Genomic DNA, 230,686 nt, shown 5'->3' with positions numbered 1-230,686 from the left:
AAAAAATGAAGCTTTGACGTCGATTTAATGAATATTCGGTAGCGTTTCGAGGCAAAATTACAGCCTTGGCCGATATCGATACGAGAGCACAGCCAGCATGTCTACACACAAAATATTCGCGATGCCCTTTTCCAGGGTTTACCCGATGTATGTGCAAAAAGCCGAACGGAAAGATCGGACAAAAGACGAGGTAGACCGGATTATCTGCTGGCTAACCGGCTACGATAAGGCCGGGCTACAACAGCAAATCGAGAAGGAAAATGACGTATCCACTTTTTTTGCTCAGGCGCCGACCATTCACCCGAACTGTATTCTGATCAAAGGCGTGGTTTGCGGGGTGCGTGTGGAAGAGGTCGAAGATCCGCTGATGCAAAAAATACGCTATCTGGACAAGCTGATTGATGAACTGGCAAAGGGCAAGGCGATGGAGAAAATACTGCGGCAATAAATGGGTTGGCAGGCGTAATTTTTCGAGGCTGCCAATTCCTGGCCAGCCTCAATGATACGTTGCCATTTCATGCCACAGGGCTCGATTATTTTTGCGCAAGATATGGGGCCAAAACCACTGTATTCAGTGCTTCCCGGGGCACTTTCAATTCGACAAAACCGGAAGAATACGGCGCCAGCGTATAAACACCGTACAACAACACCATTCCCTCATCATCAAAACGAAAATCTTCGGTGCGCGCAAAGGGCCAGTTGTTGCGAAAATCGTCATCCGCTTTCTGCTTGTCCAGCCAGCGCTTATGCGCTGCTTCCACCAGTTCCCAGAATGCCATTTCTTGTTGCGGCTTGATCACATCGTCCAGGGTCACCTCTTTATCGGCAGTGAGATCCCAGTTCAGCCAGTGCGTTGCGGGCATGCCATGCGCTCCGCCACTGTAGATGTAAGTACTGACTTCGACTGTCAGCAGGTTACCGCGACGGCCGAGGGTTTTGGCTTCACCGCTGAGATCCCATGGTGCCGCGGAAATATCTGCCGCCTGCGCAGCTTCGGCAATGAACGCCTCGGCTACATCCTCCAGGCTGCCATCTCCTGTCGTTCCAGACTCGCCGCCATTGCCTTGCAACTGTTGCAACAACTGCCGCTGAATAGCCTCATTCAGCGCCGGCTGCCCAGCAAAGACCTCCCGGGTAATGGCTACCGATGTACAGTCATCGCCACTCGCGCAGTCCGGGGCGAGAAATTCGAGGGTCTCCATCTCCGAGGTCAACGGCATCGGTTTCGCCGAACGCCCTTTTTCACAGGCAACCAGTAGAAAAATCGCCGCCGCCATCAAACCGAACTTGAAATACCTGACATTCAAGATAAGCGACCGAAAATGAGACAAAACCGGCATAAACTATCCTCTGTTAAAATTCCCGGATACCGGCCATAGCATACCTGTCATCGCGCACAGGACACGAATACGCGCCACCAACTTGTAACCAGTTCCCGTGATTGCTGTATCGGAAAGCTGGCAGGCAGCGCCAAATCCGTCGCTGATTTTTACACCCCTGTCATGGTAAAGTTTCGCCATATTGGTATCCCACTACGACCCGCAATGGCCCCTACGGCTAATTTTTAACTCTCTCACGATCAGCCACCGGAGCCTCCTTGATCACATTTCGTCTCAGCGACATCCAAAGAATGGCCGATAGCCGATCTTTTGCCCGCGGGCAGGATTATTTCGAGCGCGGGCGCGTGCTGGAGGCGTATTACGATGAGGCAAAGGATATCTACCACGGCCGCGTGAAAGGCTCGGCGCGGCATATCTATCGCGTGGAGCTGGATGTGGATGCGGGCAGGCTGGTAGGACTTTGCTCCTGCCCGGTATCCCTCAATTGTAAACATGCCGTGGCGACAGCACTAAAACTGTATCGGGACGCTCAAATAGCCGACACCAGCGAAGAACCGGCGCAACCCACTCAGCCAGGTAAAAGAATTACCACGCAGCCCAAACGTGCAGACTGGCAGCAATGGTTGGCGGAACTGCCGCCAGCACCACGGCCCAAGCCGGCACCACTGGAATATGGCCGTCACTATTTGGTCTATTTTCTGGAACCGGATCACCGCTTTTCCCCACCACGTTTACGGCTCGCGCTGAGAAAGGGATATCTCAAGAAAGATGGCAACTGGAGCCAGTTGCGTTATTTTCAGCCAGACACGGCCTACCTGGGATGGAACCGCCCCAGCCACCTTCTGGATGAAGATGTCGATATTCTGCAGTTGTTACCGCGCACCGGCGCCAGTGGACAACTGGAGCTGCGCGGCGAGTCCGGTCATCGTGCCCTGGTGCACCTGCTGAACTGCGGGCGCTTCTATTACGACGATACCAATATTTGCCGGGGCACCGCCAAAGCCCTCGACTGGCACTGGCAGGCATCGGGCGACAAACAACAGCTGACCCCGGTGCTGGAAGGCATCGATGACCCTACCCAGTGGCTGCCGATTCCAGTCAGCCCCCCGGCCTACCTGGATATGGAAACCGCCACCATCGGCGATATTCTCACCTCCGTACCCGGCAACCAGCTGGGGCATTTGTGTGCGATGCCGCCCGTGGCCGAACCCGAGATGATGCAAATGGCGGTGCAGATGCGCCAGTTGATCCCCCGCGAGCAACTGCCACTGCCGGTGGAGCCAAAGTTCAGCCGGGTTACCGAGTTCGCCCCCTGCCTCACGCTGCTCACCGTGGATCTGGGGCAGCACCGGCTGCCGGCGATCAAGCTGTATTTTGACTACGCCGGTTTTCTGCTGCCAGCGCCTTACAGTTGCGACTTCGAGGGTACGGAAGAACACCGCGAGCGCGCGGGCCACCACTATCAGATCACCCGCGATATAGACGCCGAACACCGCCACTGCGACGAAATCTATCGGCTCGGCTTTTACCTGATGCGCGACGAGCTGGGCGGCCAGCGGGATATCTGGCTGCAGGAAGTGGCCAATCCCAATGATATTCCCGCGGCCTGGAACGACTTCCTCACCCAGACCTTGCCGGAGCTGCAAGAGCGCGGCTGGCGGGTGGAGACCGATCCCGGCTACCACTTCAAGGTGCAGCGGGCCGACTTCTCCGTCAACGTCGCTGATGCAAAAAACAATTGGTTCGAACTGGGCGTGGACCTCACCCTGCCTGACGGCGAAAAACTCAAAACCGCCACGCTGCTGGAGCATTGGCTGGAGAGCGGCACCCCGGACGAGTTGACCCTCAACCTGAGCGGCGACTGGGTGCAGGTGGACACCAAGCCGCTGCAGAGTATCCGCTCGATTCTGGCGGATTTGCTCAGCCAGAAAAAACTCGACAAGCCCATGCTGATGCCGCCCTTCCAGGCCGCACAATTGGCGGACATTCCAGAACTGGACCAACGCGAGGCGCCGCTCACCCACAAGCTGATGCAGCGCTTGCGCGATTTTTCCGGGCTGGAAAATATCCCGGCTCCCAAAGGGCTCAATGCCGATCTGCGCAGCTACCAACAGGACGGATTAAATTGGCTGGTGTTCCTGCAGCGCTATGGCTTCGGCGGCATCCTCGCCGACGATATGGGGCTGGGCAAGACCCTGCAGACCCTCGCGCTGGTTCAGCATATGAAAGAACAGGGTGCACTCGGGAAACCGGCCCTGGTGATCGCACCTACCAGCCTGACCGGCAACTGGCTGCACGAGGCCGCGCACTTTGCACCGGAATTAAAGACCACCCTGATTCACGGCCCCGACAGAGATCCCGCATTCAAGCAGGTGGCCAAAAGCGACCTGGTCATCACGACCTATCCGCTCCTGGTGCGAGACAAGGCTCGCTACGACCGACGCAAATTCAGCCTGGTGGTGTTGGATGAAGCCCAGGCCATCAAAAACCCCACCACCAAAATTGCCGAGTGCGTACGTAGTATCAAGAGCGAGTTCCGCCTGTGCCTGACCGGCACACCACTGGAAAATCACCTGGGGGAACTCTGGTCGCTGATGGACTTCGCCCTGCCGGGATTGCTGGGTGGCCGCAAGCAGTTCCAGAAACTGTACCGCACCCCCATCGAAAACGACGGCGACGCGGAACGCCAGCAAGAGTTGGCACGCAAAGTTAGCCCATTCATGTTGCGACGCACCAAGCGCGATGTGGCCACCGAATTGCCGCCAAAAACCGAAACCGTGCAATATGTGGAGCTGCCCAGTAAACAGCGCGCACTGTACGAAAGTGTGCGCGCGAGTATGGAAAAGCGTATTCGTGATCTGGTGGCAAGCCAGGGTATCGCGAAAAGTCAGATCGAATTTCTCGATGCACTGCTGAAACTGCGCCAGGCCTGTATCGATCCACGGCTGGTAAAGCTATATAAGGCAGACGGTATTCAGGAGAGTGCCAAGCTGGACTGGCTGGCGGAATCCATGCCGCAGCTTCTGGAAGAAGGCCGCAACATTCTGGTCTTCTCCCAGTTCACCCAGGTCCTGAAGCTGATTGAGGCGCAGCTGAATGCACAGGGCATCGCCTACACCAAACTCACCGGCCAGACCCGCAAGCGGCAACAGGCGATTGATGCATTCCAGAACGGGGAGGTACGGGTATTCCTGATCAGCCTTAAAGCCGGGGGCAGCGGCCTCAACCTCACCGCCGCGGATGTGGTGATCCATATGGATCCCTGGTGGAACCCGGCGGTGGAAAACCAGGCGACCGATCGCGCGTACCGCATCGGCCAGGACAAACCGGTGTTCGTCTACAAGCTCGTTGCGGAAGATACGGTGGAAGAGCGTATCCACCAAATGCAACAGCAAAAGCAGGCTCTGGCGGACTCCCTGTTCGATGCGACCAGATCCAGCAAGCTACCGGGCAGTAGTGAGGACTTACTGGCCCTGCTTTCCTAACAAAATACATAGTTGGCACCATGGTGCTTCAACTATTTTTGCGACGTTTCCCACCGCTTTGATAGTCTCCCCGCACAAACCAAAGGATGGAACAACTCGTAAAAGGATTTTGCTCATGGGACAGCTGCAAGCGCCTCAACAATCAAACGCTCTACAGGCGTGGGGCAAACGCGAATCCGGGCGCGCAATTTTTGCCAATGGCAGCGACCGGGAATTGCTGGACAACTTCCGTCAACTCAGCACACAGCAAAGCAGCGCCGGCTACCACGCACAGACACTGATCAAAGCCGTCGACAGCCTGCGCGGCGACGTAAGTCCGCTCAACGCCATGCTGCAACCCAACAACCCGAGCCGGCGCCTGCTCGTCGCCGGCGGGTTTGAAATTGAGTATGAGCTGAACAGCTATTACGGGGACTGCCAGACTGATGTGGAGATTGTGGCGATCCGGATGGTGCCGGACCATGCACAGAGCAAAACCCGGCCCGCGTTGTGGCAAATAGAACCAAACAGACGCGCCAACCTCGACTTTTCGGAGGAGCCCAGCCCGCAACTGACCGGCACCGCATTGGTGCCAGGGACAGCCGAAAAACCGATAAAAGCCGGGGTCAACGGGCAATACCTTGGCGAAGACCGCGTCGTACCGGTGATGACCAGCCATATCAGCCGCGGCGACAAAGCCAAGCGCAGCGGCTTAGAAAAATCCGGCTTCCAACTGCTTTATATACCCCCGGAAAACAGCGCATGGCTGGCCGGCTGGCGCACCCTCAACTCCTTTGGCAATGAGGGTAGCGCGCAGCAGCGCAAGGCCGCGCACATTCTTGCCCAACACATGCTGGAAGCCCATCAGCAGGGCCTGCATGTAGAGTGGACCAGCCACGATGATGGCGCATGGGTATTGATTGAAGCCATGGAGCAACTGCAACGGCAGCAGATTAACTTGCAGGAGCGCCAGAAAATCTTCCTCAGCGACCACACCCGCAGCCGTTTCCGCGCAGACCTTGCCCGCCGCAAGCTAAATATGGACACTCAGGACGACAAATGGCACAACGCCTCACCCGGCTTGGCACAGACCATCGGCGGCGAACAGTTTGGCCTGGCGCCACTGCTGAGCGCAGGTAACAACCTGATTCACAACACCCCGCGGGAAGAGCGGCTGGGGAAAACTGTAAACCTCGCCTATCAAACCGGTGATTACTTGATCAAGAAATGGGGAGCAGCAGGCGCGGCCGGCGCTCTCGCCGCGGCTACCGGGGGATCCGCGGCCCTGGCGGTCGCGGTAGTAAAAGCCCTGCACAAGTTCGCGCCTACAGTAGTGGCCTCGTTGCCCGGTGCGCGCAATCATTACTTCAAGAACACCGGCGATCAGCTGGAGCAGCTGATCAACAACCGCAATAAGCCCTGAATCGGCGCCGCAACAGGATATCAACATGTGGTTTGGCAACGAACAAAATCCCAAGGGGCCCGACTGGCGCAAGGCACGCCCGGTAATAAAGGACCTGTCGGGCACGCAGGTAAGTTTACAAGCGCCCCCGCTGCAACCTAGCGTTTACATGCCTTTTGCGTGTGACAATGAACCGAACGCCTTCGATCTGAACGCCCCCGGTACTTTTGAAGCCATCGACAATACCAAAGCTCCTTTCCCTCCTGGCAGCGAATATGCAGATCGTCGCATCAAAATCTGGACGTGCGGCTGGAATTTTACCGGGCGCCCCCTGCTGGACCGCGGCAGCCTCGGGAATCTGGAAGTGGAACTGGTCGTAGAAGAAATCGACGAACTGCCAATCAACTGTAGCCTGTTTCGCCGCGACGACATGCTGCGCTACGCCAAGGGATTATTCAGTGAAGACTGGCTGGCGAGCTGCCACCTGGGTTACAAAGAAGAGCGCGACCCGTTTGACCTGACTAAGTATCCCTGGCGCGACCACCTAGCGCCACTGAACAACCAGTGGCTCGCCCGCAACGGCAGCCACTGGTTTTACTTCGAAGCGCAATCTCTACACATACGCTCCGACGAATTTTACTGGCTGTGTCCCATCGGCCACCGCCGCTGCCTGCGCGCCACGTTTTCCGTTTCGCGCTGGTTGTCCAACACCAGTAATGCCTACCGGAAGCAGCGCTCCCCCATCACCAATTACCTCGAGCTGATGGAGCAGATTATGTCCACCATCACAGTGGAGCTCTCGGAAACCGCCAGGCAGGAGCAGGCCTCCATCGCCAACCCCGAGGGGCACTATCCGCTGTTCCAATGCTCAAAAGCGGAAGTAGAGCAGGCCAAGCACATCCTGTATATGTGGAGTGACAAGGGATACCGAGACAAATCCAAACCCCAAGACGCCGACCACCGCGCCCCCAAAGAAGAGGTGGCGGCTTTTGTCGAGGAGCGTATCCAACCGCGTCCTCTGCCCGGCTGCCTGGCTATCGGCCCGGCATGTCTCCCGGCGGATGCTCCCACTCCAGCCTCAAACACGCTGCCGCCCCAAGCTTGCCAAACTGAAAACAAGTAACCGGGCTGCGCTGCAGCAGGACCTGAGCATGTGGTTTGGCAACGAACAAAACCCCAAGGGGCCGGACTGGCGCAAGGCGCGGCCGGTAATCAAGGACCTGTCAGGAACTCGCGTAGGTCTACAAGCGCCCCCGCTGCAACCTAGCGTTTACATGCCTTTTGCGTGTGACGATGAACCGAATACCTTCGATCTGGACGCCCCCGGCACTTTTGAAGCCATCGACTATCGCAGCCACAAGCCGCCTGGTAGTGAACGGCCGGACCGTCGCGTAAAAATCTGGTCGTGCGGCTGGAATTTTACCGGGCGCCCGCTGCTGGACCGCGGTAGCCTCGGGGACCTGGAAGTGACACTGGTGGCAGAAGAAATCGACGAATTGCCGATTAACTGCAGCCTGTTCCGCCGCGACGATCTGCTGCGCTACGCCAAGGGTTTTTTCAGTGAAGATGGGCTGGCGAGTTACCACCTGGGCTACCAGGAAGAGCGCGCCCCCTTTGACCTTACCGAGCATCACTGGCGCGACCGCCTAGCGCCACTGAACAACCAGTGGCTCGCCCGCAACGGCAGCCACTGGTTCTACTTCGAAGCGCAATCATTACACATACGCTCCGACGATTTTCACTGGCTGTGCCCCATCGGCCACCGCCGCTGCCTGCGCGCCACGTTTTCTGTATCACGTAGACTGCCCAACTCCGACAACCTCTATCGGGACCAGCGCTCCCCCATCACCAATTACCTCGAGCTGATGGAGAAGATTATGTCCACCATTACGGTGCAGCTCTCGGAAACCGCCAGGCAGGAGCAGGTCTCCATCGCCAACCCGGAGGGGCACTACCCGCTGTTCCAATGTACAAAAACAGAGGTAGAGCAGGCCAAGCACATCCTGTATATGTGGAGTGACAAGGGATACCGGGACAAATCCAAACCCAAAGACGCCGACCACCGCGCGCCCAAAGAAGAGGTGGCGGCTTTTGTCGAGGAGCGTATCCAACCGCGTCCTCTGCCCGGCTGCCTGGCTATCGGCCCGGCGTATCTCACCGCAGGCAAGACCGACGCGCCAACAATCGCTCCGCCGTCGCAGCTGCCAGCCGAAGGTTGTCAGGCCGAAAATAAGTAGGCCAGGCAAACAAAAAGAACGTAACCAGCCCGGGCTTTTACAAAGTCCTCAACTTATATCAGCACCGGCTCCTTCTGCGGTGCCTCATCTTGTCTGCGCGGGTTTTCGCTGTTTTCCTCCAGCGACCGCTGCAGAGACTCATCTACTTCCTCCATGGCCCGGCGCAGCTCTTCCGAATAGATCTCCAGGGCCTCACTGGCCTGCTCGCTCAGGTCTTTGCCAGCGCTTTCAAACTCCTCCAGCATTTGCTCCATCTGCGTACCCGCCTCGGCCGCCGTTTCGTCCAGTTGCTGTGAAAGGTCGCGACTGTACAGGTCGAACTTTTTCAGCAGGCTGCCAAATACCCCGCCATTAATGCTCATGGCCGTGCGCTCGTAATCCACCAGCCATTCGCCGTCCTGCCGAACCAGGTAGGTCGTAAATTTTCGCCGACGTGGCCCGTTTTCTTCGAAGCCCGTCAGTCTGGAAACCACACTGGCCTGATCCCCGTCGATGACCACCCTGCCCCATTGCGGGCGATAGTTCTGCCAGTCAGTAGAAAAGGCGTCGTAGTCTTCGGCAGCGCCCAGGGTCGAGTAGTGCACAACACCGGATGTGTCGTCATTGATCGCAGCTTCCCAGAACGTCTCGGTCACCTGTTGCGGGGTTTCCGGTCCGGAACAGGCCGATAGCAGAACGGCAAGGCCAATGGTCGCGGCGGAAAAGAGGCTGCGTAGTTTCATAGTCGTTCAGCGGCTCTGTTGTATACGGATTACTGGGCGACACCTATTTCGCAGACTGTCGCTGCACAGATGTCGATTCGCGCAATTTACCATACTGCCGCCATGACTGATTATTCAGCGCACAGATCGCTACGGAGACCGGCTGGGCGAACTAGGCTTACAGCCACGACCATCCTGGCAATCCGACGCGGAGTCCTACCATGCTTTTCCGACCAGTCCAGTCCCTGTTGCTATGGCTTTGCGCCGTAACCTGCATGGCAGCCGAGGACGGTGACATGTCCGCCAATGAGGTCAGTCGCCAGCTTTCCAACCCCAATACCTCCCTGGCACGCCTGACCTTCAAGAATCAGTTCCGGTGGTTTGAAGGCAGCCTGCCCGATGCGGATGGGCAGCGTGGCTACGAGTTGCTGTTTCAACCATCGTTCCCGATTAAGCTCGGTGGCGGCGACACATTCTTTATGCGCCCGGCATTTCCAGTGTTTTTTGATCAGCCGGTGTATGACGAAGAGAGAGGGAAGTTCACTCAGTCGCTTGGACTGGGGGATATCGGGTTTGATGTCGCTTACGGACACATGACAGAGTCAGGATTGGTGTTGTCCGGTGGGATCGCCGGCACCCTACCCACCGCAACCGTCAGCGAACTCGGCGGCGGCAACGTCTTGCTGGGACCCGAGTTTTTGATTGCGAAGATGTCGAAAAAATATATCGTCGGTTTTTTCCCCAATCACCAGTGGGATGTGGCCGGCTGGGGAGACGAGAGCGTCAGTCTTACGACCGTGCAGGGATTTGCCGCTTACCTGCCTGGTAATGCCTGGAGCATCAGCACTGCCCCCATTTCCACTTACAACTGGAAAACCGAGACCTGGACGGTACCGATCAATCTGTCTGTGGGTAAAACCGTCATATTCGGTAAAACACCCTGGAAATTCAGCGTCGAAGCGAACTATTACACACAGCGTCCGGATGCGTTCGGCCCGCAGTGGATGGTGGGCATCAATGTTGTACCCGTGGTGGAAAATGTTTTCGCGACCTGGTTCCTTAAAAACCGGAAACTGAACCAGTAACTTCCGCTGGATGACCAGGAATCAACTGGTAAAAAACACATCAGCAAGCCGGCTCAACGACAGCCGGCTTCTTTTTCCCGGGCACGGGTATCAAGTGCTTTCAGAACAAGCTCGGTAACCAGTGCGGTTATGATTTTTTCAGAACACATACCTGGTCACCGTAGTAATTGTTGCTGTAGTTGCAATCCAGTACCGGTGAGCTGCTATTAGAAACATTGCGTTTAGTCATGATTATTTCCCTGTATGTTGTTGGCTACGGGAATAAAGATAGGGCTCCTGGCACCACAATTGAAATGGTATGTTTCTCTTGGAGTCATTGCAAAAACCTATTCACCAATAAAAACCAATAGCCTGAAAGGATCTATTTATTGCAACCGTAACCGCGGTTCATCGTCGGGTAGCTGCGACTGCTATCTTTGAAGTTTTCCACAACCTTCGAGACGAATCGCATGTCATCCTCCCCGATAAAAATCCTTGGCATCTGCGGTAGCCTGCGCAAAGACTCCTTCAACAGGGCGGCCCTGCACACAGCCGCCGAGCTGACTGGCGAGCAGGCGCAGATTTCTTTTGCGGAGCTGGCACAAATCCCGCTTTATGATCAGGACCTGAAGGACAAGCGGGTTCCCGATTCCGTTGAGCTGCTGAGCCGGCAGGTACTGGATGCAGAAGCCATCCTGTTTGCCACCCCAGAGTACAACTACTCGGTTCCCGGTGTGTTGAAGAATGCCATTGACTGGCTTTCACGCCTCGACCCGCAGCCCTTTGCCGGCAAACCTGTAGCAGTCATGAGTGCCAGCATGAGCCTGTTCGGTGGCGCCCGGGCACAGTACCACCTGCGCCAGATCATGATTTACCTGGACGCGCACTTCATCAACAAACCGGAAGTGATGATCGCCAGCGCACACAAGAAATTTGAAAACGGCCAGTTAAACGACGAAGACACCCGCCAGCATATTGGCAGGCTGGTCAGTGCACTTTGCGACTGGACGCGACGTCTGCAACGCTGACCGAACAATGACACAAAGCAATCACACCGAGCGGTGAATCATGAGCAACCTAATCCCGGAAGCAGTTCAGGAGTGCGACGCCGTTGCCGGTTGCGGCGCGATCGAGTTGATCATCGAGCCGAGGGAAAAAGATCTGGGCGGGTTTTCCGTACGCCGGGTCTTGCCTACCCACGAACGCAAGATGGTGGGACCGTGGATTTTCTTCGATCACATGGGACCAGCCGACTTTCCGGCCGACAGCGGTATTGATGTTCGCCCACACCCGCATATCGGCATTGCCACCGTGACCTACCTGTTTGAGGGCGAGATTCTGCACCGGGACTCGCTCGGCAGTTTGCAGGCTATCCGTCCCGGGGACATCAACCTCATGCTGGCCGGCCGCGGCATCGTCCACTCGGAGCGGGAAAGGCCAGAGATACGCGCGAGCAATCACCGCCTGCACGGCCTGCAATTGTGGCTGGCACTGCCGGAAAAAGATGAAGAGCTGGCGCCGGCGTTCTACCACTACCCGTCCGCCGAAGTTCCCACTGCCAACGTGGGCAAGGTTCCGGTGCGGGTGATGATGGGCAGCGCCTTTGGCTGTACATCGCCAGTAAAAACCTATGCGGAAACCCTTTATCTCGAGGCGCACCTGCAGCCCGGACAAACACTTGAGCTACCCGAAGCCGAGGAGCGCGCGGTATACGTGGCCGCCGGAGCCCTGCGAGCAAAAGATACCGAACTCCCCCAGTATGCCCTGGCAATCTTCAAGCCACAGCAAGGCGTCATCGTGGAAGCCGTGGAGGAAAGCCGTATAGCGATTATCGGCGGTGAGCATCCGGGCAAGCGTTATATAGACTGGAACTTTGTTTCCAGCCGTAAAGAGCGTATTGCGCAGGCCGTAAGAGAATGGAAAGCGGGACAATTTGACACGGTACCCGGAGACGAGCAGGAATTTATCCCCTATCCCGGCGGGTGATTAATCCCGTTTTTGCCGGCGGCTTCACACCGCTGGCAATACTGCAGAGAACTGCGGTTTTCTGTCGCAAAAGCAGCATTAACCACGCACTAATTACACTACAGTTAACAGAGCAACATTTTGGTGCGAACAGGCATCGACGACGAAAGAGAAAAGAGAGTAGTACCGGTTATGAAAACGCAGTCACCGGAAAAGCCACAGACCCCATCTCCTAAATCCCGCAGTGCCCATCTCTTGCCTGAGCAGCAAATGGACACCAGCACGGCGCAAGCCAGTGACTCGCCCAGCCAGGAAATCAACAACCTGGATGTACGCCCACCGGAAGATCTCGAGCGCTGTTTTGTATTCGGGTACAACTGACCCGGCTCACAGCAAAGTAACTGCTCCCTCTGGCTAGGCCGCGTAAAGCGTGGAGTCATCAGCCGTGCTGCCAGTTCTCTGAACAGCCCCCCGATTCCACCACTTTTCGTGGAAGTAGTAGGCCACGCTATTGCACGCTGGCTCTACCAGCGCCAGGGCGCTGCCCACAAGGATATCGCCCGTCATGACGAAGCCGACGGTAAAGGCTACGGCCATGTGTACCACGGCAAAACTGCAGGTCTTCTTCATCATATCCTTCCTCCACCGCTCTATCGGCTGACGTTGTTTGATGGGTGAATTATTGCGAATGATTCTCAGTTGCGGAAATTGATCGTAACTCTTCACTCAATAACATCGACTTATCGGTCGAAATTTCGCCAGCACTCGCCTGAAACGCAAAGCGCCCGGGACTCGCCAGAGCACCGGGCGCCTCGTTTCAGCCTTACCAAAGCGGCAGGCAAAGGAATACAACCCCTTACTGGCAGACCGCCCTGTCGAGGTCGAGTACATAGGCTTGGCTGCTGGCCAGAGGTGAGTTAAATGGCAACTCTCCACTTACGCCTGCGGTGGACAACACATAATCCACCAGACTCTGCCCGGCCTCTGTTTTCTGAGTATCAATCATGTCCAGAGAGGCCTGCGAGTAATCCGTACTCAGGTCTTCCACCGTTCCCCAGGCGTTGGTGATCTCTACGCTGGATTCCCCGAGGGTACAGGTTGCGTCGGACAACCATACGAAGGAATCATCGGAGCGAAAGTTACTCTGGTTACTGGCGTCGTCGCTCGTATAGTTATCCCGTGCCAGTTCAGAAGCCAGCGTCGCGGCAGAAACGCCATGGCTGCTATTCATAAACAGTGCATTACTGTCCCACAGCACCTGGGCGCCGACACGCGCACTGAATACATCCTTGCGGTAATTCATAAACACATTGTTAAACATGTGAGTACGACCGCCACGGATCAGCGGGACACGACGCGCTGTACCGCTGAAATCCGAATAATGCTCGTCAGTAGTGATAAAGGCATTGTGGTGCATCGTCGTGCGAATATTTTCCACGCCTGTTTCCGTATCGCTCGATCCGTGTAGGCTCGCGCGCTTCACATCGACCAGGCGGTTAAACGACATGGTGATATGGTGGGCACCGCCTTTTACATCGAAGGCGGAGTCACCGGTGAGGTCGAAGCTGTTCTGGTGAATCCACACATTGGTCGCGCCGTCGTTGCGGATCATATCTGGATCCAGCACGTGATCTTCGGTATGACCAGCACCGCGGAAGTCCAGACCGGTAAAGATCACATTGTCTTTGTCGCTCACCTCAAAGCCGTTAAAACGGAAATAGGCGTTGGCCTGACGTCCGTCGATGGTGGTGTTGGAACCAACACCCGCATTGCCGAATGACAGGCCGCTGGTGTTCAGGCGCACATTGAAGAATTCTGTCAAACACGCCTCGGCGTCACTGATCCCGTTGTCCGCACACCATTGGGTGTAATCCATACACTGAGCTTCAGTACCGCTGATCGCGGTCTGCATCGCGCTGCGATCGCAGTACAGCTTGTGGAAAGACAGCTCGGTTTCAGCAGCGAAATCCAGCTTGTCGAACACGATCCAGTTGTAAGCGTCACTACTCACCGCATCGTAAATTTGTTGTTCGATGGATTTGGTCTGGTTTTTCTTGATAACCACCAGCGTGCTGTTCCCAGACTCATCGTAACCTCCGGTAGCATTTTCGCCGTAACCCACGGCTCGACCGAGGGTCTTCGACAAGCACTCCACAATTTCCTGGTCCGTATCCAATTCCGCGGAATCGCGCCAGTTCACTGCAGGATCTGTTGACAGCTGTTCGCAGGCAGCAGAAATTTCCTCGCTGCCGCCACTGGAGGATGCGCCGGAACTGCCACTGGAAGAGGACGAACTGCTGGACGAGCTGGTATTTCCGCCGGAGGAGGAGGAGCTACTGGAAGAACTGGAGCTGCTCGATGACGAGGAGCTACTAGAGGATGAAGAACTTGAGGATGAACCGAATACCGGTGGCGAAGTATCCGAGCCGCTGGAGCCCCCGCCACAGGCGGTTAAAACTACTGACACCGCCACAGCGGTCAGGCTAGTCAATATCTTGTGTTGCATGGAAGCACCTACTTTCTGGGTCTCAAAATGCCCCCACCCGGAAATCCACCTCGCGGTAGGTAAACCGTTGTATCGGGCAGTCACTTTATTGTTATCGGTCAGCCAAAAAGCCCCGCTGGGCGGGGCAATAAATGGATACTAACTACGTAACTAAAATTAAAATTGAACGTTCATACCCAACTGGTAAGTCGGGCCATAGGTTTCTCGCAGGAACATCATGTGTCCGTTGGAAGCCGCATTACCATCGAAGTACTGGATATTGCTCTCGTCAGTGATATTCACCGCATCGAAGTACAACTTGATGCTGTCGTTCACGTTGTAAGTGGCCTTGATATCGTAGGTAACCCCGGCGTCCTGGTAGACGTCCGCCCAGGCATTACAGTTCTGTGAATAACCCAGGGCCGCATCCGCGGCGATATCAGTATCGGTACAGGAGCCAATACGCTTGAGAATTTCGCTGCGGTAATTGGTGATGAAACGCACGGAGAAATCGTCATTTTCCCAACCCAGGGTGGTGTTCACAGTGACATCCGCCTGCTCAGGCAAACGGATCTTGTCTGCGCGCACACTGTCACCCACATCCGCTTCGGAATGCAGCAACGTAAAGTTGGACTGAATAAAGAAGTTTGCCAACAGACCTTGTGTAAAGTACTGGTTGTAGGTCACTTCCAGACCGTAGACATCGGCCCCTTCACCGTTCAGGTAAGTCTGGGCATTGTTCAACTGCAGGTCCGCAGGAATGTTGAACATAGTCACCTGATCCACCGGTAGAGTGTACGGCAGGTCGGCCAGGTTCAAATCCGCACCAGAAACTTCCACGATAAAATCATCGATCTGTTTGTAGAACGCCGCAGCCTGGATAAACAGGTTTTCATTCGCATACCAGCCTAGAGAAACATCGAAGTTGGTGGCGGTCATCGGATCCAGTTTCGGGTTACCGATTTCCAGAATGTTTTCCGAAGACATGGTCAGGTTCTGGGCTTTGTACTCGTCGGTGTAATCCGCTTCCGCAATTGCCCCCTGCAGGTCCGCTGGCTGATCCGAGCACTCTTTGCCAGGCTCAAGGCCCGCGGCAGGATCAAAGTTACAGAATTCCACCCGGTCGCGAACCTGGGCGTAGGCACGGGCCTCGTCGAAGGATGGACGGGAGAAAGAGGTCCACAGCGACGCCCGCAGCAACAGGTCATCGCGCAGCTCGTCTCGGTAGTGCAGGCTTGGGAAGAAACCGCTATAGGAATTAGAGGTGTCGTCCAGCGGTACCGCAATATCGAAGGACTCCAGCTGATCGGCGCTCTCTTCGCGGTCGTTGCGAATGGAGAGGTAGCCGGTGGAGTTAAAGTCGGTCTGCTCATAGCGCACACCAGCTATCAGGGCACCGGTTTCGGTCACCTGGAATTCGCCCATCACATAGGCCGCAGCGGTGTCTTCGGTGATATCGTAATCGTTGCGGGTACTTTCCAGTTCGCGCTCTTCCGGGTCGTAGTTATCACCGATTTTTCGAGTGGCAGCAATCAGCTGCTCTGCCGCAGCTTCGCTGATAAAAGCATGGTCAAACAGGTCGTTGTCCGGGATAAAGGTCTCGTAATATCCCAGTGAAGAGCGGGCGGCATCTTCACAGGCTTCATCGCCATCGCAGCCGTAGAAGTATTTATCCCTCGGGTCGACACTGATGCGGTTCTTGTCGCGGTTGCGCTCGCGGTTTTTGATTTTGAAGCCGGTCTTGACGAAGTTCACCGGGCCCATATCAAAATCTCTACGCAAGTTCAGGCTTACCTGATCAATCGTATCTTCGCGGGAACTTTGCTCCATAAACAGGTTGTCGTAGAGCATGTTCGCCTGCACCTGCTCGCCAACCAGATAGCCATTGGCACCCACGTTGCCACCCGTCAGGCTTTCAAGCCCCGCCAGGGTGGCCAGCTGTTCGGGATGCACGATCTGACCATTGAGGAAATCCTCACCGGTGCGACCGAGGGCGGTGATGTCGCGTACGCGGAACTGCACCCGGCGGCTGTCCGGCGTATCCTGCGTAGCGTTGGAGTGGGTCAGCTCGTAATCCAGGGTGTAGTTATTGCCAAAAAGATTTTCGCCGCCGAGGGCGAAAACCTTGGTATCACTCTCGGACTCCTGCATAAAGTACTGATGCTGCAGGTCGATGCCTGCACTACCGAAGGTGTTGGTGGCCGGATCCAGATATACAACTTCGTCGTCGTCCGCCTGCCCCCAGCGGTAATATTCCCGCATCGCGACGTCTTCATCGGTATACACGGTATTGCTGTAACGCGCGTAGTACTTGCTGTTGTCATTGGGACGGTATTCCAGATCGAAAATACCGGCGATACGCTCGCGCTCGGCATTTTCCTGGCGATTCTGCAGTTCAAACGGGATCAGCATCGTTTCATCGACGCCGGCAACTGAGATATAGCGCGGCAGGCTGCTGTCGTGCGCGCGGGATTCATAACCTTCGGTTACGCGGTTTTCGTACGACAACGAGTAGCTGAAACCGATGGTTTCATCGGCAAAAATATTAGTGCCCTGGAGGGTCAGCTTCGGTGAAGTTTCACCGCTCTGCTCCTGAAAAGCACCCTGGGCCCGCAGTTTTATGGTGTTCTCACCGCGATCCAGCGCGGAAATCGTGGTCACGTTGACACTGCCGCCGATGGAGTTCAGGTCCATATCTGGCGTCAGGGATTTGAGTACCTCGATCGACTGTAAAACGTCCGCAGGGAGTGCATCTAGAGAGAAGCCGCGGCTTTCGGAGTCAGCCGGGCCACCACCACTGTTGGCCATTTCGGAGCCGTTCATCTGTACGGAGACAAAGCCTGGGCCGAGACCGCGCAGGTTAATAAATTTACCTTCCCCCTCAGAACTTTGTAGGGTGATACCCGGCAGGCGCTGCAGGGATTCCGCTACGTTCTGGTCAGCGAAGTTGCCCGAGTCGTCCTGGGTAATAACGGAGCTGAACACGCTCTTGTCGCGCTCAGCCTGACGCGCATTCAGCTCGGCGCTTTTCACGCCTTCTACGTAAACTTCTTCAATGGCAAAGCTGGAAGGATTTTCTTCCGCTACGGCTTGCTCCGTTTGTTGTGCTTCCGCCTGCTGGATCTTTGCTTCTGTCTCAGCTTCCTGGGCAACCAGGCTGGCGGAGGCGGCCATGGCAATGGCCACGGCGAGAATCTGCTTCTTATAGGTCATTTTGACTCTCCCATCTCCCTTGTTCTTAGGCATTTTGCCAATTGCGGCTGTACCAAATGGTGCAGCCGCTTCTCGCTATTTTTTATTCTTGATACTGGATAACCAGGTTATCGATGGCCACCGGTGTATCTACGCGGCTGTCGCAGCGGAACTGAATGAAAGAGGTTTCAGTACCCACAAGATAACCGGTCGTCTCGTCCGGGCTAACAGTGATCGTCACTGAACCGGTTGCGCTGTCGCCATCAGAGATAACGCCCACGAGTTTCTCGAAAACCTTGGAGTCGCCACCGTGGATAGACTGATCCGAGCTGGTGCCATCGTTATCGATGTATACCTGACACTTGCCGTCATCATCGGCGGCGTGGTCGTTGGTCACTACATCAAAGCGGATGATGTACGGCTTGCTCAGGTCGATATCGCCACGCGTGGTGGTATCGAGATCGGTCGTGGTTTTATCGGCACCGTCCGGGTCACCCAGGGTGAAACGCGCGTTATAGAAAGTCAGCGCACCACTGGTCACAGCCACTCGGGATGCGCCGTTATTGGCGTTATAGAAGGGGAGAGTGGGGTTTGAGGAAATTCCCTTGTAGGCCGCAGTGAACAGGCTGCTGCTGGAACCATCGCCGTCGCTAGCCGCGTCGAAGTTTTCACTCAGCACCAGGTTGGGATCGACTTCTGGCTCCTGGCCTTCGCCAGCGTATACATCCAGGTCGCCGATATCCGAAGGCAATTCACCCACCAGCTGTTCCGCGGTCAGGCCGGCGGCAGTAGCGCTGTCGCTCCATACGATCCAGTCCACATCCGCGAAGAATGCGCTGCTGGAGCCTTCACCGATGCGCATCTGGCTAGAGGAAGAGCCCCCTTCGCGACCATTGCCCACAAAACTGCCCTTTTCTTCACCGTCGCGGTACACGGTTGCGGTGATGTAATCGGTACCCGCGGAGGCCGGATCATTTACGGCAAAGGTGACTTGATAAGTGTGGAAGCCATCGGTCATATCCATCTCAATTTCCGCGGTTTCCTCATCACCGTCGTCCTCAAGGGTCGACAGGAAGCGTTCCATCTGCAGCTTGCCGCCGTCCGGGCGCAAAACGGTTTTGATCCGAGCAGGACCGCGGCCATCGATACCGGCATCTCCCAGATGAGTTTCGATTTCAAAACCGCGCGCGCCCTGGCTCGCTGCGTAGGAGGTATCGATACGGGCGATAAAGGTGAAGTATTTCGGATAGGTTGCGGCGTCACCGGTAATAATATCGGCGAGGTCACCGACCGGTTTTGCATCGGTACCTATGGTGTCCAGGTTCATGATGCCCAATTCGGTGGTGGTGAAGAACGGTTCCTCTTCCGCATCCATGGCAAAGTTTGCATCTGCGCTGCCGTTGATCACGACAGAACCGAAAGTGCCCGGGTGCGTACAACCGTCGTATACATTCCACAGAATACCGTTGGCCGGGGAGGGATTCACCTGCTCGGTTACCACACAGTTATCGCCAACCGGTGCTTCCGGCGTGGCGGTAACTGGCGCACTCCAATCAGACGGTCCGACGTTGTTGACGGCACGCACCCATACCGAGTACTCACTGCCATTTTCCAACTCGGTCAGGGTTTCACCAGATTTTTCCAACCCTTCAATCAGTGTGGCCGTGGCAATATCGCTACCAATGCCGTAAGCGACGTCATAGGTAGCCGCACCCAACACAGACTCCCAGCTCACGGAAATCTGTGCATCGGTGGCAAACAGGCTCAGACCTTCCGGGATATCAGGTTCAGTTGCGGGCTGGAAAGGCGCACACGCAAGCAGATCCGCCTGGCCGTCTTCAGTTTGTTTTTCTATCAGCAGGTCATCAATAATTGCGGTACCGCCACTGGATACACGGAACTGCAGGAAGGATTGCTCAGTACCAATAAGCTCGGGCACATCCAGTACAGGTTCTTTATCCTGTTCCAGGTACACATCGCCCGGCACATTGATCACAACTCGCTTGCCAGCCACCAATGCATCGGTCGGCACATCGAAAATCAGGGAATCACTGCCATGCAGTGAGTTCGCTTCTTTGGTGCTGTTGTTATCAATGTAAATTTGGGTCTTGCTACTGGAACCGCTAGCGGACGCCACGCAGAAAGAAATGCGGTAAGGCTCAGACAAATCCAGCTCACCCCACCCAGCCGCTGCACTACCGCTTGTAGAGTCCTTTTTCGGATCTGCTACGGAATCACCAGCCATATCAGAAAGCGTCTGCCCAATGCTGAAACGGGCATTGCTCACCAGCAGCGATGGGTCCCCGTTGTCGCTGATGATCGCGAGGCGGGTTTTATCCACCGCTGGGCCGTTATTGGGATCATCTTCCAGGAAGAAACAGCAGGTGGGGTAGTAGAAATAGGGGAAGGCGTCGACGTACTCGCTGTTCTCTTCAGCGGTGGTCAGCGGTTTGTAGTTATTGCTAAAGAAATTGATGGTGTCGCTTTCATCAAACCCGGTGTATTCACCGAAGTTTTCCAGCATAGGTAGCGGGGTGTTTACGATACCGCTCTCTTCCGGCGGCACCACTACAACGGGCGTTGGATCGGGCAGGTCGGCAATATCCCCCTCTCCAGCACTGTTGTCGCTGCCGCTGCCACAGGCGGTCAGAGTTCCCATGATACAGAGCGCAAGCGCAGACTGAGTCCAGCGTAGAGCTTTCATCCTCACCTCATCTCTCATTTTCAATTGTTATTTTTATGGGCCTGGATACCACTAGGGCCCAGCTTCTAATACTTATTGGTTTGGCAATATAAACAGATTGGTTAGGCACAGACAACCGTTTGGATCAACTGGTAAGGAACAATTGCGTGACTAAGGGGCGGATGGCGGGAAAATTACCGAAAATGCCCAACAATTGGGCAAAAACGACGTAGCCGTGTAGTTTAACTACAAAGAAATGAGACAAAAGTCGCGGAAAATCAGCGTATCAAAGGTAGCAAAAGCGGCCAGACCACCGTATTTACCGGCTGACCACTCCCATTTTTTGGGGAGGCACGGAGCTGGCAGAGTACTGTGTTCAGTCTTGAGTCAGATCATCAGCGGTGACAGGTCTTACCGAAGATATGAGCAAGTGGGTCGTCACAACACAATTCTGACAGGCCAGTGAGCATTGCCACCCACCGGCCCGCAGATTCTCGCCACCTGCTGTCAGGGCACAGACTCAATTAGCAGATCGTCCACCACCACCGTGGCACTGCTCTCGGTCCTGAGAGTGATAAACGAGCTGCTACTGGCCAGGATGCCCGGCACCGTATACATCTCGCCTTCCACCAGATCGCTGAGGTAAATCTGGTAGAACTTGGAGCTCATTCCCCAGGTCGAACTGCTGCTCGACGATGTATTGTTATCCACATACAGCTGGAAATACTTGCTGGTATCCCCACCCACGCTTACCACCTTGAATGAGATCTGCCAGGGCATACTCAGATCGAAGACACCGGTCGTTGTGGCTTCGCTCCCGGTAGTGCTGACCGACGGGGTGCTGTTACCGATAGAGACTCGGCTGCCGGTGAGGCTCAGGGCACCGGTCTGGATTTCCGCGGTACCGGTCACCCGGTGGTACATGGGTAACCCGTCGCCGGGCGCGCCGGACAGGTCGCGGTAGGTATTGGTGAAAAAGGTACCGGTATCGGTGGCGAAGTTCTCCGCGTAAGGCAACGCCACATCTTCCAGAGTCGGCGCCTCCTCATCCGGGACCTCATCATCCGGCGTTAGCGGATCAGGAATTTCCAACCCGGACTGGTCCAGCTTGCCCACGCCCGCATTGGCAATCACGGTTTCCTTGAGGCCATCGGTCGCATCCAGCACGTAGCTATAAGGCACTTCATAATTGGAGGTGGACTCGCCATTTTCGGCGGTAATATCGGTGCCGTCACCGCTCGTCCAGGTAACGCCACTGCCGAATACATTGCCCTTCAGGTTCCAGTATCCAATGACATCGGAATAAAACGACACGATGGGGTTCTGCGTATTTTCGAACACGTTGTGCTCGATCAGCATTTCGGCCCCTGCGCGGGAGTTGATCGCGGTGGAACGGATATTGTTGTAATAGTTGTTGTACACGTGCCCCTTGCCATGACGGAACAGGGGAACCCGGGATTCCAGATTTTCAAAACGGTTATGGTGGAACGTCACCAGACGATCCGTATCCGGGTTGCTGTCATTTTCGGTGTGCCCGTGCAGGGAGGTTTTCCAGGCATCGTGCAGATAGTTGTATGACAGGGTGATATAGCGGGCACCGCTTTTGGAATCCACCAGGCCATCGTAGTAGTTTTTATCGACCGCCAGTGAATGGTAAAACTCGCAGTGATCGATCCAGATATGGCTGGTGGTGGAATCGTCATCATCGCCCTCGATACTGAGCGAGTCCTTCTCCTGCCCGGGCCAGGCTTCATGGAACGTCAGGTTCTGCACGATGATGTTATTGGCGCGACGGATATACAGGCCGATGCCATCAAACTCACCGTTTTCCCCAACACCAATCAGGGACACGTTATCCATATCCCGAACCTGGATATCGGTGCCGGTACCGGTGTTGAAATCGGTAATGGTGCCATCGATGTAAATGGTAATCGGCTGGCTCGTGTCCTTGGCTTCATCCAGTTTGTCCTGCAGGTCGGCGCCATTGTTGACGGTGTAAACGAGGCCACCGGCGCCGCCGGTTAAGTCGTACTGGTAACCGGCAAAGCCGCCGTCCGCGCTCCCGGTACCCGCACCTGAACTGCTGCCGGAACTGCTGGATGAAGAGCCGCCCGAGGATGAGCTGCTGGATGAGGACGAACTGGAACCGCCACTCGATGAACTGCTGGACGAGCTGCTACTCGACGAACTGGATGAGCTACTGCTTGATGAACTACTGCTGGAACTGCCTGTTCCACCGGTGTCGCCGTCACTGCCGCCACCACCGCCGCAAGCGGTGAGGCCGGCGCACAACACCAGGGCCAACAGGGTTTGTAATGAGTTATGCATTTTCCCCTCCATAGAAAAAAAACCCCGCGGTATTACCACGGGGTTTTCGTTTACACGCTGTTATTGCACTAGCTGGATATCTTCAAAAGTGAAACTCTGATCGTCGTAATATGGAGCCGCAAATACACCGACTTTTATCGTATCCGGCATGCCGGTAAAGGTGTTGCCCCACCCGCTGGAGTAAGTGACACCCCCATCGGTGGAGTAGTAAGCCTTGTACTGCTGACCTACCCGCTGCAGCTTGAAGTAGAGGTCATCACCCGGGATAAGCACAGCACTGTCGCCACTCTTACCCCAACTACCACCATCGGCGAGTACATGGCCATACTGGGTAACCCAGTCACTACCAGACATACGGGTACCGATATGAGCAAGTGGTGAATTACTGCCGCTGGTGGTGTCGCACTCACACATCATCAGTCCTACCGGGAATTGATTGTCCGCATAGGGCGCACCAACACTTTTCAGTTTGGCCGTCAGGGTAAAGTCACCGGTTACCTGCTGGGATACCAGGTAAAACGACATACCGCTTTCGAACTTGCCGTCACTGGCGGTAAAGGTAACGCTGTTTTCCGTCTGTTCGGTGATGCTGCCGGATGCCGGCGTGATCGAGCCTGGGGTACCCAACAATGGAGCACTGCCAGTCCAGGTTTCACCCGAAACAGCTGCGGTTGGACAGTGATCATCACTGGTATCTTCCGGATAGGGGTCCCAACCTTCACCGGCATTCCAGCTGGCAAAGATCTGTGCGCGGGAGCAGAAGCTGGCTTCCATCTCTTCCGTGGTCAGTTCGTAACAGCTACCGGAAGTGCCACAACGGCTGCTCATATCCAGCGGGTTGCCGGCAAGATCCATGCTGCCGTACTCGCGCCAGCCGCTGGCCGCAGTCGCGGTGACCGGATTCGGTGCCGGCTGCCCATTAACACCTTCATAGGCCCAGCCTTCTGCGTCTACATGGGCGTCCATCCTAGTATTGATGAAGGTCACGTTGTCGTAGAAACCACTGTTACCGCCACTGCGCGCCAGGTAGGTGGTGCCCGTTTCGATGGTGACACCGGTCGGACCAGCGCCCTGGGTCAGTTCCGAATTCAGGAATACAAAACCCGGATCGGTTTCGGACTGGGTGCGTGCCTGCAGCACGTAACCACCGGTGCTGGTGGCTTCCGTGCTTTTGGAATCGCCGAGGGAACGGATTTCGGAATCCTCAAACACAGTTGCCGTACTGTAGCCCCAGATAAAGTCCACGTTACCGGCAACCAGCGTGTTGTAGAACCAGTTGTACCCTTTCAGCAACAGCGTGTCCTGCTCCGAAATAAACGCGGCATTGCGCGCGATCAAACGGCCAGGGCTGTTGAAGTAAATGGTTTCCGCCTGGTCACCACCGCCGGTGCGCCGATGCGTGTTCTCAATAGTGAGATCTTCCAGGGTGATCATGTCACCACCGCTCACCAGGAACAGACCGCGACCGTCAGTGCCGCCGTTCAGCGCCTCGTAATTGGCGTAGTGGATTCGAGTCTGGTCGACACCAGCGCCCTTGATGGTGAGATTGTTTTTGCCGGTGAGGAACAAGACCTCGCGGTAATCACCCGCGGCGATAGTGACCGAAGCCTCATCATTAGCCGCGACATTTTCCATCACATAATTGAGCGCGCCCTGTACCGTGCGGAAGTCTGCAGCACCATCGTCATCCACGGTCACATCGGCACCGCTGGGGCCGGTAGCACGCGTGGTAAAGGTCCAGCCCGCATTTTTACCGAGACCGGCAAACGTCACACCGTTCAGCTCGGTGTCCTGCACCAGCTCGGCCGCGATGGCCACGTAGTATTCGGTACCCGGGGACAGGATGCCGGTGTGCGGTGTGATGGTCAGGGTATTACCCTCGATCACGAATGGCGTTGTATTGAGCACACGGGCACCGTCCTGGCCGGGATAGCCGAGGATATCCACTTCGCCACCGGTGCGAATAAGATCGACCTCCGCGTCACCCTCAACCGTGAAAATACGCACCGAACCGACGGTGTCATTCAGGGTCGGTGCACCGTCGAAGGTAATACTGAGTCGCGTATCCTCGTACTCGCCGGTAGCACCGGGCACCGGAGTGACCAGTGCGCTGATATCCCCATAGTCCACTTCCGGCATGGCGAACGCCTTGGCCACGCTGGCACTGATGGTGCGGCGCACGCTGCTGTCGGAGCCACTGACAAAGGTAATTTCGGCTTCACCTTCAGCCAAAGGGGTCAGCGTAACAACGGTGCCATCAACTTCCACGGAAACCACGGACGGATCACTGGACGTCACGCTGAAGGTATCCGCAGTAACGCCATCGCTCTTCACTGCGGTAACGTGAATAACTTCACCCGATTCACCGGCGGTAGCTGCCCATACCGGGTCGGTGTAGTCGATAGTCAGCTGCACCGGCTTAACCACGGGGTCGCCCACTTTGACGTAGTCCACTTCAAAAGAGCGGTTATAGGTAAAAAAGCCGATCAGGCCTGCGGTGGTGAACTGGCTGGCGTCATCGGTGTAGCTACCGAGTTCTTCACCATCCAAGTAAACGGTGATGCTGTTGCCGACCATGTCGTAGCGCACGGTATACCAGGTGCCGTCAGTGCCGTCTTTCTCACCCAACAGGATCGGTTTTCCCACTTGCACTTCGCGGCTCACAGAGCCGGTTACCCCATCACTGGTTACAGCATATCCCGCTTCCACCTGGGTGGATTCGCTGCTGCCCTGCATATTGAGGCCACCGAAATACCACTGCAGTGGGCTCTGGTAACGACCGATGCTGTACAGGTACTTGTTACCGGTATTGCTATTATTGCGTGGGCGAATACGGTACTCGACAAAGTAGTCCGCGGGCACGCTGCCAAAGGCCGCCTCCTTAACGAGGATCAGCTCGCCCTGGCTCAGGTTTTCACCTCGGGTACCTGCGGTAAAGCGCAGGGATTTGCCGCTGTCTTCCTCAAGAATATCGAACATACCCGGGTCGGCGAGACCATAGCCATCGATCACGGCATCCCAGGTACTGGCGAATTCGCCGTCTTCAAAATCGTCACAAAAATACAGGCCGGTTTCCGGGCAGGTAAATGCGGTAGGTTCCGGCTCTGGTTCCGGCTCTGGTTCCGGCTCTGGTTCGGGCTCTGGTTCGGGCTCGGGTTCGGGCTCGGGCTCGGGCTCCGGTTCGGGTTCAGGTTCTGGCTCGGGCTCCGGTTCCGCCTGCACAATCGGATTCAGTTCCACCAAGTCTTTTTTGGAACCGTCATCGCTACAGCCGCCCAACAGGCTGCCCAGTAATGCGGCCATCAAAACGCCGTAAACTCTCATCGGCTTCTCCTTTTTTGTTATCTGTTTTTATGTTTTCAATCCGCTGACCATCTCTAAATCAGCGGTATCCACCACTCTGTCCATTCCCCCAAAAAGACCTGCGACAAAGTGGATGAATCCGTAGTCCCAATAAACAACGGCGAAACCCACCCACCAAAGAGTGGATGGGTCTGCCTTTATTTCACTCGGCCAGTTGCACTGCGTTTACTGGCAGGCAACTTCCCCCAGGCCAATGACATAGCTTTGGTCAAATCCGAGCGGTGAGTTGAACGGGATCGCGCCGTCTTTGCCGGCGGTAGCGATGATGTAGTCAGCCATCGCTTGGCTCGCTGGCAGATTCTGCGCGGCCATCACATCGCGGGAATACTGGGTGTAGTCCTGGGACAGAGCGCCGACCGAACCGGACGCATTGGTGATCTCGTATTCGATCGAAGTGTCCTGGTTACACGCAGCATCGGAGAACCACAGCATGGAACCATCAGTGCGGAAATTGCCGTCGTCCACATCGCGTGCAAGTTCGTCGCCACGCTCGGTCAACGCCTGTACCGGATCATCTTTTTCCTGAAAATCCTGATTGATCAGGAACATGTTGTTTTCCCAAAGCACACTCGCACCCACGCGCACACTCAGAATGTCCTTGCGGTAGTTCATAAAAAAGTTATTGAACATATGCGAGGTACCACGACGGATCAGAGGAATACGACGCAGAGTATTGCCCAGACTGTCGTAATGATCGTCGGTCGTGATAAAGGCGTTGTGGTGCATGGTGGTGCGGATCTGCTCATTGATGGTCCGACTGTCGCTGGACCCATGCAGAGCTGCGCGTTTCACATTCACCAGTTTGTTAAAGCTCATGGTGATGTTGTACGCGCCCACCTTCACATCAAACGCCGAGTCACCGGTGGTGTCGAAGGTGTTTTTGTGAATCCAGATTTCGTGGGAAGCGCCGGTATTGCGGATCATGTCCGGATCCAGACCATGGTCTTCGGTGTGACCGGCACCGCGGAAATCCAGATGGGTAAGAATCACGTGTTCCGCGGTTTGGGTGGGCGCACCGCTGCTGTCCGCACCAATGGCAAAACCATTAAAACGGAAATAGGCGTTGGCCTGGCGACCATCCAGGGTTTTGTGGGATCCGATTTTGGTATTGCGAATCGGCAGATCGCCATCGTTCAGGCGAGAGTTAAAGAATTCCGCCATACACGCATCGTGATCACCGTAGCCATTGTCGGCACACCACTGGCGATAGTCGATGCACTGGGCTTCCGTACCGCCAATCGCCGCCTGCACCGAGGCATCGCCGCAGTCATTACGATACATCGCGACTTCGGATTCGCTGGCGAAATCGAACTTGTCGAATACGATCCAGTTGTAGTCGTCACCGGTGACCGCATCCAGAATCTGCTGCTCGACGCTGCGTCCCTGGGAATCATTTTTGGTAATGACTGTAAGCACGCTATTGCCATCCGGGTCGTAACCACCCTTGGCATTTTCACCGTAGCCAACAGCGCGCCCCAGGGTCTGGAACAGGCACTCGACAATTTCCTGATCGGTGGTGAGTTCCGCAGAATCGCGCCAGTTTACGTTCGGGTCTGTAGCCAGGATGTAGCAGGCGTTGCTCACATCTTCAGACGGAAATGCGCCACCCGATGAAGAGGTGCCACCAGAAGAAGAGCTGGATGAACTGGAGCTGGTGCCGCCGGATGAAGAGCTGCTGCTGGAACTACTGGTACCACCAGACGAGGAACTGCTGCTTGAGCTGCTGGTAGTCCCCCCGGAAGAACTGGAACTACTGGAAGAAGAACTGCTCTCGCTGCTGCCGCCGGCACAATCGCCAGCCGCCGGCTCGACACCGGTTACGGTAAGGCTGTCGATATTTGCCAGCCCGCTGCTGCCCGTCGCTTCCAGGCGAATTTCATTGTAGCCAGCCGCAAGGGTTACGGTTGCGACATCGCTATCGACATAGGTAGTCCAGCCACCGGTTTCCGCCATTGCGACTGAAGCCTGACTACTGCCATCCACTAGCACCGCCGCCGGACGATCCCCGGAGCCGTTGGCGAAGCGCCACTGCAAACTATAAGTACCGGCCGCGGGAACCACGATAGACCAGGTAATACCGGTACCCGCTGCATTATCTGTATTCGCATAGCCAACACCGGTGTAGCCGGCATGCTCGGTTTCAATCGCGCCATCTACCGCGCAGAAACCCGCACTGTTTTCTTCCAGCGCAAGAGAAGAAACCGCTGTGAGTATCAGGGCGTCATCGCCGTTGGAGTTGGTCACTACACCACTGGTATCCGTGATTTTGATCCAGTAGTAGTAAGTGCCATCGGCGAGTCCGCTGTCGGTATAACTATTGCCAGCAACACCGGTAGCAATGCGTACACGTCCACTGGGATCCGAATCCACATCCCGGTAAACCTCCTGGTTCTGGACTTCGATGTTGCTAACATCCCAGGTAAGGTTCGCGTCAGAACCTGAAGTGGTCACTGCCAGATTCACACTGCCACCGGAGCTGGATGAACTGGAGCTACTGCCGCCAGATGATGACGAAGACGAGGAAGATGAAGTCACATCGCCGGTGGCATTGTAGATTTCGAATTCCGCGATCTGCGGCGCGCTGCTGGCACTGTCGATCATCAGGTTGATCTTGTCCATGCTCACATCGCCGAGATAGACCTGAAGCTCGGACCCGATGCTGGTACCGGATGCCAACTCCTCACCGGTATCGTTGTTTACCAGCCGCCAGGCCTGCACCACATCGCCAATTTCACGAATGATGACGGTATTGAAGGCACTGCCGAAATTCTTCGCAGAAATACGCTCACCACTGGAAGACGAAGACTGCCAGTAACTGGTGAGATCGCCATCGATCGCATTGCCATAGCTGGTACCGCCACCTTTGCTGGAGCCATCGGCATCACCGGACAGCGCGAGGTTGCTTCCCAGCTCCGCCGGCGCACTGCCACCAGAACTGCCAGTACCGCCAGAGCTGGATGAGGACGAGGAGCTTGAGGAAGAGCTGGTGCCGCCGGAGCTCGACGAACTGCTGGACGAAGTGCCACCGGAAGAAGACGACGACGAGGAAGATGACGATCCACCCTCGACTTCACAGGCGCCATCGGAGACCAGCAAACCGGTATTGGCACCAGCTGCGGCGAGCACAATTTGTGGTACGCACGCCGCATCATCCAGGCTGTAGCTGTAGGGAATATTGACCGAGGTGGTCGAAACAGGATTCGGACCCGCCGGGTGGTTATCGGTATCTTCTGCGGTCCAGGTAATGTTCGACCAGATATTACCGTTCACTTCCCAGTAACCCATATCGTCGGTATAGAAAGTGCCGAGCGGATCCTTCGAATCTTCGAAGTAATTGTGCTCCGCCTTCATAACCCCGCCGATACGCGGGTTCATGCCGGACTTGGTCAGGCCGCGGTAATAGTTGTTGTAGGCGTGGGCAGTAGCGTGACGCAACAGTGGCGTACGGGAATCAATATTTTCGTACAGGTTGTGGTGAAAAGTGACCGGACCATTGTTGTCGTCGCTATCACTGGAGCCGACCAGACCACCGCGACCGGAGTTGCGCAGGATACTGTAGGAAAGCGTGACGTACTTGGTTTCCGCCTTCATGTCGAACAGCGCATCGTAACCGTCGCTTTCACCACCGGAAGCTTCCAGGGTGAGGTGATCGGCCCACACGTTGTACACGTTACTCTCCATACCGACGGCGTCGCCGCCGTTGGAAGTTGGAGAGCCAGACTTCTTCACGTTACGTACGTGCAGGTTCTGCAGAATGATGTTCGACGCACTGCGCAGGTGAATGCCCAATTCATCAAACAGCGCACCGCTCCCCACACCGATGATCGAGACATTACTGACTTCCTTGATCTCGATCTTGTCTTCAGCGGTATTACAGCTGTCACCGGATACCTTGGTGGTGTTGCCGTGATTGATGGTACCTTCGACGTGAATGATGATGGGGGTATCACTGGCCGCGCGATTACACAGTGCCTCGTGAATTTCTGTTCCGGTAGTTGCGTAGACAACAGCTCCACCGGCGCCGCCGGTAGTGCCGCCATTCTGGGTGGCAAACCCGTCGTTCGCGGTTGCACCCGCGGACGCAAGGCTGCCCAGCAATGCACTCAGCATTGCGGCCTTCTTCAGCTCGAATTGCATGTGACCTTCCGTTTTTATTATGTCGTAGTTGGTAAGGACGACTGGCCGCGGAGAGTAGCCCCGGGATACTGCGGAAGGGGGAGTCGGACCAATCATCATCGCTGTGGGCGGGATACAGCGGGGTCCGCCCTATTTACTGGCTTGCCATTATTGTTATTGAGTGTGACCGAAGGTCGCTAATTGGCAATACCAAAAACAGGAAAGAGGTTAGTCAGTTATTAAATCGCTGTAAAGCCTGTTGGCGCTATTGATTAACCAAATTGAATTATTTGTGCACCAGGACGATCAAACCTCACTATCTGGCGTCACTTAAATAAACAAGAAAGCAAAACAGAAGAGCTTTTTGCGCCAAAAACCTTAGACGAAAATATAAATGTAGCGGAAGGTAAAACCTTTAGGCTGACCAATAGGGTAACGAGCACAAAAAAGCCGGGCTAAAAAGTCCGGCAAAGATCCATCCTGATGATGATGCAAGGTAAACAAACTTAGAGGTTAGCGCTCACCGGTAATACCAGTTAACAGGAGCGTCACTATTCAACAATTCGTCATTCAATCAATCCCAATGTTCGCGGCAGGAACTCGCTGATTGCCGGCACCAGGGTAACCAGCGCCAGTACCACAAACATCATCAGGTACATCGGCAACAGCGGACGAATGAGCGCGGTGATTGAAGTCTTGGAAATACTGGCGCCCACGAACAGCACACTACCCACCGGCGGTGTACACAGGCCAATACACAGGTTCAGGATCATGACGATACCGAACTGCAGCGGCGACATACCCAGCTCGGTCACCACGGGTAGGAAAATAGGGGTAAAGATCAGTACCGCCGGCGTCATGTCCATAAAGGCGCCAACCGCGAGCAAAATAAGATTAATGGTCAGCAAGATCAGCAACGGGTTATCACTGATGGTGATCAGCGCCTGACTAATAGTCTGCGGAATATTCTGGTAAGACATGATCCACGACATCGCCGAAGACGCGGCAATCAGGAACATCACTATCGCCGTGGTTTCCACAGACTTGGTCAACAGTGCCGGCAACTCACCCCACTTCACTTCCTTATACACCACGCAGGATAGCAGCAGCGAGTAAAGCACAGCCACGGCACTCGCTTCGGTAGCAGTAAAGAACCCGCTGATGATGCCGCCGATCACGATAAAAATCAGGAACAGGCTGGGCACCGCATCGACCGTTTTCTGTAAAGCCTGTTTCAGCGTGGGTTTTTCTCCTACCGGATAGCCTTTCGCCTTCGCCCAGATACCGCACACCATCATCAGGCCCAGCGCCAACAACAGACCAGGCAGGTAACCGGCAATAAACAGCGCGGCAATGGAAACACCACCACTGGCAAGGGAAAACACGATCAGGATATTGCTGGGCGGAATCAACAGGCCCGTAGTAGACGATGCAACCGTAACCGCAGTATTGAAGTTTTTGTCATATCCCTCTTTGGTCATGGAGGGAATCATGAATCCACCAATAGCCGAAGTCGCGGCCACGGCCGAACCGGAGATGGAACCAAACAGCGTGCAGCTGATGATATTCACGAATGCCAGGCCACCGGGCAGCATGCCGACCAGTACCCGCGCAAAATCGATGATGCGCCGGGCGATACCACCACTGCCCATCAACATGCCGGAGAAAATAAAGAACGGAATGGCGAGCAGGGCAAAACTGTCGATACCACTGGCCATACGCTGAGCCATGGTGATCATGGCCGGATCAAAGTCAATGGTGCACAGCATGGTGAGCACGGTGGCGGCACCGATGCTGATGGAAATGGGCACATTCAGGGCGAGAAGGATCAGAAAACTGACCAGCAGTACAATAACGGCAACTTCCACGGTGTCTCTCCTCGCTCAGGCTTCGGCAGCTTCGGGCTGTTTTTGTTTTTCTTTCTGTTCGCTCACTACGGCTTCAGCCTCCGGGCCTTCGCTGTAGGGATGAACATCGGAATCGAAATCCGCAGGCAGTTCGACTTTCGAAGTCACCAGTTCAATAAGGTGATCAATGGAAAACAGGCATATGAGCAGGCCGGACAGCGGCAATACACTGTAAACGTAGCCCATGGGAATATTCAGTGCGGCAGAGAACTGTTCAAGCTCGAAGGTCAGCAGCATCAGTTTGGTACCGCCGTAAACCATGGCTCCGGCAGCAAAAGCAAAGCACACCAGCACCACAAAAACCTGCAGGAATTTGCGCGCGTTGCCATGCAGTGCGTTAGTCAGCAGATCAATCCCCAAATGGGATCTTTTACGGTAGGCAAAGGCACCGCCGAGCAGGCCTATCCACACCAGCAGGTAGCGTGCCAGCTCTTCGGTATACGAGCTCGGCTGCATGGGTAGAAAGCGGGTGAGGATCTGCCAGGTTACATCCAGCACCATCAGTGCCAGCAACGCCGCCAGCACCGTACCCAGTGCTTTTTCAATTTTGTGCATCATCTTTAGCATTCCACTTTTTATGTTTATTTAGTGGGCTTTTATTTGTTTTTAATTCTTATCTTGTAGGAGCCTGCTTGCAGGCGAACAGAGAAAATTTCGCCTGCAAGCAGGCTCCTACGAGCACGGACGGGCATCGCCATCCGCATAAATCAATTTATTGCTTTTATTTCTGCCAGCAGCTCACCAACTTCGGTGCCCTGATAGCTGTCGTGCAGTGGTTTTACCGCATCGATAAACGGTTGTTTGTCCGGGTAGATCACTTCCACACCGGCGGCCTTCACTGCCGCGAGGGATTCTTCGGTAGATTCCTGCCACAGGGTGCGCTGGTAGGCGACGGCTTCATCCACCGCCTGTTGCAGCCAGCCCTGCTGCTGCGGGTTCAGCTTGTTCCACACCTGGGTGCTGATCAGCAGCAGGTCAGGCACATAAGTGTGCTCGTCCAGGGTGTAGTACTTGGAAACTTCGTAGTGTTTGGAAAGGTAGAAACTGGGCGGATTGTTTTCCGCTCCGTTAACCACACCCTGCTGCAATGCGGTGTAGAGCTCACCCCAGCTCACCGGGGTAGCAGCACCGCCGAGGGTGTTGACCATTTTGATCGCAGTCTGGCTGTTCTGGACGCGAATCTTCTGACCGTTGAGATCCGCCGGGCTCTGTACCGGCACATCGTTCATATAGAAGCTGCGGCTGCCGGCATCAAGGTAACCCAGGCCACGCAGGCGCGCTCGCTCACAGGCTACCAGCAGGTCTTTGCCGATATCGCTGTGCAGAACATTCCAGAAATGTTCGGAGTCACGGAAAACGTAGGGAAGGTTGAAGACCTTCATCTCCGGCACAAAGCCCTCCATCGGGCTGGCGGAGACCTTGGTCATGGCCAGGCTGCCAATCTGCAGCAGCTCGATCAGCTCGCGCTCACTACCCAGCTGACCGCCGGAATAGATATCGATCCGCATGGAATCGCCAGACAACTCGCGCAGCCGCTTATCCATAAACACCATCGCACGGTGAACGGAGTGCTGCTGGTCAAGGGTATGCGCAAGCTTCAGCGCCACCTGGGATTCCTTGAATCCACAGCTTGCCAGTACCAGCACGGAGCCGGCCAGGGCTGCCGCCATTAGCCGGCGAGCGGCGCAGGCACTGGGCCAACGAAAGAATCTTCTCGTTATCATCATCTTTTTGACCTGCGAATTATTTCTTATCGATTTACAGGTTTTCTTGGTTCTCACCGCCGCTATCAGCCAGCGGAAGACCAAACTGGTCAGGCCATTGTATCGGCAGCGGTCAGACGGTGCAATGCGATGGCGCCCATTCCCTGTTTATGGTTTTCTCGGGAATCGAGGGTACAGGACTTGAGCCCCCGCACCGGGCCAGCACCAAAATGAATATAGCGCCAATCAGATGAATATTTAACTTTGCAATCTACTGACGCCCTGACCCTCAACAGGCTACCGGTTGCGCCCCGGCCACGAATTCGGCCTGCGGAATGATGGCGCCGCGGTAACCGATAACCTGTGCGGCGCAGCGATTGCCAGACGCAATGGATTCCACCGGGCTGGCGCCCTGCAGGCGCGCCGCCAGGTAACCGGCATTGAAGGAGTCACCGGCACCGGTGGTATCTACCACCTGCGCCACCGCTGGCACATCAACTTCTGCCTGTTGCCCCTCACAGTGCAGCAACACCGGCTCGGCGCCGCGCTTGATGACAAGCTCTGACAGCCCGTGGTCGCTGTTGCGCTGTACGCACTGATCCACCACATCGTCACCCCACAGGGCCTGCTCGTCTTCAAAGGTCAGTAGCGCCATATCCGTCACGGACATAAAGGTCGCGACAACCTCCCGCGCATCGCCAACCGAGCGCCACAGGCGCGGACGGTAATTACTGTCAAAAGCCACACGGCCGCCGGCTGCGCGGTATTCTTTGAGGAAGTCGAGCAGTTCAGCACGGGCATCGGCAGCCATGATCGCGAGGGTGATACCGGAGAGGTAGAGACAGTCCATCTGCCGCAGGTGGGCTTTCAGCACTTCGCGTCGTTGTGGATCCGCAAACAGCTCCCGCGCCGGGGCCTCGCCACGCCAGTATGTAAAGTAGCGTTCGCCATCGGGGGTGTTCTGGATCATATAGAGGCCGGGGCAACGGCCGGATAGCCGGGCAATGGCACTGGTATCGATGCCCTCGTCGCCGAGACGGGTGAGCACTTCCTCACTGTAGGGGTCATCACCCAGCAGGGTGACATAACTGACGGAGACTCCGTGGCGGGCGATATACACTGCGGTGTTGTAGGTGTCCCCAGCATAGGACTGTCGCAGCAGTGCCTTGCCCTGCTCACCCGCCTGAGCCGCCGCCTGCGGCGCCAGCTCTACCATTACTTCTCCCAGTGCCGCCAGTTTCACTCGATTCTCCCACTATCTCTGCTTTTGTTTGTTATCGGTTACGTATCATCGATATTCGGCCCGCCGGTAAGGCTTGCCGGGACCTGCAGCTAAATGCCTTACCAGAATGGTTGACTGGTATAACCAATTTTTGGCACCATGGCAACACTCGGTGCTGTTGATGCACTGGTGTTTTCTCCATCGTCTGGCGCATTGGGGAGCCGAAGCTGGTTTGGGCTTCCGGTTTTCCCAGTTTTAGCGCACACCGCCCGCTCCCGTCTGGCACTTACCGGGGGAGCCGGGCGTTTTCTCTGTTGTACCCCGGACGTTCACTTTCAGTCAGGGACAACGGTTGCACTCGGGCAGGATTGCCCGGACGATGACGAGAGCATACAAGAATAAACAGGCGGCTGGTTCATATGACCAGCAGCTTCACACAGACAACTCGAACATCTGGAAGCTTCCAAAATGACACGCCCTCTGATTCTGCACCCCGACCGTCTGTTCCCGGCCGACAAGGTGAGCCGGGATATCGCCCGCAAGCTCTACGAGAGTGTTAAGGATCTGCCGATCATCAGCCCACACGGTCACACGGACCCGTCCTGGTTTGCCGACAACCAGCCGTTCGGCAATCCGACCAACCTGCTGATCCGCCCGGATCATTATGTATTCCGCATGCTTTACTCCCAGGGCATTCCGCTGGAGAGCCTGGGTATCCGCACTCAGGACGGCACCCCGATAGAACAGGATCCACGCAAGATCTGGCAGATTTTTGCAGAACACTATTACCTGTTCCGGGGTACGCCGTCCCGCACCTGGCTGGATACCGTGTTCCACGATGTGTTCGAGCTGGATGTACAGCTGAATGGCGACACGGCACAGGAATACTATGAGCGCATCGATAGCTACCTGCGCCAGCCGGAGTTCCTGCCGCGCGCATTGTTCGAGCGTTTCAATATTGAAGTGATCGCCACCACGGAGTCTCCGCTGGACGACCTGCGCCACCACCAGAAGATTCTGGACAGTGGCTGGAAAGGTCGCGTTATCACGGCCTTCCGCCCGGACCCGGTACTCGACCCGGACTTCGAGGGCTTTGTGGATAACTTGGCGCAGCTGGCAGAAATCACCGGTGAAGATACGTCTTCCTTGCCCGGGTATCTGGCAGCACTGCGTAATCGTCGCGAGTTCTTCAAAAAAATGGGCGCGACTTCTACGGACCACGGCCACCCCACCGCGACCACGGCCAACCTGTCGCCGGCGGAAGCAGAAGCGCTGTTTATGAAAGTGCGCGATGGCAATTGCAGTGCGGCCGATGCGGAGCTGTTCCGCGGGCAGATGCTGACCGAGATGGCGCGCATGAGCATTGAGGATGGCCTGGTGATGCAGATCCACCCGGGTTCCTTCCGCAACCACAATAAGGTGGTGTTTGAGCGCTTCGGCCGCGATAAGGGCTGTGACATTCCTTCCCAGACCGACTATGTGCACGCGCTGCAGCCTTTGCTGGAAGCGGTGGGCAATGAGCCAAACCTGAGCATCATTCTGTTTACCCTGGATGAAACCAGCTACAGCCGCGAGCTGGCGCCGCTGGCGGGTCATTACCCGGCGCTGAAGCTGGGCCCGGCCTGGTGGTTCCACGACAGTCCGGAAGGCATGCGTCGTTTCCGTGAGCAGGTGACCGAGACCGCTGGTTTCTACAATACCGTAGGCTTCAATGATGACACCCGCGCGTTCCTGTCCATTCCCGCCCGTCACGATGTGGCACGCCGTATGGACTGCACCTGGCTGGCACAACTGGTCGCGGACCACCGCCTGCAGGAAGACGAAGCCTTCGAACTGGCCGCGGACCTCGCCTACAATCTGGCGAAGAAAGCCTACAAGCTCTGATTCTAATCCGTGCTCTGGTGCTCTGTTGCTAGTTCAGTGGCGCCGGAGCACCGGGGATATGTTTTCAGAACCGAGCTAGGCGCCTCCCTGGGCGCTGCGTCGCAAACATCCTGTTTGCGACGCTTCTGAAAACAGATCCCCGGCACTCCTGCTTAAATTCAGCCGCGTTACTTCGTAAGCGAATACGAATTCGCTCAACCGAGTAGAAAAATATGAGCCAAGAAAGACTCAACAACAGCATTCTCGAAAACCTCCCTCCCGAGGTCATCAAACCCGCCTACGACCGGAATGAAGTCACTCCCGGTATCGTGCATCTGGGCATCGGCGCTTTCCACCGCGCGCACCAGGCGTGGTACACCGAAAACCGTATTGCCGCCGGCGAGAAAGACTGGGGCATTATCGGTGCGAGCCTGCGCTCTCCCGGTGTGCGCGATCAGCTGGTGCCTCAGAATGGCCTGTATTCCCTGGTGGAAAAATCCAATGCGGGCACCAAGGTACAGATCATTGGTGCGGTGAGCGATGTCTTCGTGGCCCCGGAAAGCCCGAGCCAGTTACTGGAGCTGTTGGCGCGCGAAGAGATTCGTATCGTTTCCTTGACCATTACCGAAAAGGGTTACTGCCACGATCCCGCAAGCGGCAACCTGAACCCAAAGCACCCGGACGTGGTGCAAGATCTGGAAAACCCCGAGCAGCCGAAATCCGCGCTGGGCTTTATTGTCGGCGCACTGAAACTGCGTAAAGAGCGCGGCTTGCCGGGCTTTACCGTTTTATCCTGCGATAACCTGCCCTCCAACGGCAAGCTGCTGGGGCGTGTTCTGGTGCAGTACGCGAAGCTAGTAGACGCCGAGTTAGCCGCGTGGATTGCACAAAACACCACCACACCGGCGACCATGGTCGATCGTATTGTGCCGGCCACCACCGACGCTGACCGCGATGAGCTGGAAGCGCTGATGGGCTGTCGCGATGAGGCGGCGGTTATGGCGGAGCCGTTTTCACAGTGGGTGGTGGAAGACAATTTCCTGCGCGGCCGTCCGGAATGGGACAAGGCCGGTGCGACCTTTGTGGATGATGTGGAGGTCTATGAGCTGATCAAGCTGCGCCTGCTGAACGGCAGTCACTCCATGCTCGCGTACAGCGGCTACCTGGCCGGTTTCGAAACTGTGGCCGATGTGATGGCGGAACCGGCATTCAACAAGCTGGCCCTGCACTTTATGAAAACGGAGGCCACGACCTCCATCGATGTGCCGGCGGATTTTGACGTGGCGGCTTATCAGGCCGAGCTGATTGAGCGGTTTGAAAACCGCGCATTGCGTCACCGCACCTGGCAGATTGCGATGGATGGCTCGCAGAAGATTCCGCAGCGCTGGCTGGGTACCCTGCGCCACCAGCTGGACAAAAATGGTCCTATCGAGGTACTTAGCTTTGCCCTCGCCAACTGGATTCGCTATGTATCTGCAGTGGATGAATCCGGCAATGCGATTGAGGTTTCCGATCCGCTGGCGGCGGAGCTGAAAGCGCTGTGTGACCGCTACAAGCCGGAAGGAGCCAAAGCGCTGGCAGAGGCTTTCCTCGCGTTTACGCCGGTATTTGGGGAAGATCTGCGAAACAGCGAGCGCCTGCTGCCTGCTGTGGCTGACTGGCTGGAGAAGCTGGCTGAGCGAGGCACCCTGGCCTGCGTACAAAGTAGTTTCGGTACCGTGGAATAACCCCACCCGTGAAGTAATTTTTTGTAGTGAGATCTTTTGGATTTCCAGCTACGCCGGGACATATTCAGGCCCGCGGCCAAAACCGCGGGCTTTTTTATTGGACAGTCAACGCTCTACCTTCACTCCGGCTTTTCTTCCGCCGGAAATTGACTGTCGTCGTTCTCGGGATTGGCCGGTCCCCAGGCATCTTCGTCCGCCATATTCGGCAACTGATGAGCAATACCTCGATGGCAGTCGATGCAGGTGGCCTTGCCTGTAGCCAGCTGAGTGGAATGCAAGCGCCGTGCGCGCTCACTCTGTACAGAAAAGTCCATATATTCGAAATCGTGGCAGTTGCGGCACTCCAGCGAATCGTTGGCCTTCAGGCGCGCCCACTCGTGTTTCGCCAGCTCCAGGCGTTTGTCGAGGAATTTTTCGCGCGTACTAATGGTACCGAAAATTTTTCCCCACACCTCTTTTGACGCCTGCATTTTTCGGGCAATTTTATGAGTCCACTCGTGGGGCACGTGACAGTCCGGACAGGTGGCACGCACGCCGGATCGATTGGTCCAGTGCACTGTGCCTTTAAGTTCCTGGTACACGTTATCGTGCATCTCGTGACAACTGATACAAAACTTTTCCGTGTTAGTCGCTTCGAGTGCGGTGTTGAAGCCGCCCCAGAAAATGATCCCGGCAATAAAGCCGGACAGCAGCAGAAAACCAAGGCTGAATGCGATCGGTGGCTCCCGCAATGTCTGCCAGTAGCTCTTTACCCATTTGATCATTACACAGTTCCCGGAAGTAAATGGATTCGCACGGTACGCCTCTACCTAATCGTCTTTTCCTTCCTTTTTCTGGCGGAGAAGAATATCCACATCTTTAAACGTATTGCCGACAGGAAGTTGAACACTGGTCTGCGGCACATGGCATTGCAGGCAGAAATAACGTCGCGGCGCCACACTCGCCAGCACCTGAAAATCCCGGTCCATAAAGTGGGTGATGCTAATCATCGGCGCGCCGCTGACACCGGTCTGTATCCGGGTGTGGCAGTCCAGGCAGCGGTTGTTGTTCTTGTCGATCTGGTAGTCGCGGATGGTATGGGGAATCGTCGGTGGCTGCTCCGGGTAGGCGCGAACGCGTTTTCCCTGCGCATTGACCGGGTCCGCGATTTTCGGCGGTGTCAGTTCCTCAAACAGGGTTCCGCCCTTGCGAATGCCGTCTGGCCCAGGAGTGGGGGGAAACTGCTCGGCAATCGTGGCAAGCCCACAAAAAAGTGCGGTAATCGTCAGGACACCAACAAATAACTGCTTTCTGTTCATTACCTAACCTCGGCGCCTATGCCAGATTGACCAGTTCGAGGCGAACCGCGCATTTTTTGAAGTCTGTCTGTTTGGAAATAGGATCCGTCGCGTCCAGCGTAACTTTGTTGATCAGGCGCTGGGCATCAAAGAAGGGAACGTATACCAGCCCTTTGGGTGGACTTACCCGTCCGCGGGTCTCGATTCGGGCAACCATTTCCCCGCGGCGGCTCACTACCTTCACTTCGCTACCGCGACGGAAGCCCTGCACTGCGGCATCATCCGGGTGCATATAGATCAGCGCATAAGGTACTGCCCTGTACAGCTCGGGAACGCGCTGCGTCATGGATCCGGTATGCCAGTGCTCCAGCACGCGACCAGTGCACAACCAGAAGGGATACTCCTTGTCGGGCGACTCAGCCGGCGGCTCATAGGGCAGCGCAAAAATCCGCGCACGGCCATCTTCATTGCCATAAAACTGCACACCCGCGCCCTTCTTCACATAGGGGTCAAAACCCTCGCGAAAACGCCACAGGGTTTCCTTGCCGTTGACCACTGGCCAGCGCAGACCGCGCTCCTGATGGTAACGATCAAATGGCGCCAGATCGTGACCGTGTCCGCGACCAAACTCTGCATACTCTTCAAAAAGGCCTTTCTGCAGATAAAAGCCAAAGGCTTCCGCTTCGTGGTTTTGGTAATCGGGATTGCGGTCCGACGATGGGAAGCGATTAACCTTGCCGTTGGCATACAGCACGTCGTACAAGGTTTTGCCCTTGTATTCGGGCTTTTTATCCAGCAACTCCCGGGGCCAGACCTCTTCCATCTTGAAACGCTTGGAAAATTCCACGATCTGCCACAGATCAGACTGGCTTTCTCCCGGTGCCCTGACCAACTGATGCCAGAACTGCGTACGGCGCTCCGAGTTGCCGTAAGCGCCTTCCTTTTCCACCCACATGGCACTGGGCAGGATCAGATCAGCAGCCTGTGCGGAAGTAGTGGGATAAGCGTCCGAAACAATAATGAAGGTTTCAGGGTTGCGCCAACCGGGCAGTAACTCCTGCATCAGGTTCGGGCCCGCCTGCGCGTTATTGGTTACCTGCGTCCAGTACACCCGCAACTTGCCGTCTTTGAGGGCGCGACTTTGCGCCACCGCGTGAAAGCCCGGTTTAGGAGGAATGGTGCCAGAAGGGAGCTGCCATATTTTTTCTGCAGTAGCCCGGTGCTTGGGGTTGGTGACTACCAGATCTGCAGGCAAGCGATGGGCAAAGGTGCCCACTTCACGCGCTGTGCCACAAGCGGAAGGCTGACCGGTGAGAGAGAACGGACTGTTGCCTGGGCTGGAGATTTTTCCGGTCAACAGGTGAATGTTGTAACACAGGTTATTGGCCCACACGCCCCGCGTATGCTGGTTAAAGCCCATGGTCCAGAAAGACATTACCTTCACTTTCGGATCGGCATACAGCTCGGCGAGCGCTGTCAGCCGCTCCTTCGGGACACCGGTTTCTTTGGCGACCCGGTCAAGCGAAAACTCCTTAACGAAATCCGCATACTCGTCATAGGTCATGTCGGTCCAGGTATTTGCCTTGTCCCGACCCGTGGCATTTTTTTCGAGTTCGTTATCATCCCGCAGGCCATAACCAATATCCGTCTGGCCGCGAACAAACCGGGTATGCTTGCGCACAAAATCCTTGTTCACCTTGTCATTCTGGATAATGTAGTTGGCAATGAAGTTCAGGATCATCAGATCCGAATGCGGGTTGAAAACAATCGGGATATCCGCCAGTTCAAAACTGCGGTGCTCGAAAGTAGACAGTACCGCAACCTTGCATCCGGGGTGCGATAACCTGCGGTCAGTCACCCGGCTCCAGAGAATCGGGTGCATTTCCGCCATATTCGAACCCCACAGTACGAAGGCATCGGCGTTTTCCATATCGTCGTAGCAGCCCATGGGCTCGTCGATACCGAAGGTGCGCATAAAGCCCATCACCGCGGAAGCCATGCAGTGGCGTGCGTTGGGGTCAATGTTGTTGCTGCGCAGCCCGGCCTTCATGAATTTGCTGGCCGCATAGCCCTCCCACACGGTCCACTGACCGGAGCCAAACATGCCCACAGATTCGGGCCCATACTCCTTCAGCGCCTCTTTGTATTTCTGCTCCATAAGGTCAAAGGCTCTGTCCCAGGAGACTTCAGTAAACTTGCCATTTTTGTCATAGCGTCCGTTCTTCATTCGCAACAGCGGTTTAGTCAGGCGGTCACTGCCGTACATGATTTTCGACAGAAAATAGCCTTTCACGCAGTTGAGGCCGCGGTTTACTTCCGCTTTGATATCTCCATGGGTTGCCACCACCCGGTCATCTTTGGTGCCCACCATGACGGAGCAGCCCGTACCACAAAACCGGCAGGGTGCCTTGTTCCAATTCAGTTCATTCTCACCGCCTTTGGTGACGAGGTTTTGCGCGCTGGCAGGAATAGCAAGCCCGGCAGCTGTGGCGGCTGCCGCGAGAGCGCTGGCCCGGGTAAATTCGCGTCGGGTAATGGCCATCTCATTCGTCTCCCACAATTTTTACCGGCTGCGTATCCGCAGCACTTTCCACCAGCAAGTCACCGGCTTCTGCCAACGGCATTTCCCGGTGGTAGACCATCACCACATTGACCACACCTGGCAGGTCACGGATATCCGCAATACCGTCGTTGATCTCGAAGTGATCACCCGCCTCCATCAACAAGACCAGCTTGCCCTCGGGCGTAGAAATCTGGATGTCCATCGCTGGCTGCGTATCCACCCACGCGCCAACCGCCGCGAGATGTTCCGGGCGAACATGGGCAACCAGACTGACGACGTGTAAAAATTTGTCATCGCTGGCCTCTGACTGAGAACAGGACATTTTTCCTACCAATTTTTTGGACGGGGTTAATGGCACGTCAACGAAGATCGTTTAATACAGGCACCAACAGGACACAAACGCGAATACCGGAGCGCATCACCGCGACCAGTAAATTCTCGAAATGACACGACCATGCATATTCATGCTGGCGGACCCGGTGGCCCGAATATCATCTGCATGATCCAGACAAAAAAGCCGTAACCACCAACGATGGCCACGGCTAGAAGCGGAAACAGGAATACCAGGATGAAGAGTACAAGCCGCCCTTCGCGACGCTTATGTGCAGCCATATCCTGCTGATCATTTTTGGCCAAGGTGAATCACCTGCTTCATTGCCAAATGAAATGAAACCAGCACTGAATATGCCGCTGAGCTCTAACGCTCACACAAGCGATCCATGCGCCGTTTCGGAATCTCTCAAATCAGTCTAGAAAGGCATACCCGGCCCGCAAGCTGCATGCGTGTATTTGGAAGAAAGGGCGCGGTTATTCGCGCTCAACGTGATATTAATCAGTAGTAAATCGACGGGATTCAGGCGACACAAAAAAGCCGGGCAATGCCCGGCAATTCGAAAATGACGTTGATATCGATTGAGACAGTCAGGAAGCGGCGTGTCGCTACTCCCCGGAAGAACCGGCTTAAGCCTCGTTACTCGGCTTGCCAATGGTCGCGAGAATACCGCCATCCACATAAACGATCTGGCCGTTCACGAAGTTGCTCGCGTCGCTGGAGAGGAACACCGCCGCTCCCTGCAGATCTTCAGGGTTACCCCAGCGGCCCGCCGGCGTGCGATTGATGATGAAGTCATTAAACGGGTTACCCTCCACACGGATCGGGGCGGTCTGGGCGGTGGCAAAGTAGCCCGGACCAATACCATTTACCTGAATATTGTGGCGTGCCCACTCAGTGGCCATATTGCGCGTCAGCATCTTTAGACCACCCTTTGCCGCTGCGTAGGCGGAAACAGAGTCGCGACCCAGCTCACTCATCATGGAACAGATATTGATGACCTTACCCGCGCCACGTTCGATCATGCGGCGCACGACAGGGCGGGTCATGGTCACGACACCAGTCAGGTTGGTATCGAGCACCTTGTTCCACTCTGACAATTCCATCTCCAGCAATGGAACACGGCGGATGATACCGGCGTTATTTACCAGAACATCAATCGGGCCCAGCTCCTGCTCGATCAGGCCCACCATGTCATTGACCACAGGCTCATCGGTAACGTTAAACAGGTAACCGTGCGCATCGAGGCCTTTCTCGCGCAACAGTGCTACCGCCGCATCCAGTTTTTCCTGTGAGGAGTGGCCGGTGATAACGAGTTTGGCACCGGCGTTGCCGAGACCTTCGGCCATTGCCATACCCAGGCCATGGGTAGCGCCGGTAACCAGCGCGAGCTTTCCATTGAGGTCGAACAGTGATTTGGACATAACTCACCTCCAAATTTTTGGTAGGAGCCTGCTTGCAGACGAACGGGCGTGACGCCCCATCTGTTGGTCGCCTGCAAGCAGCCTCCTACGCGAATATTTAATTTCAGGGATCAGCGCAGCTCGTTGGGCTGTACTTTATCCATATCGTCGTAATCGTGGTTTTCTCCAGCCATACCCCAGATAAAGGTGTAATTGCTGGTGCCCACCCCTGAGTGCAATGACCAGGTCGGTGAGATCACGGCCTGTTCATTCGCCATCCAGATAGTGCGCGTCTGCTGGGGCGGCCCCATAAAATGACACACGGCCTGGTCTTCCGGCACATTGAAGTACATATAGACTTCCATACGGCGGCTGTGGGTGTGGCAGGGCATAGTATTCCAGCAACTGCCGGCCGCCAGCTCGGTCATGCCCATCTGCAACTGGCAGGTTTCCAGCACATCTTTCACCAGCAGCTTGCGCAGCGTGCGCTTGTTACAGGTTTCAGATGCGCCCAGCTCGATAACCTGTGCATCCCCCTGCCCCACTTTGCGGGTTGGGAACTCGCGGTGGGCAGGTGTCGACAGGATGTAAAATTTCGCCGGCGCAGATTTGGCATTGCTGGAGAACCTCACGTCCTGTGAACCGCGGCTCACATACAGCGCTTCCTTGGTGCCGATTTCATACACCGTGCCGTCCACCTCGACACAGCCCGGGCCACCGACATTGATAACGCCCAGTTCGCGGCGCTCAAGGAAATAGTCGGATTTCAGTGCGTCTACCGTTTCCAGTTTCACCTCGCTTTCGACCGGCATCACACCACCAACCATCATGCGATCCACATGGCTGTAGGTCAGGTGCACGGTATCCGCTGAAAACAGCTTCGGTACCAGGAATTCGTCGCGCAGACGCTCGGTGTCGTATTGCACATAGTCTGCCGGGTGGCTGGCAAAACGCTCTTCAAATGTGGTGGTCATAGTATTCCCCAGTTTTACTTCTTTCCCCTTTAACCAATGCGCTGAAAAGCAAAGGCGCTGATGGCCGAACCCCTTTCGCGAGACCTTCTAAAACAGGGATGTTTTAGAAGAGCCCCCATGGATGGGTTCACGGCGTGTCTCGCGAAAGGGGTTCGGCCAGCAGGGCCGCCACGGAGCCCATCAAAGGCACCGCCAGCCCGCTGGGCTATTTATGATTCAGACTGCAACAGCTTGTACATCTCAACACCGGAGGTAATAAACGGTGCAGTGCCCTTGGGATCGTCGTCGTAGATGGGCTCGCTCATGTAGTACTCGTAGCTACCATCGCGGCCATAGCCCAGACCAGCAACCTGGCACATGTCGGTGATGCTAATAGTGCCATCGGCATGCACCTGCACGAACTCATCGAGCAGCCCCTGATAAGCTTTCTTCGCAGTTTCCTGATACTTGTCTTTAGGCAGATAGCCCTGATTCATCGCCTTGGCATAGAAGTAGGTGAACATGGTGCTGGCAGTAGACTCACGGTAATTGCCGCGCTCGCCGGGCTTGTCGATAATCTGCCACCAGGTACCACTCGCCGGGTCCTGGTATTTTTCAATAACCGGAGCAATTTCCGCGATCATATCCAACAGGTACTGACGCTCTTCCGCATTTTCCTCGGGGATGTAGTCCAGCACATCCACCAACGCCATCGCCAGCCAGCCCATGCCGCGGGCCCAGTGGTAACCGGAAAGTCCGGTATCCTTATCTGCCCATACCTGCTCGCGCTTTTCATCCCACGCGTGATAATAGAGGCCCGTCTCGGGATCTCTCAGGCGTTTGTGCACCAGCTTAAATTCCGCGAGTACTTCTTCAACTTTGGGCTCATCGTGCATCAGCTGTTCATACTGGGCGAGGAACGGGATACCCATGTAGACACCATCCAGCCATACCTGGTACGGGTAGCGCTTCTTGTGCCAGAAGGCGCCCTCGGAAGTTCGCGGATGGTGTTCAAGCTGTTCATACAGGGTATCTACAGCCATCTTGTAGCTTTCTTCCTGATTGCGCTCATACATACGCAGCAGCATGGTGCCGGCACGTATGCTGTCGATATTGTATTTTTCCTGCTCATAGCCGTTGATGCTGCCATCCGCATTAACAAATGACCCCATCACGGTATTTACCGCTTCGGCATAGCGGGCTTCCGGCGCGACCTGGTTCAGCTCGTCGTACGCCTGCATCACCATGCCAGTGGTATATTCGAAGTAGGAAGGGCGCTTGCGGATATGGTCAAAACCACCAAATGCGTAATCCAGGGTTTTGCGCTGTAATTCAGAATCCGCCAGACGCTTGCTCCACTCCAGCGCCACATCCGCGGTCAGCGGCTTCTCGGTTTCCGCCACGCTGGCTGAAGTGGTCAGGCGCTGGCGCAGGGGCATGGTGAGTTTTTCCGCTTCCTGTTTCAGGTAGGTTTCAAACTCCGCCTTGCTGGTAATCGGACCATGTTCGCTCGCCACTTCTTTTTCCCAGGCGGCGACAAAGTAATACTGAATTTCTTTATCGGCAGGTTTCAGGATTGCGACCTGGTTGTGTTCGTCCTGAGTGGTTTCCTTGATGGCCTTGCGCTTCGCCAGCACCGCCATACCCAGGTTGCTGCCGTCCAGGCTCTGCGCACCGTAGGTACCAATGTACGTCCAGGCGTGGCCGGTAATATCCATATCGCCAACGATCAACTCAGTACCCGGATGATTCACGATTCCGGCCACCAGGTTGTCCAGCTCTTCACTGGTCTTTGCATTGACCTCAACCAGACGGCTACCCGCATGCATGGAGAGCAATGCGGAAAGATCAGTCTGCTCGCCCTCGACCGGCTGCCAGCCCTTGTAGTCGATTTTAAATGCAGAGTAGAGATCGCCGTTTTCGGTAATCTCGGCGCGCCAGTCCTGTACGTCGCTTACACGGATGACCTTTTCACCATCCCAGTAACCGTAGCCACCAACACCGAGGGCGCTGCCTACCTTGAGAATGTCCATACCCCAGTCCGACGGCTCATGGTAGGAATCAAACCCGTCCTGACCCACGCCCTGTAACACCGGCTCGCGGGTGTGCTTGCCGAAAATATCGAAGCCATTGCGCCAGTCCAGATACACGCGGTAACCAACGAGATCAGACTCGATACCGGGGCCTTCGTAACGGATATACCAGGAGTGGTCCGTGTGCTCTTCGGGCACTTCCAGTACATTCACGTTCTGGAAACTGCCACCCAGGTATTCGCGCTCTTTCCACTCGCCGCCCACTTTGTGGGAAATTTCTGCCTGGGTCAGCTTGGCGCTTTCAATAAGCGCATCAGCTTCCGCAATGCGTAGCTTCAGGGTTTCATCCACGGCAACATCGACGGTAAACAGGATACCGTCCTTGCTGCCATCTGCATCTTTATCGATGGCCTGAGTCGGAATAACTTCCGCCTGGTTCCACACTGCAATCGGCGATGCGAATCCCGGCTTAAGCCCGAGTTCGTAGTAGCTGAGGTAAACCGCTTCATCCAGACGCGCAAAATCAGACGGGTTGGAAAGTTCCAGAGATGCGATCGCGTTTGGCACCTCGGCAACAGGGGGCGCCTGTACCGTTGTTTCTGCTTTCTCTCCACAAGCGGTCAGCGTGGCCGCCGCCAGCGCAAATGCCAGGGCATTTACATTCAGATTGCGATTGGACTTCTCAAACAGTTTCACAGACTTCTCCACGAATTCGGATTTTATTCTGTTATTAAATCGAAAAACGGCCGGGTGCGATTGCGAATCCACGCGCTGGTGTTTCCACCGGCAGAATCCCTGCACCCGGCCGTTACTACATCGCTCTAGATCGGTAAATCAGATCAGAACTTGTATTGCGCACCAACGTAGTATTGACGACCGTAAGTGTGATCAACCACGATGCGGCCAGCACTATCAATCATTTGACGGTTGGGCTCATTAGTGAGGTTGATCGCCTCGAGGCTCAGCTTCCAGTTGTCATTCAGGTTGTAGCCGGCGACGAAGTCGACATTGGTAGTACCTTCGGTGTATTCGAAGTCGTTACCGTCTCGGCCGTTGCCCATCTCACGCGTGTTGTAGTCACTACGTGCAGCATAGGATAGGCGTGCATTCCAATCTTCGTTCTCATAGTAAACAGTGGCGTTATACGAGTTCTTGGATTGGTTGTTCAACGGACCGTAGTTCGGTTCTTCCGCGGTACCGAAATTCATTTCGGAATCAACGTAGGTGTAGTTCAGGATCAAACCGTAGTTATCGAAGAACACCTGCTGGTACTGAAGCTCGAAACCGGAAATTTCGCCACCTTCGCCATTGAAATAGCGATTGATGCTCCAGGAGTCGGTTTCATCGTATTCACCTTCATCCCGCAGAACAGATGCGTCAAAACCGGTATCGGCCCAGGACTGGTTCTCGAATGTGTCCTTTTTGATAAAGGATTCAACATCCTTGTAGAAGTATGCCGCGGCAAATACTGCATCCTCGGTGAAGTACCATTCATACGAGAGGTCGTATGCACGAGCACGGAAAGGATCCAGTTTGGGGTTACCGTAGCTTACCTCACCCAGGAACTGGGAAATGCTGCCACCAGGGGTTAGCTGGCCCAGTGCTGGACGCGACATCACGTCGGCCACAGAAAAACGCACAACCATATCTTCGTGTACGTCCAGCGCAAGGTTCAGGGAAGGCAAGGTATCGGTATATTCGTTGGTCGCAATTACCTGTATTAGGTCACCGTTCAAATCGGTAAAGCCAGTAGACTCTACCTCGGTAGTGACGCGACGAACACCGACATTACCGCGGAGTGGCATGCCTGCAAGCTCAGTGTTCCAACCCAACTGAACGTAGTAACCGGTATCGTCTTCTTTTACGTTACGCACATCGGAAGCTCGGGGAGCCATACTTTCCGCGACAGCCTCCGCATAGGTGTCGAGAGTAGACTCCACATCCGGGGAGAACCAGGTAATACCATTCATACTGGTGGTGCTACCTTCCAGGGCTGTAGCCGGAATATCACTGAACTTCGGCCCCGCGCGATTCTCTTCCACGTCGAACTCAAAGCTCTTATTGGATGCACCGGCTTTTACGCTGAGCTCATCCGTCAGATCGAATTCCAGGTTAAACGCCACGGTATCGAATGAATTGTCCACAGTGTTCGGGCGATGACGCAATTCAACGAAGTCGAAGTTCGCCGGATTGGAGGTATCGAAATCCGCAAAGTCGATGCTGCCACCAGCGGTCGTCGCGTTATAGGTGAAGCTGTTCTGGACATTGATCGCGTCTACGATTGCCGTGGTTTGCATCGGGTTGTTGAAATTGGATTCAGACGCACCCCAGACCATATCACCACGCAGGCGATCGGTGAATTCGTGAGAGCCACGGATGGAAAACTGATCAAACTTCGTTTCCAGTTCGTCGAAACGATGCTCAACCCGCAGATCATAGTTATCCACAGTCATGGAGGTGATGGTGCCATTACCATCCATAACGTAATTGGTTACATCGTATTCCGGGTAGTTGCCTCCATCTTTCAGGCTCACGGAAACAAACTCTTCCTCACGAGTAGCATCGTAAGTAGAGGTCAAATAGTCCACCAGGATTTCAGTTTTGTCGGTCGGACGGAATTGCAGGGTACCGGTAAAGCCCTGGCGCTCCTGCTCATGCATGAATTTTCCGTAGCGGGGAATGCGCGGGAAAAAGCCTTCATTCAGTGCTGCCAGCTCGGCGTCATCTGCACAAGCGGAACAATTGGCAATTTCTTCCTTGGCGGTCCAGCGCACGGTAGAGAACCCCTGCTCAAGGACATTGCGCTTGGATTGGGAATAAGTAGCCAACCAACCGATTGTGCCGGCCTCGTTCTTGCCAGCAACCAGGAAAGAGGTACGCGGATCGGCTTCTTTGGACTGACTGTTATAACCCGCCTGCACATTGGCAGCGAAGGTAAAGTCCTGATCCATATCCAGCGGACGGCCGGTGTTCAGGTCAACCGTGGCCCCCAGGGAACCCTCGTCCAGCTCGGCAGAAGAAGTCTTGTGCACCGTTAGGTTGGAAAACAGTTCGGAAGCAAAGGTATTGAAGTCGAAAGTACGGGCGCGGTTGGTGCTGCCCGACGAGTCCGCGCCACCGGTAGTGGATACCGCTTCCAGGCCATTGATGCGTACGCGGGTGAACTGTGCTCCCAAGCCGCGTACGGAAATGTTACGACCTTCACCGGCGTCGCGGGTAATCGCAACACCCGGGATACGCTGCAGGGACTCTGCCAGGTTGAGGTCGGGGAAGTCGGCGATGTCTTCGGCCAGGATGGTGTCTTTGCTACCTACCGCATCGCGCTTTTGATCCAGTGCTTTGGAGAGGCTGTCACGGTAACTGGCGGTTACTGAGACTTCTTCCAGGCTGGCATCATCTATGTTGGATTGTTGGGATTCCTGAGCAATCGCCGGTACCGCAATCATGGCCATCGCTAGAGTGAGGGGTTTTAGCTCAAAAGTCTTCATGACTCTCATCTCCGCTATCGTCGTTATTCTGGTAAAACCTATTTTTGGTTTTACCGCTTATTATTACTTATTAGGCAAGCCGATATTCGCACACGGATTACCAACTGACAACTTTTGGCTGACCAATTGTCGGCCTTATTATCGAGTTATTGTGTCAATTGTGTTGAATTTGGCGACAGAATACTGATGACTGCCGCAAACCCTGCAGCAGTCGCCAGGCAATTCTGCCGGAAAACAGGAATCTGCTCAGCTGGGACGAAAGGTCTCGCCGTTGATTTGTACGTCATCAACGGTCAGGCCAGTCACCTCCTCGATTACCCCCAGAGACTCGGCCCGCTGGATCCGGCTATTAGAAATCTGGAGACCCCGAATCGGCGCGCGGGCAAAGCCTCGAATGTGGAAGGCACGCTCGGCCTGATCGCAGACAAGATTTTCAACCTGGATGTTATATACGTTCGGGTCAAAGTCGCCCTGATCCCCCTCCTCGTAGAAGAAGTTGATCACGATGACATCCTTCACCTGGCCGATGGTCAGGTTGCGCACATAGATATCGTGGATATTCCCGCCGCGCATGGCGTTGGTCTTTATCCGCAGGCCACGCTCCAGGTTCGGGCTGCTCATCACACAGTCCTCGAGGAACACATTGCGTACCCCGCCGGAAATCTCACTGCCGAGCACCAGCCCGCCGTGCCCATCGCGCATCTGACAGTTACGTACCACGACGTTCTCGGTGGGTACATTGACCCGGCGACCATCCGCATTGCGGCCGGACTTAATCGCGATACAGTCGTCGCCGTTGTCGAACAGGCAGTCTTCGATCAGCACGTTACGACAGGATTCAGGATCGCAACCATCGGAATTAGGACCATGACTGCGCGTGGTAACACCGCGAACGGTCAAGCTTTCACACAACACCGGGTGAATCACCCAGAACGGTGAATTCTCCAGGGTAACGCCCTCGATCAGGACGTTGTTGCACTCGTAGAACTGTACCAGCGGCGGGCGCAGATAGGCCCCTTCGCCGTAGTGGCGATCGGCAACCGCCACGCCGCTTTCCGCGTCATCCATCAGCGCCGCGCGGGCCTGGTGCTGGGTCACGCCATCATTGGAGCTCTGTGAACATTTGCCGTTTTTGCCTTTCCAGGGCCACCAGGTGTCACAGTTGGCACCGCCATCAATCAACCCCTTACCGGTAATGGCGATGTTGTCGCACTTGTGGGCGTAGATAAGGGGGGAATACCCCATCATTTCCAGACCTTCCCAGCGGGTTTTCACCTCTGGCAGGTAGCGATCGGGCTCGGGAATAAAATGGATTTCCGCCCCTTCCTGGAGGTGCAGCTCAGTATTTGAGACGAGGTGAATGGGACCGGTGCGGTATTTGCCCGCCGGGACAACGATACGCCCGCCACCGGCGGTACGGCACTCATCAACTGCACGGGCAAAAGCGGCGCTGGCATCCTCACCCTCCCCCTGCGCGCCCAACGACTTCAGGTTGAAGTCACGAGCCGGAATTACCGGCAGCTTGATGGACGACAGAATCTCGGGGACGGCACTCCAGGGGCCGTTGTACTGCGCCCGTGGCGGGCGGCTCATCGCTAAAGTCTGCGGGATCAACTGGGGAATGGCAGGCACAACAGCCGCAGCCATCAGAGATCGCAGAAAAACTCGCCGGTTCAATCCGGTCATAGGTGCCTCCCGGGGCTTATTGTTTTAGGTGTATACATGGCATTGCCAGCACATGTGGCAAGACCAGAATGGAGGTTTCGGCAATATTGTCATACCAATTTCGGCAGAGCAACAACCGTCCACGGCCGGATTGAAGAAGGACTTTAACGTTATCGGGAGAATTCTGGCGGGGAATTAATCGGTTGGCGAGAGCCTAGGGGCGCACCGGCACGAGGCGGCAAAACCTGAGATAGAAGAAGGTATCAAGAACCGGGAAGGGGAGTCGGCCAGTAAACTCACGCCTGGCCGAACATAACACAAGGGGAATCAGGGCAGCGCAAAGCGCTGACGCGCCGCATTCATCTCGCGGCGCGCGGCTTCCAGCGCCTCTGCTTCGGTCGCATCCAGCAATTGTTGAACCACACGCTGCAGGTGATCGCGCATGGCATTCCGCGCACCTTCCGCGTCGCGCTTGCGGATCGCCTCGAGAATCTTGCGGTGCTCTTCAATGCGAGGCTTGGATCCTGCCTGACGCACCTTCTCAAGAATACGGGCCGATACCGAGGAGCTGTTGCGCAGCTTCCACAGGTGTTCACATACCGAGACCACGGCGTCATTGTGGGTGCAGCGCGCAATATGCAGGTGGAACTTCTCATCCGCCACTTCCGCCGTGGCTTCAGTCGCATTTTCCGCAACCATTTCCTGCAGAATGGACTCCAGTTCCGCCACTTCCGCTTCACTCATTTCACGCGCGGCCAAGCCCGCAGCTTCGCCCTCGAACATGATGCGGGCCTGCAGGATCTCGAAAGCGCCAATATCGGATTCACCAGCGGCAAAGCCACTGACTTCCTGATCCGTTACATAAACACCGGAGCCGCCCTTTACCTCGACGCAACCCGCCAGTTCCAGCGCGATAATCGCCTCGCGCACGGTGGGCCGGCTTACTTCGAAACGCTCGGCGAGCTTGCGCTCCGCAGGCAAGCGGGTACCGGCGGGGTAGTCACCCGCAGCTATCGCGGCGGCCAGCTTCTCCGCCACTTGCTGGTAAAGTCGCGCACCCTGCATGAACCCACTCCCGTGTCAGAATCGTATCTATATATAAAGTTGCCGATTTATGTCGGCGCAGTTTAGCAGATGGGGTTTAACCACCACAATACGATTATTCCGCCCACAGTCTTACCAAATTGAACTAGACTTCCGATTGCGGCCTTACCAATATAGTGTTAGATTGCGACCAATCATAACGAAAACCATAACCGCAGATGGCTACTCATCCCTTTAGTCTGTAAGCGGAGTCAGAAAAAGATGGATCTCATTCACATTCATTCCGACGATAACGTCGCCGTCAGCAAGGCTCCGCTGCCCGCCGGAACGCTGGTGAACTGGGGTGGGAGCATGCTGGCCCTGGTGACCGACGTGCCCGCGATGCACAAAGTGTGCGTACGCACCATTCGCCAGGGCGAAGCGATCATCAAATACGGCCAGGTTATCGGATTTGCCCGGGAAGATATTGCTCCCGGCGCCCATGTACATGTGCACAATCTCGATGCAGGCAATCACCGCCCGGAACATGAGTTCTGCAAGGACTATGCTCCGACCGAATTGCTTGCCCCCGAACAACGCGCCACCTTTGATGGCTACCTGCGCGCCAACGGTAAAGCCGGTACCCGTAATTATCTTGCTGTAGTTTCCACGGTTAACTGTTCTGTAACGGTTTCCCGCGCAGTGGCCGCACATTTTCAAAACAGCGGTATGCTGCGCGACTTCCCGAATATCGATGGCATTGTTGCTCTGGGCCACGACAGCGGCTGCGGCATGTCCACTTCCGGTGAAGGCTATCAAACACTGCTGCGCACCCTGCACGGTTATATCTGCCACCCGAATTTTGCCGGTGTACTGTTGATCGGACTCGGCTGTGAAGCCATGCAAATCAGCAGCATGATGCGTGAAACCGGTTTGCAGGAAAGTGACGCTTTCCAGGTCATGACCATTCAACAGCTTGGGGGTACGCGCGCGGCCATCGACGCCGGTATTGAGCGCCTCACTGCCATGCTGCCCGCGGCCAATGCCTGTCAACGACAGCCTGTACCGGCTTCAGAACTGACCTTGGCGGTGCAATGCGGAGGCAGTGATGCCTATTCCGGTATTACCGCGAATGCGGCGCTGGGCGCGGCGGCAGATATTCTGGTGCGCAATGGCGGTACCGTGATTTATTCAGAAACCCCGGAAATTTACGGTGCGGAACACCTGCTGACGCGCCGCGCCGCCACACCCGAAGTTGCACAGAAACTGGTTGACCGAATTCACTGGTGGGAAAACTACACCAGCATGAACGGGGTGGAACTCAACAACAACCCTTCTCCGGGCAACAAAGCCGGCGGTCTTACCAGCATTGCCGAAAAATCCCTGGGCGCCCAGGCGAAAGGCGGCACCACAGCCCTGCAAGATGTTTACCTCTATGCCGAGCAGGTTCGCAAAAAAGGCCTGGTGTTTATGGACAGCCCCGGTTTCGACCCGGTATCGGTTACCGGCCAGGTAGCGAGCGGGGCCAATGTGGTCTGCTTTACCACTGGTCGCGGTTCCGCATTTGGAGGGAAACCGGTTCCGAGTATCAAACTCGCCAGTAACTCCATGCTGTTTGAGCGTATGCGCGAAGATATGGACGTGGATTGCGGTGGTATTCTCGACAAGCGCTATTCCGTGGCTGAATGCGGCGAATCTATTTTCCAGTATGTCCTTTCTATTGCCTCCGGCGAACGCAGTGCCAGTGAGAAACTCAACTACGGCGACAATGAGTTTGCCCCCTGGCATATTGGCGCAGTGGTCTGATCCAATATTCTCCGAAATAAAAAAACCGGCTAATCGCCGGTTTTTTTATTTGTGAAATATTAACCCGGTCCGCTATGTAGGCTCAGGAGCAAGCCATCGGCGAAGGGCGATATACGCTAAAGGCGAAACCACGAGCATTACAAAGATCCCCCAGCACAGCGCAAAAGAAGGCGAGTCCAGCAACAATCCCACATTGCCCGTGTTCATAACCAGACTCACTACAGCGGCCGAAAGCAGTACTGACAGCAATGACGTAACTTTGCATACCTTTAAAATAAAAGCAGCAAACGGCAAGACCAGTAAAAAATTCAACAACGCATCATGTGTGTACATAATGATTTTTGTGAGCAAACCATTTTCACTGGCAAATTCTGAAACCAGCAAATCCAGAACAGGGTTTATCGAGCTATAGCCTGCCCAGAAAAGAGCAAGCAAGAAATACGCGTATATAAACCAACAAATCAGGGTTATCAGTAGCTCTTTGAACCAGGATTTTGTGATCTTCATCGCCCGCTCCTTTCACTTAACCGATCATTTAAACCAGACCACACTGGATTCCACAGCCCACGGGAAACCGAGGGTGTTATATGTCCGCTATAGCCCGGCTATTTTTCGGGAACCTTTCCCAGAAGGACGATAATAAGCGTTGCCAGTGGACCGAAGATCAGGCTGATGATCCACCAAAATAATCCGCTGCGATTCTTGCCTTGCGCGAGGCCGGCATTAATGAGGGAGAGCGTGCCCCAACCAACCAGCCATTCCCGGGATTGGACCATTGCCTGGTATTCTTCCATGAATCTATTCCTCACTATTCGAGACCGTACATCAATGTAGATTAAAAATAAGGCGCTCTCTGAGCGCCTTGCGGGTGAGTTGATTCGTTTCCGGAATTAGTTATCCAGAAGGAACCTGGCGATGGTACGTACACCATGGCCTTTGGCGCCCTGCGCCCACTGGTCGTTGGCTGCGGGTAAGTAGGAACCAGACAGATCCATATGTACCCATGCGCGTCCTTCATCGCGTACAAAGCGCGCCAGGAACGCCGCAGCGGTAGACGCACCCGGGCTGCCGTCGATGCCGATATTGGCGATTTCGGCAAATCCGGACGGGATCTGCTCCAGGTGGAATTTATCCAGCGGCAAGCGCCACGCTTTTTCATTTTCCACGCGCGCCGCATCCAGTACCTTCTGCGCCATTTCGTCTTCGAAACTCAGTACCGAGTTGTAATCCCGGCCTACCGCCATTTTGGCGGCACCGGTCAGGGTTGCGGCATCGAGGATATAACGGGGGTTTTCTTCACTGGCGGCGATCAGGCCATCCGCCAGCACCAGGCGCCCTTCCGCATCGGTATTGAGGATTTCCGCCGTAACACCATTTTTGTAATGGATGATGTCACCCAGTTTGAATGCCGTACCCGAAATCAGGTTTTCCGCGCAGCACAGGTACAGCTTGATACGCTTCTGCAACCCCCGGGCAATCGCCAGTGCCAGACCGCCACTGACCATCGCCGCACCGCCCATATCGGATTTCATGGTCGCCATGCCAGCGGAAGGTTTGATGCTGTAGCCACCGGAATCAAAGGTGATGCCCTTACCGACCAGGCAGATATCCACAGGTGCATCGGCATTGCCACTCGGGTTGTAGTCGAGCTGCAGCATCACCGGTTCACGCACGCTGCCACGGCCAACGTTGTAAATGCCGGCAAAACCTTCCTGCACCAGCTCTTCACCGGCAATCACGCGGTAGCTCACGGCATCCGGCGCCAGCTGTTTCAGCAGGTCTGCCGCGCTCTCGGCAAGGGCGCGCGGAGAAACGGTTTCCGGGGTGCCATTGGTGATCTCGCGCACCCACAGGCTCGCGGCCTTGCGTGCTTCCAGCTCCGTCAGCTCGTCACCCTCGTCCAGCCCCCACGTAAACATGCTCTTGCGGTTCGGGTTGTAATAGCCTGCCCAGAAGCTCCAGCGACTCTCGATGTCCCAGTTGTCCCCCACCAGCTCAACTGCGGTGACACCCATGCCGTCGAGGCGGCGCGCAGCGCGCTGCACGGCAACCAGGGTTCCGCCAGTGGCCTCGGTCGCATGGATACGCGCCTCGTTTTCACTGAAGCTCAGGAGCGCATTCTTGCCCCACTGTTCCGCCGCCGCGGTGGTTTCCAGCCGTACCTGCATCGCTGTTGTCATCTGTACACCTTGATGTTTTGGAGTGTGTTAAGCCTGTGATATGGGGGCCAGTTTAGCATCGCACAAGTGGCGGATTGCGCCATTGGCGATACTGCCGATAAACTCGATGGACTGAATATACGTCAACAGGGAAGTCACCATGGGCGAGTCATGCCACTATCACTCCGGTGCCAACAGCGTCTGGCACTGCCAGTCATGCCACAAGGGTTACTGCACGGAATGCGTACCCGGCGCCGCCGACAACTATTACAAGTCCACCCCCAAGTGCGTGCTGTGTAACCAGAGACTGGACAACGTTGGGGCCAGTAATAAAGCCAGGCCTTTCTGGCAAATGGCTCCGTTCTATTTCCGCTACGCCCTGTCTGCCGGGCCACTGACAATCTCCACCATCACCGCACTTGCGGCTTTGGCCATGACCGGATTGGGATGGATCTCGATCTTCGTACTGGTAGCCATCACTGCGGTGCTGCTGCGCTACAACCTGCTGGTAATCGAATGCCTGGCACGCGGCCAGTTGGTGGCGCCGACGTTCGCTGATGCCCAGGACGGACGCAGTGCAGCCATGTTTGCTAAATTGATCGGTATGATCCTATTCGCCGGTGCTGCCGGCGCACTTGTTGCCGGGCTCGGCCAGGGCGCCGTGCAGGTCTATTCCATCGCACTGACCCTGCTGGCACCGGCGGCCATGATTGTGCTCGCGCTGGAACACAGCATGCGCGCGGCCGTGAACCCGCTCAAGTTACTCCAGTTTACTCTGATCATTGGCTGGCCGTACTGGCTGTTGTGGCTATCCACCAGTGCGGTGTCTGCAGCTCCGGCTTACCTGCTTCCGATCGTGGCCGGCAAGCTGCCGGAATGGCTGTTGCTACCGCTGGTCGCCTTCGCCACCAGCTACTTCTCCATCGTCACCAGCGCGATGATGGGGTACATCTGCCTGACCCGCCAGCAGCAGCTGGGCGTGAATTCGGTTGTCGAGGATGAGGAGTTTCTCGAAGAGAAGGAATTTGAACGGCGCAAGGCGCTGGCGGACGCGCTGATTCTACTGAGGGAAAAACGCGGCGAGGAGGCCCGCAAAACACTGGTGACCGCGCTGCGCCAGCAGCCATCCGATATCGCCCTCAATGACCGCTACTACCGCCTGCTACTCGCCATCGATGACAAGAAGGCGCTGCGCGAACTGGGCCCGCATCTGCTGGAGCGGTTTATCAACCTTAACCAGGCCCACAAAGCGGCCGAACTCTACCTGGCCCACAGCGCCACGCAAGGTACGCCTGTGATCGACAAGTCCCTGCTACGCCATCAGCTGGCCGAAGCACTGTACCGCCAACGCCAGTTCAAGCCAGCCCTGGCTCTGGTCAATAACCTGCACAAAAGCGACCCGGACTATACACGCCTGGACAGCGCCTACCTGCTGCTGGCCAAGATCTATATGGACGGCTTCAACCGCACCGACAACAGCCGCAAACTCCTGACCTTCGTGCTACAGAAATTCCCCAACAGCCGGGTGAGCGACGAAGTCAGGCAGCTGCTGAAAATCCTCGCTGCGGAGGTACCGGCAACAGCCTGAGGCCGGGCTTTTCACTGCGCCGGGGCCAGGGCTGATGCCTCGGCTAGCGCCAACGCGCGCCGGGCACGCTCTTCATCACCGCAACGGCGGTAGTGGTTGACCAGGCCCTGCGCCAGTCGCGCCATCAACGGGTGGCGCTGTTGGCGCTCAACCAGCCGCTGCAGCAAGTCTTCCACCAGCGTCCAGTCTTTCTCCTGTGCCGCGCGCTGCGCCAGAATCAGGCTAACTTTTACCGTGAGCGCCCTCGGCGCAGCGGTGCGCTTGAGATAGTCCCGCACCCCCTGCGCAACAGGCGCAAAATCACCACCTGGTTTCTGTGCCAGGACGAACAGTGCCAGGCAGGCGCGGTGGTACATCTCGGAATTGGGTGCCAGCGCGGAAAGCTCGATGCCCTTCTGGATCAACGGCAGTGAATCCGGGTGCTGGCGAATGGCGGCTGCCGCGGCCTGACCCGCCTCGAGCAGCTTGCCGTGGTTCTGCATGGATTCAATACGCGCGAGCGCCAATTGCGCCGGCGACGGTGGCAGGTCTTCCTCCACGTGCAGCGCTTCCGCCGGACGCAAGCGGATCAATACCATCGTGGCAGCAAAGCCGGCCACCAGCCCACCGAAATGGGCCCAGTAGGCGATGTTGTCATTGCCAAACAGATAGCCAAAGACTTCTTTGCCCAGCCATAGCGGCAATACCAGCAGCGCCGGCGCGCTGAACTCGCCAAAGGCAAAACCCAGAGTGTAAAAGAAACGCAGGCGGCGCACGCCGTACACCGCGACGAACATCCCCATCACCGCCGACACGGCGCCAGACGCGCCGATTACCGGCATCCGGCTACCCACCTCCACCAGGCAGTGCAACCCGGCGGCGGCCAGGCCACCCAACACATAAAGCCCCATAAACCAGCGTGCGCCGAGGGCCAGCTCGACTGACAGGCCAAACAGCAACAGGAAAATCATGTTTCCGAGCAGGTGCTCCCACCCACCGTGCAGGAACATGTGCCCGAACACACCCTGGATCGTCGGCTCCGCCGGGGTCAGGCCGTAGGCAAAACTTGAAAGCCGGTCGCGCAGTCCGGCAAACTCCTGCCGCTGCTGCAGCCAGTGCTGCTCTCCCTCCGCCTGCAGGCGCGGTAGCAGCCAGTGATGGAATTCGTGGCTCCACAGTAATTGCTGGTAAATAAATTCCTCGCCGGCGCCCTGGGCCTGGGTGCGCCATTCAGGATGCTCCTGGTCCACAAATTCGTAAAAACGGCGCTCCTCAAGCTCTGGCAATTCGCTGTCGAAGTAGAAATCTTCCGCCTGCTGCCAGCGGGCCTCGTCACCACTCTGGTAGAGCGTAAACACCAGCAGATTGATGACGATCAACGCAAAACACACCAGTGGCGGTCGCCGCCAGTCGGGTTTGTTCTGGATAGGAATGATCAGCACAGACGCGTCCCTGAGGAATTTTTAGTCAGGGCTCAGAATACAGGGCGCGGCGCGGATCACCAACAGTCACAGCACCGCCACCGGATTAGTGACCGGGAGCGCCTCCCGATTCACTCCCGGCATCGCCATCTCCTTCCGCGGCGTCGTCAGAACCGTCATCGCCACGCCAGTCTTCCACGCCTGCTGATCCCGTATGTGCTGCCGAAGGGCTTGCGGGTTGCGACTGGGGTAACTCCGGTACTGACGAGCCCCAGCTGCGCACATGTACATCCCGTTGCGGAAAAGGAATCTCGATACCGCGCTCATCAAATTCCCGCAGCAGTTCGAGGTTGTACATGGCTGCCAGGTCACCAAGCGAAGACACCGCATTGCTGTTGACCCACACCACCAGTTTGAAATCCAGTGAGCTATCACCAAAGCCCGTGAGCCACACTTCAGTCTTGCGCTGCCAGTTGGAAAAAGTCACCTGGACCCGCTCAGCGGCCAGCATCGCAGCCTCCCGCACTATTTCCGGATCGGTGCCATAGGCAACACCAAAGGGCACGTGAATCCTGCGTACCGGATCTTCCAGCGTGTGGTTGGTTACCCGGCCGGTCACGAACTCGGAGTTCGGCACCAGGATATCCACATTGTCGCGGGTGGTAATGCGGGTGGAGCGCACGTTGATGTCGCGGATGCGCCCGAAGACACCCGACTCCAGTTCCACAAGATCACCGACCCGCAAAGGCTGTTCAAACAGCAGAATGATGCCGGAGATAAAGTTGGAAAAAATCGCCTGCATGCCGAAACCCAGGCCAACCGACAGGGCGCCAGCGATCAGGGTCAGTTTGGATGTATCCAGCCCCACCATACTAAGCACGATCAGGAAGGTAATCAGCACAATACAATAATTGAACACCCGCTCCAGGTTGTAAGCTACGTGCTCACTGGTGCGTTTGCGCCGAACCATGCGGCGAAAAAACCATGCCAGCAGGCGTGACACACCCCAGGCGCCGATAATCACCAGAATCATCTGCGCAATATCCCGCAGGGTGATCGGCTGGCCACTGATAGCGAATAATGAGTAATTCGCCAACTTGCGCCAGCTATTGCGCAAATCGCCGAGCTGGTGACCGACCTGGTCCCCCAGTGTCTGCCACCAGCCCTGCTGGCGCTGATAGACATAAAGCTGCGCATTTTCGTAGCGCTGCACGTCGTTGATCAAATCGCCCACTCGGCTCAGGCCGCTGTCGACTTTTTCAAACTGGCGCCACCACTTGTTCATGCTTTTCGCATCTTCACCGGCCCAGGCAACGATTTGACGCTGGCGAATATTCAGCTGCCGCGTCAGGTTCTCGCGGATACTCTGGGTTTTCGGAACCAGGTCCTTGCTCAGTGACAACTCCTGCTTTTTATCGCCGTCCGGCTGCAGCACACTGTTCATTGCCAGCAGCAATTCCTGCTTGCGCAGCTCAAGGCGGTTGGCCAGCGCCTCGACGCTGTAGTTCATGATCTTGATCTGTTCCTGCAAGGTCACGGTGGCATCGGAAGTTTCAAAAATTAGGTTCTGCGCCGCGCTGCGCTCTTTGGCCAACTCCTCCAGAGTGTCCTTTTCCGTGGTTTGCGCTTTTTGTAAGAGCTTGTCCGCTTTCTCGCTGTACTGGAGCTCATCGAGCATGCGCTTCAGCTCGGCATCGGCAAACTTCAGCTCGTCGCCCCAGGCGGTGAGCTGCTCGCGCAACATCCGCTGCTCTTCCAGCGTCTGCAAATGCGCAATCTGGGCATAAAACAGCGAGACGATGGCAGCGACATGCTCGACGTCTTTCTTGCCGATATCCCGCAGTTCGAGCACACGCTCGCGCAGGCGACTGAGCGACTGGGCGACGCTCTCGTCCATCTGCGACATTTCCAGCTGCAGCCCGTTGTAGCGCTGGCGGCCGCGCGCCACCGCCGCGTCGGCCTGCGCCCATTGCAGGATGCTCGGCGTATCCGGGAATTCCACATCCTGCAGTACGCCCACTTTTTTCAGCTGTTCGCGTTTGGCCCAGGTATTGCGGATCCCCTCGATACGTACGTTTACCGAAGCGACCAGCTTGGCCAGCGCCTCTTCTTCCGGCAGGTTTTTATTCCACTCGCGCCAGGCCTTGTCCAGCTCATCCAGCCACTGCTTGCGCTGCTCCGGCTTGGCGTCGGGCCAGCCCGCCCACCAGTCGGCGGAGAGGTTATCGAATTCGGGGATGACGGGAGAAAAATCTTTCGGCTGGGAACCGGGCAGCTGCGCTGATGCGGATGTGGACAGAAACAGGGCGAGCGCAACGCACACACAAACCATGTACTGCCGGAGCAGGCCGCGGCTTAGGCGGGTTTCACTGGGGGAAATGACGACCATCGGCGGCCCTGTTCAGACTGTTGGAGTTCTGCCGTTCGCCGGCGCAGCTTTTCGCCGGGCGCAGTAAAGCCGCGCGCCCAAATGTGTATAGGCGCACGGCCTTCAGTCAGTGTAGATGAACAGAACGAGGCGCCTAGCGGCGGCGCTCATAGCGTTGGATACAGTCGCGATAGGCGCGCTTGTAGAGCCGCAGGCGCTGGCCTTCTAGCGTACTGCCACGGCGGGCAGCAGTGGAGGCATCGCGACGGCACGCACTTTCCAGCAATGCGCGGTCATCGTAGCGCTCACCGGAAGAATCATAATCCGGGCGCACATTCGCATAAGGACGCGGCGGCCGACGGCGAGGATCGGCATACGTATTGCGTCGCTCCGACTCCACCAAAGCCTCCAGCCTTTCGTCGTCCGCCGCAGGTGGCGGGTAAGCCCGCGGAATGCCGATTTGCTCTTTGATTTTTTCGGCTTCCAGCTCGGCGTCATAACCGTACAGGCGATCTTGGTAGTCGCTAACGACATCGCCACCGTTGTAAGAACGGCGCCAATCATAGGGCGGGGTAGTGACGGTATAGGTGTGGCGGCGTGGATCGTAGCGGTAGAAAGTACCAGTTCCACTCATATAAAAGCGCTGCCCGTCTACGTCAAAGCCGGTACTACCGTAGGGCACAAAATCCAGCTGAGCTCCCAACGGCGGTTCTACGCGCAGGTAACCGTCTTCTTCCCGGCGATAGAAATAGCCGCCTTGATAGAAATACGTCTGACTACTTAATTGCAGGCGCGTGGCCGACTCAGGCAAAGTCCGCACCCGGTTTGGATCCCGAGAATAGTCTTCTCTGGGCTCCAGACTGGACTGGTCGGCGGGCTGCGCCTGTACGTCGATAACGGCAAATAGCAAAGGCACCAGCCAAAAAGACAACCTGGGAAACGACATGACCACCTCAACTAATTCGGTCAAAACCGGGCTGGCAACACTAGCTCTTACGGACAATTCGCGGACACATACAACCCTCCCTTGCCACAGTAGCGCGATACGAGAAAGAACTATCCGCATAGAGGTAGCCGGCAGCGCCGTTCTCCATGACGAGACCGGCGATTTGTGTCATAGCGCCCAAGCACCTTTGGAACTCCGCACTTGTGGCACACAGCCGGCTACACACTAAGTCTAGCCTCGCAGACACCACTTCCAACCTTACCCGTGGGTCACCTGAACACCGAGTACCGATCAAGGACTGTTATCCACTGGCTCCAGCAGCACGGCCAGACCGCGCGCAATAAAACGGTTGGGATCAATCCGATAGCCACCGCTGGCATGCAGGTTACGCAGGGTGGCGCCGCGATTTACGCGTAGATTCAAGTCGGCAATAAAGTCACTGAAATCGGAATACATCACCAAGTCCGCGACCGTGTTGCCCGGCTGGGCAATGACGTAAATTCCGCGCAGGTATTCACCCGGTTCAACTGGCTCAATGTCCGGCAGTGCATCCAATGTGAAGATATCGGTGATCAGAGCCGCACGTATCAGGTCGTGATAAGCTCCAAAGGAAGCATCCGGGTTCAACCGCAGACGAATGGGATCGATCTGTTCGAAAGCATCCGCCGTCGCCGGTACCCAGTTCATCCACAGGCGCGCACCGACATCGCTGAAATCGGAAATCCCATCGGCAATATAGTCCGGCGGTGCGCTGCCAAACGGCGCGGCAAACCCCCACACGGCCAGTGGTGCATCCGCTTGAAAGGGCAGCGGTGTGAAATCAATATCCCGTACATCAATTGCGTAGGCATTGGGGTCGCTGTTGCTATCGGCATCACTACCAGTGCCGAGGAAGTTAAACCAGCCTGCCGGCCAGCGCCCGAAAGCCACGGCAACGGCCTCCAGCGTTGCCAGATTTAATTCCTTGCCAATCGCGGTGAGCCGGGTGAGCAGCAGATGCGCGCGTCGCGCATCCAGTACATCCTGATCTTCCTGCCAATCACCGAAAATACGTACGCGCTGGCCAATGGATATATCATCTATAGCAACACGCTGATCCGGAAAATAGGGGTTAAACACCTCCGTGGTAGGCTCCAGCTGCACTTCAACGATATCCCGGTACACCGGCTCAAACCCGAACAACCACAAACGACCGCCCTGGATAAAGATCCGATTGTCTTCTGTGCGCGATACCACATGTCCTTCCACCCCATCCAGCACTGCGCCCAGTACACTCGCCCCCACTAACACCCGGTCAGCGATGAAGTGCTTTCCTAGGTGATCAACACGACCCTGCGCCAGGGTTTCAACGCCTGCGCCCAATTCCGTCAGCGCATTGAGCCCCGCCTCGCCCAGGTAGGTTTCACCGTTAATACGCCACACAGTTTCACTGTCAGTCTCGATATTCAGACCACCAAAGCGCCCCTCGCCGAGATAAAATGGCCGCACGGCAATGCGATAGGTATCTTCGGCTTCATCGACATTAATTACGCGCCCGCGTAAGACAAAACCGGGCGATCCCAGTGGATCAACTTCCGCCGCCAGTACTGGAAAAAGCCCCAATTGCGTCTGCAAACCGCCATTGAAGGCGACCACGTGGGAGCTCACCAGGTCAAAGGTCAGGTTCATTGATTCCGACGCATTAGCATGGATGACCGCCTGGTTGTTGATATCCAGTTGCAAACTGACCGTAACCTCTTCGAGCGCACCCCCCTCGGCATCCACAACCGCCGCCGGTTTTAGCTCGCCGTCGATCTGCAGGAGAATTTCCGAATCGCGATAATCCAGGAGTAATTCCGCACGGGTGTAACTGCCCACCGGCAGCGTCGCGGCCGTTGCCAGCTCTGCGAGCGCTTCCAGATTGGCAAAATCCACGGTGATGCCGTCGGGAAAAAGCTCGACCGCGGATCCATCACTATGGCGCAAAACCAGCGAAGCCATGCGCACCCGATATTGCAGGAAATCCCCATCTACGCCCGCGAGCGCGAGTAGTAAAAGGCCGCATTGATCGGAATCACTGCCGTCGTCGGACGTTTCACAGGTCACTGTGGTCTGCGCGGCAGGAGAACCAGAACTGCCACTACTTTGCGTACTACTCTGGCTATTTCTCTGCCCGTTGCTCTTGCTACTGCCAGAGTCACATGCGGCCAATGACAGAGCGCAGAGCGCCGCCAGCAATGCGCAAAAAAAGACGTGGAAAGTTGAATGAACAGGGCGCGAAAGTCCCTCCGCACAGGCGCTCTTCATCACCATCCTGGTGAACTCCGTATGTACTACTTTCGGATGCTATTAATCAGGATTAGCGCAAAGACCGGCAAAACGCCATGAACCAGGGAGATAGGGGCGCCGGTATCCCGAACCGACGCCCCAAAAGGTAGAGGATAAAATTACGTAAACTTATTGGAGACCGGAAATAACGTCGCGCAATTTATTCACAATTGCGTCGATTTCATGCGTCTCGATAATCAGCGGCGGTGACATACACAGCGCATCGCCGATGCCACGTGCCATCACACCCGCGTCCCACGCCAGCGCCGACGCCTTGGCCCCGAACTTGCCCTTGAGGTTTTCCGGCGCGCGCAGTTCGATCGCGCCGACCAAGCCGTAATTGCGCACATCGATCACATTATCGAGATCCGCCAGGCTGTGCAGGGCGTTTTCCCAGTACTGGCCGATATCCCCCGCGGCACGCGTCAGCAGGCCCTCACGCTCATAGATATCCAGCGTCGCCATACCCGCCGCACAGGCCACCGGATGCGCGGAATAGGTGTAGCCGTGGAAAAACTCCACCATACCTTCCGCCGCCGCATCCATCACGGTGTTATAAATCTTGTCACTCACAAACACCGCACCCAGCGGCACGGTCGCATTGGTAATACCCTTCGCGGACGTGATCATATCCGGGGTTACCCCAAACTCCTGCGACGCAAACGGCGACCCCGTACGGCCCCAACCGGAAATCACTTCGTCAAAAATCAGCAACAGGTCGTGCTTGTCGCAGATCTCACGCAGGCGCTGCAGGTAACCCTTCGGCGGCAGCACCACACCACCGGCACCGGAGAACGGCTCCACAATCACCGCCGCAATCTGGTCCGCACCGTGGAACGCAACAAGACGCTCCAGGTCTTCCGCCAACTCCACGCCGTGCTCCGGGAGACCCTTGCTGAACGCATTGCGCTCGATATCCAGTGTGTGGCGCATATGGTTCGCCTTCACCGGCTGACCAAACGATTGGTAGTTCGGCGCGATACCGCCCACGGAAATACCACCGAAGTTCACCCCGTGGTAACCCTTTTCGCGACCGATAAACATGGTACGCGTACCCTTGCCGCGCGCGCGCTGGTATTGCAGCGCAATCTTCAGCGCAGACTCCACCGCCTCGGAACCGGAGTTGCCGTAGAATACCTTGTTCAGACCATCCGGCGTGTACTGCACCAGGCGTTCGGAATATTCAAAGCTCAGCTCGTGGCCAAAATTGAAAATGGAGCTGTAATCCAGCTTCAGCGCCTGCTGGTGAATTGCCTCGGCAATTTCCGTGCGGCAGTGCCCGGCGTTGGAACACCACAGGCCTGCGGTGGCATCGATGATCTTGCGACCAGATTTTTCAAACAGGTAAATGCCTTCCGCACGCTCGACAATGCGCGGCGCCGCCTTGAAAGAGCGGTTTGGGGTGAAGGGCATCCAGAATGCGTTGGTGTTCAGTTCGGACATGATTCGCTCCGATTTTTCCTAATATTCAATCCGTCGTGCACGGAGTATATGGTTCAGAAGTGAAGGCGAAGCACCGGGTGCGGGTTTTCAGGATCGTCGCAAACAGGATGTTTGCGCCGAAGCGCCCAGGGATGGGTTCACAGCGGTCCTGAAAACCCGCACCCGGTGCTTTGCCGCCACAAAAATTATTTGGGGACTGTCGCTATCACACCCCGTAACAGCAGTATTTGGTCTCGTAGAATTCGGCCATGCCTTCTACACCGCCCTCGCGACCGATGCCGGATTCCTTGATGCCGCCGAACGGTGCCACCGTCGTAGAGAAGACACCCGCGTTACAGGCAACCATGCCAAACTCCAGCGCCTCCACCACACGATTCGCCCTGTGGATGTTTTCACTCATCACATACGCTGCCAACCCGAACGGCGTATTGTTGGCGCGCTCGATTACCTCATCTTCATCGCGGAACTTCTGCACCACCGCCAGCGGCCCGAAGATCTCCTCCTGGGAAATGCGCATCGGGTCATCCACATCCGTCAGCAGTGTCGCCGCATAATAGTTCTCGCCATTCGGCAGGAAATCACCGCCCAGGCGCAGCGTTGCACCATTGGCCACTGCCTCTTCCACCAGACCGTGCACCCGGTCCACCGCGCGACGGAAAATCAGCGGGCCCAGCGTAGTGCCTTCCTCAAGGCCATGCCCCGGCTGCAACTTCTCGATTGCCGCCGCCAACTTATCCACAAACGCATCGTGCACCGACTCCTGCACATAAATACGGTTAGTGGACACACAAGTCTGGCCCGCATTGCGCATCTTGGTTGCCATACAGGCGGTGACCGCCACATCGATATCCGCATCATCGAACACAATAAACGGCGCATTACCGCCCAGCTCCATCGACATCTTCTTCACCGTGCTTGCGCACTGAGCCATCAGCAGCTTGCCCACCGGTGTCGAGCCTGTGAACGTAAACTTGGCCACACGCGGATCCTGGGTCAGCACCTTGCCAATGGCGGCAGAGTCAGAACCCACCACCACGTTCAGCGTACCCGCCGGCAGCCCGGCTTCCTCCGCCAGAGCACACAGCGCCAGCGCCGATAGCGGCGTCTCGCCCGCCGGCTTCACTACCACAGTACAGCCCGCCGCCAGGGCCGGACCGGCCTTGCGGGTGATCATTGCGTTGGGGAAATTCCACGGGGTGATACAGGTCACCACACCCACGGGCTGGCGGATGGTGGACAGGCGCATGCCCGGGTTGTGGGTGGGAATGGTCTGGCCGTAGGCGCGGCGACACTCTTCGGCGAACCACTCGATGAACGAGGCACCGTAGTCGATCTCGCCCAGCGCTTCCGCCAGTGGTTTGCCCTGCTCCAGGGTCAGCAAGCGGGCCAGGTCTTCGCGGTTATCCACAATCAGCTGGTACCAGCGCTTCAGCACCGCTGCGCGTTCGCCGGCGGTCTTGCGGCTCCAGGCCGGGAAGGCCGCGTGAGCCGCGGCGACCGCCTGCTCCGCATCAGTAGCCGAGCCATCGGCGATTTCAGCCAGCACTTTACCGGTTGCCGGGTCAGTAACCGCTAACTTCGCCGAACCATCCCGCCACTCACCATCAATATAGTTCTGGGTTTTCAACAATTGGCTATTGTTAAGATCCATCGAATACCCCCTAAAAATCACTGACTTCAACGTATACAGCGATTCTGGACCGGGTATTCAGCCGCGAATAGTAGAATTTTTGAAACTAAAATTTACCAAAATCAAACTTTGCGCTAACGTCCCGGTAAATGCCCTTAACTGGTGACCCCCGTGGCTTCCAAGTCAAAATCCAACCCCAAGCAATCCACCAAATCCGCCCTGTCGGGGCGTATGAGTGATATGGACCTGCGCCTGCTGCGGGTCTTCCGGGAGGTCGTACACGCCGGCGGCCTGGCCCCGGCGGAAGTCGCACTCAATATCAGCCGCTCCACCATCAGCGTGCACCTGAGCGACCTGGAGACCCGCCTGGGCATGCAGCTGTGCCTGCGTTCCCGCGGCCGCGCCGACTTCAAACTCACCCCGGAAGGCGAAGCCCTGTTCCAGGCGATCGAGGAGTTGGACGGGCACCTCGCCCAATTCAAGAGCCAGGTCAACGCTATCCAGTCCCAGCTCACCGGTGAACTGCGCATCGTGCTGCCCGACGATGTACTGGATATCCCGCAACTGAACCTGCCCGCGACCCTGGCGCGCCTGCGCGACCGCGCACCGCAGCTGCAACTGGATGTACAGCTCGCCGCACCACAGGAACTCGAACTGGAAATCCTTGCGGGACGCGCCGATGTGGGCATCAACCCGCTCCATTCACGCCGCCCGGGTCTCAGCTACCAGCCCCTGTTCAGCCACCAGTCGATGCTGTACTGCGGCGCCAGCCACCCCTGTGCATTGGACCCCAACCTTCCAGAGGAAACGCTGACCGAACAGGAACTGGCCGCCCCCAGCCACGCGGTACTCTCCGGCGCGGCCCACCTGTACCGCCTGTTCCCCAACCGCTCTACCGCCAACCATATGGCCGCCCGCCTGGCGATGATCCTGTCCGGCAAGTTTATCGGTTTCCTGCCGCAATACCTGGCACAGTCGTACCTGGAAAATGGCCAATTGGTAACACTGTACCCACAACGTTTCTGTTATCAGATACGGAATGCGGTTACATTCAAAAGCAGTGCAGCGGAGCAGCCCAAGGTGAGGTTGTTTTTGGAAGAGTTGGTGGTGGAAGGGTAGATTCAGGTCTCCCTACATTTACCCGGAAACATGCACCTTCATACAGATATGGCGATACATCCGTTAGCCATTGAATACACCGTTAAGCTCTATAGAGGTTAGGAAATCGCGGCTTCCACTAGAAAGCTGGTATTACACGAAACGCCGTTAATTTCAGGACAGACATGAATATTGAGCCAGCAACCATGGAGGATCTGGAGGAAATACTTAACCTTCAAAAAATCACGTATGAATCAGAAGCCGTTTTGAATGACGACCTTAACATTCCCCCGTTAAATCAAACATTACAAGAGCTTAAAAAAGAGTTTCTTTCTGGATTAACCCTTCTCAAGCACTGCGAAGATAATACTATCGTAGCCTCAGTCCGAGCTCATGAATCCGATGGAATATGTCATATAGGCAGGTTGATTGTTTCACCTGATAGGCAAGGACGAGGTATCGGATCAAATTTACTGAGATACATTGAAGGTGCATTTATTCATTGCCAGGAATTCCACCTGTTTACTGGCATAAAAAGCGAAAGAAACATAAAACTTTATAACAATCACGGCTATTCCCAAGTCGAAATGGACGATAAACTTGTGCACATGGTTAAGACAATGAAAATATAAACTTCAATGATCCACATTTGACACTTATTGGCCTTTTTATCAAAAACAACCAAACCACGTCGTATCGCAGGGTAAGTAGATGTATCAAAACCGACAAGCCATGGCATTGGGAACACTAGCTTTTCTGTTCCTTGCATGTATTCTTTTCATCATATTCGCATTTTGGGCCTGGCCAAAATACAACGTCTACAAAATGGAGTTAAATGGCCGAGCTGCCCTGAAAGAAGCGGAATGGTCAAAACAGATATTAATCGAGGAAGCCAAGGCCCGTGAGCAAGCAGCCTTAATGCAGGCCAAGGCCAAAGTTACCCTTGCTGAGGCGGAAGGCAGGGCCAAAGTTGCTCATGCAAAGGCAGAAGGTTTGGCTGATATAGAAAGAGCCAAGGCAGCGGCCGAGGCGAACAGAATTATCGGGGAATCCCTCAAAAACAATGAGGAATACCTCCGCTATATTTGGATAAAAGGCCTTCAGGAAGGTAATGGCGAGCGAATCTACATTCCCACGGAAGCCGGGCTTCCCATCCTTGAAGCAGGAAAAGCGGGCAAAGCTGGCCGGTAAAATATAGAAAACGCGCGCGAATGCTTCTGGCGATAGCAGCGCTGTTGTCGCTGGACGCAGCCATGGATTCGCAACAAGTATTGAAAAATACACACCATTATTGAATCGTCACAAGGAATTGACGCAATGAAATTGTACTGGCCACTCCTCATCGCCCTATTAGCCACTTCAGCCTCTGCAGAACAGCCCGCCAGCTCAACTGACTCACTCCAAAAAATGAAAACACTCGTAGGAGACTGGAACAAAGAGGGCAGCGATGGGGAAACTTTCTACATTTCATTTCAACTTAGCGCCAATGGAAGCGTGCTAGTTGAAAATTGGGTCTACAAAGGCGCATCGCATTCTATGACGATGTACCACCTAGATGGTGGAAACCTGCTTGCTACACATTATTGCCCCCAAGGTAACCAACCCAGGCTAAAACTGAAAAGTTCAAACAAAACAAATACGCTGTCCTTCGAATTCCTTGATGCAACAAATCTTGAAAGCTTACAGGCCAGCCATCAAAACTCGCTGGAATTTGAATTTGTAGATATCAACACGATATCCAGAACTGAAAGCTATATTAAGTCTGACAAAATAACACCCTCTAAAATTAGACTTGTCAGGCGACAAATGTAGTCATCCCGCTGGATCATCTCTCCATATTCACGGACAATCGGTCCTGTCAAACATCACTTACACAGAATCTTCATCCTCCGTAATCTAACCACATAAAAAGGATTTTATATGCCTATACGGAAGTGGGTACTCCAATACGCGGTCATGGTTTTAATCTTGTTCACCCTATTTTCAGGTGTGCAATACCTGAAAGGTCATAGCATAGAGTACGCCTTGGAATTTGGTGCACTTTGGGGACTTATCAGCTCAACGATATTCTTGGTAGTACGTATCAGAAACTACAGGAACCGCATTGCTTGCCAGCTGTGCAATGATCTTCCAGAAAAGTAAATCCGGTTGAACACTGCACTATTTAACGTACCGATAGATTCTCGCTCTCATTGGAGCGCCATTAAAAAATGGAAGCGCCAGCGCTGATTCAGGAGTTAGAATACGCGTCTTCTGGATAATGCAAGTGCACAAACCATTAATGAGAAGACTCACACCTAAGCTTATTGCCGCGTTATTAGCCTCTTTTAGCGTTAGCGCATTTTGCGAGCAGGATCACTTTGGTCTGGACGGTGTCTTTGTATACCGCGAGATGATTGGCGGCCCATATTTTGATGAATGGTATGTTGATGGAGACCTATCGACATTAAAGCAGCTCAAACTTTTGCGTGAGGGGAAATCAGGATCTTTGGAGTTCCCAATCAAAGTAGATTGCAGCAGTCAGAAAATGACCGTTGCAGGAGCTGGACTACTTTGGGGGCATGAGCCCATATCCGCGGATGAGATAGCCGGCCAGATTAACCGGAAAATATCAGAGTCAACGGTAGACACCGTTTGCGCCTCAAACAGAAACTGAACCAACTTAGAAGACCGACCTGAGTTATATATGGATGTAGAAATAGAGATCAACGGAATGATTGCCGAGGCTGAAGTCTTAACGCTTTACCGGGCCAATGAGTGGTCTTCCGCTGAAAAGCCGGAGCGACTTATCCCAGCGCTGCGTAACTCGCACACACTGGTTACAGCACGGGTTTCAGGTAAGCTGGTCGGGATCGGTAACGCTATCTCCGACGGCCACCTGGTGGTTTACTACCCGCATATGCTTGTTGACCCGGCATTTCACGGTAAAGGTATCGGCCGTAAGATGATGCAGGCAATGCAGGACATTTACGGAAATTTTCACCAGCAAATGCTGACCGCGGATGGTGGTGCTATCGAATTTTATAAGGCGCTGGGCTTTGAAAGGGCAGGAAAAACGGAGCCGATGTGGGTTTACGCCGGGAATGAGCACTAAAACTGCTGTTTCGGCAATTGGTCACACCTACACTTGATCACTCGTGTTCGGCGACTCACCCCCCTCGGGATACCAGCTCCCGAGTTTCACTGAACGGCGTTATTTCTTTAAGATACGGCTAGAATATCCACCCCTGCACGCACGTTTATAGACACCATCCAGGTAGATGTATGTACATACCTAAAGCTTTCCAGCAGGAAGATCCCGCGCTATTGGATCAGCTGATCAAGGATTTTCCTTTTGGGACTCTGGTTACTCACACAGAGTCCGGTCTGGACGCGCAGCACCTGCCATTTTTACTGGCAGACGAGCAGCATAAAAAGGTCCTGAAGGCACATATCAGCAAGGGCAATCCGCTGTGGAAGCAAGTGCAGGAGGACAGTGAAGTGCTTGCGATTTTTCACGGCCCAAATGGCTACGTCTCCCCGAACTTTTACCCGACAAAGTTGGAAAGCGGCAAAGGCGTACCCACCTGGAATTATGCCGTGGTACACGTAAAGGGTCGCGTGCGCTTTACTCAGGATCCGGAGTGGATTAAATCGCTAATCGACGAGTTGACCGCACAACACGAGGCCAGCCAGGAAAAACCCTGGTCTACCGCTGATGCGCCGGGCGGCTACATCGAAAAAATGCTACCGGCGATTGTCGGGCTGGAAATCGAGGTTACTTCAATCACCGGCAAGTGGAAGCTCAGCCAGAACCAGCCGGAACAGAATCAACAGGGGGTAATCGCAGGCCTGGCAACACGGGCGCAACCTCAAGAATTAACCCTCAGCGGGCTGATGCAAAGCCTGCTCGAAAAAGAACAAGCTACAGAGCTTTAGAGTGCCGCTTGCCGGGCACAATACACCTGTGCCCAGCCAATCCTATTGACCGCTTACTCGCTGTCCACCTGTTCACTTCTCGGGCTGGCTGTGGATGGAGAGCTTTCCGATACCACAAACATCCCGTCCCAATACTGCGACCACTCCGGACCGGGGATAACGTCCGCGTACTGTATACCGTAAAACACGGTGCCTTTCGGCTTTTCCGCTACCAGCTTATTCAGAGCTGTTCGATCCAAGAACACCGCGTGCTCACTGGGTTGCGCCTGCTGTCTGGCAACAGCCTGCTCTACATAGGCCAGCGGGCGCGGCTCGATGGCTTTTACCTGCATATCCACAAAATTGCGATAGCGACCTTTACTTGCAGCGATATGCGCCTGGTACATATCGTCCCCGTGCCGGCGGCGCAGCAGGCTGCCCAGGTTGTCGTAGCGGTGTGGAACCGTGCCGCCGTAGTTCAGGTGTACGTAGTGCCCCCAGACGATAATCTTTTCGCCTTTCAGCTGGTTATCCAGCAGCCATTGCACATTGTCGGCCATGGCAATGTCGTTTTCGTCCTGGCGGCGCATCTCCCAGATATTCTGCGCAACAATTGCCAGGCCATGAATCAGCCGCGCGGCAAAGTCCGGTCGCTCGTAACCTTCACGTTGGCTTTCCACTTGGCTGAGCGCACTCATCAAGCGATAACTGGTATGGAGGTATTGCAGCCGCTCGCCCTCCGCGGCCTCGCCTGGATTGCGGGCGAGCACCTGCTGGGTTTGCGCCAGATAGGCATCCCACTCCACACCTTGGCTCACGTGCGGCACAAAGCGTTCTGCCGATGCTTTGATAAGCGGCCCTACGCCGGCTAGTGAATACTCACCACTCAGGCGACCATCGAAGCCTGCCAGTTCCAGGGGATTATTGCTTTTGCGCTGCGCATCGATGTAATCAAACAGACCATTCACCAGCTCACTGTTGGCGTACATGTAGAAGATGTTGCCCGGCGCCTGGCTGCGAATGGATTTCTCCGGCTGCTGCCAGATCTGCGCCACGTCGTACAAACCGCTCTCCAGAACCAGAGCTCCAAACCCTTTGTGCTGGTGCAGATAGCGCACCAGGCGCGCTTTCAAGGCAAAGTTTTCATGTTCACCATGGGTCAGCTCGTCCAGTAAGACGATGCGCTTGTCCCCCACCGCTTCCCCAAAGGCCTGCAAATCAGAAAAGTCTTCGTCCACGGCCGGAGCCAGCGGAACCGGTGAGTTTGCCTGCACATGCACACCAAAAAGCAGCAAGCCCAAAAAGAAAATCTGGCAGCATTTCATAGTCAATATTCCTTATTGTCGGCCCGAAAGCATAAAAACCAGCGTATTGTCGCGGTCGATGAAGTGGTGTTTGAGGGCTGCACCGATATGGATGGCAAGCAGTAACAGGAGCAGGTAACCAGTAGTGACATGCACTTGTTGGCCGATTGCCGAGAGACCGGCGCTGATCGGCACTATCTCATTTCCCGGCCCTAGGTTTACCGCCAACAGCTCCAGCCCAAACAGGGTGATGCCGTAGCCTCCAAAGCCGCTGTAGTTAAGCCCGGAAAGCAGCATTACCAATAACACAGTGAGCAATAACCAATGATAAAGACTGACCGACACTTCCCAGCGACGCTTGAGGGATGATCGCCAGGGCCGTACAAGGCGGAGGGAGATGCGTACGAGCAATAGACCGGCTACGACGACACCCAGAGATTTGTGCCAATGGTAAAGCGTGTAGTCGCTGACGTACGTCATGTAATAACCCGAACACAGTAATGCAAATACCAGAACCGCCATTATCCAGTGCAGTGCGCGGTGGCTTGATTGAGAGTCTCTGTCCATATCTACCTCATTGCTGTTGATCGTTGTGGCAACGAGGATAGGCCCTAAGTTATTGATTTTAAGTGAATTGTGATAAAAGAACTGCTTTAGGGATGAGTGGTTTGTTACACATGATGGGCAAGCCGGTTCTTCAGCGCGTTCTTGTAGGTTTTGCTTACTGCAACCTTGTGCTCTCCTCCCAGCAAGACGTTGGCCGCGCCGTTTTCGGCATTGCTGAGCTGGGTCACTTTTGCCAGATTGATAATGTAACTGCGGTGCACACGCATAAATCGTGTATCCGGCAGAATATCGGCAAATTGTTTAATCGTGCCGCGCTGGATATAGCTATGGAACTTGTCATGTATTTCAACGTAATTGCCGGCGGCGGCAATGTATTGAATATGGTCCAATGGGAGAGATTTCGGCACACCGAGATGCTCGACCTGCAAGGTATCACCTTGTGACGACCCGCTTTCCGCTTCTGGCCCGATGCCTTGCGGTAGTTGCAACAGGCAGGCCCACCAGCCTGCAACTACCAGCACACTTGCCATCAAATATTTAGGCGCCAGACCAACCAGGGAGCCGCCCCAGTTACCGCCATAGAACTCGTAGTCGATTAAAACTCTCGACGTACTGCTAACCAGGCACACAGCACCAAATCCGATGACCGACAGAGAGATCAGGTGATTGGCCGGAATCCGCTCAACCAGCGCCAAGCCGGCAAAGCTGAGCAGCAACACCGTGCCCCACTCTTTCACCCAGAAGGTTTGCGAATCGACAAAATCGTATTGAACACCACCTATGTAGTGACGCCAGAAAAAGCAGTAGAAGTTATATAACAAGAAAAAGGCAAACCAGACCACCGCCGACCGTGCATACGGAGATGACCAGTATTGCCACGCAAGAAAATTAGCCATCCTAGCCACGCGTGTAATCCCTAACCGGTCGCGTACGGTAGCAAACCCGCGCTAACTTTTGAATCCTAAAAGACCCCAACGTGCGCCTATGGTCTACGCCTATCGATATCCCGACTGGCGATTTCATCTGACTAGCGCTATTTACTCTCGCGACGAGAGGCCGCACCATTTGCAGGAGTAGTCCCCTGTATCAGACCGTTCAGTGAAAGTTCAAAGGCTCGCAATGGATAAAACCACGCTCCAATACACAAAACAGACCCTGGAATGCTGGGACGAGGCTGCGAAAGTACATGCCGAGGCCAACCGCGATCTGGCTGCCAAGGTTGCCTGCAAAAGCTTCAACAGCCTGGAACAGGATTTCAATGCGCTGGTGGACAGGTTGCCTCTTGCGGGGCGCTCTGTCGTCCAGATTTGTTGCAATAACGGCAAGGACCTTATATCCATAAAGAACAAAGGCGCCGGATACTGCTTGGGGATCGACGGCTCCCACGAGTTTGTACAACAGGCGAAAGCCCTGGCGAGCGTAAGCGCGCACAGCGATCTGGATTTTGCCTGCCATAACGTCTACGAAATCCCCCAGCACTACACCTGCCAATTCGACATAGCAATAGTTACTGTGGGCGTTCTCAACTGGATGCCCGATTTACCGGGGTTTCTTGCCACCTGTGCCTCGTTGCTAAAGCCCGGTGGCTACTTTTTGATGGAAGAAATTCATCCGGTATTGAATATGTATACCGAAGGTTCTCCATCGACGCTGGGGGCATCCTACTTTGATCGCTCCGCGCAGGTCGATGACGAAGGCCTCGATTACTTCACGGGTAAGAAATATTCCGCAAAGGAAAATTATTTTTTCCAGCATACATTGAGTGACATATTGATGGCGGCCATCGAAGCAGAGTTAGCTTTAACGTATATCGAAGAATTACCCTGTAACGTCGGAAATTATTGCGCAGATCTGGCAGACGCTCCCCACAACCCACCGCTGGCGTTTATCGTCAGCTGGCAAAAAACGCTCACGAAATAGCAGCATTACAGCAGGTATAAGATGGCAGGACAGGGCAAACGCATCAAAGGCAAGGTTGTTACCTGGAATGATGACAAGGGATTCGGGTTTGTCGAGCCGATGACCGGAGGCAAGCAGGTATTTGTGCATATCAAGGCCTTCCAGAACCGGCAACGCCGGCCCGGTGTAGGCGATACGGTTACTTACCGGGTTTCCACCGGCAAAGGCGGGCGCACCCGAGCGGTCGACGCGGTTTATGCGGGGGAGCGGGCAATCGGCGCTGGCACCAGCAAAAGAGGCAGTTCAGCGAAATCTCCGCCAATCGTTATTGCCCTGGTGTTTTTGGCATTTGTGGCACTATCGGTAGTAGCAGGCAAACTGCCACCGGCCATTTTGCTCACGTATGTGGTATTCAGCCTGCTGACCTACCTGCTCTATTACCTCGACAAGTCCGCCGCGCGCCAGGGCCGCTGGCGCACCAAGGAAAGCAGTCTTCACCTGTTGGCACTGGCGGGTGGCTGGCCCGGCGCGCTGGTGGCGCAGAAAACATTGCGACACAAGTCACGCAAGCAACCCTTCCGGTTTATTTTCTGGCTTACCGTATTGGCCAATATCGGCGCACTGGTCTGGTTCCACAGTGCCGATGGCGCAGCGTTTCTGCATGAAATGTTGGGTGACAACGCCCGGCTGCCATTTCCCTACTGATTACCGCGGCGGGTACCTTTAAGAGTGGACTTTGCGCAGGAATTCGCGCTTTATCCACTGGCGCCCGGGCCGGCAAGCGGCAGATCTGCTAGAACCTAAAGGAGCCATCTTCTGTCCTGACTGCTGAACTAGGCCCCGATATGCCCCCAGCCGCCTCTCTTGCCACTACCATCGCGGGTTCGCCCCTTGCCTCCTGCCTGTACAACGCCTCGGGGCCTGTATGCAGTACCGCCGACGAGCTCGATGCGCTTGGCGGCAGTGACGCCGGTGCCATCCTCAGTAAAAGCGCCACGCTGGAGAAGCGCGCAGGCAACCCCGAGCCGCGCTACGTGGAAACTTCGTGGGGCAGTATCAACAGCATGGGGCTGCCCAACGAGGGCTACCGCTATTACCTGGATTACGCGCGCCGCGCGCAGGCCTTTGGCAAACCCTATTTCATGTCGGTATCTGGTTTGAGCCACGATGACAATATCGACATTATCAAGGCGCTGGCCAGGGAAGAGGCCATATCCGCAATTGAGCTGAACCTGTCCTGCCCCAATGTGCCGGGTAAACCGCAAACCGGGTACGACTTTGACCAGAGCCGCGTGCTGCTGGAGCGCATATTCGAACATGTGGACCAGCCACTGGGGGTAAAGCTGCCGCCCTATTTCGATTTGCCGCACTTCGACATGATGGCGGCGGTACTGAATGATTTCCCAATCGCATTCGTGACCTGCGTGAACAGTATCGGCAACGGCCTTGTGGTCGATACGGACACTGAATCGGTGGTAATCAAACCCAAATCCGGCTTTGGCGGTATCGGTGGCGACTTTATCAAGCCCACTGCACTCGCCAATGTACGCAAGTTTTACACCTTGCTACGAGAGGACATTGCGATCATCGGCTGCGGCGGAGTTAAGACGGGAACGGACGCATTCGAGCATATTCTGTGTGGCGCCAGTGCGGTGCAGATCGGCACCCAGCTGATGCGCGAGGGAGTCGGTTGCTTCGCGCGTATTGGCCGCGAGTTATCCACGCTCATGCAGGAAAAGGGCTACCCGGATATCGACAGCTTTAAAGGCAAACTCAAGTCTCTCGACTGAAATCGCGCCGGCGCCAAGCTGGCCCGTCCACGCCTTATCTGCTTTACTTCCCCGCTCACATTTTCGCTTGCCTGCCAGGGCAGTCGGGACCGTCTGACTCTGTAATCTGGAGCTTTATCCGTGGAAGTCCGCATTGTGCAATTCCCCGAGACTCGCGTGGCGGTCGTCGAACATCAGGGGCCTCCCTCCGAGGAGCACCAGTCTATCCAGAAGCTTGTTGCCTGGCGCCGGGAAAACCGTTTGCCGCCCTCTGCCGAACATCGCAGTTATGGCCTGCATTACAACGATCCCTTCGCTGTCCCGCCAGATGAGTACCGGGTGGATCTGTGTGTATCGGTAACCGGACCTGTTGCGCCGAATCATTTCGGCGTTGTGGAAAAAGTCATCCCGGCCATGCGCTGTGCCGTGGCCAGGCATCTGGGTTCCCGTGCACACGTGAGCGCCGCGGAATACCTCTACAACACCTGGCTGCCACAGAGCGATGAACAGATGGCCGATTTCCCGATCATTTTTCACTATGTGAATGTTGGCCCGGAGGTAACAGAGGCCGAGATGATGACCGATGTCTACCTGCCACTGGTGCGAGCACAACGATTGAATTGTTTATGTTGAAGCTGAAAAAGATCCATCATGCGGCCATCATCTGTTCTGACTACCCGCGCTCGAAAGATTTCTATACCGGGACCCTTGGACTGAAAGTACTCGCAGAGAATTATCGCCCTGCGCGAGACTCCTGGAAGCTCGACCTGCAATTACCGGATGGCGGGCAAGTGGAGCTGTTTTCATTTCCCGGCGCACCCCCAAGGCCCAGTTACCCGGAAGCCCAGGGCTTAAGACATCTGGCGTTTGTGGTGGATTCCGTAGAGGGGAGCAAGGCGGTACTGGAGCAGCAGGGTGTGGAAGTGGAGCCGGTGCGGGTGGACGAGTTCACCGGCAAGCGGTTTACTTTTTTCAGCGATCCAGATGGCCTGCCTCTCGAACTGTATGAAAACTAGAAAGCGTCTGGAACAGTAGATTCGAATAAAAAAATCGCATAAAAAAAGGGAGCCGTGTGGCTCCCCCGTTTGCAGGTGACAGCGGTCGGCGGCGGTTAAGGGGCCGACAGCCTGTCACTATCCTTCGCGGTACCCTTGGCAGAACTTTTAGCCGAACCTTTGGCGCCGCCCTTCGCACTTTCCTGCCCCTTCGGTTTCAGCTCGGCCAGCATCATTTTCATCTGGTTGTATTCCGCTTCGCTGGTCATCTCCAGCATCAGCGGCTGCGCTACACGGGCGAAGTAGTCCGCATCTTTCTGGTTGTACAACTCCTGGGCCATCCACTGCGCGATGTGCTGTTCGCGAGGGGCACGCAGGTAGGCCTGCTCCAGCATTTCTGTGTACTGCTTTTTCGGGTAGCCCAGCATCTCCATGGACATCGCGAGGCCATACCAGTGCATCGCCTGCTCCGACTGGTTGTTCACCAGGTTCACGAAAGTATCGCGCGCTTTCTTGAGCATGACTTTATTACGCTCATCGCCGAATTTGGTGATTTCACGGTTCAGCCACAACCAGGCTTCGGCCTTCTGATACCAGAAGCTGCTGCGATCCGGTGGCGATACCTGAGCCAACAACTGCTGCGCACGCTCAAAGTCTCCGATACGAGTGGCGGCATCGGCACGTACCGCATTGAGTTCCGGGGTATAGATGCCCTTTTTCTCCGCGTAGCGCACCATCGCCTCGACACCTTCCAGGTTGTAACCGGACTTCACCAGGAAGCGCGCCAGCTCTACCACGGTTTGCTGCTCGCTCAGCGCCTTTACCTTCGGACGTGCCGGTTTGAAGCTGGCCGGTACCTTGCCGCGGGCGAGGTCGAACTTGCCGTTCTGGAAGCGGGAGTTATAGGACGTTTCAATCTGGCTGAAGGACATGCCCAAATTCTTGCTCAGGGCTTTGACCGGGTCAGCGCCGTTGTTGTAATCCTTCACGAATCCCTTGAACTGCTCGGCCTTACCGCTATTCATGATCAGCCAGTGGGCCAGCATCCAGCCACTCGCGTATACCCGGCCCTTGTCTTCATCCGGGGTGTTATAGGCGGTGGCCTCCAGCAACTGCTGCAACGGCATCGGGCTGGTGTACAGCAGAGTCATGGCCCGCTCGCCGGGGATGGCGCCGATCTGGTAAGTGTTGTCAGGGCCAAAGGTCATGGTGGACATGAACTCGGCAAAGCCCTCGCTGTACCAGTAGGGATAATGCGTGGTGGTGCCGTTGTAACTCAGGAAGTGGGTGTATTCATGGAACAGGAACTCCCGTGCTTCCAACTGGCGCTCACCGGTGCGGCCGTCGAGGTTCACCAGCGCATAGCTGCCCTCGGCCGTGGTATCAAACAGGCCGTTGGTCAGCTCGGCAAGATCGTCGCCTACCAGCCCGGCGTAGCTGTCGCGGTCCGCGGCGGCGTAGACGGTCAGTTTGGTGCCGTCATCTTTCGCACCAAGAAGGTCGAGCGCCACAGCGCGGTAACGCTCGAGATCCTGCGCCAGGGTGCGCACGGCAGCGGGGTCACCATTGGTGATGATATGGAAATTAGCGCTGTCAATTTGGTGCCAGGAATCTTGGGCCAGATTGCCTGCCATGGCGCCGCCAGCAAACAGCAGTGCGCTGGAAAATAGGACTATGGAAGCAAGCAATCTTGAAAACATATTCTGGCCACCCGGTTGAGAATGCTCGGGACAACTGGCTGCTTTTTGTACAGCGTTGCGCGAATAGCCACACTACCTGTTTTTATTGGTTAAAAAAAGACCAATTGATATCCAGAACTATCGAGACAGCTGTGGCGGTCTATACTTCCCTCCCAATCCTCGATCAATAAATCTGTTGGAAGTTGCGCCACACCAGGTGCACAGCCTGAACACGGACAAATCCGGACAGCCAGGTTTCGACCACACAGTCCATACCAGTCATATTCTGACCTGATAGTTTCGCGTTTATCCCTCCGCCAGTGACTGAGAACGCTTTCTCAGTTAGCACAAATGACCAGATTTCACTTCCAGTCACTCTTCTAGAATCTGGGCCGCCTGCTGGTTAGCGCACTCCGCAGGCCCATAAAAGCAATAAATCAAAATAACCCGAGAGAAAACAATGAACACATTCGCCCTCCCGGCGCTGCTCGCTGGCGCCCTGTCGCTGTTAACCTCGCTGCCATCGCAGGCGGACCCCACCTTTATCGCCGATCTGGATATCACCAGTTTCGACGGTACAGAAATCGACGCGAACCTTTACATACCCGATACGCAGGCGCCGACTAGCGGTTACCCCACGGTGCTGTTTACCAACAGTTGGGTGCTGGACAAGAATCAGTACCTGGCGCAGGCCAAGGCTCTGGCGGAACACGGCTACCTGGTGATGAGTTATTCCACCCGCGGCTTCGGTGCCTCCGGCGGCACCGTGGATGTGACTGGCGCCAATACCGTCGCCGATGCCCGGGTACTGATCGACTGGCTGGAGGCCAACTACCCGGTAGGCAATCTGGGGCTGGCCGGCATTTCTTATGGCGCCGGCACCTCGCTGGTAGTTGCCGCCGCTGATCCGCGCGTGGATGCCGTGGCGGCGCTCTCCGGCTGGTCCGACATTGTAGAAGGGCTGTACCCCAACGAGACCGTCAACCTGGTGTGGGGCACGCTGCTCACGCTGACCGCCTTCAACCTCGACCCGTACGTGGACACCATCTGGAGCAACCTGCGTTCCGGCACTGATATCGACAGCGTGTACAACTTCGCCGCACCGCGCTCGGCACTCAGTTATGTCGACGCGCTGAACACGAATGGCACCGCGGTACTGATGTCGAACAACTTCGCCGATTACCTATTCAAACCCAACAGCATGACCCAGCTCTACAGCCTGCTGGATGGCCCCAAGAAGCTGATGTTGAACCCGGGAACCCACGCCATAGGCGAAATACTCGGCGGCAATGAAGGGCATATCTGGGCCACCAGCTTCCGCTGGTTCGACCACTATCTGAAGGGCGAGGCCAACGGTATCGACAGCGAACCCAAGGTGGATATGGCGGTACGTATCAGTAATAAGCAGGAACAATTCGACGACTTCCCGGTAACCGACAAATCCACCCGCTATTACCTGCACCCGCGCCTGAGCTACTTCAACAACGCCAGTATGGAAACCGACACCTACAGCGGTTGGGGTTGGAACAACGAGTTCCACGGCGGCGCCGACACCAAGGCCGGCACCGGTATCCCGCTGTTGTCAGATATCCTCGAGGGCTTTGGCGTGCCGGTGTATACGGATATGAAAGGTATCAACGGCTACTACGCCATCGAGTACAACTCGCCGCTGCACTGGAGCAGCTTCAGGATCCGCGGCACCCCCACCCTGGACATGTGGATAGTACCGAGCAAGCCGGAGGTGCAGCTGCAGGTGCACCTGTACGATACCGATGCCCTCGGCTGGGGACGCCTGATCACCCACGCGCCTTACACCCTGCGCAATGCCACCGTCGGCCAGGCACAGAAAGTTTCCCTGGAGCTGTTCACCACCTCCTACGATGTACCCGCAGGGCATGTGGTAACCCTGGCAATTGACACCGAAGGCAGCATTTACCAGAAGCCTGCGGACACCCACTATGAAATCACCGTGCCCTACCGGCGTGACCGGCAATCAGTGCTGACGATTCCACATCTCTAATTCGCTGGAATCTTGCGCCCGGCCATTACGGCCGGGCAATCCAGATATTGCCGTTGTTTGTAAATGAGTTTGAAGTGAAGGTAGCGATACCGCCTCGATCTTGTTTAGCGGTCAACACTCGATTATCGCTGGCGTAAAACTCCACCCGGCGCCCGCGCAACCCCACCTGTCCCGTTTGCCTTTTAAATTCCCCTCCGCAAACCGCTAAAATAGGAGTTTTCCCAACCAATTTACGGAAATCATGCGACAACTTGCCCTCACCAGCCTCCTTGCCGGACTAATACTCCTCGCCGGCTGCGATACCAAGAACAAGCCCACACCCGATGTGGAGAAACCCGCTGCCGAAGCCACCACCGAGGCAGAGACCACCCCGGCCGCTGAAACCGAAGAACAGCCCCCCGCCGGCAAACTGCCCGACGGCGTGCGCCCCACGGCCTACCGCCTCGACCTCAATCTCGACCCGCGCGAGGACCGCTTTGATGGCCAGGTGGAAATCGACATCGAGCTGGACGCGCCCACCGACCATATCTGGATGCACGGCAACAACATCGACGTTGCCGACATCAAGGCGCTGGTGCCCGTTGAAGCGGGCAAAGCAGAAGACAAGGTCGTACCGGCACACTATCGCCAGTTGCTGGAAAGCGGTGTAGTGAGAGTCGACTTTGCCGGTGGCGTACCCGCCGGGAAAATCACTCTGCGCATCAAGTACAGCGCGCCGTTCGACAAGAACCTGGCGGGCCTGTTCAAGGTGGTCGAGCAGGGTGAGTCCTACGCGCTGGCCAAGTCCGAATCCATCCAGGCGCGCCGCTTCCTGCCCGGGTTCGACGAGCCGGGCCTCAAAGCCACTTACGATATCAACCTGACCATTCCCAAAGGCTATGTGGCCATCGGCAACGCCCCGGAAGCCAGCCGCACAGATGTCGGCAATGGGATGGAGAAAGTCACTTTCGCCCAGACCCGCCCCATGCCCACCTACCTGCTGTCGCTGGCCGTAGGCCCATTCGATGTGGTGGAGCGTGCGCCGATTCCCGCCAACAAATATCGCAAGGAAGAGCTGCCGCTGCGCGGTTTTGCGCGTAAAGGCCGCGGCAAGGACCTGAAATACATCCTCGATGTCACTCCCGAGATGCTGCGTATTTTTGAAGAGCAGCTGCAACGTCCTTACCCGTTCCGCAAACTGGACATCGTCGCCGCGCCCCAATGGCCCAGTGGTGCCACCGAACTGTCTGCCGCCATTACCTACCGCGAACAGCGTATCCTGGTGGAAGGCGAAAAGCCGGCACCGGGCCTGCGTCTGGCGCTGCTCGGCGTGCACGCCCACGAAATTGCCCACATGTGGTTCGGCAACCTGGTTACCCCGCCCTGGTGGGACGATCTGTGGCTGAAAGAAGGCTTTGCCACCTGGGGTACACCGCTGGTGCTGACCATTATGGAACCGAACGGCGGCCACGACCTGAACGCCGCGGTGCGCGCCATCAGTGCGATGAAACTCGATTCGCTCGCCAGCACCCGCGCCATCCGCGAGCCGATCGACGACAACAACGATATCCGCAACGCCTACGACGCCATCACTTACGCCAAGAGCCTGGGTGTTATCCACATGGTGGATGAATACTTCGGTGCGGACACCTTCCGTCCGGCGCTGGGTCGCTATGTGGAAACCTTCGCCGATGGCGTGGCCAGCTCACCGGATTTTTACCGCGTGATTGGTGAAGAAACCCAGAGCCCGCGCCTTACCGACACCTTCCGCACATTTGTGGAACAGAAAGGTGTGCCGCTGTTGCAACTGGCCATGGACTGCAACACCAAGGGCGAAGCCAAGGTGCACATCCAGCAGCAGCGCTACAAGCCACTCGGCTCGCCGATTACCGACGCCGGTAAAAAGTGGAGTATCCCGTTCTGCATGCGCAGCAGCAGCGGCGTGGAGCAGTGCGAGTTCCTCACCGAACCGGAGCAGAGTGTCGACGTTTCCGGCGGCGAGTGCCCGGCCTGGGTACTGCCGAATGTGAACGGCAGCGGCTACTACCGCTTCAACCTGCCGGAAAACGGCTGGCAGGCACTGATCGACCAGTTCGACAGTCTGGCACCGACCGAGCAACTGGCTGTTATCGACAGCGCCTTCGCCGCCTTCGAAGCCGGTCATCTGAAGCCGCAATTACTGGTAGCAACCATCGAGAAATCCGCGGCCTCGGATAAGCGCCAGGTAGTGGAAGCGTCTTTGGGCTACCTCACCAAGTATGGAAACCGGTACGCAGATAAAAACCAGCAGCAAGGCTGGCAGGCGTTCCTGCAGAAGCTTTATGGCGAGAAAGTCGCGCAACTGGAAGGCAGTACCGACAACGACAGCAAGCTGTTGCACAGCACACTGCTCGGCTTCCTGGCACTGGATGCGAAACAGCCGGCTGTGCGTAAGCTGCTGAAAGAAAAAGCGGAGAAATTCACCGGCTTTAACCAGGAGCGGGATTCCAAGGCCCTGGACTCCGATCTGTATACCAGCGCCCTGACCGTCGCGGTGCAGGATTCCGGCAAGGCCTTTGTGGATCACCTGATCCAGATCCGCAGCGAGCTGGATGACCCGCTGTTCGACAGCGCCAGTGCCAACGCTCTCGGCCGCATCACCGATCCGTCCCAGCTCAGCGCAATCCAAAGCCTGGCACTGAGCGACGCGATGGGGGCGCGTGAAGCGTTCGGCCTGATCCAGAATGCGCTCTCGGAGCCAGCCCTGCAGGCGAAAAACTGGGATTGGCTGCGCCACAACTTCAGCGCAGTGGTCAGCAAGATTCCAGAGCAGTGGCGCCGCAACACGCCGCGCTTTGCCGCAAGTTTCTGCGACCTCGGTTCACTGAAAGAGGTACAGATGCTGTTCACCCAGCAGAAGAAACTGGTACCGGGTTATGAACGCGCACTGGCACAGACCGATGAGAGCATCAATCTGTGTATGGCTTTGCGGGAGAAAGGACAGGAACTGGTAACCAGCGTCCAGTAACGTTCAAATCTCTACGTTTTAAAAATGGCAGCCACTGGCTGCCATTTTTTAGGTCGGTTTACCGAGTGATCCCCCGAGCGGGCTCTCCTATTTTTTCACGACTTTGCGCAGGCGGAACGACAGCCAGATCAGGATCAGTCCAAACAAAATTGCATAGCCGCCGATTAGCCAGAGCAACGCCAGCGCCCCCGCTTGCGGATTTACCAGCAGGGCAAGGCCAAACAGCACCGAGATCAGACCAGCCAGAATTAACAACCACTCATGGTCAATTTCCTTGCGCAGCCGCACAGCGCCGATGATCTCAAATATCCCGCGCACCAGTGCCCAGGCACCGATAAATACCACCAACACCAACGCCGTCACCTGTGGATAAATAAAAGTCACAATTCCCGCGGCAACTCCGCTGATACCCACAAACAGCAGCCACCATAGTGAGGAGCCCTGGACCTGCCCCCGCCCTTTAAACGCCCCGAACAAGGCGACGACACCATCAACTAACGAGTAAGCGCCAAACAGGATGATCAGGCTGAGCAGGGAAATACCCGGCCAGACAAATGTCAGCACCCCGAACAACACGGCGAATAGACCGCGCAACAACAGAACCCACCAGTTTTCAGCCAGGAGTTTCAACATCGGCCGGGTAGAAAGTTCAATCGAATCGGAAGACATAGCCAGATACCGCAACATTGCTGTCGGAACAGGATTTATAGTCTTGCGATTGCGCACACACCAGTCATTGGTCTCGTTCAAACCTCGGGTATCCGCCATGCAATGTATGCGCGTGTAACGAGACGACTTCTCGGTCAAAAACCGCTATGATGTTTCGCTCTGTCACGTTCAAGATTTCCTCGCAGTTTGCAGGAGTGCCGATCCCGTGGAAATTGATCTCGAAACGGTACAGGAGTTGGCCCCGGATCAGGCCTCCCTGAACGCCGCCCAAAAACTGCTGAAGCCAGCCAAATGGCCCGTGCGGGGCTTTTCCACAGAGGCCCGAGCCATCTGGGGACAATGCCAGGGCTCCGGTTCCAAGCCCTATTTCACCATGGCCGATCCGGTGGACCATGGCTACAAGTGCACCTGCCCCTCGCGCAAGTTTCCCTGTAAACATGTACTCGCGCTGCTTTGGCAATACTCCGAAGCCGCACAGGATTTTTCCGAAACCGAGCATCCCGAATGGGTACAGGAGTGGCTGGGTCGCCGGCGCAAGGGCGGCACCAGCAGTGCAGCACCGGGCAAAAAAGACGATAGCCCCCCAGCGGCAAAAAATATCCGGCGCGCGGGTGAGCCGGAACCGCAGCTCTCAGCCGAAGAACAGCAAAAGCGCGCCGAAGCCAACGCCCGCCGCGCCGCGCGCAACCGTGAAGCCACACAAAAATCCGTCAGCGTGGTACTGCAGGAATTCAGTCTGTGGATCGACGATCAGCTGCGTACCGGGATCATCCATTTAATTCAGGAAATTACCCCCCGCAGTCGCCAGCTGGCCGCACGGCTCGTGGATGGCAAGGCGGCGGCACTCGCCGCGCGGCTGGATGAGCTGCCGGCGAAAGTACTCGCTTTGCAGGGCGAACAGCAGCTGGACATGGTGCTCAAGGAACTCGGTCAGATGCTGCTGGTATGCCGAGCCTGGCAGGCCAACCCGGAGGATCCGGATACCCGGCGCGATATCCTCGGCGCGGAGAACCGCGAACAACTGCTTCAGGACAGCGCCGCGCTGCGCATCAGCGGCAACTGGCTGGTAGTGGGCGAGCGCAGTGAGACCCGCCGCGATGGTCTTATCGCGCACACCAGTTGGCTGTTGTGCCTGGACCAGCCCGACGCGCCCGCAGCCATGCTGCAGGATTTCTATCCGGTTTCCGCCGGCCGGCGCACCACATCCCCGGCCGTGGGGCGGCAGTTACAGGGTGAGGTCTGCTACTACTCCAGCCGCGCCCCCCTGCGCGCCCTGCTCGGGGAGTTTCGCGAGGTGGACACAACGGACCACGTGGCGTGGCCCGACACGGCACCGGCGCCACTGGCCGAGTGGCACCGCAGCCTGACCGCGGTTCCCTGGCGGGAGCTGGCCGGCTGCCAACTGGGTAGCGGCCTTATTTGCGTGGACGATGCCAAAACATACTGGTGGCAACCGCAGGGAGGGGACCTGGCATTACCGCTCGCCAACCAGTCTCTGCCGCCGCTTCTCCTCGGCACCCGACTCAATGGCGCCTTCGTAAGCTGGAATGGCCTTCAGGCAGAACTGCTTAGCGCCAGTACCAGTGACTGGGGACATATCCCATGCTGAACCGCGATCAACACGAGCAGATCCAGTCCCTGATTGAGCAGCAGCGTAAACGCTGGAGTATCGGCGATGAATCAGCCATAGACACGCAGCGCCTTCCCGAATCCTGGCAGGCGCTTTTGCAAGTGGATGCCGACGCACCCGACGGAATGGCACAGCAACGCCTCGCCGCGCTGGCGTTGACCAGCCAATACCAATTGCTGATGTATCGACAGAAAGCACCCGCACTCACTGCGCACCCGCCAATTCCCTCTCTCGACCTGCCACCACTCAGCGGCACGCGACGCGCGGCATTCCGGCGGCTGGCTGCTCAGCTTGCACGGGGGGAAGCCTTTTTCCCGGCGACCCTGCGGCTGATGGCCAGACGCGGGGTCAGCGCCCACCCCGCAGACTGGATGCCCGATCCCGGGGCCAACGAAAACCGGCTGCCGCCGGTATATCGTCCATGGCTGCAATGGATACACCAGCAACACTCGGCAGCAAACGCTGTAATCGCGCTTGGCGAAGATAACTGGGACGACTATATGCCCGGTGAACGCAAGGCCCTGATTGCCGATATGCGCCGCACCGATCCCTCGCGGGCCAGAACGCTGCTGGAGGCCTGTATCGGCCGCGAATCAGCCGAGCGGCGCGTCGCGCTTCTGGAGCTGCTTCAGGTCCAGCTTGTGGAAGACGACATTAATTTCCTGCGCGGCCTGACCACCGACCGCTCGCAGAAGGTGCGAATCCTGTGTGCCCAATTACTGTCACAGCTGAACGCGCTGGATGACGAGAGTGCAAAAAATACCGGGACGGATGACCAGGAGCACGATCGCCTGAGCGAGGGCTTTCAGGTCAAAAAATCCGGGCTATTGCAGCGGCGGATAGTTGTCGAGCCGCAAAAAATAAAACGCGGCAAACAAACCCAGCTGCGCCTGGAACAATTGGCCTCGGTAACCTTCCAGCAGTTTGCTGCTGCGCTCGGTATTTCCACGCAAATTCTTGCCACCGGCTGGCGTTTCAATAGCAATGCCCGACCGGAAAACCATGGGTTTGTACTTTGTGCCATCCGCTCTGCCGGCAGTGCCGAGATTGCCAGTCTGTTCGAGAACCTGCTGGAAGAACACGACAGCGACCAGTTGGACCATTTACTCCAGACAATAGCCCCACGCCTGGACCCGCAACAGAAACGCGACACCTTTGAGCGGCTGCAAAGCAAAAAGGGCATGGATATCAGTGAGTGGCAGAGATTCCTGGACGATGTCGATATCGAGCTGGGCTGGCAGCAACTGAAAGCCAGCCGCGCCGGCAAGGACTTCCTGGCAGAAGTTAAAAAATCGGCCGGCAATGACGGCTACCTGCAGCACCCTGACTTACAGGAACAGCTCAACGCACTGGCATTATTAGTCAGTGCAGCGGATGCCGAGCTGGCTCTCGAACATTTAATTCAGATCGGTGTGCTCCGGGTGGATCCCGCACTGGAGCTGCTCAAGTTCAACTCCCAGCTAACCGGGGAAAGTTCCGGTCAACGCTCAACCCAAAACATTCAGGAAACCCCATGAGCACTATTCTGCGTCAGCCCGCTGAAATCACTTATCAGGCCGAACTGGATGCACTGAAAGCACAGGACAGTGGCAACAAACCGGAAAACTGGCAACTGTCTCCGCAGGCGGTGGTGACCTATATCCTCGGCGGCAAGGCGCCTGACGGTACCGCCATTAGCGCCAAGTACATTGGCAATCGGCGCCTGGTGGAAACTGCCGTTGCCACCCTGGCCACCGACCGTGCGCTGTTGCTGTTGGGCGTTCCGGGCACCGCAAAGTCCTGGCTATCGGAACACCTCGCTGCCGCGATCTGCGGTAACTCCACTCAGGTTATCCAGTGCACCGCCGGCACCGACGAAAACCAGATCCGCTACGGCTGGAATTACGCACAGTTGCTGGCCAACGGTCCGAGCCGCGACGCACTGGTGCCGACGCCCCTGTATCGCGCCATGGAAGCAGGCTCGCTGTGCCGGCTGGAAGAACTGACGCGTATGGGCTCCGATGTGCAGGACACGCTGATTACCGTACTGTCAGAAAAAATGCTGCCAATACCCGAACTCAACGATGCGGTTTATGCCCAGCGCGGGTTCAATGTGATCGCCACCGCAAACAACCGCGACAAGGGCGTCAATGAACTGTCCTCTGCGCTGAAGCGGCGCTTTAACGTGGTTGTACTGCCCCTTCCGGATGACATGAAAGAAGAAATCGGCATCGTATCGCGGCGGGTCGAGGAGATGGGTTCTTCGCTGTCCCTGCCGGTACCGAAAAACGCCGCCGAAGAAATTGAAAAAGTCGTCACCATGTTCCGCGAGTTGCGCGGCGGTGAAACCCTGGATGGCAAGATTACCCTGAAGACACCCAGCGGCAATCTATCCACTGCCGAGGCGATCGCAGTCATGGTCGGAGGCCTCAGCCAGGCCAACTGGTTTGGCGGCGGTGCGCTGAAAGCCGAGGACATTTCCACCAACCTGGTGGGCGCCATCGTAAAAGACCCGGTACAGGACAAAGCCGTACTGGAAGAGTATCTGGAAACCGTGCTGCGCAAGCGACGCGACTACGCCAGTTATTACCACGCGATCAACGAAGTGCTTTAAGGCAATCCCATGCCCGCCAGTGAAATCCACTATTTCGGCATCCGCCACCACGGCCCCGGCTCTGCCGCGCGATTGCGCTCGGCGCTCGATCACCTGCGCCCGACTGCCGTACTGATCGAAGGGCCGGCGGATTGCAGCGATTTGCTCGCGCTGCTGTGTCATCAGGACATGCGCCCTCCCGTTGCGCTGATGGCATTCGCCAGCGAACATCCCGAGTGCAGCGTGTATTTTCCTTTTGCCGAGTACTCACCGGAGTACCAGGCGGTGCACTGGGCACACGAATCCGGTGTTCCGGTATCCCTGATTGATTTACCAGTCGCCGTACAGTTGGCGCTGTCTCTGGCTGAACAGGAATCTGATTCTGGGGAAACATCCCTGGATCCTGGCAGCGACAGTGAGCAAAGTGCGGAACCCGGTCAAAAGACAGAGGAGAAGGAGGCTGAAGCGGAGAGCAATGTTGCGAATGAAGAGCCCGCGTCAGTGTTGGCCTTCCAGCACCTGCGCACGGACCCCATTGGCTGTCTGGCGACCCTCGCCGGTTACGAAGATGGCGAGTCCTGGTGGAACGACCTGATCGAACAAAACAGCGATAGCGATACGGCACTGTTTGCGCAGGTTGCAGAGGCCATGGCCGCACTGCGGGAGGGCCTGGAAGATACACCGGTCACTCCAACCGTATGCCGTGAACTGGTGCTGGAAGCCCAACGTGAAGCGTATATGCGCCGCGAAATCGACCGTATTGCCAAGCAGGTTGACGGCCCGGTGGCGGTAATCTGCGGTGCCTGGCACGTGCCGGCGTTGCAGCAACCGGTGACCGCCAAGAGCGATCGTGACACCCTCAAGTCGCTGCCGCGCAAATTGCCGGCGAGCAAGATACGCCAGGCGTGGATTCCCTGGGCCACCGCCAAGCTCGCCAGTCGCTCCGGATACGGCGCCGGTGTGCAGGCCCCCATGTGGTACCAGCACCTGTGGCAAAACCGCAACCAGCCGGACTGGCTGGAGCACTGGCTGACCCAGACCGCCCGCGCCCTGCGCGACAACGGCCACACGGTTTCCACCGCCTCGGTCATTGAGGCCGCACGCCTGTGCCAAAGCCTCGCGGTAGTACGCGAGCGGCCTGCCGCAGGTATCGAGGAAGTGCGCGATGCCGTTATCGCGTGTTTATGCGACGGCGACCCGATCCGCTGGCACCAGCTGGAAAACACCCTGCTGCTCGGATCCGACGTGGGAAGTATTCCCGCGGAAGCGCCACTCGCACCGCTGCTGGAAGACCTGCAAATACAGCAGCGCAAATGCAAACTGAAACCGGAGGCGCTGCAGAAGGAGCTGGCACTGGATCTGCGCAGCGATTCAGGTCTCGCGCGCTCGACGCTGCTGCACAGGCTGAACATTCTCGGAGTGCCGTGGGGAAAAGCGGCCGGCAGTGGCAACAGCCGCGGCACCTTTCGCGAGCACTGGCGGCTGCAGTGGGAACCTGCGTACGCTGTACAGCTGGTGGAGAATCTCGTTTACGGATCCACCATCGAGAGTGCCGCTGCCAACAAAGCCGCAGAGGCCACCGCCAATGAACTCCAACTATACAAATTGGCGGAATGGATCCAGTTGTGCCTCGAGGCGCAATTACCTGCGGCCGCTGAAGCCGGGCTCGCTCGTCTCAGCGAGCGCGCTTCCCACACCAGTGATACCTACGCCCTGCTCACCGGTATTCCCGCGCTGATCAATATCAACCGCTACGGTACCGCGCGGGATATTTCCCTCAGCCATATCGGCGAGTTGATCCAGCGTCTGCTGGCACAGGCCACCGTAGCGCTGCCCTATGCCTGCCGTAATCTCGACGACGAAGAAGCACAGAGTCTCCACCGCTGCCTACAGGAGACCCACCAGGCCCTGCCGCTGATGCCGCTGGATTCCGATCTGCTCGCACATTGGCAGCAGGCACTGCGCACAGTTGCCCAGGAACACCAGTCCAGCCCTCTTCTCGCGGGCCTCTGCGCACGCCTGCTGTACCACGCGGACCATCTGAGCAGCGAAGAACTACAGGTACTGTTCCAGCGCACTCTGTCACCGGCCATTGCGACCGCAGATGCCGCGCGCTTTTTTGACGGATTTTTTTCCGGCGCCACCCAGCAACTGCTTTACGACGAAATGCTGCTGGACGCGATTCAGTCCTGGCTAGGCACCCTGAGCGGTGAAGATTTTGTGCAATACCTGCCTCTGTTCAGACGCCTGTTCGCGGATCTGGACAGCATGGAACGCCGACGCCTGATGGACACGGTTTTGCAGGGGCAGCAGACTCAGAGCCACGCCTGCGAACTGCTGCATGAAAATGCCGCCCTGTGGGATCAGCAACAATCGCTTCTCGGCAAACTGCTACAAGGAGAATCACCGTGGTACAAGTGAACGAAGCGGTTGCCGGTGAAACCTCGACCGAACCGGCGGATAAAAAGCGGGAACTCGAACGGCGCTGGCAACTGATATTGGGGAGCGAAAATGAATCCAGCGGGGCCCTCTCCGCAGACGACCAGCGCCTGATGTCCGCACTCAATGTACTCTACGGCGGCGCGGAGCCCGATAATAAAAAGGGCCGCGGCAGCCTGTCCCGCTCAGCACCAAAAGTATCGCGCTGGCTTGGAGATATCCGCGAATTTTTCCCCAGTTCCGTAGTACAAGTCGTTCAGCGCGATGCGTTCGAGCGCCTCGGTTTGAAACAAATGCTGATGGAGCCCGAGTTTCTCGCCGCAATTGAAGCCGACATTCACCTGGTGGCCGACCTGATCAGCCTGCGCCATGTGATGCCGGAAAAAACCCTGGAAACCGCCCGCGAAGTCATTGCCCGGGTGGTGGATGAATTAATGGCGCGGCTGGAAAAGAAAACCTCCGAATCCATCCGCGGCGCACTGAACAAATCCCGCCGCACTTTCCGTCCGCGCTTTGCCGACATCGACTGGCCGCGCACTATTGGCGCCAACCTGCGCCACTACCAGGCGGAATACCAGACGGTGATTCCGGAAAAACTGATCGGCTTTATGCGCCAGCAGCGGCGCATCACGGACCTTGATGAGGTAATACTGTGCGTGGACCAGTCGGGTTCTATGGCCACGTCGGTGGTGTACAGCTCGATCTTTGCCGCGGTAATGGCCTCCATCCCCGCAGTGACCACCAAGCTCGTGTGCTTCGATACCGCGATTGTCGACCTGACTGAAGACTTACAGGATCCGGTGAGTGTGTTGTTTGGGGTACAGCTGGGCGGGGGCACCGATATCAATCAGGCCGTCGCTTATTGTGAGAGCAAGATCGAACGTCCGGGCAAAACGCACCTGGTCCTGATTACCGATCTGTATGAGGGCGGCAACGCCGAAGAGTTGAAACAGCGGGTTTCCAATCTCGTTCAGCAGGGCGTGAACGTCATTACCCTGCTGGCGCTCAGCGACGAGGGACGCCCATCTTATGACGCCGCATTGGCCGCAGAATTTGCCACCCTCGGCAGCCCGGTTTTCGCCTGCACTCCGGATCAGTTCCCGGATCTGATGGCGACCGCGTTAAAGCGCGAAGATGTTTTGCAATGGGCGGCGGAAATGGACATCAAGTGCGTGCGGGGAGAAGAGTAAGCGCTCCACATGGCCACCACAGGCCAGGAGCGCCATTGTGCCCGTCCTTAGACGAAGTGCTGAACCTTGTTCTTGTAGCTGCGGCTCATTTTCAGACGCTCACCGTTACTCAGCACCAGGTGGTATTCGCCATTGATATGCGCGCAGATTTCCTGAACCCGCTGCAGGTTGACGATGGTTGACCGGTGAATGCGCTGGAAAATTTTCGGGTCCAGCTGTTGTTCCAGCTCCTTCATGGTAATGCGCATCACATGGGTTTCGCCCTTGGCGTGCACGCACATGTAATCGCCGGCGGCGTCGATCCAGTCAATCTCCCGCGACGGTACCAGCGTTATTTTTCCGGAATCCTTGATCGCGATTTTTTCCGGATAGCGGCTGCCACCCAGCTCGCCCGCGGCCAGTCTTTCTTCCAACACTTGTGGTGATTCCTGGGTCAGGTCTGCTACCGCTTCCAGCAATTGCTCGCGCTGGGCGGCCAGGTTTTCACTACCGAGTTTAATCCGCACTTTATCCAGGGCACGGCTGAGGCGGTCTTCCTCAATAGGCTTCAGTACATAGTCCACCGCATTGACCTCAAACGCCTCCACGGCGTATTGATCATAGGCCGTGACAAACACGATTTGCGGCAGGTCTTCCCGCGGCAGCAGTTGTACCAGATCCAAGCCACTGACGCCGGGCATCTGGATATCGAGAAACACGACGTCCGGGCGCAGAGCAACGATCTGCTCCAGCGCCTCGCGGCCATTACTGCACTCGGCGATTACCTCAACGTCCCCGAGGTGCTCGAGACGCAGACGCAGACCACGGCGGGCCAGGGGTTCATCATCAACGATGATGGTCTTGAGAATGTCACTGCTACCGGTCATGGTGTGTTCACCGCTTATTGATTTCGAACTACAAGTACATACTCACTCAGGCATCCTGCTCGAATGGAATCCTCAGATTAACTGCCAGCCCGCCACCGGGCAGGTTGCAGAAACGGGTTTTCTGTTCTTCGCCGTACAGGGCACGCAGGCGCTCACAGGTATTGCGGATACCCACGCCGCTGCCACTGCCCAGCCCCGCCAGCGCCTCCGGGGGTACACCTGGGCCATTGTCGCTGACTTCAATCAGCAGCTCGCCGGCAAACACCCGCGCGCGGATGTTGATCTCGCCACCCCATTCGCGCTGGGAGATGCCGTATTTGATCGCATTTTCCACCAAAGGTTGCAGTAGCAAGCTTGGAACCAGCCCTTTTGGCGCATCCCCTTCCAGGTCCACATTGACCTGCAGACGGTCCACAAAGCGCACTTTTTCGATGTCCAGGTACAGCTCCAACGCCTCGACTTCCTTGGCCAGGGTGACTTTCTGCATCGGATCGTTATCCAGCGAATGACGCAGGAACTGTGACAGGCGGGTCACCATGGTATTGGCGGTTTTGCCATCCTGATCCAGAACCAGCGTCGAAATCGCATTCAGGGTATTGAACAGGAAATGGGGATTCAGCTGGTAGCGCAGCATCTTCAGCTGCGACTGGTGGGCAATCGACTCCGCCTTCAGGGCCTTTTCCTGCTCCAGCTGGGACGCCTGGTAATACTTGATCCCGTAGTAAAGCGCCGCCCAGGTCATGTAGATCAGGAACGAATAGGAGAACCAGTACACCGCCAGGACCACCGGGTGTTCATCACTTTCCCTGCCATACAACCACAGCGAGCCGCCGAACTTGATCGCCGCCCACACGGCCGCAGCCAGAATCACTACAAACAGGGAGCCCACCAAACGAGAGGCGGCCGGCCTGTCCCAGAGTCTCTGAAATCCCCGGCGCATGACCTCGGATATGGCAATGCCAGATGCCGTAGCCACCGCGATATAACCGGTGTACAGCCAGTGGTTCTCGACCCAGAAGAAGCCGCCAATGAACGTCAGCAGGGTGTAGCCACCCCAGCCGCTGTACTGCAGCGCCCAGTATTGGTAGCGCTGCGAGGCGAGCTTTTCAGAGAGCCAGTTAAAAACCGAAGTACCCATAATTCTCCATAAACAGCGCAGAAAGTGCGCCAATCTGGGAAAATAGACTAAACGACCGGTGCTGCCGGCGAAATACCGCCAAACGCATCAAACAGACAGATTGCCGCAGGCCAAGGGTGAAAACCAAGGGGAAAGACCATGAAGTACTGGCTTTTCAAGTCGGAACCGGATGAGTACAGCCTGGATGACCTTAAAGGTGAAGCCGGACATACCGGCCGCTGGGACGGTATTCGCAACTATCAGGCGCGCAATTTCCTGCGCGACCAGGTAGCCGAGGGCGACGGTGTGCTCTTCTATCACAGCGCCTGCAAAGTGCCTGCCGTGGTGGGTACAGCGATCGTCGTTCGCGCCGCCTACCCCGATCCGGCGCAGTACAACCCCGAGAGCAAATACTTCGACCCCAAGGCTAGTGCCGACAAGCCACGCTGGTTTTGTGTGGATATCCAGTGGCAGAGTGAATTTGCCCGAGCGGTACCGCTGGCGGAGATCAAGCAGGACCCGGCACTGGCCGACATGGTGCTGGTGAAGCAGGGCCGACTGTCAATTCAGCCGGTGACCGAGACAGAGTGGCAGTATCTGATTGGGCGCGGAGGCCATCGATAACCCATCCCCCCCGATAAACTGCCCGTTTCGAAGAGAATTACATCAAATAAATTCCGCAATATGCTGCAGCGGTTTCTTTTCGATGGCCGGCACCTGCGCCCCCGCCGCAGGTAACCCCGCCACCACGATCATGTATGGGCGCTCGCTATCCGGGCGCTTCAGAATCCGGTTCAGGAACTTCATTGGGCTGGGAGTATGGGTCAGCGTCGCGACACCGGCGTTGTGCAGCGCGGCCAGCAGCATCCCCGTCGCAATGCCGACGGACTCTGCGGTGTAATAGTTTTTGCGCTGCTCACCGTTCTCTCCCGCGGAAAATTTCTTCAGGAAAATGACGATCAGGTACGGCGCGGTTTCCAGGAACGGCTTGTGGGCATCGGTACCCAGCGGGGCCAGGGCATCCAGCCACTCTTCGGACGCGCGCCGCTGGTAAAACTCCCGCTCTTCTTCCTCGGCCGCCAGCCGAATCTCGCGTTTTACTTCCGCAGACGCCACCACGCTGAAGTGCCACGGCTGCATATTCGCGCCGCTGGGGGCACTGCCCGCGGTGCGCAGGGCATCCTCGATTACGCTGCGCGGCAGCGGCTCCGCAGAGAAATCCCGCACCGAGCGCCGGCTGCGCATCTGCAGGTAAAAGGCTCGCGCCCGCGTGGCCATGTCCGCATCGTCGAGCCGCTGGAAAGACAGGGGAATAAATTGCTCTGTTTCCTGCTCGATCCCGGCCATTACACCACTCCCTTGGTACGTGCGATCAACAGGCTAAGAAGCGATAGCGCAGTGAGTACACCGACGATCACAGCGAGCAACAGGAACGGGCGAAACGGTTTACGCTCCACGTCGTTATGACCGCTTTGCAGGTACTGATCAACCCTGGCCTGGTCCTGGTCGGAGAGCTTTTTTACGGAGAGAGGCTGGTCTTTTTCCGTCATGAGGATTCTGGCCTCAGGCATTTTTATTGTGATGCACCGAGTCTATAAGAGACTCCACAACGAAAAAAGCCCCGCAGAGCGGGGCTGATCAGTTGATCAAATTCAGGGATTTCGCTCAGGAAATCAGAACAGTTCGTCTTCCATATCCATCAGGGTCGCGCTGCCCGCAACCACACTGCTGGCCAGGGCCGCAGTCTGCGGCAGCAGACGGGCAAAGTAGAAACGCGCCACTTTCACCTGACCGCGATAGAAGTCGTCGGCTTCGACCTGCGGCAGGGCAACGCTCGCCGCTTTCGCCCACATGTAGGCGTAAGCCACATAACCGAACAGGTTCAGGTAGTCCACGGAAGCCGCACCCGGTGCGTTGGGGTCCGTCTTGGACGCCTCGATCACCGCCGCAGTCACGTCTTTCAGGCGCGCCAGCTCGGTCGCCAGCGGCTGGATGAATTCCGCCAGGGCTTCGTTATCGCTGTTGGCATCGATGAATGCCTGTACGTCGGCTGCGAACAGCTCGAAGAAGGCGCCGCCGTTGGCAACGGTCTTGCGGCCGATCAGGTCCAGCGCCTGGATACCATTGGTACCTTCGTAGATCTGGGTAATACGCACGTCGCGCACCAGCTGCTCCTGGCCCCACTCGCGGATATAGCCGTGGCCGCCGAATACCTGCTGGCCGATCACGGTGCACTCCAGGCCCTTGTCGGTGAAGAAGGCTTTGGCCACCGGGGTCAGCAGCGCAACCATCGCTTCCGCGTGCTTCTTCTCCTCGCCCTCGCCAAACTTGGCAACATCCAGCCACTTGGCCACATAGGTAGACAGCGCGCGGCCACCACCGATGTAGGCTTTCTGGGTCAACAGCATGCGGCGCACGTCCGGATGCACGATGATCGGGTCTGCAGCTTTTTCCGGCTGCTTGGCACCTTCCGGGGAGCGGCTCTGAACGCGGTCACGAGCGTATTCGATGGCGCTCTGGTAAGAGCGTTCGGAAGCGCCGAGGCCCTGGATACCCACACCCAGGCGCTCGTAGTTCATCATGGTGAACATGGCGGCGAGGCCTTTGTTCACTTCACCTACCAGCCAGCCTTTGGCGCCATCAAAGTTCATCGCGCAGGTGGCAGAGGCCTTGATACCCATCTTGTGTTCGATGGAGCCACAGCTCACGCCATTGCGCTCGCCCAGGCTGCCGTCTTCGTTGACGAGGATCTTCGGCACCAGGAACAGGGAGATACCTTTCGGGCCTTTCGGTGCGTCCGGCAGCTTGGCCAGTACCAGGTGGATAATGTTCTCGGACAGGTCGTGGTCACCGCCGGTAATGAAGATCTTGGAGCCGGTAATGCTGTAGCTGCCGTCTTCCTGTGGCTCCGCCTTGGTGCGGATGATGCCGAGGTCGGTACCGGCATGCGGCTCGGTCAGGTCCATGGCGCCCGCCCAGGTACCGGCGTACATGTTCGGCAGGTACTTCTGTTTCAGTTCTTCACTGGCGTGGGCGTCAATGGCCAGGCAGGCACCGTTGGTCAGTACCGGGTAGAGCGCGAAGGAAATGTTCGCGGAGCAGATCATCTCTTCAACCTGCGCACCCAGCATCTTCGGCATGCCCATGCCGCCGAATTCCGGGTTGCCCACCAGTGCGCCCCAGCCGCCTTCACAGTAGGTGGCGTAGGCTTCCGGGAAGCCTTTCGGGGTGGTCACAACGCCGTCGTTCCAGTGACAGCCTTCTTCGTCACCGGAGCGGTTGATCGGGTCGAGGGTATTGGAGGCCACTTTGGCCATCTCTTCGAGGATCGCATCGGCGGTTTCGCGGTCGGCGGTTTCCGCCAGCGCTGGCAGGCGTGCCCACAGCTTATCTGCCTCAAATACCTCGTGCAGTAGGAAGTTCATCTCGCGCAGCGGCGCCTTGTACTCGGCCATGGTCTCGCTTCTCCAGAATCTTGAGATCAATCAGTTGTTTCAAACAATTGTTTGAAATCTAGGGCCAAGGCATGTCCAAGTCAAGCGGCCTGCAGGAATACGGGCGCTCGGTCAGTCGTTTTCCACGGAAAGGAGAGAAGCCCCGGAGCAGGATTTCCGGGGCACCAGGGATGGATAGGGACTACTCAGTATCCGGTATCAACAGGGAGAGATCGAGGTGTGCAGCGGCGTTGCGGTAGTCGGCCTGCGCATCGAACGGCAGCACCCCGAGACAGGGGGCCGGCAGCAGCGCGCGCAGCGTGCCCAGGTTTTCCTCGGCGCGCACCATGCCGCTCTCGCGCACGAAATTGCCCACCCAGCCCGCCAGCTGCAGGCCGTCACGTCGGATCGCCTCGGCGGTGAGCAGTGCGTGGTTAATACAGCCCAGCTCCATGCCCACCACCAGAATCACCGGCAGTTGCAGCGCCCTCGGCAGGTCCGAAAGCATGGTGCGCGGCGTCAGCGGTACCCGCCAGCCACCGGCCCCCTCGATCACGACAAACTCGGCGGCACCACTCATCACACCGCGACAAACCCCCGCCAGGCGTCCGGCATCAAGGTTCTTGCGCGCTTCCATCGCGGCAATATGAGGGGCGATGGCCGGTTCCAGCGCCACCGGATTCACCTGCTGGTAGGGCAGTTCCAGAGTCATTGCCTCCTGTAAGGTCAGCGCATCGCTGTTTCTCAGGCCCTGTTCGGTCAGCTCACAGCCGGACGCCACCGGTTTGACCGCGGCCGTCTGCAGTCCGCGCGCCGCAGCCGCCTGTAATAACGCCGCACTGACATAGGTTTTGCCAACTTCAGTATTGGTTCCGGTCACGAAAAACGTATGGGTCACGGAATCTTCCTCTATCAATTCAGTCTTTTTGTTTGACGCCTCTTTAAACGTCGTCTACTCGATGATAAATTGCCCATATAGAGCAATATTTAAACACCCACCTCCATACAAGAGGCGTCGGGGTTAGGAAAATTGCCTAACAAGTGCCCCGACCCTGGTCGGGGCAGACAGCCTAAGACAGCGCTGTCATAACGCATTTGCGTGATTAAGTCGCACCGCGCAACCAGTGTTCTCTTTGCCCCTCGGCAGGAACTCTGGAGGCGTGAGAGCAGGGAAGCTGATTTTGCCCCGGAAACCCACTGAAAACCGTCGAGAGCCATGCGATACATAAAACTGAGTCTGATTGCCCTGCTTCTGCTGCCGACCCTGGCACTTGCCAAGATCAAGCCTGTGGATGAAGTGGTCGTCTACAAATCAAAGCACCTGATGCAGCTTAAGCGTGCCGGCAAGGTCGTGAAAAGCTACAAGGTGGTATTCGGCAAGAATCCCGTGGGACATAAGCAGTATGCCGGTGACTCCCGCACGCCAGAGGGCCGCTATACCCTCAACTGGAAGAAGAAAAACAGCACCTATTACCGCGCGATCCAGGTTTCCTACCCGAATGCCGCCGACCGCGCACGGGCCAAGAAACTGGGCCGCAGCCCCGGTGGTGCCATCATGATCCACGGCCAGAAACCGCACTGGAAGAACATCGAACAGTACCTGACGCGGATGAACTGGACCGATGGCTGTATAGCCGTGACCAATCCGCAGATGGACGAGATCTGGGCCATGGTCGACACCGGCACGCCGATCGAAATCTTCCCCTGATTCTGGATCAGTCCACAGCCCGCCGCTCCGCGGCGGGCGCACTCCCTGCCACTTCCGTCTCCACGCTCCCTGCAACGCCTGCGACGGACTCTCTGGCAAGCTGCAGGTAAAGCACTTCATAACTCGCAGGCAATCCGGCTTTTACCCGGAAGCGGTCATAAGCATCCGCCAGCTGCCGCAGGCGAGCACGGCTCAGCAGGCCTTTCCCCGCGCCCCGGTTTACGTTCTGCGCACCGATACTTTTCAGTTCCCGCATCAGCGCGGTCACGCTGTCGAAGTGCAATACGCGCATTTCCCGTTCAAGTGTTCCCGCTAACCCAGAACCCCGTGCAGCCCCATGCCAATCCTCCGCGGGCAGGAAGCGGTTTACATGCACACCGTCATCAACCCGCGCCCAGCTGTCCTTGAGCTCGTGCAGGGTGTCGGGACCAAGAGTAGAAACCAGTGCCCGCCCGCCCGGCGCCGTCACCCGCCGAATCTCGGCAAACAACTGTGGCAGGCGGTAGCACCATTGCAAGGCGAAACTGGAGAACACCAGATCCACAGTCCCATCAGCCAGCGGCAACTGTTCCGCATCTGCGGCGATATAGCGGTTCGCATGTGGCCGGTGTTCACGCGCATAAGCCAGCATGGGCTGGGCGATGTCGAGGGCAATAATCTCCGCGTCCGGATAGCGGCGACGCAACAGCTCACTGCCATATCCAGTGCCACTGCCCAGGTCCAGGATACGCCGTGGTTCCCAACCCCCGAACGCGTCCGCCTGGCCCAGCAGTTGCCGGCAGACTGCACGCTGCAAATGTGCCGCGCTGTCGTAACTGGCTGCCGCACGGCCAAAAGCGCGGGCCACCGCGGCTTTTTCCAGGGGCGCCTCTTCCCGACCTTGCAGCAATCCTTGCAATATCCCGGCAACCAATTTGGGATTACTCAGGTGCGGACAATGGCCCGCCGACTCGACGAGCTCGACCTTTCCCCCCAGCCCGCGTATATGTTCCGCGGCCGTCACTGGCACCAGTGCGTCCTGGGCGCCGAAGATATGCAGGGATTGCACTGGTAATTGGGCGAGGCTTGCGCGGTTGTCGAGCTGGCCGAGGCACTCCAGAGCGGTATCCCAGCTCTTGGGCATTACTTCCGGTTGCCAGCTCTTGAGTGTTTTCAAGATACTGCGCATGGCGCTGTCGCCACGGGCCTGCAGCCCGCAGAAACGCTGCCAGTTTTTTTCCGGCTCGCTGCGCTGGGCGCTACAGAACTGTGTAAATACATCCGGCGCCATACCCGGCCAGCCGTCGCGGGCGACAAAGCGCCCGTTGGCAGCAATGGTGGCCAGCGCGCGGATTTTGGGTGAGCGCACCGCAAGCTGCACCGCGAGCATCCCCCCAAGAGACCAGCCGACCAGCAGACAGTTTTCCGGCAGACGAGCTTCCAGGTCGGCGAGCAGGGATTCAGTGCCGGGCCAGTCTTCGCCCACGCGACATCCGAAGCCCGGCAAATCAATACAGTGAAGCGCCTGGGGCAGCACCGCGAGCTCTTCGCGCAGCGGCTCCCAGCAGCGGCTGTCGCCGCCCCAGCCGTGGAGGAAAACAATGTGATCGATTTGCAGACTCACTCGTCCTCCCCGGTGCTTACTGGCTTGTGAATGTCTTGGAGAGTGGCCGCAAGTGCAGCCAGCAAGCCTTCGATTTGTTGCTCGGAATGGGCCGCAGACAGGGTAATCCGCAGCCGAGCCGTACCCGCAGGAACCGTGGGCGGCCGTATCGCCCCCACGAGAAAGCCCTGCTGCTGTAACGACTGCGCAACCGCAAGCACGGTTTCCTCACAGCCAAGCACCAGGGGCTGGATCGCACTGCGGGAGTTTTCCAACGGCAGGCCCAACGCATCCGCGCGCGCGCGGAAATAATCGATCCTGCTCTGCAGTGTCTGGCGCAGCGGTGCCCGCTGCATCAGCTCCAGCGCCGCCAGGCTGCCGGCGGCCACCGCCGGTGGCATGCCGGTGGTGTAGATGTAGGTACGGGCAAACTGGGTGAGATAGTCGATCAGTTCTCTGGAACCGGCCACAAAGGCACCGCCATTGCCGGCCGCTTTGCCCAGGGTGCCCATCACAATGGGCGCTGAATTCTGGTTCAGCCCCGCGGCGGCAGCGCTGCCCGCAACGGGAAACACCTCACTGCCCATGACACCAAAACCATGGGCCTCATCCACCATCAGCCAGGCATCGTAGCGCTCGCTGAGCCGCGCCATTTCCGCCAGCGGTGCCGTGTCGCCATCCATGCTGTAGACGCCGTCCACCGCCAGCAGGATCTTGCCGTCACTGCGGTTGCGTGCCCGTTGTAGCTGGCGCTCCAGGCCATCGAGATCATTGTGACCAAAGCGCACATATTGCGCGCCGCTTAAGCGGCCGCCGTCGATCAGGGAGGCGTGGTTGAGGCGGTCCTGCACCACAAAATCGCCGCGACCTACCAGTGCATTGATCACACCGACATTGGCCATATACCCGCTGCCAAACAGCAGCGCCGCGTCGCGTCCGGTCATTTCGGCGATCTTGTCCTGCAACTGCTGGTGAATGGCGAAGTGGCCGTTGACCAGGTGAGAGGCGGTGGCCCCGGCACCCAGGCCAGCGCCCCGCTGCTGCGCGGCGATCACATCGGGATGGGTGGCAAGGCCGAGATAGTCGTTGCTGCTGAAGGTAACCAGCTCGCGACCGTCTACCTCAGCGACAGGCCCCGGGGCCGCGGCCAGTGTTTTATGGCTGCGGTACAGCTGTTGCGCCCGGCGTTCGGCCAGGCGCTCGTGCAGAAATGTTTGCAGGCTGGAGGTCAAAACCGCTGACCGGAATTACGCCTTGGCGGCGTCGTAGAAAAATGGATCGTTCTGCTGCTCCGTGATCTGCGCCTGTAGCCCGGCTTCCACAGCGGTTTCATCCTCGTACTGCTGGTACTCCTCGGGCTTGATACCGAGACGCGCGAACAGCTGCATATCCTTGTTGGCTTCGGGGTTGCCGGTGGTGAGCAGCTTCTCGCCGTAGAAAATGGAGTTGGCACCAGCCAGAAACGCCAGTGACTGCATCTCGTCGTTCATGGACTCACGACCGGCCGAAAGGCGCACATGGGATTTCGGCATCATGATGCGGGCCACGGCGATGCAGCGGATAAATTCGAACGGATCCAGGTCCTCGTTTTCCGCCAGCGGTGTACCCGCCACTTTCACCAGCATGTTGATCGGTACAGACTCCGGATGGTCAGGCAGGTTCGCCAGCTGCATCAGCAGGCCGGCACGATCCTTTTCGCCCTCACCGAGGCCGATGATGCCGCCGGCACAGACTTTCATCCCCGCGGCGCGCACATTGGCCAGAGTATCGAGGCGATTCTGGTAAGTGCGGGTAGTGATGATCTCGCCATAGTATTCCGGCGAGGTATCCAGGTTGTGGTTGTAGTAATCCAGACCCGCATCGGCCAGGCCCTTGGCCTGCTCGTCACTGAGCATGCCGAGGGTCATGCAGGTTTCCAGGCCCAGCGCTTTGACCTCTTTCACCATCTGGGTGACGTAAGGCATGTCCTTGTTCTTCGGCGAGCGCCACGCGGCACCCATGCAGAAGCGGGTGGCACCACTGGCCTTGGCCGCGCGGGCTTCCTCCACCACCTTTTCCACCTTCATCAGCTTCTCGCGCTCAAGGCCGGTGTCGTAACGGGCACTCTGCGGGCAGTAAGTGCAGTCTTCCGGGCAGGCGCCTGTTTTGATGGAACAAAGGGTGCTCACCTGTACCCGGTTGGCATCAAAATGTGTCCGGTGCACCTGCTGCGCGGTGAACAGCAGATCGTTGAACGGCAGCGCGAACAGGTCGAGTACCTGCTGACGGGTCCAATCGTGGCGGATAGTCGCTTCGGGAATTTGCTGGGTGGCAGTCACTGGGATTACTCTCCTCGGGGGCCGCGGGACTTATTGGTCATTATCCGGCCGGGGATCGATAGTTGAAGGTCTGCAGTGTAGCGGTGGCCCAACCGCTGTCAACCAAATGAACCACGAGCGGTTTACAAGTCATTTTGTGAGATACCCAGGGAGGGAGCCCGGTTGTTCACGTTTATCGCAAACCAGCTGCAACGCAGACTCACCCGCTGCCTGCTCTGTAATGCCGCGGAGGCCGACGCCTGCGGCACCTGCGCTCCCTGCCGCCACGAACTGCCACACCTCGGGCAAGCCTGCCAACAGTGCGCACTACCGCTGGCGACGGCCACTGACACGCTCTGTCCCCGCTGCCTGCGGCAGCCGCCATCCAACAGTTCCTGCCACGCCTGCTGGTATTACGCCTACCCGGTAGCGCAGCTGATCCAGCGCTTTAAATATCGCGCAGACCTGACCGCCGGACGTACGCTTGCCGAGGTTGCAGCGCAGCAGCTGGCGCCCGCCGTCTCACGCGACAACCGCCCCGACCTGCTGGTGCCGATGCCACTGCACTGGCGCCGCCAGCTCGCTCGCGGCTATAACCAGGCACAACTGATCGCCGATATCTGGGGCCGTCGCTGGCAAATACCGGTAAATAACAGGCTGCTCCGAAAAGCCGTATTTACCGGCAGCCAGCAACAGCTGAAGCGGGAAGAGCGTTTGAAAAACCTGTCACGAAGCTTCGCCGCATCGAATGCCGTCAAAGGTCGGCATATTGGCCTGGTGGACGACGTCATCACCACCGGCGCCTCTCTGGAAGCGGCCTCCGCAACCCTGCTGACTGCCGGGGCACGATTGGTTAGTACTTACGCACTGGCCAGAACGCCCTAGGTGTTTTCCAGTCTGCCCCTGCATCCACCCGGTACCCGGGTACCGGTTTCTAGACCGTGGTGGTCCTTGGCGTCACAATAGCCGCCCTTTGTGGCCAAGTGATCACTGCGTATACAGGCTGCTAACGTTAAAGTAGTAGGTCGCCCGGCTGTGGCCAGGCGCGACACACAGGATGAAGTAACGATGAGTGAATACAAAATGCCCCGCGGCATCGTCATCAGCGGCACCGGCCTGTGGACGCCGCCAGAAGCCATCAGCAACGAAGAGCTGGTCGCCGCCATGAACACCTATGCGGAAAAGTACAATCGCGACAACGCCGCTGCCATCGAAGCCGGCGAGATGGAGGCCAAGCCCTTCTCCTCCGCCGAGTTCATTGAGAAAGCCTCCGGTATCAAGAGCCGCTATGTGGTCTCCAAGGAAGGCATTATCGACCCCGAGCGCATGCGTCCCTACCTGCCAGAGCGCGGTGACGACGAGCTCAGCCTGCAGGCAGAAATGGGGCTGAAAGCTGCAAAGCTCGCACTGGAAAAAGCCAACAAGAAGCCGGAAGACATCGATGCGGTGATTGTCAGCGCTTCTTACCTGCAGCGCGCCTACCCCGCCATCGCTATCGAGATTCAGGGTGAACTCGGAATCGACGGCTTTGCCTTTGATATGGAAGTGGCCTGTTCTTCCGCGACCTTCGCCCTGCAGCGGGCCGTGGATACGATCAGCTCCGGTTCTGCGCGCGCAGTGCTGGTGATCAGCCCGGAATTGACCACCCCGCAGGTAGATTACACCGACCGCGACAGCCACTTCATTTTTGGTGATGTCGCTGTGGCCAGCGTGGTTGAGCGCCGCGAGGCCTGCAACGCGGAAACCGCCTGGGAAGTGCTCGGCACCAAAGCCAAGACCGTATTCTCCAACAATATCCGCTCCAACTTCGGCTATGTAGCCCGCGCTGAGGATGTTGACCCATTCGGTGCCGGGAAACTGTTCCGCCAGAACGGACGCAAGGTGTTCAAGGAAGTCTGCCCGATGGCAGCGGCGCATCTGGAAAACCAGGTACAGGAGATCGGCGTGGAGCCCGGCAGCATCGATCGCTGGTGGCTGCACCAGGCGAATATCAATATGAACAACCTGATCGCGAAAAAGCTGATGGGTGATGAAGCATCTATCGAGCGCGCGCCCATTGTTCTCGACACCTACGCCAATACCGCTTCCGCCGGTTCGGTGATCGCGTTCAACCTGTACAGCGACGACCTGCCAGTGGGCAGCAAGGGTGTGATCTGCTCCTTCGGTGCGGGCTATTCCATCGGCAGCCTGGCGCTGGAAAAAGTCGCAATATAAGCACGTTGCTGTTCACTTAAATGATCCAGTGGCGGCGGTGCTAGCGGGTGCGGTCTTACGAGACACGCCGTAAACCCATCCATGGGGGCTCTTCCGCGACATCCCTGTCGCAGAAGGTCTCGAAAGACCGCACCCGCTATCACCGCCTTCGCCCATGGCTGGGTTAAGAGAACAGCATTGGGGGCACTATCGAGCCAGCCCCCAATCGGGGCTGGCTTGTATCAAACACCTTGGAATTCAGCGTTCGCTGAATACCCTGGCCGCCAGCGCCGGATACGCCGGAGACTCGCGGAAAGCCGCCATCTGCGGGTCCACGTCCAGAAACACCATGGAGTGGGAGCGCTGCTCCAGTGCCCGTTCCAGCCATTCCCCCGCCAGCGCCAACTCGTCCAGAGCCAAATATGCCCGGGCGATCTCATAGGACGGCTGGTATTCACCAGATGCCTGCAGATCCGCAAGTAACCCGCGCGCTTCCTCCCGATCTCCCTGCTCCCCTTTTAGCGCCAGAGCACGTGCCAGCGCCGCAATGCCGATCCCACTACCGCCGGAACGCGCGACATTTTCCCGCAGCGAGGCAACCGCCCCCGGGTAATCCCCCTGCATTTCCATGGTCCAGCCGCGCCACAGGTATACCAGCTCAAAGTCCGGATTCAACTCCTGGGCCAGGGCCAGCTGGTTCAGGGCAGACTCGTGGGCACCGGCGTGATAGAGCACCCAGCCCAGCGCTGCATTGGCAATCAGCGACAGGGGATCCAGCTCGGTGGCGCGGCGCATTTCCCGCTCGGCCTCGTCGAAACGACCGGCGGCCACCAGCAGGTTTGCATACCACTGGTGCGCCTTGGATGAATCCGGGTTGATGGCAATCGCCTGCAGGAAGCGCGCTTCCGCCTCTTCGAAGTCCCAGTCGTAGTAGAGCGCCACATAGCCCAGGTTCGCCTCCGCCGATGCATTGCGGGGGTCCAGTTGCAGGGCCCTGCGGGCAGCGCCCTTGGCCCGGGTGAACGCCTCCGACGGCGCCATGTAATCGTAAAAGCCCAGCACTGCGAAGGCATCTGCGAGCCCCGCCCAGGCCGGCGCATAATCTGGTGCCAGGCCAATGGCGTCTTCGAAAAACTGTACCGCGGCGCTCAGGTCGTGGTTCGAGCGTTTGTGCCAGAAAAAGCGTCCCTTGAGATAATTGTCGTAGGCCGCAGGATCAATACGCACATGGGTAATTTCTTCCCCGTCCTGCAATTCGCCGGCGAGGGCGCTGGCAATTTCCAGCGCGATCTCTTCCTGCACGGCAAAAATGTCCGTCAGTTCCCGCTGGTAACTCCGCGCCCACAGCTGGTAGCCATTTTCCGTATCGATCAGCCGCACATTGATGCGCAGCTGTTCTCCGTCACGGCGCACACTGCCCTCCACCAGCGCATCGGATTTCAGGCGTTCGCCAATGCTTCGGGCATCGAGGGCGGTTTCCCGCAGCGCAAAGGACGATGTCCGCGATACCACACGCAATCCCGGGAACCCGGACAGACGGTTGAGAATGTCATCCGCAAGCCCGTCGCCAAAATAGTCACGCTGGTTGTTTTCGCTCGCATTCACGAACGGCATGACCGCCACCGAGCCAAAATTTCTGCGTGTTTCACCCCGGTCGGATATGGACTGCACCGAGAGATACAGCGCGCTGACAGCGGCAACCAGTACAAAGGCCGCGGCGGCAATGTATTTCCACCGCCCCGGCACCACCGGCCTGGCAACCTCTGGCGCTGCTGGTGCAATCTCTTCAGATATAACCGGCGCAATAAAGCGATAGCCCTGCTTTGGGACCGTTTCGACAAAACGCGAGCTGCGCGCGGAATCGTTGAGCGCCTGGCGCAGTTTTCGCACCAGGGTATTGAGGTTGTCGTCGAGAATGCCGGAAGAATCATCCGGCCAGAAATACTGGAAGAGTTCGTCCCGCGAGACCAGGTCGCCGGCGCGGGCCACCAGCAGCGCAAGCAATCGCAGTGGCAATTCCTGAATAGCCACCGGCCTGCCCCGCTTCAATAAACGGTGATTTTCGTGGTCGAGCTCAAATTCGCCAAAGCGCTGTGTCGTCATACACCACACCCGATTCATTCCGTGGTGCACCCCGCACCTCGGGTGCAGTTCATGTGTACAGCTAAGCAATTGATTTAACGGGATATCTCCGTTCAGGTAAAGGTTCAGAGGCGGTTCATTGCCGGTTCGCAGCCGGGCTGCTTGGATAGTCCACAGGCCTCAGGCACAACGCCGGCGGCCGCTCTACCTCAAAACCAAAGGAGAAACTGACCATGCGCAGCTCACTCACAGCCTTCATTCTGTTACTTGCCAGTGCCACCACATTTGCCGCTGAAAACCATCAGTACATCATTGAACGCACCATCCCCGGTGCCCAGCAGCTGACCGCCGAGGAACTCAAAGCCATCTCGCAGAAGTCCCGCGCAGTGCTCGATTCCCTGGGTCCGGAAATCCAGTGGCAACAAAGCTACGTCGCGGAAGACAAGTTCTACTGCGTGTACAAAGCCCCGAACAAGGAAATCATTGCCAAGCACGCCAAGCTCGGCGGTTTCCCCGCGGACAAGATCGTCGAAGTCAGCGGAATCATCGGCCCGCAAACCGCGGACTGACACGTCCACAGTTGCAGCCTTCCTGAGGCCGTCCGCAGTTTGGCCGGCCACAGGCTTCCGCCCACACGCGCGCTTTGATTGTGCTGCCAGAGACGGCGAGTTAGCATGCGCTTCCCAGCCGGCCACAAGCGCGATGTACGATATGTCAGAAAGCCAGCACCCCTACGATTCCCTGACACCAGATACCGTAATCGACTGCGTGGAAAGTGTCGGTCTGCTGTCCGACGCACGAATTTTCCCCCTCAACAGTTACGAAAACCGTGTCTATCAGGTAGGCATTGACGAATCCCAACCGCTGATTGCCAAATTCTACCGCCCCGAACGCTGGACCGATGCGCAGATCCGCGAGGAGCATCAGTTTTCCCGCGAACTGGTCGACGCCGAGGTATCTGTGGTGGCGCCGCTGGAAATCAATGGCGATACGCTGCATGAGGCACACGGCTTCCGCTTTGCGCTGTTCCCCCGCCGCGGTGGACGCCAGGTGGAACTGGATAATTTCGACCACCTGGAGCAGGTGGGCACCATGCTCGGGCGCATTCACGCTATCGGCGCCGCGCGACCGTTTGAACACCGCCGCGCGCTTTCACTACAGACTTTCGCAGTCGAAAGCCGCGAGTTCATCCTCGGTGGCGATTTCCTGCCGCGGGAAAACCGGGAGGCCTACGAAACCGTAAGCGCCCACGTGCTCGAAAAGATTGCCCCGGTATTCGAACGCCAGTGGCCAACCCTGCGCCTGCACGGCGATTGCCACAGCGGTAACTTCCTGTGGCGCGACGACACCCCCTGGTTTGTGGACCTCGACGACTGCATGCAGGGCCCGGCGATCCAGGATATCTGGATGTTGATTTCCGGCAATCGTGCCGAACAGACCGCCTACCTCGACGCAGTGGTGGAAGGTTACGAAACCTTCTACCCTTTCGATCCCCAGCAACTGCAACTGGTGGAACCCCTGCGCTGCCTGCGCCAGATGCACCACGCGGCCTGGCTCGCGCGGCGCTGGCAGGATCCGGCATTCCCGCTGGCGTTCCCCTGGTTTAATACACCGCGGTACTGGGCCGAGCATATTCTCGCCCTGCGTGAGCAGCTTGCGATGCTGCAGGAGCCCCCGTTGACCCTGGGCGCGGTTTAGCCACGCGCAGACGGGACACGGTCAGGAAAAAGGAAGGAGTAAAACATGGAAAACAGCCACGCTCAGGTCATGCAAGACAAGCAAGACTCGCTGTGGAATAGCATCCGCAAAGACGTCGCGGTACAGGTCGAGCGGGAACCGATCCTCGCAAGTTTTCTGCATGCGACCATCCTGAATCACACCTCGATGGAGGCCGCTCTCAGCTTCCATCTCGCGAACAAGCTCGACAGTGCCGTTGCCCCGGCACTGCTGATTCGCGAAGTGATCGACGAAGCACTGCAGGCAGACCCGACCATCGCGGCCGCTGCGCGCGCCGACCTACTTGCAGTCGATCAGCGCGACAGCGCCTGCCACTCACTCTATGAGCCATTCCTGTTCTTCAAAGGCTTCCATGCCCTGCAGGCCTGGCGCGTAGCCCACTGGCTATGGCAGCAGAACCGCCGCTCGCTGGCGCTGTTCGTACAGCACCGCATCTCGGTGGTATTCGGCGTGGATATCCACCCCGCGGCGCATCTGGGGCAGGGCATACTGCTGGATCACGCCACCGGCATCGTCATCGGCGAAACCGCCGTGGTGGAAGACAATGTTTCGATCATGCAGTCCGTCACTCTCGGCGGTACCGGCAAGGAATCTGGCGACCGTCACCCGAAGGTACGCTGCGGCGTACTAATTGGCGCCGGCACCAAGATTCTCGGCAATATCGAGATTGGCCGTTGCTCGCAGATCGCCTCCGGCAGTGTGGTACTCAAATCTGTACCGGAAAAATCCCTGGTTGCCGGCGTTCCCGCCAAAGTGATTGGTGAAGCCAGCTGCGACCAGCCCGCACTGTCGATGAACCAATGTGCCCTGTCGCAGGTCGATCAGTTGGGCTGAAATTACTGACAGCTCCGCAATCCACTCAATACCGCGCCCCTGCGGCGGAGCTATCCTGTAACCATGAAATACAGTCTCAGCGCTAAAAATCTCGTCTGCCGCAATCTGGAAAACCGTGCCGGATACTGCGCAGATCTGCTCAACCCCAAGCAAAGCAAGGAAATCACCGGGCTGCTGCGCACCGACAGCGGTCTGCTATCCGCCCGGTTTAACCAGGTGGTGAGCAATGCCGTAGCGCTGCCGCGCATCCTGCAGCGCTTTGTGGTGGATTACTTTGCCGAGCGCCACAGCCCGTTTTCCCTCTGGCACTGTGCCAGCCGGCCACTGGACGACGAAGCGCTGAAAGAATTGGGGCTGGTAGAACAGCCACCGCTGATTGCCATGGCCGCCGAAGTAAAACAGCTCGCCGCCGACGGCAAACCACTCCCCGAGCTGGAAATTCGCGCCGTCGCCAATGCAGAAGACCTGCTCGCCTTCGGTGAACTGATCGCGGAGATTCAGGACAACCCGCGCGAAAGTGCCCAGATAAAGAAGTTTTACCAGCAGCTCGCAACGCTGCCGGAGCACAAATACAGTCGGCTGAAATTTTATATCGGTCTGTATCAGGGCAAGCCCGCCGCCACAGGAAGCCTGTTTTCCTCCGCCGATGCCCTCGGCTTCTATGACCTCGGCACACTGCCGGAATATCGACAGCGCGGAATCGGCACTGCCATGTTCCAGCATCTGGTCGGCGAAGTTATCCACAGCCATCACAAGCATACCGTGGCGCTGGTGGCAGAAGAGCAGCAGGACCTGTGGCTGAACGCCGGCTTTTACGCCGTGGGCGAAGTTTCGCGCTTCGATTTCACACCCGAGCGGGGCGGCGCGCATCAGGTGAACCAGCGACAGGAGAGCACGGGTACAGATAAGGACGGCGGCCCCGCCAGTACCTGATCCACAGGGAGCAGGCACACGGCCGCCCTGACTGGACTGCCGGCGCTCAGGCGCGGTCAATGGGAAAGGCGATAACCTGCTCAATACGCTCCGCTTTACAGGCCAGCATCACCAACCGATCCACCCCCAGCGCCACGCCGGCACAGTCCGGCATCCCGGCGATGAGCGCCTCAACAAGACGATCCTCGAAAGGCCGCACCGCCTTGTCGTTCTCCTGCCGATAGCGCTGATCTGCTTCGAACCGACGCAACTGCTCCGCCGCATCGGTCAGCTCCCAGTAACCGTTCGCCAGTTCCATACCACCAACATAGGCCTCGAAACGCCGAGCAACCGGCACGCCCTGCTCATCCTTTTCCACCCGCGCCAGCGCCGCCTGGCTCGCCGGAAAGTCATAGAGCAGGGTAATCCCGGAACTCATGCGCGGCTCGATATAGTGGCTCATCAGCAGATCCAGGCACTCATCCCGCCCGGCCGGTTCAAAAGAAAGCTCCAGCTTTTCACTCACGCAGGCCTTCAGCTCGGCAAAGGTCGCCCGATGCGGATCCAGACCGAGCATCTGCAGGAACAGGGCACGGTAGCTGTAGGAGCAGACCCGGGTAATTTTCAGCAACCGTGACAGCAACTCTCCCACCTCGATCATCAGGCGATGGTCATCCCAACCGTGGCGATACCACTCCAGCATGGTGAACTCGGGATTGTGGCGGCCACCCGCCTCGCCATTGCGAAACGCCTTGCCGAGGTAATAGCAGTCACCGAAGCCCCCTGCGATCAGGCGCTTGAGGCCGAATTCCGGGCTGGTTGCCAGATAGGCCTTGTCGCCGCTGCATTCGGCACTGATGGATTCAATGTGGGGATCACTGGTGGCGCGACGGGACAACACCGGTACCTCCACTTCCAATACTTCCCGCTCGCTGAAAAACCGGCGGATATCGGCCAGTAGGCTGGCGCGACAGCGCAGGTTGTCGAGAGGGGCGGTAGGGCGCCAGAGAGCATCAGACATAGGCATTCGTCAAAAAAGAATTGGCGTGATGATTCAGCTTAGTTAGCAATCCACAATCTCCGAAGCGAAGGAGAAGTGCGGGGTGAGGTTTTTCGAAAGCGTCGGAAACACGGATGTTTCCGACGCAGCGTACAGGGATGTATACACAGCGGTTTCGAAAAACCTCACCCCGTACTTCACCGCCATCTCGTTACGGACAATGTGTGTAATACCCACAACGACAAAGGGCGGACACCGAAGTATCCGCCCTTTATAAACTGCAGCCAAAGGCAATCAGTCTTCCTTGGCGCGCCCCAGGTATTCAGCAGTGCGGGTATCTACCTTGATGGTTTCACCGATTTCCAGGAACAGTGGCACCTTGACCACAGCACCGGTCACCAGGGTCGCCGGCTTGGTGCCGCCCTGAGCGGTGTCACCGCGTACACCCGGGTCGGTGTCGGTGATTTCCAGGATTACATGGTTGGGCGGAGTCACAGCCAGCGGTGAACCGTTGTACAGGGTTACCACACATACGTCCTGCTCCTTCAGCCACTTGGCCGCATCGCCAACCGTGGTCGCGTCTGCCTGGTGCTGTTCGAAGGTCTCAGGCTCCATAAAGTGGTAGAACTCGCCATCGTTGTAGAGGTATTCCATATCGCGGTCCATCACGTCCGCAGACTCCAGGCTCTCGCCGGAACGGAAGGTACGCTCCCACACGCGGCCGGTCTTCAGGTTGCGCAGCTTCACGCGGTTGAACGCCTGGCCCTTACCGGGCTTCACGAACTCGTTCTCCACAATGGAGCAGGGGTCGCCGTCCAGCATTACCTTCAGACCGCCTTTGAATTCGTTAGTGGAATAACTAGCCATGAGTCCCTCGAAAATTCAGCAATACGCTTACAAATTGATTAAACTTCGCGCGGCCCGCTCCGGGCACCAAGATGTACCGCCACCGACCGCGCCAAAAATAGCCGCATATGATACAGCACGCCCAGCCCGCCCGTGAAATAACCGCCGTCGAAATAGACGATGAATTGTGCAATCAGTCCAGCGCGCGTCGCTGGCAGGACGAAATGGCCGATCTGGTCACCGATCCGCAGGAATTGCTCGACCTGCTGCAGTTGAGCGTAGAGCAGTTGCCGCAACTGCTTGCCGCCGCCGGGCTCTTCCAGCTGCGGGTACCGCGTCCATACCTGCAACGTATCCGCCGCGGCGACCCGAATGACCCGCTGTTACTGCAGGTGCTGCCCACAGGGCTTGAGCTGGATGCTACCCCCGGGTTCAGCAATGATCCGCTGGAAGAGGCCAATGCCAACCCGGTGCCCGGCGTGGTACACAAATACCGCGGCCGACTGCTGCTGATCACCGCAGGGCAATGCGCCGTCAACTGCCGCTACTGTTTCCGCCGCGCCTTTCCCTACGGCGAAAACCACCTGAACCGCAGTCAGTGGCAACAGGCCCTGGACTATATCCGTAGCCAGCCAGACCTGCGCGAAGTGATCCTGAGTGGTGGCGACCCACTGGTCCTGAATGACCGCCAGCTCGGGTGGCTGGCGGAAGAGCTCAGTGCAATTCCCCACCTGGACAAATTGCGTATTCACACTCGCCTGCCAATTGTCGCTCCATCGCGTATCAACGACGAATTTTTAGCGTGGTTCACCCGCAGTCGCCTGAAACCCGTGTTGGTACTGCACTGCAACCACGCCAATGAAATAGATGATGAAGTCAGGGCCGCGCTGGCGAGGCTGAGATCCGCCGGGGTCACCCTGCTCAATCAGTCGGTCTTACTGCAGGGCGTCAACGATTCGGCAGACGCACTGGCGACACTCTCGGAGACCCTGTTCGACGCGGGAGTACTACCCTATTACCTGCATCAGCTCGACCGCGTGCAGGGCGCGGCGCACTTCGAGGTGAGCGACACGCAGGCGCGGGATCTCGTCGAATCCATCCGCCAGCGCCTGCCCGGCTACCTGGTGCCACGACTGGTGCGGGAAATCCCCAGCGAAAAATCCAAAACACCGCTGTAGACCCGAAAGCTACAAACTGACATCCCCAAACTGACTAAAATTCTTTTTGCGCCAGATGTGCGCCACACATAGCAATTTTCGCGGCTTTTTCTCACATTTTTGTCGCGAAAATCTACCCGGAAAATTGTGTAACCTGGTGAGCCTCGTATACTCCGGGAAGATAAAAACCGGTCAGTACCATGCAGGAAGCAGAATTAACCGAGCCAGAGACCGGGCAGGATGCCCGAGCCACCCGCCGCGTAAAAATTGCGCCGCCCCCCAAGTCCGCGCCTCGACCAGGACTCACAGCTGAGCCCAGACCCAAAGCCCCCACTGGCAGCGCCTCTAACCTCAAACTCGCCGCTCCAAAGCGCGATTTGGCGAGGCTTTCCTGTGGCTGTCGTAATCCCCGTCAGCTGCACCGCTGGCTTCAGCACTCGCTACCGCAGAACATCAGCGCCGACACCGCACAACGCCGCGCGGCGACCTTGCGCAGCCTGCTGAATGAAGTGAGCCGATGGCAAGCGGAGGCCAGCCTCAGGCTGGCCTGCCTGGAAACGTTGCGACCGGTAATCATAGAGCTCGGCGACAGCCTCGCATTCACGCAAGAGCCGCAACAACCGCAGGGCAGCCACCAGCCCCAGGAGGTCCGCCGCGCAGTAAATACAGCCTGCATCCTGTATCAACACCTGGCACAGGCCTACACGGGCGTTTGCGTGGAACTGGCCAATCTATCAGGCTCCCCGCTCGGACGCCGGCGTTTACGCCAGGCACTGCACCGGGCCAGCGACAGCTTGCGGCGCCTGCTTCGTACCTGCTGCCACTTTAACTTTGCCACCCCCAAGCACACCTGGACCCGGCTGCAGCTATTACTGCAACTGGCCCGCAAGCAGGGCGTGAGCCGGGATCGTGTTTTCGACCCGCTTGCCCGCAAACAACCCGGTGCCAACCGCCTGGGATTTGAGCGTCTCGACACGCCCTACTTGCACTGTGCATTGTTTGCCAGTGCCAACCCCCTGCAACTCACTGCGAGCGAGCAACAGGACCTCTGGCACCTGTGCGGCCACTGGGCAACGCGAGCCACCACCCTGGATCGGCACCTTTCCGGCAGCCGCGTACTACTCGCCAACCTCAAACTGGACCAGGCCCCGATTCCCGCCATGCGGCTGCACAATGCCGGGGTAGACCCACAACATTTTTCCCTGCCACATGGCTGGTCCATCGATCTCAGCGGGCCTCTGCAGCAGTTGCAGCGTCGTATCCAGCGGCCACGGGCGGTTTCTCCGGACCTGCTGCAAAGGGTGCAAAACCTGTGGAGCGGCGACCAGGGCCGCGGCGGCCGCCGGACACCGGTGAATATTCGTTGCGAGGTAGTGATTGGCATCACCGCGATCTGCCACCACCTTAACCACGGCTCAACGGCAACCGCCGAAACCGGAATGACATTGGGTACACCGGCATCGGGAGAACAGCAGCTGGTGATGGAGGTTGGCGCCGTGGATTTCCATTCGGGAACGACTTTACGGGACTATGAAGTGACCCTGCCCAGCGCACCCACTACCCGGGGAGACAGCCAGCGCCGCAGTCAGGGACGATACCAGAGCATTCCGTGCACTCTGCTCAACACCAGCAGCGGCGGCGCTGGCCTGCGGCTGCCGCCGGAGGTCCAGGGCAAATTGCGCAGCGGCGATCTGATCGGCATCACCATCGCCGGCCGCTGGGAGGTCGCCCTGGTACGCTGGCAATATGCCCTTCCGGACCACTGTCGCATCGGAGTCGAGCTGCTCGGCGGGCAAACCAGTGCCGTGCGCGTACACCGCCACACCCGCGATGGTCGCCGCACCGACTCCATCTCCGCCCTGCTCACCGGCGATTGCGGCCGGGCACCTGAGCTGGTACTGCCAATTCCTTTGTTTCAGCCCGGCGATACCATCGATGTCGTCGCCGCCAGACAAGCCCGTTGTGTCACCCTGTACAACCAGACAGCATGTACTGGCAGCTTTGCCATGTTCGACTTTTCCTGAAGCGAGGTTCGGGCGCACGCTAAAGACGGAATAGGCCATCACAGATTGCCGACTGTGCACTTGTTCCCCACCGTGCGTGCGGCCTACACTACTGGGTTTGTGGCTACCCTCGTGCACTCTACTGAATGGCCTGACCGGCACGGCAGTACCTGCCCATTCGGCACGCGGATTGAATGAAGTCAAAAAATAACGCCGCAAAGCAGTACAACAGGAAAAAAATGAGCAGCGATAACACCATCCGACTTCTCCTGATCAATGACTCCCCCGCCGAAGCACAGCGATTGGTGAGCATGCTGCACAATGCTGGTCGCTCCAATCGCGCCCAGCATGTCACTAGCGAAGCCGCCCTTACCAAGCTTCTGCAGGAGCATGCCTGGGATCTGCTGATCGCGACGGAACAGAGCCAGCAGCTGGATCCCAGCAATGCAATCCGCACCATCAACAAGCTGCAGAAAGACGTCCCCACCCTGTTGATCACCGAGCGCACCGGTTCACAACCGGTCGTTGAAGGGCTCAAGGCCGGCGCGCGGGACGTAATCACCATGGATGACGACCAGCACCTGCTGCTGGTCATCCAGCGCGAACTGGTCGCCCTCGAGGAGCGCCGCCAGGCCCGCCTTCACGATCGCCGCTACCACGCCACCCTTAAGCGCACCAAGGAATTGCTCGACAGCTCCAAGGATGCCATCGCCTACGTCTCCGACGGCCTGCTGGTTTACGCCAACGGCTCTTTCGCCGAACGCTTCGGTTATGAGGATCGCGACGATGTGGAATACCAGCCGCTGATCGACATGCTCACCGAAGGCGAGCAGCCGGACGCGCGCGAGTTCCTGCGCCAGTGCGCAATAAAGAACAACGAAGTGGAAGCCCAGGAGTGGCAGTTCACCGCGAAAACCGCCAAGGGCACCCCGGTGCCCATCAAGGCGGAAGTACTCACCACCATCTACGATGAAGAGCGCTGCCTGCAGGTACGCATTGCGGCCAGCAGCGGCAATACCGAAGAGCTGGAAGCCAAACTCAGCGAAGCCAAGAACCGCGACGCAGCCACCGGCCTGTACAACCGCCAGCGCTTCGTCCAACTGCTGGACAATGCCATTCAGTCCGCCGCTGGCTCCCAGCGCACAGGCGGCCTGATGTATGTCGAAATCGACCGCTACGAAGAATCCGTGCAGCAGATTCTCGGCGTTGCCGGCACCGACGACCTGCACAAGAAAGTTGCCCAACTTCTTCAGAGCAGCGTGCGCCGCGGCGATGTCATCGCCCGTTACGGCGAAGAGAGTTACTGCCTGCTGATGCCGGAAACCACCCCGGACAGCGCGGAGATGCGTGCCAAAGAGCTTCTGCAGAAAATTTCCGATACCATCTTTGAAGCCGCCGGCAAGACCCTGCATATCACGGTCTCTATCGGTATTTCCCTGATGAGCGAAACCTCCGGCAATGCCGACAAGGTGCTGGAGCAGGCGCGCAAGGCCCACGAGCAGGCCCAGGCCAAAGGCACCAGCAACGACTTCGCCCTCTACGAGCCCGACAGCGAAGCACAGGGCGATGCCAATACCTACCACCGCGCCCGCGTTATTCAGGCGCTGGAAGCCGGCAACCTCAAGTTGCTCTACCAGCCCATCCTGAGTCTCCAGGGCAGTGGCGAGAAGATTTACGAAGTACTGGTACGCCTTGTCGACGGCAAAGAGCAACTGGCCCCCATCGCCTTCCTCGAAGCCCTCGGCGACGCTGGACTGTCCACCAAAATGGATCGTTGGGTGATCCTCAGCGCGATCAAGGCCGCCGCCGCGCAGCGCGCCAAAGGCGACAATGTATCGCTGCTGCTGCACCTCACCGCGGCCTCACTCAAGGACACCAGCCTGCCAGCCTGGCTCGGCGTTGCGTTCAAAGCGGCAAAAGTGTCGCCCAAGACTGTCACCTTCCAGCTGCGTGCCGAAGACATCAACAGCAACCTGCACGCCGCCCGCGACTTCACCAAACTGGTGCAGGACATGGGCTGCCGCGTGGCCATCTGCCACTTCGGCACCGGCCTGAGCCCGTTCAAATCACTGGAACACGTCAACGTGGATATCGCCAAGATCGATGCGTCCTTCGTGCGCGAAGTACAGGACGAGGGCGAAGACAGCGAGAATCTGGTGAAGCTGGTCGGCCAGCTGAAATCCATCAACACCCAGGTCATCGTTCCGCATGTAGAACAGGCCAGCATGCTGCCCACCCTGTGGCAGACCGGCACCGACTACATCCAGGGCTACTACGTACAGCCGCCGGCGGATGAGATGGCCTTTGATTTCAGCCTCGACTGAGCCCTCCCCAGTAGTGGGGGGGGGGGGGGGGGGGGGCGGCCATACGGCCGCCACTGCGCCTCGCCCCGAACACCAGCCATCTGCACAAGAAAACGGACTAACCTTGTGCCAGGCTCGCAAATTCTTGCACCAGGTTTCCACGTTGCCGCCCCAATTGGGTATTCTGTGCCGCGAGAAATTTATCCGCTTCTTTCATACCAAGCACAACAACAATCACGGAGCCATTGCATGTCGCCCCAATTGTTCAACGCCAGATTCGGCCGCCTGATCGGTGCCGGGCTACTGGCCTGCTCCCTTGCCGCCGTTACCGCCGGCTGCAGCAAAAGCGAAGCCCCGGCAGAAAAGCCGAGCGCCGAGCAGATCCCTGAAAGCGCCACCGAGTACAAGCCGGAAAACCTCGAGAAAGAGGCGCCGATGGCCGACAAGGCCGCGCCGGAGTCCGGTGTCGACTATCACTCCTTCGCCAACACCAACGATTACCTCGTCAAACATGTCGATTTCGACCTCACCGCCGATTTCGATAACAAGGTACTGAGTGGCCAGGCCATCCTGGACCTCAAGGTGCTGAACAGCAAAAACAAGCCGCTGGTCCTGGATACCCGCGATCTGGACATCAAGGCCGTGCGTGCCGGTATCGGTAGCGACCTGAAGCCGGTCAAGTTCAGCCTGGGTAAAGTCGATCCGCACCTCGGCACCCCGCTGAAGATCAACCTCCCGAAGGGCGCCAACAAGGTCGCCATCGAGTACCAGACCTCGCCAGGTGCCTCCGGCGTACAGTGGCTGGAACCGCAGCAGACCGCGGGTAAGAAGCACCCGTTCCTGTTTACCCAGGCTCAGGCTATCCACGCCCGCAGTTTTATCCCGCTGCAGGACTCCCCCAAAGCGCGTGTGACCTACAAGGCCACCATCCACACGCCGAAAGACCTGCGCGCCGTGATGAGCGCCAACAACGATCCGGACGCGGAAATGGATGGCGTGTTCGAATTTGAAATGCCGCAGGCGATTCCGTCCTACCTGATCGCCATCGGCATCGGCAATCTCGACTTCAAACCCATGGGCGAGCGCACCGGTGTGTACGCCGAGCCGGAGCTGCTGGAAGCAGCGGCGAAGGAGTTCGAAGACACCGAGTCCATGCTGGAGGCAACCGAGGAAAACTTCGGCCCCTATCGCTGGGACCGCTACGACCTGCTGATCCTGCCCCCGAGCTTCCCCTTCGGCGGCATGGAAAACCCGCGCCTGTCGTTCATCACCCCCACCGTCATTGCCGGTGACAAGAGCCTGGTAGCGCTGATCGCCCACGAACTGGCCCACTCCTGGTCCGGTAACCTGGTGACCAACGCCAGCTGGCGCGACCTGTGGCTGAACGAAGGTTTCACCACCTACCTGACCAACCGCATCATGCAGTTCGTCTACGGCGACGACCGCTACAAGATGGAAATGGCGCTGGGCTACGACGACCTGAAAGCGGACCTGGACGATCGCGAAGACAAAGACGAGATCATGGCCATCGACCTGCGCGGCCGCGATCCCGATGAAGTGTTCTCGAATATCCCCTACGAGAAGGGCTCCCTGTTCCTGTACGAGCTGGAACAGAAAGTCGGTCGCGAGAATTTTGACAAGTTCCTGCTGGATTACTTCAACCACTTCGCCTTCCAGAGCATCACCACGGAAGACTTCGTAAAGTACCTGAACAATACCCTGGTAAAACAGTATCCGGACAAGGTGGATGCTGAGCGCATCAACCAGTGGATTTTTGAGCCCGGCATCCCGGAAGGTGCACCGCACCCGCAGTCCGATGCCTTCACCAAGCTGGATCCGATTCGTCAGCAGTGGCTGAACGGTGAGAGTAAAGCGAGTGATATCGACACCAGTGGCTGGACCTTCCACCAGTGGAAGTACTTCCTCGACGGCATGCCGGAAAAACTGAGTGAAGAGCAGCTGAAAGAGCTGGACGAGACCTTCAAGCTGACCCAGTCGAAGAACAATGAAATCGCCTTCAGCTGGCTGATGATTGCCGTGCGCAACGACTACGAGCCCGCCAATGCACGCCTGGAAGATTTCCTGGTCAGCATCGGCCGCAACAAGTTCCTGCGCCCGCTGTATCGCAACCTGGTGGAGAACGGCAAGACCGACGAGGCCAAGCGGATTTTCGAGAAAGCCAAGCCGGGCTACCACCCGCTGACCGTCAAAGTGAACAGCAAGATCATCTACGGCGACTGATCACTTCAGCACGTCCTGCCCGATCGGCCGGCCCCGGGACTATCCCAGACAGTCCCGGAAATTGTGCCGTCCATCGATTTACCTCCCGCCGTCCATACGGTGGGAGGTAAATTTCTGTAATATCCTACCCCTATCCCGGCTTCTTAAGCCTTACTGAAAGTTACTGGCCTGCTGCCAGGCTTTCTCATGTTCGAACCAAAAATAAAGCCCCCGACCACCAGGTATTTCCCGTCATCATGAAAGCGATCCCCGTATTCGGACCAGCATCCCGAATCATTGGCGCAACTTGCGCATTGCTCCTTGCTTCCGTTTCTCCCAGCGCGCTGTACGCCCAGAGCGGCACAGACAGCGCACCGATACCGGTGCGCGCGGCAGCCGTGAAACTGGAGCACATATCCAACCCGGTGGAAGCTCTGGGCACAGCAAAAGCATGGGAGTTTGTTTCCCTGCGCGCGGGCGTGACGGAACATATCAGCCGCATCGCGTTCGAGAGCGGGCAGCGAGTCAAGGCCGGCGATGTACTGGTGGAACTCAGCCACGGCGAGGAACTGGCGGAGCTGGCCGGCGCCCGCGCGACCCTGCAGCGCTACGAGCGGGATGCGAAACGCCTGCGCGGGCTGGTGGGAAAAAACCTCAGCACCCGCGAACAGCTGGAAGCCGCGGAAACCCAGGTGGCCGAGACCCGCGCACTGATCGACGGGCTGCAGGCCCGTATCAACGACCGCATTATCCGCGCGCCCTTCGACGGCCAGCTGGGGCTGCGCAATATCAGTGTCGGCAGCCTGGCGACGCCGACTACCGAGCTCACCACCATCCAGGATATCGCCCGCCTGAAACTGGACTTCACCGTACCCGAGCGGCAGCTGTCCGCGATCTCCGGCGGCATGAAGATCGAGGCCGTGAGCCAGGCCCACCCCAAGCGGGTGTTCAACGGCGAGGTGATGATTGTGGAAGCGCGGGTAGACCCGCAGACCCGCGCGTTTACCGTGCGTGGCCGCCTCGACAATCCCGATGGCCAGCTCAAGCCCGGCATGCTGCTGCGGGTGCGTATCATCAGCAACCCACGGGAAGCGCTGACCATTCCGGAAGCCGCACTGGTGCCACTGGCGGGGGAACAGTCCGTGTTTGTGGTGGAGAAAACCGAGGGCGGCCAGGTGGTGCGCAGCCGCGCGGTGCAAATCGGCCAACGCTATCAGGGTAAGGTGGAAATACTGTCCGGGCTGTCCCGGGGAGAGCGGGTAGTTACTCGCGGTACCCTGCATATTCGCGATGGGCAGGAAGTTTCCATACAGGCTGAAAACGGGGCAGGCTCACAATGATCATCAGTGATACGGCGGTCAAACGCCCGGTATTTGCACTGGTACTGTCGCTGCTGCTGGTGGTATTCGGCCTGATCAGTTTCGACCGGCTGGCGTTGCGGGAATACCCCGATATCGACCCGCCTATCGTGTCCATCAACACCAACTATCCCGGGGCCTCCGCGGATATTGTGGAGACCCGTATCACCCGCCTGATCGAGGACCGCATCGCCGGTATCGAGGGCATCAAGACCGTGACATCCTCAAGTACCGATGGGCGCTCGCGCATCTCCATCGAGTTCAATATCAACCGGGATGTGGACGGCGCGGCCAACGATATTCGCGACCGTGTTTCCGGGGTACTGAACAACCTGCCAGTGGAGGCGGATCCGCCGGAAATTGAAAAAGTCGACAGCAGCGACGACGTGGTGATCTGGCTGAACCTCACCTCCGACCGTCTGAGCGTGCCGGAACTCACCGACTACGCCAACCGCTATCTGGTGGATCGTTTCTCGGTGCTGGACGGCGTGGCCCGGGTGCGCGTCGGCGGGGCCAAAGATTTCGCCATGCGTATCTGGCTGGACCGCGGTGCCATGACCGCCCATAACGTCACCAGTACGGATATCGAACGGGCCCTGCGGGCAGAAAACCGCGAGCTGCCAGCGGGTTATCTGGAGTCCACCGATCGCCAGTTCACCCTGCGCCTGCAACGCCAGTTCCAGAGCGCCGAAGACTTCGCGCGCCTCGCCATTGCCACCGGCGACAGCGGCCACGTGGTGCGCCTCGGCGATGTGGCGCGGGTAGAGCTGGGCTCCGCCGAGGATCGCTCCACCTTCCGCGGCAATGGTGAACCCATGGTGGGCATCGGCATTACCCGCCAGTCCACCGGTAATATCGTTGCGGTGGCGGAAGCGGCCAAGGCCGAGATGGCGAAGGTCAACAAGACCCTGCCGGACGGCATGCGCCTGAGCCAGAGTTACGATGCCTCGGTGTTTGTGTCCGAGGCCATCAAGGAGGTGTACACCACGCTGGTGATTGCCGTGATTCTGGTGACCCTGGTGATCTACCTGTTTCTGGGTAACTGGCGCGCAACCCTGGTGCCTGCGGTAACCGTACCGGTATCCCTGATTGCCACCTCCATCCTGCTCTATGCCTTCGGCTTCAGTATCAACCTGCTGACTTTGCTGGCGCTGGTACTCGCCATCGGCCTGGTGGTGGACGATGCCATCGTGGTGCTGGAAAACATTTTCCGGCGCATGGATGAGTACGGTGAGCCGCCGCTGCTCGCGGCCTACCGCGGCGCCCGCGAAGTGGGCTTTGCAGTGGTGGCCACCACCCTGGTACTGGTAGCGGTGTTCGTGCCGATTACGTTCCTCGAGGGTGATATCGGCCGGCTGTTCTCCGAGTTTGCACTGACCATGTCAGCCGCGGTAATTTTCTCCTCCATCACCGCGCTGACCCTGTCACCAATGCTGGCGGCGAAACTGATTCGCCCCAATGACGAGCACAATGCGGCCACGCGTTTTATGGACAACGCGCTCACCCGCGTACAGCACCGTTACCGCGGTGGGCTCGATTTCATCCTGCGCAAACATTGGGTCGCCGGCTGCGTGTTTGTGGCCGTAATGATATTTGCCGCACTGTCGTTCCGTCTGATCCCCACCGAATACGCCCCACGGGAAGACCGCGGCTCCTTCTTCCTGCTGGTCAACGGCCCCGAGGGTGCCAGTTACCAGTACATGCAGGAGTACATGGACACCATCGAGGAGCGCCTGATGCCGCTGGTGGAGAAGGGCTATGTAAACCGCCTGCTGGTGCGCTCACCGCGCTCCTTCGGCACCTCTGCCACCTTCAATACCGGCATGGTGATCTTCACCCTAGCGCCCTGGGGTGAACGCCCATCGGCATTTGAGCTGATGAACCAGGTGCGCGCGTCGGTGAGCGACCTGAGCGGCGTGCGCGCTTTCCCGATCATGCGCCAGAGCTTCGGCGGCGGCCTCGGCAAGCCGGTGCAGTTTGTTATCGGCGGCAGCAGCTACGAACAACTGACCCAGTGGCGTGATCAGTTGAACAGCGCCATCGAAAAATCCAACCCCGGACTGCTGGGGATCGATTGGGATTACAAGGAAACCCAGCCGCAACTACGCATCAATGTAGACTACGAGCGCGCCGCGGATCTGGGGGTACAGGTGAGCGATGTGGGCACTACATTGCAGACCATGTTCGGCTCCCTGCGCGCCACCACCTTTATCAACAACGGTGAGGAGTACGACGTGATCCTCGAAGGGGAGCGCGAAATGCAGCGCACCCCGGACAGCCTGGAAAACCTGTACGTGCGCTCCAGCACCAGCGGCGCATTGATCCCGCTGCAGAGTCTGGTGGAAGTGAGTGAATACGCAGATTCTCCGCAGCTGCAGCGCTATAACCGGGTGCGTTCCATTACCCTCGATGCGAACCTGGCGGATGGCCTGGTACTTGGCGAAGCGCTGGCTTATCTGAACCAGCTGGTGGACGACAACCTCGAAGGCACACCGGTAATCGACTACAAGGGCCAGTCAAAGAGCTTCCAGGATTCCGGCAACACCATCCTGTTCGCCATCCTGCTAGGCGCGCTGGTGGTCTTTCTGGTACTCGCCGCCCAGTTTGAAAGTTTCGTGCACCCGCTGGTAATCATGTTCACCGTGCCCCTGGCCATGGCCGGCGCTTTGGCGGGACTGCTACTCACGAACCAATCACTGAATATCTACAGCCAGGTCGGGTTGATCATGCTGGTGGGACTGGCAGCCAAGAACGGTATTCTGATCGTGGAATTCGCCAATCAATTGCGGGATCGCGGGGTGGAATTCGGCCAGGCACTGCGCCAGGCCTCAGAGACCCGGCTACGACCGATCATGATGACGGGTATCACCACCGCCGCCGGATCACTGCCACTGCTGCTTTCATCCGGTGCAGGCTCAGAGACCCGTGCAGTAATCGGCACCGTGGTACTGTTTGGGGTGCTGGCGGCGACCCTATTCACGGTCTACATCGTACCCGTAGCCTACGACGTACTGGCACGACGGACCGGCTCACCGGGACAGGTCAGCCGCGACGTAGCCAGTCTGGAAGCGAAATACCCGACACAAAATACCGATTAAAAGCCCAGGCCATCGCCGGCGCGCTCGATAGCCATTGGCTGGAGAGCGCGCCGGCCAGTAGCGGAAAATAACGTGGGAAAAGCAGCACTAAAAAATGCCGGGTAGATTTATGCGCCGAATAAGCATAATCACTCAGCAAGGCCTGTGATTAACGGCGCATTTCTCTTAAGCTCAGCCACCCCGAGTGCAACTATTTACCGTTAGTACTCGTCTAATTGGCATCACACCCCAAACGCCAATCGCATAACAGGGATGACCATGCGCACACGATTTCTCACCGCCATCGCTCTGATCGGGTTGATGCTGGCCATCACCGCCTGCGAACAACAGGTGTGCTACCAGGAAGGTAAGCGCGAGCGCAGGCCGCCAATGCCATTTGCAGAAATCAGCAGTGGGCTCCCACCGGCCATTGGCCTGATTCGTCCCTACTGAAATTTTTCGCAGCTTATTCCTTCGCAACTCAACGATCAGATTGTCGTTGAGAGCAAATAGCACACGTATACCCACTCTCAATTCCTCGCGGACCTGCAGTTTCTCAATTTCCGTAGACACTGCTTCTGCCTGCCAGCAAAATCTGAACCCCCTTGTTAACAACGCAGTAACCGACCAATACCGATATGGAACATTCTGTAGAAACCGGATTTTCACCAGCCCCGGAAATTTCATCGCTCAGCGAAATCCTGCCCGCCGAACCGCTACTCATGATGGGAGCGGGGCCGGTTCCGATCCCAGAACTGGTCGCTAATGCCAATCGACATGTGATCAATCATCTCGGCGCAACCATGTCCAAGATCATTGGCCAGGTTAAAGAGATGTCACAGTATGTTTTCCAAACCCAGTCACCCTGGATTCTGGGCGTAGCCGGGCCGGGTTCCGCGGCAATGGAAATGGCCATTGCGAACCTGGTCACCAAAGACACACGGGTACTTTGCGTGTGCAACGGCTACTTCAGCCACAGAATGGCCGAGATGTGCCAACGCCTGGGCGCCAATGTTGAAATCTTGTCATGCCCGGACAAGTCCCAGGTAGAACTGGATCGTTTTGTTGCGGCAATTGAACAATTCGAGCCGGATTGCATCACGATCGTACAGGGGGAAACCTCGAACACCACCTTCAACAAAAACCTGCCGGCACTGGCCAGTGAGGCAAAAAAAAGAGGCTGCCTTACGATCATCGATGCAGTTTGCACACTCAGCACCATGCCGCTGCAAATGGACAACTGGGAAATCGATGCGGTCATTACCGGAGGGCAAAAAGGCTTATCGTCTATTCCAGGCGTTTCCCTGGTCGCCTTCTCTGAAGCAGCGTGGAATAAAGTTCAAACCCGCAACTGGACACCCGCGCACTGGTGCCTGGACGCCAAGCTCGCGGAAAATTTTTGGCACAAGGGTTCTTACCACTACACAGCACCGGTTTCTGGCGTGCTGGCGTTGCATGAAGCATTGCGACTTATTTGCCTGGAAGGCCTGCAGGCCCGTTTTATGCGCCATGAGCGCTGTTCAAAGTCCTTACAGAATGGCATTCAGGCAATGGGACTGGAGCTGTTTATCCCTGAAGAAAGCCGCTTGAACTCCGTTATCGGAATTCAAACGCCCGGCAGTATCAGCAATCGCGATATCTGCGCCTACATGTCTAAAAATTATCAGGTAGAGATCTCCGGATCCTTCGGGCTGCCCATTGTGCGCATTGGCCAGATGGGAGAACAGTGCCGCGCGCAGAATTTATTCCGCACGCTACATGCACTCGGCTGCACCATGCGCGACCTGCGCGTACCGGTAGATATCCCGCGCGGCATGGGGGAACTGGAAAGCTCGCTTATTGGCTGCGCATGAAAATGACATTCTCCGGCACATGGCGCGCCGGAGAGGTTTTCACAGCGCCAGAACACCTTCCATAGAGCTTAGTCGTCAAGCAGGTTAGCGATCTGGTTGTCGTTGAGACCAAACAGATAGAGCGCCGCATCCAGGCCAAAACCGTCAATGGCCTGCGGCGCCTCGGCGCGCACTTTGGGCTTGGCGTGAAAGGCGATACCAAGTGCGCCCAGTGACAGCATCGGCAGATCGTTGGCACCGTCACCGACCGCGATCACCTGATCCAGAGACAGATCCATTTCTGCCGCCAGCTCCTCGAGCAACAGTGCCTTGCGCGCACCGTCAACAATCGGCTCGATCACCCCACCAGTCAGGCTACCGGCATCAAATTCCAGCTGGTTCGCGTGTACAACATCAACTTCCAGGTGGTTCGCCTGCAGGTAATGGGCGAAGTAGGTAAAGCCACCGGAAAGGATCGCGGTTTTACAGCCGAGCGCACGCAGGGCACTGAGCAGTCGCTGGGCGCCGTTCATCAGCGGTAATTGCGGAGCAATTTCAGAAAGGCTCTGCTCGGTAAAGCCCTGCAACAGGCTCATGCGCTTGCGGAAGCTCTGCTGGAAATCCAGCTCGCCGCGCATCGCCGCCGCGGTAATTTCCGCTACCTGGTGGCCCACCCCGGCGATCTTGGCCAGCTCGTCGATCACTTCCGCCTGGATCAGGGTAGAGTCCATATCGAAGCAGGCAAGCTTTGGCGGCTTCTGGCTCGCGCCGGCCTGCAATACCAATTCCACGCCGATTTTTTCAGCCAGCACCAGCAGCGCATGCCGCGCACTGTGGAAGTCGAGGCCCGCCTCCAGTTGCAGGCGGATCACCGTGCAGTCTTCGCGGCGTGCCAGCGTATCCGCTGCAACCGGCCGCCAGCCCTGCGCAGCAACAAATTGGCGCACCGCTTGCAACTGTGCCAGCTGTAACGTATCGGTGAGGAGGGTCAGGCACCAGGGAGCGTGAACCGGTGCGGGGGCAGCGGGCAAGGCGGCGAAAACCTCGCCGTTGACCAGGGTGGTGTGCAGCTCCTGCGGCCACTGCAGCCCCAAATGCCAGTGGTCCTCCCCGCTATTTAACCGCAGGTAGCGCACCCGGATTCCATCGGTGGCGAGGCTATCCAACGCGGCGGGGGTCATTGAAAACGCCTGCTGGCGCTCATTGGTAGTGGGAGATGCATCCATGACTGACACTCTGTGCTGACTCTCTCTGTAAATGCGGGGAATCCGCGTGAGAATTTGGCCGCGCATTATAGCCCGGCGCCTTTTTTCTCTGAAGGAGTGGGATAAAATCGATAACTGGCCCTGTGGTCGCCAGCAACCGGCAATAACAATGATGAAACAACATATTTCCCAACTTTCCGAACTTTCACGGCAGATCCCGGCATTTATCCAGGGACTTAACCGCGCACGCCAACGCCAGCTGCTGGCCGCGGCCATCTGGCTGTCACTGGCAATGTTCTGTCTTGCCACCCTGGGCCACGCCTACGGCCAGCAGAAAGCCAGCGCCGCAGACCGCGATATGACCAGCGCCCGCGCTGCAGCTACCCTGCTCGCAGCCCAGAGTCTTGAGCAGATCGTGGCCGGCGATCGCATCAGCCTGCAATTGCTCGCCCAACAGGCGCTGGCGCTGCCAGCGGTTTACGGGGTGACCGTGCAGGATGTGGATTCCAGCCCGCTGGCCCAGGCGGGGGAACGTGAGCGAGGGGAAACCATTACCGAGCCGGTCGTACTGCACGACAGTCTGGCGGGCAGCGTGACCCTGAACGTGCGCCCGGGAGAAAGCGCAAACTACCCCTGGGCGAGCCTGTTGCTGTGCCTGGTATTCGCACTTCCCTTCAGTGCCGCCTGCGCCCTGGCCGCAACCCAGGTGCAATCCGGTTCCCCCCGGCGCACACCGCTTACCATACCGCGTGCACAGCCCAAGCCGCCCCCGGAAGTTACAGCCGGGCTCTACCTCCGCCCACTCAACTGGGCACAACTCGGCAACCAGCTCTCCCGCACGGCTCTGGAGAATCTCGAGGTCGAACTTGAGGAGCGCCTGAAATTGCTGTCGCGGATTTACGACGGTAAGGCACTGCCGAACGCCGGTCCCGCGGTCGGACTGGGCTTCGCCGGCGACGACGCCGCCTTCCGTGCCGTCTGTGCGGGCCTACTGTTACGCGGTCTGCAGCAATCCAGCCGGGCTACCGGTCTGCAGCTGGCGGTGGCCGTCCTACCCACCAAACCGAGCCAATTCGACTTTAGCGGAGAGCAGCTGCTGTCCCAGTCCCGCGGCCTCTGCCTGCACCCGGAATTGCGCGAAGACGAGTCCCTGGAAAATCGCATCCAGTACCACGATACCGCCTGGGGCGCCGAAGTGACTGGGCTCAATCCAAAACTGCAGCAATTGCTCGATAACCAGTTGCAACAGCTGGTTTCCGCCTGATCCCGCTCCCCCGCCGGCCGTCACGGCCGGCGCCTCTTTTCGCTTTTTCTTCTATCCCGCGCTTTCCTCATTTCGTTTTGGTTGTTGCCTTTCACCGCAAACCATCGTGATCGCCACTGCGCGACGCTTTAATTGCTTTCCACTTGGGTTTCGCATTGCCGCAGGTCGATCTCAGTCAAAGTCAAGACGGACCTGTGTAGTACGGAGCGGAAGTGAACAGTTGAAACCCGCCGCGCGGCGTGGAGGTTTGTATGAAGCGTATTTATGGAGGACTCGCAGGGACGATTGGTGCCGCTGCCCTACTCACTCTTTCCGGGTGCAGCAGCATGGATGATATGACCAGTACCACAACGGCTATCGGCAAGAGTGACCGGCCGGGGTACTACTCGGTGCAGGGCCGCTATTACCACTGCCACCAAAACGGACGCTGCCACAATGTCCGCCATCCCAATTACTACTGGCAGGGTGGCCAGTATCGCGGCGGATCCCCGTCCCACTATCACCGGTATCCACAGCAACCACGCTGACACGCTAAATCGCATGATCTAACCAGGCGCATCGCGGTGTGAGGTATACGCGAGATATACCTGCCGTAGTGCACTGCTGACTCCAAATCACGGAGAGTTCACTATGAAGAGCATCCTCAAGAAAGGCCTGCTGGCCGCAACGGTATTTGGTACCCTGACCCTGGGGGCCTGTGTTTCCGATGGCTACTACAGCTCCGGCAGCGCCGGCTATTCCACTTACCCCTACTCGCGCCCATACGTTTACCCTTCCGGCAGCGTATCTTTCTATTATTCGTCACCGCGCTACTATCGCGGCTATTACCCCCGCGGTTACTACCCGCGTCACTACCGCTATCGCGGCAACCAGTACTACCGTCACCACGGGCGTTATAACAACCGCCATTACTACAATCGCCCCCACCACAGTAATCGGCCCCATCACAGCAACCGTCCTCACCACGGTAGCCGTCCGGGTCGTCACCACGGTGGCCATCGCCGCTAAGCGGGTAACAGGTGCCCGTACAACCTCCGAAGCCGCCCTTGGGCGGCTTCGTGCGTTTCATACCTTGGTCATACAGACCTGCCACCACTGCCGCGTTAGGATTTCTACAAACAATAAGTGAAAACAGCCGCGGGAGTTTGCTGTGCAGCAGGATTTATCACACGCCGTACTCATTACCGGTTCCACCAGTGGGATCGGTCTCGCTATCGCCCACGCCTTTGCACGCGCCGGTCATCACGTGATGTTGCACGGGCTGGCGACCGAAGAAGAGGGCCGGGTGTTGTGCGAGGGCTTCTCCGGCTATGCAGTGAAGGTCGGCTTCAGCAGTGCCAACATCGCCGAGGAAGAAGGCTGCGCCCAACTGGCGGCGGATACCCGCGAAGCCATCGGCAACCCTTCGGTGCTGATCAATAATGCCGGTATCCAGTTCACCGCCCCAGCCCACGAATTCCCGACGGACAAGTGGCAACAGATCCTCGCCATTAATCTGAGTGCGTGCTTTTTCCTGAGCCGCGAATTACTGCCGGCGATGCGCGCCGCCAACTGGGGGCGCATTATCAATATCGCCTCGGTGCACGGCCTGGTGGCTTCCGAAAACAAAGCCGCCTACTGCGCTGCCAAGCACGGACTGGTCGGTTTAACCAAAGTGCTCGCACTTGAAAATGCCGATGCCAGTGTAACCGCCAACGCCATCTGCCCGGGTTGGGTAGAGACACCACTGATCCAGCCTCAGATCGAGTCTATCGCGCGCGAGCGGGAAATCGACATTGACGCCGCACGGGCCGAACTTGTGGGTGCCAAACAGCCTCTGGCGCGCACTACGCAGCCGGATGCCATTGCGGAACTGGCACTGTACCTGTGTGGAAGTTTCGCCGGCACCATTACCGGTGCGGCCTTACCGGTGGACGGTGGATGGAGCGCGCAGTAGTATCTTTGGCACCCGATTCTTTTATTCTCATGGGTGCTGCCGTGAACTATCAACTGCTGATTGCCGACGATCACCCGCTGTATCGCGATGCGCTGGCCACGACTCTTTCCAGTCATTTTCACAATTCTTCGCTGCTGCAGAGTGAGGATCTGGATTCCACACTCGCCTACCTGAACGAATCAGATGTCGACCTGCTGTTGTTGGATCTGAATATGCCCGGCAGCGAGGGGTTCAGCGGCCTGGCCCGTATTCGTAATGACTTCCCGGCAGTGCCGGTTGTGGTGGTTTCCGGCAGCGACCGGCACGGGGTGATTCAGCAGGCGGCCAGCCTTGGCGCCAGTGGATTCCTGTCCAAAACCGCACGCCCGGATGAAATCCTGCAATGCATCGAATCCGTACTGGCGGGTGAGCAGTGGTTCAGCGCGGAAGCGCTGGCAGCGGAAAGCGAGAGTGCACTGGCGGAGAAGATTGGCCAGCTGACACCACAACAGCTCAAGATCTTCCAGATGATTGCCCAGGGCATGCTGAACAAGCAGATTGCCTACGACCTGGATATCACCGAACCCACCGTAAAAAGTCACGTCACCGCCATTCTCAGAAAACTGGAACTGCGTGATCGCAAGCAATTGATTCGTGAAGCGCAGGCGTTGATTCAAATTTGAAGATGGTGGTCTCCGGCCTTTTCCGACCACCGTGGCGGCAAAGCACCGGGTATCCGTTTTTGAAACCGCTGTGAATACATCCCTGTACGCTGCGTCAGCGACGTCCCTGTCGCTGACGCTTTCAAAAACGGATACCCGGCACTTTACCTTCGATTTCCCGCTCTCTACTTCGTCAGATAAGAGTCCCTATCTTACTGTGGCTAGCCCATTAATTGTTTGTGCGAAATTCGCTTACAACGTAAATATATTCGATGCGAAGGCGGGGTAGCGGGTGCAGGTTTTCAGGACTGTCGGCAACAGGGATGTTGCCGACAGAGCGTACAGGGATGTATTCACAGCGGTCCTGAAAACCTGCACCCGCTACCCCGCCGCCACAAAGGAAAAACAGAGCACTACGCAAACTCAGAGGCCCGAAACAAACTCCGCTACATGCCGATAAAACCGCCCGCAGGCATCCGGCACGATGGATTCCAGATTCAGGAACGCATGGATCATATCGTCAAAGTTGATCAACTCCGCCGTTACACCCGCGTCGCGCACTTTATCCACATACAACTTGCCCTCATCCCGCAGTGCACAGAATTCTGCGGTAATCACCAGTGTCTTCGGCAGGTTTTCCGTAAACTCACCATGCAGTGGTGACGTCAGATAAGGATTCTCCGATCCCTGAAAATAATTCTCGAAGTACCAGAGAATTTTTTCTTTTTCGAGTAGATAGCCACTGCCATTTTCCTCAATGGACGGCAGCTGCATGGTGTAATCCAGGCTCGGATAAATCAGTACCTGTGCGACCACCGAATGCGGCTGGTGCTGCAGCAGGCGGGATGCGGAGGCACACAGGGCACCGCCACCGGAATCCCCCATCAGGATCCAGCGGCCATCGTGTTCTATGCCTTTCTTATCCAGTGCCGTGCCCAGATGCCGCACTACACTCACCAGATCATTCAATCCCGCCGGGTAGGGGTTTTCTGGAGCCAGCCGATATTCGACAGAAACCACGGTGCGCGCGCAGGCGTCGGCAACACGACGACAGATCGGATCGTAAACCGACACGCTACCCGCCATATGCCCACCGCCGTGACAGTAAATAATCACTGGCCCCGGTGTGCGATTCGCAGGCTCGTATACACGTACCGGCACTGGCGCTTCGCCGCCATGTACCAGCGTTTCACACACCGCCATCTCCGGCCCCGGCTCGACAAAGGTACGGGTCAGGTTGGCGAGGCTTTCACGCGCGTTAATCGGCGTCGGCTCGAATCCAGCCGCTTTCACCACCGCCAGCTGCGCATTTACGGCTTCCAGCCATTCGGCGAGTTTTGCATCAAGCTGTCGCATTATCGGCCTCCAGACTTGTTTCAGGCTGTTGTGGTTTTTTACCGGTCTCCGGCAACAGGAAAGAGAAAATAAACAGGGAAGCCGAGCAGGCTACTGCGAAATAAGCGGCCATAGCCGGCTCGCCACTGATATCGGCCAACAAACCAGCGCCGTACATCAATGCGGTTTCCACCCCATAGGAGACCGACCAGAACATGGCAAAGGTCACGGTGATTTTTGCCGGTGTCATGCCCGGCAGTTCCTGCGGCAGGGTCACCAGCGCGGTCATCGGCAGGAACATACAGAAACCGGCGAGTGCCGCGGCGGAGTAGGCGATCAGCGGGTTTTTACTGGTGACCATCACCACAGCAAAAACCACCAGCGCCAGCCCTGCATAACGCAGTACTGGCAAGCGCAACGGCATACGCTTGGTCGCGATGATTCCGGCCACGGTGCCTACCATGCCCGCGGCAATCATCACCGCTGAGAGGTGCTTGCTGGCCACGGCGAAGCCATCAATCAGCGGGAACAGCGAAAACACCGCGATATAGCAAAAAAGCACCCCACAATAGGCCAGCGGCAACCACCAGTTGAACGATTCCCGCATTCCCTCTTTAAGGCCGTAATTTTCCTCCGGCTTGTCCCCACCGCCAGACAGGGGGAAGTTCTCGGCGCTCAACCACCACAGCACCCCCAGCGCCAGAACCATGACACCGTACATTGCCACGACCGACTCCCAGGCGCCCATCCAGGTGGCAAGGGCGGTAGTGGAAAGCAGGGCCAGCAGATTGCCGGTATTGAAGGCTGCGGCATTGACGCCGTTAATCAGCGGACGCTCCTCGGCAGAAAAGTAGTGCAGCACCACCGGGGCGAAGTAGACAATTGCCAGCGCCCCGCCAAGCCCCAGGGTCAGGCGCGACACCAGCCAGGCACCGTAGCTGTCCGCCAGAGCACCGAGGCCGCCGGTGGCGATCAGCACGATAGCCAGCGCAAAAGCACGCTTGGCACCGAGGCGCATCAGCAGGGCGGCGGCCGCCAGGTTGCCTACGATCTTGGCCAGGGTAATCACGTTGCTGCCCCAGGTGGCGTTGGCGAAGCCCTCTTCACCGAACGATGCCTGGATAGCCGGCGTCAGGATGGCCCCCGACACCCAGCTGGCGGCGAACAGCGCGTAGGCGCTGAACATGAGGATTTCCAACAGGTATTTTTTCATTGTTATAAAACCTTGCTCTCTCAAACATCTTATTTTTGGTTCGCCTGCAAGCAGGCTCCTACGACGCCCCCTGTAGGAGCCTGCTTGCAGGCGAACTTGTACTGACAACAGGTTGCGCGCCCCCCACCGCCACCGCTATACGACCTTGGTCGCAACCGGCGCGATCTTCTGCCGCTGCTGCAGCAGCGCACGTAACGCTGCCGGGCGCAGCGGTTTCTGCAGGAATTGCCAACCGGCGCTGTGCGCGCGCGCTTTTACCGTATTGGTATTTTCAGCCGAGATGATGACGCAGGGCACATCAACGCCCCAGCGCGCCAGCAGCTCGGCGGCGAGGTCGATACCGTTATCACCGTCATCCAAGTGAAAATCCATCAACAGCAAATCCGGCTTATTACACGCCAGCGCTTCGGTGCGGTCGCGCGCGCACTGCACGTGGCAGCCCCAGCCATCCAAAAGCGCGGCCATCGCTTCAAGGATCGAGGGCTCGTTGTCCACACACAGCACCTGCAAATCCAACTGCGCGCCGCGGCCGGTCGCTGCTCCCGACAACACGCGGGCAGTAACTTCCGCCGCGGCCAGGGCCAGGCGCACCTTAAACACGCTGCCGCGGCCGGGTTTTGACGCAAGGGTTACCGGGCTGTGCAGCAGGCGGCACAGGCGCTCCACAGTGGCGAGGCCAAGGCCGTAGCCGTGCTGGCGCTGGTTGTTATCTGCAAGTTCCTTCGGAGTCAGGCGGCAGAATTCGCGGAATACATCCTGTTGCTGTTCCGCCGCGATGCCGACGCCGGTATCCCAAACCTCCAGCGAAACCGTTTGCCCGCGGCGGCGTGCACCGATCAGCACGCCGCCACTGCGGGTGTATTTCACGGCATTGTCGAGGAGGTTTTGCACGATGCGGCGCAGCATCTTTTCGTCACTGCGCACCCACAGGTTGCTGCGCCGGTAACGCAGACGGATGCCGCGGCTGCTGGCGGCGATCCGCGCCTGCGCCACGGCGTCGTCGAGGATGCTGTCCAGGGACACGGCGCTGAAGGACGGGCGAATATCCCCCGCATCCATGCGCGCGATCTGCAGCATATCGGTAATCAGTTGTTCGGCCGCGGCCAGCGCGCTGTCGGCGCGAGTGAGCAGCTGGCGGCTGCCGTCTTCCAGCTCACGAGCAGCCAGTGCATCCAGGAACAGGCGACTGGCATTCAGTGGCTGCACCAGGTCGTGACTGGCGGCGGCGAGAAAGCGGGTCTTGCCGGCGCTGGCGGCGTGCAGCTCCCGGTTCAAGGCCTGCAGTTCGTCGTTGACGCTCTCCAGTTCTGCTGTGCGGTGGGCCACCTTGTGCTCGAGAGAGTTGCGGATCTCGGTTAATTCAGCGAGCGCGCGCTGATAATCGGAGACATCGGTATAAGTGGTGACAAATCCGCCGCCGGGCAGTGGGTTGCCGCGGATTTCCAGTACCGCGCCATCTGTGCGGTGGCGTTGCACCCGGTAGGCGGTGCCGTTGCGCAGGTGCTCCACCCGCTTGTCCACATGCATTTCCACGGCACCAGGGCCGCACTCGCCACGGCTGGCGTTGTAACGCACCAGCTCCGCCACCGGGCGGCCGACATAGATCATTTCCTGCGGATAGTGAAACAGCTCCAGATAGCGGCGATTCCATGCCACCAGATTGAGGTTGGCATCCACTACCGAGATACCCTGATCAATATTGTCGATACTGCTCTGCAACAACCCGCGCCCGAATTGGTAAATGTCCGAGGCCTGATCCAGTTGCTGCGCGGCGGTTTCCGGCTCGCTCAGCTGGCGCACCAGGCGGCGCGCGCTGGTGCTGCCGACGATACCGGCGAGGATCTTCTCCACCGCTTCCCGGTAGGCATGCGCCGCTACCTTGCCTGCGGACTTCTTGAGCAGCGGCGCCAGCGCCCGGTCTGCAGCGTCATCACCCACGAAGCGCGCCAGCAACTGGCGCAAACGCACTTTATCCACAGGCGCCGATCCTGCGCTGCCGCGGCGGGGCGCCCAGCGCTGCTGTACCAGTGACACCAGCACCAGTGCCACGCCGTTGAGGCCAAGCCCGAAGACACAACAAATGGTCAGAGGGTTCCAGTCGAGCCCCAGCCACGCCCCCAGGGTATCTGCATGTCCCAGGGCAGCGGGTAGTGCGGATAGTGCCCATATCGCGCTGCCCAGCAATAACCCCACCAGCACCGCCAGCGAGCGCAAGCGCGGCCAGTGTGCAGGCCAGGTCACGGCGGCGATCATCGCCGGTGCCAGTTGTGCCACCAGCGCCAGCGACAGCAGGCCGAAAGTACCCAGACTTACCCCGGGGCCTATCGCCTCGTTGACCCCGAACGCGGCCAGCATCAGCAGTCCAATAATCACCCGCCGCACTCTTCGCAAATCGGTACCCAGGGCCTTGCCCGCCGGACGACGCTGCAGACGGCGCAGCCACCAGGGCACGATCATGGTGTTGGCAATCATGGTGGACAGCGCAATCGTAGCAATGATCACCATGCTGGAGCCCGCGGAGAGTCCCCCCACAAACGCCAGCAGAGCCAGCCAGGACTGGCCGCTTTCCAGCGGCACGCCGAGAACAAAGCGTTCCGGATTGCCGTAGCCAGTCCCATCGCCGCCAGCGCCCGGCAGCCACAACAGGCCGCCGTACCCCACCACCAGGATTGCCGCCGACAGGATGCCGAGATACACCGGAATCAGTTTGCGCACTGGGCCGATATCGCGCTCGTCGTCACTTTCGATCATCAGGATATGGAACTGCCGCGGCAGGCAGAAGATGGCAGCCATCCCCAACACCACCACCGCGATAAATCCTGTATCCGCCCCGCGCGCTTCAGCCATCGCCGCCACACGCTCACTGGCCAGTGCCGTTCGGGTGAGATCCGCCGCACCATCGAAAGCAGAGTCCAGCAGGAAACACGCCACCGCGACGATGGCACCGATCTTGATCAACGCCTCGAAGGCCACGGCCAGTAACATGCCATTTCGGTGCACACTGCTGTCGATATGCCGGGTGCCGAACAGCAGTGCAAACAGGCCCAGGGTAACGGCGACGATGGCAGTGACCGCAGAGGGATTGATGCCGTCACCGCGGGCGAGCAACAGATAGCTGTCCGCCACCGCGCGCAACTGCAGCGACAGGTAGGGCACCACAGCGATCACCGCCAACAATGCCACCACCGCCGCCAGCCACTGGGTGCCGCCGTACTGGGCGCTGATGAAATCGGCGATGGAGGTGGAGCCCTGTTGTTTGGAGAGGCGCACAAAGCGCATCAACAGTGGCGCGCCGAAAATCAGCATCAGGCTGGCGCCGACAAAGGTGGGGGGTAGCAGCCAGCCCTCCTGCACCGCCTGTGCCGGGGTGCCGAAGAACATCCAGGCACTGGTGTAGGTGCCGGCGAGTGCCAGCAGCAGGGGCTTGAACGGTCGAATACGTGCCGCCGGCAGCCGGTCGCCCCAGAAGGCGATGGCGAACAGCAGCAGCAGATAGGCAAGGCCGACCGCGGCCAGCAGGGTCAAGCTGAACAATTGGCGCACCTTTCATTATTTTGTTTATATTGAGAGCCTAACCGATTGTCTGTTTTCTGTCCCGCCCCCGCTACAACCGGATCGTCATACCTTGGTCTAGCAGGCAAGGGAGCAGAGAGTGGCTAGAGTGCTAGTCCGGAACATTCCTATATAAAAACCATAAATTGGTGATCGGAGAGAGTCATGCGCAAAACAATAAAATTCAATCCTCTCGCCGTGGGCATCATGCTCGCCTGCGGCGCCAGTTTCAGCTACGCGGACAACAAAGGGCTGGAAGAAGTCACCGTTACCGCCCAGAAGCGCGAACAGTCCCTGCAGGAAGTACCTGTCGCCGTTACTGCATTCGGTGAAGACGCCCTGATCGAGAACGGCGTTGCCGACCTGACCGATGTACAAAAGCTGAGTCCCAACACCACTTTACAGGTCAGCCGCGGCACCAACTCCACCCTTACTGCCTATATTCGCGGTATTGGCCAGCAGGACCCACTGTGGGGCTTTGAGCCCGGCGTCGGTATCTATGTAGACGACATCTATGTTGCCCGCCCCCAGGGTGCGGTAATGGACGTGTTCGATGTTGAGCGCATCGAAGTACTGCGTGGCCCGCAGGGCACCCTGTACGGCAAGAACACCATCGGTGGCGCGGTTAAATATGTCACCAAAAAAATGACCGGCGATACCGAATTCAGAATTCGTGGTGGAGTCGGCTCGTACAATCAACGCGACCTGGTACTGAGTGGTCAAACTGGTCTGGGCAGCAAGGTTGCTGTCGGCGCCGCGGTAGCCAGTTATCAACGTGACGGCTTCGGTGAAAACATCAATACCGGTGCCGAAAACTACAACAAAGACATCACCAGCGCCCGCGTGTCCATGGAAATCACGCCGAATGAAGAGTGGTTTATTCGCCTCGCAGCAGACACCACCCAGGACGACTCCAACGCGCGTTTTGGCCACCTGATGTTCATGAACCCCTACGGCGGGGAACAGCCTCTCGATAACGTCTTCGATCACCGCTCGAATATGTCCTCCGATAACTCAGTGGAAAGCAGCGGTGCATCGGTAACCGCAGAGTGGAAAGTTTCCGACAGCATTACCCTGAAGTCGATCACCGCCACTCGCAGCGGCGAGACTACAACAAATATTGATTTCGATAGCAGCCCGCGTGCCGACTTCGATGTGCCAGCTTTCTACGACGATGAGCAGTTCACCCAGGAGTTCCAGCTGAACTGGAGCAGCGACCGCGCCAACCTGGTATCGGGCATTTACTACTATGACGGCACCGCATCCGGTGGCTTCGACGCGGTACTGGGCATCTACAGCATTCTCTCCCCTGACACCCTGCCGCTCGGCCTGACGCAAAATGTCAGCGGCAGCGTGGATACTGAGAGCCTCGCCGCTTACGCCAACTTTGACTACGCCATCACTGACGATTTCAGCGTGATCCTCGGAGGTCGCTACACCCGCGATGAAAAATCCGCGGACGTTTTCAAAGCAAACTATTACGGCCTCTACTCTCCGATGTTTGCCGATCACTATGACGGCACACCGGCTTTCGAACAGCCAATCGGCATTCTGACCGACTACACCAACAGCGACTCCTGGGGTCAGTTCTCTCCCAAGGTAGCGGCGAACTACCAGATTAATGACGACACCATGGTGTACGGCAGCTTCAGCTCTGGCTTCAAGAGCGGCGGCTTCGATATGCGCGGCGACGCCTCCGTAACCCCGGAAACTGTCAATGGCTACGACCCGGAAACTGCGGACACTTTCGAGGTGGGGATCAAAACCCAGCTATTCGAAGATCGCGTGCGCCTCAACTTCGCGGCATTCAGTACCGACTATGAAGACATGCAGGTCACAGTGCAGGATTTCTCGCAGTCCACAGGCGGCTTTGCCAGCTCGGTAATCAATGCCGGTGAAGCTGAGATCCGCGGCTTCGAAGTAGAGCTGATGGCGAGCCTTACCGACCGTCTGACGTCCAACCTCGTGCTCGGCTATACCGACGGCGATTATCTTGAAGTACTGACCAAGGTACCGGAAATTGATCCGGAAACTGAAGAGCCCACAGGTAACTACTTGACTGTTGACCTGGCTGAGACTTGGGATAACTTACAGTACAGCCCAGCGGCAACCGCCCTGTATCAGATGAGCTACGTCATGGATGTCGCGGGCGGTGAACTCGTTCTGAATGGTGGCGTTTCCTACCGGGACGGCATTCAGATTTATGCCGCTCCGAGCGTACTGGATGAAGGTTCCGTCACCCTCGTGGATGCAGGCGCCACATACTTTAGCGGCGACGGAAAGTGGCAAATGTCCCTACAGGGTAAAAACCTGAGGGACCAGGAGTACCGCAATGCGGGCTACAACTCTGCAGCGCTGGTTACCGGCTACTACGGCGCTCCACGCACCATTGCACTCACTGGAAGCTACAACTTCTAATCCTTTCGCAGATAGCGTTGTGTTTTACTTGGGAGCCCTGTGGCTCCCTTTTTTTGTCGCAACGATTCCCTTTCCGGCGCAGCCTTAAACAAATTGGCGCGCATTACCACTCTTTGGCATCAGGGTCTTCTAACCTGAACAGTGAAGGCGACAGATAAATGTCGCGTTCGTCACAACAGCCACCGAGGTATCAGCGTGCAGAAATTAAGTATTATTCTGCTGGCTGCGGCGGTAGCGGCAGGGATTGTCGCCGGTTGCACTGTAACTGAGCCAAAGGAAAGTCACGCAAACCGGGCGTTTAGCGACGCCATCCCCCCCAATATGGGCCAGCCGGATCACATGTCGGTGAGAACCAGCGAAACACCTTCGCGCAGCCCTAAATCCCTGAACGTTAACGGCACCAAGTTCCGCTGCTTTGAGCGCGAGCTCGAAACCAAAATCGTGGTGCGCTGCGTGCGCGAGTCCTAGGCGGCTGATTTATTGCTCAACTGTGACGGCAGCCGCGACAGCTTGTCGCCGGAGTCCACGCATATATACAGGCTCCGGCTAAGCTTTGGTTATCTGCAAGCAGGGAAAAGCGACTATGAGCAGACTATTTTTAGTTTGGCTCGCGGGGCTGGGGATCGTGATCGCCGGGTGCGTGGGTATGAGCACAAGTGAAGACAAGCCGATCCAGCAGCCCGGCTCACTGGCCAGCGTGTGCGGCGGCAAATGGGAAATGCGCCTGCTGCGGCTGAATGGTAATGCGGTGGCGGTCAGCGAACCTGAATCGTTTACCTTCCTCTGCAACAATGACGGCCAGGCCATGGGCAAAAGCGGCGTAAATACTTACCGCGGCAGTATGCAGATCACCGATACCGGCCAGATTCTCTGGGATACCGCGAGCTTCGCATCCACCAAAAAAGCCGGCCCGCCGCCGTTGATGGAACAGGAAAGCCAGTACCTGCGCGCTCTGTCCGGTACCCGTCAGGCATTTGTCAAAAGTGGCGGCGCGCGCCTGATCCTGCGCGATATACCCGGCGATATCTACATCGAATACATCAAAGCAGAGCACTGAGCGCTGCGTCTATTTGTTCGACTATTGGCGGGACTGGTCACAGACGGCGGCGTCCAAATCATGTTAAATGACGCAAACAGCTACCGGAAGGATTCCATGCCCGCTCAGCGCCACTCTGTCCTAGCGCAACTCACGCCATCTCGCGCGTTATTTCCCCTGGCTGGCACTCTGCTGCTGCTCATTTCCGCTTGCAGTCATGTTGACGAGCAAGGCGCGAGCCTCTCGTCACCTGAAGCGGCAGAAGCCGAAGCCATGTGCGCTCATCAATGGCTTCTGGAAAGCCTGACAATAGATGGACGCGAGCATAAATCCCATATGTTCTGGCGTAAAATGTGGCGCGACCGCCCCTATTTCACCTGCGATAAACTGGGCTTTGTACGCGGCAGCGCAGGCTCCAATCCCTACCTTGGCAAGTTCACCCTGGCCGAAGATGGCAATATTCAATGGCTCAAGCCGCCAAAAATTTCCCGCATGGGCAACCGCAGGGAAAGCAGTGAGCTGGAAAAAGATTTCCTGCTGGCGCTGCCGAGGGTAGACCGCGCAAGCCTGAGCTCGGATAGCCTGATCCTACAGGGTGCAGACGGGACAATGCTCGAATTTCAGCAGACACGCGAGCTGCCACCCGCAAGCCGCTGATTCACAAAAAAACAGCATAAAAAAAGCGGCCACCAGGGCCGCTAATACCATTCAAGAAGGGTCAACGTTCGCCAAGCGAAAGTCGGAACCAATCCTCCAACTGGAGGCGCTTCCACAATCGGAAGCTTCAGAAAAAACCATGATTAAACGATGGTTAGATGCAAAGAGAGAAGAACAACGAAGTTGAGGTTGCAGCGGTAACGCAACCGGACAAGCAACATTTCGTTGTGAACATAGATTAGATGTCTGACGTGACAAACAGATTACGCGGCAGTACTTTTTTACTTATTGCGCCGCTGGTGCTGCTCAAGGTTCTGCTGCCGCTTGCGCTCACTTTTACGCAGTAATACGTAGGTTGCCCCGAGCCCACCGTGCTGCTTCTGCGCGCTGTGAAAAGCGAGGACTTCCGGTAACTGCGGCAGCCAAGCATTGACACAGCTCTTCAGCAGCGCCGGCTGCTTGCGCCCTTCCCCCTTGCCGTGCGTCACCAGTGCACAACGCACATCGGCGTCAATACAATCCCGCACAAACTGATACAGCGCACTGCGCGCCATTTCGATGGTGTGGTGGTGCAAATCGAGACGGGCATCGACGTGGTACTTGCCCAGTCGCAGGTTGCGATAAACCCCGTTCTGCACGCCGTCACGCTTGAACTCGATTGGATCCCAGGGATCCACCGGTTCCACGAACTCACCGCCAAGCGGGTTGAGTTCACGGGCGGTCTGCGCGGTAGCCGCTTCGCGGCGCGCGCGCAGGTTGAGCTTGTCATCGGCCTGTTTGTTGAGGTTTGCGGTCTTGTGCTTTGGAGCCAGTGGCTTCACGTCACCCAGCGCGCCCATGGCGCCGTGAAACAGTTCTTGATCGTCTCTCATCCACAATTCCCCCGAAATACCTCTGCATGCATGGCCCCGGCGGCGGGCGAACATTTCGACTCAGGGGTCGAGAAACAGATCCACCGCCAGCTGATCGGCCTTGGCGGGATTGTGCGCATACTGGGTGAAATCTTCCACCCCCCGTTCGTGCAAAAGTACCTCGTCGATCAGCTGGGCACCGTTGAGGCCCTGATTGCGGGTAACCAACACTTCGTATGCGGCATCCGCCATCACCATGGGTTTACGGCTCTGCTCGAACATCTCCCGCGAACCCACGGCAAATTCAATTGCCGCTGTAGCCACCAGGGTGCGCGGCCACAGGGTGGCCACGCTAACGCCCGCTTCACGCAGCTCTTCCGCGAGCCCCATGCTGAGAATGGTCATGCCGAACTTGGACAGCGCATAAGGCGCGAACGGCCCCAGCCAGCGCGGTTGCAGGTTCAGCGGTGGCGACAGGCTCAGGATATGCGCGCAATCGGATTTTTTGAGGTAGGGAATGGCCAGGTGCGCGGTGAGGTAGACCGCGCGCGCGTTGACGTCGAGCATCAGGTCGTAGCGCTTGGGCGGTGTGGACTCGACGTTGGTGAGGTTGATGGCACCGGCGTTGTTGATCACCGCATCGATGCCGCCGAAGGTCTCGGCGGTTTTCTTGAGGGCTTCGGCCACCTGCGCTTCTTCGCGCACGTCCACCTGCATGGGCAACGCCTTACCACCAGCCGCCTCGATCTCTTCCGCAACGGTATAGATGGTGCCTGGCAGTTTGGGGTGGGGTTCGGCCGATTTGGCGGCGATGGCGATATTGGCACCGTCCGCCGCACACTTGAGGGCGATGGCGCGACCGATGCCGCGGCTGGCACCGGTGATAAAGATGGTTTTGCCCTTGAGGGCGCCGGTATTCTGGGTCAGGGTGATCTCTTCGCTCATGGCCACTCCAGGTGCTGGCGGTTTTCGATGCGGATCACTGGTCAGGCGCGGTAACAACCTCTTCAACCACGGCCGGGCAGTAGATGTCCTTGAAGGTCTGCGGCATGCGCTTGGGTTTGCCGCTGGAGAGTTCGATACAGACCATCTGCCAGGTGGCGCGCAGGACCAGGGCTTCATCACCGGCGCGGTACACCTGGAATTTGCGGGTCATATTGAGGCGACCGTCGACCCTGGTGAGCCAGGTGCCGATCAGCAGCTCATCGCTCTCTCTCGCGGCCAGTATATAGTCGTACTCGGCCTGCCGGATTGCCATTCCACGGTCCATGGATTGGTAATTAGTGACATCCAGCCCAAGATCTACACTGTGCGCCCAGGCGGCGCGCTCGCACCAACGCACGTATTCTGCGTTGTTGGCATGGTGAAGCCCGTCTACGTGTTCTGCTTCTACCTGAACCTTGTAGATGTAAGGGGCCGAAAAATCCCAATTCATGGAATAGCTCCGTAAAAAGTTTGTGGCGGACCTGCTACCTGGTGCACCTTCGCGAGACACGCCGTAAACCCATCCCTGGGGGCTCTTCCGCGACATCCCTGTCGCAGAAGGTCTCGCGAAGGTGCACCAGCCATCAGGTCCTTCATATCTCACTGTTGCGCTTCGTAAATAGCTTTGAGCTCAAATGCGAAGAGCACGCTCGCGGTAACTATTTGCGGGACCGTCTGCGGCCAGGACGGCCGCAGCCGAGCCCCCAGGGATGGGTTTAGGGGGGGGCGCCTAGCTCGTGTCCTGCAAGGTATTCCCGCCTGTGGGGCCGCTACGGTCATCATTTAGAGCACAAACGCGAACGATGCGCCAAAAAACAAAAAAGGCCCCCGAAGGAGCCTTTTCTGTGAGAGAACCGAAACTGGAAATTAAGCTTCGCTCTTCTCTTCTGCGCCTTGCTCAGAAGCCTGCTTCTGGGCCTGCTGCAGGGCAGCGGCGAACAGGGCGTCGAAGTTGATCGGCGGCAGCATCAGGGCCGGGAAGGAGCCCTTGGTGACTACATTGTCTACCACTTCGCGCGCGTACGGGAACAGAATGGTCGGGCACGCAGTGTTCAGTGCCTGCGCCAGCTGTGCATCTTCCAGACCTTTAACGCCGAACAGACCAGCCTGCTGTACTTCCACCAGGAAAGCAGTCTCTTCTTCCAGCTTGACGGTGATGGTCAGGGTCAGAGCAACTTCGTAAAGATCTTCGTCGATCTTTGCGGTTTTGGTGTTCAGTTCCTGGTTAACAGCTGGTTTCCACTGCTTTTTGAAAACCTCAGCGCCCATCGGAGTCTCGAAAGACAGGTCTTTCAGGTAGATGCGCTGCATTGCAAATTGTACTTGTTGGGCTTCTGCGTTGGCCGCTGCGCCGTTTAGTTCTTCAGCCATGTTACTGCCTGTGAATAAATAAAAGGTTATTAACTGCCTTCCCTGATAGAAGACTCCCTGTATGAATCTTCAAATGGGGGCCTCGAAATACCCTTTCAAGGCTGAAATCAAATTTTCTTCAAATGGGCGCGGTGAATCACGCCAACAGCTTGTCCAGCTGACCACTGCGCTCGATCGCCATCAGTTCGTCGCAGCCACCCACATGGTGGTCACCGATCCAGATCTGCGGCACCGTGTGGCGGCCGGCCTTGGCTGTCATCTCCGCGCGCAGTTGCCGGTCGCCATCGACGGAGATCTCCGTGTAAGGGACGTTTTTATTGTCCAGCAAATATTTGGCACGGACGCAGAAAGGGCAGAAGCGGGTGGTATAGATAACAACGTCTTTCACAATTGCGTACCTCAGAATGCGCAGATAGCCGGTTTACAGGAACCGGCTATCTCTTGATAGATCAACCCTTGACCAGAGGCAACTTCTGGTTCGACCACTCGGACATACCACCTTCCAGGCGGCGCACGTTATAGCCGGCTTTCTTCAGCTGACGACCGACCGCTCCGGCATGCTGGCCCATCTTGTCCGCCAGGATGATGGTCTTTTCTTTGTAAGCCGCCAGCTCACCGACGCGCTTCTCGAACTCGCCGTGGGGAATGTGGATGGCATCCACAATATGCCCGGCAGTGAATTCGGAGCGGTCGCGCAGGTCCACCACTTTGGCTTCATCACTGTTGATCAGCCGGGTGGCCTCATGGGCCGAGGCGGGCTTGCCCGCTTTCAGGCGTTCGGAAATGGCCAGCGCGTACAGCAGCGCAACCAGTAAGCTCACCAGCAGCCATTGCTCGCTGATAAAGACGAAAAAGTCCACTTCGCCCCCAATAATTCTCTGTTTGTTGTTGTGTGCGACCAGAAAGTCGCCGTTGTCATAAGAGGCCTGTGAACAGGCCCTTTAAAGGGGGCGGAGTATACACGAGGCATGAGCAATTATTAACCAGCAATTTCACTGTTCAATACGCCATAAAGCTGATCAATACCTGACCTTTTCCCTCTAAACAGGTTAAAATCCGCCCCCTGCAATTCGGTGACGTAAAAATCACCAGTTTTCCGGCCACGACGCCCGAGATCTCTATCAACCCAACATAGGAAATCCGATCCCATGGCATCCGCTGAGTTATCGCCCAAACGCCCCCTGGTTCTGCTCATTCTCGACGGCTTCGGCTTCAGTGAGCACGCCGAGCACAACGCCATTGCGGCGGCGAACTCCCCGGTATGGGATGAGATCTGGGCCACCCGCCCGAAAACCCTGATCCACACCTCCGGCATGGCGGTAGGCCTGCCTGAAGGTCAGATGGGCAACTCCGAAGTGGGTCATATGACCCTCGGCGCCGGCCGCGTGGTGTACCAGAACTTCACCCGCATCAACAAGGCGATTCAGGACGGCGACTTCTTCCGCAACCCGGCCTACACCGCGGCAGTCGACAAGGCCGTGGCCGGTAATGGTGCCGTGCACATTATGGGCCTGCTGTCAGAAGGCGGTGTCCACAGTCACGAAGACCATATTGTTGCCATGGTAACCCTGGCCGCGCAGCGCGGCGCCAGGGCGATTTATGTGCACGCCTTTACCGATGGCCGCGACACGCCGCCGCGCAGTGCCGAACCTTCCATTGCGCGCCTGATGCAGGTTTGCGACACCGTCGGCAATGCCCGTATCGCCAGCCTCAGCGGGCGTTACTACGCCATGGATCGCGACCAGCGCTGGGATCGTGTGCAGCCGGTATACGACGTCATCACCCGGGGCACAGCAAAGCACGAAGCCACCGACGCGCTGGCCGCCCTCGCCGCAGCTTATGAGCGCAACGAAAACGACGAGTTCGTGGCCCCGACCCTGATCGGAGCCCCCGCGCCACTGGCAGACGGCGACGCATTGATCTTTATGAATTTCCGCCCGGATCGCGCGCGCCAGCTGACCCGCGCCTTTACCGATCCGGCCTTCGACGGCTTCGAGCGCGCAGCGCAGCCGAAACTGGCCGACTTCGTGATGACCACCGAATACGCCGGTAACATCGACGCCAGCTGTGCCTTCCCACCGGAAGCACTGGTCAACACCCTGGGTGAATACCTGCAGAATCAGGGCAAAACCCAGCTGCGTATCGCCGAAACAGAAAAATACGCCCACGTAACCTTCTTCTTCAGCGGCGGCCGCGAAGAGCCCTACACCGGCGAAGAGCGCGTGCTGATCAAGTCCCCGGATGTCGCCACCTACGATCTGCAGCCGGAAATGAGCGCGCCGGAAGTCACCGACAAGCTGGTGGCAGCCATCGACAGCGGCAAGTTCGACGCCATCATCTGCAACTACGCCAACGGCGACATGGTCGGCCATACCGGCGTGTTCGAGGCGGCGGTTAAGGCTGTGGAAGCGCTGGACGGCTGTGTAGACCGCGTCATCAAGGCCGCACTGGCCGCTGGTGGCGAGGTACTGATCACCGCCGACCACGGCAACGTGGAAGAAATGTACGACGCCGGCTCCGGCCAGGTGAGCACCCAGCATTCCACCCTGCCCGTTCCCTTCGTGTACGTGGGTGATCGCACTGTAACCATGCGCGACGGCGGCAGTCTCGCAGATGTGGCACCCACCATGCTGACGCTTATGGGTATGACACAGCCTGCAGAAATGAGTGGCGAGCCTCTGGTAAAGTTGGACTAACTTGAACTAAGTTGGACTGGGCCAAATTCAGGTAAGCTTTTCGCCATGAAATTTTCTGTGTATGCCATTGCTGCACTGCTGTCCGCATTCCTGTTCACACCAGCCTGCTTTGCGCAGGCTGGTGAGGAAGAACAACAGGCGCGGCTGGCGGAAATCAAGCAGCGCATCGAAACCCTGCAGCAGGAGCTGAACCAGGTCAAAACCGAGCGCGACCAGTTGCTCAAGGACCTGGAAGCCAACGAGAAGGATATTTCCGAGCTGCTGCAGCGCGTCGACAAGATCAAAGCCGATATGCAGAGCCGCGGCGAGAAGCTGCAGGAGCTGAAGCGGGAAGAAAAACAGCTGGAGGAATCCCGGCGAAGTATGCAGCGGCGGGTCGAGCAGGAAGTCGCCGCCGCTTACCGACTCGGTCGCCAGGAGCAGATCAAGCTGCTCCTCAACCAGCAAGACCCCCAGCACATCGCCCGCCAACTCCGCTACCACGACTACTTTCTCAAGCAACGCAGCGCCGTCATCGACGATTACGTCAGCACCCTTTCCGAACTAGAAACCGTCAGCAGTGGTATCCAGCGAGAGCAGGACACCCTCGCGCGCGAGCGCAACCAGCTGGAAGACAAGCGTCGCGCCCTGACCAGTGCCCAGCAGGCGCGCCAGCGCACCCTAGACAAGCTGGCCACCCAGCTGGCCAGCAAGAGCGGCGAACTGGATAAACTGCGCGGTGACCGCAGTCGCCTGCAGCGCCTGGTGGACGAAGTGGGTCGTGCGATTGCCAGCCTGATCAATCCCAGCGACCAGACCCCATTTTCCAAGCAGCGCGGGCGCATGCAGTGGCCGACCCAGGGGCGACGCGCCAATGCGTTTGGCCAGCGCCGCGCCAACGGTATCACCTGGACGGGCGTCACCATTCGCGCCAACGAGGGCAAGCCGGTACAGGCCATTCACCGCGGACGGGTAGTGTTTTCCGATTACCTGCGCGGCCAGGGCATGCTCATCATCCTGGATCACGGCGATGGCTACATGAGCCTCTACGGCCACAATCAGTCGCTGACCCGCGCCATCGGCGAGTGGGTGGAGCGCGGGGACACTATCGCCAAAGTCGGCAATACCGGCGGCCTCAGCCACAGCGGGCTCTATTTTGAAATCCGCCGCAACGGTAAACCCCAGGACCCTACCGCGTGGTGCCGCGGGTGATTCGAAACCGCATAGCCAACCAAGAACAGTGCGCCGACAAAAGTTTGTGAGGCACTGAGCTCTTCGGTATTGTTTGGCGAACCGCCAAAAATCGAATAAAAGGTCCGGATTATGATCCGCACCGAGACATAAGGAACAATCATGGAACAGGCAGGTAATTCGCCACATTCGCAGGAAGGCCAGTACATTGAGCAACACAGCTCTCTGCGCCAGATCTGTCACGTTAACTACGCGCTGCAGGCACTGTCCTATTTCTTTGGCATTACCATTTTCATCGCCCTGATCCTCGCCTACATCAAGCTGGATGATGCGCGGGGCACCTACTACGAACAGCACCTGCGCTGGCAGATCCAGAGCTTCTGGAGAGGTCTGCTGTTTCTCGCCATCCTGGTGGTCGTTGGTCTGGTGATTTTCACGCTGACCCTGGGATTAGGCACCTTTCTGGCGTTCCCGCTGGCCATAGCGTGGTATGTGTGGAGCATTTATCGCATTGCCAAAGGCTGGCTCTACCTCAGCGAGAACAAGCAGCTGTTCAACCTGTATCGCTGATCGCTATCCGGTTCCGCCCGGCGCACCGCCGCCGGGTTTGGCATATTTTCCTTCCTTCCCCTGCCCTCCAGTCCCTTGCAATTACCGCCAGTTTGCCGGCCCAGTTCTGATTCCGGGTCTACAATTCTTCTTGGAAAGAAACGATAAATGCCAAGGACGCGCAGACTATGTTCACCCCGAAATCGCTGGCCCGCTTAGTTGGCGCGGCAGCCCTCACCGCATTGCCGCTGATCGGACTCAGCCAGGCCGACGGTGCCGACAACATCTCCCTTGAGGCCCAGTCCCGCCTGCCGCTGGAAGACCTGCGCAGCTTTGCCAAGGTCTTTGAACAGATACGGCAGGGATACGTGGAAGAAGTGGACGACAGCACGCTGCTCGAATACGCCATCAAGGGCATGCTGCAGGGGCTGGATCCTCACTCTGCTTACCTCGACAGCCGCTCGTTCGACGACCTGCAGGCCAACACCACCGGTGAGTTTGCCGGCCTGGGTATCGAAGTGGGAATCGAGGAGGACTACATCACCATTGTTACCCCCATGGACGACACACCCGCAGCGCGCGCCGGATTGCGCGCCGGCGATGTGATCCTGCGCCTGGCGGGCAAGTCCATGCGCGGCGTGAGCCTCGACGAGGCCGTGGAGAAAATGCGTGGTCCAGTGGGCAGTGAGGTAACCCTGACCATCGGCCGCAAAGGCCACAAGGAACCGTTTGACGTAACGCTCAAGCGCGACACGGTAAGGGTGTACAGCGTGCGCGGTGAAATGCTCGAAGACGGCTATGGCTATCTGCGCATCAGCCAGTTCCAGCTCGATACCGGTGGCGACCTGATGCGCGCAATGAAAAAACTCCAGAAAGAGGGCGAGATCAAAGGACTGGTCATCGACCTGCGCAACAACCCCGGTGGCGTACTGCAATCTTCTGTGGAAGTGGTGGATGCCTTCCTGGAAGAAGGTTTGGTGGTATACACCGAAGGCCGAAATGATTCATCCAACCTGCGCTATTCCGCCAGCCCCGGGGATGTCACCAAAGGTGCGCCGCTCGTGGTGCTGATCAACGATGGCTCCGCATCAGCCGCGGAAATCGTGGCGGGCGCTTTACAGGATCACCGCCGCGCGGTGGTGATGGGCACCGACAGCTTTGGCAAAGGCTCGGTGCAGACCGTAATTCCGATCAATGAAGACCGCGCAATCAAGCTGACCACAGCGCTTTATTTCACCCCCAAAGGCCGCTCAATACAGGCGCAGGGCATCAAGCCGGATATCACCGTTGAGCGCGCCACCGTAACCCGTATGGACGGCCGCTCACGCACCACGGAAGCGGATTTGGCCGGGCACCTGGGCAATGGCAATGGCGGTGTGGAGAGTGGCTCGGAAGACCGCAAGCGGGCGAAAGCCAATCGCGGCGACTGGTACAGCCGCGACAATCAGGTATTCGAGGCACTGAATGTGCTCAAGGGGCTCAATCTCTACGCGCACCGCTATAAGGCCCCCGCCTCCGGTACCGCGGGCAATAACGTAGCTGGTGAACGGGTCGCACAGATTCGCGCAGAAGATCTTTAATTCCCAACGGCTTCCACAGGAAAGCCGAACGCAAAACCGACACGCAACTTTGACTAGTATTAAAAGAGCGTGCCGGTTTTTTTATGCAGTTTGCAGTTCAGGAAGTAGCGAGGTTGTCATGCAGCAGTACCGCCGTGGCGAAGAGGATCGATCCATCCCACCCCGCGCAGAGCGCTTTTTCAAGCTCGGTGATGACTGGTATTTCAATATGCGGGGAGGCAGGGTTTTTGGTCCCTTCCCATGCCGCGCAGAAGCGGAGGAGGCGGTCAGGAAAACCCTGGAAAAACCGGTAGAGTACACCGGCAATATCCGGCCTTTTGGCAGCCAGCGTGCGCGTCGCTGGCGCAACACGCACAAGTCCTGAATATCGGCGTATCCGCGGTGTCAGATACGCATTTCGATACCGGCATTCTGCATGAATGCCTTGGCCTCACCCACGGTATATTCCCCGAAGTGGAAGATACTGGCCGCCAGTACCGCGTCGGCGCCGCCCTGTAGTACGCCATCGGCGAGATGCTGTAGATTGCCTACACCACCGGAAGCGATAACGGGCACTGATACCGCGTCGGTAATGGCGCGTGTCAGCGCCAGGTCAAAGCCGTTCTTGGTGCCATCCCGGTCCATGCTGGTGAGCAGGATTTCCCCCGCACCATACTGATCCATTTTCTTTGCCCACTCGACCGCATCGATGCCGGTCGGCTTGCGGCCGCCGTGGGTGAAGATTTCCCATTTGCCGTCACCCACCTGCTTGGCATCGATGGCGACCACAATACACTGGCTGCCAAAGCGGTCAGCGGCTTCACGCACGAACTCGGGATTGTGCACCGCCGCGGAGTTGATCGCGGTTTTGTCGGCGCCGGCGTTCAGCAGGTTGCGAATATCCTGGAGGGTACGGACCCCGCCACCGACGGTGAGCGGGATAAAGACCTGGGAGGCCATTTTCTCCACGGTGTGCAGTGTGGTGTCACGCTCTTCGTGGGTGGCAGTGATATCCAGAAAGGTGACTTCGTCTGCGCCTGCTTCGTTGTAGCGGCGCGCGACTTCCACCGGGTCTCCGGCATCGCGGATGTCGACAAAGTTTACGCCTTTGACGACACGCCCGGCATCGACGTCGAGACAGGGAATTATGCGTTTGGCGAGGCCCATAAAATATTCCTGCTACTTATCCCACTCGTCACAGAGTTTCTGCGCTTCGCGCAGGTCGAGTTTGTCTTCGTAAATCGCGCGGCCGGTGATGGCACCGTAGATTTCCCTGGCTTCGAGCAGTTCGCGGATATCCTCGATGCTGCTGACGCCGCCGGAGGCGATGATGGGGATCTGTACCGCGCGGGCCATGTCCAGGGTGGCTTCGACATTGACGCCCTGCATCATGCCGTCGCGGGCAATGTCGGTGTAGACGATTGAGCTGACGCCGCAGTCCTGGAATTGTTTGGCGAGCTCGGTGGCCTGCACGTCGGACACTTCGGCCCAGCCTTCAGTGGCGACAAGACCGTCTTTGGCATCGAGACCGACGATAATGTGACCTTCGAATTCGCGGCAGGCTTCTTTGACCAGCTTGGGATTTTTCACCGCGGCGGTACCGATAATGGTCCAGGTAACGCCGGCATCGAGGTACCACTCGATGGTTTTGAGATCGCGAATACCACCGCCGATCTGCACCGGGAATTTGGGAAATTGCCGGGCGATGGCGTTGACGGCTTCGGCGTTGACAGGATTGCCGGCGAAGGCGCCATTGAGGTCGACGAGATGCAGCCGCTTGGCACCCTGGCGAAGCCAGTGCTCGGCGGTGGCAACCGGGTCATCAGAGAAGACAGTAGCGTCTTCCATTTCACCCTGGCGCAGGCGTACGCACTCGCCGTCTTTCAGATCAATGGCTGGGATTACGATCATTTAGTTCACTTCCTGTAGATTGATCCGGGCCCGCATCGTTCTCAGCCGGTCCGGTGGCGGCGGTGTACCGAAACCCTCTCTCCGGCACTCCGCCTTCGCGAATAGATTGTTACTTCGTTAGCTTTCGGTTCCACTGAACCGTAGGAGCCTGCTTGCAGGCGAATGGCTGTGGGGATTCGCCTGCAAGCAGGCTCCTACACAAAATTAAGCGCTGCCATTCCAGCTGACGAAATTCTTCAGCAACTGCAAACCGGCATCGGCACTTTTTTCCGGGTGGAACTGGGTCGCGAAAATATTTTCCCGCGTCACCGCGGCAGCGAGCCTGACACCGTACTCGGTTTCGCCAGCGACAGTATCGTTGTTCTCCGCGGGCACATAGTAGCTGTGCACGAAATAGAAACGGCTGCCGTCTTCAATTTCCGCCCACAGTGGGTGGTCGATTTTCTGCTGCACGCGGTTCCAGCCCATATGGGGGACTTTCAGGCGCTCACCGTTTTCGCTCAGGTCAGTACCGAAAAACTTCACCGGTTGCGGGAAGATGCCCAGGCAGTCGACACCGTTATTCTCTTCGCTGTGCGCCATCATAATCTGCATGCCCACACAGATACCGAGCACTGGCATACCGGACTCGATGCACTGGTTCAGCAGCGGGACGAAACCGGGGCGAATAAAGCCTTCCACACAGTCGCGGATGGCACCGACACCGGGGACGATCAGGCGGTCAGCGCCTTCCGCTTCTTCCGGGGTGGTGGCGAGGATGACTTCGTCACCGGGAGCGACTTTCTGCAGGGCACTGGCCACCGAGTGCAGGTTACCCATGCCGTAGTCGAGGACGACGATCTTCTGCATTCTGCTAGTTCCTCAGAGCACACCTTTGGTGGAGGGCATGGCGCCTTCCATACGCGGATCCGGCGTCAGCGCCATACGCAGGGCGCGGCCGAAAGCCTTGAATACGGTTTCAATCTGGTGGTGAGCGTTGTGGCCGCGCAGGCAGTCGATATGCAGGGTAACCAGGGCGTGGTTGACGAAGCCCTGGAAGAATTCGTAGAACAGCTCGGTGTCGAACTGGCCGATGCGCTTCTGGGTAAACGGCACGTTCATCACCAGGCCGGGGCGGCCGGAGAAGTCGATAACGACCCGTGACAGGGCTTCATCCAGCGGTACGTAGGAATGACCATAGCGGGTCATGCCCTTTTTATCGCCGATCGCTTCGTTAATGGCCTTGCCCAGGGTAATACCGATGTCTTCGACGGTGTGGTGGTCATCGATATGGGTGTCGCCATCGCAGGTGATGTCCAGGTCGATCATGCCGTGACGGGCAATCTGGTCCATCATGTGCTCAAGGAAGGGGACGCCGGTGTCGAATTTGCCGGTGCCTTTGCCATCGAGGTTGAGGCTGACCTTGATCTTGGTTTCCAGGGTATCGCGGTTTACGCTGGCGGTGCGCATGAGCATTTACATCCTTGATTGCGGTGGGGCAGCAGCTTTACTACCCAACAAGATAGAAGGCGCGAATTATACGCTCAAATCGGGCGGTTTTTGGTCGATAGTCTCAAATGAAACTTGATTCCGTGGTGCGATCAAATATCATACGCCCCCATGAATATGCGTTCCTCCCATAAATCCCGCTTCTGGGCCAGCCTGGTGCTGCTGTTTGCGTTTATCTGCGCACAGCCGGTACTGGCGGAGCATATTCATCTTCAGGACAAGTCCCACGAGCTGTGCGAACTCTGCTTCAACCACATGCCCGCGGCTGTCAGCGGCCCCTTCATCTACTTCGGTGAAGACCTGGCCCCCCTCTATATCCAGCAACAGGCCCCGGTAGCGCGCGATAGCCAGCCGGAACGCCAGAATGCCCGCGGCCCGCCCGCACTCCTGTCACTCAGCTGATCGATAACAATCCGAATTGAGTTTTGGCACCGGCCTTTGGGTGGCCGCTGCCTGTCCGAGACAGGAATAAAAATCATGTACCGAGTAAACACTCTGGCGCTGGCCGTTGCCTGTGCGCTTTCCGCTTCCGTATCTGCTCAGACTGCCAACCAGAATGAAACACTGGAAGAGGTCAACGTCACCGTTTCCCCGCTGGCCAAATCCGCCGACGCGGTGGCGGCGCCAGTATCCGTGCTGAATGGCGATGCACTGCGCAAATCCGCCTCCGCCACCCTCGGCCAGACCCTGAACAGCCAGCTGGGTGTCGCCAATGCCTCCTTCGGCGGCGGTGTCGGCCTGCCGGTCATTCGTGGCCAGAGCGCCAACCGGGTGAAAATCCTGAGCGACAACCTGGATGTGGCGGATGCCTCCAACACCAGCTCTGACCACGCCGCCAGTATCGAGCCCCTGCTCGCCAACAGCATTGAGATACTGCGCGGCCCCGCGGCCCTGCGCTATGGCAGCGGTGCGATTGGCGGCGTCGTGAACGTGATCGACGGCCGTATTCCCAGCAAAGTGCCCGAAGCCCTCGAAGGCGCGGTGGAAATGCGCCACGACACCGCCAACGAGCAGGACGCCGGTGTATTCCGCCTGCAGGGTGGAGCCGGCAGCCTGGCCTGGTACCTGGACGGCGTTTACCGCGAAAACGGCAATACCCAGATCCCGGGCCTGGCGATTCTTGAGCATGAAGAACACGAAGAGCACGAGGGCGAAGAGGCCCACGAGGAAGAGTTCAACACCGACGGCTTCGTCGGCAACACCAATGCCCGCGCCAAGAGCGGTAGCGCCGGCCTGTCCTGGGTGACCGACAGCGGCTTTATCGGCCTGTCGGTCAACCGCCTGGAAAACAACTACGGCATTCCCCTGGGCACCCACGCGCACCACGACGAGGAAGAGGGCGAGGAGCACGCCCTGGAAGAAGAACATGCGCACGAGGAGCACGAAGAGGAAGCCGGGGTGCGCATCGACCTGGTACAGACCCGCTACGACCTCAAGGGCGAACACGACTTCGGCGACGATTACTGGGACAAACTCAGCTTCCGCCTGGGCCATACCGACTACGAGCACGTAGAACTGGAGCCCCATGAGGACCATTTCCACGAGGGCACCAAATTCACCAATGACGCCTGGGAAAGCCGTATCGAGCTGACCCACGATGACGGCGGTGAATGGCGCGGTGCCTACGGCCTGCAGCTGTCCCGCAAGGACTTCGCGGCGATTGGCGATGAGGCCTTTATCCGCCCGTCCGTTACCCGCGCTATCGGCGCCTTCACCATGAAAGAACGTGAGTGGGGCAAGTGGCATCTTGACTTGGGTGCGCGCCTGGAAAACGTCAATGTGGAACCGGAATACGGCAATGATAAAGACTTTGACCTCATCGGCCTAAGCGCCGCACTGCAGTATTTCCTCGCCGAACACCAGCACCTGAGCCTCGGCCTCACCAGCGCCGAGCGCGCACCGGTGGCGGAAGAACTGTTTGCCGACGGTGCGCACCTGGCGGAGTCCCGCTACATCATCGGTGACGAAAACCTCGACAAGGAAAACTCCATCAATCTGGAGTTGGGCTATCACCACCACAACAAAGAGGCCAGCGGCTGGCATGCGGCCAAGGTGGAAGCCAATGTGTTCTACAACCGCATTGGCGATTACATCTATGCCGCCAACACTGGTCTAGTGGATGAGGAAAGCGAGTTCGATATCTACGGCTACGCTAACCGCGATGCCACCTTCTACGGCGCGGAAGCGTCTGTTCAGTTCCCGCTGGCGGCCGGTCTCAGTCTGACCCTGTTTGGCGACAGCGTGCGCGCCAGCTTCGACGACCGCATTGCCGGCGAGAGCCGCGACGTACCGCGCCTGCCACCGCTGCGCTACGGCTTCGCCCTCGGTGGCGACTACGACAGCTGGAACTGGCAGTGGCGCAACACCCGCGCCACCGAACAGGATCGTGCCGGCGCATTTGAGGAGTCGACCGACGCCTACACCCGTATGGACCTCACTGCCCAGTACAACTTCAAGCTGGCCGGCAACGATGCCGTGGTGTTTGCCAACGCCCGCAACCTGCTGGACGAAGAGATCCGCAACTCCACATCCCTTCTGCGTGATTACGCCCCGGAAGCCGGACGCAGCATCGAAGCCGGTGTAAGGTTCCACTTCTAATATCACTACAGCTTGGCATGTGACACCCGGCCAATAGCGCGCCGGGTGTCACACACCATTCGCTCTTCACGCAGCTGAATGCTGCGGCTCTACTCCATCACTGCTCACTGAAAAGAACGCACACAAGCGCTTTCTTTACGCTCTCCCGTAGGGCCAGAGCTCGAAACCCCGGTCGCCGGGTAAAAAATTTTTCCGCACATTGTCCGATTTATTCAAGCGACTTTAGCGAGCACAACTGGCACAAACGTACCCAGTAAAACCAGCAAACTGCAAAACATTCACAAACAGAAAATTTATTCCTGTTTTTATGGAATTCCACCTGGAAATTATTTTATCTTCACCCGGTAAATGGAACGTTCTTATCGTTTAGATAATTTATATAGAAAGCAGCATGAAAAACAAAAGGTACGAAACAGCCAAAACCGTTTTACTCACCGCTTTTCTCCTGACCTTCATACCCGTATACGGAAATACCATGTCAATTCTCGATGCCGGAAAGGCTTACTTCTTTTCTCCCGTTACCGGAACCCTGACAAAAGATGAAAAACCCGTCACCAATGCGAAGATTATTCGCCGATGGGAACACGAGTCTCTGGAGCAGGATGAGACTTCCACTGATGAAAACGGGAACTTCACTTTCCCTGAAGTCCGGCGCCGCACCCTGGTCCAAATGCTCCCCGCGGAATTCGTCGTAGCCCAGCAGATTGCTGTTGTGCAAGGTGATGAAGAGATCGTCATCTGGTCAAACTCAAAAAGGGATTCCGGGAAAAACTCCGAACTCGGAGGCAAGGACCTCGACCTCTACTGCGACCTGGACAACGAAGAGGCCATGTACCGGGACTTCGGAGCCGCCCTATTCACAAAATGCACATGGAAGTGATCTATGAATAACCTAACACCAGAATTTACCGCGCGACTGGCGTCAGATATTTATGACATCAAGTCTTCACTGCGCAGAGAAGATTTCAAAAAAATCTACAAAGAGGATTTTGATGTAGAGGGCGGCGACCAGCTGAGCGGAAAAACCGGCGCGTTCACTTTCCTAAAAAGTGAGCATACGATGGGCATCGCCGCAAACGGCAAAAACAAGTATGACGGCCATGGGTTCGTTGCCTTGAAAGGCACTGCCAGCGGCTATGACGCGCTCACGGATATCAACGCCGGCCTCAAACAATTTCACACCGGCGGCCTGGTGCATCAGGGTTTCTTCTATACCTTTCAGTCGTTCCTTCCGGACCTGGAAAAATTCATCAGCAACCTACCGGTGAATGTGCACACCATTCACTGCGTCGGCCACAGTCTCGGCGGCGCCCTTGCCACTCTAACTGCCGATTACCTGAAAGCAAAAAGCGGCCGCACGGTAAAGCTGTATACCTTTGGCAGCCCGCGGGTTGGACTGGAGTTTTTTGCAGATGGCGCCAATCGACGCCTGGGGCATAACAATATTTTCCGGGTTTATCACCGCACCGACCCGGTGCCCATGGTGCCTACCTGGCCATTCATGCATGTACCGGACAACGGCCCCGGCGACCTGCTGTTGAATTCCGGCCTGGCACTCAATCCTGCCGCCTACCACAAGATGGCAAATTACATCGCGTCCCTGTCTGGCTCAGAGGAAAAGCACAACTGGGAGCTGGTGCGCAAGAAGCGTCCACCAACCCCCATCCAGCGCAGCATCCAGAGCTGGCTCGAATCCGATAACCCGCTTTCCCTGACCCTGAACACAGCCTGGGTGGCTGCAGAAGCAGTAATGTGGGTACTGAAAAAAGTGGTGGAACTCGCGGGTATCGCGCTGGTGATTACCGGCAGCTCAACCTTTACGCTGCTGGATCAGCTGGCCATTTTCCTGCAGAAAGCGTACGAGTTTGGCAAAAAGCTGTCGCACTGGGTCACACGGCTTATTATTCGCCTGGGCAAAATGATCGGCATTACGATCAAAGAGGGCACCAACATTACCGTGGCGATCATCCGCAGCGTCTTTTTGCGCGTGCATAACGCGGTATCCCAGCTGGTACTGCGTGCCGGGCGGGGAACCGACGCTTAAGCCTGCAATTCCAACCGCCAATTCAGGCGGGCCATCGCTACTTTCACGTCACTTTACCCGGGGTGGCGATGGCTCAAGGTTTCATTTCTGACCGCCACCTGCTTCAATAGTCCGCATCCGCGCTACCCGGGCCAGCCGCCCTGGTAGCGTCACCTTTTTCCGAATTTTCCAAGAATAAGGACACGCCTGTATGGCCTGGATCAAACGCGGACTTTTGTTTCTCGTCATTCTTTTTGCCCTGCTAGCCGGGGTCATCGCCTGGTTCCTGGCTGGCCTCGATGCCAACCAGTACAAACCCAAAATCGAGGCACTGGCCGCCGAGCAGGGCATTGCCCTCACTCTTGATGGTGATATTGGCTGGCAACTGTGGCCGAATATCGCGCTCAAACTGGAAGGTGTAAAACTGGCGCCATTACCGCTGCCGGAAGAACCCCTGTTGCAGGCCGACAAGGTCGCCGTGGGCGTGGCGCTGATGCCACTGCTGAAAAAACGTATCGAAGCCAAGGAAATCCTGCTGGCAGGCCCGCAGGTCGAACTCACCGTCGGCAAAGACGGCAAAGGCAACTGGGAACTGATTTCTGACGCCATGGAGGCCAAGGCCGAACTGGAGAAGCAGCAGCAAAAATCCCAGCCACCCAAGCTCGAAGTACCCGAGAAAGAGGCTGGCGAAGAAGGCAGCAGCGAACTGCACCTGGCTCTCGAACAACTGCGCGTGGAAGACGGCGTATTGCGCTACACCGACAAGCAGACCGGCACCGAGTACGCGATCAGCAAACTGCATATCGGCGCCGACAACCTGGTGCCCGGCGGCAAGCCCGGCAAGGTGCAATTGACCGCCGAGATTGCCGGCAGCGACCTGCCCGAGCCGATCAATGTGGATATCCACAGCTCACTGGCGATCGACAAGGGCTTGAATGGATTGCGTCTACAACCGGCCAATATCGAACTCAGCAGTGGTGAAGGCGCCAAGGCGGAAATTGCACTGCGCGGCCATGTGCGCCGTGAAAAGGCCGACCAGCCGTGGCAGATCCAGCTCAACCTCAACACCGAAGTGGCGCCACTGACCGGCTGGCTCGCCGCTGTCGGCAGTGAATACAAAGCCCAGAGCGCGAGCGCCCTGCAAAAGCTGCGCCTGGAATCCGACATCAGCGGCACCGACAAGCAGCTCAAGCTGGATCCGCTGCAACTGACACTGGACGGCCACGCCTTTAACGGCAGCGCCAGCTACAAAGCCGGCGATGTGCCCTCCGTGGCGCTGAGCCTGAATGGCGGCGAACTGAATGTGGACGACTACCTGCCACCGCCGGTCGCCACCCCGGAACAGGATGAGCTCACAGCCGATGTGGCCGCAGCCCAACCGGTGCCGCTGCCGCTGGAATCCATGCGCGGCTTCAATGCCAAGCTGGACCTGACCCTGGACAAACTGCGCGCGCTCGATTTCGACATCGACCAGCCGCAACTGGCCATCAACATCAACAACGGCCTCTATCAGCTGAACAAGCTGGCCGCAGGCCTCTACGGTGGCCAGCTGAACAGCACCGGCGTGTTCAATGCCCGCGGCAAATCTGCCCGGGGCGAACTGAGCGGCGGCCTTACCGGCGTGGAAATCTCCAAGGTGCAGGAAGCCCTGTTCGCCAGCGATGAGCCGGAAGCGGCAGACCGGGAAAAGGTCACCCTGTCCGGTAAAACCGACGTTACCTGGGTCGCCCAGACCAATGGTGCCGACAGCCTGGCACTGCAGAAAAACCTGCACGCCGCGGTACAGCTGAACGCCGCCGAACTGGCGCTGGCCCCGTTCAACCTGGAAAAAGGCATGTGCCAGCTGGTGAGCTACGCCGAGAAAACCGCCATGCCAGAGAAGGAATGGCCGCAGAGCACCCGCCTGCAAGACCTGCGGGCCAGCGTGAACCTGGATGGCGATATGGCCAAAGTGCAAGCCATCAACGCCGGGGTGGAAAACATCGCCCTTACCGGTGACGGCACCGTCGATCTGGAAAAACAGAAGTTCGACTTTGCCCTCGGCCTCGCGCTGGTGGGCGACAAGACCTCCGGCAACGGCTGCTCCGTGCAAAACGACCGCTGGCGCAACCGCCCGCTGCCGCTGCGCTGCAAGGCCAACTTCAACGAAGCCGGTGCCACCACGTGCAAACCGGACAGCCGCCGTCTCGACGACCTGATCCGTGAGGAGCTGAAGTACAAGGCCGAGAAAAAGTACGGTGACAAGGTCCAGGAGAAAACCGAAGACCTCAAGGACAAGCTGAAAGACAAGTTCAAGGGCCTGTTCAACCGCAACGAATAACTCGTCGCGGACAAAACCTCCCCGTCATCCCGGCGCAAGCCGGGATCCAGCCCCCACGCTGGTATGACTAAGGCGGAAATCCAAGTACGATGGGCACCCTTATAGTGGTGCCCATTTTCGTTTTCAGTCATGCCCAAGCCGATTACCCCCAAGAAATTCCAGCAAGACCTGCTCGCCTGGTTCGACCAGCACGGGCGCCACGACCTGCCCTGGCAGCAGGACATCAATCCTTATCGTGTATGGGTATCGGAGATCATGCTGCAGCAGACCCAGGTCAGCGCAGTGATTCCTTACTACCAGCGCTTCATGCAGAGCTTTCCCACCGTGGAAGCACTGGCCGCGGCCACCCAGGACGAAGTGCTCGCTCACTGGAGCGGCCTCGGCTACTACGCCCGCGCGCGCAACCTGCACAAATGCGCACAGACAGTCGTAGACCAGCACGGCGGAGACTTCCCCGCGGATGTGGAAGCACTGGCCGAGCTCCCGGGTATCGGCCGCTCCACCGCCGGCGCCATTGCCAGCATCAGCATGGGCCTCGTCGCCCCGATTCTCGACGGCAACGTCAAGCGGGTGCTCGCACGCATCCACGCCGTGGACGGCTGGCCGGGCCAGACTGCGGTCGCCAACAAACTGTGGGAGATTGCCGAGCGCTATACCCCGGAGAGCCGCAACGGGGATTACACCCAGGCCATGATGGATCTGGGCGCCACCCTCTGCAGCCGCTCAAAACCCGCCTGCGAGCGCTGCCCGTTTGCCAAACACTGCACCGCACGCCTCCAGGGCAATCCCACCGATTACCCGGGCAAAAAGCCCCGCAAGGAAAAACCGGAACGCCAGGCTACTCTGTTGCTGATCGAACACGACGGCGAGCTGTACCTGGAACAGCGCCCCGCCACCGGCATCTGGGGCGGCCTGTGGATACCGCCGCAGCTGGAAGGTGACGATGGCGGCGAGGCCAGCGCACAGGAATGGCTGGCCGCACGCGACCTGGGCGCAACAGAAGTCCAACCACTGCCGCCCATGCGCCACACCTTCAGCCACTTCCACCTGGACATTCACCCGGTGTGGATAACTCTGCCGAAGAAACCCACACAGGTGGCAGAAGGACCGAGCGGCTGGTATAAACTGCGCCAGCTCGACCGGCCCCGATCCGGCCAGGATCTCGGACTGCCAGCGCCCATCGCCAAACTGGTCAAACAGCTGCTGGCGCTGAAAGAGCCATTACTGGCACCCTATTAAGTCGTATTGCCTGCACAAGGCCAAACGAACCGCACGTGAATCACGAGGAGCACCCATGTCCCGCACCGTCTTCTGCCGCAAGTACCAACAGGAACTGGAAGGTCTCCCCAACCCGCCCATGCCCGGCCCCAAAGGCCAGGACATCTTCGAACACGTCTCCGCCAAGGCCTGGCAGGAGTGGATGGCGCACCAGACCATGCTGATCAATGAGAAGCGCCTCAACATGATGGAACCCTCCGCCCGCGCCTATTTGAGCGAGCAGATGTCGAAATTCCTGAGCGGCGAAGAGTACGACGCAGCGGATGGCTTCGTGCCGGAAGACGGCAACAAAGACGCCTGATCCCGCCAACGCGACCCGGCGAGAACCGCCAGTCGCAACCGGAAAAACTTTTTATCAATCAAAGGGTTGACTCCCCCCAACGAAGCGGGTTTAATACGCGCCTCGCTACCGGAGACACCCGGTAAAAAGCGAAGCCCAGATAGCTCAGTCGGTAGAGCAGGGGATTGAAAATCCCCGTGTCGGTGGTTCGATTCCGCCTCTGGGCACCATACAAAAGAAACCTCACCCGAAAGGGTGGGGTTTTTTTGTATCTGTTGTCCGGAGGCCGGATGAGAACCACCGATGTGGTTCGACTAATCGCGCCAGCGATTTGCAGCGAGCGCGCCAGCGCGACTGATTCGGCAGGACTGCCGATCAGCAAAGCGAAGATTCCCGAAGATCGGCCGTAAACCCCGCAGGGGCGTAATAGCCCTTAGGCTATTACGATTCTGCCGCCAAACCACTAAAGACCCAACAGTCTACCAGATAGACCGCGGATCGGGCCAAGGAACCGCCATTACATCGATAGACTAAGGGTAAGTGAAAAGTCACCATTAGCTAGTTCAAAAATTGAGGAAGTATTGACAATTAGACATCGAAGACTAAGCCTCCAGCAAGACCTGTCACTCAACCAAGCGTACTATTCAACAAAATCGATCGTCAAAAGTTTACCCTCTCAAATCCGTGCACCTATTAAGGAATATGCCCAAGATCATTATTTCCGGATAAAATAGCCATCGAAATCTAAACAAGAGCCTAAAGGCCAATGCTTAAGAAAAACGCATGGCAGAAACTCATGTTGTGGTATCAGAAAACCGGAAGGCATGATCTGCCATGGCGAAGAAATAGTACCCCTTGGGAAGTATTCGTCGCAGAGAATTTGCTTCGCAGGACCAACGCCGCTTCTGCAGCATCAGTTTTTCCGTCATTAATAAAGCAATTTCGGGGGCCAGAGGATGTCGTTAGAAATCAAGCGCGTTGGCAGTCCGCTACAACCTCACTAGGACTGCCATCGCGATCCAAATACTTTATCGCAGCCTGCAAAAGTATAATCAGTGACTATGATGGAATCGTTCCATCTAACTACTCAGCACTGATCAGGCTACCCGGAGTCGGACATTATAAAGCTAATGCAGTGAAGTGCTTTGCATACGACATACCATCCTACCTAATTGACACCAATACAATCCGGATTGCCGGGAGAATTATCGGAGAAGCCGTAAAACAAGACCGTCATCGGTCAATTGAAGCGCAAAAACTAATTGCAACAGCATTTGGCCCAGAGCAAGAGATGAATCAAGGGAGAAATTACGCACTCCTCGATCTTGCATACGAAGTATGCACAGCCAAGTCACCGAAGTGTTCAGAGTGCCCTCTCCGCGCTGATTGCCAGTTTGGAGCAGGGATGCATATGCGACCCGGAAATACATAAAATTCCTAGTACTCTCACGCTAGCATATTATTAGAGAAATAATTCGAGTATGACTTCGAAAAAGAAAGTAAAGATTATAGACCTTTTTGCAGGTCCCGGCGGGCTCGGAGAGGGCTTTAGCAACTGTAAAAAAGACAGTCCTTTCGAAATTTCAATTTCAGTAGAAAAAGACAAAGACGCTCATGAAACACTAACTCTAAGAGCGTATTTTAGAAAGCTGCTGCATGATAAAACACCTTATCTAAATTACATTAAAGCGAAGTCCGGAGGCTATGTCGACCAGCAGTCTGGGAAGAACATTTCCGCGCCGGAGTTGAAAAGCAAAATAAAGAATACTGCCGAATGGAAGAAAGCATCTGAAGAAACCCTTGGATCACCTCACGCTCTTGGGAACAGTCGTATTTTTGAGATCCTCAAAAAAGGAGAAAAGCCAGAAATCCAAGACTTTGAAGAAACCGAAGAGCAGAGGAGAATCAATTTAGCGGTAGAAAAAATTTGCAAATATACGAAAAGAGGAAAGAATAGGTCTATAAAAAACAGTGAGCCACTAATGATAATAGGGGGACCACCTTGCCAAGCGTATTCAAAAATTGGCCGAGGACGACAAGCCGGATCAGAAAACTACAATCAAGACCACGATGAAAGGTTTTTTCTTTACAAGGAGTATGCGGATCTTATTTCAAGATCTCGGCCGGACGTATTTGTGATGGAAAACGTAAGCGGCATTGGCTCAGCAAAGCTGGCCAATGGATCTCTCATTTTCCCCCAAATTATAAAAAGATTGGAGTATCTTAAAGAGAACCCAGGAAAAACGGACCAAAAAAAATACAACATATACTCACTTGTAAAAAAGAAATGTCAGTTTCTTGGAAACGAAAATAGTCCGAACGAAAAAGACTTCCTAGTTCGAGCCGTAGAATTTGGCGTTCCTCAAGCCAGAGAGCGAGTGATACTGCTCGGTGTTAATTGTGAAATTGACAATGGTTTCGCTGCGAACAACATAATGGAATCGAAGGGTCAATTAAGCGCACCTAACGTTTCTCAAACTATAGGTTCACTCCCAAAATTGCGAAGTTCACTCACTAATCGCAAAGATGAAAAAAGTATTGAACTTTTCCCGGAAATTAACTTCGATAAATTGTCGGAATCGACAGCATGGCTACGGACGCACCAAGAATCGATCAAATTAATCAAACGCATAGTATCTGAACCTGGCTCGATTGATAAAGCTGTAGATGAAGTTCTCGATTGGGATTTACGGACCTTAAGACTTAAAAAGGCAAAAAAAATTGCCGCTGAATATGAAATATCTCTAGATGAAGCAACCAAAATTGTAAAGATCGAAAAGAGTGAACGAAATGAGATTGCAGAACGATCAATTCAATACAAAAAGATAATTAAGACCATATACCCATCCATCCGAGAAGTTATAAGAGAAATTCAATCCGATAAAAATCTAGAGACTGGAAACTCGTTTTTCTACGGAAATAAAATGAAGGTTAGGCCGTTAAACTCTAGAAAAAGCGTGTTTAGTGAGCTAGCAAACTGGTTAGAAACAGACCTTCCAGGAACCTTTAATCACAGTACGAAAAAACATATGCCGAGTGATATAGCTAGATACCTTTTCACTTCGCTATGGACTGAAGCCGCAGCTAGAGTAAAAGAAGAGGGGGAAAAAGAAGTATCTCTTTCACCAAGGACAAAATTTTTTCCAAAAAAATTAGCGTCAAATCACATAAGCTGGTACTCGGATAACTTCCAAGACAGATTTAGAGCTCACCCCAAAAACCATAGATCCAAGACGATTACGGCACACATGAAAAAAGATGGGCATGCAAATATTCACTATGATCCAGCCCAATGTAGATCACTCACCGTAAGAGAGGCCGCAAGACTTCAAACTTTTCCAGATAACTACTTCTTTGAGGGCGGTCAAGCCGCGCAGTTTCTTCAAGTAGGAAATGCCGTACCACCATTTTTAGCAAAACAGATAGCTCTCCATGTTGAAAAAATCCTAAAAAGCATGAAGAGAATATAACCAAATAACACCTTGCCGCCATGGAAGGCATGGCATATTCAAATATTATTATTTAATTACTTCGGCGCTTTGCGGTTGACCTCCGCTAGAGATAGCACAACCGCTACTATACTTGGCTAGAATCTTCGTAGAATTACTTGATGACATAAACTCTTTAACTTCACTTGATTTTGAAACATCTAACCACAGCTCCTCTTTCTTTGAATATTCACCATAATCTTCACTTTTACTATATTTTTTAATTAACTCATTTGTCATAAGGAGCAATGATTCTAAATATCCATCTAAGTCATCTGGTACTTTTCCTGAACGCCATATTATATTCATGTTAAAGACATGTTCGCCTTTCACCCCATCCGTGTACAAATATAAGATAGCTAATGCATAAGGAATTACAGCTGATCTAAGCTGACCCATTGAATTTTTCCCAGTCCCATAAATTTTTTCACATCTTTTGAAAATTATAATCAGAGAAACTAGCCTTTCATAAAAATCTCTATCAATTTCAATATGAGGCTTTCCACATCCAGGAGTTATATATTCAATAAAGTGCCTGAATATCTTCTCGCCGCCCTTTTTAACTAAATGGGGAACCCCGCCCCATGATGAGAAATATTTGGCTAATTGTTCCTTTGAGAATCTCCTTTCAGGGGGATACTCGCGCTTCAACCTAGCTGAATTTGATCCTGCTATCCTCAATTTAGTATTGAAATCTCCTCTGGCTCTTTCAAAAAACCATTTATCTCCCTGAGGATTTACGACACTTTCGCTTAAAGCCTTTAGCCTAACAAGCTGTGGACTTCTTGACCTTAAATCTACGTTTGAGACCCTTGACTGTGTATTAGAATACTTACTAATTTTAGAAACCAAATCATCCACTTCAGAACCGTCATCAACAACGTTGATTTTGGCCATCACCTTTACCTTACTTACATCAAGCCCCTCTTTCTTTGAAAAATATATAGATGCAGTTGTTTGCCCTCCGTTTACAATCTGGAGGTCATGTAGTGCCTCGATATATTTTCTTTTTCTTTTTTCGAAAACTTTTGCCTTGGTGGCCGTGATAGTCAATCCATTATTAAACGCAATGAACTTTTCAGGTTCTTTTCTAATAGTTTCTTTAATTCCCTTATTAGCACCCTTAAATTGTAAAAAAGATCTAACATTTTTCTCCAACAAGCGACTGCTATATCGCCTGTATAGATCCGTAAGGACGTCTGCACTCAAAACACACAGATAGGACTGAAAGTTATTCTCCGAAGCTGCCTCTATGACGTCTATGGAATAGCCAAAACTCTTCTGAAAGTTAACTTCTAGCGGCTCCCTGTTTCCTTTCGAGGCCATTACATTAAAAATAAAGTTTATGTCGATAATTTCGCGAATCAGAAGAATTTCTTTATTTATAGTTTCTACACCCTCCCGCCATGATACTTTTATAGAATCTTCCGGAAAACGCATGGATCTTGGCTGAGGTTGCTGCCCCTTAAATGTCACCGTTGCCTTGAGAGATACTAAGAATATCTCTATGACATCGAACTGCTTTAAGCCATCTGGGTGCGATAAATGAGCAACAAGAGCTTTTGCGGGGTCTGAATCCTGCATTGAATCCATAAGGTTTTGACTAATGGCCGACCTTATGAACTTAATAGATTTTTTAAAAAATTTTTCATATTCTTGCTTTTCAGAAACTAAAAGATCATCTTTATTAGAGGTTTCATCGACTGAATTCTCATCAACTATAAAAATTTGCAGTCGCTCACCAGTTTCATTGACTTGATAGGCGTTAACTTTAAGCTTTTCAATCTCATTGCAAAAATATGACTCGTTATAATCTTCAGAATCCACCCTTTTCGCATCAAGTAGTGAAGGTAAAACTTCTGTAAGAATGGCATTCTGAGGAATAAATCCATTCTCGTCTTTAACTACAGCAAGAATGTTCTCCCTACAGGATAATAATTCATCTACATCAATATCCACTATAAATCCCTTCTCTCGACTACAAAATTATCGAGTCCATATAAATTCAGTTTGTAGTTAACTTTTGATACATTCTCTGGAATATTCGACTTTATAATAGATGGAAATTCATTTCTTCTTGCATCATAAATACTGACGGACTTTACCCTGAATCGATAATTATCATAATCACGTACATTTTCAAAGGTAAGGCTTTTTTTCTGCAGAGCCTTTCTTAAAATTGAAACATCACCAAGCTTTGATTCAATTAACCCTCTAATATCAAGCAGAATTGAGCTTAAGCTCCCCCCGTTTTCTAAATCAAATAAAACAGAATAAACAACAAGATGATGATCTTTCCCCAACTCTGGCTCTAACTGAACCTCGCTTGAAATCGTAACTGTTTGGCTGTCAGCACTCTTCGTTTTTATCTCAAAGTTGCAAGACTCAGTTATAAAATCGTGACCTCTATCATAAGGTCCCACCCACGATTCCAAATGGTGATCAATATGTATTTCAGATTTCTCCAGGATCCTGCTTTTAAGAAAACAAAGCTCACCATAAAGACCTTGCACTTCGGAGCTAGACAATCTATTACCAACCTGATCTTCGAATAACTGCACCCACTTGCTAAATATTTTTAAAAACTCATTTGTATGCCCTTCTGGATCGGGAATATTCGTAATAGAGTTATAAAATGAAAGGACAAGGTCATCGAACAAATCGTTGAACTGGCTATCATGTAATGCCAGTATCAGAAACCTTGAATCTGCCATGTAGTCAATCGATATTTTTTCCTTTTTTACCGGCCTGATATATGGACTGAATTCATCAGGTAGCCTCAACATCAGACTTCTCTCAGCCTTCTGATTAATACCCAAGAAAATTTCGGCCTTGCACCGTGGGTCAAGTATTAGTGACCTGAACCCCCGACTTGGCTCCGCATCTAGAACCAATGTCCATTTCTCTTCAATTTTTTTTCTATTCATCACTCTTCTACTGGTAGGCATGTATCTTCCAAAGAGAGATCTTCCTGAATTTGCTCATCTAGCTCCAGATTATAATCGCCCTGAACATATATCCCCCCTGGATCATCCTGAATTGGTGGAAAGCCCATAGCCATACCAACCAAAGGTATATTAAGGTCTATATCGTTTTCTTTAACATATTTTGAAAACTCACCAACTTCCTTACCTTTTTCTTGGTTAAAGGAATAATATGAATCGAATAGATAAATCACTAACAAACCCTCGTGACTTCCCATTTTTTCTCGGTATATCCTTTCTGGGAAAGTCTTTGTCACCTTCTTCTGCGCATCTGCATCGGCAATACCTGGGTATTTCGACTTTATTTCAATAATTTTTTCAGATTTAAATTCGTCTTCTGCTTGCTTGATTTGATCGTCAGTCAAAAGCAAACTCATGTCTTTATTTGAGGAAAGAATATTTGCAGACTTTCCTGTGGCCATAAAAACATTGCTGTCTAAAAATTTTTTCTTGGCCGCAATTGGAGCCTTATCTGAGGGCCCCCTTCTGATTGCCATGCCCACATCTAGGTTTAACCCGGATTCTGATGCGCTTACTATGCCTTTACCTAGTTTAGTATTAGCTAGGCCTTTTGTACGCAATGCAATTGTCCAATCCTGTAGAAGTTTTTTTTCATCACACAGCCTAATAAACTGAATCATTGCCTTAGCCGCACTTGATTCGAAATTATTTGGCTTCTGTAGTAGCTCTATAATTTCAGAGGGTGATGATTTATATAGAATGAAATCATCAGAAACTCGACCTGCATTCAACTTTGGCACGTATAGATCTTTGAAAGTTTTCCAAGTCGACTCAATCGACTCTTTATCTACTGGAAATTGAGTAGTCATTTCCAGCTGATCTTGATAGGACCATTTAACTTCTACCGTGTTATATAAAATCGAAGGTCTAGTAATCTTCAATACACCCGGATGCTTTTTAACTCTAAGAACAAAATTTTCAGGGCTTTTTTTATTTTTCCCCATTTTACGAAATTCAGTCTCCAGCTCCTCTATACACCTCGTTGTATTATTAAACTTCTCAATTGAATCGTATGTTGTAAATAATTTACAGCAATCAATAAATCCCGGCCGATATCCAAACCACCTGCCCATTTGTAACAATGTGTCCGAATAATTCGTAGACCGTACAAAATAATTAATGGTTAACCCTTCCAGCGTAAAACCTCTGGAAAGCCTGTTCCCGCCTACTGCAATAACGTACTTCGGTTTGTTCTCAGGATATACCAGCTTATCCCCTGTAACACTATTTATTGCTTTAATGTCAAACTTAGGTATCAGCCCAGATAAATAAGGTTTTAATGAATTAAAAGACAGAGGGATCAGAAATTCATCCACATAGTCATAAGGCAGATATGACTTGATTGACTCAATAATGAATGCGTAATACCTGTACCATATTTTTTCAAACTCTGAATAAATTGAACTCTCACCTGTTGCCGGATCATTATCAATCCTGTTTTCAAGATCTCTTACATACTCGGCTATCAATTTTTTAGTCTTATTTTGCCATGAAGTAAATCGAGAAACATGTATCAGCATTGTATTGTGCGGCTGAAATAAATTTGACGTTATAAGTAGCTTTTTTCTACTCTCACGTACTGCTGTAGATAAAATAAAGCATACAATCGCTTCTTTAAGGGACGTGGGGAGCTGCTTAGGAAAGTCATCCTCTTTTTTACATGAACGAGTTTCCTTTCTATACTCCTGATAAGTAGAAAAATCCAAATAACTTCCATAAGGACCAACTACTTCATTCCAAGCCTCCCTATTGGGAAAATTCTCTACACCAACCAAATCTCCATCTCCGTTATCCAAGACCCTTGATGGAAAATTCTCTATAGCGTCTTCAACAGGTATAACGAGAGGGATTTTTTCACCGATTTCATTATTTATAGGTGTGATTGTTTCAAATATTTGTTTTGCGCCAATATAATTACTTGGCGAATTCAACAATACAATAAAGTCGTCCGGGAATATGTTATCTACTTGTGTCAGCGTTTTCTCTTTTTCTACTCCGCCATCTTTATATTTGATTTCGATTCCATCCAAATGAGCCTCATTTCTATCCTGAAGTACATTCGCAAACGGTGTTGCAGTGTAACCCAAGTAAGTTTTTCTAGAAAAAAGATTTAATAATGTTCTTATATATCCATTGATTTTTGAGGCGTATTCAATACCCTTATACCCTTCATTGTTCAATGATGCGTTATCTGCCTCATCATCTAAAATCAACATTGGTATGGAATGCTGGTTTTTTCCAGGGTCTAAATTGTCATGGAGCCATACGATAAGATTCCTTAGTACGCTGATATTTTTTTTGCATACGAGAATATTAATTCTGTTAAGAGAAAAATGCGCATCCGCTAGGGCTTTTTTGAAATCAGATTTGTGCGAGGTAATTGAGACCACCTGTTCAATAGCTGAGCTGCCCAGATGACCAAATCGACAGATATTTCCGACGCCCTTTTTGCCAACGGAGTCATTATCAATATCCGTTACTCCTTCGCCAATCACATCAGACTCTATTCTTTGTTGAGTCTGTGACCTTAAGTCCTCCATTATCCCTGAAAGAACGATTATCAACTTATAGCCGCAGTCGATGGATCTATTAATTACCCCATTAAAATTACCTGTCTTGCCTGACTGTACCTCTCCAACAACGAGACCCTTTACGTAAAATTCGTCGGCTGATTCTGGATCACCAAGTCTCCCCATAATGTCCAGACTAGATGTTTCCGTTTCGGTAATAACAGGTTCTGCTCTACCTTTTTTTTCTAAATATTGGAGGTAACGATCCATGTAATTCCATTTTATTAGTTCCGCTCTTGTTTCCGTAAGCCAAGATTCCTTATTATTTTTAGATAGCGCACTAGACGGCTCAATATCTACCGGGTTTACAGATAAATATTCTCGCTTTGCAACTTCAAAATAAACCTTCAAGGTGGCGTCATCTACCTCTGGGTAATGAAATAGCTTTATTATCTGTTTGATATTTTCCGAGATATTGCTATACAGGTCATCAAAGAAATCTAAACTTTTTGAGTCTTTCTTGTTCTGTTCTGCCTGACCCGCGATTGCATTTTTGATAAGAGCAACATACTTATTACTTTCCATCACCACCCCCCATATACTCCACTAAGCTATCCGGCATTGAGTTTTTTTTAAATCCAAGCTCTTCTGTTATTTTCTTTATTATTGATTTTCTGCTCATACCAAGATTTCTCATTTCATCAACACATGCTTTTATATCGCTTTCAGTAATTCCGTCATTTTCAGCAATACCGCTAAATGTCCTGTCTTCATTTATATGTCTAATTTTATTTACTTGGCAGTTTATCATTTTCATTAACACAAGGAACTTAGATAAATCAGATCCATCAAGACCCATTTTTAATTCTTTTATAAGCGGAAATTCATCATTAAATTCAAGCAACACTCCCTTGTTTGATGACTTTTTAACGAATATCTCTTCTTTATTTTTATCTTTTATACCATTGAACCTTTTAATATTTCTGTTGAAATATTCTTTTTCAGCTTCAGATTTAAGTGCAGTTATATATTCTTCAAAACCTTTTTTAAGGTCATGCGGTATAATTACCTGTGATTTCGACACATTTAGATTTATTACGTTATCGGCGCCATTCCCTATGTCCACTCTCAATCTAGCAAGCTGAAGTCTTGGACCACTTTTAATCAACCTATTCCAGCCGCCAAACAAGATTACCCTATCACACCTATAGACATAAATACCCTCCATGCCCATGAGGCTTCTATAGTTAGTTGTCCATATATTATTTGCTTCTTTAGATTCATCTATGCTTCTTGATGGAAGAATAAACCCCTCAATTTTTATAGCGTCATTACCAAACCTTCTCTTGAGAGGTTCCACAGGCCTGAAGTCTTTTTCATGAACTGGAAACGGGCTGAATGGTGATAACCTTTTATTATTTATCCGGATCTGTAGAGATCTTTTTTTTCTTTCCATAAATCTATGAAAGACTATTTCAAGATGCTCAGAGGTAACTTCAGTGATTTCTTTTTTTAAAGCTGCTATTCGATTTTTTTCATCGACATATTGTTCGTATTTATAGAGGCCTGACCAGTAAACAATTGTATTGGGGGTAAAATTTTCGAATCCGTTTAGATACTGTTCAGATAAGTTAATATATTTCTTGTGAATTTCTTTTATTTCTTGCTCATTATTTATTATTAATTTCCACCCATTATCCTTTAGGACATCGACGTCCCATGTCCTAGCATGGTATGAATTTTCGTCCTTCTTTTTGGATAGAACAGTAAATCGTCTAGTCTGTGAGAATGAAGCCGTTTTCAGCCCAAGGCCAAACCTGCCTAAATCAGACCGATTTCTGGCTGCTTCTGGAGAGTTACTGGGAAACTGCATAGCTTCTCTCAGCTCTTTTTCTGTCATTCCATCGCCATTGTCTGCGAGCATCAAACCAAATGGCTCTGACTCTATATTTACCAGAATCTCTACTTGATCAGCCCCGGCAGAGATTGAATTATCAATTAGGTCAGCTACGGCAGACTCAAGGCTGTAACCCTGCTCAGCAATAGACTTAATAAGATACTCCGGATTAGGAGTAACGTCCTCGTAATCAGGAATGCCCCCTTTAGTCATGCTCAATCCACCTCTTTTATGGGGCACAAATACACAACGCTATTTAGCTTTTGTGATTGCGCTTTATGTTATATGGTTGCACAGAGAATAATAATGTAACCTATTGATTTCTGATCAAGAAATCAATTATCTGAATGGATGATAAAACCTCCACTACTGGTCGTAGACCACTATAAATTATAAGGAACCAAGCAAGATTAGAAACCCCAGCCTCCCGCTTAGAGCGCGGTTATCTTATCTAGCCATTTAGCGCTAAGCGGGTTTAAATAATCACAATTTCAACTTCTCGCTCCCAAAGTTGGCATACTACCCCCCTGCACTTCTATCTATTGAAACGCACCTTTTACTGGCCATATCACACAGCACGTCATGCAGCCGTGATACCGTCACCCAGAGCCCTTGCAATCCGTTCAGCAACAATTCACGTAGCTACACGCAAACTACCCCCAACTACTACACACCGACAGGAGTCCACATGAACAAGATTCTGATCGCCGCCATGACCAGTCTGGTAATTTCTGCGCCGGCCCTGGCCGACAAGCCCGAAGCCCCCGGCAAAGACAAGCCGACGCCGGAGCAGATTGAAGCCCGTCAGGAAGCGGCCAAGGCCCACGCCCATGAGAAGGCACAAGCGAAAGCCGAGCCTCACCGCCTGACCGAGGAAGAAAAGCGCGCGTTTGCCGAGAAGAAGAAGGCCAAGTACGAGCATGCCGAAGGCAAGCACGACGGCAAGAAGGTTGACCGCATGGCTCGCCTGCCCAAGGACGAAAAGTCCGATGAAGAAATGCCGGAAGAAAAACTGAAGGGCATGGAAAAGCAGCAGGCCAAGAAGGCTGAGCAGGAGCGCAAGGAAATGGATAAAGGCTCCGAGCAGGGCCAGGCTGCGCGCGCCGAGCACAGCAAGAAGTGGTGGCAGTTCTGGAAGGACTGATTCCAGGTCAATTAGCCACCCAATAAAAAAGCCCGGAATTTCCGGGCTTTTTTGTATCTATCCGTTCACCGACAACATTATTCGCCGGCCAGGGTCTCGCAGCGAAAGTGCGCCGCACCGTCCTCGCTTAGCAGCTGCGCCAGCTTCGGCAACAGCGCCTGCATTTTCTCCTTCAGCGTCCACGGTGGGTTGACCACGATCATGCCGGAGGAAGTCATGCCGTGACCTTCGCTTTCGGCACGAATACCCAGCTCGAACAGTTCGATCTTGCGGATACCGGTGGCCGCGATCTGCTTTTCCAGGCTGTCGATGCGCTTGCGCTCCACCACCGGGTACCAGATCGCCACGGTGGCCGTGGCCATCTTGCGGTGGATCAGGGTCAGCGCCGCGACTACCCGCTGGTAGTCTTCTTTCTGCTCGTAGGGCGGGTCGATCAGCACCAGCGCGCGCCGGGACTGGGTTGGCAGTAGGCCATTCAGGCCCTTGAAGCCATCCTCCACGCGCACACGGCAATTACGGTTGCCGGCAAAGTTTTTGCTGAGATGTTCGGCGTCGCGGGGGTGCAGCTCAAATAACCAGCCTTTGTCCTGTGGGCGCAGCATCTGGGCGGCGATCATCGGCGAGCCGGGATAGTTTTGCAGCCTGCCGCCCGGGTTGAAGTCGTCGATGAGCGCCAGATACGGCGCCAGTTCCGACAGAGCGTCGTTACCCTGCAATTTACCGATCCCGTTCAGGTACTCCTGGTTTTTCTGCGCCATGTCCGACTGCAGCCGGTACATACCTGCGCCAGCGTGGGTATCGATATAGTCGAAAGGTGCGTCTTTCTTCTGCAGGTGCGAAATTATTTCCACCTGCACGAAATGTTTGAGTACATCGGCAAAGTTGCCGGCGTGAAAAGCGTGGCGATAGCTGAACATGGGGTCCACCGGGAGCGGTAAAACAGGGAGAAACGCTGCCGAAAGAGTATGGCAGCAGGTGAGCACCGGGTGGCATCAGGAGGGGAAAGCCGCCAGAGCAGTCGGGCATCACCGGGCAATGCGGGCGAACTTTAGGGGCCTTTGCGGCCCCTGTAAATCAGTTTTTCAGAACCACACAGACCAGAACAGCCGCACCACATGGGCGTTGAAGCTGTAGGCCGGCTCCTCGCCCGGGAGGTAAGCGGAATCGCCGTCGTGCACCCGCACATCGTGGAAGTTGTCGTAGTCGAACATGACGTAGTCCCAATAGAGATTCACCGTGTTCTTACGATCAAACAGGGACCAGCGATCCGGCAGCAGGTAGGAGGCGCCTATGCCGATCGCGGTACTGGTGAAGTCGCTCAGCTCTTTATCCCGCGCGCGGAAGTTGGTGGCATTCAGGTAGGGGAAAAGGTCGCTGTAGAAATCCGCCCCGCTCTGCTTGTAGAAGCGCAGCTTGCCCTCGAGAATCACGTTTTCCTGCTCCAGCGGATGGGTATAGCGCAGCTCCAGGTTGTCTGCACTGATGCCCCAGCTGTCCGCGTAGCGGCGGTATTCGCTTTTTACCGCGGCGCGATACGGCAGGCGATACTTGGCGCGCAGGGCGACGGCGTCGCTGTTGCGGGTGGTTGGGTAGAGCTCCGCCTGGTAACTGAAGCCACTGCCCGCATTCGGGTCCAGGTAGCGCACACTGCGGTAAGGATTGTTCAGGAAGCCCTCGTCGGCCACCGTTTCCACACTCAGTTCCGCAATCAGCTTCTGGGTCAGGATCTGGCTCCAACCGATCGAGTAGCGACGGTGCTCGGCCTGCTCGAGGAAATCCTCGTCGCCATTACGCATGACATCGTCACTGCCGAAGCTCACGCGCATGGACAGGGTACTGAGATCCCCGAAGAAATCCTGTGCGATGCCAAAGCCGACGGTTTCCGCCTGGTAATCGCTTTCACTGGAATTGGTGTAGTTCAGGCTCATGGTGGTTTTATCCACCAGGTAATCCGCCCCCAGCGAAAACTCATCGCGCTGTTCGGAATAGCGACTCGCGGTTGCCTGCACATCAATAGAGGCACCGGAAATCATATCCACGTAGTAATTGGCCGATAGCGAAAGCTTGTTGCCAACATTCTTGCGCACGAGGATCGAGGGGCCATCGATGGTCACGCCACCACCACTGTAGGAGTGGTACATGGTGTCTGCCCGCTCTTCCGGCAGTACTGCAGCGATCAGGCTTGCGGGCAGCCAAAACCCAATAATAGCCGCGAAGATTTTTGCACGATCAATTGCAGCCACAGCCGCCTCCTGACCCACCTTCCGCGCCACGCGCGGCTTCACGCGCTTCGTAGACGTGATTCATATACCCAGCCGCCACCGGATCGCGCTCGAAGCTCATGATCGGATCCGCAAGGTAATGCCGCTCGTAGGGCTTTACCCAGGGCTCCGGCATCAGGGTTTCGCAGCCGCCCAGCAGCAGGAACAGTGGAAGAAGTAACAGCGCGCGCTTGGCCATGGATTATTCCCGGATCAGTTCCTTGATGATTTTCTTGTACTCGGCTTCATCGCCACTGCGGTAGCCTCTGTGCACGTAGCGCACATTGCCATCGCGATCGATGAACACGGAGCTGGGCATGGCCTCGACACCAAACAGCTGGCTCACCTGGCTTTCCCCATCAAACAACACCGGAAATTCCACCGGGATTTTTTTCAGCATGGCCTGGGCGTCTTCGCGGTTAGCGTCCACATTTACGCCCCACACCTTGAAGCCGACGGATTCGTAACGCGCATGCAGGTCATTCAGCAGCGGCATTTCTTCGCGGCAAGGACCGCACCAGGAGGCCCAGAAGTTCAGCATGATCACCTCGCCACGCTGTTCGCTGAGACGCAGGTTACCGTCTTTCAGGGAAGCCAGGGTAAAGTCGCTGGCGGGTGCCTTGGCCAGTGCCGGGGTACCGGCCAGCAGGGCGGCGGAAGCACAGAGAGCGGCAATCAGTTTACGCATTCGATTTCTCCGGTTTTATTTTTGTAAGGGTCGCAATTCAGAAGTAAATGGAAATACCGAGCTGCGCCGACAGGTTGTTGGTCGTCAGCGGCTCGCCAAAAATTTCGTGTTCAAAAATGTGGTCGCGCACATCGAGGCGCAGTGCCAGCCAGTCCTGTGCCAGCACCCGCACACCGGCACCGACGTTGTAGGTAAAGTGTTCTTCATCGGCAAAGCTGGTATTGCCGATACCACCGATCAGGTACAGGTTGCTGTTGAGTGCCCAGTCGTCAAACACGAAGATTTCGCCGGGCAGGAAATTCCAGGCCAGCGACAGGTTGTACATGGACAGCTCGCGCTCTTCATCGGTGAGCAGTGGCGCGGAGCCGCTGAGGCGCTCGTAGCTGGACTCCCCCAGCGTGGTCTGGCCGTAGGCCGCTTCCATAAAGAAGTCTTCGCTGATGTGGTACGCGAGGCTGCCGCCATACAGGGCGTTGGAGCCGAAATCTTCCACGCTCATGATGCCGCCGAGATAGGCAGTGAACTCGAAGTCTTCGCTATCGATCTTCGCCTCGCGGATTTCCCGCCGCTCCAGGTCCGGCGAAATAATTTCGTCGATATCCTGGTCGTACTGGGCCAGTGCGCCAGAGGACAGCGAGCCCGCGAGCAGCAGGCCGGCGAGTTTTACATAAATACGTCGAACCCGAGTTTCCACTCGACAATCTCCTGATTATTTTCCCGCGAGGTCAGCAGGTAGTGATTGGCCACTTCCGCGCGCAGGGCAAAGCGGCGGGAAAGATAAGTCGTAACCCCAATACCGGTCAGCATCGCGGTGTCCTGGCGGTCTTCCGTGGCGACGATGGTGGCATTGGGGGAAGTGATATTGATGCCCGTTCCCAGCAGGAAGTAGGGCGACAGGCGCCATTGGGGGAAAGGCTGGTGTACCACGGCAACCTGGTAGGTCTGGCTGTCGGAATAGGCACCGATGGTCTGCGCCGCGCGCACTTCGGCGGAGAGGTTCTGGGTAAAGCGGTAACCCAGCGACACCCCCATGGAGTTGGCACCGGCAAAATCGCCATAAGCGAACCCCAGGCGCAGGTTCTGCTCGCGGTAGTCGTCAACGCCCGGCGTAGGGACGGCCACCTGTTCGCCTTCGGCGGTGAATATCTCATCCAGGTCGGAAATTTTGGCCCAGCCAGTCTTGCCCTTGCGGGTCATGACCTTGACCCAGTCGGTGCGGCGCTTGAGCAGCCACAGCGACTCTCCATATTCGACGACATTGCTGATCACGTAGCCGCGGCCCGGACCGGTATACAGGTTGAGGAATTCAGAACCCACCACAACCTGCTCCGCGTCCTCAGGCAGATCCTGTGGGACCTGTTGCGAGAATTGCCGCGCGCTAAAACTTTCGGTTACTGGCAGATTGCCTTCATCTTCGGCGGGCTCCGCAGCCGTGGCGACGGGAGCCAGCATGACGCCGGCCATCGCGGCCAGCCAGCATGCCTGTCGAATTGAAAATTTGCCGGGCTGACGTTTCATCTGCTTAGTTGACCGGTGCATCAAATGGGTTGTTGTAATACTGCGCGCCGATATCCAGCCACTCTGAAATCAGGCGCAGTTCCGCCGCGGAGAGTTCTCCGGCGTGCGCGCCACCGGGCGCAAACACGCTGAAGAAACGGCTGGCGTTGGCACCGGCAATATTCATGATCTGCTCGATATCGACGGTAACCATAACAGGTATCGGGTTGCCGGCGGCATCCAGGATCAGCTCGCCATTTTCATCGGTCTCGAACAGCGGCTCGCCATTGTCATCGGTGTCCTGTACCAGCACGTTCTGTACCGCACCCTCACTGAGCTCCTGGGTCGGATTGCTGAATACCAGCTCTACATAAGACGTACTGAAGTTGGTGTTCACTGGCGACTGTTCTGCGCTCAGGTCCAGCTGGCCCGGCGGCACCTGTGCCATACCCGCTGCATCGCGATTGGTGTGGCAGGTAGAACAGGTGCGGTCCTCGATCACTGCGCCGGTCGCGTCGGTAACTTCCCGCGGCAGGTCCCAGATCGGCTGGATATGTTCGGGATAGTGAATCACTGCGCGGCAATCCGGTGTCCAGGCACTCTGGCAGGCAAGGCTGGTGGGCTGCGGGGTCAGCAGCTCGCTCATCAACAGCTCGGTACTCGGATCTTTTGTACGCAGCGCCGGGTCGGTCCACAGGTCGCTGAAACGGATATCGCCTTCCAGCTCTGCTTCACCGGCAATGCGGGCCAGCAGCTGGGCCATGGTTTCACCCATTTCGGCATTGAGCGCCTCTTCGGTATTGGCGAAGGGGGCACCGCTGGTAGGCGCGCCGGCCCAGGCCGGCTCGGGCTGTTTATCGGTGCGGCCATGGGGCACTTCGCTGTCGGCACTGTGGCATCCCTGGCACTGGCGCACTTCGCCGGCGCGGAACTGCAGCCAGTTGTTGTGACGGCCGACGATACGGCGACCGTCGGCATCCACCACGGAAATGGCCAGCGGCATATCGGCCGGTACTTTTACCCGCACCGAGCCATCCGGCTGGATCGGCGTGTAACCGATGATCTCGCGCATGGTCTGTGCGCGGCTGCGGCCAAATGCGGCGTTATCAAAATCCAGCGTATCGCGATCGGGAATACCCACCGCCTTTACCACCCGCAGGAAACGTGCCGGGCGCTCGGCGGCAGTGGTTTGCAGCGGATCCGCCAATGCAGAGATATCCACAACCTGCTCGCCATCGAAGTCGTAGACACTGCGGATATCCAGTACTGCCATACCTTCCTGCACCAGGTCGCGATCGATATCCACACCGGGAATCGGCTCGGCAATAAATTCCGGCACCGGCCGCGGGTCGGCGGTGACGCCCTCGCTGATCATCTCGCCTTCCACCGGCTGGATGATCGGGCGCTGGGTGCCCTCCACATAGTCGTAGATCCACAGGCCGTAGAGAGGGTCTGCCGGCATAATGCCCTCGGTCGCCAGCCACTCGTCAGTACAGGGACGGGCAAGCTCGGTGTCCGGCTCGATCACCCGGCATTCGCTCCAGCTGACCAAAAGACGGCTGGTGCCGTCGTGAAATGCCCAGGCATTGGCAAACAAGCCGTGCGGGGACAATCCGCCGTCGGTGATCACTTCGTCGACCGAGAGCGATGCCTGCCCCTGCAGCACGCCTTCCTGTTCCGGCTCGCTGTAGGCTTCGGTGAAATTCTCGGCATCGATCAACACCATGTCACCGCCGTAGGTAATCCCTTCCGGCGAGCGCAGGGTGACGAGGATGCGGCCATCGGGCATTTGCTGCGGCTTGCTGAATGCGGCGGGAACCGGTTCGCCAGTGGCACTGATGCCGGTGGCCTGGCTGTGATAGCCGTAGTGGAACTGCAGGTCGGTGCCGTCGGGATTGACGGTGTACAGGCTCAAGCGGTCGCGCCCGCCCATATTGTCCCAGCGGTTGAACAGGATGCGGCCGCTGAACAGTACCGTGGGCGAGAGGTCGTGGCTCTGGTTATAGGAAATCTGCTGGATATCGGTGCCGTCCGCTTCCATCACGTGCAGTACGAAAGCCGGCTCCTGCAGGTTTTCCGCGAGCGCGCCGAACTGGGGCTTGTCGTCATCGAGCAGCAGCGCGCGAGAACGGCGCTGGCGGGTGGAACTGAATACGATACGGCCATCGGGCAAAAAAGCGGGCGCAATATCATCGCCCGCTTCCGCAGTCAGGTCGGACGAAATCGCGCGCTTCAGCTCGGCGGCTTCAAAATCGTACAGCCAGATATTCCAGCTCGGCTGCTCGTCGTCATCCAGCCCTTCGATATCCGGTGCGCGCATGGCGAAGGCCATCAACTGGCCATCAGCGGACACAGTGAGATCTTTTACGTCGTAGCCACCTTCAAACACCACGCCGGCTTCTTCGTCACTGACAAACAGGCCTTCGGTCAGCACGCGCTCGGGCGCGCTGGCGGTAGCACGGTCGCGCAACACCAGCACGGCGCCTGGATTAAATGCCGAAGGTGCATAAAGGCTGTCTCCCGCCAGCGCGCCGTCGTCTTCGAAACGCAGGCTGCGGCGCACATAAGCCACCGGGTAATCAACCACAACCGGGTCTTCTGCCTGGTCGCCACCGCCCAGACCGGAGCCTTCACCACTGCCACCGGAGCAGCCCCCCAATAGCAACAGCGCGATGAGTCCGCCGGACAATTGGGCCAGCGTACACAATTTGTTCAAGGGAGTTTCCTCTTCCGTAGTAACCACTCACCGTGACGATGGCGGGAAAGCTGGACGTTCGTGCCAGACTATTTACCAGATTTATTTGCTCGATTTTCGCGATTGCCCTCAGTACTCTCAAGGCGCGCACACTGTTTTTGCCAACCAGAACACGTATTAAATTTTTCCCGCTGGCGAATTTTTGAACCTTCTTTAGTATCGGTGCCCAGTTACAACGTACGTTCACTACACAATAATTGTCATGAAAAAGTCATCGTCCGTCGCGCGCCTGCTACTCGCGGCGTCAGTCTGCTTTGCTCTGCCGGCACTTGCCGGCCCGGAAGAGCAGGCCGCACAGATTCACAGCCGCCTCACCGGTGTAAAACCCAGTGTCTCCGTGCTCACCGCCATGGCTGAGGAAATTGCCACTGGTAATCCCGAGGCAGCGGCCTACCGGGCGATGGACAATGATGCGTTTTATAACGTCACATTGAAAAACCTCGCGGCGCCGTGGACCAATCGTGATGGCGACAACTTTGTCCCGCTCAACGATTACACCGCAACCTTTATCGGCATGGTGCGCGATGACGAGGATTTCCGCGGAATACTGTTCGAAGACATCCTGTATACCGGCGCCAGTGGCCTGGTTCAATCTTCGTATAGCAACAGCAACAACAACCACTATATCGAGCTGGAAAACAGTGGATACCCGTTGCAAACCGCACTGGAGCGTAGAACCCAGTCTGCGGTAACCGGCCTCCCCAGCGACGCTACCGCCGGGATCATCACCAGCCGCGGCGCAGCCAAATCCTTTTTCTATGCGGGCACCAACCGCGCCATGTTCCGTTTCACCCTGATGAATCACCTGTGCCGGGATATGGAGCAGGTACACGATACCTCACGCCCGCCAGACCGCATCCGCCAGGACGTGAGCCGCAGTCCCGGTGGTGACAGCCGGGTTTTCCAGAACAACTGTATCGGCTGCCACAGCGGCATGGACCCGATGGCCCAGGCCTTTGCCTATTACGACTTTATCTACGACGTGGATAACGACCCCACCGGTGAAAACGGTTACCTGGACTACAACAGTGCCGGTGAGACCGATCTCGCCACCGGCACCCGGGTAAAGGCAAAAAACCATATCAACAGCGCTACATTCCCTTACGGCTTTGTAATGCCCGATGACAAGTGGGACAACTACTGGCGCGAGGGGCCGAACATGTACCTGGGCTGGGACGACACGCTGCCCGGTTCCGGTAGCGGAGCCAAGTCACTGGGCCGTGAACTGGCCAGCAGCCAGGCCTTTGCCCAGTGCCAGGTGACCAAAGTATTCGAACAGGTTTGTCTGCGCACACCGGAAGACAGCCAGGATCGCAACCGCATCAATAGCATTACCGAAAGCTTTACCAGCGGTGGTTACAAGCTGAAGCAGGTGTATGCGGATGCCGCGGTTTACTGTGCGGGGGAATAAGAAAATGAAACAGATAACCGCACAAACATTGCTTCGCAAGGGCCTGATCGTTTCGGGCCTCCTCGCATCCACCCTGCTTGCCGCCTGTAGCGGCGGCAGTGGCCAGGCAACGGAAGAACAGCCGAACACCAATCCCGCGCCCGGTGACGCCACCTATTCAGGCCCGGCACCGGAAAGTGAAGACGTTCAGAACTACAAGCGTTATATCTGGGACAACCTCGCCGCGGAAAACCGCTGCGGCAGCTGTCATATCGAAGGTAACCAGAGCCCCCGCTTCGTGCGTAAGGACGATATCAACCTCGCCCACGGCGAAGGCCGCGAGCTGGTCAATCTGGGCGAACCGGCGGAGTCCCGCCTCGTCACCAAAGTGGCCAGCGGCCATAACTGCTGGCTGTCGAGCGCCGACGCCTGTGCAGAAATCATCACCAATTACATTGAGGAGTGGGCTGCCGCCGCCGGTTCTGTCGCGAGCACCATCAAACTCACCGCGCCTACCGAGCGCACCGTCGGTGCAAGCAAAAGCTTCCCGGAAAGCAGCGGCAGTTTCGCCACAACGGTTTATCCACTGCTGGAAGTCTACTGCTCCAGCTGCCATAGCGAAGACGCGGCCACTGCCCAGCAGCCCTATTTCGCCAGCAGCGATGTGGATAAAGCCTACGAAGCCGCCAAGGCCCGTATGGATCTCGACAACCCGGAAAACTCCCGCTTTGTGGTGCGTTTGGGAGACGACTTCCACAACTGCTGGAACGACTGCGCCAGCAACGCCGATGCCATGGCCGCGGCCATTCGTGAATTCGCCGATGGCATCTCGCTGACCGAAGTCGATCCGGAGTGGGTACTGAGTAAAGCGCTTTACCTCACCGACGGTATTGTCTCCAGCGGTGGCGGGCGCATCGAGAATAATGCGATTGCTCTGTATGAATTCAAAACCGGCAGCGGCAATACCGCCTACGACACTTCCGGTGTAAACCCGGCGATCGACCTGCAGCTCTCCGGCGATGTGGAATGGCTCGGCTCCTGGGGACTGCAGCTGAAAGGCGGCAAGGCCCAGGGCGCTACAGCAACCAGTAAAAAACTGTTCGACACCCTGAGTGCGACCGGCGAATACACCATTGAAGCCTGGGTGGCCCCGGCCAACGTGGTACAGGAAGGTCCGGCGCGGATCGTCAGCTACTCCGCTGGCAACGATATCCGCAACTTCACCCTCGGCCAGGCGATGTACAACTACACCTTCCAGAATCGCAACGACACCAGCACCGATGCCGACGGTATGCCGGCCCTGATTGCCGATGACATGGCCGAGCGCGTGCAGGCGACCCTGCAGCATGTGGTGGCAACCTTCGACCCGATCAACGGGCGCCGACTGTACGTCAACGGTGAATACACCGGCGACGCGGATCCGGTCGACGCCGGCCTGCTCTCCACCTGGGACGATACCTATGCACTGGTGATCGGCAGCGAGGCTTCCAACGAACACGTTTGGCAGGGTTCCATCCGCCTGCTGGCCATCCATTCCCGCGCCCTCAACCAGGACGACATCCTCACCAACTATGAAGCAGGTGTGGGTGAAAAATACCTGTTGCTGTTCAAGGTCGAGGAACAGACCGGCGTGCCGCAGGGCTATGTGATGTTTGAAGTGCAGCAGTACGACAACCACGGCTACCTGTTCAGCGAACCCAAATTTATCTCGCTGGAAGCAGGCGCATCTCCCGATGGCGTCGTGATCAAAGGCATGCGCATCGGTATCAACGGCCGCGAAGCCGCCGTTGGCCAGGCCTGGGCCAAACTCGACACGGTTGTCAGCGCGACTGAATACAACGCGGAAACCGGCCAGAAACTCTCCCCGCTGGGCACCATTATCACCCTGGAAAAAGGCCCCACGGCTGACGAATTCTTCCTCACCTTTGAGCGTCTGGGCAACGAGGAATTCGTGCGCGTAGAAGCCACGCCGGTTGCCCCCGCGGCGCCAGCGGACCTGGCCCCACAACCGCGCATCGGCATCCGCCGTTTCGAGCAGATCCACGCCGCATTGTCTGCCGCTACCGGCGTTGCAAGCACAAACCCAGCGGTGGTGGAGACCTGGGAAAAAGTGAAACAGCAGCTGCCGGTGGATTCCGATGTACGCGGCTTCCTAGCCGCACAGCAGATGGGCATCACCCAGCTGGCAGTGAAGTATTGCAGCACGCTGGTGGACGACAGCAGCGCACGCGCCAGTTATTTCCCCGGCTTTGATTTCTCAGCCAGCGCTGACACAGCTTTCGATTCCGCAGCCAAGCGCGCGCAGGTTATCGACCCGTTGCTGGACAAACTGCTCGGCCGCGCAATTACCTGGCCAGTGGCCATGGGTGGCCACACTGCCCAATTGCAGTCCGCACCGGATGAAAGTGCCGTGCGTGCAGAACTGAACAGCCTGATTGATACCATGACTGCCTGCGGCAGTGGCTGCGATGCATCGCGCACACCGACGACCGTCAAAGCCACCTGTGCGGCGGCAATGGGCAGTGCGATGATTTTGATTCACTGATTGCAGTGAGCGTAGCCTGCTGGGAAGTACAAAGCGAAGGGCCTGCTATCGGTGGCTATTCGCAAGACCTTCGAAAACAGGGACGTTTTCGAAGAGCCCCCACGGATGGGTTCACGGCGTGTCTTGCGAATAGCCACCGATAGTAGGCCCGCCACCGAAATCAATTAAGAACACCGACAAAACCCGGGCGCCCGGAACAGAACCATGAGCAAGAAAAAACATTTCGAACTGGACCAGCCATTGCGCCACCCGGATCACCACCGGCCGGTGAGCCGGCGGGATTTTATCGGCCAGGGTTTTCGCGCGGGTATGGCGACGGTACTGGGCGGCTCGGTGTGCAGCCTGTTTTCCAATCCGCTGGCCGCGCAGACAGCGCTCTCCGATGACCTCGAGGCCATGCGCACTATCTGCGGTGTGAGTGCCACCGGGGCCGGCAAGATTCCATTTATCTGTTTCGACCTCGCCGGCGGGGCCAACATTGCCGGATCCAATGTGCTCGTCGGCAAGCAGGGTGGGCAGCTCGATTTCCTCAGCACTGCCGGTTACAGTAAGCAGGGCCTGCCCGGCGACATGTCACCCTCGGTGACCGATGCCGCCGGCAACAGTTTTTACAACACCGATCTCGGCCTCGCCTTCCACTCCGACAGTGGCATGCTGCGCGGCATTCTGGAAAAAGTTGCACCGGGTACCGCCGCTGCGATCAACGGCGCGGTGATCCCAGCGCGCTCGGAAAACGACACCGGCAACAACCCGCACAACCCCATGTACGGTATCAACCGCGCCGGTGCCAACGGCTCGCTACTGGCGCTGATCGGCTCACAGACCAGCGAATCCGGCGGCAACTCCATGGCGCCGGCGGACCTGATTAATCCGGAAGTGCGCCCCACCAAGATCGACCGCCCCAGTGACGTGACCGGACTGGTCGACGTGGGCGACCTGGTCGGCCTGCTGGATCAGAGCGATACCGTCGCCGTCATGGAATCCATGTTCCGTATTTCCAGTGCCAAAGTAGGCAAGGTCACCAACGACGCGGTGATCCGGGATCTGGTGAAATGCGGCTATATGAAAAGTGCCGACCTCGCCAACCGCTTTGGCGATCCCAGCACACTGGACCCGGTGCTGGATCCCGACATTGTCGGCCCCGCGGGTATTTTCAGTTCCAATGAATTCCTCAACGATCGTGAATTCCAGAAAGCTGCCGCGACCATGAAGCTGGTCATCAACGGCTACGCCGGTGCCGGCACCATCACTATGGGTGGTTACGACTACCACACCGGCGACCGCGCCACCGGCGAGATTCGCGACCTGCGCGCCGGTCGCTGCATTGGCGCCTGCCTGGAATACGCCGCACGGGTAGGCCAGCCACTGATGATCTATGTGTTCAGCGATGGCTCCGTATTCAGTAACGGCATGATCGATGACTCCGCGGAAGGACGCGGCAAAGGCGTATGGACTGGCGACAATCAGCAGACCGCAGCTTCTTTCTTCCTGGTGTACAACCCGGTGGGCCGCCCGCAACTGCTCGGCGGCACTGCCGATCAGCAGGCACGCCACCAGCAGCTGGGCTACATGCGTGCCTCCGGTGATGTGGAGACTGCGGGCAGCCCCGCCGCCAACAACGTCAACCAGCTGGTGCAGACCGTGGTGCTGAACTATATGGCGCTACACGGTGAGCAGAATAATTTTGCCAGCCTGTTCCCCAATCACGGCCTGGGCAATGCCACCCTGATGGACAGCCTTACCGCCTTCGCGCCGATTCGTTAAAGCCAACCCGATAAATAGTGTTTTTACCGATGTACCTCACGCGTTTTTTCACCCTGTTTGCCGGCCTGCTTATTGCAGGTCAGGCCGCGGCCGACTGGCACTACGACAAACAGGCCATCATGGGCACGGAAGTGCACCTGCAGTTCTGGCACGAGGACGAAAAAACCGCGCAGGAAATTAATCAGGCGGTGATGGAAGAGTTTCGCCGTATTGACCGCGCACTCTCGCCCTACAAACCCGACAGTGAACTCTCCCGGGTAAACCGTGACGGCGCGAATGGAAAAGCCCTGTCCATCTCGGCGGAACTGGCAGAGATTATTGAGAAGTCATTGTGGTACAGCGACAAGACCGCGGGGGCATTTGATATCACCTTCGCCACCCTGGGCAGCCTGTACGATTTCCGTGAGGGGCAACAGGCGGATGTGGAAACCACGGAAAAGCTGCTGCCTGCGGTCAACTACCGCCACCTCAAGCTCAACCGAAGCAGTCGCACGCTCGCATTTGACGATCCGCGCACCAAGATCGACCTCGGCGGGATTGCCAAGGGCTATGCCGTGGATCGCGCTGTCGCGATACTGCAACACTACGGCGTGGAGAATGCCAACGTCAGCGCCGGTGGCGATGCGCGCTTGCTCGGTGACAAGCGCGGCAAGCCCTGGCTGGTAGGTATTCGCCACCCGCGCGACAAGGGTAAAAATGCCGCGGTCATCCCACTCGAAAATACCGCCATCTCGACCTCCGGCGACTACGAGCGCTTTTTTATCGACGACGACCAGCACCGGGTACATCACATTTTCAATCCGGCCACCGGTAAGCCCACGGAATCCGACGACCGCGGCGATAAAACCGATCGCAACAAATTGATCAGCGTCAGCATCATTGGTCCGAGGGGATTCGATACCGATCCGCTGTCGACCAGCGTATTTGTGCTGGGCAAACAAAAAGGCCTGGCACTGATCGAGGAGCTGCCCGGGTTCGAGGCCATCGTCATTGATGCCGGCCACCGGATGTTTTTCAGTAGCGGACTGCAACAGTAATTGCCAACTGGATCACACCGGAAACGAGGTACCCTGAGATAATCCGATGACAACCAAAACAACCATGCATAAAAATTCAGGCACTACCATGTACCGTTTTCGCTCCCTGTTCGCGCTACTGGCCCTTACCGTGGCCGGCCCGGCTGTTTCACAAAGCGGCGACTTTCCCGGTGGCGACCTGGAAGACCTGAAACAGGAAGTGCTGAAGCTGAACCGGGATCTGCTGGTACTGGAGGAAGACCTGCTGTTCCCGGCGCAAAGCCAGGTTGCGGTTTATGTTTCCATGGATGTGGGGCACTTCTTTGACCTCGACACCGTCAAGCTGCATATCGACAACAAACTGGTAGAAACCCATCTCTACACCGACCACCAGAACCAGGCGCTGATTCGCGGCGGCATCCAGCCGCTGTTCAAAGGCAACCTGAAATCCGGCGAGCACACCATTACCGCCTACTTCACCGGTATTGGCCCCGAGCAGCGCGAGTTCAAGCGCGCAGCCACACTGGATCTCAAGAAGACCGACGAGCCCGCCGTTGTCGAACTGCGTATCACCGATTCCGGCAGCAAGCAGCAGCCGGAGTTCGAAGTGATTGAATGGCCTGCGCCCTGAGTTCACCGTCAACATGCAGCTCTCCACGCCCCTGAAACAATCACCGCTGGCACTTGCCATGGCCGCCGCGCTGATCGCATTTGCACCGGCACAGGCGCAGGTCGATGAGCCGACACCGCCTGCCAAGCACAAATATCAGCAGGCCCAGGACATGCGCTATGGCAGCGCGCTGTACCACTATTTCCAGGGCAATACCTTCGACGCGCTCAGCACCCTGATGGTCTCAGACCTGCGCGGCGGCATAGCGCACCACGCCGATAACGCCGACCTGATCCGCGGCGGGATCAGCCTCGCGTTCGGCCTGGAAAAACAGGCCGCAACGCTGTTTGAAAAACAACTGCAGCGTGCCGGCAGCGGCGAAGACCAGCAACGTCTCAGCCACTTCCGTGAAATTGCCTGGCTGAAACTGGCCGAGCTGAATTACCGTCACGGCAACTGGGACACCGCGGCCAACCAGCTGGAAAAATCCGGCGCGCTGCGCCAGTCCACCCTTACCCTGAACCTGTCGATTCGCAATGGCGACCTCGAGCAGGCGCAACAGCTGTTGGCGATGGCGGACCTGCCGGTTGCCGAGCGGGTACTGGGCCATATCAATCTCGGTGCCGCCCTGGCGAGGCAGCAGCAGTTATCCACAGCCGCGCAGGAATACCGCCGCGCAGCGGCGTTGGTGGAGCGCGATCCGGAGGCCGGCGAAGAGCTGCGTATCCTGCGCGACAAGGCACGCATCGGCGCCGGTTATGCACTGGCATTGAATAACGACTTTGCCGCTGCCGCCGACGAGTTCCGCAGTGTGCGTCTGGATACGCCCTGGTCCGACGATGCCCTGCTCGGCCTCGGCTGGGCAGCAGTCAACAGCGGCACCCACCAGCACGCCGTTGATGCCCTGAGTTACCTGATCCGGCAGAACCCACTCTCACCCCAGGTGCAGGAAGCGCTGCTGGCGCTGCCGTACAGCTACGAACAGTTGCAGCGACCGCAACTGGCGTTGCAGTCCTACCAGCTTGCCGAGGCACAATACCAGCAGGCACTGGCTGACCTGCAGGCACTGCACAACGCCAGCGCTTCCCTGCGCTTCCCGCTCATTGAAGAAACAGACGGAAACAAACCTGACCTGCAGCGTTACGGCTGGCTGGAAGATGCCGAGACACCGGCGCTGATCCGCGACAACCAGCGCTACCTGTTGCAGATGATGCAGAGCGACCGGCTGCAATTACAGCTATCGGAATTGCGCGACCTGCAACAACTGGAGCGAGTTCTGACACGCTGGCAACAGCGTTTGCCGGAATTCCACAGTCTGATAGAAGAGCGCGAGCAGCGCCGCAATGCGATTCTGCTGCAACACGGCAGCGCACAGTACGATCAGCAGGTACAGATCGCCGAGCAGCAACTGGCAAAACTCAAGGCTGCAGCAACCCGGATAGAAAGCAACCGGGACGGCCTCGCCATGCTCGCCACCGGCGGCGGTGAAACCGCTGAATTCCTGGAGATGCTGCGTCGCGCCGAAACCCGCTACCAGCGCCTGGCCGGTGCCGGCAAGACCAGCAACTATCAGCAGCAGACTCTGGCCCGCGCGCGGGGCCTGCTGCAATGGCAGGCCTCGGAGCAGTACCACGACAATCTGTGGAAAACGCACAAAGCCATTGCGACGCTGGAAACAAATCTCACCGAAGCCGCGCGACGCGAGCGACGTGTCGCGCACATCGCCGCCGACGCGCCGCAACTGAATCTGCTTGCGGGCAGTATTGGGGATGCCGGACTGCGCCTTGCGGAGCAACAGCGCAAACTCGACCGTGCCAGTGCGCAGATTGAAGACGCGATCCGTACGGATTTGCAGGTTGCCCTGAATTCCGCGCAACAGCGCGTGCAGCAATATATGGCACACACCCGCCTCGCCATCGCGCGCATTCAGGACGCTGCCATGCAAGACCAGTTCGCGGAACCCGCGGCCGATGCAGTGCCAACAGCCGATACAGTGCAAGCGGGGGCAGACTCATGACGCCTGTTCCAGCCTATGGTTTTTCTCCGTTGAGTGGAGCACTGAATCGCCGCAGGAAACTGCTCGCAGTAGCGATCTGCTGCAGTGCGCTCTTCAGTGGCTGCGCCAGCCAGTTCGATCCCGGCACTACGCTGGCACAACTGCCCGCGGCTGCACTACCGCCACCGGAGCCCAAAGTGGACGTTCCGGTAGTGGCGCTGCCCACGCTGATCACCAGTTACGAAAAAGCCCTGGCAGCAAACAGCGATCCGCGTACCCGGCGGCAGATACAGTTGCGCCTGGCAGACCTCGAAATGGAGCGTCTGGAGCAACAGCAGGCTGACAACCCTGAAATGGCGGTTGCCTATCAGGACGCGGTGCGCCGCTATGAGGCACTACTGCAAACTTCCGCCGATGATGATTACCTGTCCTATCGGCTGGCGCGGGCACGCGCGATCGATGGCAACAGCGGCGGTGCACTCACTGCACTGGAAAGCATTATCGAAACTGCGCCGGAATCCCCATTTATCGCGGAAGCCCTGTTCCGTCGCGGTGAAGCGGCATTCAGCCGCAAACAATACCGGGCAGCAGAGCGCGACTTTGCCGCCGTACTCGCGCAGGGCGATACACCATTTGCGCAGAATGCGCGCTACATGCTCGGCTGGAGCCAGTTCAAGGATGCGCGCTACCGCGATGCGAATGAGTCCTTCCTGACCCTGCTGGACGAACTGCTGGCAGAAAATACCGAAACCCGGCTTCCCCTTGAGGAACTGGAAAAGGGTCCGCGTCGCCTGGCCGATGACACCCTGCGCGTACTGGCGCTGGGCTTCAATTACCTGGGTGGTGCCGAGGTAATCGAGACCTTTAATCCTGAACCCGGCCCGCGTTCTTATCAGCACCAGCTGTACGGTGCGCTCGGCGACTGGTATGCGGAAAGCGAACGCTACCGCGATGGTGCGCAGACGTTCCTCACCTATGTAGAACGCAACCCGGATAGCCGTATCGCGCCCTCCATGCATGTACGCGCAGTAGAAATACTGCAGCAGGGCAATTTCCCCAGCGAAGTACTGCCAGCCAAGCGCGATTTCGTCACCCGCTACGGTATCAACAGCCTCTACTGGGTAGAAGCCGATGATGCACAGCGCGCGGAATTGAGAGGGCAGCTGAAGCCGTGGCTGGAAGAACTGGCGCGCTTCGATCACGCACGCGGGCAGGCACTGGCCCGGGAAGCCACCAAGCGCAATAGCAAGGCCAGCGCCGTGGCAAAAGCCAAACGGGATTCCCAAGCGGCATTCCTGGCGGCCTCGGCACTCTATGGCGAATACCTGCAAACCTTCCCGGATGACGAAAAAGTCCCGCAGCTTACGTTCCTGATGGCGGAATGTCTGAACGAGGCCGGCCTGTATGCCCAGGCCTACGATGCCTATAGCAAAGTGGCCTGGGAATACGCGGAGCGCACCGGGCTGGCACAGGCAACGGAAGCCGGCTATGCGGCCATCCTGATGGCCGGGCAGATGCACGAGCGGGAAAAGAAACCGGAACAGGCCACCCTGTGGCTGGATCGCAAAACAGAAACCAGCCTCAAGTTTGCCGAAACCTGGCCACAGGACAGCCGCGCCCTGGCGGTACAGCTGGATGCCGCAAACAACCTGTTCGAACAGTTCCGCCACACGGAAACCATTGCCGCCGCAGAAAAGGCCGCAAACTGGCAGCCGCCCCCCAATGCCGAGCAGCGCCGCCGAATCCTGTTGCTGTTGGGGCACAGCTACTTCGAAACCGACAATTTCCCCGTAGCCGAAAGTGCCTACGCGCAATTGTTGGCAGGCATGTCCAGCAGCGAACCGGAATACCTGGGCATTCGCGACCGCCTGCAATCTTCGATCTATAAACAGGCGGAAATCCTGTTGCAGCAGGTCCACCTGACCAGCGACAGCCTCGAGTACATCACGCCTACAGAAGAGGCTATCGCGCTGCTGCTGCGCGTTCGCACCAGCGGCCGTTCGGAAATTGCCGCTGTAGCCCAGTACGATGCGATCAATCAGCTGATCAAACTTGAGCGCTGGCCGGTGGCACGTGCAGAGGTTGCAGACTTCCGCCAGTTCTACCCCAACCATCGCCTGACCCCGTCGCTCACTGCCAAGGCGGTGGCCATTTACCAGGGCATGGATATGCCCGGTGCCGCCGCCGACGAGCTGCTGCTCCTGGCAGCGAACGACAGCGACCCGGAAGTGCGCCGCAGCTCGCTGTACCTGGCAGCGGAACAGTTCCAGCAGGCCGGTGTGGCACACAAAGCCATTGATGCGTATCGCCAGTACGTGCGCACCTGGCGCCAGCCCGCGCTGCAAAACCTGGAAGCGCAGCAGCAGTTGGTTTCCCTGTACGAGGAATCCGGCAATCAGCGCGAGCGCAACCTGTGGCTGCAAAGCCTGGCTGGCAACAAGGTTTCCGAACCCCGCGGCCGCTACCTCGCGGCCTCAGCGCAGACTGAGCTGGCGGCGCAGAGTTATGCGCGTTTCGAGCGACTGTCGCTGACCCTGCCGCTGAAGCAAAGCCTCAAAAACAAGAAGCAGGCGATGGAGGCGACCGTAGCCGACTACCGCAAGGTACTGGATTTCGGCATTGCCGAGTTCACCACCGCGGCGAATTTCCGCCTGGCGGAAGTCTACCGCCAGCTGAGCCGGGACCTGATGGATTCCCAGCGTCCCAACGGCCTGAATCCGCTGGAGCTGGAACAGTATGAAATTTTGCTGGAAGAGCAGGCTTATCCGTTTGAAGAGAAGGCGATCGAACTGCACGAGGCCAATATCCAGCGCACCGCCAACGGTATTTATGACGATTGGATCAAGAGCAGCTTCTCGTCACTGGAAACACTGCTGCCGGCCCGCTATCGCAAACCGGAAACGACTGTGGAGTGGAGCGATGCTGCGTACTGATCTGAATCTGTTGAAATGGGTGGGCGCTTTGTCGCTTACCATGCTGCTCAGTGCTTGTGGCAGCAACCCGGTGGAGCCTGAAGCTACGGCTGGCGTGGATGAAAACGGCCAGCGCGTGATTACACCAAACCCGTATCTTGCTCAGGCGGGCAGTGTCCCCACTGAAGCAAAGCCGGCTTTGCAGCGCGCGCGGCAGTTTTTCGACAACCAGCAATACCCTGCGGCGGAAACAGAATTGCAGCAGGTGGTAAGCCAGTGGCCACAGCTTTCCGGGGTCTGGTTGAATCTGTCCATCGTGCAGATGAAGCTCAAGCAGCCGGAACCTGCGGAAAGCAGTCTGAAGCAGGCGGTGGCTGCAAATGAGAACAATGTGTTCGCCTGGAACAGCCTGGGCGTGCTCTTGCGAGACCAGGGACGCTTTGAGGAAGCGCAGGGCGCTTATAAAAGTGCGCTGGCGCACTGGCCGGACTTCGGCACGGCCCACCGCAATCTGGGTATTCTTTTTGATCTTTACCTGCACCAACCGGAACAGGCTTTGCATCACTACCGCGAGGCGCAGGCGCTGCAAACGGAAGAAGACCGGGTGTTGAAGGGCTGGATCATGGATCTTGAGCGGAGAATGTAACCAATGAAGAAGGTTCTCACACTCTTGTTTGTCCTGCTCCCGACAAGTGTATTTGCCCAGGAGGAGTCCGGTGAGGTGATCACGCTGGAATCCACTATCATCGGCAGCCAGGAGCAACCGAAGGTGCTGTACATCATCCCCTGGAAACAGGCTGCCAGCCTGGAGCGGGTTGAGAGCACGCTGCCACATGCAATTACCCATACGTTTCAACATCAGGAATATTCTGAGTTGCAGCGGGAAATAAAATTACTTCAACCAACCGAAGCGGAATAATCACTCGCTCACGAAGTAAAGTATATGAATTGAAGGCCAAGTGGCGGGGATTTGTTTTTGAAAGCGTCGGCGACAGGGACGTCGCCGACGCAGCGTGCATGGATGTATTCACAGCGGTTTCAAAAACAAATACCCGGTGCTTGGCCGCCACAGGACCAGCTTAGCCGGTTCGAGATAGCAGCGCACACAAAGAGCGCCGTAAGAAAACCCGGTGGCGGGGCTGCCACCGGGTATGTGTTCGCTAGACACGCCGTAAACCCATCCCTGGGGGCTCTTCCGCGAGGTCCCTCTCGCGGAAGGTCTAGCGAACACATACCCGGTGCCAACCCCTTCACATTAGATTTCATCATTTTTTACAGACTTATAAATCTTTAGTCCCGGAGATTTGACCATGGAGTTTCTCAACACACTGCTGCGCTTTTTCCAAACCGGCGGCCCGTTCATGTATCCCATTGCCCTGGTTCTGGTTATTGGCATTGTGCTGGTAGTAGAGCGCTGGGTATTTCTGTCCCACGCAAAAATGTCGAATCGCCGTGCCTATGGCCAGATTCTGCCGATGATGCAGCAGCGCAACTTCGCTGCAGCACTGAAGTTCTCGCAGCAGGAAAAAGCCCCCATGGGCAAAATCGTCGCCGCGGGTATCTCCACCGCACAGCAGGCGCGCAAGGACGAAAACATCGCCCTCGCCATTGAAGAGAGCATTCTCGAAGCCGTGCCGCGCCTGGAAAAACGCACCAACTACCTCGCAACCCTGGCCAACATCGCCACCCTGCTTGGCCTGCTCGGTACCATTATTGGCCTGATCGCTGCCTTCACAGCGGTAGCAAATGCCGATCCGTCTGAAAAAGCCACCATGCTGTCTTCCAGTATTTCTGTGGCGATGAACACCACCGCCTTCGGCCTGATCTCTGCCATCCCGCTGCTGCTGGCCTACTCCATGCTGCAGAACAAAACCAACGAGATCATCGACAGTCTGGAAATGGCCGGGGTGAAATTCCTCAACCTGCTGACGCTGACCCGCGGCCAGAAAGCCGAGGCCGCTGCGCGCCCGGCTGCCAAAGCAGGCGCAACCGTCTGATTCGTCGTTCATCCAGAATAACTCGATAAAAGAGATAAACATGGCTATTCGACGCAGGCTGGAAACCGATCCAGATCTCGACATCACCTCGTTTATGAGCCTGATGACGGTGCTGGTACCGGTATTGCTGCTGAATATGGTGTTTTCCCATATTTCCGTACTGAACCTGAACCTCCCCGGCCTTTCCGACGCCAGCGCGCAGGAACAGCCGGAAAACCGCCAGCTGGAAATGGTGCTGCGCGGTGAGTTCATCGACATCAATTATCCGGCGGGAATTCGCGTGAAGCGCATTCCACACCGGGACGGCCAGCCGGATTTCAAACTGGTGTCCGATGTATTGCAGGAAGTGAAGCGCAGCCTGCGGGAAAAAGATATCGACAAGAAGGATCTGGTGATTCTCTCCGAGCCCGGGACCGCGTATCGCACGCTGGTGACCGCTATGGATACCGCGCGCTCATTCCGCGCGGTGGTGGCGGCGTCGGTGGTGGATGCGGAGCTTTTCCCGCAGATATCGCTTGGCGATGCGCCCCAGGCTGGCACATCCGAGAATCAACCGGTAGCAGGCAACTGATATGAAAGCGACGATTGGCGGCAAGCTGAAGAGCCGCAAGCAGCGCAGGCATAAGCAGACCAAGCTGAACCTGGTTTCACTGATGGATATTTTCACCATCCTGGTGTTTTTCCTGCTGGTGAATTCCTCCGATGTGGAAGTGCTGCAAGCCGACAAGACCATCAAACTTCCCGAGTCCACGTCTACCCAGAAGCCCGAAACCACGACGGTGGTACGGGTCAATGGCGAGCAGTTGATCGTGGGTAATCGCGCGATCGTGCAGATAGCCGATATTCCCGCGAGCCACGAACAGATCAAGCCACTGCTGGATGAGCTCAAATATCTCGCCAGCCGCGCCGAGCCACTCTCCGAAGAGCAACAGGCAACTGGCCGCCCGATTACCATCCTCGGCGATGAGGAAGTGCCCTATGCGCTGCTGAAGCAGATCATGAACACCTGCGCGGCAGCGGATTACCGGGATATCGATCTGGCAGTAACCCAGGCTGCCGCGGAGGGTCCGGCCGCAGCCGGATCCTGAGGAGGGTAACGATGAATTCATCCGCATTGATGCCCTGGCATTACTACAACTCCACCCTGCCCTGGGCTTCCACGGAAGAGGAAGACCAGCGCTTTGCCCGATTCCTCAAAATCGGCCTGGTCGCATTTGTGGTCATCGGCGCGCTGTTTACGTTTATTCCGGCGGCGGAACTGACCCGGGAACAGAAGGAGCAACTGCCTCCGCAACTGGCGAAGGTCATCCTTGAAAAAAAGGAACTGCCAAAGCCGGTAGAAAAACCCAAACCAAAACCCAAACCCGCGGAAAAGAAGAAGCCGGTTGAAGTAAAAAAACCGGAACCGAAGCCGGTGGAAAAACCCAAACCGGAACCGATCAAGACCGTGAAGCCAAAGCCGCTGTCCGAAAAGGCCCCCGCGGCCGAGGTGGCCAAGGCGCGGGAAAAGGCGGCTAATAGTGGCCTGATGCAGCTGCAGGACGACCTGATGGACATGCGCGACAGCCTCGACGTTAGTGCGGTGGCCAGCGCGAACAACCTGTCCAGTGGCGCAGCCAGTGCGCAGAAAGTCGACCGCTCCCTGATCAGCGACAAGTCCAAGGCGTCCAGTGGCGGCATTAATACCGGCAGCCTCAGCCGGGATACCGGAGGCTCCGCACTGGCGGGTCGCAAAACGACCCAGGTGGAAGTAGCCGAAGCCAGTGCCGCTGCCAAGTCCAGCGCTAAAGAGGCGCGTCGCGAACGCGGCACCCGCGGCGAGGAATCCATTCGCCAGATCATGGAGGCCAACAAGGGCGCGATCTTTGCGATCTACAACCGCGCGCTGCGACGGGATCCGACCCTGGCCGGCAAGGTCACCGTGAAACTGGTGATCGAAGCCAACGGTACCATTTCTGCAGTGAGCCTGGTCAGCAGCGAGCTGGGTGATGACGATCTGGAGCGCAAGCTTCTGGCCCGTATTCGCCTGATCAACTTCGGCGCTGCGAATGTGGAGAAATCCACCCTCAACTACTCGATCGACTTCCTGCCCTCCTAAGTGGCTTAACCGGTGCACGGGGCGCTCCCTCGTGCACCTGATTAAGCGACTCTCCCCCTCCACACCGCCGCAACCAGGCAGAATCCAGCCAGTTTGCCGATTAATTAATCCGTCTCCCACTATTTTCCGGCGATGACCCAAATAGACGTTGCGTCCATCCACCCTCTTTTGGTACAAAAGTCCCACAAGAAACGTGACACACGTCACAACTTATTCCCAGAGCAACACCAGAACAGGGAATAGGTACAACAAAAAAATTGGGGGATCCCTAGCAATGCCGGGGAAAGATGACGCAATTCGTCCAAAACTTGATCTATTGCTTGAGGTTTGGCGACGCAACAGTGATCTGTTTACCAAGCACATCACCGACTTGCCCGAGCTCAAGCTCAACCAGCTGGTATCGTCCGTCTTCAGCAACGGGCCTTATCACTACTTCGTCTTTGACCTGGCTGACCTGAGCGTACGACACGTCAGCGAGCAGCTCGAAAGCATTCACGGGTTAAACCCGGCTACCCTCACGTTCGCCCAGATTCTCGATCAGATACACCCTGATGACATCGCCTTTGTCGCCCGCGCCGAAGATACCGCGATCAAAATGTTCCGCGATAAAATTGGTATCGACAAAGCCAGGCAGTACAAATTTTCTTATTGCTTTCGCCTGAAGGTAGCCGACGGCAGCTACCGCCTGTTCAACCACCAGTCTGCGGTACTCTCTACCGATCAGTTGGGGAGGGCGGGAAAAATGCTCAAGGTATACACCGATATCTCCCACTTGACGACGGAGAACAATCACTGTGTATCCCTGATTGGAATGGACGGAGAACCCTCTTTTCTCAATCTCGACGTCGACCATCCACTACAGGAAGCCACTCCCAGCCACCCGATGTTTACGGAACGGGAAATCACGGTCATCCGGCTGGTATCCGCGGGTCTGACCAGCGCGGAAATTGCCATGGAACTGGCACTCTCAGAGTTTACGGTTAAGAATCACCGCAAGAGGATTCTGAAGAAGGCCGGATGCCAGAATATGAATCAATTACTGGGAAGCTGTATTGTCGACGGCCTGGTTTAAGTCCGGTCTGCGATTCCCGATAACTATACAAACACTGAAAACAGGCAATACAGCATGCCAATGCACAACCTTCAACCGGAAAGAAACCCGATCCATCGGGTATGGCAGAGTATTCCGGAATTTTTCTCCAGTGAGAAAGTGCTGCTTAGCCAAATGGAAATTGACCAGGCCATCGCGGGTACTTTTAGCAGTGGGCCTTCCTATCACTTCATCCTGGATTTCAGCGACGTCAACCGTCCAACGTACCTGAGCCCATCTATCGAAGAGCTACTTGGCCTGGACCCCGGCATTTCATCCATCGATGACATCGTCAACCGCGTACACCCGGACGACCTGCCGTTTGTGACCGAAGCAGAGGAAACGGCAATTCGTCTGCTAAACGACGACACCCGCAAGAAGGATATTAAAAGCTATAAAATTTCTTACTGCTTTCGCCTGAAAACACGTACGGGAGATTACCGGCTTTTCCATCACCAGTGCGTTATCCTCGCAACGGATGAGAATCATGGCGCTGCGGCAGCCCTGCTGATCCACACCGATATTTCACACCTGACGGCAACCAATAATTACAAGCTATCGCTGCTACATTTGCGCGGTGGCGAATCGTCTATGAATATTAATGTCTATTCCGGAAATAAAAAATTCAGCGGCGCGCTCTCAATTTTTACCACGCGGGAAGTGGAAGTTCTGCAATTACTGACTCACGGCCAAACCAGCGCGCAAATCGCCCAGCAGTTATGCATCTCGGAAAATACGGTTAAAAACCATCGCAAGAGTTTGCTGAAAAAAGCCCACTGCAAAACCACCGGGCAATTGGTTTCAAAATATGTGACCGAGAAATTTAATTAGGTCTCAAAACCACGTAGACACGAATGGCTAAACAGAAAAGTGACTATTCATGAAATTTGTACTGGCGCACACTAAGTTCCCCGAGCCAGTCACAAATAAATAAAGTCTTGGCGTGATTTGACTCCAAAGGGCTATTGTTCACACCCCGCCGAGAGCGCAAGCTTACGCCTGAGCATATCTGGAGGCTGTCTCACAGAGCCAACGGATAAACAGGGACTGTTGCGCTCGCCAACAAATTTTCATCCTGTGAGTTGGTTTGGCCGCAAGGCTGGCTCTGAGTAAGCTAGGATGGCTTGCTACAGAGCCTTTTTAATTTCCCGACCTTTTATTTCCCCGGTCAAATTCCCGTTTAATTTAGATCCACCGCATACTGGCGCAGCAACGCCATAGGCACGACTTCCAGTGCAAGTTTGTGGGTGCGCTGCAGATATACCCGCGGTGCCATATCCGCCTGTTGCGCCTCCAGCCAGCGCGCCGCGCACAAGCACCAGCGATCTCCCGGATGCAAACCGGGAAACCCGAACTCCTCAACGGGTGTCGACAGGTCATTACCCTTGGTGCGGGAAAATTCCAGGAATGCCTCAGTGATCTCAACACACACCGTATGGGAGCCCAAATCCTCGCCATTGGTATTACAACATCCATCCCGAAAAAACCCGGTTACCGGGTTGGCACTGCATTCCTGTAGCGGATCGCCAAATACGTTCACTGATTCAAATTTTTCCACACTCGTAGCCACCGTTAATCCCCTTGTTTGTCCTTATTTACCAGCGTCAAATCGACCAGGCGCCAGCGGAGCCCCTGCCGTTCCAGATACAATTCAACCTGTTTATGGTCGGCCTCGCTTCCGCACACTACGGTCACCTGATTCAAACCACTGAAAGACCAGCGCTGCAGCTGCCAGCGGCGGCGGGCCTGCTCAGCAGCCGAATCAGACCCCGATTCCACCGGCGACTTTTCCACTGGCTTCGGTGGTGGCGCATTGCGGCCAGAGTCGTCTGCTGGCACAACGGCACTTTCCAACTCTTTCTCCAGCTCGCGCCATTCTTTGCGGCCCTGGATAAATTCAGCGATCGCCCGCGGGCTGACCAGTCGCTCAACGACAGGCCCCAGGATCAGGTCCGAGCCTGCATTAAATAATCCGTCGAGCTCTTGGGGCACATTGCCCCCCATGGAAGCACGCAGTTCCTGCTGCAGGTGCTGCTTGATATTGGCCCGCAGTAATGGAAAGTCGATATAGCGCTCCATCTGCGCCACATCGCCCTGCCGCGATGCCTCAATCAGTTGGCGCGCGGAATACCAGGGGAGTGCTGCATATATCACGGCACCCAAAAACAGTATCAGCAAGCCGCGCAACCACCACGTTTTCATATTCAATGCCCTTGCTTCGCAAATTCGGGACTCTCGCTATGGCAATAGTATCCTCGCCAATCCGCCGATTACAGGCAATTACACAACCGTGATTTCCACGCCATTCCGGAGTGTGACTGTGTTATCTTTGCGAAGTCCGGATACTGGCGCCGGAACTCTACCGGAACCGCCAGTGCATTCCGCTCATATAACGAAAAAGCGCTCGATCAAGGAATTTCGACCATGAGTGATATTTATAACGCGCCCCAGGCAGAGCTGACCGAAGAAGCTTCTGAAGCTTCCAACTTTGGCTCCATCCCCAAAGCGCTTGCTGGCGACTATCAGGTAGCCATTGGCAATACCATTAGCGAAGCTTGGCAACGTACCGGCGGCAACAAAGGCACCGTATGGCTCGGCGTATTGCTGTACATGCTGGCCACCATTGCCATTTCTTTCATTGCCGCGATGATCACCGGCCAGTCCCTTACTGACCCGTCTTCCGGTGGCGGTCTTGCCGGTATTGTTTCCAACATTATTGTATTTGCCGCTACCGCACCGCTCAGCGCCGGTATGCTAATGATCGGCATCAAGATCGCCCGTGATGAACAGGTTTCCGGCACCGAAGTGTTTGCTCACTTCGACAAGATGCTGCCGCTGGCGATTGCGATGGTATTGATGTACCTGCTGCTCACCCTGGGCTTCCTCCTGCTGATCCTGCCGGGCATCTACCTGGCCATCGCCTACCTGATGATGACTCCGCTGATTGTGGACAAAAACATGGGTCCCTGGCAGGCACTGGAAACTTCGCGCAAAGCGGTAACCAAGCACTGGTTCCCGATTTTTGGTTTCGTGATTGTACTGTCCCTGATTTACATGGCCGGTGGTCTGGCACTGCTGATCGGCCTGATCTGGGCTGTTCCGCTGGCGAGCATTGCGTACGGCGTTCTGTACCGCAACATGTTCGGCGGCCATGAAGCCAACCCGGAAGTGTAATTCCCGAGGTGGCAAACAGACTGTGAGTGGCTTTACCACTCACAGTTTTGCCGCTGCAACGTTTACCGCTGCTATTTGCTCATACCATGCTTCAGTCCAGCCGCACCCAATCTGAATCCGAAACCAACAGGCTGGATACCCTCTACGGGACAGAAACCCCAGAGGGCATTGACCTTACCGCACAGCTTGCCGGCCCGGTTCCCCGCATTCTCGCTTACTCAGTCGACCTGTTTTACCGATCCCTGATCCTATTGGCACTCGCCATTGCGCTGGCCTTTGCCGACCGCGCCGGATGGGGCATCTGGCTGCTGACTTCATTTTTTCTCGAGTGGTTTTATCCGGTATTTTTTGAAGTATTCAAAGGGGGGCAAACTCCCGGTAAAAAGGCATTTTCCCTCGCCGTGGTTAACGACAACCTGACCCCGGTCACCTGGAGCGCTTCCATCATGCGCAACCTGCTGCGCTTCGCCGACTTCCTGCCATTTGGTTACTGCACCGGTATTCTCAGCATGACCTGCAGCCGGCATTTCCAGCGCCTGGGGGATTTCGCTGCGGGCACCATCGTGGTGTACCGGGAACGCCACAAAGACGGGGTAGCGCTTCCCGATGTCTCTCCGGCCCCGCCACCGCGCGGCCTGAAACTGCAGGATCAGCAGGCAATCGTAAGCCTCACTGAACGCAGCAGCGAACTCAGCAGCGCTCGCCAGCAGGAACTGGCCGACTTGCTACAGCCACTGACCGGAAAAAGTGGTTCTGCAGGATTACAGCAACTGCAGGGAATAGGGCGCTGGCTGCTCGGCGCGCGCAGGGAAAAATAGGCGGGATCACAATATGAAGCAGAAAGAATTCGAAGCCCGTCATCAGATTTTGTGGCAACAACTTGAACACTGGCTTGCCGGTTATGAAAAAGGTACCGGCGCAGAAAGCGAGGTAATCTCAGACCTCCCCGCCAGTTACCGCCGTCTGTGCCAGCATTTGGCAGTAGCCAAGGAGCGGCAGTACACGAGCGGCCTGATCGCGCGCCTCAACCAGCTGGTAATGGAATGCCACCAGCGCCTGTACCAGCAGAAATCGGTGTCGAGCAATCGCTGGCTGGAATTTATCTTCGGCGGGTTTCCCCGTGCACTGCGGGAACAGGCACAGTTTGTGTGGCTTGCCTGTGCGCTGTTTCTGGCACCAGCCCTGGTCATGGGACTGGGCTGCTACTGGAACGATGCGTTGATCTACGCCGTTATGTCGCCGGAACAGGTGACCCAGTTTGAATCCATGTACGACCCGGCAAACGATGTACTCGGCCGCGAACGCGGCTCGGATTCCGACCTGATGATGTTTGGTTTCTACATCAAGAATAATATCGGCATTGCCTTCCGGACCTTTGCCTCCGGCATACTGTTCGGTCTCGGCTCCATTTTTTTTCTGGTGTTTAACGGCATCTATCTCGGTGCGGTATTCGGACATATTTCCCGCGTGGGATTTGCCTCCACGTTTTACCCGTTTGTGATTGGTCACGGCGCCTTCGAGCTGACCGCAATTGTATTCGCCGGTGCTGCCGGGCTGCGCCTCGGCCATGCCCTGGTCAACCCGGGTCAACTTCGGCGAATACACGCTCTGCGCAATGCCGGGCGCGACGCGATGAAGATCATGTATGGCACTTTCCTGATGCTGGTCATTGCAGCCTTTCTTGAGGCTTTCTGGTCGTCCAGCACCCAGCTCGACATCAGCGTCAAGCTCGCCGTAGGTGGCTTTTTCTGGCTGCTGGTCATCGGTTACTGCGTACTGGCCGGGCGCCAGCACGCGCCGACCCAGTCCGCCCCGCACATCGCTGCCGGAGGTATCGCGTGAACCTCAACCAGCTTACCGTAGAGGCTCGCCTGCGCTCGAACTGGGAGTCCGTCGATCTGGGCATAATGCTGGCGCGGCGACACTGGGCGCTGATGGCATCGCTGTGGCTGCTGCCGGCCGCGGTGGTTTACCTGCTCGCCGTTGTACTCGTCCCCGCCAGCCCCAACTGGGGGCTGATGGCCGCCTGGTGGCTGAAGCCGGTATACGACCGACTGCCATTGCTGGTTGTCAGCCGCCAGCTGTTTGGAGAAACCATCGGCTGGCGCCAGGCACTCGCTCATTTCCGCCAGGCCAATGCCCGCGACTGGCTGGCCTGGATCAGCATACGCCGCCTCAGTTTTACCCGTGCCTTCGATATGCCGGTAACGGTGCTGGAAGGCAGCCGCGGCCAGGTGCGTTCGGCACGAATTTCGGTGCTGCACCGCGATAGCGCCGGCACCGCCAGCTGGCTGCATATCGTTGGTGCCCATGTGGAAATGGGCCTACTGCTCGGGATTGCGGCCCTCAGTTACCTGATGCTGCCGGAACAACTGGAGATTGACTGGATACCGCTGCTATCCACAGACGTCACCCTCTATACCTGGATAACCAATGGGGTTTACCTGCTGGTGATGGCCGCGGTCGCCCCGTTTTATATTTGCGGTGGTTTTATGCTGTACATCGGCCGTCGCGTCGCGCTCGAAGCCTGGGATATCGAAATCCAGTTCCGCAAATTGCGCGAGCGTCTGGAAAAACAGAGCGCCGCAGGTATCGGCAGTAAACGGCCCCGTGCTCGCGCCAGTGCAACCACCGCCCTGCTATTGGCATGCAGTTTTGGCGTGCTGCTCGGCAACCCGACACCCGCTGCCGCCGACCCGGTCACCCCCAGCCAGGCACAGGAAATCATCGACGAAACCCTGGCCGGAGAAGAATTTCACCAGCGCGAGGAAGTGAGCGGCTGGCGACTGAAAGAGTTTGAGTCCAGCGAATTTCGCTATCCCGAATGGCTGATTGCCTTCGTTGAGTGGCTGGAATCCCGCGAAATCGACAGCGAAGACGAACACAGTGAGGCTGGAGATATCGGGCCTCTGCTTGCCGGTATTATCGAGGTGCTGTTGTGGGTTCTGGCAATATCACTGGTCATTTACCTGCTGTGGCATTTCCGCCATCACATTCGCCGTGGCCTCGGGTACAAACCGAAAACCGCGACGGAGAAAAGCCAGCCCGAAACCCTGTTTGGTCTCGACGTACGCCGCGAAAGCCTGCCGGAAGATGTCACCGCGGAAGTGCAGCGGCTATGGCGTACCGGCAATCAACGCGAAGCGCTGGGCCTGCTGTACCGGGCGACATTGTCCAACCTGATTTCGCGCTACGCGTGCGATTTTCAGGATCACTTCACCGAGAGTGAGTGCGCGCAGCTGGTGCGCGAAGGTGCCACGCAGGATTCGCGCCTGCAGCCCGCGCTGGTGCATTTCTTTACCCTGCTGACCGCCACCTGGCAGCGCCAGGCGTATGCCCATCGCGCACCCCAAACAGCGCACCTGGAATCTCTCTGTAACCAGTGGCGCGAGGTGTTCCGCGATGAAAATTAGTCGTATCGCGATCGCTGTCACGCTGCTGCTGTTAGCGACCGCCGCCACGCTGTTCCTGTTTTTCTTTGAGCGCTATAGCGAAGAGATCGATCGCGGCTTCGGTGACGAAGCGCGTCGCAACCGGTTTCTCGCTGCCGAACAGTTTCTCACAGACGTGGGCGTGCCCCACCGCCGCGCCGACAACATTGCCGTCCTCGGCGAACTTGGTGAGGGCGATGCACTGTTTCTTACCAGCTCCAGTCAAATTTACAACGTGGAACGCCTGCAGCAGTTCCTGCAATGGATAGAGCAGGGTGGCGAGGCCATCGTGGTCGCCAGTGGCGGCAATGCCGACCACGAGCGTGACCAGTTGCTCGACTATCTCGGGCTGAGTGTCACGCGCGGTGAAATCGATCTCTACTTCAACCAGCAGGTACGCGAGGTGTTCGGCGAGCAGGCCGCAGACATTCGCGACAAGACCCTCAGTGAATTGATGCGCGAGCACAACCGCCGTGTCGACGGCGAAGAAAGCAGCGCAGAAGAAGCTGAAATCGCGCCGGAAGAGGAATATTCAGAAGAGAACCAGCGCGACCCGGATATTGACGACGAGCGCCTGCTCTTTTTCACCAGCGATAGCGGCGCCGGGTACACGCTGTTCTTTAATCCGCAACAGGTGCTTACCCACGAGCTTATGGCAGAAGAACACGCCACCGAAGTCGACGGTGGTTACCTGCGCTGGGTGCGCTTCGCGAATATTCCCGACCAGTCGCCGATGGTGCAGTTTGAGCGCGGTCGCGGACGTATTACCCTGCTCGCCGACAGCGGTTTGTGGCAGAACGACCGTATCGGCGAATTCGATCATGCCTACTTCCTCAGCCACCTTATCGGCGAGCGCGCGCTGGTGATGATCACTCGCCCGCACTTCGACGGTCTCACCACCCTGGCCCGCCGCTACGCCAGCGAGTTTTTCCTGGCCGGCTTCCTTGCCCTGCTGGCCTGGATCGCCAACCGCAGCCGCCGCTTTGGCCCGCTGACGCCGCCACCGTCCACCGAGCGCCGCTCCCTGCTTGAGCACATTCGCGCCTGCGGACACTTCTACTGGCGCACCGACCGCGCACAGGCACTGTATGAAAGCGCCCGCCGCCCACTGCTGCAGAAAATCAGCGGCCGGCCAGCAGAAGCCGCACGCGCGCTGCCCCGGGAACGACAACAGGCGTTCGCCGAGACAATAGCCGCGCGCAGCGGACTCACCAGCTCCGAGGTTTTCACCACGCTGTGGGAGTCCGCCCCGCACAGTGAACACGACTTTACCGCGCGTATGCGCAGCATTCAGATTATTGAGGCCGCCCTATGAGTGATATCACCACCAGCGAATCCCCCATGCCAGTCCAAACACCGCCCCAGGCGGCTGACGATGCCCAGCCCGCAAGCCAGTGGCAGCAGGCCAGCGCGCTGCTCGACGAACTACGCACTCGCATCAACCGGGTGGTGATCGGTCAGCAGGCCGTCGTGGACCAGGTACTGATCGCACTGCTCGCCGGCGGACACGTGTTACTCGAAGGGGTGCCCGGACTCGGTAAAACCCTGCTGGTCCGCAGCCTGGCACAGGGCTTTGGCGGCGATTTCCGCCGCATCCAGTTCACCCCGGACCTGATGCCGGCGGACGTCACCGGCCACGCCATTTTCCATATGGCTGAAAGCCGTTTTGAAGTGCGCCGCGGGCCGGTGTTTACCAACCTGCTGCTGGCCGACGAAATCAACCGCGCGCCGGCCAAAACCCAGGCCGCACTGCTGGAAGTGATGCAGGAACAACAGGTAACCATCGACGGTGAAGCGCACCCGACACCGCGTCCATTCATGGTGCTGGCCACCCAGAACCCGATTGAACAGGAAGGTACCTACCCCCTGCCGGAAGCCGAGCTGGACCGCTTCCTGCTCAAGGTCCTGATCGACTTCCCCAGCCAGGAGGCGGAGGAACAACTCGCCGCAGCTGCCAGCAGCGGGCGTATTGAACGCCAGCTGCAGCAGGGCGCCGAGCCGATCCTGAGTACGGCACAATTGCAGCAGTTGCAGGCGCTGGTACCACAGGTGGCGCTGGATCAGCAGGTGCTCGCCTATGCGGTACGCCTGGTGCGCGCCACCCGCGAATCCAGCCAGCTGCGCCGCAGTGCCGGCCCCCGCGCCAGTATCGGCCTGATTCTCGCCGCCCGCGCCCACGCCCTGATGCTGGGGCGCGAATTCGTGTTGCCCGACGACATCAAGGCCATGGCCATTCCGGTGATGCGCCACCGGGTCGCGGTATCTCCGGAAATGGAAATCGACGGCCAGACCGCAGACAGTGTACTTGCCCAGATCATCGAATCCGTTGAGGCGCCACGGCTGTGAAACCCTCCCCGCGATTGCTCCGGCTGCTGCTCTGGGCCAGCGCCGCGGCGCTGGTACTGAGCAGTGCGCGCCTGTGGTGGCCGGAGGTTGCCGGCGAGGTGGAGACTGCCTGGTGGGCCGGCCTCGGTATACTGGCGCTCGCCGCACTGCTGGATTTCATTACCGGCCGCTCCTGTGCCGGACTCAGTGGCCGACGGCAATTGCCCGGTAACCTGGCGCTCGGGGTCGGGCAGCTGGTCGCCATCGAGCTGACCAATGCCGGTTCGCGGCCGCTGACCCTGCAGCTGTCTGATCGCTACCCGGACGAGCTGCGCACCGCGGAGCTGCCACTGTCGATACACCTCGAACCCGGGCAGAGTATCGAGACCGGATATACGGTTACCCCGCGCCGCCGCGGCCTGGCGCAGTTCGGTCGGCTGGAAGCCCTGGTCCAGTCCCCCTGGGGACTCTGGCAACAGAAGGCACTTTTGGGCACAGAGCAGTCCGCCAAGGTCTACCCCAACTTTCTCGGCATCTCCTCCCTGCAGGCACTCTCTGCCGAGCAATCACTGCGCTTTCTCGGCGTTCACCAGCAACAGCGTCGCGGTGAGGGTCTGGACTTCCGCCAGTTGCGCGAGTACCGGCTTGGCGACAGTCAGCGCCAGGTAGACTGGTCTGCAAGCGCGCGCGCGCGCAAGCTGGTGAGCCGTGAATACCAGGATGAGCGGGATCAGGAAATCATCTTCCTGCTCGACTGCGGTCGCCGTATGCGCACCCAGGATGGTGAACTCAGCCACTTCGACCACGCCCTGAATGCCCTGCTACTTTCCGCCTATGTCGCCATTCGCCAGGGCGATGCCGTGGGGCTGCAATGCTTTGCCGGCGACCAGCGCCGGGTGCCTCCCGCCAAGGGCGAGGGCGGAATCAACCTGCTGCTGAACCAGGTTTACGACCTGCATTCCGGCACCGCACACAGCGACTATACGGCTGCGGCTGAGCTGTTGCTCGCACGCCAGCAGAAACGCGCGCTGGTCATTCTGCTCACCAATGTGCGCGACGAAGACAGTGAAGAATTGCTCGCTGCCGTACAACAGCTTTCGCGCCACCATCTGGTGATGGTGGCTTGCCTGCGGGAAACCAGCCTGGATCGCCTGCTGGAGCAGCCGGTGAACGACTTCGACAGCGCCCTGGAGCAGGGGGCAACACGGGATTTCCTGCAGCGCCGCAGCCGGCTATTGCAGCAATTGCGCGCACACAATGTGGTCCTGGCCGACACGGAACCAGAACTGATGCACATGGCGCTGGTGGAGACCTATTGGCGACTGAAGCGCAGTGGTAAGCTATAGAGCCCGGTTACCCCGCACTCGATAAAACTAAAGCCCCGTGAAACAGCACCCTGCATACGCGACTAAAGCGCGCAGTTCTCACCTGCCACCCTGGCTGGTAGTGGTATTGCTGGGCATGTTCCTGGCTGCGCGGGGGCTGGTGCCCGCAGGTTTTATGCCCGCGGCGGTTGCCGGCGGATCCCTGTACGAGCTCTGTCACGGCGACAGCCGCAGTGCGCTGCTGCTCAATCTGACGGCCAGTTCCGGCCCCGCGCCTCACCCGGTACACCACCAGACAGATCACGAAACACACCACGGCGGACACTCGCTTGAGCCTGCGCAAAGCGGCCACCAGCACGACAGTGCGACAGCGCAGGTTTTCTCCGACAATCACTGCAGCTTTTCTGCCACCGTGGTGGCCGCAGCGCATGCCGGCCAGTGGCTGCCTGCGCTGGAACATACCGCCGCGCCCGTAGCGCCAGCTGTATTCAAGTATTTCCCCCGCAATCCGCACTATGTTCGCCCGCCCGGACGCGCACCTCCCACGTATTTCCTCACCTGAAAACCAAGCACTGTCGGGCGCAGAAGACTAGTTACTGCTGCCCGCGCTATGCCGTGCCGAATCCGCCTCCTCGCAAAAGACCCAGTGCGAACGCGTTGATATCGGTGCATTTCTTTGCCGTCGGACATCCGGCCGGGCTTCGCTCCCGGCCGCCCGATGCCATTTGGGGAATAGAAAATGAAAAATACTATCCAGTCTCGCCGCCTTGTTCCGGTGGCGACCGCGCCTTCATTGCGCCACTCACAACTCGCCCTGGCCATTGCAGCCTGCTGTTTTTACGCGAACACTTTTTACACCAGCGCGGCGTACGCGGATGATGGCGAACTCGAACAAATGGTTGTTACGGCGGTGAAAACCGAGCAGCCCCTGAGCCTGGTCACCGACCCGAAAAAGCCGCGCCAACCACTGCCCGCCAACGACGGCGCCGACTATCTCAAAACCATTCCCGGTTTTTCCGTAATCCGCAAAGGCGGCACTGATGGCGACCCGGTACTGCGTGGAATGGCCGGCTCGCGACTGAGCATGGTGCTGGATGGCGAGTCGATTCTCGGCGGCTGCAACCTGCGCATGGATCCGCCGACCGCTTATATCTATCCCGAAACCCTCGACCAGATACGAGTGATCAAGGGACCGCAGACAGTGATGTACGGCCCCGGCAACTCAGCGGGTGTGGTGCTGTTCGAACGTGACCAGGAGCGCGTGGAAGCGCCGGAGTGGGATCTCCACACCAGCCTGCTGGCCGGCACTGCCGATCGCCAGGATGGTCTCCTGGATGCGGCCTATAAATCACCGGAGTTTGCCCTGCGCGGCACGGTCACTTCCGCCTCCGCCGACGATTACGAGGATGGCGATGGCGTCACCGTGCACTCCCGCTACCAGCGCTGGAGCGGCCAACTGGGGTTTGCCTGGACGCCGGACGACGATACACGTCTCGAACTCAGCAGCACGCGCAGTGACGGCGAAGCCGCCTATGCCGACCGCGGTATGGACGGGGCCAAGTTTTCACGGGAAAACTTCAACGCAAAATATATTCGCCAGAACATAACCCCGCTCATCCGCACATTCGAGGTGCAGGGTTACTACAACGACGTAGACCACATCATGGACAACTACAGTCTGCGCACCCCCGGCGGCATGATGGCAATGCCGATGGCCATGAACCCGGACCGTAAAACCAGTGGCGGCAAGCTAGTTCTGACCCTGGCACCGCGCGAAGATCTCGAAGTGACAGCGGGCCTCGATGCACAGGAGAACCGCCATCGCGTGCGCAGCACGATGAACCAGAACGCGATGGATTACCGCGACCTGGAGCGCGTGGACAATGCCGAATTCCAGCAGACCGGGCTGTTTTCCGAATGGAGCTGGCTGCCGCAACCGGGGGCACGCTGGATCGCCGGCGCACGCCTCGACGACTGGCGCCTGCGCGACCTGCGGGAAACCGTCGCGCTATCCATGATGGCCAGTGCCGCCAACCCCACAGCCGGCGAGCGGCGTGAAGAACTACTGCAGAGCGGTTTTGTGCGCTATGAACAAAACCTCGCAACCAGCACGCCTGTATCCGCAACCCTCTATGCCGGTCTCGGCTACAACGAGCGGTTCCCCGACTACTGGGAAATCATCGCCAAGGAAACCGCGGATTCCGTCAGCGCCCTGGACATCGAATCGGAAAAGACCGCGCAACTGGATATCGGCTTTATCTATCGCAACGAGAAGCTGTCCGCCAGCGTGTCGGCATTCGCCAACACCATCGATGACTACCTGATGATCCAGTCCGGTTATTCCAAAGCGGCGGCTACGGGAGGCATGAGTGATATGGGGACTATGGCCGGCACCCGCACGACAACGATCGTGCGGAATATCGACGCGCGTTCGTGGGGGCTGGAAATGGACCTGGGTTATCGCCTGGCCGACAACTGGCGCTCGGAACTGACACTGTCTTCGGTGCGTGGTGCCAACGAATCTGACGGCACCACACTGGCACAATTGCCACCGCTGGAAACCCGCCTGGGGCTGTACTACGAACAGGCGCAATGGTCAGCGGGTGTTCTGTGGCGGGCCGTGGCGGCGCAGGATCGAGTGGATGTTGGCAGAGGCAATATTGCCGGACAGGATTTCGGGCCGACCGATGCCGCCAGCGTCCTGTCATTGAATGCGGGCTGGCGCCCCACCAAAGAGGTGCTGGTGACGGCAGGTATCGATAACCTGCTGGATGAAACCTACGCGGAACATATCAGTCGCGCCGGTGCGAGTATTCCCGGTTTTGACCAGCTCACCCGGATCAATGAGCCCGGACGCACACTGTGGATGAAGGCCGTTTATTCTTTCTGAGTTTCGCCGCCATATTTTTCCACACGGTAAAAGAGCCGGACCAGCATCTGCTGACCGGCTCTTTTACCGGTTAAAAACGGTAAGCGAAATTCACCGTCAGAGTGCGCAGGTGACCCATGTTAAAGCGCACGTCGGAAACGCCATCAAAGTAATACACCCTGGCATCCACGTCGTTGTAGTTGTATTCGATTGATGTGTCGAAGTCCTGTGTCCACTTATATCGATAACCGACACCGGCATTCCAGTAGTTGTCATCGTCTTTGTCATTTACCGGGTATATTGCGTCATATTTTTCGATGTCACTCGCATCGAATTCACCGTAGTTCCAACCCACCATCCAGTAGAGGCACTGCACATCACAGGTCACCGTGAAATCCACTTTTGCGCCAATACCCCACTGATCTACGGAGACGCTGCCATCATCGAACCCGGTGTAGCGTAACTCCACCTGCCAGACACCGGCCGCCGGTGTCACACCGATGCTCGCGTAGCCGGCAAAATCCTGTTCGTCATTGAGCTGCAGCTCACCCACACCAAGACCGAGCGTACCGATAAAACGGTACTCGCCATCGCAGTAGGCATCAAAAGGATTATTCCATTGTGCAAACGCACAACTGGAGGCGAAAAACGCAAGGAGAAAGACCACTTTCTTCATGTTAACCATCCTTGGTTCGAAAGACTTTCTGACCGATTTTATCGGCACGTTTTTAAAATTCAGTACTCAAGATTGCACTTTGAAAATCAGCAACAAGTTCAGGATTTGGGGCTCAGCTCATTGGATTCCACATCAATAATGGCCCAAACCCCGCCGGCAAATGCCGGGTTTTTTCTCAGAGCTTCCAGGTCACCGGGATCCGGCACCGGATCCCCGGCCGACTGCAACTCTTCCAGACGTTCAGCAATCGTTTCCGCCATTTTCTGCAGAGTGGTGTCGAGTGTTTCACCGTGGCAATGACAATGGGGAAGGTCGGGCGCAATGGCTCCGTATCCGGCGAACTCGATGTTGTGAACCACAACCGGGTAGCGCATGAAGGGCTCTCTTTTTCAGTTGACTTTTATCCCACCAAGCGTAGACCTAATTAGCGAGGGTTGAATAAAAATGTCACCAAATAAAGAAAATTCGCGACGCAATTGTTTTCCGCTGACGAAAAGAGAAAAAGCGATATTCAGAAGCCCACAAAAATGCCTGAGCTCATCATTGAAGGGCGCGTCTGGCGGGCAGGAAAAAGTTTTCGTGGCAGATCGACAGAAGTCAGCGCGGTATACGCCCTAACAGGGCACGGCGGGAAAAAATCATTTCGCGATAGGTTTGCAGCAGAGAAATATCCGGATCCACATCAGAGCCCCGTAACCCTTCCATCTGGCAATTGAGCCAGTTGATTTCCAGCTCCAGCCTCTGGCGCAGCAAGCGGGTTTCGTGTTCATCAATATTGACGTGCGGGCTCTGAGTGTTGGCCACGGCTTCACCTCACTGAATGTTGAGTGCCGTCGCCAAAAACAACATAACTGACGGCTACTCGGTAAAGCCTAGACCAAGAACTTAGCTAACGAGCAAAGTTTTCCAGTTGAACGACTGGTCGCCAATTACATAGAAAAACGGATTCAGCAGTTCTTCTTTCTGGTTGTAGCGCAGCAGGTTGAACTGCTCATCCACTACGATACCGCCAGCAGCTTCCACCACGGCCTGAGCCGCCGCGGTATCCCATTCGCAGGTGGGTGCCAGACGCGGGTACAGGTCCGCAGCGCCTTCTGCCACCAGACAAAGCTTCAGCGAGCTGCCCATATTCTTGAGGCCGGTTTCGCCCAGGCTGCCCTCGATACGCTCGAGCAGTGCATCTACCGCACCGGCACCATGGCTGCGGCTGGCGACGATTTCGATCGGCTCACGACTGTCGAGGCGGGGCTGCATTGCGCGCACCTGGATCGCTGTTTCGCCACTGGCATCGCGCTTGAATGCACCCTGGGATTTTGCGCCGGCATAAGTAATGTCCAGTACCGGTACGTGTACCACCCCCATCACCGGCTCACCGTTTTCGATCAGGGCCACGTTGACGGTAAATTCGCCATTGCGACGAATGAACTCTTTAGTGCCGTCGAGGGGGTCAATAATCCAGTAGCGGTCCCACTGCCCACGTACGTCATAGCCCGGCATCTGCCCTTCTTCAGACAACACCGGAACACCCTCCAGCAGGTTGGCCAGGGCTGGCGCCAGAATCTTGTGCGCCGCGAGATCCGCCGCCGTTACCGGTGAGTCATCGGACTTGGTATCCACCTCGATATCGCCGCTGGCGTTGTATACCTCAAGAATGGCCTCGCCGGCCTCGATTGAGATAGCAATTACCTTGTCCAGCAGTTCCCTTGTGACGACGTTGTCCATGGAGTTCCCCCTAACCTGAGTCGTTATCGAATTTCGCAAAAGGAAGGATTATACGCAGACCGCCGCCCAATTGGGCGGCGGTTCGGCGAAGAGATGCGAGTACAGGAGGGGAAGTTAAGCCATAAACAGGTCGTCAATGGACAGATAGCGTTCTCCGGTGTCGTAGCTGAAAACCAGCACCCGGCTGCCCGGGGCCAAATCGGCTTCGCGCTGCTTCACTGCGGCCAGGGATGCGCCGGAAGAAATCCCCACGAATATGCCTTCCTTGAGTGCACACTGGCGCGCCATTTCAAAGCTGTCTTCTTCGCTGACCGCAATGGTGCCGTCGAGAGCGCCTTTGTTCAGAACTTCCGGCACAAAGCCTGCGCCGATACCCTGCAGGCGGTGCATACCTTTTTCCTTGCCGGCGATGACCTGGGACTTCTCCGGCTCCACGGCAAATACCTTGAGGTTTGTCATGGATTCCTTCAGCACCTCAGCACAGCCGGTAATATGACCACCGGTACCGACACCGGTAACCAGATAGTCGAGACCTTCGGGGAAGTCCGCAATAATTTCTTTGGCCGTCGTTTTGCGGTGCGCTTCAACGTTGGCGGGATTGGTGAACTGCTGTGGCATCCAGCTATTCTCGTGCTCGGCGAGGATTTCCTCCGCCCTGGCGATGGCGCCGGGCATGCCATTTTCCTTTGGCGTGAGTACCAGTTCAGCGCCGAGGGCTTTCATGATTTTGCGGCGTTCAATAGACATGGACTCGGGCATGGTGAGGATCAGGCGATATCCCTTTACCGCCGCCACCATGGCGAGACCAATACCGGTGTTGCCGGAGGTAGGCTCCACGATCACACCGCCCGGCTTAAGTTTTCCGCTGGCTTCAGCATCCTCGATCATGCCCAGTGCGATGCGGTCCTTGATACTGCTGCCCGGATTGAAACGCTCCACCTTCATCCATACCTCGATATCATCGCGGAACAGGCTGTTGATCCGCACATGGGGGGTATTGCCGATGGTTTCGAGAATGTTGTTGGCTTTCATCTATTCACTCCATGACCGATTATTTAATTGCCTTGACGCGGATTGCACCGCCGGGGGCTTTGAAGAATACTCACGACAATAAAAGATAAAAATGTATAAGAAAATGGGAGAAACACGATGACAGGCTATGCAACCGCCAATAACACCCCCTCTGCAACCCACTCTCCGGATGATCTGCGTGTACCGCTTTTCGCTTTTGCGCTGGCTTCGGCCCTGTATATGGCGCTGGATGCATCCGCCGCGCATGGCAACTGGATGGCGCTACTCAAGATAGTGCCGATCCTGATTCTCGCGTGGCTTGCAAACCGTCATCTCGGCGGTACCACACGCCGGCTGGCACTCGTGGCGCTGGCGCTGTCGGCTACTGGCGATGTGTTGTTGGCAATCCCGTTTCCCAATCACTTTGTGTTTGGCCTTGGCGCCTTCTTGCTGGCCCAACTGACCTATACCGGCAACTTCCTGCGCGCCGCCCATTTCCCGAGCCGTCGCTTTGTCCTGCGTGCAATCGCCATTCTGCTCGCCGCACTCTTGCTGGCCCAACAGGTATTACCTGGCGCGGGCGAGCTGGCGGTTCCTGTGGCTTGTTACATCGTGGCAATCGTAGCCATGGCGCTGTCGGCCGCGGCCCACCGCAGTGGTTCATCACTGCTGTTCGCCGGCGCGGTCACGTTTATGGTTTCCGACGCGCTGATCGCCATCAACCGCTTTGTGGACCCGGTGCCTCTGGCTGGCACCTGGATTATGCTGACGTACTACGCGGCGCAGGCGCTGCTGGTGGTCGGTCTGATCCGGGCAGATTTGGTGAGTCGCGGTGCTTGAGGGCATAATGTCCGCTGTTTTTTTATACAATCACTCGTTTATATCACCACTCTGAGAGTGTTGGTCAGTTGAGGTAAGCATGCTGGACTGGGGTCAGATCGATACGGTGCTGCTGGATATGGACGGCACCCTGCTGGATCTGCATTACGACAACCATTTCTGGATGGAGCATTTGCCACTGCGCTATGCGGAGGCCAATGGCCTTTCGCTGCCGGAAGCGCAGGCACTGGTCATCCAGCTGACTGATGAGTTGCGCGGCACTCTGGACTGGTACTGCCTGCGGTACTGGTCTGATGCCCTGAAGCTGGATGTCCCGGCGATCTATCGCGAAGTCGAGGATCGCATTGCCCTGCGCCCGCATACCGACCGCTTCCTGCGCAGTCTCCGCACGATGGGCAAGCGGGCGCTATTGGTCACCAATGCCCACCCGGATGGTCTCGGCCACAAGCTTGAGGTCACGGGCATCGACCAGTGGCTGGACGAGATCGTGTCTTCCCACGATCTTGGCCACGCCAAGGAAAGCACGCTGTTCTGGCATGCCCTGCAGGAGCGCCAGCCGTTCCATCCGGGCCGCACACTGTTCGTGGACGACAACCTGCACGTGCTCAGTGCGGCGCGCGATTACGGCATTGAGCACCTGCTGTGTATTCGCCAGCCAGACAGCAAAAGTCCGGCACGGGAAATTTCCGAGTTTCCGGCGATTCACGATTTCGACGAGATCCTGCATTCTGAGGAATAGCCCGTCCGCAGCGACCTTTTTCAAGGGTTCTGAATTTATCCCGGTGGCGGCCGGCCACTGGGTGGAGCTTTTCAGGACCGCTGTAAACCCATCCCTGGGCGCTGCGGCGCAAACATCCTGTTTGCGACGCTCCTGAAAAGCTCCACCCAGTAGCCGGCCTTCGCATGAAGCATTTTTGCTTCGTATCCGTTCTTAATTCTTTATTCTGGTTTTTGATGGAAAAAGTACGTATCGACAAATGGCTGTGGGCCGCCCGTTTTTTCAAAACCCGTAGCCTTGCCAAACAAGCAATTGAAGGTGGCAAGGTGCACGCTGAGGGTCAGCGCGTAAAAGCCAGCAAGGAGATATCCACAGGTGCCTTGCTCACTATCCGTCAGGGATGGGATGAAAAAGTTGTGGAGGTCGTCGCGCTCTCGGACCAGCGCCGCGGAGCGGATATTGCCCAGACGTTGTACCGGGAAACCGACGAAAGTATCGCGAAACGAGAGCAATATGCGGCCGATCGCAAAGCCAACAACGCGGTCATCACCAGCGAACGACCAAATAAAAAACAGCGCCGGCAGATTCACCGTTTTCTGCAGGAATCACAGGACTGACGCGCTTTAGTGCTCTTCTCTGGATGCCGGATCGAGTCCGGCATGACTAAGAGCGTCTCCCCGGACCTGATCCGGGATCCGGAAGCTACGAAGCACGAAACTCGAAGCGAAGGCCGGGGACTGGGCGGAGGTTTTCAGGATCGTCGGCAACAGGGACGTTGCTGGCGAAGCGTACAGGGATGCATCAACAGCGGTCCTGAAAACCTCCGCCCAGTCCCCAGCCGCCAATGAAGGTACAACAAAGCCCCAAGCCGCCAACCCGAACCAAAGTGCTAAACTCCCGTACAAACTAATGAATAAAGCAACGCCGCAATGAAACAACTGCTGACCTTCTGCCTGTTGATCCTGTGTTTCACCCAGCCCGCCAGCGCCGAAAACCGCGAACGGGAACAGATCAAGCGTTCGATCATCAAGATCTACACCACCGCCGCAGCCCCCGACTACTTCAATCCCTGGGCCCTGCTCAATGCACAGCAATTATCCGGCTCAGGGGCAGTGATTGAAGGTAAGCGAATCCTTACCAACGCCCACGTGGTGGCCAACGGCAGCTTTATTCAGGTCCAGCGCCACGGCGATGCGGAGAAGTTTCGCGCGCAGGTCAAATTCGTCTCCCACGACGCCGACCTCGCCCTGCTCACCGTCGATGACGAAAGCTTTTTTGAAGACACCCGTCCCCTCGCTCTCGGCAAACTGCCGGACCTGCAGGAAGAAGTGACGGTGTACGGTTACCCCATTGGCGGCAAGTCCCTGTCCATCACCCGCGGCGTCCTGTCGCGGGTTGAACACCAGTACTACGCCCACGCCGAAAGCTACCTGATGGCCGGCCAGATCGATGCCGCTATCAACCCCGGCAACAGCGGCGGGCCGGTGATTTCAGGAGGCCGCATCGTCGGCGTTGCCATGCAGACCAACAACAGCAACGGCGCCGAAAACCTCGGGTACTTTGTGCCGCCAAGCGTCATCGATCACGTACTGAAAGATGCCGAAGACGGCGTACACCAGGGATTCCCCGAGCTGGGCGCCGTGACCCAAAGCCTCGAGAGTCCGTCCATGAAAGCCGCCGCGGGACTTTCTGAAGATCAGCAGGGCGCACTCGTTGTGCGCGTATTTGAAGATGCACCTGCGGCCACCGTACTGGCGCCGGGCGATGTCCTGCTGGAAGTGGGTGGCTTTAAGATCGCTGCCGACCGCACCATCGAGTGGCGCAAAAATCAGCGCACCAATTACCACTATGCGGTGGACTACCACCACGTGGGCGATGAACTGCCATTGCGCTTCGCCCGCAACGGCGAAATTCACGAGGCCAAAATCACCCTCTCCGCCACACCCCCCTCGCGCTCACTGGTGCAGGGAGAGAAATTCGACCAGCGCCCGCGCTATTACATCTATGGCGGCGTGGTGTTTGTGCCGTTGAACATGAACCTGATCAAGCGCTGGGGCAACAACTGGCACTCCAAGGCACCAATCGAATACCTCTATGCCCGCAATCAGTGGTCCAGTCCCGAGCAACAGGAGCTCGTGGTCGCGCTGAAAGTACTGCCGGCACCGGTCAACCTCGGTTACCACGACTGGAAAAACTGGATTATCGAATCGGTAAATGGCGAAAATATTCAGGATTTCCAGCAATTCGCCCAGCTGATGGAAACCAACGAAGAGCCGTTTGTGAAGCTGCGGGACAGCGCCGGTTACCGCATGGTGCTCGATGCCGCCTCGGCACTGGAGCAACAACCGTTTATCCTGCAAACCTATCAGATCCCCGAGCGTCACTCCCAGGGCCTGTTCAGCACCCTCGCCAACCGCGAGCACGCTGACAGTAGCGAAGCCACACCCTGACGCGGTTTAATTGGGGCAACGGAATAACGGATAAGTAGGTGACACAATGGGAAAAGGATTCCTGTATTCACTACTCATTGCCAGCAGCCTGTCCGCTACGGCAGGCGAGCTGTACCGCTGGGTAGACGCTGAAGGCAAAGTGCACTTTGGCGACCGCCCTCCAGCAGGTACCAACGTCGAGGAAATGGAAAGTTCGCTCAAGCCCCTGAACCGCGCCGACGCCACCAAAAAGCAGGCCTTCCCTGACAGCCGCCGCGCCGATCAGGTAGAACGCGATTATCAAAACCAGAAGCGCCAACAGCAGCAAAACCGCGCGCGCCAGCAACAGACTGCCTGCTCCCAGGCCCGCCGCCAGTTGAGGGTTCTCCAGGGCCCGGTCTATTTCGTCGATGACAAGGGCAATGAATCAACCATCAGCGAGCGCCAGCGCGAACAGCGGGCCCGGGAATTGGCCGAGCAGATCCGCCAGCTCTGCGGCTGAGTACCGGCAATTCCAACAGACAAGGGACTCGTCGCCCGCACGGCTATCATAAAGGCCCTAAGCAGCCTAAAATCGCCCCCCATTTTGAATAGCGAGGCGCCTTGATATGTCCGACCAGTTGGAACGCTTTATCTTCTCCAAACACGATATCCGCGGCCAGTTGGTCACGCTTACTGAGGCCTATCGAGAAGTACTTGAGCACAATGGCCTGCCACAGCCCGTCAAGCGGCTGTTGGGGGAGTTTCTCGCGGCCTCCTGCCTGCTTTCTACCACCCTCAAGTTCGAAGGCATCCTGATGCTGCAGGCCCGCGGTGAAGGTGATGTCCCGTTGCTGGTGGCCGAGTGCACCCACCACAGTGATGTGCGTGGACTGGCACGGGTCGCTGAGGGCGCCGAGATCAAGGAAGGCGCCACCCTGCGCGAGCTCGTGGGCAACCGTGGCGCACTGGTCATCACCCTGGATCCGCAGGAAGGCGAGCGCTACCAGGGCATAGTGCCGCTGGAAAAAGACACCCTGGCGGAGTGTCTGGAAGACTATTTCACCCAGTCCGAGCAGCTACAAACCCGCTTCTGGATCGAGTCCAGTGCCGATACCGTGGGCGGCATCATGCTGCAGGTACTGCCGGGCAACAATGCAGCCACCCAGGAGGAAAATGAAGACGCCTGGGAAACAGCGGTACACCTGGCTTCCACTGTGACTGCAGATGAGCTGCACAACCTGCCTCACGACCAGCTTCTGGTGCGCCTGTTCCACCAGCTGGAGCCGGCAAGCCTCGGCACGGCCAACATTCGCTTCAAATGCAGCTGCTCACCGGAGCGCAGCGCCCGCGCATTGATCGCCATGGGACCGGAAGAGGTCTACCAGTTGCTGGAAGAGCAGGGCGGGGAAATTACTGCGGACTGCCAGTTCTGCAACCGCCAGTACCGCTTCGACCGTGAAAAGATCGAAACCCTGTTTAACGCACCCCCACATACCCTGCATTAAACACACGTTTTGGCCCGGGCCACCGCGCCCGGGCACAGCGTTCTCTCACTTCTCCCTTACGCTTTTCCCTCGCGCTTCTTTTCTCACAGTATTTCACTCATCGCCAGCCACTTCATGCGCGCCTTTTCTGGCGGGCCTGACACCACTGATGGCGTCATTTTCACCAGCCTTTAGTGGCCGATGGCCCCTGCGCTATTTTGTAAATTCTCATGTAGTCGGCAAATATTTCCTTCATTTATGAAGTAAAAAAACTACATCACTACAATTTATAAAAATTTCGCAAAAAAATACCTGACAACGCTGTCAATAGACTAAAAAGTGTACAGTTTTTCTACCCGAGCAATTTGAAGTTTGCCATAATGCGCCAGCCAACCAGCCTCGGTCGCTGATTTTACTGGCGACCCCTACTATTTATTTCACTGATACAACTTTCACGGGTAATAAACGAATGGCACAGATCGACGACAAGGTGCAGGTACTGACAAACCTGGCGTCAGCGCAACTGGTGGAACAGGCACTCAAGCGCGGTGAGGGACACCTCTCCCATACCGGCGCCCTGGTGACCGAAACTGGCGCGCGCACTGGCCGCTCCCCCGCTGACCGCTTCGTGGTCGAAGAGCCCTCCACCGCCGACAGCATCGAGTGGGGCGGCGTAAACCGTCCGTTCCCGGCGGAAAAGTTCGACGCCCTGTGGAACCGAGTGGAAGACTTCGTCGCCAGCCACGACAGCTTCGTACAGCAGCTGCACGTCGGTCAGGACGAAGACCACTATATCCCGGTGAAAGTTACCGCTCAGACTGCCTGGCACACCCTGTTCGGTCGCAACATGTTTATCCGCCCCGACACCTTCAACCCCAAGGGCAAGGAAGAGTGGCGCATCCTGCACGCGGCCAACTTCGAGTGCGACCCGAATCGTGACGGCACCAACTCCGAAGGCTGTGTGATCATCAACTTTGCCCAGCGCAAAGTACTGCTGGCGGGCATGCGCTACGCCGGTGAGATGAAGAAGGCGATGTTCTCCGTACAGAACTTCCTGCTGCCGGAAAAAGACGTGATGCCGATGCACTGCGCGGCCAACGTCGGCAAAGAAGGCGACGTGTGCCTGTTCTTCGGCCTGTCCGGTACCGGTAAGACCACCCTGTCCGCCGACCCGGAACGCTACCTGATCGGCGACGACGAGCACGGCTGGGCCAAAGGCGGCGTGTTCAATATGGAAGGCGGCTGCTATGCCAAGACCATCAACCTGAGCCAGAAGAACGAACCGGTGATCTGGGACGCGATCCGCTTTGGTGCGATCGTGGAAAACGTAGTGATCGACGCTGCCGGTATCCCGGATTACCACGACACCAGCCTGACCGAAAACGGCCGCTGTTCCTACCCACTGGAGCACGTGGAAATGCGCCAGCTGGAAAACCGCGCCGGCGAACCGAAAAACGTTATCTTCCTGACCTGCGACGTATCCGGCGTACTGCCACCCGTATCCATCCTGTCCAAGGAAGCCGCGGCGTACCACTTCCTGTCCGGCTACACCGCGCGTGTAGGTTCCACCGAGCTGGGCGCGGAAGCGGGTATTCACCCGACCTTCTCCACCTGCTTCGGCGCACCCTTCATGCCACGTGCACCGCGTGAATACGCCGACCTGCTGATGAAGCGCATCGAAGACTTCGGTTCCAAGGTGTACCTGGTAAACACCGGCTGGACCGGCGGCTCCGGCGACAACGGCAAGCGTTTCCCGATCCCGGTAACCCGCGCGGTGATCGCGGCGATCCAGAGCGGCGCGCTGGAAAATGCCGAAACCGAGCACCTGGAAATCATGAACCTGGAGATTCCAGTGCAGGTGCCGGGCGTGGACAACAGCTACCTGAACCCGCGCGGTGCGTGGGCTGATGCAGGCACCTACGATGCGGCAGCGAAGAAGCTGGCAGCACTGTTTGCCGAGAACATCGAGAAATTCAACGTAAGCGATGATGTAAAAGCAGCGGGCCCACAGGCGTAAGCCCGAAGCCTCAACTGCACCCCCCAAAGCGGCCCTCCGGGCCGCTTTTTTTATGCCCGCTTACCCGAACGGGCAAGCCCTCGCGCGACAGCTATAGTGAAATGAGGGTCCGATTTCCCCGAGGCGGGAAATCAGGAAGTTCCAACCCGGTGCCGGGGAAACCGGCACCCCCAAAAGCGAAAGTTCAGGCAACGGGCATGCCGTCGGGCAATCCATTTTTCAGAATCAGACGCAAGTATGACCGTCTGCCACCGAGCCAACAGACCAACTGGTGGGTGCTGGTGGGGCTCGTTGCACTACTGCTGGCCCTGCTGCTGGCGTTGTGGCTCTACCTCTATTTCAAATCTCTGGAAAAGCCCTATCACGAACTCAAGGGCTACCGCGTAGCGACCCATGCAAGCTTCAAGCATTTCCTGCATGAAGGTAGCAACCGGCGCGAATTCGGGCAGCTAACACGATTCCTTGAAGACGCCGGCGTCGCCGATGCCACCGCACCGGAAAACCTCCTTCGCCAGGGCAGCGACTGGCTGGATATCAACGAATCGCCATTCGCCCTACCACCTCGCGACTACTGGAACAATATACTGCCGACCCTGCGACTGATCCGCGATGAACTGATTCCCGCCATCGGTCCCGTAGACGTTGTATCAGCGTTCCGCACCGACCACTACAACAGCAAGGCGGGCGGCTCCAAGGGCAGCAAGCACAAAACTTTTTGCGGGCTCGACCTGGTGCCACGCTCCAACATCAGCCGCAAGGAACTGATCGAGGAACTGCGTGCGCTTCAGGCCCGCCTCGGACCGGAGAGCCGTATGGGGCTGGGAATTTACAGTGGCATCCGCTTTCACATCGACACCTGCGGCTTCCGCAGCTGGTAGTTACAACCGGAAGAAGAGCAGGCGTAGTACATGGACATCAAGGAAACTCCGGACCACGAGTTTTTCGACATCCACATCGAGCGTCGCCGGCTGATCTGGATAGTGGCATTGACCCTGGTCGCCACCATCGCGCTGGTGGTACTGACCGTAGAGAAGGTCGCAGAACTCGCCGAGCGGATCGTCAGCCCGGTGGAGCATATTCCCGAGCCCGAACCGACCCCGGAACCTGTCGACCCGGATGTGCCGCTCAACATTAAAGGCTATGCCGCCGCCTCCGCCGCCGCGTTCGACAAATTCCTGAACGAGGGTGACAACCGGGCGCACTTTGACCGCCTCGCCCACTTCCTCTCGATCAACGAAGTGGGCGATGTCATCCCCCCGTTCCAGCTGATGCGCCAGGGCAGTGACTGGAAGAAAATCGACGAACCGCCATTTGCCATCCCCCCGGAAGAAAACTGGGAAACCATGGTGGATACGCTGAAAACACTCAAGGAATTCGTGATCCCGGAAGTGGGACCGGTGGTGATACTGTCCGGCTGGCGCACCTCAAGCTACAACGCCAAGGCTGGCGGCGCGCGTACCAGCAAGCACATGCATTTCTGTGGGCTGGATATGGTCCCGGAGGACGAGTACACCCGCAAACAGTTGCTACCCAAACTGCGCCGAATCCACAAGAACCACGGACGCAAGTGGAACATGGGTCTCGGTATTTACAGTGGTATCCGCTTCCATGTCGATACCTGCGGTTACCGGCGCTGGTAAACCTGCGGCCTATCTGGTTACATAACCGGCTGTTCAATAACAACAAATGCAAAGGATGCCCGGGTGCAGGAAAAACTCGAACGACGCTCATTTATTTACGCCCTGCTGGCGGTGTCAGTGGCCTTCGCGTTTCTGCTCAAGCCATTTTTCACCCCGATTTTCTGGGCCTGTGCGACCGCACTGATTTTCCATCCGGTATACCGCCACTTCCTCCACAGGTATCCCAAGTGGCCCAACCTCACCGCCTTTCTTACACTCCTGCTGTGCATCGTGGTCGTGGTGATCCCGGTATTGCTGGTGGCCAGTTCATTTGTCAGTGAAGGGGCCAGCCTTTATCAGCGGGTTCAGTCTGGTGAAATCAATCTGGGAGAAAAGGTCGAGCAAGTGCGTGCCGCTTTTCCCGGCTTCAATGCTTTTATGGAGCGGCTTGGCATCGATCTCAGCGCGGCCAAGGAACGGTTGCTCGGCGGCCTGATGAGTGCTGGCAGCTTTCTCGCCAAAAATGCGCTGGCACTGGGACAGAATACGCTCAACTTCTTTATCAGCCTCGGCCTGATGCTCTACCTGACGTTTTTCCTGATCCGCGACGGCCACTCACTGGTAGCACTGCTGATTCGCGCATTGCCCCTTGGCGACGCGCGGGAAAAACTGTTGCTGGCGAAATTCGCCGAGGTAACCCGGGCCACAATCAAGGGCAACCTGGTTGTCGCTGTCACCCAGGGGACACTGGGCGGACTTATTTTCTGGGCACTTGGCCTGCCCGCACCGCTACTTTGGGGCGTGGTTATGACCATGCTCTCACTCCTGCCGGCCGTGGGCGCCGCGCTGATCTGGCTCCCGGCAGCGATCTACCTTTACGCAACCGGGGAGGCCGTCAAGGCCACAGTGCTGATGATTTTCGGAATTGCGGTCATCAGCCTGGTAGACAATATACTGCGCCCGATCCTGGTGGGCCGAGACACCAAGCTTCCGGACTATATCGTGCTGTTTTCCACCGTCGGCGGCCTGATTATGTTCGGTATCAGCGGCTTTGCCATCGGCCCCTTGCTGGCAGCACTGTTTATGGCGTTCTGGGAGATTTTCATGCGCGAATTTATCAGTGGCGAGCAGCCACTGATTCCGCCACGGGAACAATCGCCGCTGGAACCTGATCAAAGCCAGGACTAGTCCCCTCCCGAAAAGTGCTCAGAACCGACATTGGCCCGGCACCCCGCTGCCGGGCTGTACTTATCCAAAACAACACCCACAAGCGGTCATCCAAGTTCGCCGATCTACCGTATACAGCAAAAACCCGCCGCATGGTTTATGTGGCTGCAGGGAGATGAGGCATGAAACGGGCTATTCGCGGTTGTATTATTTTTTTCATTATTGCTGTCAGCGGTTGTAGCGCGCCTGGCCTTGAGCACTATGACGGGCGAAGTCCCAAGTTCATCCCGGAACAGTTTTTCCAGGGGCCACTTCAGGCTCATGGCCTCGTAAAAAACCGTAGTGGCGCGGTAACACGTACATTTACCGCAACCATTGATGCAAGCTGGAAAGACGGGCACGGTGTTCTGAACGAACGCTTTCAATTCGACGACGGCGAAATCCAGTACCGCAACTGGCAGCTTGTCCTGCGAGAGAGCACC

The 230,686-nt window shown here is 56.9% G+C and carries 189 protein-coding genes, 1 tRNA gene and 1 pseudogene (1 of these 191 running past the window's edge); 109 read left to right on the top strand and 82 right to left on the bottom strand.

Features of this window, described 5'->3' with window-relative positions:
• Positions 1–97: 97 nt before the first annotated feature.
• Positions 98–448: a DUF2200 domain-containing protein gene (locus tag LC093_RS10035; protein WP_226664646.1), complete on the top strand. Its 351-nt coding sequence runs from the start codon at positions 98–100 to the stop codon at positions 446–448.
• 85 nt (positions 449–533) lie between these two features.
• Here LC093_RS10035 and LC093_RS10030 read toward each other — a convergent pair whose 3' ends face one another.
• Entirely contained in the window at positions 534–1,307 is a 774-nt protein-coding gene (locus LC093_RS10030; RefSeq protein WP_226664645.1) for a DUF3298 and DUF4163 domain-containing protein, read from the bottom strand.
• A gap of 290 nt (positions 1,308–1,597) precedes the next feature.
• On the opposite strand from LC093_RS10030, the gene LC093_RS10025 reads away from it, so the two are divergent.
• The 4 genes from LC093_RS10025 to LC093_RS10010 all read left to right on the top strand — a co-directional run bounded on the left by LC093_RS10025 (position 1,598) and on the right by LC093_RS10010 (position 8,443).
• Positions 1,598–4,825 (top strand): SNF2-related protein, encoded by a 3,228-nt coding sequence (locus LC093_RS10025; protein WP_226664644.1) that lies wholly within the window; start codon positions 1,598–1,600, stop codon positions 4,823–4,825.
• Between the two features lie 115 nt (positions 4,826–4,940).
• Positions 4,941–6,227 carry a hypothetical protein gene (locus LC093_RS10020; RefSeq protein WP_226664643.1) on the top strand — a complete coding sequence of 429 codons (1,287 nt, stop codon included), beginning with the start codon at positions 4,941–4,943 and terminating at the stop codon, positions 6,225–6,227.
• A gap of 25 nt (positions 6,228–6,252) precedes the next feature.
• Positions 6,253–7,329 carry a hypothetical protein gene (locus LC093_RS10015; RefSeq protein ID WP_226664642.1) on the top strand — a complete coding sequence of 359 codons (1,077 nt, stop codon included), beginning with the start codon at positions 6,253–6,255 and terminating at the stop codon, positions 7,327–7,329.
• 28 nt (positions 7,330–7,357) lie between these two features.
• Positions 7,358–8,443, top strand: coding sequence for a hypothetical protein (locus tag LC093_RS10010; RefSeq protein ID WP_226664641.1), 1,086 nt, complete (start codon positions 7,358–7,360; stop codon positions 8,441–8,443).
• A gap of 53 nt (positions 8,444–8,496) precedes the next feature.
• Here the strand turns inward: LC093_RS10010 and LC093_RS10005 are convergent, their stop codons facing one another.
• Positions 8,497–9,165, bottom strand: a complete 669-nt coding sequence (locus tag LC093_RS10005; protein WP_226664640.1) for a nuclear transport factor 2 family protein — start codon at positions 9,163–9,165, stop codon at positions 8,497–8,499.
• A gap of 200 nt (positions 9,166–9,365) precedes the next feature.
• Between LC093_RS10005 and LC093_RS10000 the strand changes: the two genes are divergently transcribed.
• The 4 genes from LC093_RS10000 (at position 9,366) to LC093_RS09985 (ending at position 12,554) form a co-directional block, all read left to right on the top strand.
• Positions 9,366–10,229 (top strand): hypothetical protein, encoded by an 864-nt coding sequence (locus LC093_RS10000; protein WP_226664639.1) that lies wholly within the window; start codon positions 9,366–9,368, stop codon positions 10,227–10,229.
• A gap of 449 nt (positions 10,230–10,678) precedes the next feature.
• On the top strand, positions 10,679–11,236 hold the full coding sequence (locus LC093_RS09995; RefSeq protein ID WP_226664638.1) for an NADPH-dependent FMN reductase: 558 nt from the start codon (positions 10,679–10,681) through the stop codon (positions 11,234–11,236).
• Between the two features lie 40 nt (positions 11,237–11,276).
• Positions 11,277–12,194 (top strand): pirin family protein, encoded by a 918-nt coding sequence (locus tag LC093_RS09990; protein WP_226664637.1) that lies wholly within the window; start codon positions 11,277–11,279, stop codon positions 12,192–12,194.
• A gap of 171 nt (positions 12,195–12,365) precedes the next feature.
• Positions 12,366–12,554 carry a hypothetical protein gene (locus tag LC093_RS09985; protein WP_226664636.1) on the top strand — a complete coding sequence of 63 codons (189 nt, stop codon included), beginning with the start codon at positions 12,366–12,368 and terminating at the stop codon, positions 12,552–12,554.
• A gap of 33 nt (positions 12,555–12,587) precedes the next feature.
• Here the strand turns inward: LC093_RS09985 and LC093_RS09980 are convergent, their stop codons facing one another.
• The 11 genes from LC093_RS09980 to LC093_RS09930 form a co-directional block, all read right to left on the bottom strand.
• A complete protein-coding gene (locus LC093_RS09980; RefSeq protein WP_226664635.1) occupies positions 12,588–12,806 on the bottom strand; it encodes a DUF2061 domain-containing protein in 219 nt (72 codons plus the stop codon).
• Between the two features lie 223 nt (positions 12,807–13,029).
• Positions 13,030–14,679: a pectate lyase gene (locus tag LC093_RS09975; RefSeq protein WP_226664634.1), complete on the bottom strand. Its 1,650-nt coding sequence runs from the start codon at positions 14,677–14,679 to the stop codon at positions 13,030–13,032.
• Between the two features lie 156 nt (positions 14,680–14,835).
• Positions 14,836–17,871, bottom strand: coding sequence for a TonB-dependent receptor (locus LC093_RS09970; RefSeq protein WP_226664633.1), 3,036 nt, complete (start codon positions 17,869–17,871; stop codon positions 14,836–14,838).
• An 82-nt stretch (positions 17,872–17,953) separates the two neighbouring features.
• Positions 17,954–20,554, bottom strand: a complete 2,601-nt coding sequence (locus tag LC093_RS09965) for a fibronectin type III domain-containing protein (protein WP_226664632.1) — start codon at positions 20,552–20,554, stop codon at positions 17,954–17,956.
• Between the two features lie 486 nt (positions 20,555–21,040).
• Positions 21,041–22,861 (bottom strand): polysaccharide lyase family 1 protein, encoded by a 1,821-nt coding sequence (locus LC093_RS09960; RefSeq protein WP_226664631.1) that lies wholly within the window; start codon positions 22,859–22,861, stop codon positions 21,041–21,043.
• Between the two features lie 60 nt (positions 22,862–22,921).
• Positions 22,922–26,185, bottom strand: coding sequence for a pectinesterase family protein (locus LC093_RS09955; RefSeq protein ID WP_226664630.1), 3,264 nt, complete (start codon positions 26,183–26,185; stop codon positions 22,922–22,924).
• Positions 26,186–26,389: 204 nt separating this feature from the next.
• A complete protein-coding gene (locus tag LC093_RS09950) occupies positions 26,390–30,361 on the bottom strand; it encodes a CBM35 domain-containing protein (RefSeq protein ID WP_226664629.1) in 3,972 nt (1,323 codons plus the stop codon).
• A gap of 545 nt (positions 30,362–30,906) precedes the next feature.
• Complete coding sequence (locus LC093_RS09945; RefSeq protein WP_226664628.1) at positions 30,907–32,208, bottom strand: TRAP transporter large permease; 1,302 nt, start codon at positions 32,206–32,208, stop codon at positions 30,907–30,909.
• A gap of 15 nt (positions 32,209–32,223) precedes the next feature.
• Complete coding sequence (locus LC093_RS09940) at positions 32,224–32,805, bottom strand: TRAP transporter small permease (RefSeq protein ID WP_319004917.1); 582 nt, start codon at positions 32,803–32,805, stop codon at positions 32,224–32,226.
• Between the two features lie 149 nt (positions 32,806–32,954).
• Positions 32,955–33,917, bottom strand: a complete 963-nt coding sequence (locus LC093_RS09935) for a TRAP transporter substrate-binding protein (protein WP_226664750.1) — start codon at positions 33,915–33,917, stop codon at positions 32,955–32,957.
• Positions 33,918–34,239: 322 nt separating this feature from the next.
• Positions 34,240–35,193 carry a sugar kinase gene (locus tag LC093_RS09930; RefSeq protein WP_226664627.1) on the bottom strand — a complete coding sequence of 318 codons (954 nt, stop codon included), beginning with the start codon at positions 35,191–35,193 and terminating at the stop codon, positions 34,240–34,242.
• Between the two features lie 447 nt (positions 35,194–35,640).
• Here LC093_RS09930 and uxaC point away from each other — a divergent pair, with 447 nt between their 5' ends.
• Both uxaC and LC093_RS09920 read left to right on the top strand, forming a co-directional pair.
• Positions 35,641–37,056 (top strand): glucuronate isomerase, encoded by a 1,416-nt coding sequence (uxaC, locus tag LC093_RS09925; RefSeq protein WP_226664626.1) that lies wholly within the window; start codon positions 35,641–35,643, stop codon positions 37,054–37,056.
• 212 nt (positions 37,057–37,268) lie between these two features.
• On the top strand, positions 37,269–38,762 hold the full coding sequence (locus LC093_RS09920; protein ID WP_226664625.1) for a mannitol dehydrogenase family protein: 1,494 nt from the start codon (positions 37,269–37,271) through the stop codon (positions 38,760–38,762).
• Positions 38,763–38,881: 119 nt separating this feature from the next.
• Here LC093_RS09920 and LC093_RS09915 read toward each other — a convergent pair whose 3' ends face one another.
• The 11 genes from LC093_RS09915 to LC093_RS09865 form a co-directional block, all read right to left on the bottom strand.
• Positions 38,882–39,526, bottom strand: a complete 645-nt coding sequence (locus tag LC093_RS09915; protein ID WP_264192971.1) for a cytochrome c3 family protein — start codon at positions 39,524–39,526, stop codon at positions 38,882–38,884.
• Positions 39,527–39,571: 45 nt separating this feature from the next.
• The gene (locus LC093_RS09910) at positions 39,572–40,060 is read right to left on the bottom strand and encodes a nitrate reductase cytochrome c-type subunit (RefSeq protein ID WP_226664624.1); all 489 of its coding nucleotides are present in this window, start codon (positions 40,058–40,060) and stop codon (positions 39,572–39,574) included.
• 16 nt (positions 40,061–40,076) lie between these two features.
• Positions 40,077–42,581 carry a nitrate reductase catalytic subunit NapA gene (napA, locus tag LC093_RS09905; RefSeq protein WP_226664623.1) on the bottom strand — a complete coding sequence of 835 codons (2,505 nt, stop codon included), beginning with the start codon at positions 42,579–42,581 and terminating at the stop codon, positions 40,077–40,079.
• A gap of 1 nt (position 42,582) precedes the next feature.
• Positions 42,583–42,924, bottom strand: coding sequence for a chaperone NapD (locus tag LC093_RS09900; protein WP_226664622.1), 342 nt, complete (start codon positions 42,922–42,924; stop codon positions 42,583–42,585).
• A gap of 140 nt (positions 42,925–43,064) precedes the next feature.
• Positions 43,065–43,238 carry a periplasmic nitrate reductase, NapE protein gene (locus LC093_RS09895; RefSeq protein ID WP_226664621.1) on the bottom strand — a complete coding sequence of 58 codons (174 nt, stop codon included), beginning with the start codon at positions 43,236–43,238 and terminating at the stop codon, positions 43,065–43,067.
• Positions 43,239–43,562: 324 nt separating this feature from the next.
• Positions 43,563–44,357, bottom strand: a complete 795-nt coding sequence (locus LC093_RS09890) for a gluconate 5-dehydrogenase (RefSeq protein WP_226664620.1) — start codon at positions 44,355–44,357, stop codon at positions 43,563–43,565.
• A gap of 110 nt (positions 44,358–44,467) precedes the next feature.
• Complete coding sequence (gene kduI, locus LC093_RS09885; protein ID WP_226664619.1) at positions 44,468–45,310, bottom strand: 5-dehydro-4-deoxy-D-glucuronate isomerase; 843 nt, start codon at positions 45,308–45,310, stop codon at positions 44,468–44,470.
• Between the two features lie 209 nt (positions 45,311–45,519).
• Positions 45,520–48,018 carry a DUF4861 family protein gene (locus LC093_RS09880; protein ID WP_226664618.1) on the bottom strand — a complete coding sequence of 833 codons (2,499 nt, stop codon included), beginning with the start codon at positions 48,016–48,018 and terminating at the stop codon, positions 45,520–45,522.
• Between the two features lie 143 nt (positions 48,019–48,161).
• Entirely contained in the window at positions 48,162–50,810 is a 2,649-nt protein-coding gene (locus LC093_RS09875) for a TonB-dependent receptor (protein WP_226664617.1), read from the bottom strand.
• Between the two features lie 246 nt (positions 50,811–51,056).
• On the bottom strand, positions 51,057–52,496 hold the full coding sequence (locus LC093_RS09870; RefSeq protein WP_226664616.1) for a glycoside hydrolase family 28 protein: 1,440 nt from the start codon (positions 52,494–52,496) through the stop codon (positions 51,057–51,059).
• A 306-nt stretch (positions 52,497–52,802) separates the two neighbouring features.
• Positions 52,803–53,540: a FadR/GntR family transcriptional regulator gene (locus LC093_RS09865; RefSeq protein ID WP_226664615.1), complete on the bottom strand. Its 738-nt coding sequence runs from the start codon at positions 53,538–53,540 to the stop codon at positions 52,803–52,805.
• Between the two features lie 240 nt (positions 53,541–53,780).
• Between LC093_RS09865 and LC093_RS09860 the strand changes: the two genes are divergently transcribed.
• The gene (locus tag LC093_RS09860; protein ID WP_226664614.1) at positions 53,781–55,304 is read left to right on the top strand and encodes a UxaA family hydrolase; all 1,524 of its coding nucleotides are present in this window, start codon (positions 53,781–53,783) and stop codon (positions 55,302–55,304) included.
• 72 nt (positions 55,305–55,376) lie between these two features.
• Here the strand turns inward: LC093_RS09860 and LC093_RS09855 are convergent, their stop codons facing one another.
• The 3 genes from LC093_RS09855 to pepB form a co-directional block, all read right to left on the bottom strand.
• Positions 55,377–55,811: a hypothetical protein gene (locus tag LC093_RS09855; protein WP_226664613.1), complete on the bottom strand. Its 435-nt coding sequence runs from the start codon at positions 55,809–55,811 to the stop codon at positions 55,377–55,379.
• A 98-nt stretch (positions 55,812–55,909) separates the two neighbouring features.
• On the bottom strand, positions 55,910–56,098 hold the full coding sequence (locus tag LC093_RS09850) for an antitermination protein NusB (protein WP_226664612.1): 189 nt from the start codon (positions 56,096–56,098) through the stop codon (positions 55,910–55,912).
• Between the two features lie 96 nt (positions 56,099–56,194).
• Positions 56,195–57,484, bottom strand: a complete 1,290-nt coding sequence (pepB, locus tag LC093_RS09845; RefSeq protein ID WP_226664611.1) for an aminopeptidase PepB — start codon at positions 57,482–57,484, stop codon at positions 56,195–56,197.
• Between the two features lie 139 nt (positions 57,485–57,623).
• Here pepB and LC093_RS09840 point away from each other — a divergent pair, with 139 nt between their 5' ends.
• Positions 57,624–59,051 carry a tetratricopeptide repeat protein gene (locus LC093_RS09840; protein WP_226664610.1) on the top strand — a complete coding sequence of 476 codons (1,428 nt, stop codon included), beginning with the start codon at positions 57,624–57,626 and terminating at the stop codon, positions 59,049–59,051.
• A gap of 11 nt (positions 59,052–59,062) precedes the next feature.
• Here LC093_RS09840 and LC093_RS09835 read toward each other — a convergent pair whose 3' ends face one another.
• From LC093_RS09835 to LC093_RS09810, 6 genes are all read right to left on the bottom strand, one after another.
• Positions 59,063–60,472: a rhomboid family intramembrane serine protease gene (locus LC093_RS09835; protein ID WP_226664609.1), complete on the bottom strand. Its 1,410-nt coding sequence runs from the start codon at positions 60,470–60,472 to the stop codon at positions 59,063–59,065.
• Positions 60,473–60,557: 85 nt separating this feature from the next.
• Complete coding sequence (locus tag LC093_RS09830) at positions 60,558–62,840, bottom strand: mechanosensitive ion channel domain-containing protein (RefSeq protein ID WP_226664608.1); 2,283 nt, start codon at positions 62,838–62,840, stop codon at positions 60,558–60,560.
• Positions 62,841–62,973: 133 nt separating this feature from the next.
• Positions 62,974–63,765 carry a DUF6515 family protein gene (locus tag LC093_RS09825; protein ID WP_226664607.1) on the bottom strand — a complete coding sequence of 264 codons (792 nt, stop codon included), beginning with the start codon at positions 63,763–63,765 and terminating at the stop codon, positions 62,974–62,976.
• Positions 63,766–64,056: 291 nt separating this feature from the next.
• The gene (locus LC093_RS09820) at positions 64,057–65,850 is read right to left on the bottom strand and encodes a hypothetical protein (protein WP_226664606.1); all 1,794 of its coding nucleotides are present in this window, start codon (positions 65,848–65,850) and stop codon (positions 64,057–64,059) included.
• Positions 65,851–66,201: 351 nt separating this feature from the next.
• A complete protein-coding gene (locus tag LC093_RS09815) occupies positions 66,202–67,515 on the bottom strand; it encodes an aspartate aminotransferase family protein (RefSeq protein ID WP_226664605.1) in 1,314 nt (437 codons plus the stop codon).
• Positions 67,516–67,720: 205 nt separating this feature from the next.
• Entirely contained in the window at positions 67,721–69,166 is a 1,446-nt protein-coding gene (locus LC093_RS09810) for an NAD-dependent succinate-semialdehyde dehydrogenase (RefSeq protein ID WP_226664604.1), read from the bottom strand.
• Positions 69,167–69,316: 150 nt separating this feature from the next.
• On the opposite strand from LC093_RS09810, the gene LC093_RS09805 reads away from it, so the two are divergent.
• The 7 genes from LC093_RS09805 (at position 69,317) to LC093_RS09775 (ending at position 74,161) form a co-directional block, all read left to right on the top strand.
• Complete coding sequence (locus tag LC093_RS09805; RefSeq protein ID WP_226664603.1) at positions 69,317–70,264, top strand: LysR family transcriptional regulator; 948 nt, start codon at positions 69,317–69,319, stop codon at positions 70,262–70,264.
• Between the two features lie 164 nt (positions 70,265–70,428).
• Complete coding sequence (locus LC093_RS09800) at positions 70,429–70,875, top strand: GNAT family N-acetyltransferase (RefSeq protein ID WP_226664602.1); 447 nt, start codon at positions 70,429–70,431, stop codon at positions 70,873–70,875.
• Positions 70,876–70,954: 79 nt separating this feature from the next.
• Complete coding sequence (locus LC093_RS09795; RefSeq protein WP_226664601.1) at positions 70,955–71,434, top strand: hypothetical protein; 480 nt, start codon at positions 70,955–70,957, stop codon at positions 71,432–71,434.
• A 126-nt stretch (positions 71,435–71,560) separates the two neighbouring features.
• The gene (locus LC093_RS09790) at positions 71,561–72,055 is read left to right on the top strand and encodes a hypothetical protein (RefSeq protein WP_226664600.1); all 495 of its coding nucleotides are present in this window, start codon (positions 71,561–71,563) and stop codon (positions 72,053–72,055) included.
• 454 nt (positions 72,056–72,509) lie between these two features.
• On the top strand, positions 72,510–72,899 hold the full coding sequence (locus tag LC093_RS09785; protein WP_226664599.1) for a hypothetical protein: 390 nt from the start codon (positions 72,510–72,512) through the stop codon (positions 72,897–72,899).
• A 30-nt stretch (positions 72,900–72,929) separates the two neighbouring features.
• Complete coding sequence (locus LC093_RS09780) at positions 72,930–73,337, top strand: GNAT family N-acetyltransferase (RefSeq protein ID WP_226664598.1); 408 nt, start codon at positions 72,930–72,932, stop codon at positions 73,335–73,337.
• Between the two features lie 170 nt (positions 73,338–73,507).
• A complete protein-coding gene (locus LC093_RS09775; protein WP_226664597.1) occupies positions 73,508–74,161 on the top strand; it encodes an FMN-binding negative transcriptional regulator in 654 nt (217 codons plus the stop codon).
• Between the two features lie 53 nt (positions 74,162–74,214).
• Here LC093_RS09775 and LC093_RS09770 read toward each other — a convergent pair whose 3' ends face one another.
• The 3 genes from LC093_RS09770 to LC093_RS09760 all read right to left on the bottom strand — a co-directional run bounded on the left by LC093_RS09770 (position 74,215) and on the right by LC093_RS09760 (position 76,907).
• Positions 74,215–75,465: an erythromycin esterase family protein gene (locus LC093_RS09770; RefSeq protein WP_226664596.1), complete on the bottom strand. Its 1,251-nt coding sequence runs from the start codon at positions 75,463–75,465 to the stop codon at positions 74,215–74,217.
• 12 nt (positions 75,466–75,477) lie between these two features.
• The gene (locus tag LC093_RS09765; protein ID WP_226664595.1) at positions 75,478–76,011 is read right to left on the bottom strand and encodes a cytochrome b; all 534 of its coding nucleotides are present in this window, start codon (positions 76,009–76,011) and stop codon (positions 75,478–75,480) included.
• 104 nt (positions 76,012–76,115) lie between these two features.
• A complete protein-coding gene (locus tag LC093_RS09760) occupies positions 76,116–76,907 on the bottom strand; it encodes a LytTR family DNA-binding domain-containing protein (protein WP_226664594.1) in 792 nt (263 codons plus the stop codon).
• 223 nt (positions 76,908–77,130) lie between these two features.
• On the opposite strand from LC093_RS09760, the gene LC093_RS09755 reads away from it, so the two are divergent.
• The 5 genes from LC093_RS09755 to LC093_RS09735 all read left to right on the top strand — a co-directional run bounded on the left by LC093_RS09755 (position 77,131) and on the right by LC093_RS09735 (position 80,695).
• Positions 77,131–77,931, top strand: a complete 801-nt coding sequence (locus LC093_RS09755) for a class I SAM-dependent methyltransferase (RefSeq protein ID WP_226664593.1) — start codon at positions 77,131–77,133, stop codon at positions 77,929–77,931.
• A gap of 21 nt (positions 77,932–77,952) precedes the next feature.
• Positions 77,953–78,615, top strand: a complete 663-nt coding sequence (locus LC093_RS09750) for a DUF1294 domain-containing protein (protein ID WP_226664592.1) — start codon at positions 77,953–77,955, stop codon at positions 78,613–78,615.
• A gap of 140 nt (positions 78,616–78,755) precedes the next feature.
• Positions 78,756–79,700, top strand: a complete 945-nt coding sequence (locus LC093_RS09745; protein WP_226664591.1) for a dihydroorotate oxidase — start codon at positions 78,756–78,758, stop codon at positions 79,698–79,700.
• Positions 79,701–79,820: 120 nt separating this feature from the next.
• Positions 79,821–80,312, top strand: coding sequence for an AraC family transcriptional regulator (locus LC093_RS09740; protein WP_226664590.1), 492 nt, complete (start codon positions 79,821–79,823; stop codon positions 80,310–80,312).
• Entirely contained in the window at positions 80,306–80,695 is a 390-nt protein-coding gene (locus LC093_RS09735; RefSeq protein ID WP_226664589.1) for a VOC family protein, read from the top strand. Before LC093_RS09740 ends, LC093_RS09735 begins: the two co-directional genes overlap by 7 nt.
• Before the next feature lie 95 nt (positions 80,696–80,790).
• Here LC093_RS09735 and LC093_RS09730 read toward each other — a convergent pair whose 3' ends face one another.
• Entirely contained in the window at positions 80,791–82,374 is a 1,584-nt protein-coding gene (locus LC093_RS09730) for a hypothetical protein (RefSeq protein WP_226664588.1), read from the bottom strand.
• A 439-nt stretch (positions 82,375–82,813) separates the two neighbouring features.
• Between LC093_RS09730 and LC093_RS09725 the strand changes: the two genes are divergently transcribed.
• Positions 82,814–84,373 carry an alpha/beta fold hydrolase gene (locus tag LC093_RS09725; protein ID WP_226664586.1) on the top strand — a complete coding sequence of 520 codons (1,560 nt, stop codon included), beginning with the start codon at positions 82,814–82,816 and terminating at the stop codon, positions 84,371–84,373.
• A gap of 241 nt (positions 84,374–84,614) precedes the next feature.
• The gene (locus tag LC093_RS09720) at positions 84,615–87,359 is read left to right on the top strand and encodes a M1 family metallopeptidase (RefSeq protein WP_226664585.1); all 2,745 of its coding nucleotides are present in this window, start codon (positions 84,615–84,617) and stop codon (positions 87,357–87,359) included.
• An 87-nt stretch (positions 87,360–87,446) separates the two neighbouring features.
• Here LC093_RS09720 and LC093_RS09715 read toward each other — a convergent pair whose 3' ends face one another.
• Positions 87,447–88,085 carry an HdeD family acid-resistance protein gene (locus LC093_RS09715; RefSeq protein ID WP_226664584.1) on the bottom strand — a complete coding sequence of 213 codons (639 nt, stop codon included), beginning with the start codon at positions 88,083–88,085 and terminating at the stop codon, positions 87,447–87,449.
• Positions 88,086–88,233: 148 nt separating this feature from the next.
• Between LC093_RS09715 and LC093_RS09710 the strand changes: the two genes are divergently transcribed.
• Genes LC093_RS09710 through LC093_RS20455 form a run of 5 tightly spaced genes read left to right on the top strand, consistent with a single transcriptional unit; the run spans position 88,234 to position 95,859 of the window.
• Complete coding sequence (locus tag LC093_RS09710) at positions 88,234–89,637, top strand: SWIM zinc finger family protein (RefSeq protein WP_226664583.1); 1,404 nt, start codon at positions 88,234–88,236, stop codon at positions 89,635–89,637.
• Entirely contained in the window at positions 89,631–91,175 is a 1,545-nt protein-coding gene (locus LC093_RS09705; RefSeq protein ID WP_226664580.1) for a DUF5691 domain-containing protein, read from the top strand. Before LC093_RS09710 ends, LC093_RS09705 begins: the two co-directional genes overlap by 7 nt.
• Positions 91,172–92,251, top strand: coding sequence for an ATP-binding protein (locus LC093_RS09700; protein ID WP_226664578.1), 1,080 nt, complete (start codon positions 91,172–91,174; stop codon positions 92,249–92,251). The genes LC093_RS09705 and LC093_RS09700 overlap by 4 nt, the downstream gene beginning before the upstream one ends.
• A 9-nt stretch (positions 92,252–92,260) precedes the next feature.
• Positions 92,261–94,651 carry a DUF5682 family protein gene (locus LC093_RS09695; RefSeq protein WP_226664576.1) on the top strand — a complete coding sequence of 797 codons (2,391 nt, stop codon included), beginning with the start codon at positions 92,261–92,263 and terminating at the stop codon, positions 94,649–94,651.
• On the top strand, positions 94,639–95,859 hold the full coding sequence (locus tag LC093_RS20455) for a VWA domain-containing protein (protein ID WP_226664574.1): 1,221 nt from the start codon (positions 94,639–94,641) through the stop codon (positions 95,857–95,859). The genes LC093_RS09695 and LC093_RS20455 overlap by 13 nt, the downstream gene beginning before the upstream one ends.
• Positions 95,860–95,906: 47 nt before the next feature.
• Here LC093_RS20455 and LC093_RS09685 read toward each other — a convergent pair whose 3' ends face one another.
• Both LC093_RS09685 and LC093_RS09680 read right to left on the bottom strand, forming a co-directional pair.
• Positions 95,907–96,725, bottom strand: a complete 819-nt coding sequence (locus LC093_RS09685) for a LytR/AlgR family response regulator transcription factor (protein ID WP_226664572.1) — start codon at positions 96,723–96,725, stop codon at positions 95,907–95,909.
• Between the two features lie 46 nt (positions 96,726–96,771).
• Positions 96,772–97,863: a sensor histidine kinase gene (locus LC093_RS09680; protein ID WP_226664570.1), complete on the bottom strand. Its 1,092-nt coding sequence runs from the start codon at positions 97,861–97,863 to the stop codon at positions 96,772–96,774.
• A 138-nt stretch (positions 97,864–98,001) separates the two neighbouring features.
• Between LC093_RS09680 and LC093_RS09675 the strand changes: the two genes are divergently transcribed.
• Positions 98,002–98,466 carry an EVE domain-containing protein gene (locus LC093_RS09675; protein WP_226664568.1) on the top strand — a complete coding sequence of 155 codons (465 nt, stop codon included), beginning with the start codon at positions 98,002–98,004 and terminating at the stop codon, positions 98,464–98,466.
• A gap of 42 nt (positions 98,467–98,508) precedes the next feature.
• Here LC093_RS09675 and LC093_RS09670 read toward each other — a convergent pair whose 3' ends face one another.
• From LC093_RS09670 to bioD, 4 genes are all read right to left on the bottom strand, one after another.
• The gene (locus tag LC093_RS09670; RefSeq protein ID WP_226664565.1) at positions 98,509–99,189 is read right to left on the bottom strand and encodes a nitroreductase family protein; all 681 of its coding nucleotides are present in this window, start codon (positions 99,187–99,189) and stop codon (positions 98,509–98,511) included.
• Positions 99,189–99,392 carry a DUF3094 family protein gene (locus LC093_RS09665; RefSeq protein ID WP_226664563.1) on the bottom strand — a complete coding sequence of 68 codons (204 nt, stop codon included), beginning with the start codon at positions 99,390–99,392 and terminating at the stop codon, positions 99,189–99,191. Before LC093_RS09665 ends, LC093_RS09670 begins: the two co-directional genes overlap by 1 nt.
• A gap of 123 nt (positions 99,393–99,515) precedes the next feature.
• Entirely contained in the window at positions 99,516–101,297 is a 1,782-nt protein-coding gene (locus LC093_RS09660; protein WP_226664562.1) for an acyl-CoA dehydrogenase C-terminal domain-containing protein, read from the bottom strand.
• Positions 101,298–101,478: 181 nt separating this feature from the next.
• Positions 101,479–102,174, bottom strand: coding sequence for a dethiobiotin synthase (gene bioD, locus LC093_RS09655; RefSeq protein WP_226664560.1), 696 nt, complete (start codon positions 102,172–102,174; stop codon positions 101,479–101,481).
• Between the two features lie 318 nt (positions 102,175–102,492).
• On the opposite strand from bioD, the gene LC093_RS09650 reads away from it, so the two are divergent.
• Entirely contained in the window at positions 102,493–102,984 is a 492-nt protein-coding gene (locus LC093_RS09650) for a L,D-transpeptidase family protein (protein ID WP_226664554.1), read from the top strand.
• A 7-nt stretch (positions 102,985–102,991) separates the two neighbouring features.
• Here LC093_RS09650 and bioC read toward each other — a convergent pair whose 3' ends face one another.
• From bioC to bioB, 3 genes are read right to left on the bottom strand one after another with little or no spacing between them, the layout of a single operon-like run.
• Positions 102,992–104,587 carry a malonyl-ACP O-methyltransferase BioC gene (gene bioC, locus LC093_RS09645; protein WP_226664552.1) on the bottom strand — a complete coding sequence of 532 codons (1,596 nt, stop codon included), beginning with the start codon at positions 104,585–104,587 and terminating at the stop codon, positions 102,992–102,994.
• Complete coding sequence (bioF, locus tag LC093_RS09640; RefSeq protein WP_226664550.1) at positions 104,584–105,798, bottom strand: 8-amino-7-oxononanoate synthase; 1,215 nt, start codon at positions 105,796–105,798, stop codon at positions 104,584–104,586. Before bioF ends, bioC begins: the two co-directional genes overlap by 4 nt.
• Before the next feature lie 15 nt (positions 105,799–105,813).
• A complete protein-coding gene (bioB, locus tag LC093_RS09635; protein ID WP_319004916.1) occupies positions 105,814–106,884 on the bottom strand; it encodes a biotin synthase BioB in 1,071 nt (356 codons plus the stop codon).
• Between the two features lie 162 nt (positions 106,885–107,046).
• On the opposite strand from bioB, the gene LC093_RS09630 reads away from it, so the two are divergent.
• Together LC093_RS09630 and LC093_RS09625 are read left to right on the top strand one after the other, a co-directional pair.
• Entirely contained in the window at positions 107,047–107,748 is a 702-nt protein-coding gene (locus LC093_RS09630; RefSeq protein ID WP_226664547.1) for a ComF family protein, read from the top strand.
• A 183-nt stretch (positions 107,749–107,931) separates the two neighbouring features.
• Entirely contained in the window at positions 107,932–109,077 is a 1,146-nt protein-coding gene (locus tag LC093_RS09625; protein ID WP_226664545.1) for a beta-ketoacyl-ACP synthase III, read from the top strand.
• Positions 109,078–109,314: 237 nt separating this feature from the next.
• Here LC093_RS09625 and LC093_RS09620 read toward each other — a convergent pair whose 3' ends face one another.
• Positions 109,315–111,159 (bottom strand): winged helix-turn-helix domain-containing tetratricopeptide repeat protein, encoded by a 1,845-nt coding sequence (locus LC093_RS09620; RefSeq protein WP_226664543.1) that lies wholly within the window; start codon positions 111,157–111,159, stop codon positions 109,315–109,317.
• Positions 111,160–111,371: 212 nt separating this feature from the next.
• On the opposite strand from LC093_RS09620, the gene LC093_RS09615 reads away from it, so the two are divergent.
• The 4 genes from LC093_RS09615 to LC093_RS09600 all read left to right on the top strand — a co-directional run bounded on the left by LC093_RS09615 (position 111,372) and on the right by LC093_RS09600 (position 114,642).
• Positions 111,372–111,707, top strand: coding sequence for a DUF4242 domain-containing protein (locus LC093_RS09615; protein WP_226664541.1), 336 nt, complete (start codon positions 111,372–111,374; stop codon positions 111,705–111,707).
• A gap of 142 nt (positions 111,708–111,849) precedes the next feature.
• Entirely contained in the window at positions 111,850–112,836 is a 987-nt protein-coding gene (locus tag LC093_RS09610) for a serine/threonine protein kinase (protein ID WP_226664540.1), read from the top strand.
• A gap of 69 nt (positions 112,837–112,905) precedes the next feature.
• Positions 112,906–113,709: a serine O-acetyltransferase gene (gene cysE / locus LC093_RS09605; protein ID WP_413231503.1), complete on the top strand. Its 804-nt coding sequence runs from the start codon at positions 112,906–112,908 to the stop codon at positions 113,707–113,709.
• Positions 113,710–113,772: 63 nt separating this feature from the next.
• Positions 113,773–114,642, top strand: a complete 870-nt coding sequence (locus tag LC093_RS09600; RefSeq protein ID WP_226664536.1) for a GNAT family N-acetyltransferase — start codon at positions 113,773–113,775, stop codon at positions 114,640–114,642.
• Between the two features lie 46 nt (positions 114,643–114,688).
• Here the strand turns inward: LC093_RS09600 and epmA are convergent, their stop codons facing one another.
• Positions 114,689–115,642, bottom strand: a complete 954-nt coding sequence (gene epmA / locus LC093_RS09595; protein ID WP_226664535.1) for an EF-P lysine aminoacylase EpmA — start codon at positions 115,640–115,642, stop codon at positions 114,689–114,691.
• A gap of 273 nt (positions 115,643–115,915) precedes the next feature.
• Positions 115,916–116,488, bottom strand: a complete 573-nt coding sequence (gene efp, locus LC093_RS09590; RefSeq protein ID WP_226664533.1) for an elongation factor P — start codon at positions 116,486–116,488, stop codon at positions 115,916–115,918.
• A 107-nt stretch (positions 116,489–116,595) separates the two neighbouring features.
• Between efp and epmB the strand changes: the two genes are divergently transcribed.
• The 8 genes from epmB to LC093_RS09550 all read left to right on the top strand — a co-directional run bounded on the left by epmB (position 116,596) and on the right by LC093_RS09550 (position 130,438).
• Positions 116,596–117,645 (top strand): EF-P beta-lysylation protein EpmB, encoded by a 1,050-nt coding sequence (gene epmB / locus LC093_RS09585; RefSeq protein WP_226664531.1) that lies wholly within the window; start codon positions 116,596–116,598, stop codon positions 117,643–117,645.
• Positions 117,646–117,824: 179 nt separating this feature from the next.
• Entirely contained in the window at positions 117,825–119,648 is a 1,824-nt protein-coding gene (locus LC093_RS09580; RefSeq protein ID WP_226664530.1) for a hypothetical protein, read from the top strand.
• 218 nt (positions 119,649–119,866) lie between these two features.
• On the top strand, positions 119,867–121,951 hold the full coding sequence (locus LC093_RS09575; RefSeq protein ID WP_226664528.1) for an EAL domain-containing protein: 2,085 nt from the start codon (positions 119,867–119,869) through the stop codon (positions 121,949–121,951).
• 228 nt (positions 121,952–122,179) lie between these two features.
• The gene (locus tag LC093_RS09570) at positions 122,180–124,171 is read left to right on the top strand and encodes a M1 family metallopeptidase (protein WP_226664526.1); all 1,992 of its coding nucleotides are present in this window, start codon (positions 122,180–122,182) and stop codon (positions 124,169–124,171) included.
• A 236-nt stretch (positions 124,172–124,407) separates the two neighbouring features.
• On the top strand, positions 124,408–125,490 hold the full coding sequence (locus tag LC093_RS09565; protein ID WP_226664523.1) for an efflux RND transporter periplasmic adaptor subunit: 1,083 nt from the start codon (positions 124,408–124,410) through the stop codon (positions 125,488–125,490).
• A complete protein-coding gene (locus tag LC093_RS09560) occupies positions 125,487–128,606 on the top strand; it encodes an efflux RND transporter permease subunit (protein ID WP_226664521.1) in 3,120 nt (1,039 codons plus the stop codon). Before LC093_RS09565 ends, LC093_RS09560 begins: the two co-directional genes overlap by 4 nt.
• A 258-nt stretch (positions 128,607–128,864) precedes the next feature.
• A complete protein-coding gene (locus LC093_RS09555; RefSeq protein ID WP_226664520.1) occupies positions 128,865–129,038 on the top strand; it encodes a hypothetical protein in 174 nt (57 codons plus the stop codon).
• Between the two features lie 185 nt (positions 129,039–129,223).
• Positions 129,224–130,438, top strand: coding sequence for a pyridoxal-phosphate-dependent aminotransferase family protein (locus tag LC093_RS09550; RefSeq protein ID WP_226664518.1), 1,215 nt, complete (start codon positions 129,224–129,226; stop codon positions 130,436–130,438).
• Positions 130,439–130,506: 68 nt separating this feature from the next.
• On the opposite strand, the gene serB is transcribed toward LC093_RS09550, so the two are convergent.
• Entirely contained in the window at positions 130,507–131,643 is a 1,137-nt protein-coding gene (serB, locus tag LC093_RS09545; RefSeq protein ID WP_226664516.1) for a phosphoserine phosphatase SerB, read from the bottom strand.
• Between the two features lie 148 nt (positions 131,644–131,791).
• On the opposite strand from serB, the gene LC093_RS09540 reads away from it, so the two are divergent.
• From LC093_RS09540 to LC093_RS09520, 5 genes are all read left to right on the top strand, one after another.
• Positions 131,792–132,886, top strand: a complete 1,095-nt coding sequence (locus LC093_RS09540; protein WP_226664514.1) for a hypothetical protein — start codon at positions 131,792–131,794, stop codon at positions 132,884–132,886.
• Positions 132,887–133,137: 251 nt separating this feature from the next.
• Complete coding sequence (locus tag LC093_RS09535) at positions 133,138–133,413, top strand: hypothetical protein (RefSeq protein WP_226664513.1); 276 nt, start codon at positions 133,138–133,140, stop codon at positions 133,411–133,413.
• A 103-nt stretch (positions 133,414–133,516) separates the two neighbouring features.
• Positions 133,517–133,894: a hypothetical protein gene (locus LC093_RS09530; protein ID WP_226664512.1), complete on the top strand. Its 378-nt coding sequence runs from the start codon at positions 133,517–133,519 to the stop codon at positions 133,892–133,894.
• A gap of 142 nt (positions 133,895–134,036) precedes the next feature.
• Positions 134,037–134,822 carry a 3-hydroxybutyrate dehydrogenase gene (locus LC093_RS09525; RefSeq protein WP_226664511.1) on the top strand — a complete coding sequence of 262 codons (786 nt, stop codon included), beginning with the start codon at positions 134,037–134,039 and terminating at the stop codon, positions 134,820–134,822.
• 41 nt (positions 134,823–134,863) lie between these two features.
• A complete protein-coding gene (locus LC093_RS09520) occupies positions 134,864–135,484 on the top strand; it encodes a response regulator (RefSeq protein WP_226664510.1) in 621 nt (206 codons plus the stop codon).
• A 402-nt stretch (positions 135,485–135,886) separates the two neighbouring features.
• Here the strand turns inward: LC093_RS09520 and LC093_RS09515 are convergent, their stop codons facing one another.
• The 3 genes from LC093_RS09515 to LC093_RS09505 all read right to left on the bottom strand — a co-directional run bounded on the left by LC093_RS09515 (position 135,887) and on the right by LC093_RS09505 (position 141,545).
• A complete protein-coding gene (locus LC093_RS09515; protein ID WP_226664508.1) occupies positions 135,887–136,819 on the bottom strand; it encodes an alpha/beta hydrolase in 933 nt (310 codons plus the stop codon).
• The gene (locus tag LC093_RS09510) at positions 136,806–138,011 is read right to left on the bottom strand and encodes an MFS transporter (protein ID WP_226664506.1); all 1,206 of its coding nucleotides are present in this window, start codon (positions 138,009–138,011) and stop codon (positions 136,806–136,808) included. The genes LC093_RS09515 and LC093_RS09510 overlap by 14 nt, the downstream gene beginning before the upstream one ends.
• Positions 138,012–138,146: 135 nt before the next feature.
• Complete coding sequence (locus LC093_RS09505) at positions 138,147–141,545, bottom strand: PAS domain-containing hybrid sensor histidine kinase/response regulator (RefSeq protein ID WP_226664505.1); 3,399 nt, start codon at positions 141,543–141,545, stop codon at positions 138,147–138,149.
• A gap of 183 nt (positions 141,546–141,728) precedes the next feature.
• Here LC093_RS09505 and LC093_RS09500 point away from each other — a divergent pair, with 183 nt between their 5' ends.
• From LC093_RS09500 to LC093_RS09485, 4 genes are all read left to right on the top strand, one after another.
• Complete coding sequence (locus LC093_RS09500) at positions 141,729–143,981, top strand: TonB-dependent receptor (protein ID WP_226664503.1); 2,253 nt, start codon at positions 141,729–141,731, stop codon at positions 143,979–143,981.
• Between the two features lie 195 nt (positions 143,982–144,176).
• Positions 144,177–144,449: a hypothetical protein gene (locus LC093_RS09495; RefSeq protein WP_226664501.1), complete on the top strand. Its 273-nt coding sequence runs from the start codon at positions 144,177–144,179 to the stop codon at positions 144,447–144,449.
• Positions 144,450–144,564: 115 nt separating this feature from the next.
• A complete protein-coding gene (locus LC093_RS09490; protein ID WP_226664499.1) occupies positions 144,565–145,038 on the top strand; it encodes an META domain-containing protein in 474 nt (157 codons plus the stop codon).
• Between the two features lie 60 nt (positions 145,039–145,098).
• Positions 145,099–145,674 (top strand): META domain-containing protein, encoded by a 576-nt coding sequence (locus tag LC093_RS09485; RefSeq protein WP_226664498.1) that lies wholly within the window; start codon positions 145,099–145,101, stop codon positions 145,672–145,674.
• Positions 145,675–145,955: 281 nt separating this feature from the next.
• Here LC093_RS09485 and smrA read toward each other — a convergent pair whose 3' ends face one another.
• From smrA to LC093_RS09455, 6 genes are all read right to left on the bottom strand, one after another.
• Complete coding sequence (gene smrA / locus LC093_RS09480; protein WP_226664496.1) at positions 145,956–146,546, bottom strand: DNA endonuclease SmrA; 591 nt, start codon at positions 146,544–146,546, stop codon at positions 145,956–145,958.
• A 60-nt stretch (positions 146,547–146,606) separates the two neighbouring features.
• Positions 146,607–147,470, bottom strand: coding sequence for an SDR family oxidoreductase (locus LC093_RS09475; RefSeq protein WP_226664494.1), 864 nt, complete (start codon positions 147,468–147,470; stop codon positions 146,607–146,609).
• Positions 147,471–147,504: 34 nt separating this feature from the next.
• Positions 147,505–147,960, bottom strand: coding sequence for an acyl-CoA thioesterase (locus LC093_RS09470; RefSeq protein WP_226664491.1), 456 nt, complete (start codon positions 147,958–147,960; stop codon positions 147,505–147,507).
• Positions 147,961–148,376: 416 nt separating this feature from the next.
• A complete protein-coding gene (gene secB, locus LC093_RS09465; RefSeq protein WP_226664489.1) occupies positions 148,377–148,880 on the bottom strand; it encodes a protein-export chaperone SecB in 504 nt (167 codons plus the stop codon).
• A 136-nt stretch (positions 148,881–149,016) separates the two neighbouring features.
• Complete coding sequence (grxC, locus tag LC093_RS09460; protein ID WP_226664486.1) at positions 149,017–149,268, bottom strand: glutaredoxin 3; 252 nt, start codon at positions 149,266–149,268, stop codon at positions 149,017–149,019.
• Between the two features lie 61 nt (positions 149,269–149,329).
• Positions 149,330–149,740 carry a rhodanese-like domain-containing protein gene (locus tag LC093_RS09455; protein WP_226664484.1) on the bottom strand — a complete coding sequence of 137 codons (411 nt, stop codon included), beginning with the start codon at positions 149,738–149,740 and terminating at the stop codon, positions 149,330–149,332.
• Between the two features lie 288 nt (positions 149,741–150,028).
• Here LC093_RS09455 and gpmI point away from each other — a divergent pair, with 288 nt between their 5' ends.
• The 5 genes from gpmI to LC093_RS09430 all read left to right on the top strand — a co-directional run bounded on the left by gpmI (position 150,029) and on the right by LC093_RS09430 (position 155,239).
• Positions 150,029–151,576, top strand: coding sequence for a 2,3-bisphosphoglycerate-independent phosphoglycerate mutase (gene gpmI, locus LC093_RS09450; RefSeq protein WP_226664482.1), 1,548 nt, complete (start codon positions 150,029–150,031; stop codon positions 151,574–151,576).
• A gap of 45 nt (positions 151,577–151,621) precedes the next feature.
• Positions 151,622–152,767, top strand: coding sequence for a murein hydrolase activator EnvC family protein (locus LC093_RS09445; protein ID WP_226664480.1), 1,146 nt, complete (start codon positions 151,622–151,624; stop codon positions 152,765–152,767).
• Between the two features lie 141 nt (positions 152,768–152,908).
• Positions 152,909–153,316 carry a DUF4870 family protein gene (locus tag LC093_RS09440; protein WP_226664479.1) on the top strand — a complete coding sequence of 136 codons (408 nt, stop codon included), beginning with the start codon at positions 152,909–152,911 and terminating at the stop codon, positions 153,314–153,316.
• A gap of 167 nt (positions 153,317–153,483) precedes the next feature.
• Entirely contained in the window at positions 153,484–154,875 is a 1,392-nt protein-coding gene (locus tag LC093_RS09435) for a S41 family peptidase (RefSeq protein ID WP_226664478.1), read from the top strand.
• Positions 154,876–154,993: 118 nt separating this feature from the next.
• Positions 154,994–155,239: a DUF6316 family protein gene (locus LC093_RS09430; RefSeq protein WP_226664477.1), complete on the top strand. Its 246-nt coding sequence runs from the start codon at positions 154,994–154,996 to the stop codon at positions 155,237–155,239.
• Positions 155,240–155,259: 20 nt separating this feature from the next.
• On the opposite strand, the gene hisF is transcribed toward LC093_RS09430, so the two are convergent.
• The 4 genes from hisF to hisB form a co-directional block, all read right to left on the bottom strand.
• On the bottom strand, positions 155,260–156,021 hold the full coding sequence (hisF, locus tag LC093_RS09425; protein ID WP_226664476.1) for an imidazole glycerol phosphate synthase subunit HisF: 762 nt from the start codon (positions 156,019–156,021) through the stop codon (positions 155,260–155,262).
• A gap of 12 nt (positions 156,022–156,033) precedes the next feature.
• Entirely contained in the window at positions 156,034–156,765 is a 732-nt protein-coding gene (hisA, locus tag LC093_RS09420; RefSeq protein WP_226664475.1) for a 1-(5-phosphoribosyl)-5-[(5-phosphoribosylamino)methylideneamino]imidazole-4-carboxamide isomerase, read from the bottom strand.
• 204 nt (positions 156,766–156,969) lie between these two features.
• Positions 156,970–157,614 (bottom strand): imidazole glycerol phosphate synthase subunit HisH, encoded by a 645-nt coding sequence (gene hisH, locus LC093_RS09415; protein WP_226664473.1) that lies wholly within the window; start codon positions 157,612–157,614, stop codon positions 156,970–156,972.
• A 12-nt stretch (positions 157,615–157,626) separates the two neighbouring features.
• Complete coding sequence (gene hisB, locus LC093_RS09410) at positions 157,627–158,220, bottom strand: imidazoleglycerol-phosphate dehydratase HisB (RefSeq protein ID WP_226664471.1); 594 nt, start codon at positions 158,218–158,220, stop codon at positions 157,627–157,629.
• Positions 158,221–158,364: 144 nt separating this feature from the next.
• Here hisB and LC093_RS09405 point away from each other — a divergent pair, with 144 nt between their 5' ends.
• From LC093_RS09405 to LC093_RS09360, 10 genes are all read left to right on the top strand, one after another.
• On the top strand, positions 158,365–158,655 hold the full coding sequence (locus tag LC093_RS09405) for a hypothetical protein (protein WP_226664470.1): 291 nt from the start codon (positions 158,365–158,367) through the stop codon (positions 158,653–158,655).
• A 75-nt stretch (positions 158,656–158,730) separates the two neighbouring features.
• Entirely contained in the window at positions 158,731–160,851 is a 2,121-nt protein-coding gene (locus tag LC093_RS09400) for a TonB-dependent receptor (protein WP_226664464.1), read from the top strand.
• A gap of 391 nt (positions 160,852–161,242) precedes the next feature.
• Positions 161,243–161,731 carry a transthyretin-like family protein gene (locus tag LC093_RS09395; RefSeq protein ID WP_226664463.1) on the top strand — a complete coding sequence of 163 codons (489 nt, stop codon included), beginning with the start codon at positions 161,243–161,245 and terminating at the stop codon, positions 161,729–161,731.
• Positions 161,732–161,734: 3 nt separating this feature from the next.
• Entirely contained in the window at positions 161,735–162,895 is a 1,161-nt protein-coding gene (locus LC093_RS09390; protein ID WP_226664462.1) for a lipase family protein, read from the top strand.
• Positions 162,896–163,085: 190 nt separating this feature from the next.
• Positions 163,086–165,194 (top strand): AsmA family protein, encoded by a 2,109-nt coding sequence (locus LC093_RS09385; protein ID WP_226664461.1) that lies wholly within the window; start codon positions 163,086–163,088, stop codon positions 165,192–165,194.
• Positions 165,195–165,323: 129 nt separating this feature from the next.
• Positions 165,324–166,433 carry an A/G-specific adenine glycosylase gene (gene mutY / locus LC093_RS09380; protein WP_226664460.1) on the top strand — a complete coding sequence of 370 codons (1,110 nt, stop codon included), beginning with the start codon at positions 165,324–165,326 and terminating at the stop codon, positions 166,431–166,433.
• Positions 166,434–166,488: 55 nt separating this feature from the next.
• Positions 166,489–166,773, top strand: a complete 285-nt coding sequence (locus tag LC093_RS09375) for an oxidative damage protection protein (protein ID WP_226664459.1) — start codon at positions 166,489–166,491, stop codon at positions 166,771–166,773.
• Positions 166,774–166,906: 133 nt separating this feature from the next.
• Positions 166,907–166,982, top strand: a tRNA-Phe gene (locus LC093_RS09370).
• Positions 166,983–167,518: 536 nt separating this feature from the next.
• Positions 167,519–168,184 (top strand): hypothetical protein, encoded by a 666-nt coding sequence (locus LC093_RS20540; RefSeq protein WP_413231498.1) that lies wholly within the window; start codon positions 167,519–167,521, stop codon positions 168,182–168,184.
• A 49-nt stretch (positions 168,185–168,233) separates the two neighbouring features.
• Positions 168,234–170,222 carry a DNA cytosine methyltransferase gene (locus LC093_RS09360; RefSeq protein ID WP_226664457.1) on the top strand — a complete coding sequence of 663 codons (1,989 nt, stop codon included), beginning with the start codon at positions 168,234–168,236 and terminating at the stop codon, positions 170,220–170,222.
• 48 nt (positions 170,223–170,270) lie between these two features.
• On the opposite strand, the gene LC093_RS09355 is transcribed toward LC093_RS09360, so the two are convergent.
• From LC093_RS09355 to LC093_RS09340, 4 genes are read right to left on the bottom strand one after another with little or no spacing between them, the layout of a single operon-like run.
• The gene (locus LC093_RS09355) at positions 170,271–172,199 is read right to left on the bottom strand and encodes an AIPR family protein (RefSeq protein WP_226664455.1); all 1,929 of its coding nucleotides are present in this window, start codon (positions 172,197–172,199) and stop codon (positions 170,271–170,273) included.
• Entirely contained in the window at positions 172,199–173,167 is a 969-nt protein-coding gene (locus LC093_RS09350) for a PD-(D/E)XK motif protein (RefSeq protein ID WP_226664454.1), read from the bottom strand. Before LC093_RS09350 ends, LC093_RS09355 begins: the two co-directional genes overlap by 1 nt.
• Entirely contained in the window at positions 173,167–176,340 is a 3,174-nt protein-coding gene (locus tag LC093_RS09345) for a Z1 domain-containing protein (RefSeq protein ID WP_226664452.1), read from the bottom strand. The genes LC093_RS09350 and LC093_RS09345 overlap by 1 nt, the downstream gene beginning before the upstream one ends.
• A complete protein-coding gene (locus LC093_RS09340) occupies positions 176,330–177,865 on the bottom strand; it encodes an ATP-binding protein (protein ID WP_226664450.1) in 1,536 nt (511 codons plus the stop codon). Before LC093_RS09340 ends, LC093_RS09345 begins: the two co-directional genes overlap by 11 nt.
• A 475-nt stretch (positions 177,866–178,340) precedes the next feature.
• On the opposite strand from LC093_RS09340, the gene LC093_RS09335 reads away from it, so the two are divergent.
• On the top strand, positions 178,341–178,796 hold the full coding sequence (locus tag LC093_RS09335; RefSeq protein WP_226664448.1) for a hypothetical protein: 456 nt from the start codon (positions 178,341–178,343) through the stop codon (positions 178,794–178,796).
• Between the two features lie 77 nt (positions 178,797–178,873).
• Here LC093_RS09335 and LC093_RS09330 read toward each other — a convergent pair whose 3' ends face one another.
• The 7 genes from LC093_RS09330 to LC093_RS09300 all read right to left on the bottom strand — a co-directional run bounded on the left by LC093_RS09330 (position 178,874) and on the right by LC093_RS09300 (position 185,958).
• Positions 178,874–179,713: a 23S rRNA (adenine(2030)-N(6))-methyltransferase RlmJ gene (locus tag LC093_RS09330; RefSeq protein ID WP_226664446.1), complete on the bottom strand. Its 840-nt coding sequence runs from the start codon at positions 179,711–179,713 to the stop codon at positions 178,874–178,876.
• A gap of 165 nt (positions 179,714–179,878) precedes the next feature.
• Positions 179,879–181,039, bottom strand: a complete 1,161-nt coding sequence (locus LC093_RS09325; protein WP_319004915.1) for a DUF3570 domain-containing protein — start codon at positions 181,037–181,039, stop codon at positions 179,879–179,881.
• Positions 181,026–181,256, bottom strand: coding sequence for a DUF4266 domain-containing protein (locus LC093_RS09320; RefSeq protein WP_413231497.1), 231 nt, complete (start codon positions 181,254–181,256; stop codon positions 181,026–181,028). Before LC093_RS09320 ends, LC093_RS09325 begins: the two co-directional genes overlap by 14 nt.
• Positions 181,257–181,259: 3 nt before the next feature.
• On the bottom strand, positions 181,260–181,745 hold the full coding sequence (locus LC093_RS09315) for a TlpA family protein disulfide reductase (RefSeq protein ID WP_226664444.1): 486 nt from the start codon (positions 181,743–181,745) through the stop codon (positions 181,260–181,262).
• A gap of 37 nt (positions 181,746–181,782) precedes the next feature.
• A complete protein-coding gene (locus LC093_RS09310) occupies positions 181,783–182,439 on the bottom strand; it encodes an outer membrane beta-barrel domain-containing protein (protein WP_226664443.1) in 657 nt (218 codons plus the stop codon).
• Positions 182,409–183,263, bottom strand: a complete 855-nt coding sequence (locus LC093_RS09305) for an SH3 domain-containing protein (RefSeq protein WP_226664441.1) — start codon at positions 183,261–183,263, stop codon at positions 182,409–182,411. The genes LC093_RS09310 and LC093_RS09305 overlap by 31 nt, the downstream gene beginning before the upstream one ends.
• 4 nt (positions 183,264–183,267) lie before the next feature.
• On the bottom strand, positions 183,268–185,958 hold the full coding sequence (locus tag LC093_RS09300; RefSeq protein WP_226664440.1) for a hypothetical protein: 2,691 nt from the start codon (positions 185,956–185,958) through the stop codon (positions 183,268–183,270).
• Between the two features lie 241 nt (positions 185,959–186,199).
• On the opposite strand from LC093_RS09300, the gene LC093_RS09295 reads away from it, so the two are divergent.
• From LC093_RS09295 to LC093_RS09220, 16 genes and pseudogenes are all read left to right on the top strand, one after another.
• Positions 186,200–187,408, top strand: a complete 1,209-nt coding sequence (locus LC093_RS09295; RefSeq protein ID WP_226664439.1) for a hypothetical protein — start codon at positions 186,200–186,202, stop codon at positions 187,406–187,408.
• A 4-nt stretch (positions 187,409–187,412) separates the two neighbouring features.
• Positions 187,413–189,932: a LamG domain-containing protein gene (locus LC093_RS09290; RefSeq protein WP_226664438.1), complete on the top strand. Its 2,520-nt coding sequence runs from the start codon at positions 187,413–187,415 to the stop codon at positions 189,930–189,932.
• Between the two features lie 204 nt (positions 189,933–190,136).
• Entirely contained in the window at positions 190,137–191,696 is a 1,560-nt protein-coding gene (locus tag LC093_RS09285) for a general secretion pathway protein GspF (protein WP_226664437.1), read from the top strand.
• Positions 191,697–191,725: 29 nt separating this feature from the next.
• On the top strand, positions 191,726–192,733 hold the full coding sequence (locus LC093_RS09280; protein ID WP_226664436.1) for an FAD:protein FMN transferase: 1,008 nt from the start codon (positions 191,726–191,728) through the stop codon (positions 192,731–192,733).
• Between the two features lie 46 nt (positions 192,734–192,779).
• A complete protein-coding gene (locus LC093_RS09275; RefSeq protein WP_226664434.1) occupies positions 192,780–193,343 on the top strand; it encodes an AraC family transcriptional regulator in 564 nt (187 codons plus the stop codon).
• On the top strand, positions 193,324–195,339 hold the full coding sequence (locus tag LC093_RS09270; RefSeq protein ID WP_226664432.1) for a hypothetical protein: 2,016 nt from the start codon (positions 193,324–193,326) through the stop codon (positions 195,337–195,339). The genes LC093_RS09275 and LC093_RS09270 overlap by 20 nt, the downstream gene beginning before the upstream one ends.
• Entirely contained in the window at positions 195,336–198,251 is a 2,916-nt protein-coding gene (locus LC093_RS09265) for a tetratricopeptide repeat protein (protein ID WP_226664431.1), read from the top strand. The genes LC093_RS09270 and LC093_RS09265 overlap by 4 nt, the downstream gene beginning before the upstream one ends.
• Positions 198,238–198,876 (top strand): tetratricopeptide repeat protein, encoded by a 639-nt coding sequence (locus LC093_RS09260; RefSeq protein ID WP_226664429.1) that lies wholly within the window; start codon positions 198,238–198,240, stop codon positions 198,874–198,876. The genes LC093_RS09265 and LC093_RS09260 overlap by 14 nt, the downstream gene beginning before the upstream one ends.
• A gap of 3 nt (positions 198,877–198,879) precedes the next feature.
• The gene (locus LC093_RS09255; RefSeq protein ID WP_226664428.1) at positions 198,880–199,149 is read left to right on the top strand and encodes a hypothetical protein; all 270 of its coding nucleotides are present in this window, start codon (positions 198,880–198,882) and stop codon (positions 199,147–199,149) included.
• A 268-nt stretch (positions 199,150–199,417) separates the two neighbouring features.
• Positions 199,418–199,489 (top strand): annotated as a pseudogene (locus LC093_RS20535) (hypothetical protein); the annotation flags it as partial.
• Positions 199,490–199,540: 51 nt separating this feature from the next.
• Positions 199,541–200,227 (top strand): MotA/TolQ/ExbB proton channel family protein, encoded by a 687-nt coding sequence (locus LC093_RS09245; protein WP_226664427.1) that lies wholly within the window; start codon positions 199,541–199,543, stop codon positions 200,225–200,227.
• A 40-nt stretch (positions 200,228–200,267) separates the two neighbouring features.
• Positions 200,268–200,798: an ExbD/TolR family protein gene (locus tag LC093_RS09240; protein WP_226664426.1), complete on the top strand. Its 531-nt coding sequence runs from the start codon at positions 200,268–200,270 to the stop codon at positions 200,796–200,798.
• A gap of 1 nt (position 200,799) precedes the next feature.
• Positions 200,800–201,315, top strand: coding sequence for an ExbD/TolR family protein (locus LC093_RS09235; protein WP_226664425.1), 516 nt, complete (start codon positions 200,800–200,802; stop codon positions 201,313–201,315).
• Between the two features lie 11 nt (positions 201,316–201,326).
• Positions 201,327–202,325, top strand: coding sequence for an AgmX/PglI C-terminal domain-containing protein (locus LC093_RS09230; RefSeq protein ID WP_226664424.1), 999 nt, complete (start codon positions 201,327–201,329; stop codon positions 202,323–202,325).
• Positions 202,326–202,599: 274 nt separating this feature from the next.
• Positions 202,600–203,397: a LuxR C-terminal-related transcriptional regulator gene (locus LC093_RS09225; protein ID WP_226664422.1), complete on the top strand. Its 798-nt coding sequence runs from the start codon at positions 202,600–202,602 to the stop codon at positions 203,395–203,397.
• Between the two features lie 54 nt (positions 203,398–203,451).
• A complete protein-coding gene (locus tag LC093_RS09220) occupies positions 203,452–204,246 on the top strand; it encodes a LuxR C-terminal-related transcriptional regulator (RefSeq protein WP_226664420.1) in 795 nt (264 codons plus the stop codon).
• A 349-nt stretch (positions 204,247–204,595) separates the two neighbouring features.
• Here the strand turns inward: LC093_RS09220 and LC093_RS09215 are convergent, their stop codons facing one another.
• Both LC093_RS09215 and LC093_RS09210 read right to left on the bottom strand, forming a co-directional pair.
• Complete coding sequence (locus tag LC093_RS09215) at positions 204,596–204,973, bottom strand: DUF2237 family protein (RefSeq protein ID WP_226664418.1); 378 nt, start codon at positions 204,971–204,973, stop codon at positions 204,596–204,598.
• A gap of 14 nt (positions 204,974–204,987) precedes the next feature.
• The gene (locus tag LC093_RS09210; protein ID WP_226664746.1) at positions 204,988–205,617 is read right to left on the bottom strand and encodes a DUF2939 domain-containing protein; all 630 of its coding nucleotides are present in this window, start codon (positions 205,615–205,617) and stop codon (positions 204,988–204,990) included.
• A gap of 222 nt (positions 205,618–205,839) precedes the next feature.
• Here LC093_RS09210 and LC093_RS09205 point away from each other — a divergent pair, with 222 nt between their 5' ends.
• The 9 genes from LC093_RS09205 to LC093_RS09165 all read left to right on the top strand — a co-directional run bounded on the left by LC093_RS09205 (position 205,840) and on the right by LC093_RS09165 (position 216,560).
• A complete protein-coding gene (locus LC093_RS09205) occupies positions 205,840–206,589 on the top strand; it encodes a DUF975 family protein (RefSeq protein ID WP_226664417.1) in 750 nt (249 codons plus the stop codon).
• Positions 206,590–206,615: 26 nt separating this feature from the next.
• Positions 206,616–207,407 (top strand): RDD family protein, encoded by a 792-nt coding sequence (locus LC093_RS09200; protein WP_226664415.1) that lies wholly within the window; start codon positions 206,616–206,618, stop codon positions 207,405–207,407.
• 13 nt (positions 207,408–207,420) lie between these two features.
• A complete protein-coding gene (locus LC093_RS09195; RefSeq protein WP_226664413.1) occupies positions 207,421–208,431 on the top strand; it encodes a stage II sporulation protein M in 1,011 nt (336 codons plus the stop codon).
• Positions 208,428–210,002 (top strand): hypothetical protein, encoded by a 1,575-nt coding sequence (locus tag LC093_RS09190; RefSeq protein ID WP_226664411.1) that lies wholly within the window; start codon positions 208,428–208,430, stop codon positions 210,000–210,002. The genes LC093_RS09195 and LC093_RS09190 overlap by 4 nt, the downstream gene beginning before the upstream one ends.
• Positions 209,992–211,335 (top strand): DUF4350 domain-containing protein, encoded by a 1,344-nt coding sequence (locus LC093_RS09185; RefSeq protein WP_226664410.1) that lies wholly within the window; start codon positions 209,992–209,994, stop codon positions 211,333–211,335. Before LC093_RS09190 ends, LC093_RS09185 begins: the two co-directional genes overlap by 11 nt.
• Complete coding sequence (locus LC093_RS09180; RefSeq protein ID WP_226664408.1) at positions 211,332–212,366, top strand: AAA family ATPase; 1,035 nt, start codon at positions 211,332–211,334, stop codon at positions 212,364–212,366. The genes LC093_RS09185 and LC093_RS09180 overlap by 4 nt, the downstream gene beginning before the upstream one ends.
• On the top strand, positions 212,363–213,691 hold the full coding sequence (locus LC093_RS20450; protein WP_226664406.1) for a DUF58 domain-containing protein: 1,329 nt from the start codon (positions 212,363–212,365) through the stop codon (positions 213,689–213,691). Before LC093_RS09180 ends, LC093_RS20450 begins: the two co-directional genes overlap by 4 nt.
• Before the next feature lie 37 nt (positions 213,692–213,728).
• Positions 213,729–214,232 carry a hypothetical protein gene (locus tag LC093_RS09170; RefSeq protein WP_226664404.1) on the top strand — a complete coding sequence of 168 codons (504 nt, stop codon included), beginning with the start codon at positions 213,729–213,731 and terminating at the stop codon, positions 214,230–214,232.
• Between the two features lie 177 nt (positions 214,233–214,409).
• On the top strand, positions 214,410–216,560 hold the full coding sequence (locus LC093_RS09165) for a TonB-dependent copper receptor (RefSeq protein ID WP_226664402.1): 2,151 nt from the start codon (positions 214,410–214,412) through the stop codon (positions 216,558–216,560).
• A gap of 70 nt (positions 216,561–216,630) precedes the next feature.
• Here LC093_RS09165 and LC093_RS09160 read toward each other — a convergent pair whose 3' ends face one another.
• From LC093_RS09160 to cysK, 5 genes are all read right to left on the bottom strand, one after another.
• Positions 216,631–217,215, bottom strand: coding sequence for an outer membrane beta-barrel protein (locus LC093_RS09160; RefSeq protein ID WP_226664400.1), 585 nt, complete (start codon positions 217,213–217,215; stop codon positions 216,631–216,633).
• Between the two features lie 98 nt (positions 217,216–217,313).
• Complete coding sequence (locus LC093_RS09155; protein ID WP_226664398.1) at positions 217,314–217,589, bottom strand: type II toxin-antitoxin system HicB family antitoxin; 276 nt, start codon at positions 217,587–217,589, stop codon at positions 217,314–217,316.
• Positions 217,590–217,812: 223 nt separating this feature from the next.
• Positions 217,813–218,019 carry a hypothetical protein gene (locus LC093_RS09150; protein ID WP_226664396.1) on the bottom strand — a complete coding sequence of 69 codons (207 nt, stop codon included), beginning with the start codon at positions 218,017–218,019 and terminating at the stop codon, positions 217,813–217,815.
• An 81-nt stretch (positions 218,020–218,100) separates the two neighbouring features.
• The gene (gene cysQ, locus LC093_RS09145) at positions 218,101–218,937 is read right to left on the bottom strand and encodes a 3'(2'),5'-bisphosphate nucleotidase CysQ (RefSeq protein ID WP_226664394.1); all 837 of its coding nucleotides are present in this window, start codon (positions 218,935–218,937) and stop codon (positions 218,101–218,103) included.
• Positions 218,938–219,051: 114 nt separating this feature from the next.
• Complete coding sequence (gene cysK / locus LC093_RS09140) at positions 219,052–219,969, bottom strand: cysteine synthase A (protein ID WP_226664392.1); 918 nt, start codon at positions 219,967–219,969, stop codon at positions 219,052–219,054.
• 117 nt (positions 219,970–220,086) lie between these two features.
• On the opposite strand from cysK, the gene LC093_RS09135 reads away from it, so the two are divergent.
• The 11 genes from LC093_RS09135 to LC093_RS09085 all read left to right on the top strand — a co-directional run.
• A complete protein-coding gene (locus LC093_RS09135) occupies positions 220,087–220,788 on the top strand; it encodes a lysoplasmalogenase (protein WP_226664390.1) in 702 nt (233 codons plus the stop codon).
• 79 nt (positions 220,789–220,867) lie between these two features.
• On the top strand, positions 220,868–221,527 hold the full coding sequence (yrfG, locus tag LC093_RS09130; RefSeq protein ID WP_226664388.1) for a GMP/IMP nucleotidase: 660 nt from the start codon (positions 220,868–220,870) through the stop codon (positions 221,525–221,527).
• A gap of 215 nt (positions 221,528–221,742) precedes the next feature.
• A complete protein-coding gene (locus tag LC093_RS09125) occupies positions 221,743–222,123 on the top strand; it encodes an RNA-binding S4 domain-containing protein (protein WP_226664386.1) in 381 nt (126 codons plus the stop codon).
• A 312-nt stretch (positions 222,124–222,435) separates the two neighbouring features.
• A complete protein-coding gene (locus LC093_RS09120) occupies positions 222,436–223,956 on the top strand; it encodes a S1C family serine protease (protein WP_226664384.1) in 1,521 nt (506 codons plus the stop codon).
• A gap of 46 nt (positions 223,957–224,002) precedes the next feature.
• Positions 224,003–224,437, top strand: a complete 435-nt coding sequence (locus LC093_RS09115; protein ID WP_226664382.1) for a DUF4124 domain-containing protein — start codon at positions 224,003–224,005, stop codon at positions 224,435–224,437.
• A gap of 106 nt (positions 224,438–224,543) precedes the next feature.
• A complete protein-coding gene (gene hslO / locus LC093_RS09110) occupies positions 224,544–225,422 on the top strand; it encodes an Hsp33 family molecular chaperone HslO (protein ID WP_226664380.1) in 879 nt (292 codons plus the stop codon).
• 448 nt (positions 225,423–225,870) lie between these two features.
• Positions 225,871–227,418 (top strand): phosphoenolpyruvate carboxykinase, encoded by a 1,548-nt coding sequence (locus tag LC093_RS09105; protein WP_226664379.1) that lies wholly within the window; start codon positions 225,871–225,873, stop codon positions 227,416–227,418.
• 197 nt (positions 227,419–227,615) lie between these two features.
• On the top strand, positions 227,616–228,296 hold the full coding sequence (locus LC093_RS09100; protein ID WP_226664377.1) for a D-Ala-D-Ala carboxypeptidase family metallohydrolase: 681 nt from the start codon (positions 227,616–227,618) through the stop codon (positions 228,294–228,296).
• Between the two features lie 30 nt (positions 228,297–228,326).
• A complete protein-coding gene (locus LC093_RS09095; RefSeq protein WP_226664369.1) occupies positions 228,327–229,058 on the top strand; it encodes a D-Ala-D-Ala carboxypeptidase family metallohydrolase in 732 nt (243 codons plus the stop codon).
• A 63-nt stretch (positions 229,059–229,121) separates the two neighbouring features.
• On the top strand, positions 229,122–230,225 hold the full coding sequence (locus tag LC093_RS09090) for an AI-2E family transporter (RefSeq protein ID WP_226664367.1): 1,104 nt from the start codon (positions 229,122–229,124) through the stop codon (positions 230,223–230,225).
• 161 nt (positions 230,226–230,386) lie between these two features.
• A protein-coding gene (locus LC093_RS09085) for a DUF3833 domain-containing protein (RefSeq protein WP_226664366.1) crosses the window boundary here: on the top strand, positions 230,387–230,686 show its 5' portion. Its footprint extends 252 nt past the window's final position; the window shows 300 of its 552 coding nt (coding positions 1–300); the start codon lies at positions 230,387–230,389; its stop codon lies beyond the right edge, outside the window.

It is taken from the genome of Microbulbifer aggregans (genome assembly GCF_020524005.1).
Lineage (GTDB): Bacteria > Pseudomonadota > Gammaproteobacteria > Pseudomonadales > Cellvibrionaceae > Microbulbifer > Microbulbifer aggregans_A.
Note: the sequence above shows the minus strand (reverse complement) of the source record. Positions and strands in the feature narration are given on the sequence as shown.

Coding starts and splice junctions, on each gene's coding strand:
- LC093_RS10035 (WP_226664646.1), top strand. CDS start 98: ATGTCTACACACAAAATATTCGCGATGCCCTTTTCCAGGGTTTACCCG.
- LC093_RS10020 (WP_226664643.1), top strand. CDS start 4,941: ATGGGACAGCTGCAAGCGCCTCAACAATCAAACGCTCTACAGGCGTGG.
- LC093_RS10015 (WP_226664642.1), top strand. CDS start 6,253: ATGTGGTTTGGCAACGAACAAAATCCCAAGGGGCCCGACTGGCGCAAG.
- LC093_RS10010 (WP_226664641.1), top strand. CDS start 7,358: ATGTGGTTTGGCAACGAACAAAACCCCAAGGGGCCGGACTGGCGCAAG.
- LC093_RS10005 (WP_226664640.1), bottom strand. CDS start 9,165: ATGAAACTACGCAGCCTCTTTTCCGCCGCGACCATTGGCCTTGCCGTT.
- LC093_RS10000 (WP_226664639.1), top strand. CDS start 9,366: ATGCTTTTCCGACCAGTCCAGTCCCTGTTGCTATGGCTTTGCGCCGTA.
- LC093_RS09995 (WP_226664638.1), top strand. CDS start 10,679: ATGTCATCCTCCCCGATAAAAATCCTTGGCATCTGCGGTAGCCTGCGC.
- LC093_RS09990 (WP_226664637.1), top strand. CDS start 11,277: ATGAGCAACCTAATCCCGGAAGCAGTTCAGGAGTGCGACGCCGTTGCC.
- LC093_RS09985 (WP_226664636.1), top strand. CDS start 12,366: ATGAAAACGCAGTCACCGGAAAAGCCACAGACCCCATCTCCTAAATCC.
- LC093_RS09980 (WP_226664635.1), bottom strand. CDS start 12,806: ATGATGAAGAAGACCTGCAGTTTTGCCGTGGTACACATGGCCGTAGCC.
- LC093_RS09975 (WP_226664634.1), bottom strand. CDS start 14,679: ATGCAACACAAGATATTGACTAGCCTGACCGCTGTGGCGGTGTCAGTA.
- LC093_RS09970 (WP_226664633.1), bottom strand. CDS start 17,871: ATGACCTATAAGAAGCAGATTCTCGCCGTGGCCATTGCCATGGCCGCC.
- LC093_RS09965 (WP_226664632.1), bottom strand. CDS start 20,554: ATGAAAGCTCTACGCTGGACTCAGTCTGCGCTTGCGCTCTGTATCATG.
- LC093_RS09960 (WP_226664631.1), bottom strand. CDS start 22,861: ATGCATAACTCATTACAAACCCTGTTGGCCCTGGTGTTGTGCGCCGGC.
- LC093_RS09955 (WP_226664630.1), bottom strand. CDS start 26,185: ATGAGAGTTTACGGCGTTTTGATGGCCGCATTACTGGGCAGCCTGTTG.
- LC093_RS09950 (WP_226664629.1), bottom strand. CDS start 30,361: ATGCAATTCGAGCTGAAGAAGGCCGCAATGCTGAGTGCATTGCTGGGC.
- LC093_RS09940 (WP_319004917.1), bottom strand. CDS start 32,805: ATGATGCACAAAATTGAAAAAGCACTGGGTACGGTGCTGGCGGCGTTG.
- LC093_RS09935 (WP_226664750.1), bottom strand. CDS start 33,917: ATGGCGGCAGCCCTGGCCGGCTCCGTGCTGGTACTGGCAAGCTGTGGA.
- uxaC (WP_226664626.1), top strand. CDS start 35,641: ATGACACGCCCTCTGATTCTGCACCCCGACCGTCTGTTCCCGGCCGAC.
- LC093_RS09920 (WP_226664625.1), top strand. CDS start 37,269: ATGAGCCAAGAAAGACTCAACAACAGCATTCTCGAAAACCTCCCTCCC.
- LC093_RS09915 (WP_264192971.1), bottom strand. CDS start 39,526: ATGATCAAATGGGTAAAGAGCTACTGGCAGACATTGCGGGAGCCACCG.
- LC093_RS09910 (WP_226664624.1), bottom strand. CDS start 40,060: ATGAACAGAAAGCAGTTATTTGTTGGTGTCCTGACGATTACCGCACTT.
- napA (WP_226664623.1), bottom strand. CDS start 42,581: ATGGCCATTACCCGACGCGAATTTACCCGGGCCAGCGCTCTCGCGGCA.
- LC093_RS09900 (WP_226664622.1), bottom strand. CDS start 42,924: ATGTCCTGTTCTCAGTCAGAGGCCAGCGATGACAAATTTTTACACGTC.
- LC093_RS09890 (WP_226664620.1), bottom strand. CDS start 44,357: ATGTCCAAATCACTGTTCGACCTCAATGGAAAGCTCGCGCTGGTTACC.
- kduI (WP_226664619.1), bottom strand. CDS start 45,310: ATGACCACCACATTTGAAGAGCGTTTTGCCAGCCACCCGGCAGACTAT.
- LC093_RS09875 (WP_226664617.1), bottom strand. CDS start 50,810: ATGAAGACTTTTGAGCTAAAACCCCTCACTCTAGCGATGGCCATGATT.
- LC093_RS09870 (WP_226664616.1), bottom strand. CDS start 52,496: ATGACCGGATTGAACCGGCGAGTTTTTCTGCGATCTCTGATGGCTGCG.
- LC093_RS09865 (WP_226664615.1), bottom strand. CDS start 53,540: ATGCAGGGTGCGCGACTTTACCAGCAAGTGGCGGAGAAGCTGGCCGCC.
- LC093_RS09860 (WP_226664614.1), top strand. CDS start 53,781: ATGGATCTCATTCACATTCATTCCGACGATAACGTCGCCGTCAGCAAG.
- LC093_RS09855 (WP_226664613.1), bottom strand. CDS start 55,811: ATGAAGATCACAAAATCCTGGTTCAAAGAGCTACTGATAACCCTGATT.
- LC093_RS09850 (WP_226664612.1), bottom strand. CDS start 56,098: ATGGAAGAATACCAGGCAATGGTCCAATCCCGGGAATGGCTGGTTGGT.
- pepB (WP_226664611.1), bottom strand. CDS start 57,484: ATGACAACAGCGATGCAGGTACGGCTGGAAACCACCGCGGCGGCGGAA.
- LC093_RS09840 (WP_226664610.1), top strand. CDS start 57,624: ATGGGCGAGTCATGCCACTATCACTCCGGTGCCAACAGCGTCTGGCAC.
- LC093_RS09830 (WP_226664608.1), bottom strand. CDS start 62,840: ATGGTCGTCATTTCCCCCAGTGAAACCCGCCTAAGCCGCGGCCTGCTC.
- LC093_RS09825 (WP_226664607.1), bottom strand. CDS start 63,765: ATGTCGTTTCCCAGGTTGTCTTTTTGGCTGGTGCCTTTGCTATTTGCC.
- LC093_RS09815 (WP_226664605.1), bottom strand. CDS start 67,515: ATGTCCGAACTGAACACCAACGCATTCTGGATGCCCTTCACCCCAAAC.
- LC093_RS09810 (WP_226664604.1), bottom strand. CDS start 69,166: ATGGATCTTAACAATAGCCAATTGTTGAAAACCCAGAACTATATTGAT.
- LC093_RS09800 (WP_226664602.1), top strand. CDS start 70,429: ATGAATATTGAGCCAGCAACCATGGAGGATCTGGAGGAAATACTTAAC.
- LC093_RS09795 (WP_226664601.1), top strand. CDS start 70,955: ATGTATCAAAACCGACAAGCCATGGCATTGGGAACACTAGCTTTTCTG.
- LC093_RS09790 (WP_226664600.1), top strand. CDS start 71,561: ATGAAATTGTACTGGCCACTCCTCATCGCCCTATTAGCCACTTCAGCC.
- LC093_RS09780 (WP_226664598.1), top strand. CDS start 72,930: ATGGATGTAGAAATAGAGATCAACGGAATGATTGCCGAGGCTGAAGTC.
- LC093_RS09775 (WP_226664597.1), top strand. CDS start 73,508: ATGTACATACCTAAAGCTTTCCAGCAGGAAGATCCCGCGCTATTGGAT.
- LC093_RS09770 (WP_226664596.1), bottom strand. CDS start 75,465: ATGAAATGCTGCCAGATTTTCTTTTTGGGCTTGCTGCTTTTTGGTGTG.
- LC093_RS09765 (WP_226664595.1), bottom strand. CDS start 76,011: ATGGACAGAGACTCTCAATCAAGCCACCGCGCACTGCACTGGATAATG.
- LC093_RS09760 (WP_226664594.1), bottom strand. CDS start 76,907: ATGGCTAATTTTCTTGCGTGGCAATACTGGTCATCTCCGTATGCACGG.
- LC093_RS09755 (WP_226664593.1), top strand. CDS start 77,131: ATGGATAAAACCACGCTCCAATACACAAAACAGACCCTGGAATGCTGG.
- LC093_RS09750 (WP_226664592.1), top strand. CDS start 77,953: ATGGCAGGACAGGGCAAACGCATCAAAGGCAAGGTTGTTACCTGGAAT.
- LC093_RS09745 (WP_226664591.1), top strand. CDS start 78,756: ATGCCCCCAGCCGCCTCTCTTGCCACTACCATCGCGGGTTCGCCCCTT.
- LC093_RS09735 (WP_226664589.1), top strand. CDS start 80,306: ATGTTGAAGCTGAAAAAGATCCATCATGCGGCCATCATCTGTTCTGAC.
- LC093_RS09730 (WP_226664588.1), bottom strand. CDS start 82,374: ATGTTTTCAAGATTGCTTGCTTCCATAGTCCTATTTTCCAGCGCACTG.
- LC093_RS09725 (WP_226664586.1), top strand. CDS start 82,814: ATGAACACATTCGCCCTCCCGGCGCTGCTCGCTGGCGCCCTGTCGCTG.
- LC093_RS09720 (WP_226664585.1), top strand. CDS start 84,615: ATGCGACAACTTGCCCTCACCAGCCTCCTTGCCGGACTAATACTCCTC.
- LC093_RS09705 (WP_226664580.1), top strand. CDS start 89,631: ATGCTGAACCGCGATCAACACGAGCAGATCCAGTCCCTGATTGAGCAG.
- LC093_RS09700 (WP_226664578.1), top strand. CDS start 91,172: ATGAGCACTATTCTGCGTCAGCCCGCTGAAATCACTTATCAGGCCGAA.
- LC093_RS09695 (WP_226664576.1), top strand. CDS start 92,261: ATGCCCGCCAGTGAAATCCACTATTTCGGCATCCGCCACCACGGCCCC.
- LC093_RS09685 (WP_226664572.1), bottom strand. CDS start 96,725: ATGACCGGTAGCAGTGACATTCTCAAGACCATCATCGTTGATGATGAA.
- LC093_RS09680 (WP_226664570.1), bottom strand. CDS start 97,863: ATGGGTACTTCGGTTTTTAACTGGCTCTCTGAAAAGCTCGCCTCGCAG.
- LC093_RS09675 (WP_226664568.1), top strand. CDS start 98,002: ATGAAGTACTGGCTTTTCAAGTCGGAACCGGATGAGTACAGCCTGGAT.
- LC093_RS09670 (WP_226664565.1), bottom strand. CDS start 99,189: ATGGCCGGGATCGAGCAGGAAACAGAGCAATTTATTCCCCTGTCTTTC.
- LC093_RS09665 (WP_226664563.1), bottom strand. CDS start 99,392: ATGACGGAAAAAGACCAGCCTCTCTCCGTAAAAAAGCTCTCCGACCAG.
- LC093_RS09660 (WP_226664562.1), bottom strand. CDS start 101,297: ATGGCCGAGTACAAGGCGCCGCTGCGCGAGATGAACTTCCTACTGCAC.
- LC093_RS09650 (WP_226664554.1), top strand. CDS start 102,493: ATGCGATACATAAAACTGAGTCTGATTGCCCTGCTTCTGCTGCCGACC.
- LC093_RS09625 (WP_226664545.1), top strand. CDS start 107,932: ATGAGTGAATACAAAATGCCCCGCGGCATCGTCATCAGCGGCACCGGC.
- LC093_RS09620 (WP_226664543.1), bottom strand. CDS start 111,159: ATGACGACACAGCGCTTTGGCGAATTTGAGCTCGACCACGAAAATCAC.
- LC093_RS09615 (WP_226664541.1), top strand. CDS start 111,372: ATGCGCAGCTCACTCACAGCCTTCATTCTGTTACTTGCCAGTGCCACC.
- LC093_RS09610 (WP_226664540.1), top strand. CDS start 111,850: ATGTCAGAAAGCCAGCACCCCTACGATTCCCTGACACCAGATACCGTA.
- cysE (WP_413231503.1), top strand. CDS start 112,906: ATGCAAGACAAGCAAGACTCGCTGTGGAATAGCATCCGCAAAGACGTC.
- LC093_RS09600 (WP_226664536.1), top strand. CDS start 113,773: ATGAAATACAGTCTCAGCGCTAAAAATCTCGTCTGCCGCAATCTGGAA.
- epmA (WP_226664535.1), bottom strand. CDS start 115,642: ATGTCTGATGCTCTCTGGCGCCCTACCGCCCCTCTCGACAACCTGCGC.
- efp (WP_226664533.1), bottom strand. CDS start 116,488: ATGGCTAGTTATTCCACTAACGAATTCAAAGGCGGTCTGAAGGTAATG.
- epmB (WP_226664531.1), top strand. CDS start 116,596: ATGATACAGCACGCCCAGCCCGCCCGTGAAATAACCGCCGTCGAAATA.
- LC093_RS09580 (WP_226664530.1), top strand. CDS start 117,825: ATGCAGGAAGCAGAATTAACCGAGCCAGAGACCGGGCAGGATGCCCGA.
- LC093_RS09575 (WP_226664528.1), top strand. CDS start 119,867: ATGAGCAGCGATAACACCATCCGACTTCTCCTGATCAATGACTCCCCC.
- LC093_RS09570 (WP_226664526.1), top strand. CDS start 122,180: ATGTCGCCCCAATTGTTCAACGCCAGATTCGGCCGCCTGATCGGTGCC.
- LC093_RS09565 (WP_226664523.1), top strand. CDS start 124,408: ATGAAAGCGATCCCCGTATTCGGACCAGCATCCCGAATCATTGGCGCA.
- LC093_RS09560 (WP_226664521.1), top strand. CDS start 125,487: ATGATCATCAGTGATACGGCGGTCAAACGCCCGGTATTTGCACTGGTA.
- LC093_RS09555 (WP_226664520.1), top strand. CDS start 128,865: ATGCGCACACGATTTCTCACCGCCATCGCTCTGATCGGGTTGATGCTG.
- LC093_RS09550 (WP_226664518.1), top strand. CDS start 129,224: ATGGAACATTCTGTAGAAACCGGATTTTCACCAGCCCCGGAAATTTCA.
- serB (WP_226664516.1), bottom strand. CDS start 131,643: ATGGATGCATCTCCCACTACCAATGAGCGCCAGCAGGCGTTTTCAATG.
- LC093_RS09540 (WP_226664514.1), top strand. CDS start 131,792: ATGATGAAACAACATATTTCCCAACTTTCCGAACTTTCACGGCAGATC.
- LC093_RS09535 (WP_226664513.1), top strand. CDS start 133,138: ATGAAGCGTATTTATGGAGGACTCGCAGGGACGATTGGTGCCGCTGCC.
- LC093_RS09530 (WP_226664512.1), top strand. CDS start 133,517: ATGAAGAGCATCCTCAAGAAAGGCCTGCTGGCCGCAACGGTATTTGGT.
- LC093_RS09515 (WP_226664508.1), bottom strand. CDS start 136,819: ATGCGACAGCTTGATGCAAAACTCGCCGAATGGCTGGAAGCCGTAAAT.
- LC093_RS09510 (WP_226664506.1), bottom strand. CDS start 138,011: ATGAAAAAATACCTGTTGGAAATCCTCATGTTCAGCGCCTACGCGCTG.
- LC093_RS09500 (WP_226664503.1), top strand. CDS start 141,729: ATGCGCAAAACAATAAAATTCAATCCTCTCGCCGTGGGCATCATGCTC.
- LC093_RS09490 (WP_226664499.1), top strand. CDS start 144,565: ATGAGCAGACTATTTTTAGTTTGGCTCGCGGGGCTGGGGATCGTGATC.
- LC093_RS09485 (WP_226664498.1), top strand. CDS start 145,099: ATGTTAAATGACGCAAACAGCTACCGGAAGGATTCCATGCCCGCTCAG.
- smrA (WP_226664496.1), bottom strand. CDS start 146,546: ATGAGAGACGATCAAGAACTGTTTCACGGCGCCATGGGCGCGCTGGGT.
- LC093_RS09475 (WP_226664494.1), bottom strand. CDS start 147,470: ATGAGCGAAGAGATCACCCTGACCCAGAATACCGGCGCCCTCAAGGGC.
- LC093_RS09470 (WP_226664491.1), bottom strand. CDS start 147,960: ATGAATTGGGATTTTTCGGCCCCTTACATCTACAAGGTTCAGGTAGAA.
- secB (WP_226664489.1), bottom strand. CDS start 148,880: ATGGCTGAAGAACTAAACGGCGCAGCGGCCAACGCAGAAGCCCAACAA.
- gpmI (WP_226664482.1), top strand. CDS start 150,029: ATGGCATCCGCTGAGTTATCGCCCAAACGCCCCCTGGTTCTGCTCATT.
- LC093_RS09445 (WP_226664480.1), top strand. CDS start 151,622: ATGAAATTTTCTGTGTATGCCATTGCTGCACTGCTGTCCGCATTCCTG.
- LC093_RS09440 (WP_226664479.1), top strand. CDS start 152,909: ATGGAACAGGCAGGTAATTCGCCACATTCGCAGGAAGGCCAGTACATT.
- LC093_RS09435 (WP_226664478.1), top strand. CDS start 153,484: ATGTTCACCCCGAAATCGCTGGCCCGCTTAGTTGGCGCGGCAGCCCTC.
- LC093_RS09430 (WP_226664477.1), top strand. CDS start 154,994: ATGCAGCAGTACCGCCGTGGCGAAGAGGATCGATCCATCCCACCCCGC.
- hisF (WP_226664476.1), bottom strand. CDS start 156,021: ATGGGCCTCGCCAAACGCATAATTCCCTGTCTCGACGTCGATGCCGGG.
- hisA (WP_226664475.1), bottom strand. CDS start 156,765: ATGATCGTAATCCCAGCCATTGATCTGAAAGACGGCGAGTGCGTACGC.
- hisH (WP_226664473.1), bottom strand. CDS start 157,614: ATGCAGAAGATCGTCGTCCTCGACTACGGCATGGGTAACCTGCACTCG.
- hisB (WP_226664471.1), bottom strand. CDS start 158,220: ATGCTCATGCGCACCGCCAGCGTAAACCGCGATACCCTGGAAACCAAG.
- LC093_RS09405 (WP_226664470.1), top strand. CDS start 158,365: ATGAATATGCGTTCCTCCCATAAATCCCGCTTCTGGGCCAGCCTGGTG.
- LC093_RS09400 (WP_226664464.1), top strand. CDS start 158,731: ATGTACCGAGTAAACACTCTGGCGCTGGCCGTTGCCTGTGCGCTTTCC.
- LC093_RS09395 (WP_226664463.1), top strand. CDS start 161,243: ATGAAAAACAAAAGGTACGAAACAGCCAAAACCGTTTTACTCACCGCT.
- LC093_RS09390 (WP_226664462.1), top strand. CDS start 161,735: ATGAATAACCTAACACCAGAATTTACCGCGCGACTGGCGTCAGATATT.
- LC093_RS09385 (WP_226664461.1), top strand. CDS start 163,086: ATGGCCTGGATCAAACGCGGACTTTTGTTTCTCGTCATTCTTTTTGCC.
- mutY (WP_226664460.1), top strand. CDS start 165,324: ATGCCCAAGCCGATTACCCCCAAGAAATTCCAGCAAGACCTGCTCGCC.
- LC093_RS09375 (WP_226664459.1), top strand. CDS start 166,489: ATGTCCCGCACCGTCTTCTGCCGCAAGTACCAACAGGAACTGGAAGGT.
- LC093_RS20540 (WP_413231498.1), top strand. CDS start 167,519: ATGCTTAAGAAAAACGCATGGCAGAAACTCATGTTGTGGTATCAGAAA.
- LC093_RS09360 (WP_226664457.1), top strand. CDS start 168,234: ATGACTTCGAAAAAGAAAGTAAAGATTATAGACCTTTTTGCAGGTCCC.
- LC093_RS09350 (WP_226664454.1), bottom strand. CDS start 173,167: ATGAATAGAAAAAAAATTGAAGAGAAATGGACATTGGTTCTAGATGCG.
- LC093_RS09345 (WP_226664452.1), bottom strand. CDS start 176,340: ATGGAAAGTAATAAGTATGTTGCTCTTATCAAAAATGCAATCGCGGGT.
- LC093_RS09340 (WP_226664450.1), bottom strand. CDS start 177,865: ATGACTAAAGGGGGCATTCCTGATTACGAGGACGTTACTCCTAATCCG.
- LC093_RS09335 (WP_226664448.1), top strand. CDS start 178,341: ATGAACAAGATTCTGATCGCCGCCATGACCAGTCTGGTAATTTCTGCG.
- LC093_RS09330 (WP_226664446.1), bottom strand. CDS start 179,713: ATGTTCAGCTATCGCCACGCTTTTCACGCCGGCAACTTTGCCGATGTA.
- LC093_RS09320 (WP_413231497.1), bottom strand. CDS start 181,256: ATGGCCAAGCGCGCGCTGTTACTTCTTCCACTGTTCCTGCTGCTGGGC.
- LC093_RS09315 (WP_226664444.1), bottom strand. CDS start 181,745: ATGCGTAAACTGATTGCCGCTCTCTGTGCTTCCGCCGCCCTGCTGGCC.
- LC093_RS09305 (WP_226664441.1), bottom strand. CDS start 183,263: ATGAAACGTCAGCCCGGCAAATTTTCAATTCGACAGGCATGCTGGCTG.
- LC093_RS09295 (WP_226664439.1), top strand. CDS start 186,200: ATGAAAAAGTCATCGTCCGTCGCGCGCCTGCTACTCGCGGCGTCAGTC.
- LC093_RS09290 (WP_226664438.1), top strand. CDS start 187,413: ATGAAACAGATAACCGCACAAACATTGCTTCGCAAGGGCCTGATCGTT.
- LC093_RS09285 (WP_226664437.1), top strand. CDS start 190,137: ATGAGCAAGAAAAAACATTTCGAACTGGACCAGCCATTGCGCCACCCG.
- LC093_RS09280 (WP_226664436.1), top strand. CDS start 191,726: ATGTACCTCACGCGTTTTTTCACCCTGTTTGCCGGCCTGCTTATTGCA.
- LC093_RS09275 (WP_226664434.1), top strand. CDS start 192,780: ATGACAACCAAAACAACCATGCATAAAAATTCAGGCACTACCATGTAC.
- LC093_RS09265 (WP_226664431.1), top strand. CDS start 195,336: ATGACGCCTGTTCCAGCCTATGGTTTTTCTCCGTTGAGTGGAGCACTG.
- LC093_RS09260 (WP_226664429.1), top strand. CDS start 198,238: ATGCTGCGTACTGATCTGAATCTGTTGAAATGGGTGGGCGCTTTGTCG.
- LC093_RS09255 (WP_226664428.1), top strand. CDS start 198,880: ATGAAGAAGGTTCTCACACTCTTGTTTGTCCTGCTCCCGACAAGTGTA.
- LC093_RS09245 (WP_226664427.1), top strand. CDS start 199,541: ATGGAGTTTCTCAACACACTGCTGCGCTTTTTCCAAACCGGCGGCCCG.
- LC093_RS09240 (WP_226664426.1), top strand. CDS start 200,268: ATGGCTATTCGACGCAGGCTGGAAACCGATCCAGATCTCGACATCACC.
- LC093_RS09235 (WP_226664425.1), top strand. CDS start 200,800: ATGAAAGCGACGATTGGCGGCAAGCTGAAGAGCCGCAAGCAGCGCAGG.
- LC093_RS09230 (WP_226664424.1), top strand. CDS start 201,327: ATGAATTCATCCGCATTGATGCCCTGGCATTACTACAACTCCACCCTG.
- LC093_RS09225 (WP_226664422.1), top strand. CDS start 202,600: ATGCCGGGGAAAGATGACGCAATTCGTCCAAAACTTGATCTATTGCTT.
- LC093_RS09220 (WP_226664420.1), top strand. CDS start 203,452: ATGCCAATGCACAACCTTCAACCGGAAAGAAACCCGATCCATCGGGTA.
- LC093_RS09210 (WP_226664746.1), bottom strand. CDS start 205,617: ATGAAAACGTGGTGGTTGCGCGGCTTGCTGATACTGTTTTTGGGTGCC.
- LC093_RS09205 (WP_226664417.1), top strand. CDS start 205,840: ATGAGTGATATTTATAACGCGCCCCAGGCAGAGCTGACCGAAGAAGCT.
- LC093_RS09195 (WP_226664413.1), top strand. CDS start 207,421: ATGAAGCAGAAAGAATTCGAAGCCCGTCATCAGATTTTGTGGCAACAA.
- LC093_RS09185 (WP_226664410.1), top strand. CDS start 209,992: ATGAAAATTAGTCGTATCGCGATCGCTGTCACGCTGCTGCTGTTAGCG.
- LC093_RS09180 (WP_226664408.1), top strand. CDS start 211,332: ATGAGTGATATCACCACCAGCGAATCCCCCATGCCAGTCCAAACACCG.
- LC093_RS09165 (WP_226664402.1), top strand. CDS start 214,410: ATGAAAAATACTATCCAGTCTCGCCGCCTTGTTCCGGTGGCGACCGCG.
- LC093_RS09160 (WP_226664400.1), bottom strand. CDS start 217,215: ATGAAGAAAGTGGTCTTTCTCCTTGCGTTTTTCGCCTCCAGTTGTGCG.
- LC093_RS09155 (WP_226664398.1), bottom strand. CDS start 217,589: ATGCGCTACCCGGTTGTGGTTCACAACATCGAGTTCGCCGGATACGGA.
- cysQ (WP_226664394.1), bottom strand. CDS start 218,937: ATGGACAACGTCGTCACAAGGGAACTGCTGGACAAGGTAATTGCTATC.
- cysK (WP_226664392.1), bottom strand. CDS start 219,969: ATGAAAGCCAACAACATTCTCGAAACCATCGGCAATACCCCCCATGTG.
- LC093_RS09135 (WP_226664390.1), top strand. CDS start 220,087: ATGACAGGCTATGCAACCGCCAATAACACCCCCTCTGCAACCCACTCT.
- yrfG (WP_226664388.1), top strand. CDS start 220,868: ATGCTGGACTGGGGTCAGATCGATACGGTGCTGCTGGATATGGACGGC.
- LC093_RS09125 (WP_226664386.1), top strand. CDS start 221,743: ATGGAAAAAGTACGTATCGACAAATGGCTGTGGGCCGCCCGTTTTTTC.
- LC093_RS09120 (WP_226664384.1), top strand. CDS start 222,436: ATGAAACAACTGCTGACCTTCTGCCTGTTGATCCTGTGTTTCACCCAG.
- LC093_RS09115 (WP_226664382.1), top strand. CDS start 224,003: ATGGGAAAAGGATTCCTGTATTCACTACTCATTGCCAGCAGCCTGTCC.
- hslO (WP_226664380.1), top strand. CDS start 224,544: ATGTCCGACCAGTTGGAACGCTTTATCTTCTCCAAACACGATATCCGC.
- LC093_RS09105 (WP_226664379.1), top strand. CDS start 225,871: ATGGCACAGATCGACGACAAGGTGCAGGTACTGACAAACCTGGCGTCA.
- LC093_RS09100 (WP_226664377.1), top strand. CDS start 227,616: ATGCCGTCGGGCAATCCATTTTTCAGAATCAGACGCAAGTATGACCGT.
- LC093_RS09095 (WP_226664369.1), top strand. CDS start 228,327: ATGGACATCAAGGAAACTCCGGACCACGAGTTTTTCGACATCCACATC.